Origin of the sequence: Paraburkholderia bryophila, from assembly GCF_013409255.1 — a bacterium.
Classification (GTDB): Bacteria; Pseudomonadota; Gammaproteobacteria; order Burkholderiales; family Burkholderiaceae; genus Paraburkholderia.
In genome coordinates this window covers 971,813-1,202,498 of sequence record NZ_JACCAS010000002.1, presented here as the reverse complement: position 1 = coordinate 1,202,498, position 230,686 = coordinate 971,813, and the positions used below count along the sequence as shown (strand labels likewise).

The following is a 230,686-nucleotide window of genomic DNA, read 5'->3' as shown; positions in this document are numbered from 1 at the left end:
TCGGTCACCGAAATCGCTTACGACAGCGATATGGCGTACATCGCGGAGCGCGTGCTCACCACGGACGAGTTGAAGCACTTTGTCGATACGCGCGTGCCGACATGGTCCGCCGCGCCGCCGCTACCGACCGATCCGAACGCGTACTACGCAGCGCGGCCGTCCGCCGGCGACTCGTTGCGCTATCTGTTGGCACGTCGTCTCATGAGAGATGGCCGTATCGACGAAGCGCTGCCGTATTTCCCCGCCGACGACGATCCGCGTTACAGCGCATACGACTGGAAAAACGGCCAAACGGTGCGCACGCAACTTCATCTGCGCGAGCTCGCGCACGACTATGGCGCCGCGCTCGACCAGGCGCAGCACGCGTGGACCCGCACGAATCGCGCGCGCGGCTGGTTCGCCGCGGCGACGCTCGCGAAACAGTTCGGGATGGAATTGATGGGCTACGAGCAGGGGCCGGATTATCACGACATCGACGGCGATTTCGAGGGCGGCTCGGGGCGCTCGGGTGTGATCGGCGCGCATGTGGCGCGGGGTTCGGACGCGAACGCGGCCAGCGACGCAGCCGCCGCGTCAGCGAAACAGCCGGATACGCCCGCGACGCGCGCGGAGGACGATCTGGCCGGACCGTTCGTCACCGCCGACGAAAAGCGCCGCTACGCGGCAAGCGAAAGCCAGCCGTTGACGCGTTTTCACTACCGCGAGATTGCCGCCGGGTACATCGCAAAAGCGGCCGACGCATTGCCCACGCGTTCGCAGGCGTTTGCCGCCGTGTTGTGTCGCGGGACGGACTGGATGCACAACTACGATCCCGCGCGCGCGCAGGGTTTTTATAAGCGCTATGTGAAGGAGGGGGCGTACGTGGACTTCGGCGGGTCGTTCGGCTCGCTGTGCCCGGAGCCCGATTTCAAGGCGGCGACGACGTTCACCTATACGCAGGCGTGGCGTGACATGCAGCGTGATGTCGGGCGCCATAAGAAGCGTGCTGCGTTGATTGGGGTGCTGGTGCTCGCCGGTGTGATGGGCGCTGGCTGGTGGTGGTATCGGCGGCGGGCGAGCGGCAGCGACCGGCCTACGCATTAACGCAATGCCAAAAGACTGACCCGCAATGAGGCGTCGAGCGTCACGCCCCGCTCGTCGCCGCCATCCACCCAAATCGCCGCGACAATCTCAGCGTCGCGGCGCGCAAAGTCTGCGCCGGGCCGCCCGTCAGATCGCTATCGAAGCTGCCGCTCGGTCCCATCAGCGCCAGTACGAGACAGATGCTGCCCGTGTGATCCAGCACCGGCGCGGCCAACGTATTGATGCCCGGCACAGGGCGGCTCAACGCAGTGTCGATACCGTCCGCGCGGATTTGCGCGAGGCGTTGCGCGTAGGCTTGAGTCAAAGGCGTTAGCGCAGAGGTCGCGCCGGCGTCTGCATCGACCGTCTTCGACACACCCGCTCCAACTCCGCGCGCTTTCGCCGCGAAAATATCCGCCGCGTCCGCCCCCGCCAACCGCAGATGATCCTGCGTCAGCAGACCGACGCGCACGTCGTCGGCGACATAAGCGGCGAACACGCGGCCAATCGCCGTATTCACCAGCGACATCACCGTGCCGACGCGCAAGCTCACATGCAGCGGCCGCGCCGATTCCTCCAGACGCACGACAGTCGGCCCAAGCGGTCCGAGCACCGCCATCGCGACGCTCATCGCCGTCGACGCCGCCAGCTCGACCACCTCGGGCTCCGCCTCGCGCGCCGGCGACAGGCGTTGCAAGCCGATCAACCCGAGTTCCAGCGCGAGCGGCCCGGCTTCGAAACAGCCCGACGCGTCGCGCTTGAGCAAGCCGATTTTCAGCAGACTCACCAGATGCGGAAACGCTTTGGCGGGCGGCATGCCGGCGGCCGCCGCAAGATCGCGCAAATTCAGCGGACGCGCCGCCGAGACCAGCGCCGCCAGCAACTCGCCGGTGCTGTCGAGCGACTGGATGCCGCGCTGCGGTTTTGCATCGGCGGAAGCGGCGAGAGAGGGGGCGAGAGAATCGGTCACGTGGCGGAAGAAGCTAACAGGGAAGGTGCAGCGGCGAGTTCGGCGCCAATGTCATGAGCCGCGGCGAGCAGCGCGCGGGCGATAGGACCGTCGGCGGCGACATCGATCGCGCCGGTCGAGCCGATCACTGTCAGCGCCAGCGACAAACCGCCGTCGCCATCGAGCACCGGCGCGCTCAAACTGCTGATGCCCGGACTCGGCGCATCCACGCTGCGTGCGAGACCGCGCGCGCGAATCTCGTTCAACGCGGCTTCGAACGCGGCGCTTTCGTCGGGCGGCGTCATCGCGCTCAACGCGCCAATTGCACCATTCGCCGCGCCCGACTGGTTCGCCCACATCGCGTCGAGCACTTCGCGCGGTAGGTAAGTGCAAAACACGCGTCCCGTCGAGGTAGCCGGCAGCGACATCACCGTGCCCACGTGCAAATTGACGTGCAGCGGAAACCCCGCGTGCTCATAGTGGACGATCGTTGGCCCTTGCGGCCCGGCAATACAGATCGCCACGCTGAAGCCGATCGCTTCGGCCAGCGCCGCGACGCGCGGCACGGCGGCGCGAAACGCCGGCTGGTTTTCCAGATGTAGCAGACCGAGCCGCAACGATAACGGCCCGGGTTCGTAGCGACCCGACAGGTCGTCGCGCTTGATCAGTCCCAGCCGACTCAAGCTCACCAGATAGGCGTGCGCCTGTCCCGGCGCGAGTTGCGCGGCCGTAGCGAGGTCCGACAACGCCAGCGGCGTGCGCGCCTGCGCGAGCGCCAGCAGCACGCGGCCGCCCACTTCCACGCTCTGAATGCCGCGCTGCGGCTTGCTGCCTGGCGCACTGTCGTCGCCGCCAGCGCCTTTGCCCATGGCCGGTTTCGCTGCTTTGCTCACCCTCGCGCCCGTCCGTAAAAAAGGGTCCATGTTAACCGATGGCCTTGCCGTAAGCCTAAGCGACGGCCGCATCGTCCTGTCTGGCTAAAAGTGCCCATCTCCCGAAATCAGAAAATCACCTTGCAGCCCTTGCCAGGGCTCTGTCAAGTTGACGGGCAGTAGACTGCCTGTATGGCTAACGAGTAGCTATCCTGATCAGATAACTTTCTCCACTGGTGACCATTTCATTACGCCGTTGGCGAGTATCGAAGCGCTGCGCTTCGAACGTGGCGTGATAACGCGGTTTTGATATTTTCTTCCCCCAATCCTACACAAGCACCTTATCGATGTGATTGCGCGAACGTTTTCGGTAACTTGACGTACATAAGCACACGCGTCCCCTCGCGTATCCTCGGAAACTAACAATGCGAAGTCAGCGAACAAGTCCTGTGCCCTGTCCGAGCGTGATCGAAATACTCAAATTACCAACGCAAGGAACGCGATGTCGACGAGGGCCAGGACCGATCTGTTGAGTGCCGGACGCGAAACGACTAACGCCGGACGGTACTCGTTTATCGATGTGCTCAGAGCATGTGCCGCCAGTGTCGTCCTTTTCCAGCACGGGGGCGAGGGTGCCGGCTGGTTTTCTCCCGATGTTGGATTTGGCCCCTGGATCAACTTCGGTCAAGTCGGCGTTCTGACCTTTTTCCTGGTGAGTGGGTTCGTGATTCCGCTTAGCCTCGAGCGGGCCGGGTCTATCAAGACGTTCTGGAAGCACCGGCTATTTCGAATTTATCCGCTATATGTGGCGGTACTTGCTTACGAAATATTCGCATATTTTTGTGGTTATGGAAGCAGTGCGACTTCTTCTGTTAAAAATTGGCCATTTTTTCTAACATCGCATTTGTTGCTGGTTCAGGAGTACATACGCCAGCCACATTTTGTCGGGCAATCCTGGACGTTGTCCCTGGAGTTTGCATGGTATGGATTGCTCTCGCTTGCATTGCTCACGAAACTAAATAAGAAAAGCATACTCATTACGGCCGTCGCGATCATAGGCCTGCTTTCACTTTCGACTCTTTCGTTAACAATGCATGTCCGGATTCCGATCGGGAGATTCGGAATCATGGCGTCATGCGTCGCGGGCCTGCTTTTCTATCGACTTCATAATAAAGAGCTTCAGCCGCGCGTATCTGGCGCATATTTGTATTGCTGTTGTTGTCGATCATAGCCGCTTTGGTTCCGGCGTTATATGTGGCATTGGGGATATACGATCATGCTGATGTTCCGTTCAGAGTGGTACTGATTTCGTGGTCTCTCGCATACACCATATTCACTACCTGCTACGTTCTGCGCGGGAAGCGACTAATGCAATTGCGCCCGCTGATGACGCTCGGGACTATCAGCTACTCTGTATATCTGATACCGCCGATCAATCAGGATTTGATAAAGATGGCGGGATTTAGTGGCGTGGAATACATTCTCCTTCTTGTCCCTCTGCCGATAGCATGCGCTCATCTCACATATCGCTATATTGAGCGACCGGCGATTGCTTACTCGAAGATCGGCAATACGGGACAGAAGCGGTCGCAGGGAAGCGAGGTCCCCGGGGCGCTACCGGCCAACAAGGATGGCGGGGTTACGACGTTGAAGGCTGAGCAGGAAAAAGTATAGGACGTTGGCGGTCCCGTATTGATATGGTAGGGCTATGGAGCAGCGCTCGGGACCACGCGCCTCGAAGTATGGGGCGCGTCCGCTCTGACGGCCATGGTGCACGTCCGATGAGTCGGACTTGATATCGTTATCTTTGACTGGGTTTTTACGGTTTCATGTTTTTCGGACAACAAATGCGAAGAGTTCTAATGCCAGTGTGCCCTGGCGCCGGGTTGGCGGCAGTGTGGCCAGTTGGGCGCGAGCAGGCTAGCAAACATTGCTGTCGTGTCGCTGGAATCCGCACTCAGGGACGCAACCATGCGGATTCCAGCGCTCGCCATGTCTGAACGCATTTCGCTGATAAATAGGCCGGACGCAATAAGCAGTCTTTGGGTCCTGACGTTCTTTTCCGCGATCGCCGGTGATGTGATGTTTGGCATGATTCGTTACTACACGTCCATACTCGGCGTACCTCAAATTGCCTATCTGCCGAAAGTGATGATGCTGATTTGCGTCATTATTATCATTGTGCGGCGGCCAAACGTTTACCACTTTCTGTCAGCGTTATATCTGGCGGTAGAGGCGTGCGTGTCACTGTCCAATGGTGCGAGCCTTGCAGCCGTGGGATTCTGGATGTGGTTGATCCTGCCATTGATCTTTACCGTGCTCGCTCCCAGGCAATCGCTCGAAATCCTCGAGGAGCCGCGCGCATGGATCGCGTTCTTATCGCTCACCGCGCTATGTATGGTCGGTGTATTTGTGAACTATTTCTATCCGCTGCCATGGATCGGGAAAAGTCTGGACATAGGTGGATTTGATGTGCAGGCAGCCGCTGCATCGTACGTCGGCACGGTGCAGCGGCTGCCAGGGTTTGGACGCGATAGCGCAGCAACGGGGCTCATGATCGGCACGCTGATTATCTGGGTATTGCCTAGACTCCGCTCGTATGCGGTTGCGTCAATCATGCTCGCCGCCGCGGCACTCGCGATCTGGGCAACCACCAACAAGACGACGCTCATCTCGCTCGTAGTTCTGCTCGCGATATGGCAACTCGGTAGTTCGGGCGCGATTAAAAAAGCATGCATGTGGGTGCTAGCGTTGACCACGGTACTTCCGTTCGCGGGGCTGGTCGCTACCGAGGCAATCAACCACATCGTCGTGGGAACCGGATTGCTTGCATCGATGCAGGACAGGTTCGTCAACACGTGGCCACTGCTGCTGAACGCTATGCTTCGCGAAAATCTCATCGGGTTGGGAATCGGCCCCGGTGGATTCGGCTCGTTGACTGGCCACTACCAGAGCGCCTTCGGTTTCAATGTTGGCTACTCGGACAACATGGTGCTCTATCTTGTTGCCAATTTCGGCATCATTGGTGGGATTCTGTTCATGCTGTTGATGGCGCAGTTTGTGTTCTCAAGCAGACGGGAAGACAAACGTGTCTGGCTGATGCTGTTGTTTCTGTTGCTCAGCGGTATTACGACCGATATATACGAATCGATCGGTTGCCTTCTTTTTCTCGGAGTCACGATCAAATCGATAGCGACCGGCGCGACGTTCGGCGTGGCGGGAGGCACCCGAACGAGGTTGGAAAATGTCCGATAAGATTATTAAAATTCAAAAAATTCTGCGTTATTCCCGGAAAAATCACCGTGCGTAGAAATTTTCATAAATATTCGTCAACCTGGCGATAATCAGTCGGCCAGATGACGCGAAACCTGATCGTCTTCAGGAAATAGCACACCGATTCTGAAACCGCGCAACGTGCGATCCATGATTACCCGGCCGCGATGTTTGTTCGCAACGACATTGACAAAGGTAAGCCCCAGTCCGAATCCGTCGACCCAATTCATCGCGTCGGCGGGTAGTCTGACGAAACGTTCGGCGGCGCGATCGATGTCCCTCATGGGAATGCCGGCGCCCGCGTCCTCCACCCCAAGCAGAACACCATTCTCGGTCCGTGAGAGGATGCATCGCGCTTCCGAGTCGCGCGGCCCGTACTTCAAAGCGTTATCGATCAGATTGAGCGCGAGGCGCGTCAGCAGCAGCGGGTCCGCAAAATACTTCAACGGAGCCTCGGGAGCATCGACAATGATCCGGCATCCCATCGCAACCGACTTTTCCCACATCTGATCCACCGCGATTACCAGCAAATCGCACAGATCCACGATCTCGAACTGGTGCGACTCGGCCTGCGCGCGCGCCAGATACGTAAATCCTTCGGCCAGCTTGAGCGCAGTGCGGGCATGGGCGGCGACACGTCCGAGAATCGGCGGGAGCTCGCCGTATTCCAGGCGATACATGTCGAGCAGCGTGAGAATCGCATTCTGAGGCACACGCATGTCATGCGACAGGAAATCGAGCGCGTCGTTGCGCTGACGCCGATGCACATAAGAATTTGAGTGATAGCGAATGCGCGCAATCAGTTCGATAGGATCGGGCAGCTTGACGAGATAGTCGTTGGCGCCGGCAAGGAACGCCGCGTTCTTGATAGTCGGCAGGGCCTTCGTCGACAGCACGACGACCGGCACGTTCGCGGTGTCGGCGTGGCTGCGATAGGCGCGTACAAGATCCAGCCCGTCGACGCCCGGCATGATGAGATCCTGGAGAATGACTGTCGGATTGATCCGGCAAGCCATCGCGACGGCCTCGTTCGCGTCAGTGCAAACATGCAGGCGAATATCCGGCTCACACTCCAGCACGCGGCCAACGACCTCGCCGACAATGGGTTGATCATCGACTAACAGGACCGTTGCGGTGGGCGGAATGGAGGAGTGGTGAGTAGTCATCGATCAAACGTCATCGGATGGTTTGCTCTGTTAGCTACGCTCGGCAGCGAGAATAGGATGGCTGGAGAAATCAACGCTCAAATGAACGGCACTCACCTGGCCCGCATGTCCGTCGAGATGCGGGTTAAACGGAAAGACATTGCAATTGATGACACGGAATTACAACAGGGACACGAATTCGGCGCGCCGGGAACGCGATCTGCACGGCGACTCATAGTCGATCCACGTTTACGACGCTATCGAAGTGACGGGATATTCTGGACTGACTGCAATACGGTAAATATCGAATACTTACCTTAAAAATTCGCAATACGCGTATGAATGTCGTCTTAATAATAGTGAATTGCATGCATAAAATTAAATTCGAATCGGCCCGTAAGTATTTCGTAAATGATTCGATGTCTCATCGTTTAACAACATTTTACAGATGGCACATCTTTTAAAGAAGACAGCGGGCAGACGCAATATGTTAAACATAGTCAATTTTCACGATCACGACTTGGCACTGGAATCGACGCATGAAGGTCAGAACACAGGGCACCCCGGACTGGCACGCATCAATGCCCCCTCACGGCTCTGTCAAGTTCAGCCTGAGCCTGCGTGACATTGAGGCGTTGTTGCTCGAACGAGGTGTCGTAGTCACGTACGAAACGATCCGTTGCTGGTGTGACAAGTTCGGCGCTGCATTCGCGCAGTGCGTCAGAGCGGCGGCACGCGTGAACAATCGTGCCGGGAACAGCCACCAGCCGACCCGCACAGAGCGTTGCCAAGGGCTGCAGGTGATTTTCTGATTTCGGGGGATGGGCACTTTTAGCCTGTCTCGATCTTAGGCTCTCGTAAATTTGCGTATAGCGATGCATTTCGCTATTGACAAATAAACTCGCGCGGCCATAAGATGCATTCACCCCGACACACCGGCGCAGTCACAGAGTCAAAACGGGGCGAGACAATCCTCCAATACCGTCAGCCCGCGCATTCCGTGCGCAGCCGGCCGTCTCGCCTCACGTCCAACTTTTGAGGGAGACAAGCATGGCAAAGGCATTCGCATCCCAGGCCGATCTGGAAGTCAAGAAAGTCACGTGGACGAAGTTGTCCGAGAACGCCTACGCGTACACCGCGGAAGGCGATCCGAACTCGGGCGTGATCATCGGCGACGACGGCGTGCTGATCGTCGACACCACCGCCACGCCGGCCATGGCGCAAGACCTCATCGCGAAGATCCGCAGCGTTACCGATAAACCGATCAAATACGTCGTGCTGTCGCATTACCACGCAGTGCGCGTGCTCGGCGCGTCGGCGTATTTCGAGGAAGGCGCGCAACAGGTGATCGCGAGCCGCGGCACCTACGAGATGATCGTCGAGCGCGGCGAAGCGGACATGAAATCGGAAATCGAACGCTTCCCGCGTCTGTTTGCCGGTGTCGAAACCGTGCCGGGCCTGACGTGGCCGACGCTGGTGTTCGAGAAGGAAATGACGCTGTTTCTCGGCAAGCTCGAAGTGCGTATTGCGCATCTCGGCGCCGGTCACACGAAGGGCGACACGGTCGTGTGGCTGCCGTCGCAGAAGGTGCTGTTCTCCGGCGACCTGGTCGAGTACGACGCGGCGTGTTATTGCGGCGACGCCCAGCTCGAACAGTGGCCCGCCACGCTCGAAGCGCTGCGCGCGTTGCAGGCCGACAAGCTGGTGCCGGGCCGTGGCCCCGCGCTGACCACGCCGGAAGACGTCAACAAGGGTCTCGACTACACGAAAGACTTCGTCACCACGCTGCTGCAGCAAGGTCGCGAAGCCGTCGAACAGAAACTCGATCTGAAGGCCGCGATGGCGCACACGCGTAAGGCAATGGACCCGAAGTTCGGCCACGTGTTCATCTACGAGCATTGCCTGCCGTTCGACGTGTCGCGCGCATTCGACGAAGCGAGCGGCATCACGCATCCGCGTATCTGGACCGCGCAACGCGACAAGGACATGTGGGACGCGCTGCAAGCCTGATCCCCACCGTGCTATAGCGACGCCGAGAAGAGCAGGACGGAGACATAAGATGAGCATCAACTACCAGACGCTGTCGTTCGACTACCAGCCGTGCCGTGAACAAAGCGCGCACGGCGGCGCGGAGCAGGCGGCTTATCCGGTGATCGTGGTCGGTGCGGGCCCTGTCGGCCTCGCCACCGCGATCGATATCGCGCAGCAGGGCGTACCGGTCGTGCTGGTCGACGACGACTGTTCGTTGTCCACCGGCTCGCGGGCAATCTGCTTTTCGAAGCGTTCGCTCGATATTTTCGATCGCCTGGGTTGCGGCCAGCGGATGGTGGAGAAGGGCATCAGCTGGAACGTCGGCAAGGTGTTTCTGAAAGACGAACTGGTCTACACCTTCAACCTGCAGCCGGAAGCGGGTCACAACCGGCCCGCGTTTATCAATCTGCAGCAGTATTACGTCGAAGGTTTTCTGCTCGAACGTGCGCAGGCAATGCCGAATCTCGAGATCCGCTGGAAGAGCAAAGTGGTCGGCGTGCAGCAGAACGGCGCACCGGGCACGCACGACGCCAGCGTGACGTTGACGGTCGATACCCCCGAAGGGCAGTACCCGTTGCGCGGCCGCTTTGTGGTCGCCGCCGACGGCTCGCGCAGCCCCATGCGCACGCTGATGGGACTCGACAGCAAGGGCGTCACGTTCAAGGATCGTTTCCTGATTGCCGATGTGAAGATGGAAGCGGACTTTCCAACCGAGCGCTGGTTCTGGTTCGATCCGCCGTTTCATCCGAATCAATCGGTGTTGCTGCATCGTCAGCCGGACAACGTGTGGCGGATCGATTTCCAGTTGGGCTGGGACGCCGATCCGGTACTCGAAAAAACCCCGGAGCGTGTGATTCCGCGCGTGCGCGCGTTGCTCGGCGCGGACGCGAAGTTCGAACTGGAATGGGTCAGCGTCTATACGTTTTCGTGTTTGCGCATGGAGCGCTTCCGGCACGGCAACGTGCTGTTCGCGGGCGACTCCGCGCACGGCGTGTCGCCGTTCGGCGCACGCGGCGCGAATAGCGGCGTGCAGGACGCGGAAAATCTCGCATGGAAGCTGGCGATGGTGCTCGAAGGCAACGCGTCCGACGCGCTGCTCGACACCTACGCGAGCGAACGCGAATTCGCCGCCGATGAAAACATCCGCAACTCCACCCGCTCCACCGATTTCATCACGCCGAAGAGCCCCGTGAGCCGTGTGTTCCGCGATGCGGTGCTGAAGCTCTCGCGGCAACATCCGTTTGCGCGGCAATTGGCGAATAGCGGGCGCCTGTCGGTGCCGGCGGTGTTGCGCGATTCGCCGCTCAATACCGCGGACGGCGATCGCTTCGAAGGGGCGATGGTGCCGGGCGCATCGTGCGTCGATGCGCCGGTTCTGGTGGCCGCGCAACCGGCCTGGCTGTTGCAGCAACTCGGTCAGCAGTTCACCGGCGTGTTGTTCTGCGGCGAGCAAGGTGTCGATCAGGCGACTCGCGCCGCGCTGGATGCGCTGAACGTTGGGCCGATTCCGTTGAGGCTTGTCGTGGTGACGAGCGGTGATCTGCAGGCGGCTGTTCTGGCATCCGCGTCGATTTCTGTTTCGCATTCGGCGAGTGTGAAAGTCGCTCACGACGCCGAAGGTCACGCGAACGCACGCTACGACGCCAAACCCGGCACGTTCTATCTGATCCGGCCGGACCAGCATGTGTGTGCGCGTTGGCGGCAGCTCGATGCGGACGCGGTCACGCAGGCGTTGAAACGCGCGTTGTGCGTCGAAGGGACGGCCTGAAACCTGGACCGAAGACTCAGGCACGCGGAGCACTGGCGACAACCGCAAGGTATCGGCAAAAAATAGCAGGAGACAGACATGACACTGAACACGCAACCGAATCTCACGCGTCCCGACGATTTCTACGAAGCGCTGATCGACATGCATCGCGATCTCGACGAGGCGCAGAGCCAGTCGGCCAATGCGCAACTGATCCTGCTGCTCGCCAACCATATCGGCGATCACGCGACGCTGCTCGACGCCATGCAGCATGCGCGCGACGGGGTCATCGACGTTTCAGCGCGAGACACGCAGACGCATTCGCTCGCGGCTTAAAAAAGCAGCGTTAAAAGCAGAGCAAGCACGCGCGTAGCCATTCGAGCCGCGCGTTTGGAGATAATCGATGAGCCAATCCCTCGCCCCCGCGCTCGAGCCGGGCGCCTCCGCTGTCGCACACGAGGACCTGTTATATCGCAAGGTCTCGCTGCGGATCATTCCGTTTCTGTTTCTCTGTTACGTGGTGTCGTTTCTCGACCGCATCAATATCGGCTTCGCGCAATTGCAGATGAAGCACGACCTCGGTTTCAGCGACGCCATGTATGGTCTCGGCGCGGCGGTTTTCTACGTCGGCTATGTGATCTGTGAAGTGCCGAGCAATATGCTTCTGGCGCGCTTCGGTGCGCGCCGCACGTTCACGCGGATCATGCTGCTGTGGGGCATAGCGTCGGTCGGCATGATGCTGGTGTCGAAGCCCACGCACTTCTATCTGCTGCGCTTCATGCTCGGCGTGTTCGAAGCGGGTTTCTTTCCCGGCATCGTGTTGTATCTGACGTACTGGTATCCGGCGCGGCGGCGCGCGGCCGTGCTGTCGATCTTTTTCGCGGGCGTCGCGGTGGCGGGCGTGCTCGGCGGTCTCGTATCCGGCTGGATCATGCGCGACATGGGCGGCGTGCTGGGCCTGTTCGGCTGGCAGTGGATGTTCGTGATCGAAGGCGCGCCCGCGATCGTGCTCGGTCTGCTCGCCGCGTTCTATCTGGTGGACGGTCCGCAACACGCCAGTTGGCTGAGCGCCGACGAAAAAGCGCAACTGATCGCGCAACGTGATGAAGGCCGCCGAGCTTCGTCGGACGCGCATTCGTCGCGTTCATTTCTGCATGCGTTGCGCAATCCGCGCGTCTATCTGTTCGCGTTCATCTACTTCTCGCTGACCTGCGCCTCGCTGACGCTGAACTTCTGGATGCCGTTGATGATCCGCGACTTCGGCGTGCATGACGTGGTGGCGATCAGCCTGTACACCGTGATTCCGAATGCAATCGGTGCGGTCGGATTGATTCTGATTGCGCGTCATTCGGATCGCCGCGGCGAACGCCGTCGACACTTTGCCTTCTGCACGATTGGCGGTGGCGTGGCGCTCTCGCTGCTGACGCTGCATCTGAGCAGCTTTCCCGCCATGCTCGCGATTCTTTCGCTGGCCGCGGTGCTGATTTTTGCGGCGCTGCCGATCTTCTGGACGGTGCCATCGGGTTATCTGTCCGGCACGGCCGCTGCGGCGGGGATCGCGTTGATCAGCAGCATCGGCATTACGAGCGGCATTGTGAGTCCGTGGGTGATCGGATTGATCAAGACGCACACCGGCAGTATGGATAACGCGCTGTATCTGCTGAGCGTGTTGCTGTTCGTCAGCGGCGTAGCGTTGTTGCTCGGCGTGCCGAAGGACATGAAGCGCATCTGAAGGACAAGATGGAGTCGGGCGTGATATCGGGTAGAGTCGCGAATGTTCTTTTCGTGTTCCTTTCCTACCGTGCGTAGATCGTCCGAGTCTTTACGATGCATTCCATCGCCCCTGTTCTTTTGCTGCACGCCGGTCCGTCCGATATCTCGTTGTGGCGGATCGATTTTCCTTTCGACGCGTCGCTGAGCGACGCGACCGTGTTCGCCTCCCTCAGCGACGACGAGCGAGCCCGCGCCCGCAGATTTCTCCACCATGAGGACACAGTGCGTTTCGCGAGCGTGCGCGCTGCGCTGCGTGAACTGCTCGCGCAGCGTCTTGGCATCGCCGCTCACACCGTGCGTTTTGCTCAGGACGCAAACGGTCGTCCACATCTGGCGGATTCGGCTGGGTTCGATTTCAACGTATCGCATGCGGGTGCGCATGGATTGATTGCGATGTCGCCGGTTCGGCGCGTCGGCGTCGATATCGAACAGCATCGCGATGGGTTCGATTGGCGTTCGATTGCGGCGTTGACGCTTGACCCCACCGAAGTGGCGTGGCTCGAAAGCCGCGCTGCTACGCAGCAGACCGCTGCGTTTTACGCAGCCTGGGTGGCGAAGGAAGCGCTCGTCAAGACAACGGGCGCAGGCATCTCGCGTGGTTTGCCGCACCTGACGGTGCTGCCGCGCGAAGGTAGCCGAGTGACGTTAAGCAATCGGATTCCGGACGATATGCGCGAAATCGCCGCGCAGTGGATCGAAGCGCCTGACGGCTATTCGGCGTGCGTGGCGTGGTCGACCACCCCCTTCGCGCGATAGACGTTGGCCGGCTACGTGTTGACTTCGCCGATCGCCAGAGACTTCGGCCAACCGAACGTATGCACTTGCGTAACCGGCTGCGCGAGCGCCACCGCCGCGCGAATCTTGCCGCCCATCGGCAGATCGAACACATGGCAGCGGCCATGCTCCGCGAGGTCGAATGCGCAACTCGCGGTGTCGCTCAACAGCAGATCCACGTCGATATCCACCGGCGCGTAACGCAGTGCATTACAGAGGCTGCCGTAACGTGCACGCCGGCGCGCGCCTTCCGGCGTCTCGTCGGCACTTGCGCCGGGCGACGGCACGATCACGCTTAAGCCCAGCGTGGCCGATGCAACGCCGACCACGATCCAGATACCGCCGTAAGCGATGTCGATCGTAATGCCGCGGCCGTCATGTGGATGGCGTGCGCGCAGTTTCTCGTTGCCGTCGTCTTGCAGATCGACGTCGCGTGGCGCGCAGTCGAACAGATTCGCGACGATCCAGCGCACCACCACGCGCGCGCTGACAAAGCGCTTGCGCAACGCGGCGTTCGGATGCAATCGCGCACGTTCGCGCTCGGTCTTCGACAGCCAGCCGTCGCCCTCCTGCACCGGCACCGGCAACCATTCGCAGCGAAATCGCCACAGATGCAACTCGCCCGTGCGCGGCACGGTGACGCCACGCGGATAGTGGCGCGTGAGTGAGTGAGCAGAGAAAACGGGCGGCGTGGCAGTGACGATAGCGTGCGCGATTCGGGCGATGTTCGCCGCGGGTTCGGCCGCACGCACGTCGCCGCTGTCGCGCACGCGCGAGGACGTCGGCGCAGCCAGGTCTAATTCCAGTGACATGGGCTGCGTCCTCAATGCATGTAGGTCACGCGACGCGCTTGCACGTCGAGTTCCATACCGGCGTCCAGCAGATCGATCGCAAACCAGCGGATCAGCTTCAACACGCCGCTGACCGCGGGCGAGGGCAGCCACTCGCTCAACATGCGCAACGCGGCGCCGCTATGCGTTTTTTGCAGCAACGCGATGGTCTGCAAAATGACGGCTTCGTCCTTGCCGAGATCGCTGGCGCAACGGCAGCGCATGTCGAGCGGACGATACGACACGTGCATGAGCGAACGCATCAGCAAATCGAAATGTTCTATGCCGTCCTGTCGCAAGCCGACACCGCTCAGAATGTCGCGCCATTGCACGCCGCCGCGTGCCGATTCGCAGGCCGGCCGCAGCCAGGTGCGAACGGCGCTGAGAACGGTGCGCTCGGGCGCGTCGGTGGTATCGGTCGGATGATCGTCGATCAGTTCGGGACGGCTGCTGTAGTGAGAGCGGAAGTTCATCGAGGCTCCTGAATGGACACGGTCCATGAGTCGCGCCGGCCGGATTGAGTAGCTGCCGCGTCGCAGGCCAGCGCTTGTCGCTTGCGACGCAAGGGCGATGACGCAACGTGTGCGTCAATGGCTTGCATTGGTTTCAGGCGGGTTGCGATGGCAACCATTCACGCACGTGCTCACTGCGCGACGGCCGCACCGGGGCCTGGCCGGGCGTTTTCGCGGTGCCCACGAACAGAAAGCCGAGCAGACGCTCGTTCGATGCGAAGCCCAGCGCGTCGCGCAGACGCGTTTCATAACTGTCCGGTCCCGTGGCCCAGAAACCGCCGTAGCCGAGCGCGTGAATCGCGTTGAGCAGGTTCATCGTCGCCGCGCCGGCGGCCAGCAGTTGCTCGATCTCCGGCACTTTCGGATGCGCCGACACGGCCGCGCCGAGTGCGATCACGAGCGGCGCCGCGAAGGCCTTTTGCCGCCGATGCGCGTGCGCGGAGCGCGGTTCCTCGGGTGAACGCGCGCTGGCCAGATCGACCAGCAGGTCGCCGAGCGCACCGCGTGCTTCGCCGCGAATCGTGACGAAGCGCCATGGCCGCAGATTGCCGTGATCGGGCGCGCGCAACGCGGCGTCGAAGATCAGATCGAGTTCGGCGTCGGCTGGGCCGGGTTCGGTGAGCGGCCATTGCGATTGACGCGACAGCAGCACCTCAAGTGCTGCCGATGCATGGGGCTTGGCGGTTGCGCCGGGTTTCGCGATCGCGGAAGGGGCAGATTCGAGGCGGCTGATATCTAGCGTGGTCATGGCGTGTATTCGACTGAAGGTATGGGTTGAATCATGGGCTAATTATCTAGTAAATGCAAATCATTCGCATTTAGTCTTGGGTGTCAGTCCTGATAGTTGTTGGCTTCGGGCTTGTCCGATAAGCCATTCGCGGCTGAACGTCGAGCCCAAGGGGATGGGGCAGCGGTTCGTAAAAAGCAACTAACTGTCAGCCCCTCCCGGCGTCCCCGGATATGATGGCGAGTTGCCGTAATCAGTGTTTACGGCTCCACCGGTCTGCAGCATCCTTGCCCACTTCCGCCCGCCCATGCCGACAAAATCACTCGACGCCGCCGTGCCCGCCACGGACTCCGAAGCGGCGCACCGTCTCCCGACCCTGATGCTTGCCGCCGCGCTCTCGCTAGGCAGCGCGATCGCGTTGGGACTCGCGCGCTTCGCTTACGCGCTGCTATTGCCGTCGATGAAGCTCGACCTCGGCTGGAGCTTCGCGCAGGCCGGCGCGATGAACACCGCCAACGCACTGGGCTATCTGCTCGGCGCGCTGGCATTCCCGCCGCTCGCGCGTCGCTGGTCGTCGGGTGTCTTGTTTGGTGTCGGCTGCGCGGCCACGACCCTGCTCGTGGCCGTCAGCGGCCTGCTCGCGGACACGCATTCGCTGCTTGCGTTGCGGGTGATCACCGGGGCGACCAGCGCGGCGATTTTCATCAGCGGCGGCGTGCTGGCGGCGCGCCTGGCGTCGGCGAGACCGCATGACGCCGGCCTCGTGCTCGGGCTGTATTACGGCGGCACGGGATGGGGCATCGTGGCGTCGTCGGTGCTGGTGCCGCTGACGATCGTCAACGTTGCGCACGGCTGGCAGTTCGCGTGGTTCGCGCTGGCCGTCGCGTGTGCGGCGTTCGCCGCCGTGGCGATTCAGGCGGCGCGCAAGATCGAGCGCGTGCATCCCGCCGCCCATCCGGCGACGCGCGCAACCGCGAACGCCGAGGCGCCGCGTTGGCCGCGTTTCAGCCTCGCATTGGCGGGCTATGGCCTGTTCGGCGTCGGTTACATCGGCTATATGACATTCATCGTGGCGCTGCTGCGTAACGCCGGCATGAGCGCGGTCGTCGTCACGGGGTTTTATCTGCTGCTCGGCGTGGCGACGGTGATGTCGGCGCGCGTATGGTCCAGCCTGCTCGACCGTATGCGCGGCGGTCAGGCGCTCGCGGTGCTCAACGCGTTGCTCGCCATCGCCACCTTGCTCCCCGCGCTGTTCACGCAACCGTGGGTGGCGTTCGTGTCCGGCGTGCTGTTCGGCGCGACGTTCCTGTCGGCCGTCGCGTCGACCACCGCGTTCGTGCGCCACAACCTGCCCGCGAGCCACTGGGCCAAAGGCATCAGCGCGTTCACGATCGTCTTCGCGTTCGGGCAGATTGTCGGGCCGATGGTGATCGGCTGGGTCTCGGACGGCGCCGGTCTCGCGCGCGGACTGGTGTATTCCGCACTGCTGCTCGCGGCCGGCGCGGTGCTGGCCGCGTGTCAGAAGCCGTTGCGCGCCACTATCAAATGAGAATCATTATCAGTATCATCGCAAAATTAGATTTACCACCGGGTTGCGTTCGCTGAGTCATCTGGGAGCTGCACCGAATCGACTTATGCGCGCGTCGGTCGGTGCGCTTCGCAGCGCGAATCCACTCACTCAATTCTGTCAGGAGCCACGTATGTCGAATGACATCCGGGAAGCACCCGCTGAGATCCAGCTCGCCGATACCGTGTTCCAGAGAGGCCGCACGCGTTTGCCGGTCATGAACGCACCCGCCGACGCCAGCGACATTCTCGATCGCGGCTGGCACGCTTCAATCCAAAAGCATCTCGCCCGCGACGGCGGTGTGTTGCTGCGCGGATTCGCCGACATGAGCATCGAACGCTTTCACGAATTCGCCAAGAGCTTCGGCTCGCCGCTGCTGTCGTACGAGTTCGGTTCGACGCCGCGCAGCGAAGTGACGAAGGGTGTCTATTCGTCGACCGACTATCCCGCGCATCAGTGGATTCCGCAGCACAACGAGCAGGCGTACACGACGAACTGGCCGATGAAGATCTGGTTCTACTGCGACATCGCGCCTGGCGATCGCGGCGAGACGCCGGTGGCCGATGCGCGTGCCGTGTATCAGGGTATCGATCCCGCACTGCGCGAACACTTCGCGAGTCGCAAGCTGATGTACGTGCGCAACTACGGCGGTGGACTCGATCTGTCGTGGCAGCAGGTCTTCAACACCGAAGACACGGCGGTCGCCGAAGCCTATTGCCGCGCGCATCAGATCGAATGGGAGTGGAAAGAGGACGGCGATCTGCGCACCCGGCAGATTTGCCAGGCGGTCGCGCGGCATCCGCGTACTGGCGAGGACGTGTGGTTCAACCAGGCGCATCTGTTCCACGTGTCGTCGCTGGAAGACGCGACGCGCGAAGCGCTGCTCGACCTCGTCGAAGAAGAAGATTTGCCGCGCAATGTGTACTACGGCGACGGCACGCCGATCGCCGACGCCGAGCTCGATAGCGTGCGCGCGGTGTACGACGCGCATCGACTCGATTTCGCGTGGCAACGCGGCGACGTGATGATGCTCGACAACATGCTGCTGACGCACGGCCGCGCGCCGTTTTCGGGGCCGCGGAGAATCGTCGTGGCGATGGCGGAAGCGCACGGCGCGTGAGCGCGGGGCACGGTCGCAGCGATCTGCTTAAAGTGCTGACGAAGCCGACGAAGCGCGGCGCAGCAACCCGCTACACCGCAATCGACGGAATGCTCTTCATGCAGCGCAGCGCGAACATCGAACGGCTATGCCGGATGCCGGCAATCTTGTAGAGCTTCTCGCGCAGAAAGCGCTCGTAACCCGCGGTGCCGTCCACCGCCACCTTGACCAGATAGTCGTAGTCGCCCGACACCAGATACGCCTCGAGCACTTCCGATAGCGTCGCGAGTTCGGCGCCGAAGCGGGCGAGGGCGTCGTCGTCGTGACGGTCGAGCGTGACTTCCAGCAACACCACATCTGCGAAACCGAGCTTTTGCTGATCGAGCAAAGCGACATAGCCGCGGATGTACCCCTCCGTTTCCAACTGACGCGTGCGATTCCAGCACGCGGTGGTCGACATGCCGACCAGCTCGGCCAGTTCCGCGTTGCTCAGACGCGCGTTTTTTTGCAACTCGCGCATGATCTTGCGATCCTGGTTGTCGAGTGGGCGATTTCGGGTTGTCATGGAGTTATCGGAAGACTGTTCTGTGAAATTATATTTTATCGGAATATTGTCCTGACATGGCGGCTCAGGCGCAGGGCTTTAAGAAGCCTATCCAGCCTGCCTCCGGGTATATTTTCAGGGTGCATTCATGCCCGGGACAACCGCCCGGGCCGCGGGCTTCGCGCCCACGGCCTCGTTCAGCCACAAGCTGTTATCCGGTGTCTCGCTGCCTTCCCAGCAAGAAGGCAGCACGCGGGCGAATTCCGGCGTCAACCGCGCCGGAAGGCGCGCTCGCCGGGCATGGACGCATGTTCCCAACCGAATGCCTGGTGGGGGTGGCATCGACGGCGCTGTTCTCGACACATCGTCTGCGGACGGTTTTACAACGGCCGAAACGACTGCGCGCCGTGAATCGTTTGATCTGAACTTTGCTGGTCGGAATGGGCGCGTTGATGGCGACGGTGCGCTGAGCGCGGCACGACATCTACGCGCGTGCCGGATGCGCCAAAGGCGACCCCGCAAATCGCGGGCGTCGCCCTTCACGAGTCAGCGCGCCAGGCGCTGAGAGACGTTGCTGAGGATCAGTGAAAAATCAGGTACAGGATGACCAGTACGATCAGCGGGACGCCAAGAAGCCAGCCGAGAAGATAAGGCATGATGTGATCTCCTTTTGTATCGAAGTTTGAATACGAAGGTGATTGAGCATCCCGCGTGCCTGACCTGATACAACCCTGCGTTTGACGGTGCCGGCCTTGCTGGCGTTGCTTCTCCCAGCCGCTAGGTCAAGGCAAGTTCTCCCGCAGAACAATACTGAATTGCACCGGCTTCACGTCGTGCATCGCCTCGCGTTTCTCTCGTACGTTGCGGAAAATCCGCAGACAATTCCCCACCATCGACTGCGGGGTTTGCGTAATCAACGCGTCCATCGTCCCATCGATCAACAACGCGCGCGTATCCGGCGTCAAGCCATGACCGACGAACAGAATCTTCTGTTCAGAACGCGCTTCGACAATCGCACGCGCGACGCCGTCCGACCCACCGCCGCTGTTATAAATGCCCGCGAGATCGGGATGCTGCTCCAGCAGCTTGCGCGTCTGCATATAGTTGCGCTCGCTATCGTCGTGTCCCTCACGCAGTCCGATCACGCGTACCTGAGGAAACGTCGATTCGATCAGATGCAGAAAGCCGATCTCGCGCTCTTCGTGCCCGCGATAGTTGAGACTGCCCGCGAGCATCGCGATCTTGCCGCTCGGTCTCGGCCCCATGAAACGCCCCAGCAACAGCGCCGCGGTGCGCCCGGCCGAGCGGTTGTCGATACCCACATAAGCCAGTCGTCGCGCGTTCGATAAATCCGAAATCAGCGTGATGGCAGGCACGCCCTGATCCGCGAGCGTATTCACTGCGTCGCGCACCTGCGGATGTTCGAGCGCCATGAACACCACGCCATCCGCGCGCTGTCCGTAATGCAACAGACGGTCGGCCAGTTCCTTCGGATTAAAACTCTCCACATAGTGCACTCGGCATTTCATATCGAGCGCGTTCCACTGATCGTGCGCGAAGTCGATGTAGTCGCCGAGCATGTGCAGGTAACGATTGGTGCCGGCGGGCAGCAGAAACGCTATTCGCATGGGCTTCGATGCCGTGACGGCGGGCGCATTGGGCGTGAGCAGATAGCCGAGTTGCGCGGCCGCTTGCAGCACACGTTGCGCAGTGACGGCGCGCACGTTCTCGCGACCGTTCAGCACGCGATCCACCGTGGCGGTGGAGACCCCGGCGGCACGCGCGATATCGGGAATGCGCGCGCGTGCGGCGAAGTTAGCGTCAACGCCAGGAAGTGGTTCGGACATGGCAGTCCTTCAGTGAGAGGTCAATCAAAAACCATCAAGTTCGCGGTTTGACAGCGCTTACCGCGCACGCCTAGTCTTGCAGCTATCACGCAACGACAGAACGCCGCCGACCCGAAATCAAAGCGTAGTCCGTCATGCCAATAACGGTTGCCGTGAACGATGATGGTTTTTGATGGATTCGACCGTCACATCAATTATAAGCAAGGAGACGCTCAAATGACCAACCTCGCGAGACGCACCGTACTGCGCGCCGCAGCCGCCGTACCGCTAGCCAGCGCACTGGGTTTTCCGGCGATCGTGCGCGCGGCGTCCGGCCCGGAATTCGTGTTCAAGTACGGCAACAATCTGCCGCTCACGCATCCTCTGAACGTGCGCTCGCAGGAGGCCGCCAATCAGATCCGCGAGGCGTCGAAGGGGCGCATGGAGATCCGGATATTCCCTAACAACCAGTTGGGCGGCGACACCGACATGCTCGCGCAGGTGCGCAGCGGCGGCATCGAAATGTTCACGCCGTCGGCGCTGGTGGTGTCGACGCTCGCGCCGTCCGTCGCGATCAATGCCGTCGGCTTTGCGTTCAGCGACTACAACCAGGTGTGGAGCGCGATGGACGGCAAACTCGGCGCGTACGTGCGCGCGGCGATGCAGAAGGCCGGCCTCGAGTCGTTCGAAAAGATGTGGGACAACGGCTTTCGTCAGACGACCACGAGCACCGGGCCGATCACGAGTGCGCAAAACATGCACGGTCTGAAGATTCGCGTGCCGGTGAGCCCGCTCAGTATCGACATGTTCAAGGGTCTCGGCGCGTCGCCCACCAGCCTGCAATTCAGCGAAGTCTATTCGTCGCTGCAAACGCATATCGTCGATGCGCAGGAAAACCCGCTGCCGATCGTGCAAGTCGCGAAACTCTACGAAGTGCAGAAGTACTGTTCGTTGACCAATCACATGTGGGACGGCTACTGGTTCGTGCTGAACCCGCGCGCTTGGCAGCGCTTGCCGAAAGACCTGCAAGGCATTGCGAGCGACGCGTTCAATCAGTCGGCGCTCCGCCAGCGCGAGGACGTGCGCAAGCTTAATGACGCGGCCGTCGCGGATCTGCAAAGCAAGGGCCTCGCGATCAATCGTCCGGCGCCCGATACGTTTCGTGCCGCATTGCGCCAGGCGGGTTTTTACGCCGAGTGGAAAGGCAAATTCGGCGATCAGGCGTGGGACCTGCTCGAACAGTCGGTCGGCAAGCTGGCCTGAACGCGCGTGCTGCAAACCGATGAGCACCCAGTGACAAGACGAAGCGCGGCGAGCACCCGCGAGGAGGCGCAAGGATGTCGAATCACGCGTTGAACCCAGTGGAAGCGCACGTACCGTTGCACGCGGCGAGCGCGCCGCGCCGCTGGTTGCGAAGCTTCGATCGCGGTTTGATCGCGCTCGTCGAAGTCTGTGCGGCCGCGCTGCTGGCGATGGAAATCGTCGTCATGCTCGCGGGCGTGGTGTGGCGCTACGTGCTGCATCAGCCGCTCGTCTGGTCGGACGAACTCGCGGGCATTCTGTTTCTGTGGCTCGCCATGCTCGGCGCCGTGCTGGCGTTGCGACGCGGCGAACATATGCGGATGACGGCGCTGGTCAGCCGCTTGTCGCCGTCGCGGCGCGCATTCGTCGATACGCTGGCGATCGCGGCGTCGGTTGCGTTGCTGGCGCTATTGATCGCACCGGCCTATGACTACGCGTCCGGCGAGGCCGCGATCGTGACGCCCGCTTTGCAGATCAGCAACGCGTGGCGCGCGCTCGCGTTGCCCATCGGCGCGGCGCTCATGCTGCTGGTCGGCCTGCTTCGTCTCGCGCAGCTGAGTCGAATGCGCGACGTACTCATCGTGCTCGCCATCGCGGCGGTGCTTGGCGCGGTGGCGGTGTTCGCCGGCCCGTGGTTCCAGACCCTGGGCAAGACCAACCTCGTGATTTTTTTCGTCGGCGTCGTGGCGATCGGGATTTTCTCGGGTGTGCCGATCGGGTTCTCCTTCGCGCTTGCCACCTTCGGCTATCTCGGTCTCTCGACCTTTACGCCGCTCGAAGTGATGGTCGGCCGCATGGACGAGGGCATGTCGCATCTCGTGTTGCTGGCGGTGCCGCTGTTTGTGTTTCTCGGCCTGCTGATCGAAATGACCGGCATGGCGCGCGCGATGATCGAATTCCTCGCGAGCCTCGTCGGTCATGTGCATGGCGGGTTGTCGTTCGTGCTGATCGGCGCGATGTATCTGGTGTCCGGCATCTCCGGTTCGAAAGTGGCGGACATGGCGGCGATCGCGCCGGTGCTGTTCCCCGAGATGAAAAAACGCGGCGCCTCCGAAGGCGATCTGGTCGCGCTGCTCGCCACGACCGGCGCACAAAGCGAAACGATTCCACCCAGCATCGTGTTGATCACGATCGGCTCGGTCACTGGTTTGTCGATCTCGGCGCTGTTCACGGCGGGCATGCTGCCGGGTGCGGTGCTCGCGCTGATTCTGTGCGCCGTGGTGTGGTGGCGTTACCGCAAGGAAGATCTGAGCGGCGCGCAGCGGTTCACGCGGGTGCAGATTGGGCGGCTGTTCCTTGTGTCGTTGCCGGCGCTGGCGTTGCCGTTCGTGATTCGCATGGCGGTGGTGGAAGGTATTGCGACCGCAACCGAGGTGTCGACCATCGGCATTGCCTATTCGATGCTGGTCGGCGTGCTGATCTATCGCCGGTTCGAATGGCGGCGGCTTGGCCGCATGCTGGTGGACGCCGCAACTTTGTCGGGGGCGATTCTGTTCATCATCGGATGCGCGACCGCGATGGCGTGGGCGCTCACGCAATCCGGCTTTTCGCAGGACCTCGCGCAATGGATGGGCGCCATGCCCGGCGGCGCGTACGGTTTTCTCGCGGTGTCGATCGTCGTGTTCGTGATGCTCGGCAGCGTGCTTGAAGGGATTCCCGCGATTGTGCTGTTCGGGCCGCTGCTGTTCCCGATCGCGCGGCTCGCCGGGGTCAACGAGGTGCACTACGCGATCGTCGTGATTCTGTCGATGGGCGTGGGCCTGTTTTCCCCGCCGTTCGGCGTCGGTTATTACTCGGCGTGCGCGATCAGCAAGGTCAATCCCGACACAGGCATTCGTCCGATTGTCGGCTATATGGGCGCACTAATCGTCGGCTTGATTCTGGTCGCGGCGATTCCCTGGATATCGATCGGGTTTCTCTAAGTTTTCTCTACACGTTCGACCTACGGGCGCTGCGTCGATCGCCGCGCCGGGGTGTCGCTCGTCTTTTCAATCCTGGCGCTTTGGGAGAGCTATATGAGTCGTTTCTTTGGCGAAATTCGTCAGGCGGGATACGTGGTCCGCGATATCGAAGCCGCAATGGACTACTGGAGCCGCGTGCTCGGCGTCGGCCCCTGGTTCTACAACGAACGCGTGCCGATCGAAAACTACACGTATCGCGGCCAAACTTACGAGGTGCATAACTCGGTCGCGTTGGCGAACTCGGGGCCGTTGCAGGTCGAATTGATCCAGACACGTAACGACGCACCGTCGATGTATCGCGACTTTCTCGCCGCGGGTCACACGGGCTTGCAGCACAACGCGTATTGGACCACCTCGTTCGACGCGGATCTCGCGCGCCTGCGGGAGCAGGGCTTCAAAGTCGCGATGAGCGGCGAAGTGGGGCGCAACGGCCGGTTCGTTTACTTCGACACGGAAAACCATCCGGGCACCGTGATCGAATTGTCGGAGATCGCCGGGCCGAAAGGGAAACTGTTCGACATGATCTACGCGGCGTCCCGTGACTGGGACGGCAGCGATCCGGTGCGCCGTTTTCCCGATCTGGGCACGCTATGAACGCCGCGCCGCAACGGCAGACCGGCGACGATGTACTCGAAGCCGACTATCTGATCGAGACGCCGCTCGATCCCTCGCGCGTCGCCGACGTGATGGCCGGCGAGCAGTCGAGCGGCACTTTCGTGCGCGTGGCCAACGAATCCGACGCGCTGCGCGCTCGCAGCCGCGCGACCGTGCTGCGCATCGAAGAACTCGACGCTGCTCAGCAACCGAGCTTGCCGAACGCGTGGCTCGCGCGCCAGCGCACCAACGGACCGTGGCGGCGCGCGCGCGTCACGCTGTCGTTCCCGCTGGCCAATATCGACGCGAATCTGCCGACGCTGGCTGCGACTGTCGCCGGCAATCTGTACGACCTCGGCGAAGTGACCGGCATGCGCCTGTTATCACTGCGTTTGCCGGCCGTCTATCGCGTGCGTTTTGAAATGCCGCGGCATGGCGTGAAGGGCACGCGCGCGCTGACAGAGGTGCGCGACAGACCGATGATCGGCACGATCATCAAACCGAACGTCGGCTTAAGCGCGGCGGAAACGGCGGCGCTGGTGCGCGAGCTTTGCGAAGCGGGCGTCGATTTCATCAAGGACGATGAGGTCTGCGCGAACCCGCTGCACGCGCCGCTCGCGGAGCGCGTGCGGGCGGTGATGGCCGAAGTGCGCGGCTATCGCGAGCGCAGCGGCCGCCCGGTCATGGTCGCGTTCAATATCACCGACGACCTCGACGCCATGCGCCGTCACGCCGATCTGGTCGAACAGGAAGGCGGCAGTTGTGTGATGGTGAGCATCAACTGGTGCGGCTTTTCGGCGATCCAGACGCTGCGCCGCGCCACGCCGTTGGTGCTCCACGCGCATCGCAACGGCTACGGCATGATGTCGCGCGATCCGGCGCTCGGCATGTCGTTTCAGGCGTATCAAACGCTGTGGCGTTTGACGGGCGTCGATCACATGCACGTACACGGGTTGGCCGGCAAATTCGCGCAGAGCGACGCCGAGGTGATCGAGTCGGCACGCGACTGCGCGACGCCGCTCGCGTCTGGCTACGACGACGTGGTGCTGCCGGCGTTTTCATCGGGCCAATGGGCGGGCACCGCGGAGGCGACGTTCGACGCGGTGCGTTCCACCGACCTGCTGTTCATGTCGGGCGGCGGCATTCTCGCGCATCCGGATGGCCCCGCCGCGGGCGTAACGAGCGTGCGCCAGGCGTGGGCCGCAGTGCAGGCCGGCACGCCGTTGCCGGTGTACGCGGAACACATGCCGGAACTGCGGCGTGCGTTGCAGTTTTTCGGCGGCCGCGCGTGAGCGGCACATCGAAACGGATAAGGGCATAGAGAACATGAGCTACTTGCCGCGCAACGATGGGCCGAACTACGCGTTTTACGGCGACGATTTCACCGGCGCGACCGACACGCTCGCGCATCTCGCCCGCGCCGGTTTGCGAACGATGCTGTTTTTCGAGCCGCCGGATGCCGCGCGTCTGTCGCGGCTGGGTTCGCTCGACGCGCTCGGTGTCGCGGGCGCGGCGCGGACCATGGCGCCCTCCGCGCAGCAACGTGAACTTGCCCGTGTCGGTGCGGCATTCGCGAGCCTCGGTGTGCGCGTGATGCACTACAAAGTGTGCTCGACCTTCGATAGCGCGCCGCAGACCGGCAGCATCGGCGTGGCGATTCGCACGCTCCGCGAGTACTGCGCGAATGAACTGGTCGCGGTGGTCGGCGGGCAGCCGGATTTGCGGCGCTACTGCGTGTTTGGCGAGTTATTCGCGGCGGCCGGCGCCGACGATGCGCGGCAGGCGGTCTACCGGATAGACCGTCATCCGACCATGAGCCGCCATCCGGTGACACCGATGCACGAAGCGGATTTGCGCGTGCATCTGCAGCGTCAAGGATTGGAGAATGTGCAATCGATCGACTGGCGGAGTTATGCGGCGGGCGCTGCTGCGTTGGAATCCGATGTGCGGCTTCGGCTCGATTCAAAACCGGACGCCGTGCTGTTCGATGTGCTCGACGAGTCGCATCTGCAAGCGATTGGCGATCTGATCTCGTGTTACGCCGCGACGTCGGCGCCGCTGCTGGCGGTTGGCGCGAGCAGTGTCGCGCAAGCGTATGCGTTGGCGCGCGGTGACGCGTGTCGGTCCGCAACGGCAAGCGAACCTGTCGGGCTGGCGCGCGCGCGTGGTCCCGTGTTCGTGTTGGCGGGCAGTTTGTCGCCGTTGACCGAGTTACAGATCGAGGCTGCGCGATCTTATTCGCGCGTCGAGTTGGACCCGTTACAAATGACCGGAGACGATGCCGCCGCGTATCTGGCGACACGTGTGGAAGCGATAGCAGGTTCGTTGCGTGATGGGCGTAATGTGCTCGCCTTCACGAAGCGGCGAGCGGCGCGCGGCGCGGATCATGAGACGAAGATGAATGCCGACGCGAGTGCCAATGCGAGTGCGCATGTAGCTGCATCCGCATCCGCATCCGCCGAAGGCGCGCTCCCCCAACTCGCCGATGCCTGCGCGATCCTCCTGCAACAAGTCCTCAGCGCCGTGCGCCTGCAGCGCATCGGCATCGCCGGCGGCGACACATCAAGCTTCGCCGTGCGTGCGCTCGGCGCATGGGGTTTATCGTATCTCGCGCCCTTGTCGGCCGGTGTCACGGTGTGCCGTCTGCATGCCGATCGCGCGGAACTCGACGGCATGGAGATCATGCTCAAAGGCGGTCAGATGGGCGGCGCGGACCTGTTCGAACAACTGCTCAACGGCGACGAAGCGCAAGGCGCGTAACCGTCAGCCGCTATCCGCTATCCGTTATCCGCAAAGCCAGGATAAAGCGTCATGCCGCCGTCGACGAACAACGTCGTGCCGACCACGTAATCGCTGTCGTCCGACGCGAGCCAGACAGCGGCCTTGCCGATATCCTCCACGTCGCCCACACGGCCGTACGGAATCAATTTCAGCAGCTTCTCGCGCGCGGCCTCGGTGTCCCACGCGTCTTTATTGATTGGCGTGCGGATCGCGCCGGGCGCAATGGAGTTGACGCGAATCCGTTCGGGCGCGACCTCTTGCGCGAGAGATTTCATGAACATCTGAATGCCCCCTTTCGACGCCGCGTAGTTCACATGTCCCGCCCACGGAATCACTTCGTGCACGGAGCTCATGCAGATAATCTTGCCCAGCGCTTTGGATACGTCGTGCGGTCCGCGTCGCCGGAATTCCTTCACGGCGGCTTGCGCGGTCAGGAATTGCCCGGTCAGATTGGTTGCCAGTACTGTTTGCCAATCTTGTAGCGTCATGTCGGCAAACGCGCTGTCTTTCTGCACGCCCGAATTCGCGATCACGATATCGACAGTCCCGAAGCGCGCGCGGCAGGTGTCGAACATAGTGTCGACTTGAGCGGGGTCGGCCACATCGGCTTGAACCGCTAGCGCTGCCCCACCTGCCCGCTCGATCTCGTCGGCGAGTTGCTGCGCCGCATCGGCATGCGAGTGGTAGTTCAGCACGACAGCGGCGCCGGCATCCGCCAGCGCTTTCGCGACACCGTAACCAATACCGGAGCTAGCGCCGGTGATCAGAGCGACCTGATTCGCGAGTAACTTTTCCATCGCATTCTCCGGCGTGACAAGCGTGACAAACTTGAATAAACGGCAACCGTCGACATAACGAAGCCGCCGGATAACCGAGCAGCGAACTGCATCGATATCCGGCGGCCGGCCCGGTTCAAGGTTCGGTTTGAACGAAAGTGAACGAAGGAACCCGGTGCTTCAATCTGCCGAGGCTATATCACACCCGCCACGAGCAACACGATGATGACGATCAGCACGACACCGATACCACCTGTCGGCGCGTAGCCCCACGAGCGGCTATGCGGCCAGGTCGGAAACGCACCAATGAGAAGAAGAATCAGCACAATCAGAAGAATAGTTCCCAACATATTAATAACCTCCGCTTGGGTTGACAGGATCTGCCGTCACGCTAGCCACGCAGCGCCCATCGTGAGAAGGGTTCGCGATCGGCAGATCGATGTCCCTATCCAGCAAACCGCATGCCCAGGCGGAGAGTGGTGTCGAGAACGTTTTAAACCCGCGTAATCCGCTTACCCGTGTGCAGGCCGTAGCGCGCCGACGCGAGCCACCGCCAGATCGGCGACGAACGCAACGCCGAGCGCTACCGCACCGCAGATGAAAATCAGCGCGTAATTGTTATGCGAGTGCGCGAAAAGATACGAGTACCCATAGCCGCCGAGCGCCTGAAAGAGGGCGAAGGCGGTCGTCGCGCGGCTCCATGCGGCACGCTGTTCGGTGTGGTCGTGCGGCACGAGTTCATGAATGCGGCCGAGTGCCAGCGTGACGATGCCAGGCGTGAAGATGCCGAGAATCACCGTCGCGATGACCAAGGCCACTGTGCTACCCGACAGCGCCAGCATCGCGACGGCTAATGCTTGCAGAAGCAGCGCGAGCCGATAGGCCTTGCCCGCGCCGATACGATCGGCCACGTTGCCGCAGAGCACTGGCCCGACGATCGCCGCCACGCCGTACAACACCCAGTAGTCGGCGCCGATCGCTGCGCCACGTCCCAGGCCGCGCGCCACGTAGTCCACCAGTAGCACCATCGCCGGGACGAGTCCGAGCGCGTTCGCCGCGTATTGCGCGTACAACACGCGCAGCGTCAAATCATGCGGGCGCGCGGCATGATGTGCGGCGGACGACGCCACCGGCGCGGGCGGATTGGTCGACGGCCAGCCGAACCAGCTCACCGCGGTCAACACCAGCGCGACGACGCCGAGGCCGATCCATGTGGTTTGCAAACCGAAGTGCAGCAACTGGGGAATCAGCGTGCCGGATGCCGCGATGCCGAGGCCCAGCCCGAGAAAGATCATGCCGCTAACAAAGCCACGACGTGGCGCGGGAATATGCGGAAGAATCGACGTGGCCACCAGCACCATGATCGCGCCGCCTGAGATGCCCGACAGCAGACGCCAGCCGAAAAACCAGCTAATCGAAAGCGGATACGCGCAGGCGAAGAATGCGGCGGTGACGATCACCATCAGCAAACGCAACGCGCTGCGATTCGACAGTGCGGACGCCAGCGGACGGCCGATCAACGCGCCCACCAGATAGCCGGCGAAATTCGCCGCGCCGAGCGTCACGGCTTGCGACGACGTGAACCAGTGCGCCTGGATCAAAGACGGAATCAGCGGCGTGTAGGCGAATCGCGCAAGCCCGATCGCGACGAGACTCCCGCACAACCCCGCGAGCGTCGCGAACAGCGCGCGGGTATCGAGTGAGGGCGTGTTTTCAGGCGTTAAAGCGGGAACTGCGGACATGACGGTTCCTTTACCGGTGCGCGCATAGCGCAGCGACCGGATGTCGGTGGGAAACAAAAATCTGCGAGAGAGGAGGCGCCGCGTGCGGCGCGTGGGGCTTAGCCGGAGCTGCCTTGCGCGGCTGGCACGGATAGCTCCGGTAGCGCGGGCAGGCCGAGCAGCATTAGCGCCGGCGCGATCGCCGCGACGAGCTGCGCGCGTTGCGGTTTGACGCGCGCGAGAATCCGGATGCCGATCAACGTGGCGAGCAGATGAGCCGCGGCGTCGTCCGCTGCGACGGTGGTCGCGATCTCGCCGCTTTGTTGAGCCTCGGCCACACAGCGCCGAAAAAACGCCTGAATCTCGTCGAGTTCGGCGGCGACGGTGGCGCGGAACGCTTGATCGTCAGACGTGGTTTCCAGCGCCGAATTGACCAGCATGCAACCCCGTTGGTCGGGATCGGCAATTGCCCGCTCGATGATTTCGTGGAAGAACATCGTGACGCGCTGCGCCGCCGTCATGCTGGTTTCCAGCCGGTTGATCCGCTCGCGTAGCGTGTGTTCCAGATAGTGTTCGAGCGCGCGCAGATACAGACCACGCTTGTCGCCGAATGCGTTGTACAGGCTGGGCTGTGTCAGTCCGGTCGACTTGACCAGGTCGCGCGTGGAGGTGGCCTCGTAGCCCTTGCTCCAGAACGCAGCCGTGGCCGCTTCGAGCACCTCGTATTCGTCGAAACTGCGGGGTCGTGCCATGGCAAAGATCCTTCCTGCGTAGCCAACAAAATTCTGTATCAATCGATATAGAAATGGATTATATATCGACTGATACAGAACGCAAGAAGAATGTCGACGCCTGCCGCAGTGGGCGTTCAGAGCGCGCTGCGCGGCACGGGAGGAGGGGCGTCGGGCGTTGGGTCGTCCGTCGCGAGGGCGCTTTCCGGATAGCTGATCCGCACCGGCGGCACGAACCAGGCGAGGCAAAGGCCGACCAGCGCGGCAGCGCCGGCAACCAGAATGCCGATGTGAATCGACTGCACGAGGGCGTCGCGGGCGGAATTCATCATCGCGTCGCCCGCGTGACCGGCGCTGACCAGCCGGTTGATCAACGCGGCCTGTTCCGCGCGATCCACCAGCAACTCCGGACTGGCGAACGATTTGAACCACTGCGTCGCCTGATACGAATCGAGCGAACGATGGACGCCGCGCGAGTAGAGATGGCCGAGCAGCGCGCCGGTCATCACCGTGCCGAGCATGCCGCCGAAGGTCCGCAGCGACTGCAGCAGCGCGGTCGCCGCGCCGACGTGATCGCGCGCGACGATCTGTTGCGAACAGACCGTCAGGCTGGTGGCGACCAGGCCGAGGCCGAGTCCGCTGATGCCCATGCACGACATCCACACCAGATGCGGCTCGTTGCCGTGCAGCGCGACCACGCTGAGGCAAGCCAGCGCGGACAGCGCAAAGCCCACATACATAATGCCGTTCGCGCGGCGGATTCGTGTGACGATCCGGTTGTTGACCACGCTGCCGATCGTCGTGCCCAGCAGCAGCGGCGTGATCAGCATGCCCGAGTCGTGCGCGGACATCGCGTAGCCGCCTTGAAACAGCAGCGGCACATAGAACACCAGCGAAAACAGCGCGAAGCCGCCGAGCACCGACATGGCGAACAGCGCGGACAGCTTGCGGTCCATCAGCATATCCACCGGCACGATCGGATAGCCGACGCGGCGTTCCCACAGCCACAGGATCAGCGCGCAACTTGCCGCCACCGCGCCGAGCACGATCGTCGTCGCGTCGAGGCCATGCTTGGGAAACATTTCGATCAGCAGTTGCAGCGCGCCGAACGTGAGCGCGAGCATGCACGCGCCGAGCCAGTCGAGCCGGACCGGGCCTTTGCGGCGCAGTTCATGCAAGGGCGGCAGAAAGCGCTGTACGAACAGCAGCGAGACCAACCCGACGGGGACGTTGACGAAGAACACCAGCCGCCAGCCGCCGTATTGCGTCAGCATGCCGCCGAGCGACGGCCCCACCATATTGGCCACGCCGAACGAGGACGTGACGAACACCAGCCAGCGCAGCCGTCGTTTCGGATCGGGGAACAGATCGGCGACGGTGGCGAACACCGTGCCGATCAGAATGCCGCCGCCGATCCCTTGCAGGCCGCGCGACATGACGAGCAGCAGCATGCTGCTGGCGAGCCCGCACAACACGGAAGCGCCGGTGAACAGGATGATCGCGGCGATCAGAAAGGGTTTGCGGCCGAACTGATCGCCGAGTCGCCCGAAGATCGGAATCGTAATGACGGAGGCCAGCATGTAAGACGTCGCGACCCACGCGTACAGGTCGAAGCCCTTCAACTCCGCGACGATGCGCGGCAGCGCGGTGCCCACGATGGTTTGATCCAGCGCGACCAGCATCGCGACGAACGAGATGCCGAGCATGGCCAGCAACGATTCGCGGAACGGCAGGAGTTGTCCGCTGGGGACGTTGGGGGGCGCTGCAATTGACGCTGCGATCATGAAATGGTGCCTATCTGAATGGGCGAGGCGTTCATAAGCATGATAGGTGAGTGGGAGGCGGCGGGCGTCGCCGCGTGCGGACATTCGTTCGCCAGGCCGGCACGGGCGCGTTGGCGTTGGCGTTTGTGTTTGCGTCGATTCGGTTTGCCACCGTTCACACTTCGAGAATGCGGAATCGCCGCAACGTATCGATCTCGAACTGCAGGCAACTCGCGCGATAGTCGCGGCACAGGCGTTCGGCTGTCGCGCCGTCGCCGGCGCGGATCGCGTCCACGATCGCCCGATGTTGCGCCACCGGCAGATCGGCCAACCCGGTCAGACGCAACGTGAGGTCGCGCACGCGTCGAATCTGATCCCAGCATTCATTGACGATCTGCGTGAGCCGAGGATTGCCGCCCAACTTCAGCAGATGCGCGTAAAAGGCTTCGTCGGCGGTGGACCAGGCGGCGAGGTCGTTTTTCTCGCGCGCCCGCTCCATGGCGTTGCAGGCCTGATCGAAGGGCGCGAGGTCTTTGGCGCGCAGCGTTGCTGCCGCGACAATGCCGGCAGCGGTCGCTTCGAGGCTGGTCTGCACCTGGTTGATTTCCTCGATATCCGCGAGCGACACCTGACGCACGCGAATGCCATGGCGCGGCACGATCTGCAGCAGGTTTTCCTTCTGCAAACGCACGAGTGCTTCCCGCACGGGCGTGCGGCTCACACCGAACAGACTGACGAGGTCGCGTTCCAGCAACTGCATGCCGGGACGAAACTCATTGCTGAGAATTTTGGTGCGTAGCTGTTGATACACCGAGTCGGTGGATTTTTCGCGCAGCGTGGTCATGTGTTTCTGTCTCGCCGACGGATTGAAGGCGATTCTGCCACGCAGACGCGAAAGAGGGGTTCAGTTTATGAGCCGCTTGCGAAACTCCGTCACGCTCTCAATGCGGCGCTTTGCGCGCCGCACCACCCCGACAGGCCGGATTGCCGTTATCGGTCCCACACTTCATCCGGCAGCGGCAAGCCGGCCAGATCCTGAGCCGTCAGCGGCCGGTCGACCGCCACGCCTTCGCTTTCCAGCATCAGCATGACCTGCCGCGTGTGTTGCGCGCTGTGCCATGCGGTGCGCTCCAGCACTTCATGCATGGGCCGCCGTCCATAGTAAGTCGGCACGTCGTAGCTCAAAGAGCGATCCGTTTCAGCCTGCCACCACGCGCGCAAGCGTGCCCTCACGCTGTCGCCCCATGCGGCAATCTCCTGCGGTCCCCATTCGGCGGGCGGCACTTCGTCGAATCCTTCGAATCGCAATTCGATCTGCTGCGCGGCCTCGATACCCATCTCGGCCACGCGGAAGACGTGAAACGTGAGCCCGGCCGGCGTCCGGTTGCGATTCCTGAACGGCTCTCGATACGCGGCGCCGCTGAATTGCCGCGTATAACGCGCGTTCGATTCGAGCACGAGTTCGAGGCGGCTGACCAGTTCCGCCGGCGGCAGCGGCGTCATGATTTTCGTCTTCAGATCCAGAAACTTGATGACGTCGTTGATCGACTGACAGAACGTGTATTTGCCGCCGAGCGCGACCACGGGCACGCTACGCGCGCCCAGCGCGGCCAGTTGCTCGGCGCCGTCCGGATCGTTATGCACGTCGATCGATTCGAATTCGATGCCCTGCTTCGTCAAAAACTCCTTGGTGCGTAAGCACGACGAACAGCCGGGTTGCCAGAACACCTTGATCTTTGCGTGGGTCGCGGTTTGCATCGCTGTCTCCTTTCGCGCGGTTTGCCTCGAACGAGGCCGCCGGTCAATGTCATTGTTGCCAGGCCGCGTTCCCGTGCAAAGCATTGCTTGACCATGCCGTCATCGCGAGCCACGATGGCGGGAAAACGTGCCAGTTGCGGTGACACGTACACGCTGTGCCGAGGGGCGCCGAATCCATCGGCGAACTCGGCTACTTGCTGCGGGACGTCATGCCGACACTCGATCCGCTTTCGCTCAGGCTGTTTGTCAGCGTTGCTGAAACCGGCACCATCGCGGCCGCGGCGCAGCGCGAACATATTGCGGCGGCGGCCGTCAGCAAACGCATCAGCGAGATCGAAGCGACGCTGGGCGTGGCGCTTCTACGGCGCACCAACAAAGGCGTGATGCCGACTGCTGCCGGTGAGCGGCTGGTCGCGCTGGCGCACCGCGCACTGCATGAACTCGACGACATTGCCGTGCAGATGCGCGATTACGCCAGCGGCGTCAGCGGGCTGATCCGGCTGGCGGCGAATGTGTCGTCGGTCGTGCAGTTCCTGCCGCGCGAGATCCAGTCGTTTGCCGCGCAGCATCCGCGGATTCAGATCCAGCTCGAAGAAAAGCCCAGTACTGGGGTGGTGAAAGCCGTCGCCGATAACGCGGCGGATATCGGCGTGTTCACGTCCGTGCCGCATGGCTATGATGTGCAAACGTTCCCTTATCGCCGCGATTCCCTGACGCTCGTCACGCCGGCCGACCATGCGCTGGCGCATCACGAGGCGATTGCCTTCGCGGACACGCTCGACTTCGAATACGTCGGCCTGCCGCCCGATACCGCGATCAGTCAGCAACTCACCCGCGCGGCGCACGCTCACGCGCGCCCGGTCAATCTTCGCATTCAGGTGACGAGCTACGACGCGCAATGTCTGATGATTGCGGCGGGACTCGGGCTCGGCGTCATGCCGCGTGCGATCGCGCAAGAGCAGGCGGCCAAGCTGGGTTTCTCGATCGTCACGCTCACCGATTCGTGGGCGGAGCGCGATCTGCTGTTAGCCGTGCGTTCGCTGGAGGCGCTGCCGGTCGCTTGCCGCATGCTGGTCGCGCATTTACGCGGTGGGTGATTGGCGTTTGCCATGCGCCATGCGCGCCGCCGGTTCGTCATGACGGAACGCATTGCATTAAGCGTTTCCCTTCATGCCGCCGCACGGCACGCGATGCTAGCATCGAAACGTTCGCGCGTTGCGCACGGCGCCAGTCATAGCCTGCACGCTGCGCATACCGCCGTGCGGGATAGACGGATAGCCGCGTGCGCTTCGGCGCCGCCTGGAGGAGCGTCGTGCCAAAACTCAAATCGGCCACACAACCCGAAGCGCGCAACGGCAACTCATCGCAACTCGCCTACGAAAGCCTCAGGCAAAAAATCATAGAAAGCGAGTTGACGCCCGGCTCTTACGTGCTCGAACAGGATCTCGCGCAAATGCTCGGCGTGAGCCGCACGCCGATCCGCGAAGCGGCGATCCGGCTGCAGGGCGAAGGGCTGGTCGAGATCGTGCCGCGTCATGGCATTCACATCGTGCCGACGTCCGTGTCCGATATCAGCCATATCTACCAGGTGCTGATCAGCCTCGAATCGACGGCAGCGGGGTTGGTGGCCGCGCGCGGCGGCGTCGACCTGAGTCCGCTCGACAACGCCTGCCAGCAGATGACCGACGCGCTCGCCACGCAAGACATGCAAGCTTGGGCCGCCGCCGACGAAGCCTTCCACGAGGCACTCGTGCAACTCGGCGGCAACGCGCGACTCGCGCAGGTCGTGATGAATTGCCGCGATCAGGTGCATCGCGTGCGGCGCTTCACGCAACAGTTGCGGCCGCATCCCCAGCCCAAAAAATCGATTGCCGAGCATTACGAAATCATCGAAGCGATCCGTCGCGGCGATGCAGCGCGGGCAAGCCGTTTATACCGTCTTCATCGCGAACGCGGCTGGCGCGAGCAGACTGCGGTGCTGCAGCAACACGGCATTCATCAGGCTTGAAAAACCCTTTAAAACAGACGAATTCGTGTCGGCGTAACGGGTAAACCCAACCGTTTTCCCGTGCCGATGTTCTGTACTTTTAACGATTTAATGCATACATTAACTTACACGGTGAGCGGCGGAAGTCGACTTGACGATGCCGTTTTCTGACCCGTCGCCGGCGCCACGGCGCGCGGCGGCATAACGAAAATGACGGGCACTCAACCGTCAATCGTGGATGGAGACGAACCACATGAACGCGATTCGCAATGTCGTGCGGGGTATCTGCCTGAGCGCGACGCTGACGCTTGCGAGCGTCGGCGCCAACGCCAGTTCGCTGACGGTGACGCATTGGGGCGACGGTATGTACGGGGTGCCGTTCGCGGTTGCGCTGGACAAAGGTTTCTTCAAGGAAGAGAAAGTCGACGTCACCGGTTTCATCACGTCGGAAGGCGGTGGAACCAGCATTCGCAACGCGATGGCGTCCGACATTCCGTACGGCGAAGTGGCGTTGCCCGCAGCGATCGCCGCAGTGAAACAGGGCGTCGATCTGACGATCGTGCACGGCGGCGTGCAGAGTCTCGGCGACCTCGTGTGGGTTGAACTGAAGAACGGCTCGATCACCAACATCAAGCAGATGAAGGGCAAGACGATCGGCTACAGCAGTCCCAAATCGACGACCGACATGATCTCCACGATCGCGCTCGACCGCGTCGGCCTGCTGGGCCAGGTGCAGCGCAAACCGGTGGGCAGTTCGAGCGGCATGCTCACGTCGCTTCAGCAGGGTGCGGTCGACGTCGGCTACATGACCGAGCCGTCGTATAGCGCGAAGAAAGAGGGCCTACGTATTGCGTTTCGTTCGAACGACGTTGTGCCGAACGAAACGCAGACCGTCGGGATTGTCCGCACCGATTATCTGAAGGCGCATCCCGAGGTGATTCGCGGCATTATCCTGGCGCGCCGCAAGGCGGTGATCTACATGGCCGCGCATCGCGCCGAGGCCGCGCAGATCCTCGCCAAGGAGTACAAGATGGACCCGGCGGTCGCCGCGTCGGCCATCAACAACGTGCTCGACGCCGATCCGAAGTACTGGAGCGAAGGCAGTCTCGACTACAAGAGCATGGACGAAGTACTCAAAGGCCTGGTGCTGGTCAAGGCCATTCCCGAAGGGCCATTCGATTGGTCGAAGATCGTCGACGAGTCGATGTTGCCGGCCGATTTGCGCAGCAAGAAGTGAGGTCGCGATGAGCGCATTATCCCGCCAGAAAGCCAATATCTCGGTGGTCGCGCCGAGTGCGCTGTCGCCCGACGGCAAGCGCATCGAGGCCACACTCACCGACGTCACGCGAATCTATCCCGGCACCGGCGGCAAGCCGCCGTTTCACGCGCTTGGCCCAGTGAGCCTCGAATTGCGTGCGGGCGAGTTCTTCTCCGTGGTGGGACCATCGGGTTGCGGCAAGTCCACGCTACTCGACGTGCTGGCCGGTCTGAATCCCGCCAGCGGCGGAACCGTGACATTCGAAGGCAAGCCGGTCGGCGCGGAAGTGCCGGACGGGGTCGCCGTGGTGTTCCAGGAAGACGCGAGTTTTCCGTGGCTCAACGTGTTCGACAATGCCGCGTTCGCTGCGCGTCAGGCCGGCGTCGCCGAGGCGGAAGTGCGCGAGCGGGTCGACCACGCGCTGTCCTTCATGGGACTCAAGCGGTTTGCGAGCGCTTACCCCGCGCAGTTGTCGGGCGGTATGCGCCAACGGGTTTGCATCGCGCGAGCGATGGTGGTGCGGCCACGCCTGCTGTTGCTCGATGAACCGTTCGGCGCGCTCGATCAGCAAACCCGTCTGCTGATGGGCGACGAAACCCTGAAGCTATGGCGCGACACCGGCGCGACCGTGCTGCTGATCACCCACTCGATCGACGAAGCCGTGTTGCTGTCCGACCGCATCGGCGTGATGTCGGCGTGTCCAGGCCGTTTCATTGCGACGATCGACACCGGCTGGCCGCGTCTGCGCGACAGCACGACGGCGCTCGACGCGCGCTTCGGCGAATTGACCGCGCAGGTGTGGGGCTTGCTGCGCGAAGAAGCGCTCAAAGCACTCGGGAGCCAGCAATGAATACGGCCGTGCGTTGGCGGCTCGGCCTGATTGTCGGGCTGATCGTGCTGCTGGAGATCGCGAGCCGCGCCGCGTGGATCAATCCGGTCTCGTTCATTCCGCCTTCACGGATGATCGTGAGCGCCGTGCAACTGCTGGTATCCGGCGAATACACGTCGGACATTCTGCAAACCCTCGGCAGCGCGTTGCTCGCGGTGGCGCTGGCGGTGGTGGTGGGTTTTGTCGGCGGCGTGCTGCTGTTCCGGTTGCCGCGCGTGCGGCGTGTGCTCGACCCGCTGCTGCTGTCGTATTACGCGGTGCCGGTGTTCGTGCTCTATCCGATCCTGATCGTGCTGCTCGGCCTGAATCGCTGGCCGCTGGTGGGCATCGGCTTTCTGTTCGCGGTGGTCGCGATGGCGGTGAATACGCTCAACGGTCTGGAGCGCGTGCCGCGTGTGCTGCTGCGTACGGCCCGCGTGTGCCGTCTGAATACGTTCGATGAAATTCGGCTGATCACGTTGCCGTCGAGTTTGCCGTTTGTGTTTACCGGCATCAAGTTGACGGTCGTGTACGCATTTATCGCCGTCGTGGCCGGGGAATTCGTCTTGTCGGGTTCGGGCTTCGGCTACCAGATCGCCTTTGCGTACAACAACTTCGACAACCCGACCATGTACGGCCTGATGGTGCTGATGCTGCTGTTCGTCGGCACCGTCAACGCGCTGCTACGTTCGGCCGAAGCACGCCTGTACCGGCGGATTCGCAGGGAGGTGGCATGAGCACGATCGTCGTTGCGCACACCATCAAACCGCGGCACGCGCGACGCTGGCTCGACGGCGTTGTGCTGCTGGTCGTGCTGGCCGTGTTGTGGCAGGTATCGAGCGAGATGCTGGGTCCGGACGTGCTCACCACGCCGTGGCGCACGCTGGTCCGCGCGGTTCACATTGTCAGCGACCCGGATTTCCCGGCGAGTCTGTACGTGACCGCGTTCGCGTTCGGCTCGGCATTTCTGATCTCGGCGGTCTGCGGGGTGTGCCTCGGCATGCTGCTCGGCGCGCGCAAGCTGGCCGGCGACGTGATGGAGCCGCTGATGATGGGCTTCTATTCGATTCCCAAAGTCACGCTGTATCCGGTCGTGCTGCTCGCGTTCGGCTTGGGCCTGTGGGCCAAGATTGTGTTCGGCGTGATGCACGGCATCGTACCGATCACGATCTTCACGATGAACGCCGTGCGTAACCTGCCGCCCATTTACACGCGCGCGGCACGAACGTACCGGCTGAGTCCGGTCGCTTTCGCGCGTCGCATCCTGCTGCCCGCCTGTGTGCCGGAAGTGGTCGCCGGCCTGCGGATCGGCTTTTCGCTGACGCTGCTCGGCACGCTGATCGGCGAGATGTTCGCGTCGCAAAGCGGTATCGGCCACATGCTGATGATTGCGATGAATCGCAGCGAAACCAGCACGATCATGGCGCTCGCGCTGATGCTGTTCGTCTTCGCGACGCTCGTCAATCTGCTGTTGCTGGCGTGGCAACGGCGTCTTACTCACAGCAATTGAGCAGGAGCGTTCGATGAGTACTCCCGGAAAGCTGAAAGCGATTCTCAAGAGCGGACGTTTTGTCGTCGCGCCCGGTGTATTCGACATGTTCTCGGCGCGGGTCGCCGATCGCCTGCCGTTCGAGGCGCTGTACATGACCGGCTACGGCGTGTCCGGCTCGTATCTGGGCGTGGCGGATGCGGGTCTCGTCAGCTATACGGACATGGTGGGACGCGCGCGGCAAATCGCCGAAGGCATCGGCAAGCCGCTGATCGCGGACGCGGATACGGGCTTCGGTGGCCTGCTCAACGTGCGGCACACCGTACGCGGCTACGAAGCCGCGGGCGTGCAGGCGATCCAGATGGAAGACCAGGTGATGCCAAAAAAATGCGGCCACACGCAGGGCCGCCAGGTCGTGCCGCTGGACGACATGCTGAAAAAAATCGAAGTCGCGCTCGAAGCACGCCGCAGCGACGACATGCTGATCATCGCCCGGACCGATTCCCGCACCACGCTCGGCCTTGACGAGGCGATCCGGCGCGGCAAGGCGTTCGCTCGCGCCGGCGCGGATATCGTATTCGTCGAATCGCCGGAAAGCGCCGAGGAATTCAAGCGGATCGGCGGCGAACTCGCCGATTGCGGTGCGTGGCTGTTCGCCAATATGGTGCCAACGGGCCGCTCGCCGGTGGTTGCGAGCAGCACGCTGAAGGAGTGGGGCTTCAGCATCGCGATCTATCCGTCGATCGGCATGGCGGCGGCGACTTCCGCATTGGACAGCGCGTACCGTCATCTGCTCGAACACGGCGACTCGCTCGATCTGCAGGTGCCGTCGTTCACGATGGACCAGTTGCACGAACTGGTCGGCTTCCCCGAAGTGTGGGCGTTCGAGAAACGCCACGCGCAAAGCGGCGAGGCGGCATCATGAACGCGCCGCGCACGCTGTTCGACAAGCTGTGGGACAGCCATACGATTTCCCAACTGCCGGGAGGCGTCGACCTGTTGCAGGTGGATCGCAATCTGATGCATGAACTGACCGGCGTCGAAGCGATCCGCGTGCTCGAAGCGCGCGATTTGCCGGTCAGCAATCCGGAGTCGACCTTCGCGACGCTCGACCATGTGATCTCCACGCAACCCGGCCGCCGCGCCGGCGACGCGGACTGGAGCACGACCATGGTCGACGCGATGCGCGAGCAGATGACGCAGCACGCGATTCCGTTGTTCGATATTGGCGCGCAGGGCCGGCAAGGCATCGTCCATGTTATCGGTCCGGAGCTGGGGTTGTCGTTGCCGGGTACGTTGATCGTTTGCGCGGATAGCCATACCTGTACGCATGGCGCGTTGGGGGCGCTGGCGTTCGGCATCGGCTCGACCGAGCTGGTGCATGTGCTGGCAACGCAAACCGTGCGTCAGAAGAAACCGCGCACCATGCGGGTCCGTTTCAACGGCAGCGTTGCCGAAGGCGTGACCGCCAAGGACATGATTCTGTACGTGATCGGCGCGCTCGGCGCGAGCGCGGGAACCGGTTATGCCGTCGAATTCGCCGGCGCGGCGGTCGAGGCGCTCTCCATGGAAGCGAGGTTGACGCTCTGCAATCTGACGATCGAACTCGGCGCCAAGTTCGGCCTCGTCGCGCCGGATGACGTGACGTTCGCGTATCTGCGTGACCGCCCATACGCGCCGCAGGGCGCGAGCTTCGACGCGGCGCTGGAAGACTGGCGCCGCCTGCCGAGCGACGCAGGCGCGCGCTTCGACCGTGAAGTCGAGATCGACGCATCGGCGATTGCGGTGCAGGTCACCTGGGGCACGAGTCCCGAGCATGTGATCGCGATCGACGCCGCCGTGCCCGACCCCGTCGACGAATCCGATCCGGCGCGCCGTGAAGCGCTGCAGCGCGCGCTCGATTATATGGGCGTGCATGCGGGGCAGCATCTGGAGGAGCTGAGCGTCGACCGCGTGTTTATCGGGTCATGCACCAACAGCCGTATCGAAGACTTGCAAGCCGCCGCGCGCGTCGTCGCGGGACACCATGTCGCCGACGGCGTCACCGCGTGGGTCGTACCGGGTTCGTTGAGCGTCGCGCGGGAAGCGGAAGCGCAGGGCCTGGCGCAGGTATTCCGTGCAGCGGGCTTCGATTGGCGCGAGCCCGGCTGCTCGATGTGCGTCGGCGCGAATGGCGACGTGGTGGGACGTGGCGAGCGTTGCGTGTCGACGTCGAATCGTAACTTTGTCGGCCGGCAAGGACCGGGTGCGCGCACGCACCTCGCGAGTCCCGCCGTCGCAGCAGCCAGCGCGCTGGCAGGCCATATCGCCGCGCCCGCGCGTGCCGGAGTCGCACGATGAAAGCGTTCACGGTAGTCAAAGGTCCGGCCGCGCCGCTGCTGCGCAATAACGTCGACACCGACCTGATCATTCGCATCGAACGAATCTCGCAACTCGTGCGCGGTCAACTCGGCCCGTGGTTATTCGAAACGCTGCGGTATCGCGACGGCGGTCCCGAGCAGGGCGAGCGCGAGGACTTCGTATTGAATCAGCCCGCTTTCCGGCACGCATCGATTCTGCTGGGCGGCGCGAATTTCGGTTGTGGCAGCTCGCGTGAAATGGCGGTGTGGGCTCTCGAAGAATTTGGCATTCGCTGCGTGATCGCGCCTTCGTTCGGCGATATCTTCTTCAACAATTGTCTGCAGAACGGGCTGCTGCCGGTGTGTCTCGATGCCTCGACGATCGAGTCGCTCGCTGCCGCCGCGGCGGACGGCGAGCCGCTCGAAGTCGATTTGCGCGCACTCGAAATTCGCGCGCGCGGATTGCCGTCGATCCCGTTCGAATTCGACGCCGCGCGTCGCGCGGTGCTGCTCGAAGGACTCGACGAGGTCGACCAGACGCTGCGTCTTGCCGGCGATATCGACGCTTTTCGCCGCGAGGATCGCGCGAGGCGTGCCTGGGCTTACCTGCCGCGATAGCGCGCCGACGTCGGGCAAGCGCGAGCCGTTGCGCGAGCTACACGTCACGAACTGATCCGACCTTGACTGGGAGAAGCACCGTGAGCCGTTCCGCACGTTTCAGAGAGTTGTTGAAGTCCCCGCCCTTTGTTTGCCTCGGCGCGCACGACGCGTTGACCGCGAAGCTCGCCGAACAGGCGGGCGCCAAAGCGATCTACGTGAGCGGGTTCGCGGCGTCCGGCATTCTGGCCGGCGAGCCGGATGTCGGCCTGCTGACGCAGACGGAGATGTTCGATCACATCCGCCGGATTTGCCGGGCGACGTCGCTGCCGGTCTTCGCCGATGCCGACACGGGCTACGGCGGCATTCTCGACGTGCAGCGCACGATTCGTCTGTGGGAAGAGGCGGGCGCTTCGGTCCTGCATCTGGAAGATCAGGCCGTGCCGAAGAAATGCGGCCACTTTGCGGGCAAGCAGGTGATTCCCAAAGAGGAGATGCAGGCGAAATTGCGCGCCATGCTGGCCGCGCGAACCGATCCGGATTTCTTCGTGGTGGCGCGCACCGATGCGATTGCCGTCACGGGAATCGACGACGCGATCGAGCGGCTGACGGCCTACGCCGAAGCCGGCGCGGACGGTCTCTATGCGGATGCGCCGGAAAGCATCGAGCACATGCAGGAACTGGTGCGAAGACTGAAACCGCTTGGCAAGCCGATCCTGTTCAACATGGCGCGCACTGGCAAGAGCCCTTATCTGACGCTCGATCAGGTGTACAAGCTCGGCTTCGACTACACGCTGTGTCCGATCGAATCGATGCTCGCGACGCACAAGGCCGTCAAGGAGATGATGGAGATCTTCTTGCGCGAAGGGTCGACCGATGCGGTCGCGGATCGTCTCACGTCGTTTACGGACTTCAACCGCTTTGTCGGCCTCGACGAAGCGGTCGCGATAGAAGCGTCGTATAACGTGGCGAATGCGGAGCTGGAACGTAAAGTCGACGCCGCGTGAAGCAAGACGATGCTGGAGCGGCGCACGGTTTCGCGCCGCTCCAATGAACGTTCCCCGCTTCGTTCCCGCTTATCTAAACTATCTGAACGACACGTCCCCGCACAGACGCGAAGAACTCGCCTGTTAACTATTAACTAGTGCGATGCCTGATGTTTGCCGAGCGCCGCGCCGAGTTCCTCGTCGGTCATGGCGGGGACAATGCTCATGGTCAGCAAGTCGCCCCATTCGAGCGCCAGTGCCGACAGTCCCCGCGCGTCGTCCGTCTCGACGATCGCGAAGCCATGCAGACCCGCAGTTGCATGCCAACGTCCGAGTAGGTTGACGCCTTCCGGCGGCTTGCCGCCCGTTTTCATGAAGCGTTCGATCACGGAACGCTCCGCAGTGGGCAGACCATTCCATTGCACGATAAATTTCATGGGGTGTCTCCAATCGTGAGTTCGCAATGGCGGTGCGTGGCACGCCGCGATCACAAATGCGCCGACAGGCTGTCCGAATAACGCGTGCTATTGGCGGACGGCGAGAATCGAACCACGTGGCGTCCTTATCAGCATAGGTGAGTGCGCGATGACTAATGTCGCTGCGTGCGGACAATCGTCAGGCCGAAAAAGCAGATGCCCCGTCGAGCTGAATGCATGACGGGGCATCGTATTTCCAAATTGCGGACCGCTCTTGCGTCCTATAGGTAGGCGCCTTGTGCGCGGCCTCCGAAGCGCATGACGTCAATGCCTCAACGGCCACTAGCCGCGCGGCGTTTTGCGTTGCATCGCGGCCTTGGCGATCGCCTGATGCGCGGCAGGAAAGCCGGGCGGGTAATCGACAACGCGGGCCGAAGCGGGCACCAATGGCACGGCCAGACTCGAACGCGCGCCGATTCGTGCGCCGCCGACAATGGCGGCCATCGCCTCGCGGTCGAGTTCGACGTTGTCGCTGAGGTCTTTGATGACGAGCTGGGTCATGGCGGCTCCGTAAAAAGAAGTCGAGCGGCTGGCCGGTGCGATGGTCCGGACGCCGCTCGTTGTGCTGCTGAATGTGCTGAGGTCTCCTCGCACAAGCAGTATAGGAAATCTGCTCAGGGCTCGCCCGATGTTTATGCACGAGCCGCCGCGGCGTTGCGCAATCCCCGGCGCGTCGCGACGGCGGTTCGTCACACGTTGGCGAAGTTGGCGCCCGACAGCGAAGGGCTGACGTCCAGGTGCAGCGGCACGAAGCCCGCGCCGATCACGCCGACGTTGTTGAGTGCGGCAACGTTCACGTACTGCATCTGGTTGAGGTTCTGGTTGATCGAGACGTTGACGTTGGCGATGCCGCCGAGGCCGGCGATCGACGGCAGGCCAGGCACGCTGCTGCCGGTGCCGCCGACTACCGCCGACATGGCGCGCCGGTCGAGCTCGCGGGTGCGGGACAGATCGCGAATCATGAGGGATGACATGGTGACTCTCCAAAGGTGCGCGGAATACGAATGGGGTCCTGAAGCGGCGAAGCGGGCCGTAGAGGGCACATGGCCCGATGCTTCGCCGCGCCGGGCGTTACACGTGGATGTTGTTGCTCGACGTGATGCTCGGGTTGATCGTCGACGTCAGGCCGGCGGCGAAAGCGACGTTGTTGGCGTTCGCGTTCTGGATGTTCATCGACGTGTTGATCAACTGGGTGGCGTCGACGGTCTTGCTGTTGTTCGGCGCGACGACCGGGCTGAAGTTGAAGTACGAGCTCGTCGGGTAGCCGTAGCCGCCGCGTACGGCGCTCATGGCCTTGCTGTCGAGTTGAGCGGTGATGGACAGGTCTTTGATGGTCAGCGTGTTCATGGTAAATCTCCTGGAAGAAAACATCACAGTGTTGCGGTTGGGTTCGAGCATCTTGTCTGCTCGAGTGTCACTAATGCATGGGCTGTGCCAGTTTTATTCAAGGTTCCTAATAAAGTTTTAGAAAGCCTGCTGTGTAAGGCTTTCGCGTTGAATGAACAGGGCAGGCAGATAGCAGCGTCATGTCGCAGCGATTCGAGACTGATGGCGCGCACCCGACAAACACGCGCAAGCTGTTGGCTATCTCACGACACCGCCGCGCGGCACACGCAGCGGGGCAATCCTGGTTTGCGAAAGCGCCGACCTGGCGCTAGTATCGAACCGGCATATGTAACGGGTTACGACAGGTTCTCTCCCAGCCGGAGCGGCGTCGGCCGCGTGATATCCGGCTCAACGGCAGCGGCAGCGCTTTGCAGACATGGCTAGCCTTGCGCGTGTGATTCACGACTTCCAGAGCGGCGAGTTGTCCCGTGACGAGTTCGTCGCTCAACTCGACAGCACGTTGACGACCGAAGGACTCGGCCCCACGCAGCTGCTGGAGATGCTCGGCAGTGCGCAACGCAAGGCGCCGCTTCCCAACGATCTGTATGTCGAAGTGCGCCGCCGCATCGAACAGTTGCGCGTGTCGAACGTCGCCGCAGGTGGCGAGGAAACCGGCATTCAGACCACGGTCGACATTCCGTCGTTGCACGGCATGGGCGGCGGTTACGCTGCGAGCGCGAGCAACGCTGCCCATGCGCCTGGCGCAGCCGGAGTCGGACACGATCAGGTCAAAGGCACCGGCGATACGCTGAACAACCGCTTCGTGCTCGAGGAATGTCTCGGCGTGGGCGGCATGGGCACGGTGTACAAGGCGCTCGATCTGCGCAAGCTGGAGGCGTCCGATCGCAAACCGTATCTCGCGATCAAGGTGCTCAACGTCCAGTTTCGCGGTAACCCGAACTCGCTCGTTGCGTTGCAGCGCGAGGCGCGCAAGGCGCAGGTGCTCGCGCACCGCAACATCATCGCGGTATACGACTTCGATCGCGACGGGCCGATCGTCTATCTGACGATGGAGTACCTGACCGGCAAAGCGCTCAGCCAGCTATTACGCACGCCGGGCTATCAGGGCATGCCGGTGCGCGCGGCGCTGCCGATCGTGCGTGGTATGTGTAGCGCGCTCGCTTATGCGCATGAGCGCGGTTTCGTCCATTGCGATTTCAAGCCGGCGAACGTGTTTCTCACGACGAATGCCGAAGTGAAAGTGATCGACTTCGGCATTGCCCGCGTGTTTCAGCGGCCGGAAGAGGAGAGCGACGCGACGGTCTTCGACCCCGGCAGCCTTGGCGCGTTGACACCCGCGTATGCAAGTCCGGAGATGATCGAGCATCGCGAGCCGGACCCGCGTGACGATATTTACGCGCTGGGCTGCATTACGTATGAACTGTTGACCGGTCATCATCCGTATGACCGATTGTCGGCCACGCAGGCGCGCAACGCGGATTTCAAGCTGCAGCGACCACCTAATCTGGACACGAAACAGTGGCGTGCGCTGCGCGCCGCGCTGTCGTTCGATCGCAATACGCGCATGCCGAGCGTGACGCGCTTCATCGCCGAATTCGACAATGAAGCGCGTGCGGAGAAGTCGGGTACGTTGGCGAAGGCGGGGCTCGCGGGGTTCGCGGTGGTGTGTGCCGCGGTCGTCGGCGTGTTCGCGCTGCGGTCGGCGCCGAGTCGGCAAGGGGAGACGGTGGCGTCGGACTCGGGGGCGTCCTCCGCTTCAGGCGGCGCGTCGCCTCGCGTCGCGCTTGCTGCGCCACCCATCACACCGCCCACGCCGCCCGCACCCAAACCCGCGCTGACCTTGGCTGCGATCGCGCCGGCGTTGGCGCAGGTGCCATGCTCCGCGCTCTCCGCATCGACTCAGGATCATTCGCTGTCTGTGCGCGGCTATGTCTCGCAGCGCTACGGAGCGGCGCATCTGAAGGACACGTTGTCGGCATTGCCGGGCGTCGATGCGGTCGCGCTCGACGTCGAACCGCTCGCCGACGACAAATGCGACACCGTCAAAGCACTCGCCCCCTACTGGACGCGCAACTGGCAAGCAGGCCATGTCGCGGCGCTGCATGTGCGGCCGCCCGGTGGACAGCTCACCGAAGGCAACCCGCTGGTCGTGGATGTGGTCACGCCGGCCTACGACTCGTACGTGAATCTGGACTATTACCAGCTCGACGGCAGCGTCGTGCACATGGTCCCGAGTCCGCGCGCGAAAGACAATCAGGCGCCGCCGCACTATTCGGCGACGATCGGCAGCGCGGGCGACTGGATCATTTCGAAGCCGTTCGGATCGGAGATGGTGGTGCTGCTGATCACACCCGTCGCGCTATTCGACAAACCGAGGCCCGAAAGCGAACCGCGCGCCGATTATCTGCGCGCGCTCCAGGCGCGGCTCGCGCAGATCGGCGGTAAATATGGCCAGGACCATATCGTCGCCGATTTCGCACCGATTACGACGAAGCCCGCGACGCCTTGAGCGGAAAGTCTGGCGAGTGGACGGACCTGGCGAGCAGAGGCGGCGAACCGCTCGATCGAATCACTTCGAATCACTTGAGATCTTTGACGACCCGCAGACCGTCTTGCGATTGCCGTACGCCCGAGCTGTACTTGAAGCGCGTCGCACTGAGCATGTAGTCGCCGCCCTCGCGCCAGGAGCCGCCGCGAATCACCCGCATATCGCAGCCGGGGCTGTCCCACACATGACCGTCGACGGGCGCGCCCTGGTAGCTGTTGTGCCAGCAGTCGGCCGTCCACTCCCAGACGCCGCCGTTCATGTCGTACAGGCCGAGCGGATTCGGCGCGAATGAACCGGCGGCCTCCGGTCCTTCCTTGTGCCAGGGATCGCCGCAGTCTTTGCAATTGGCGTTGCCCTTGCGCATCTGATCGCCCCACCAGTACTTCGTGGCGGTGCCGCCGCGGTCCGCGTATTCCCACTCGGCTTCGGTGGGGACACGGTAGGGCTTGCCGGTGATTTTGCTCAGCCACTTCACGTATTGCTGCGCGTCGTCCCAACTGAGATCGCGCGCGGGTGCAGCCTTGTTCGGATTGTTCTCCGGCGTGAGCTTTTGACACGCGTTGGCGGCGACGCACGCATTCCACTGGTCGACTGTCACCGGGAATTTGCCGATCGCGAACGGCGCGCCGATCGTCACATGGTGGACGGGTTTCTCGGAGGGGTCGTCGGTATTGCTGCCCATTGCGAACGCGCCGGCCGGTACGGGGATCATGATCGGACAGGTGGCACAGTCGCGGCTTTCACCGGCGCTGGGGGGATGTACCGCGGGCTTTTGCGCGACGGCCACGGCGGGTGGGGCGGCAGGTGGGGCGGGGGCTGCGGTCGGTGTGGGAGCGGGGCGCGGATGGTCCTGCGCGGGAGTGGCGGCCGGAGTGGCCGGTTTCACGGCTTGCGGTGCGGCTATCGGTGCGGTTGAGGGCGCCGCAGCCGACGTCGGCGCACTCGCCGCCGACGCGGCACGCAAGCGGTCGATACGCGCATGTGCAAGCGTAGCGAACCGACCGTTCGGATAGGCCTTCAAATAGGCCTCGTAATCGCCTGGGTAGTTACTGTCCTTGATCGAATTCCAGAAAGTGATCTCGTACTGCTCGCTGCTATCTTTCGGAAGAATGCCGCGGCTATGCAGGTCGACGACGCTGTTGTCGCCGACGGAATGCGTGGGAGGTTCAACGGCATCCGCGTAGTTGGACTCGTGAGGCAGCGACGACGCAATCCACGGGGTTTGCTCTCCACCAGTCGCGCTACCAACCCGAATCGCGACGCGTTGCAGCAGAGTCGCCAGCGAGTCCGTGGGCGCATCGTGAAGCGCATGTAGCCATTCGTTTGTATAGACGCCGTGCTGCGTGCCGTCCGCTGCAAACCCGCCGGGCGCCGTTGCGTACGCAACTACGGTGTTGGCCGGAAGCTTGAGTGCGGAAACGGTTGCGCTTGCCGAGAACGGATTGTTCAGACATGTATCGAGGATCACGAGATTGAACTGGCTGTGACGCGGCGAAGCCATTGCCTGCACAACCAAATTCAAGTCGAGGCCGTTACGCACTAATTCGGCCGGTGCGTCTAAGTCGAGGCCAGCGGGAACCAGCAGCGTTTGCCCGTCGATTTGCATACCGTGTCCGGCAAAATAGAAGAGCCCGACACCCCCCGCTTGCAGCCGCCGATGAAATTGCGCAATAGCCTGCCGCATTTGCGACGGCGACACATTCGTCCGCAGGATGACTTCAAAGCCGAGCGCGCGAAGGCTATCACGCATGGCTTCGGCATCTCGCGGCGCATTATCGCGGACCGCATCTACTTTCGCATCCGGCTGATGGCCATAGGCGCCATTGCCAATCACAAGCGCAACACGCGGCGAACCTGAATTATCGCGTCGTAGCGTGAATGGCGAAATCGCGCCGTTTAAACCTGGGGCGGCATTCGCCGTAGTGTCACTCACGCCGTCGCGTTGTGTTGCGGCGCGAGCAGTATCCGAATGCGCCTGAATTGCCCCGGCCATGCATACCAGCAGGAATATTCGCCACATCTTCACATCCTGTTTGATCCGGACAGAACATAGGCATTCGAGGACCGCGACGCACGCCGCAATCGCCGGAGTACATCGGACAAGGTATCGATGCCGCTATCGACCATCCATCTGCAACCTGTTAATAACGATAGCACGCGCTTTGCGCGTCACCAGGGTCTGCTTCTCCTCATTGCGCTATACGGTTAACGAGTGTGGCGTATCTTTTTGGCAAGTTACGTCCTAAGCTAATTCACAAAGTAACGCGGTACGGTCGTTTTAACTAGGCGGCCGGCCCATCGAGCGAGCGCCCGCGAAATTCGGCTGGAACACTCGGTCTGCCTTGCGCGGCCGAGATGGCCATGACCCTCTTCGGGAGAGTGCGCTATGCGAAGAACTCACACCCACGTCGATCCCGACAAGCAGCATGACGCGGCGGCGCATTTCGCCACGCGTCGTACCGCTTTGTGCGCGATTCTCGCTGCGGCGCTTGGTTGCGTCGCGTCACGCGCGGCCTTGGCGGCCGCGCAAACTCCTTCGCCGCCGGGCGCCGAGGAGTACATCATCTGGCCGCCTGACGGCGCGGTGATTCACGGCGGCAAGCTGTGGGTCCGCATGGGGCTGCGCAATATGGGCGTGTGTCCGAAAGGCGTCGTGTTTCCGAACACCGGGCATCACCATTTGCTGATCGATACCGACCTGCCGCCGCTCGACCAGGAAATTCCGTCGGATCGCAATCATCTGCACTTCGGCGCAGGCGAAACCGACGCGCGTATCGAGTTGCCGCCGGGCAAGCACACGTTGCAGCTCATTCTCGGCGACCACAACCACGTGCCGCATGTCCCGCCCGTGTACTCGAAAAAGATCACCATCACCGTGCAAAAAGACTAGCGCCGCCCGCTGCTTCCACGCGGGCCGTCAGGACGGAGAGACCTTCATGTTCAAGATCATCGCGGTCGCGGCGCTCATGGCGTCGGCGGCTTTGATTTCGTCGATTCCCGCCACCGCCGGTACGACGCCGTCGCCGGCCGGCGCTCATGCCTACATCGGCTATCCGAACGATGGCCAGGTGGTCGCGGCCAACAAGCCCTTCCGCGTCTGGTTCGGTTTGCGCTACATGGGCGTGGCGCCGAAAGGCGTCAAGTATCCGAATACCGGCCACCATCATCTGCTGATCGATACCGACCTGCCGCCGATGGATCAGGAAATTCCGTCGGACCGCAATCATCTGCATTTCGGCGCGGGTGAAACGGAAACCATGATTCAGTTGCCACCGGGCAAGCACACGCTGCAATTGCTGATGGGCGACGACATGCATGTGCCGCACAACCCGCCGGTGTACTCGAAGAAGATCACGGTGATCGCGCGATGACGTCGCGCGATGACGGTCTGCGCGACTCAGTGTCACGCCGCGACCAACAGCATCACACCGGTTGTTGGCGGCGAGCCACCACTCTCAGCACGCCGTTTCTCTGCCATGGTTTGCCGAGCAACCGGACGACTCCCCGCAGCCCTTTATCCACAGCGGTTCGGTGATTTATTTAGGAGCGTGAAGCGAAACTGGCACAGCCCATGCATTAGTGACACTCGAGCAGACAAGATGCTCGAACCCAACCGCAAGACTGTGCAGCTTCCCTTCCAGGAGATTTACCATGAACACGCTGACCATCAAAGACCTGTCCATCACCGCTCAACTCGACACCAAGGCCATGAGCGCCGTGCGCGGCGGCTACGGCTTCCCGTCTTCGTCGTACTTCAGCTTTGCGCCGGTGTACGCGCCGAACAACAGCAAGACCGTCGACGCTACTCAGTTGATCAACACGTCGATGAGCATCCAGAACGCCAACGGCAACAACGCGGCCTTCGTGGCCGGCGTCACGACCACGATCAACCCGCATGTGACCGCGAGCAACAACATCAACGTCTGAACGGCGTTGAAAACCGCGGAGGCCTCGACGGCTTCCGCGGTTCGCACACCGATCGCACGTTAATCGCTCCTCAAAAAGATTCCGCAATCAATCGTTCTTTTCACGCCCCCCAACGCGCCGACGCCACCGCCCGATTCCCTGCACAGCTTCAGGCTTCTTCAATGCATGAAGCCGTGCGCGAAGCGGCAGATCGACACGGTGCGTTTTGCTCATGCAGCGAAATGGGTGTCATCGGAGACCATCGTGTCAGCGTTGCTTGATTTCCCGGTCCGTCAGCGCTTCTGCAAAGCCTCGGCGCACACCCTGCGCGCCGTTTGCGCGGCGACGCTCTGCACGCTTTCGCTGGGCGCGTGTATCGACGTCAGCATGCCCGCTTACCAACGTCCCGATACACCGGCGAAAACCGCATGGTCGGACCAGAAAGGCGCACCGGTATCCGCCGCCGCGACGATCGAACCCGATTGGTGGAAGGGCTTCCGCGATCCGTATCTGGACACGTTGATCGCGAAAGCGATCGCCGGCAACTTCGATATCAAGGTGCTGGCCGCGCGGATCGACGTCGCCGGCACGCAGATCGGCGAAGCCAAAGCAGGCGGTTTACCGACCATGGATCTCGGCGCCGGCGCCGACTTCGAAAAGTCCACCGGCCAGACCTTCTCGAAGCAGTACAACCTCGCGACTCAGGTGAACTGGGACATCGATATCTGGGGCAAAGTCGAAAAAGGCGTTCAGGCGCAGAAGGCCGAATTCCATGCCAGTGAAGCAGATTGGCGCGCCGGCTACCTGGAGTTGGTATCGAACGTCTCCAGTACGTACTTTCAGATTCTCCAATTCGACGACCAGATCGAGCAGCAGCAGAAAACCCTCGCCACCAACAAGCTGATTCTCTCGATCTACGAAGGCCAGCGCCGCAACGGCATCGTGCCGCAAACCCAGGTGCTGCGGCAGCAGGCGGAAATCAATCGCCTGACGAACCAGTTGCTCGAACTGCACCGTTCGCGCGATATCGCCAATAACGCGCTGTGCACGCTGATCGGCGTGCCGGCGGGGGAATTTCAACTACCTAAGGGTCATTTGCAGCAACGCGTGCAATTGCCGGCCGTCCCCGACGGCCTGCCCGCGCAACTGCTCGCACGGCGTCCCGACGTGGTGGCCGCGGAGTTCAGAGTGCTCGAAGCGTACAACCTGGTCGGCCAGGCGAAGCTCGCGCAATTACCTACTATCAGCCTCACCGGACACGGCGGCACGGCCAGTTTCGCGCTGACCGACCTGCTGAAATCGTTCACCTACGGCTTCATGCCGAGCATCAATATTCCCCTGCTCGATCCCAGCGTGCGCGCGCATGTGAAAGTCACCAAAGCGGAATCGACGGTGGCGGAACAGCAATATCGCGTGGCCGTGATGGGCGCGTTCGAGGAAGTGGAGAACGCGCTGGTCAATCTGAACTCGCACAAGCAGCAGCGTGTTGAGTTACAGCAGCAGGTGGACCGCTTGCAGATCGTCGCGGATCAGATCCAGTCGCAATTGCGCCTCGGCGTGGTATCGCAACTGGAGGTTTTCGAAACCGAACGCACGCTGCTGGACGCACAACAGTCTTTACTCGCCAACCATCAACTGATTCTGTCCGACACCGTGCTCCTCTATAAAGCGCTCGGCGGCGGTTGGCCGAGCGTCGACGTGCAGGCCGAAGTAAAGGAACAGTGAGGGAACACTTAGCTAAACCGCAACGTGGCGCGCAGCGCGGGTATTTCGGCTGCGGATGACGCGCCGATTGCCTTCATCGCCCACCATCCGGAAATTGACACTTGCCATGCGTGACTTACAATCCTTAAGGAGCCGGCTTTCGCGCGGCTCGCTCGAACAACCTCATTTCGCTGCAGTTCTTCGTGCCGTTTTCGTTGCGTGTTTTTCGCAACGGGTAAACGCTTAGTGATCCAGATAAAATGGCCACCGGCGAAGCTCCGATTGCTGAGATGCGCGTGACAGCGGGTACCGCCTTCGACGTGGTGCTGTCTCCCGTTGCGTCCGCGCAGCGCCCTGCGCTCGACGCGATCCGGATCGTCGACAACCTGTTCGCGATCGGCCGCAGCGAGGTGCCGTTCACCGATTACCCCGCCGAGCGGATCGCGCGGCTGTCGCGTCGGCACGCACGCGTTTTCACGGAGCAGGGCGCGCTCTACGTCGCCGATCTCGATAGCAAGAACGGCACGACCGTGAATGGCGTCGCAGTGCGGCAAACGCCGGCCCGCGTGCGCGCCGGCGACGAGTTGTGCTTCGGCGGCGAGCTCTGTTACCGAGTGAGTATCGAACCGCGCGCGCGGATCGTGGCGGGAGCCGGCTCGTCGCCCGTGTCGGCCTTGCTGCTGGTGCCGCAGCGCGACGATCTCGGCTTGCAGCCCATCGAAGTGCAGGCCTTTCCGTTTCTCATCAGCAAAGCCGACGAGGTTTTCTCGCGCTATAAGGAACGCTACCCGCATCAGGTCAATTACATCTCGCGGCGTCATGCGCACATTTTCCTGAAGGGCGGCGAATTCTATGTCGAAGATCTCGGCAGCACGAACGGCACATTCGTCGGCGGAAAACGCCTGGACGAATCCGCGCTGCCGCTGGTGGATGGCAACCTGGTTGCATTTGGGGGAGATCACTTCGTCTACAGGGTGACGCTGCAGAAGCCCCCTGAAGTCGAGCCCACCGTGACCCAACTCGTATTCCACCCCACCGCCGACGAAGCCGCCGATACCGACAAGACCACCTTTGTCGGCGCGGCGAATTCGTTCCTCGATATCTTTTGTGTCGATCCGGCGCGGCAACGCGAGGACGAAGTCAATCAGGCGGCCCAACCGTGGTCGGGACCGAGCAAGCGCGACGCGACCGGCTCGGCGGCGCGAGCGGGGAACGGACTGAGTGACGCCCGCATCGCGGAGCATGTGAACGGCGCTAGTGCCACCCATGGCGCAAACGGTGCTGCCAATGCCGCCGACGTGCGCGGTTCGAACGGCACCAACAATAAGGGCGCTACGAAGGGCCGCTCGCATCGTTGGCACCTCATGGCCGGCGAACTCAGCAAGGCATTCGCCGGTGGCGATCGCACGAGCGTGCGGCGAATTGCCATGTGGGGCGGTGTCGGCCTCGTCGTGCTGACTGCGCTGGTGTCGACGCTCTACCTGCGCGGCTCGTCCGAGCGCGAATTGAAGGACCTGCTGGCGAGCGGCGATTACAACAGCGCGGTCACGGCGGCGAAAGGCTACCTCGCGGATCATCCCGCCGATACGAAAGTCAGCGCGCTGGCCAGCGAGGCGTTACTGAAGGCGCGCCTTCCCAACTGGCTGAATACGCTGCAAAAAGCGCAGTTCGATCAGGCCGACACGCTGCTCAAAGAGATGCGGTCATTGAGCACGAACAATGCGGACGCGATGTCGCTGATCGGCGAATTGCAATGGGTAGGCGATCTGGAGCGCTTCGTCGCCGTGCGCGGCGGCGTGGAAGCACCGATCCGCCTGTACGCGGACGAGACGACCATCACCAGTTTGCTGCAACGCTGGGACGACGACGCCAAAAGTCATCAGCGCGCGCTCGACCGCATCGCATCCTACGTGCCGGTGTTCGCGGAGCCGTATGCGCAGGCGCTCAGCCATCTGCGCAAACTGGAGAGCGACGATTCGGTGTACGTGGCCGCCATCGACCGTCTGAATGGAACGATCCGCACCGAGCTGGCGCGCGATAAACCCGACGCGTTGCCCGCCGTGCTCGACGATTACGCGCAGCGCTATCCGCGTCTCGCGGGTCTGGATCGGGTGCGCGACGATTTGCGGCAATACACGGCGCTATTGAATGCCGCGCTCAGCCGGCAATTGGCGCCATTGCTCGCCATGCTGAAAACCATGCGTTTCAGCACGCCGCCGTTTCAGGCGCAGTTTCAGCAATTGGCGGCAAGCCGGCTACCTTCGCAAGATGTCATTCAGCAGCACGCAGCGGTGACGGCAGCCTGGCAGCGCGGCGACGCGCAGCAGGCGCTGGCGGGTTTGGCAGCGATGCCGGCGGGACCGTGGTCCGACGTGCTAGCAGCGGAGCAGTCGCATAAGAAGGCCTTGCTCGATCAATTCAGCGATTTGCAGAAAACGCGCGGCAGCAAGGATTACGACGAGCGTTTGCTGTCGTTCTACGCGAGCCTCGATCCGGTAACGGATGTGTGGTTCGTGCAGTCGATTCAGAAAGACGTGGCCGCGCTGCACGATAAGGCGCTGGCGCGTGCGCAAGACCTGCTGCTGCGCGCGCAGAGTCTGTGGAAACAATATCGCGCGAGTGGGCCGATTGGCGGCACGCAACGGCTCGAAGCGGGAATTTCGCCCGGCTTTCGCAGCGAGGCGCGGCTGCTGTCCGACGCGCAGACCGCGGCGCGGCAGGGCATGCGCATCTTTACGCAGTTGAAGGCCGACCATCCCGCCGACTTCGACCGGCTCCTCGCCGACATCGACGCCGAAGCCGATCTGCAGCGCCGCTCACTGACAGAACTGCGCATGGTGCTGGATCCGGGACTGCTGAAGGCCAAGTTGGCGTTGATCGGAGACGAGCAGAGTGAAACGCGACAATCACCCTAGACCGTTGTCCGAGGCGCTGGAGGATCACAGCGTCGAGGGCATCGCGATCCTGACCGCCGAGCCGGTGCGGCTCGCGCGCGCGCTGATCTGGGCGATGGTCGCGCTGGTGGTGGCTGGCCTGCTGTGGTCGTTCGTCGGGCGCGCGGACGTGATTGTCAGTGCGCAAGGGACCTTGTCGCCGGAGTCGGACGTGCGCCGCATTTATGCGCCGATCGACGGCGAACTCGCCGATCTGTATATCGCCGAAGGGCAGCCGGTATCGAAGGGCGATGTATTGGCGCGCTTGAACGCGCGCGGCGCGATCGAAGCGGCCAGCAATGCGCTGCAAGCGCAACTCAAACTCGAAGACGCCGAGCGCGACTGGAAACAGTTTCCCGAGAAGAAAGCGCTGATGGAACGCAAAGCCGCCGCGCTGAAGGCGCAAATGGAAGTGGAAACGCGCCTGCACGAAAACCGTGTCTCCGAAGGCACCACCAAACTCGCCGAAGGGCAGAAAGCCGAACTCGACGAAGCGCGCAGCGTGCTCGATAACGCACGCCGCACGCGAGAAGCGGCGCGCCAGGAACTGGATCGCTATTCACAGTTGTTCGCGCAACCAGGTGGCGGCGGCATTGCCGAATTGCAGGTCGAACAGAAACGCACCGCCGCGCTGGAAGCGGACAACGCCTACCGGGTCGCGCAATCGAAACTCGCCGAACTGGATTTCCGCCTGAGCCACGAATACGCGCAGGCGAATGCGCAACTCGAAACGAGCGGACAGCAAACGACCGATCTGCAACTGCAATACGACTCGGCGGTCCGCGATATCACCGACGCGGAAGACAAGGCGCGCCTGCAATTGCAGAGCGCACGGCTGGTGGCCGAGGCGGCGGCGCGAATCCGCTTCGAGAACATCGACAAAGATAATTTTCTGCTGATCCTCGCGCCGGTTTCGGGCGTCATCACCGACGTCACGTCGACCCAGCGCGGCGACAAGATCCAGGCGAATGCGCCGCTCGGCGGCATCGCGCCGAAAGATGCGCGGCCCGTGCTGAAGATCGAAATCGCCGAACACGACCGTGCTTTTCTGCATGAAGGCCTGCCGGTCAAACTGAAATTCAATGCGTTTCCTTATCAGCGCTATGGACTGATCAGCGGCACGCTTGCCTATATTTCGCCGGCGACCAAACCGTCGCTGCAAGACAAACAACCGGTGTACGAGGGCCGCGTCACGCTCGACCAGAACTACTACCAGATTGCTGACACCCGCTATCCGTTGCGCTACGGCATGACGGCGAGTGCGGAAATCGTGGTGCGCGAGCGGCGCCTGATCGATCTGGGTTTCGATCCGTTCCGCCAGGTGGCGGGTTGAAAACGCGAATCACACGTCAATAAAAGGAGCGGACGAAATGACCGCGATAGTGCGTATCGATGATGAAGTCGTGGATGTGGCCGAGTTCATTCGTCTTCTGAAACTGACCGGCCAGTTCGAGAGCCTGATCGAGCAAATCGTGCGCGACAAGCTCACGGTGCATGCGGCGAGGAAACAGGGCTTGACCGTCAGCGCCGACGAAATCCAGCAGCGCGCCGATCAGTTCCGCCGCGTGCGGGGACTGCATCGCGCGACGGATATGAATCAATACCTCGATGCGCTCCATGTCAGCCTCGACGAATTCGAGGCCTTCATTACCGACGGGCTGTATCAGGAGAAGATGCTCGACGAGGTCGGCAACGACACGGCGATCAAAGATTATTTCGCGCTGAATTCGCCGAAGTTCGACGCGATCGAGGTGAGCCACATCGTGCTGGACAGCGAGGGCAAGGCGAAGGAAATGATCTCGTATCTGCACGACGATCCTGAGAGCTTTGCCGACATGGCGCGCGAGCATTCCATTGCGGATACCCGTGAGGCAGGTGGCGTGATCGGCAAGGTGTTGCGTGGATCGCTGAAGGCGGACATTGAAGCCAAGATCTTCAACGCGGCGGTGGGCGATCTGCTTGGACCGTTTCCGTCGGCGGATCGCTCGTGCTTCGAGATTTTCGCGGTGACGGCCAAATATCCGGCCGCGCTCGATGACGATGTGGCCGCCGAAGTCCGGCGCCTGTTGCGCGAAAGCTGGTTGATCGCGCGCTCCCAGGAGCACGTCATCGAAGCGCGCTAACGCCTCGTCTGGAACACAGACGCTTAACCAACACGCACCACCACGCACCAACACGCCGAACGGAGGTCCGCAAGCCCATGGACGCCCCTCAGACCGCGCCCTCAGCCGCCGAGTTTCTCGCCTCGGTGGAGATTCTGTCGCCGTTTTCGCGCGATGAGATCGAGCGTCTTGCCGATTACGCGCAGGCGCGGTTCTATTCGTTCGGGGAAACCGTCTGCTCCGCGGGTGAAACGGCCGACGGTCTGTACGTGGTGCGCTCCGGCACGGTGCGTCTTTTCACCGAGGAACACGGCAAGGAAACCAGCATCGGCGTGCGCAAATCGGGCGAGATCTTTGCCGACATCGCGATGCTGCGCGCCTATGTCCACGAAGCGTCGGTGCGGGCATCGGCGAAAACCGAGTTGCTGTTCATTCCGCGCGAGGCGATCGAACCGGTTATCACCGGCAACCCAGCCGCGTTGGCCTTCGTGGCCAGTTACGTGGCGATCAGTTCGGCGGGCGGCTTCGTTGCGCAGTTGTTCGATCTGCGCGGCAAACTGAACAAGGCGGAACTTGAGGAATACGTGCGTAGCGTCGGCGTGAAACGCGTGGCGGCAGGCAAGGAAATCTTCAAGCAGGAGGGCCGCGACGACCGGCGGCTCTACGTGGTGCGGCAAGGTGAAGTACGCATAGTCCGCCAGGAAGAGGGACACGACTACACGCTCGCCACGCTCGGCGAAGGGGAGATATTCGGCGAGAAAGCGTGTTTGATGCGCCAGGAACAGATGGCCTCGGCCGTAGCGGTGACCGATACACGCCTGCTGGTGATTCCCGAGCGCACGGTCCATTTCATCCTGGAACGCAACCCCAAGCTCCGCGAAGTGCTCGACGAGCGGATCCGCTACGGCGACCGCGAATTACAGCGGCAAAAGCGCCTCGAACAGCGGCGCAAGTTGCCGCTCATGCTCGATTTGCAGAGCAAGCCGGAATTCGGCGAGAAGGTGATCAAACGCTTCGCGCTGGTCGAGCAGGCCGAAGAGATGGATTGCGGCGCCGCGTGCCTCGCGATGGTGTGCCGCCACTACAGCATTCCGATGACGCTCGGAAAATTGCGCGAGCTGGCCAACGTCACGACCCAAGGCGCGACACTCGACAGTCTGGCGCGCGCCGGTGAATCGCTCGGTTTCACCGCGCGTGGCGTGCAGTGCACGTTCGACTCGCTGCGCGGCTTCGATCTGCCGTTCATCGTGCATTGGGAGGGCTATCACTACGTGGTGGTGTACGGGCTCTCCAAAGACTACGTGTGGGTGGCGGACCCGGCGGTCGGTTTCAGAAAGATGAGCGTCGAAGATTTCGAACGCGGCTGGAGCGGTACGTGTCTGCTATTTACGGGCGGCCCGCATCTATTGCAAATGTCGGCCGCCCGTTCGCCGTGGATACGCTTTGTCGGCTACCTCACGCCGTACAAGAAGATTCTCGGCCACCTGTTTCTCGCTACCTTCGTGATCCAGGTATTGGGCGTGATTCCCCCGCTGATTATCCAGAACATTCTCGACGGCGTGATCGTGCATCAGAACGTCAGCCTGCTGCATCTGCTGATTGGCGGGTTGATTATCGCCAACGTATTTTCGCAATTGATGTCGTCGATTCGCGCCTACCTCGCGAACTTCATGGTCCGCAACATGGACTTCGCGATGATGTCGCAGTTTTTCAAGCACACGCTGTCGCTGCCGTTTTCGTTCTTCGCCAAGCGCAAGACCGGCGATATCTTCGCGCGCTTCCAGGAGAACCAGACGATTCGCGCGTTCCTCACCGAATCCACGGTGACCACCGCGCTGAACCTGCTGATGGTGTTCATCTACTTCACGATCATGTTCGTCTACAACGTGAAGATGACGCTGGTGCTGATCGCGTTCGTGATTCCGATCATGGCGTTGACCGCGATCGCCACCCCAAAAATAAAAAGCTACGCGCGCGAAGTGTTCACCGCGTCGACCGAGTCGAAGTCGTTTCTGATGGAAGCGCTCGCGGGGGTGGAAACCATCAAGGGCATGGGGATCGAGCGGCCGGTGCGATTGCGCTGGGAGAAGAAGTACGCGAAGGCGCTTGAAGTGCAGTATCGCGCGCACGCATTCAACATTCTCGTCGGCCTTGGCAGTCAATTGCTGAATGCGGCGACGACGATCGCGATTCTTTGGGTCGGCGCGAACCTGGTGCTGGCGCGCGAGATGACGATCGGTCAGTTGATCGCCTTCAATGCATTCATGGGCAGCGTACTCGGTCCTTTGATGGGCCTGGTCGGCTTGTGGAGCATGTTGAACGATGCGGGCGTGGCGATGGAGCGTCTCGGCGACGTGCTCGACATCGAGCCCGAGCAGAAGCCGCAGGATTTGCCGTCGCGCGTGATGCTGCCGGAACTGCAGGGCGAAATCAGCCTGAGCGGTGTCTATTTCCGTTACGGCGACAACGATTCATCGTATGTGCTCGAAAACATCAGCTTTGACATCAAGTCCGGTGAGCTGGTGGCGATCGTGGGGCGCAGCGGTTCCGGCAAAACGACCCTGGCCAAATTGCTGGTCGGCTTCTACACGCCGAGCGAAGGCAAGATGACGATTGACGGCTACGATCTTGGCGTGGTCGACAAAGCCTATTACCGCGCGCAGATCGGTTACGTGATGCAGAGCAATCTGCTGTTCTCCGGCACGATTGCGGAGAACATCGCGAGCGGCGACGACGCGCCCGAGCGGCGTCGCATAGAAGAAGTCGCAAAGATGGCCGACGCGCACGCTTTTATCAGCAAGATGCCGCTCGGCTATGAACAGATTGTCGGCGAACGGGGCATTGGACTCTCCGGCGGCCAGATCCAGCGGTTGTGCATTGCGCGGGCGCTGTATCACGATCCGCGTCTGCTGGTTTTCGACGAGGCCACCTCTGCGCTGGACTCGCAGTCGGAAAGCAATATTCTCGGCAATATGCACGACATTCTGAAAGGCCGAACCGCGGTGATCATTGCGCATCGGCTCAGCACGATCATGCGCGCGGACAAGATTATCGTGCTGTATGAAGGGGCGATTGTCGAACAGGGTCGTCACGACGAACTGATCGCACGCGGTGGCATGTATTACCAGCTGGTCCAGAAACAACTGAGCGCGTGATGATGAAAATACTCGACCAGATTGAGGAGGCGAGCCCGGCGATTTCTTATGCCGGGCTGCTGGAACGGATCGAGATCTTGCGTTCCACGCTGCGCTGGTCGTCGCGACTGGAACGCGGCGATATCGACAAGCTCCTGCGGCAAGCCACGTCGTTGCGCGACGAGGTGATGCAACTCTCGCACAAGGAGCGTTTCGTGCAGGCGGCCGTGGCCGCCGAACCGCAGGAGCGTGTCGACCTATCTCGTGGTGCGCGCAGAAAAGCGCTGCTGGAGCGTAGTTTTATTTTCGAAGGTACGTTCGGCGACAATCCGCGCCTGCTCGAATCGCTCGAAATCGCCGAGAAAGCGGCGCCGACCGATCTGCCGGTTCTGATCGATGGCGAAAGCGGCACGGGCAAAGAGCTAATGGCGAAAGTCGTCCACGCGAACGGTTCGCGGTCGGACAAACCGTTTATTTCGGTGAACTGTGGCGCGATTCCGGACAACCTGCTGGAATCGGAATTGTTCGGGCATCGGAAGGGCGCGTTCACCGGGGCCTCGAATGACCGCAAAGGGAAATTCGAAAGCGCGCATACCGGTACGATCTTTCTCGACGAAATCGGCGAGTTGCCGCTGGCGGGTCAGGTGAAGCTGCTGCGTGTGCTCGAAGCGCACGAGATTCAACGGGTGGGCTCCGACGAAACGATCGCGGTGGATACCCGCATTGTCGCGGCGACCAATCGCAATCTGCGGCAACTCAGCGAAGAGGGCCGGTTTCGCGAGGATCTGTTTTATCGGCTGAGTGTGATTCACGTCACGCTGCCGCCGCTACGTGAACGCCGCGACGAAATACCGTTGCTGATCGCATGGTTCGGCGATGAAGCGGCCGGTTCGTTGAAACGCAGACCGATCAGATTGACCCCGCGTTTGAGGGACTTTCTGCTGAATTACGCGTACCCGGGGAATATCCGCGAGTTGCGCAACGTGATGTACCGCTTGTCGTGTCTCGCCGGCGACATGGCGGATATCGATCATCTGCCGGTCGACATGCGGCCGGCCGCGCCGGGGTCGGCAGCGTCGTTAGCGAACGCTGCGAGTGCAAACGGCCAGGAACCGATCAGCGTGGCGAATCTGATGTCATTAAGCGACGCCAAGCGTGCGGCCAGCGACGACGCCGAAAAAGCCTTTCTCGAACGAGGCCTGCGCGAAGTGAGCGGCACGGTCGCCGAACTGGCGCGGCGCATCGATATGAACCGCTCGCATTTGCAGATGCTGCTAAAAAAACACGGGCTGCATTCGAAGGACTTTCGCAATCGGAATACAGCAGCCGCGAATAAACACGACGATCACGATGAGGAAGACAGCGACGCATGAGCGCGTTACCGCTAAGGCGCCGGATTCAGCAGCGTTTTATCCGATGCATAAGGATCTTCCGCGCGCACCACCACAGCGGTGATGTTGTCACGGCCGCCGCGCGCTAGCGCCAGCGCGATCAGTTCCTCCGACGCTGTGTCACCTGAAGCCGTAGTTAGCACAGTGAGTATTTCATCATCGTCGACCTCATTGCTAAGGCCATCGCTGCACAACAGAAAGACGTCGCCGTCTGCCACCTCAATGGCATCGTCGTCGAGTTCGAGCGAGTCCGTTGCGCCGACCGCGCGCGTGATCATATGCTGCGCCGGATGATGGCGCGCCTCTTCTTCGGTAAGCACGCCGAGAGACTTGAGCTGTTCCACCTGACTATGATCGCGCGTGAGTTGCCGAAGACTGCCTTCGCGCGCCAGATATAAACGGCTGTCGCCGGCCCACACGTAAGCGCAGAAGCGGTCGCACGCAATCATCACGACGACCGTGCTGCCGATACGCTGCACCTGGCGGCGCGCAGCCTCGTCCCTGAGTTGACGGTTCGCGGCCTGCAGGCGCGCACACGCATCGGCGACACACGTCTTCATGCTGACGGGCGACGCGAGCCGGCTCAGCGTGTCGATCACCAGGCGGCTCGCCAGATCGCCGACCGCGTGCCCGCCCATGCCGTCGGCGACGGCCCAGCGTCCGAGTTCGGGCTGGTCGAGGCAGGCATCTTCGTTGATCTCGCGGACGCGTCCGGCGTCGGAACGCGCGGACGACGTCCAGCGAAAGGGGCTGGCACAGGTCACAACGGCTACACCGTATCGTTTCTGCTGCGTGCGTCGGGGGAAACGTTGATGTTCGAATTCGCGCCGGTATTGTGGACGTCGACCGACTGGAACTGGTTGATCATCTGGTTAGCATAGAAGTTGTTCGACACCTCGTACAGGTTGACGACCGGACCAATGCTCGGCGTTTCCCGCACATAAGGTTGAATCCAGCCGTACACCCACGGCGCACCGCCGCCGCCGCGGATCGCCGCCATCGCTTTACGGTCGAGCGCGAGGTTGAGCGTGAGGTCGTTCACTGTGATGGAAGCCATGTCGTTCTCCGGTTGGCCGCGTGCGTCATGCGCGTTGTTAACTAGGATTTGAACTTGATGGTGCAAGGGTTGTGCCAATGGACGGCGACGTTCGACGTTGTGTCCGCAACGTGTTGATAGCTGGGCGATTGCGCGCGGATGGCCAGGCTGCAAGGCGGCTTGAGGAGCGTTAGAGGTCGGCTGTCAGCCAACAAGCGCGACGGCTAACCGGTGTGGGACCCAACACATCGAAACGACGGGTCAAGCCTCGTCGGTGCCCGGGCTGTCACCCCGTAACGTGTCCGCAACAGAACGACACGCACCAACATTCCGCATCAAATTCTGTTGGCTCGAAACGCACACATCGCCTCGCCGAATCCCTATGGGTATAGCGTCAGGGCCTTTAAACAAAGGCTTCCCCGCGCATGGCCCGGATCATGCAAAAGCTCTCGCAACAGTGTTGGAAATTGATGCGAGGCCAGCCATGAACACCCACCTTCTCCCGACGAACCGCGCAGCCAGCGACGCAGCGTCCACCATCGACCTGCCGATCGGCGCGCACCTCGTCACGCAACGCCGTGGTTACGAACACCACGGCATCTATGTCGGCAACGGCCGCGTGGTGCACTACGCGGGCTTTGCGGGTTCGACGCATCGCGGCCCGGTGGAAGAAGTGGAACTCGAACGCTTCGCTGCCGGCCAGCCGTTGACGGTTCGCGCTACCCCGTCCGCCCGCTACGCCGGCGACGAAGCCGTGAGCCGCGCACGCTCCCGCCTTGGTGAAAACCGCTACCGCCTGCTGACCAACAATTGCGAACACTTCTGCGCATGGTGCCTGCTCGGCGAAAGCCGCAGCGAACAGGTGCATTGCTGCTTGCGTCATCCGCGTGCCGGCATGCAGACGCTGGTGTGCCTCGTGAAGGCTTTTGTCGAAAGTGGCAGCCGGGGTGTTCAAACCGGTGCTCGACTCGGCGCACAACTGGCGTGAGCGGATCGCACTGAATTCGAGCTTCAGGCGTTGAACGATTCAAGGAGAGCATCATGGTTGCCGCAGAAGAGACCTTGCACTGGGCCGTCGACAAATGGCTCGCCCCGACCCCGTCGATGCCTGCCCGCGTCGTGCAGTTTTGCCACCGCGCTTCGCATCAGCGCTACGTCTGCGTGGAAGCGTTGCGGCCAGGCGGTTTGCTGTCGATCTTCTTCTTTCGTCACGGCGACGGTTCGTGGAACGTGTTCCCGCCGCAAGTCGAGCGGCCTGCCATGAATGGCCATCGCCGTGCGGCGCTTGCCTAGTGGCGTGGTTGGGCCGCGGCTTCCTTGACGATCCACTGGCTGAACAGCAGCATGGCCGACGTCATCGGTTTGCCCTTCAGACAGGTTAGCCAATAGCTGCCCGCATGGACCTCGACATCGAACGGCCGCACCAGCCGTCCCGTGTTGATCTCATGACCGAACATCAGCGCGGGCGCGAGCGCGATGCCTGCGCCCTGCATGGCCGCTTCCACCATCAATCGCGATGAATCGAACACCGGCCCGCGCACCGGCCGCGGCGGAATGCCGGCCGCGTTGAACCAGTTCATCCAGTCGTCGGTGCGATAGGAGCGCAGCAAGGTTTCATCGACGAGATCGGCCGGCTTCGACAGACGCCCGGCGATCTCGGGCGCGCATAGCAGCGACAGCGGCGCATCGAGCAGGCGCGTGGCGAGCGAGCCGGGCCACGTGCCGTCGCCGAAGCGGATCGCGAAGTCGAGACCTTCGGTGGCGAGATCGACCAGGTTGTTGTTCGTCTGCAGCCGCAGTTCGACAAACGGATGCGCGTCGCGGAACGATTTGAGGCGCGGCATCAGCCAGCCGACCGCGAACGTGCCCACTACGCCGATCGTCAACACTTCGTGGAAGTGGCCGCCTTCGAACTGCTTGAGCACCGCTTCGATGCGATCGAACGCGTCGGTCAGGACCGGGCGCAGCGCGAGGCCTTCGTCGGTCATGGCGAGGCCGCGCGGCAGGCGCTTGAACAGGGCGGTGCCCAGACGCTCTTCCAGCGTTCTGACCTGCTGGCTGACGGCCGCCTGGGTCACGTTTAATTCCAGTGCCGCGCGCGTGAAACTCAAATGCCGGGCCGACGATTCGAAGGCCCGCAGCGCGTTCAGTGGCAGATAAGGTCGCATGACGAAGGCATAAGATTTTCTAGGGGATCGTCTAACTTATCATCGTTTGTCAGCGCGCGGCGGAAAACCGATAGTTGCGGCTTCACATAAGGAGCAGCAATGATCACGAGACGGAAATTCGCGGGCGCGATGCTGAGTGTGTCGATAGCTGGGGTTGCGGTTGGCAGCGTGGGCGCATTCGGCAAGGTGGCGCCGAAAACGGGCAAGGCTGCGCCCGGACTGGAACTGGCCAAGGCGGAAACGATCCGTCGGCGGCTCGCGCAGATCGAGGCGGAAAGCGGCGGGCGGCTTGGTGTATCGATCGTCGATACGACCTCGGGTTTGCACGCCGGCCTGCGTACCGACGAGCGTTTTCCGATGTGCAGCACGTTCAAGGTGCTGGCGGCGGGCGCCGTGTTGACGCGCGTGGATCGCGGTCAGGAGGATCTGGCGCGCCGCGTCGTTTTCTCGCAGCGCGATCTGGTGCCGAACTCGCCGGCCACGAGCCGGCATACGAGAGAGATAACCGGCGACGCGGGGATGAGCATCGCCGAATTGTGCAAGGCGGCCATCACGCTGAGCGACAACACGGCGGCCAATCTGTTGCTGGCCACCTTCGGCGGGCCGGCCGGATTGACCGCTTTTGCGCGCGATCTCGGCGATGGCATTACGCGTCTGGACCGGATCGAGCCGACGCTGAACGAAGCGATTCCCGGCGATCCGCGCGACACCACGACGCCGAATGCGATGCTCGGCAATTTGCGCGAGCTGGTGCTCGGCGAGCATTTGTCGTCGTCCTCCCGGGCGCAACTACTTGCATGGCTGGTGGCGAATGAAACCGGCGGCGCGCGGATTCGCGCGAAGCTGCCGCAGGATTGGGGCGTCGGCGATAAGACCGGCACCGGCGATCACGGCACGGCCAACGACATCGCGATTCTGTGGCCGCCAGGACGCGGGCCGGTGCTGTTGGCGGTTTATCTGACCGGAACGAATGGTGACGCGGCGCGCTGCAATGCGGCCATTGCGGAGGTTGGGGCGTTGGTGGTGCAGTCCATTTGAACGGACAGACAGACGGAAAGCGTGGGGGATTGAAGCGAGGGGCGCTGCGTGCGTTGCGTTGATGCGTTGATGGGTTGATGCGTTCGAGCGAAGCGCGTTACACGCCTCGCTCGAACCGCTACCTAGTGGGTCCGTGCGATACCCGAACCGACCGGCATTTGCGTCGTCGACGGAGCCGGTGTCGCAGCCGGCGGAAGCAGCTTGCCTTGCACCAGCAAGCCCACCGTCTTCACCGCCAGAATGCCGATGATCACGTTCGCGGCGATAAACAGAATCGGTGCAGCCCATTCGATCGGACCCGTTGCTCCGCGTTCGACCATCCGGACAGCCATCGTCGGCAGTGCGGCCACGCCGAAGCTGAAGGCCCAATAACCGGGGACGAAGGCTTGCTGGCGAATCCACGGCAACAGGCGCAACAACATCACGGCCTGGTACAGGCCATAACCGAGCAACATCATCGCGAACAGATCAGGCGTGCCGCTGGTCAGGCTCAGGTAGGTCACGCCACCGACAACCGGCGGTGCGAGTTGAATGCCGAGCACGGGGCGCAAAGCTGCCGGCAGCGGTTCGAGTACGGAGGCGCGGTGCAGCAGCATCGATTCAATGGCGAGCCACGAAAACAGGCCTGCACCGAAAAACAGCACGCCGAGCTGATGGAAACCGAACGACGCAGCCGCTGTACCCGCAACGAAGCTAGATGCGACGCTCGGCAGGTACATGGCCGGCGTCGTCAGTTCAGGCTTACGGCCACCTTGCCAGAGCCGTCCGTGCAGATACACACCGAGAACCAGTTGCACCACCATCGCCACGCCGAATACGCCGAGCGCCAGCGTGTGCGCATAAGGCTGCAACAGTTGCGCGGCCAGCAGGCTCGATACCGGCACCAGCGCCGCGAACGACGACTGCACCGGGTGTTGCATTTCGGCGCGCGCCTCTTCGGCATTCGTCAGCCACTTATGTCCGTACGCCGCCAGCACGACCACCCAGACGGCCAGCGCCACGACCGTCATCAACGGTCCGATTTCGGCGGGCAGGTGCCACACCTTGATCGCCACACGCCACAAATTGGCTAGCGCCAGCGCGCCCACCGCGATGCCGAAGAAACCCACTGGAATCGTCCCACGATTGCCGTTCATCACCGCACCTCCAACTGTCGTTGCGACGCGCTCCGATGTTCTGGCCTTGCGCGTTCGATGACGTACTGTAAAAGGAGGCGGCATTACGGTGAACGCGGGGAAAGCTCAACAAATCGCGCGATCGTCTCAACGTGAGTCGGTGGGTGTTGGGGCGCGCTGGCGGGCGTCCCGGGAGGCGGGGCAGCCCGGAAGCCTGGGCCGCCGCACCGCCCGTTCAGGGCAGATGACGCTCGGGCTCGCCCGTGTACGTGTAGCTCATCTGGCGCGGCATGGGGCCTTTGTTGCGCTCATGGCGTCCGCGCTGCTCCCACGCGTGCGACAGAATCCCAACCGCGCGCGACAGGCAGAAAACGCCACGCGCCAGTTCCGGCGCAAAACCGAGTTCGGCGTAGATCACCGCGGTAGCGCCGTCGATATTCATCGGCACGGGTTTGCTTTTACGGCGCTGGAGCAGTGCCTCGATGCCGCGCGCGATCGCCGCATAACGTCCGCCGATGTGCTCCTCGGCGACGCTGGCGTCGACCAGCGCGAGCAGTCGCACTGCGCGCGGATCGACCGGATGGAAACGGTGGCCGAAGCCGGGCAGATATTTGCCGTGTGCTGTCGTGAAAGCATCCACGCCTTGTTCAACCGCGTCTTCCAGCGTCGCGCCCGCCTCCATCAGCGCGCCGATCGAGTCGTACAGTTCGACCGCCTGCTGTCCGGCGCCGCCGTGCACGTCGTCCAGCGCATTGATCGCCGAGGCCATCGCGCCGTTCAAAGGCAGGCCGCAACTGGTCGCCATCCGCGAAATCGCGATTGATGGCGCATGCGGGCCATGATCGACGGACGCCACCAGCGCGGCCTCGAACAAACGCGCCTGCGCCGCGTCGGGCAATTCGCCACGCAGCATCAGCCAGATCATCTGCGGAAAGCTGACGTTGCCGATCAGCTCCTGAATTGGAAAGCCGCGCACCTTGATCGACCCCGGATGGATGTCGATGATCGAGGTGCTCCAATAGTCGGCGGCGAGCCTGGCCGCGTCGAATGTTTGCGTCATGGTCAGATCACTCCTTCGGCGCGCAGTTCGTCGATGTGCGCGTCGTCGTAGCCAAGCGCGCCGAGTTGTTCACGGGTGTGCGCCGAGAGAACCGGCGCGGGGGTGGCGGGCGCGGTATCCGCGTCATGCAGACGGAAACCCGCGCGCGTCACGCGTTGCCGGTCGGTGTCGGGCGTGCCGGCAAATTCGCGGATAAACGCGCGCGACTCCAGATGCGGATGCGCGAGGATTTCCGGCACCGACATCACGCGGCCAGCCGGCACGCCCGCTTCGAAGCACTTCGTTTCCCAGTTCGCGGCGCTATCGCTCGCGAGCGCCGCTTCGATCTCCGCTTTCAACGCCGCGCGATTCAGCTTGCGCGCGTTGCGTTCGGCAAAGCGCGGATCGTCGAGCAGATCGGCGCGGCCGATCAGTTCGCACAGGCTCGCGAACTGTTTGTTTTCGTTGGCCGCGATATTGAGCGGGCCGTCGCCGGTCTTGAAGGTACCCGACGGCGCGGCGGTGAAATTCTCGTTGCCCATCGGCGTCGGCGTGACACCGGCGTTCAGGTAGTTCGACACGACCCAGCCCATGGTGGCGAGCGTGGCTTCGAGCATCGACACGTCGAGCATGCGGCCGTGTCCGGTCGCCCGCGCGTCGAGCAGCGCCGCGCAGATACCGAACGCGGCGGTGAGGCCGCCCACCGTGTCCGACACCGGATAGCCGACGCGCAACGGCGCGCTGTCGGCGTCGCCGGTCACGCTCATCACACCGGAAATGCCTTGAATGATCTGATCGTAGGCCGGGCGCTTCGCGAACTCGCCGTCCATGCCGAAGCCGGAGATCGCGCAATACACGAGCTTCGGATTGACCTCGCGCAACGCGTCGAAATCGAGCCCGAGGCGCGTCATCACGCCGGGCCGGAAATTTTCGACGAGCACGTCGGCGGTCTTGACGAGCTCGCGCAGAATTTCCTTGCCGCGCGGGTCTTTCAGATTGAGCGTGATGGACTGCTTGCCCGCGTTCACCGCGACGAACGAGGCGCCCATGTTGCGCGCCGACGCTTCCTTATCGGCGCCCAGCCGCCGCGCGAGATCGCCACCTTCGGGATGCTCGACCTTGATCACCTCGGCGCCGAGCAGCGCGAGTTGATACGCGCAAAACGGCCCCGCCAATACATTCGATAAGTCCAGTACGCGGACTCCAGCCAGTGGCAGCGTCATGTCAAAAGCCTCTGTTTCAATGCGAGATTTCGTCGAGATTGAGGTTGTTGGTGCGTGGTCCGAAAATGCCGATCGCACCCATCACCATCACCATCGACACGCTGATCAGCGCGAACACACCGGTCACGTCGAAGTGACGCAACGCGAACGCGATCATGAAGCCCGAGAACATCGCGGACAGACGCGACATCGAGTAAACAAAGCCGACGGCGCGCGCTCGCAAACGCGTGGGGAAGAGCTCGGTTTGATACGCGTGATACCCGACCGACAGCAGCGTGCCGCACAACGTGATCATCACGCCGAGCGTCATCAGCATGGCGGGCGAGGTTTGCGTGGCGAACAGACTGCCGAAAATAACGATGCCGAGCGCCGACAGCACGATCAGCGTTTTACGTTCGATCCGGTCGGCGATCGCCATGCCGATCAACGGCCCGAACGGATTCGAAATCGCGATGACGAACGAGTACAGCAGGCTGTGCGTGATCGTCACGCCTTTGGACACCAGCAGCGTTGGCACCCACGAGGCGAAGCCGTAAAAACCGATTGCCTGGAACAGGTTGAACACGAGCATGGTGATCGCGCGGCGGCGATACGGCGGCTGCCAGATTTCGCGGAAGGCGGCTTTGGTGGTGGCCGGTTCGACGGTCGGCACCGGCGCCGGCAACGGCTTGCCGTATTGCGCGGCGACCTTGGCTTCCAGGGTCTGCAGCACCTGTTCGGCTTCGGCGGTGCGGCCCTGTTGCGCGAGCCAGCGCGGGCTTTCCGGCACGCGCCGGCGAATCGCCCACACCACCACCGCGCCCAACGCGCCGATGATCACCACCCAGCGCCAGCCGTCGAGTCCGAACGGCGTGCGCGGCACCAGCCACCACGCGAGGAACGCGACCGAGGGCACGGCGGTGTACTGCACGAGGTGGACGAACGCGAATGCACGGCCGCGCAGATGCTTCGGCACGAGTTCGCTGACGTAGGTATCGATAGTGACCAGTTCGACGCCCACGCCGATCCCGGCGATCAGCCGCCACAGATTGATGGCGGGCGCGGAGCTCTGGAACGCCATGATCAGCGTGGCCACGGAGTACCACAGCAGCGACACGGTGAAGACGGTCTTGCGGCCATAACGGTCGGCCATGCCCGCCAGAAAGAACGTGCCGATGAACAGCCCGGCGAACGACGCCGCCACGAACGCGCCGAGACCCGACACGCCGAAGAACGACGCGGTGGTCGTCGCGTACATACCGGTCTTGACGAGACCAGGGCCCACATACGCGGTGAAAAACAGATCGTAGAACTCGAACCAGCCGCCGATCGACAGCAGGAATACCAGCATCCACACCGCGCGCGTGGCGGGCAGACGGTCGATGCGCGCGTTGATGCCGGGCGTGAGCCCCGGCGTCCCGGCGGTTGAATCGGACGACGCGCGTCGCGCATCGATCGGCAGGCTTGCCATGGAATCCTCCTTCGGCTGTCTCTTGTCCAAATCGTTCTATTAGACAGAACGATGTTCTATAGAATAGATTGGCGGAGAGTAGTCCGACTCGAGGGCGCGAGGAATCGGGGGTTTTACCTAGAGAGCTAACGGGAAGGGAAGGCGAGCAGGCCGCCGGACTTCTGGACCTGGCTGGACGAGGCCGGACGGAGCTAGGCGGAGCCCGCCACAAAGCTGGCCGGAGCCGGAACGGCCGCTGGCCGTCCGGCGTCTGATTACGGAGCGAGGCGCTGCAGAGTCTTCAGCAGGGTGTCGAATGAAAGCGGCTTGCGCGCGTATTCGATATGAGGATTCGGCTGAACGGCGATGTCCGCCGCCGCGCTGCACAGCAGAATCGGAATGTTGCGCAGATTGGCGTCGGCGTTCAGCACCGCGCACAGTTGCTGCCCGGACATGATCGGCATCATGCAGTCCGACACGATGATGTCGGGCCGGGTCTTGCGTATCTGTTCGAGCGCGGCGGCTCCGTTCGACGCTGTCAGTACCGTATAGCCGTGCCGCTCCAGCAGCAGTCGCCAGACCGTGAGAATGTCGAACTCGTCGTCCACGACCAGAATGGTTTTCATGGGCGGCTAGGGATTTCGTCGCGCTTGCAGCGTGGCCGACAAGCCGGGCGCCGAGACTACGCTGGCGGGACTGACCGCGCTTTCCATCACGTCGAGACCGTCGGACGAAATCACGAGCTCGCGCAACGAGGTGTCGTGCGCGCTTTCGCGTTGCTTGACCACCGAAATCATCCGGCGCAAACCGGCGTCGGTTTCAGCGTAGCGCAACAGCACGAGGTTTTCGGTCAAGGCCGACACGCGCACGCTCTTCGCGTGGCCGGGGTCGGCGTAGAGCGGCAGTTCTTCCGTGAGCAGCGTGGTGACGCAGGCTTCGCGAAGCTGGTGCAGAAAGGCGTTGAGGAACAGGCCGAAGCGCTCGGTGCGCAACGCCGAGTCGCGGAAACCCTCCACGCCGTCGATCACGATGCGCGTGGCGCCGATCCGTTTGACCGTGGCGAGCGCGTTGGCCGCGAGTTCGTCGACGGCGAGTTCGATGGCCGGCTGCCATTGAATCATCAGGTGGCCGTCCGCGTGCGCGTCGGTCAGTGCGATCGACACGGCCTCGGCTTTGCCGATCAGCCGCTGCGGTCCTTCATAGAAGCCCAGGTACACGCAGCGTTCGCCGCGCGCCACGCCGGCCGCGAGGAATTGCAGACAGAGGAGCGTCTTGCCGACCCCGGACGGCCCGATCAGCGTGGTCGTGGAGCCTTGCGCGAAGCCGCCGCCGAGCAGGCCGTCGAGATGCGGCAAGCCGAAGCCGAGGCGCGTTTTCAGATCCACCGGACCGGGCGCCGCGGCGCATTGCGCTTCCATGCGCGGGAACATCAGCAAGCCGCTTTCGGCGATGCGGAAGAAGTGCTTGCCCATCAAATGGTTGCGCGCGCGCATCTTGTGCACTTCGATTTCGCGGGCGCGGCGCATGCCGTCGTTATAGCGGTTCAGCTCGATCAGGCCGTCGACCAGCGTGTGTTCCGGATGCGGCTCGTTGCCGGACAGCGGCGCGAGCAGCAAGGTGGTGCAGTCCATTGCCGCGACCAGCGCGTTCAGTTCGTGGATGAACTTCGACAGCGACAGCTCGGTTTCGCTGAATTCGCGCGCGCTGCGAAAACCGTCGATGATCATCAGGCTCGGCCGGTAGTCGTAGATGCTCGACGCGATCAGTTTCAGGAAGCCGTCGAGGCCGTCCTGCATCAGTTCGTGATAGCCGGACACGAACAGCATTTGCTGCGCGACGGCGTTCTCGTCGAAGAAACTCAGGCCTTTGAGGTGGCTCAGCAACTTGTCGTGCGATTCGGCGATCAAGGTCATGTACAGCACCTTCTCGCCCCGGCTTACACGATGAAAGCCAATCTGGCTCGACAGAATCGTCTTGCCTGCGCCGGCCATGCCTTCCAGCAGATAGACGCCGCCGCGGACAAGACCGCCGCCCAGGATCTCGTCAAGACCCGGCACGCCTGTTTCCACATTGGCGCGGGCCGCGTCAGACCGGGCCGCGCTCGATCGGCTGGGCTCCGGCGAGGAAGACGTCTGGGATTCGTGGATAGTCATTGTCGATGTGTCATTCAGAGTGCAGAGAAGCGACGGCTCGTGCGTGACGCGGCGATCGCTCAAACTCATGTAAATAGCAATCCGCGTTCCTGCTCTTGAGTGCAGGTGAAGCGTGTCGGTGTTGGACGGGGGGATTCTATCCGGCCCCGACGCGGTTGGCGAACTGCAAGCTGGCGGGGCGGGGCGTCGTGCGGGCGGGGGGCGCGGACGGGTTGTCGGCCGAGGTCGTCGGCCGGGCTTGTCAGCCGGTCGTTATCCGCGGGCTATCCGAGGATAGTCGGCGGATAACCCGCGCAACGGCGGGCGTTTTTTTCAAACCAGTGCAAGGAAGTATCGCGCACGAAGCGCAAGCGTACGCGGAAGCCCGGCCGCCATCCCGCGGCGCGGACTCCCGTGCGGGCTACCGATGTCGGCCGCCGTCTCAGCTACAGACGAAACTGCTCGCGGCGTTGACATCGCCGCCCTGGTAGCGGGCCACCTTCGGATACGCGCAGAGCGGCCGCGCGCGTCCCGCACCCCACGCGGCGGGCACGTCGGCGTTCGGCACGACGTTGCTCGCGTCGCGCGCGGTGGCGATCACGCTGTCCGGCGCCTTGCCCTGTTCGACCCACGCGATCAGCGGCGTGAGCATGTCGAACTGGTCAGTGCTCGGGCCGCCGCTGCAGTGGTTCATCCCGGCGATCGTGTAAAGACGCGCGAAGTTGGATGCGTCGCCACCGTTGGCCGTGGCGAGCCGTTGATACCAGTCGGTCGTGTCGTTCGACGAAAACACCGGATCGCTCGTGCCGTGATAGACCATCAGTTTCGCGCCGCGCAGCTTCAGCGCGCTGAGGTTGGTTTCGTCCGGCGGCGTCATGAACGACCAGGCCGACTCGCTATACACGCCGCTGGTGGCGAAGATCTTCGGCGCGTCGGTGTCCATGCTGAAGTTCAGCGCATACGCCGACAACTGGCTCAACACCGAGGCGCTTTGCGGCGGCGTGGTGAACGTGAACGCCGCCGCGGCCGGGTCGAGCGTGATCGAATTCGCCTGCTTCCATGCCGACCAGCCAGGGCCCAGGCCCGCATCGTAGGGAAAGCTTGCATATAGGGCCGTGCCGGCGCTGTTGCGCGCGCCGGAAAACACGTTGCCGATCGCGGTCTTTTGCGCGCCGGTCAGACAGGTGCCGTCGCGGACGTTGTTGCTGCAGGTGGGGACGTCGCTGGCGAGGCTGAAGTTCGCCTGGCATGCCTTGATATCCTGGATGAGGCCGTCGCTGACGCCGTCGAGCGCATCGCATTTGGCGAGTATCTTCGATGCGACCATCTGCCGTTCCGTGGCCGTGAAACCCGTCGTGATGTCGGGCAGGCCGCTCGCCGTCGTCGAGGTCGCTACGCTGGCCAATTGTTGCGCGCTCCACATTTCGCCGATCGCCGCTTTCGGCAGATGGACGCCCGGATCGCCGGCAATGATGCCGTCGTAATCGCCCGACGAACGCGCCGCCGCAACGAGTGCATGGCGGCCGCCGTTGGAGCAGCCGTCGAAGTAGCTGCGATCGGGCGCTTTGCCGTACGCGAGCTTGATCACCTGCTTGGCCATCGGCGTGAGCACGGCGACGGCGTTGTAGCCGTAGTCGATGCGCGCCTGCGGGTCGAGGCCGAACAGCGGGTTCTGCGCCGCGCTGTGCCCCGAATCCGAGCTGATCACCGCGAAGCCCATGTTGAGCGCGTCGGTGCTCGGCCCGCCGCCGCCGATCTCGCCGGTGGCCGTGACCACGTTGCCGTCCAGGCCGCCATTGGCCTGGTAGAAAAAGCGCCCGTTCCATGCGAGCGGCAAACGCATCTCGAAGCCGATCGCATACGTGTTGCCGTCCACGCTGCTCACGCGCTGATTCATGTAGCCCTGGATCAGACAGTGTTCGGCGATCGGTTTGCCGGCCACCGCGAGGGTGCCGGCCGCGACGTCGGTGACGGAGGTGAAGACGGTGTTCGCGAAGCTGAGCTTCGCGGCGAGCGCCGCGCAATTGCCCGCTAGCGTCGCCGACGTGGCGGCGCTGAGTTGCGGCAACGAACTGGCGCTGGTCGTGGCGGCGCTGCCGACGTCGTTGGCGCCGCACGCGGCGAGGCTCAGCGCCGCGGCAGCGGCGAGCGCGATAGAGGTGTATTTCATGCGAGCGCTCCTAGAACGAGTGACGAAGGCCGACCATCACGCCGGTCTGGCCGGTGCCCGGCGCGGGTGTCGTGCCGCCGCCACCGCCGCTGACCGAGTAGGCCGCTTTCGCGCTGTTGGCCAGATACGAGCCCTGCGCGTAGACAGCGGTGCGCTTCGACAGCAGATAGGTGGTGCGCAGCGTGCCCATCGTGGCGCGCGTGTCGTGATCGCGATTGGTGATGTGATAGACCTCGCCGTCGACGATGAAAGCGGGGGTGACGGTGTACGCCGCGCCGACGAAGAACAGATTCGAGCGCACGTCGGCGATCGTCACCGCCGAGGGTTCGACGCGCCGGTTGAGCCAGCCCGCCCCGAGCTTGAACTTGCCGAGGTTCGCGTAGGCGCTCACATGAGTGCGAACGTCCTTGTCGGCGGCGCTGGTGAGCGGAGTCGGCGCCAGGCCGTCGAAGAAGTTCGCCGCCGCGGTGCTGCCGCCGCGCTGTTCTTCATAGGACGCCGCGACGCCGAACAGCGGCGTGTCGTACTTCAGCATGACGGACCACTCGCGGCATTGCGTGGCGTTCCCGGCCACCGACCCCGTGCAGGTGCCCTGGCCCGGCGAATTGCCGGTGCCCGCGGAGTCGCGCCCGAACGAGTAGTTGGCGCCGAGCGTCACGCCCGCATAGCTGCCGAGATAGGTCACTGAGTTGTCGGCGCGGGCGTTCGGCACGTAGGCGTCGAGTGAACCGAGTCCGTAGATGTCCGGGCCGATCAGGTCCGCGCCCATCAGCGCGAGGTAGGTCATCGTGTACTGGCGGCCGAACGAGACCGTGCCATACGGGCTCTTGATGCCCACGAACGCCTGGCGCCCGAACAGTCGTCCCCCTTGACCCTGCTCGCCGTTGCGCACGTTGAAACCGCTCTCGAGCGTGAAGATCGCGCTGTAGCCGCCGCCGAGATCTTCGTTGCCGCGCAGTCCCCAGCGCGAAGGCAGCTCGCCGGTCACGGACGGCATGCGGAATAGGCCCTTGCCCGCGGCATTGGCGTGCGAGACGTACTCGAGACCGGTGTCGATGATGCCGTAGAGCGTCACGCTCGATTGGGCCGCTGCTGCGCCGCTGCCGACGCACAGGGCGCCGCAAAGTAGAAGGCGTGCGGATGCTTGCATGAAGGGTGTCTCCAAACCGTTGATTGAATTTATGGGTGTGTGGTTGTTGATTCTTCTGGTGCGACGTGCCGGTCAGTGGTCGGCACGCGGACGGCGCAGTAACAGCAAGGCGGCGGCGGCCGCGATCAGCGTGACCGGAATGCTCGCGCCAATGACGGTCGACGAACTGCGGCCCATGGCCAGCAATTGACCCGCGGCGAGCGGCCCGACCACCGAGCCGATGCGCCCCACGGCTACGGCCGCGCCTACGCCGGTACCGCGCATGGCCGTCGGATAGAAAGCAGCGGACAGCGCATACAGCACGGATTGACCGCCGATCACGAACATCCCGGCGAAGAACGCGGAAGCGGCGAGCGCGCCGAAGCCGGGCGCCATGGAAAGCGCGGCGAGCGAGGCGATGATCCCGGCATACATGCCGGCCACCACGACGCCCGGGCGCAGGCGGTCCATCAACATGCCGATGCACAGCGCGCCGATCCCGCCGCCGACGTTGAAGAAGATCTGCACGTAGCCGACCTGTGCGCGCGTCAAACCGCTTGCCGCCATCAACGAGGGCAGCCAGTTGAGCAGGAAGTAGAGGACGATCAGCGTGCAGAAGTAGCTGACCCAGATCTGCACCGTCGAGAGACCGCGCGTGCCGCCGAACAGGATTTCGCCGACCGGCGCGGGTTTCGCGCGACCGTCGTGCGAAGCCTGTGTGAACGCCTTCGAATCCGCGAGAAACACCAGCAGCAGCGGCACCAGGATCAACGGCCCCGCGCCGCCGACGTAAAAGATGTGACGCCATTCGGTATCGCCCGCGCTCAGCACGCCGATCACCGAAGCGATTACGCCGCCGAACGGAATGCCGCAATACATCACGCTAACGGCGGTGCTGCGCGAGCGCGGCTCGACCGCTTCCGACGACAACGCGATCAGGTTCGGCAGCGCACCGCCCAAACCGATACCGGTCAGCACGCGCACGATCACCAGCGTAGAGAAGTCGCTGACCAGCGCGGTCATGATCGAGAGCACGCCGAACAGGCAGGCGGAAATCACCAGCACGCGCTTGCGGCCGATGCGATCGGCCAGCCGTCCGCCGAACATCGCGCCGGGCAACAAGCCGAAGGTGCCGGCGCTGAATGCGAGTCCCATTTGCGCGACCGAGAGGCCGAATTCGTGCGCCATGCGCGGCGCCGCCACGCCGACCGATTGCAGGTCGAGTCCTTCCAGCAGCGCGATGGCGAAGCACAGGCCGAGCGTGACGAACGCGCCTGATTCGCGTGTCGCCGTCGCCGTCGTGGCCGTGGCTGCAGCGTCCTCGTTCGAGGTGAGTGTTCCGGTTCGCTTCACGTAGTGATCCTTATTAAAGTGTGTGGTTTGCCGGTTTCGCAGGAGGAGGGCAGGTTCCGTGCTGCCGTGCTGCCGTGCTGTCGTGTCGCGGGCCGGTCTGGCGCGAGTCCTGGCAGGCGTGCCGGCACCGCATCGGTTCGATGCCCGCGAGACTATCTATGTGACTGGATGCGATGAGGCGCGTCTCCACACGCTGCATCGTGGAGTGGATTTAATATCAGGTAGGCTGATAACACAAGCGCAAATCGTTCGGTGAAAACACCTAGCAATTTGACGGCGTGAAGAATTTAACCGCGCAGATTTCGCACGAAGGTTTCGAGGTGAGTTTGCAGCGCGCTGGCCGTGTCGAGTTCGATGCCTTCCATCATCTGCTTCTCGATGATCTTCACGGCCTGCTCGCATTCGCGCAGCACGGCGCGTCCTTCGTCGGTCAGTTGCAGCAGCACGATACGGCCGTGGGTCGGGTCCGGTTCGCGACTGATCCAGTTGCGGGCGGCCATGGCGTTCATCACTTCATTGGCCGATTGCGGTGTGATGAAGGAGCGCTCGGCGACCTGCGCATTGGACGCCTGCCCCTTGGCTTCCAGCACGGAAAGCGCGGTGAACTGGGCGAGCGTCAAACCGAGCGGCGCGAGCGCTTCGGTCATGCGACGCCGCAGGATGCGGTCGAGACTGCCGATCACATAGGTGAGGCGCAGGCTGGTGCGGCGGGTGCGCGGCGCGGCGGCCTCGACAGGGGAATTCTGATTTTTGCTCATGTGGGCAGGAGATCCGGTCTATCCCGCATCTTAGCGTGCCTCGTGATGGATTCCGCCGCTAGGGGTTTGCACCAAGCCGCTGAAATTCCACTTTACATATCAGGAAGCCTGATATTAAATGCGTTCATCAGGCCGCCGTCGCGGCCAATGTTCACGGAGAAAGCAGATGAGTTACGAAGGCCGTTGGAATACCGTCAAAGTCGATGTCGTCGAAGGCATTGCGTGGGTCACGTTCAATCGTCCCGAGAAGCGCAACGCGATGAGCCCGACGCTGAACAAGGAAATGATCGAGGTGCTCGAAGCCGTGGAGCTCGACGCCGAAGCGCAGGTACTGGTGCTGACCGGCGAAGGCGATGCGTGGACCGCCGGCATGGATCTGAAGGAGTATTTCCGCGAAGTCGACGCCGGCCCGGAAATCCTGCAGGAAAAGATTCGCCGCGATGCCTGCCGCTGGCAATGGCAACTGCTGCGCATGTATGCGAAGCCGACCATCGCGATGGTCAACGGCTGGTGTTTCGGCGGGGGCTTTTCGCCGCTGGTTGCGTGCGATCTCGCGATCGCCGCCGACGAAGCGGTGTTCGGTCTGTCCGAGATCAACTGGGGCATTCCGCCGGGCAACCTGGTGAGCAAGGCAATGGCCGATACGGTCGGACATCGTCAGGCGCTCTACTACATCATGACCGGCGAGACCTTCACGGGTCAGGAAGCCGCACAGATGGGCCTCGTGAATAAAAGCGTGCCGCGCGCCGAACTAATCGAAGCGACGCGCACGCTGGCCGGCAAGCTGCTGCAGAAGAATCCGGTGGTGTTGCGCGCCGCCAAAAACGGCTTCAAGCGTTGCCGCGAACTGACGTGGGATCAGAACGAAGACTACCTGTACGCCAAGCTCGATCAGGCGCAACTGCGCGATCCGGAAGGTGGCCGCGAGCAGGGTCTGAAGCAGTTCCTCGACGACAAGGCGATCAAGCCGGGTCTGCAGACTTACCAGCGCTGATCGACCGCGCGCCTAACGGCGGATTGGGTCGCGGGCGACTAGCTGCAAAAGAGACAGGCGAGGAGACGACACACATGCAGGAAGTAACTTTATTGATTGGCGGCGAGAGCCGTGGCGCAGCGGACGGCAAAACCTTCGAGCGGATCAATCCGGCGAACGGCCGTGCTGCGTCGCGCGCGTCGGCCGCCACGGTGGCCGACGCCGACGCGGCCGTCGAAGCCGCCGCGCGCGCGTTTCCGGCATGGTCGGCACTGGCGCCGACCGAGCGCCGCAAACGCCTGCTGGCAGCCGCCGATCTGATGGACGCCCGCACCGCGCAGTTCATCGAAACCGGCGTGGCCGAGACCGGCGCCATGCCGAACTGGTACGGCTTCAACGTGATGCTGGCCGCCAACATGCTGCGCGAAGCCGCGGCCATGACCACGCAGATCGACGGCGACGTGATTCCGTCGGACCTGCCCGGCAGCCTCGCGATGGCGGTGCGCCAGCCGTGCGGCGTGGTGCTCGGCATGGCGCCGTGGAACGCGCCCGTCATTCTCGGCACGCGGGCCATTGCCATGCCGCTCGCGTGCGGCAACACGGTCGTGCTCAAGGCGTCGGAAGGCTGTCCGGGCGTGCATCGGCTGATCGGCAGCGTGTTGCAGGACGCGGGTCTCGGCGACGGTGTGGTGAACGTCATCACGCATGACGCCGCCAACGCCCCGGCGATCGTCGAACGGCTGATTGCGCATCCGGCGGTACGGCGGGTCAACTTCACCGGCTCGACGCGCGTGGGACGCATCGTCGCGCAGCACGCGGCGCAGCATCTGAAGCCGGCCTTGCTCGAACTTGGCGGCAAGGCGCCCGTGCTGGTGCTCGATGACGCCGATCTGGACGCGGCGGTAGCCGCCATCGCGTTCGGCGCCTTCTTCAACCAGGGGCAGATTTGCATGTCGACCGAGCGCGTGATCGTCGACCGGAAGATTGCCGATGCGCTGGTCGAGAAGCTCGCGGCCAAAGCGCGCAGCCTGAAAGCGGGCGATCCCGCAGCGGCGGATTCCGTGCTCGGCGTGCTCGAAAGCGCGGCCGCGGCGCAACGTATCGCGGCACTGGTCGACGACGCGAAGCAGCACGGCGCGACACTGCCGGTGGGTTGCACGATCGACGGCGCGATCATGCAACCGGTGATCGTCGACGGCATCACGCCGGCCATGAAGCTGTATGCCGAGGAATCGTTCGGCCCGGTGGTCACGGTGCAGCGCGTGGACGGCGACGAAGAAGCGCTGCGGGTGGCCAACGACAGCGACTATGGTTTGTCGGCCGCGGTCTTTAGCCGCGATGTGGCGCGCGCCTGGAACGTCGCCAAACGTGTCGAGTCCGGCATCTGCCATATCAACGGGCCGACCGTGCATGACGAAGCGCAGATGCCGTTCGGCGGTGTGAAGAAAAGCGGTTATGGCCGCTTCGGCAGCAAGGCGTCGATTGCCGAATTCACGGACCTGCGCTGGATCACGATTCAAACCGGGCCGCGCCACTATCCGATCTGATCGCGCACGCTTCGCGCTCAAGCATTTGCATTTGGCGCGAACACTGGCCGACTGCAGACAGCAACAGGAGACAGGCTTTGCATAACGAGCCGACACAAACGAACACCCCCGCTGCGCCGACGCGCTACCGGTTGACGACGATCGGCGCACCATCGTTGCGCACGCAACGGCAGGGCGAGACCTGGTATCTACGCGCGGACGAAGCGCTCGGCGCGTATCCGCAGCGGATGACCGAGCGGCTCGTGAGCGGCGCCGACGCGCATCCGGAGCGTTGGCTGGCGGCGCGCCGCGGCAGCGACGGTCAATGGGTCGGCCTGAGCTATGCGAAGGCGTTGCACAGCGCTCGCGCGATCGGCCAGGCGCTGCTCGCACGCGATCTTTCGGCCGAACGGCCCATCGCGATTCTGTCGGGTAACGACCTCGGGCATTTGCAACTCGCGCTCGGTGCGATGTGGGCCGGGATTCCGTATGCGGCGATCTCGCCGGCTTATGCGCTCGCTTCCGGCGACTTCGGCAAGCTGCGTCATACGATCGAACTGCTGACGCCGGGCCTGGTGTTCGCGAGCCACTACGACACGTTTGCCCGTGCCATCGAAGCGGTCGTGCCGGCCGGCGTGGAAGTCGTGTCCGCCACGCCGCCGCGCGAGCCGGCCGCCACGCGTGGCGTGACCTCGTTGAGCGATTTGCTGGACACCAAGCCGACCACCGTCGACACCGTTCACGCGGCAGTGAGCCCGGATTCGATCGCCAAATTTCTCTTCACGTCGGGCTCGACCAAACTGCCGAAGGCGGTGCCGACCACGCACCGCATGCTGTGCAGCAATCAGCAGATGCTGCTCGAAACCTTCCCGGAATTTGCGAGCGAGCCGCCGGTGCTGGTCGATTGGCTGCCCTGGAATCACACGTTCGGCGGTAGCCATAACGTGGGCATCGCGCTCTACAACGGCGGCACGCTCTATATCGACGACGGCAAACCGGTCAACGGCAAATTCGAGGAAACACTGCGCAATCTGCGCGACATCGCGCCGACCATCTACTTCAATGTGCCGAAGGGGTGGGAGGAACTGGCGATCGCGCTGGAGCAGGACAGCCAGTTGCGCGAGACGTTTTTCTCGCGCGTGAAGGTGTATTTCTTCTCCGGCGCGGGGTTGTCGCAAGCGGCGTGGGACCGGCTCGAACGCGTGACCGACCAGTACTGCGGCGAGCGCATTCGCATCATGGCCGGGCTCGGTATGACGGAGACGTCGCCGTCGTGCCTGTTCACCACGGGGCCGATCATGCGCGCCGGCTATGTCGGCCTGCCGGCGCCCGGCTGCGAGGTCAAACTCGCGCCGGTCGGCGACAAGCTCGAGGCACGCTATCGCGGCCCGCACGTAATGACCGGTTATTGGCGCCCCAACGCGGCCGAGCTGGACAACGCGTTCGACGAAGAGGGGTACTTCCGCAGCGGCGACGCGTTGCGCTTTGTCGACCCGGCGCGGCCCGAGCTCGGGTTGCTGTTCGACGGCCGCATCGCGGAGGATTTCAAGCTGAGTTCGGGCACCTTCGTGAGCGTCGGACCGATGCGGGCCCGCGTGATTTCCGCCGGCGCACCCTATGTGCAGGACGTGGTGGTCGCCGGTATGAATCGCGACGACGTGGGCCTGCTGGTGTTTCCGCGCCTCGACGATTGCAGGCGGCTGGCGCATTTGCCGGCCGACGCGAGCCCGCGCGACGTAGTCGCCGCACCGGCCGTGCGCGCCTACTTTGCCGCGCTGCTCGACACGCTCAATCGCGGGGCGACCGGCGGCGCGACCACCATCGCGCGTTTGCAGCTCGTGGAGGTGGCGCCTTCACTCGATCTCGGCGAGATCACCGACAAAGGGTCGATCAATCAACGCGCGGTGCTGACGCAGCGGGCCGCGTTGGTCGACGCGATGTACGAGACGGCGCAGCGCGATCTGGCCGTGATCGTCGCGAGCACTTGTCGTGCGGCATGATGCAGGCGCCGCGTCTCGATAGGACACCCGGGATGAACCTCGACCAGCTCGTCGCGATCGACATGCATGTCCACGCGGAAGTCTCCTGCTGCCAGCCGCCGGACCTGTTCGGCAAGGAGTTCGACGAGGCCGCCGACAAGTACTTCGGCACCGTGCTGAAACTCGGCCGGCGGCCGACGATTCCCGAGACCATCGACCACTATCGCGAACGCAACGTCGGCTTCGTGATGTTCACCGTGGACTGCGAAGCGAACCTGGGCCGCCGACGCATTCCGAATGAGGAGATCGCCGAATTCGCGCAGAATAACCGCGACATCATGATCGCATTCGCGAGTATTGATCCGCACAAGGGCAAGATGGGCGTGCGCGAGGCGCGCAAGCTGGTGGAAGAATACGGCGTGCGCGGCTTCAAGTTTCATCCGACCATGCAGGCGTTTTTCGCCAACGACCGTCTCGCGTATCCGCTCTATGAGCTGATCGCCGAATACCGGCTCACGGCGGTGTTCCATAGCGGCCACTCCGGCATGGGCTCGGGTATGCGGGGCGGCGGCGGGTTGCGCTTGAAGTATTCGGAGCCGATCCATCTCGACGACGTCGCGGCGGATTTCCCCGATATGAAGATCGTGATCGCACACCCGTCGTGGCCCTGGCAGGAGCAGGCGTTGTCGATCGCGCTGCACAAGCCCAATGTTTACATCGATCTGTCCGGCTGGTCGCCGAAGTACTTCTCGCCCGAATTGATCCACCACGCCAACACGTTGCTGAAGCGGAAGATGCTGTTCGGCTCGGACTTCCCGCTGATCCGGCCGGATCGCTGGCTGGAAGATTTCAGCGGCGCCGGTTTCAGGGAAGAGGTCCGGCCGCTGATTCTCAAACAGAACGCGGTCGACCTGTTGGGGCTGGCCGCACACGCTTGAGCAGGACAGACAGGCCGGTCAATGCGGGCTGGGGCGGGACGCGCCGCCGCACGGTGAGGGCGCTTCGCCGTATACAATTCGGCAGCGCCGGATTCTTGCCGGTTTTTTACCGGCTTTTGCCCGCTTGTTGCCAATCCTGACCTGATCCCATCCATGTCGAATCCGACCCGGGCCTTTCTTCTCGGTCCGCTGCTGAAAGGCGTTTCACGCTCCTTCTATCTCACGCTGCGCGTGCTGCCTACCGGGATGCGCGATCCGATCGGCCTCGCGTACCTGCTGGCGCGCGCGGCCGACACGATCGCGGACACGTCGCTGATCTCGCCCGAACAGCGCCTCGCGCTGCTGCTGTCGCTGCGTGCCCAGGTGAACGGCACCACCGACGACGGCACGCTGTTCCATCGCATGGCCGCCGAGGTCGCGGGTCAGCAGACCCAGTCGGATGAAAAAGTCCTGCTCGAATCGCTCGGCCCCGCGCTCGGCGTGTTGTCGCAACTGAGCGAATCCGATCGTCAGGCCGTGCGCGGAATCGTCGCGACGCTCACCGAGGGCATGGAATTCGATCTGCGCACCTTCCCCGACGAACGCTCCGGCCAGCTCGCGGCGCTGCGCGACTACGACGACCTCGATCGCTACACGTATCTGGTGGCGGGCTGCGTCGGCGAATTCTGGACCACGATGACCTATGCGCATATGCCGGGCACGTTGAAAGAGGCGCCCGACACGATGGCGCGCCGCGGCGTGCGTTTCGGCAAGGCGCTGCAGTTGACCAACGTGCTGCGCGACTGCGGCAAGGATTTGCGGATCGGCCGCTGCTATCTGCCGCAGACGCTGCTGGATCGACACGGCCTGAGCCCGCAAGACCTGCTGTTGCCGACCAATTCCGCGCGCGCGAAGCCGCTGCTGGTCGAGCTGCTGCGCAAGTCGCTCGAGCATTTCCGCGAAGCGCTCGATTACACGCTGGCGATTCCCGCGTTTTCCGTGCGACTGCGGCTCGCGTGTCTATGGCCGATTCTGATCGGGCTGGAGACGCTGTTGCTGCTGGTGGATAACGACGCGTGGCTCGATCCGCAGAAGGTGTCCAAGGTACGGCGCAACCGGGTGTATCAGATCATCGCTTCGTCGCTGCTGCTGGTGCCGTCGAACGGCCTGGTGCGCAACGCGATCGAAACGCGGATCGCGCAGATCGAAGCGCGCCTGTAAAGCTCACCTGTAATGCGGGGCGAGCCCGCGCTTCACGTTCAATGTGCGCGAACGTACTGAATCAAAAGCCCATGAGCCTTAGTTTGGCGGACAACCTTTCGTCCGCTTCCGGCTCATATGGCGCCCTCCGGCAAACCCCATTGCGACACCTTCGACCTGATCCGCGCATTGGCGGCGGGCACCGTGTGCGTGAGTCATCTGCGCAATCTGATGTTTGCCGATTACCACGCGAATGCCGGAATCGGCCTGGCGGCCAAGGCTTTCTATTTCGTCAGCAACTACGGCCACACTGCGGTGATCGTGTTCTTTCTGCTGAGCGGCTACTTTGTCGGCGGTTCGGTGTTGCGGCAGAGCGCGGCGGGGACGTGGAGCTGGCCGCGCTATCTGACCGAGCGGCTGTCGCGACTGTGGGTCGTGCTGATTCCCGCGCTGCTGCTGACGCTGTTCTGGGATCGCATGGGGATCGCGCTGGCCGGCGGGCCGTTTTATCTCGGCACCGAGGGCACGTTCGATCAGCAGATCAACGTCGTGTCGCATCTCGGGCAGGCGACGTTCGCGTGCAACCTCGTATTTCTGCAAACCCTCGCGTGCGGCACCTACGGATCCAACGGACCGTTATGGAGCCTCGCCAACGAGTTCTGGTACTACCTGTGGTTTCCCGCCTGCTTTGTCCTGTTGCGGCAACGCCGGGGCATTCGCGCCTTCGCCGCCGCCGCGTTCGCCGTGGGCACGATGGTCGCGTTTCCGTCGCTGCTGAGCGGTTTCGGTTTGTGGCTGCTCGGCGTGTTGCTGGTGGTGCTGGAACAGCGCTTTCCGGCGCGTAGCGCGCGAACCGGGTGGCCGTGGTTCACGCTCGCCAGCGGCGCAGCGCTGCTCGCCGCGCTGGTGTGCTCGCGTCTGTTCCTGCTCGCCAACGACTGGATCGTCGGCGTACCGTGTTTCGCGTTCCTGCATTGCATACTTTGGGAAAACGTGCGATTGCGGCCCGCGCTGTTATCGCGCATCGCGATTCGTTTTTCCGGGTTCTCGTATTCGCTTTATCTGACGCACTTCTCGTTCATTCTGTTCGTCGCCGCAGTGGGTGTCGGGCGGCGCATTCCCTTCGACGGACACGGCGCGCTGGTGTTCGCGGGCATGCTGGTGCTCTGTTATGCGTACGCGTATGCGGTTTATCTGCTATTCGAACAGAACACGCGACGCGTGCAACGCGGTCTCCAGCAACTGCGTTTTCTAGGGATAAGACCTGATTCACCCGCGCCGCATAGTCCATCACGCGGCGGCATCGGTTGATTTAATCTGGGTCATTGAAACCCCATCAATCGGGAAACCCCTAGGACCGTATGCCCATGGTTCGCGTTAGGCTCTTCCAAAGAGGAGACGAACCATGCGACAAGCGTTCTATATTGCCGTGGTGTTGTTGCTGGGCTATCTGATGGCGGATAGGGCGTTGATGCGCGCGCAAGCCGGAGAGATCGGCACTATTACGTGTCATCAGGGCGCGGCGATGGTCAAATCCAACGCGTTGAAGAAAGGCTTCGGCGACGTCGGGGCCAGCAGCCAGGGCGAAAATTTCCTGTCGAGCTGTCTCGTCACCGGCCGTGGTCAGGTGGGCGATCTGATCGCGCGCGAATGACCGGCGTGTGACATAAAGGCGCGGAGAAAAAAGCGCCCGGACCGCATGGATCCAGGCGAAGTCATCGGGAGCCCGATGACGGAGGTACCGGATACAGAACTGGCCCGCGATCGGGGAAACTCGGTCGCGGGCCAGTTCGTTTGAATCGTTGCGCGTCTACAAGGCGCGCTGGGCGTTGCGGCTTAGTGACCGAAGTAAGTCGACTTCGGACCGTTATCTAGCGCCACCGGATGGCCGCCTTGCGACGAGCCGCTTACCACGCCACCGTAACCCGATTGCGCAGCCTGCGCCGTGCCGTTCTGTTCGGCGACGCGAGCCTGAGCGGCTTGAATGTCCGCTGGGTAATACGGGTCGGCGCGGCCCGGTTGATAACCGGCCTGTTCCAGTTGAATCAATTCCGAGCGCACCTGGGCGCGAGTCACGGGCTGGTTGGACTGGGCAAACGAAGCAACAGGAGCGGCCAGCGCGGCGGCGATAACAACAGCTTGAATGAGCGATTTCATGATGAACTACCTCCAGTTCGGGTCTTTGTAGCGCTACGAACGTTGTTGTTCGTAGTCAGTGATTGCATTGTAGTTTTGCGATCTGGGCAGAGTAATCACCAAAACAGGTAATGTTTGTTGTGAAATCTGAGACAAATTCCCGGCGCTCCCGAGAATGACGATGCATGCGTCGAGCGGTTATCTGTTCGCGTGCATCGTCCGGGTTGCTCGACGTCCTTCGTCAATTGCCGCCTTTGAATAGCTCTTGAAGACGGGCTGCTTCAGCGCCTTTCTGCGATTGCACGAGTTGCTGATAGACGTCGGCCCGCGTCAGCCCCTGCGCGCGCGCGGGGCCGCCTGACATCGAGGTGGTGGTGGGTTGTCCGCCGACCGAGTCGGCGACGGCGGGTTGAGCTTGTGCGGTGTTCTCCGCGCCGGCATCTTGAGCCTGCGCTTGGGCCTGCGCCTGCCACGCAAATGCACAAAGCAATCCGCTTGCGATGATCAGAGCCTTCTTCATGTCCATCTCCTTCAACTATAGGGACATCGCGCGTGCGACGCCGTATTGCGGAAGTCCCGTCAGGTCGGCTCGCAAAACTTGCTTTGCGGGCGTGGCCGGCGGAACAGAAGGTGGAGACGATCACCGGCTGCCTGGTCGAATTCTGCACAGCGCACCAGAGAGGTGCGGTATCGAAAGACTTCGTGTAGCAACGGGGAGGTGCACGCTGAGACGTTTATTGTTCGGCGACACTCAGGGAGCGAGGCTTGTCTTCACCATGACAAGGAGACGGGCGGCTTGTAGTGAATTTCAAGCATTAATCAGCCATCCTGAATGCGGATGCGGCGCTGTTCGAGTGCGGTCAACAGATGGTCCGCCGGCAGTGCGGATTGAACCAACACAAGCGCTGAATTCAATGTGTCGACGTGAATCCGCTACGGCATCCGAATCAATCGCCGAGCCGATTCACGACATGGAAAGCTCCGGATCGAAAACGGGAAGGCGTTCGTAAACCTGCTCCAGAACGCCTGATTTACGCCACGTCATATACCGGAGATAACAGGTCTGTTGCGGAGGGAACGTGGCGGGAAGCCTGTGCCACTTTTCCTTGTGCTGATATAGCCAGAGTATTGCGTTGAGAATTTCCCGATCGCTACGGCGGGGTCGCCCGCGCGCAGAGGGAAGTTCGGGAAACAGACTCTGGACGCGAGCCCAATCGGCGTCGGAGAGAGGGATGTGTAGCATCGGCTGCCTGAATGACTATGTGGAGGATTCGCGGTCGACGCATGCTGCGCTGAAGCCGATACTAGTTAATCTCTTTGGCTCGGTCAAACGGTCTTGTGCTGATATATCGCGATGAAAACGTTTCTGCTTTCACTTTTTTCCGTCAGGTTGCACGGCGTGCTGCTTCACTGGCTGCTGGCGATTTATCACTGTCGTCTCACGCAAACATCGTGGCGGCCTGGTTCGCGTAACGTCACGCGTGACGCTACGTAACAAGCGAGCCAAAACGCGCGTTTTCGAAACTGGAAAGGCGCATCGGGCGGTTTCATATCGCAGCCGCGAAGCTTCACCCGACGAGGATCTCCGGTTGCTCCTCGTGTTTCATACCGCTGTTGCGATAGCGCGTGGCATGACCCGTGCATACGTTAGTCAGGTTCAATCAATTCGTATCCGCCATGCACACGCTCGACTACATACAACCCTTCTCGCATGCAACGACGTCGATCGCGCGCGCTGCGTGTGCCGCACAGAATGACGCGGACGAGGCTCGTGATCCGTCGTCGGGTCTGAGTGAACTCGAAAGCCGGGTTCGCGATGGACTCCGCGCGGGCGAGTTTCATCTCGTGTATCAGGGGGCTTATCGTGCTCCGGGTGTCGCGAGCGGCACGCCGGCGCGTCTCGAAGCGCAGGTGCGCTGGACGCATCCCGATTACGGGTTGTTGCTTCCCGGCATCTTCATGATGCCGCTCGAACACCCGCAGCTCGCGCTGGAAATGGCGCGCTTCGTGGTGGACGGCGTATGCCGTGAATTGCGCGACTGTCTCGCCGCGCGTCTGCCGCTGCGGCCGGTCGCGATCACGGTGCCCGCGCAGGTGGCGATACTCGGTTCGTTCGCGGAAGATCTCGTGCGTGTCGCTGCGTTATATGACGTGCCCGCGCATCTGCTCGATATCGAAGTGGCCGATAGTGCGAATGCCGCAAAACTTCTGTCGTTGCGCACGCTGACCGCTGGTCTGCGCGACGCGGGTGCCGGCATTTCGCTGGGCAAGTGGGGCAACGGCGCTTCGTCGCTGGCGCTGCTCGGTGCGCTCGACGTCGACACCATCACCATTGCACGCGATTTGATGGCCACGGTGCCGCGAGATTCACGCGCGAATGTGGTGATGACGGCGCTGATGGATCTGCTGCATGCACTCGACGTGCAGGTGGTGGTGAACGGCGTCGATACCGACGCGCAGTTGCAGTGGTTGAAGCGTTGGCCGCAAGCGCTGTTGCAAGGCTCGCTGTTCTCGCGGCCGCAAGCGGGTTTGGCCAGTGTGCTGACGCGACGGTTGTGATGCGGCGTGCCGGCCGATAGTCGATAGTGGGAATCGCTTTCGACCGGCGTTCGCTTTGCGCTGAGCCGCGTACCTATATCTAATACCTAGTTGAACACACGCGAAAGTCTCGCGAACAACCCATTCTTCGCGATCCATTCGGCGTAAGCACGGTAGTCGGGATCGTTCATCAGGTGTCGCTCTTCGGTCTTCGCGCGCAGGAAATACAGCATGTTGACCGCTGCGAGCGCGAAGCAATGCGTGAGCGCAACCCGCCAGCCCAACGGTTCGATGAACGGTACCGCGACCATCCAGTACGACAGGTTCTTCGCAATGTAGGCGGGATGTTTGGTGAACCGGTAAGGCCCCGACGTGACGATGCCGCGATTGGTCAGGTTCGAGAACCGCAAGCCGAACGAGATCGTGGCGAGCGCGTAGCACGTCAGCAGCGCGATGACGACCGTGCCCCAGATCACGCGCAGTACCGGCACTGAAATGAGCCAGTTGTCCCAGAACATCGAGCCTTCGTAATGGAGGTACTGGTTCGAGATCAACGACCAGAACGGCTGATAGCAGATCAACGCGACGAGCCAGCCGAGGGCGGTCGGCTCCGCGCTGCGCACGTGACTGTCGAGTATGCGCAGCGTGCAGAGGTAGCCCACCGTGCCGAACATCAGATCCATTGCGAACGACAGGTCGTACATGAAGCGGAAACTCGCGAGCGAGAAGGGCGCGTTCAGCGCGATCGTCAGCGATGCGTTGAGGTGATCCGCGTTGGTGGACAGATAGACGATCATCAGCGGCAGGAAGAACGCTTTCACCATCCAGCCGGCCAGCATTTCGCGCACCGGACGCCAATTCGCCGGACGCTCGCCGCGAAATAGCAGGCGCGCCCACAGCAGATACGCGTCGTCGGTTTCGCGCTGATGGCGGTCCATCCACGCGAAGTAAAACGGCGCGACGACGACAACATACGGCGCGAGCGTGCGGATCAGCGACCAGAACGGGTTGTAGAACGCGCCGTGATACTCGGGCAGCAGCCAGTAGAGCATGCCGATGCCCGCGTAGACCGAGGTGAGCGCGGCGAGACGTGCCGTCACTCGCGCGAGACTTAGTGGCCGCGCCGCGCGGCTCGTCAGACCGGCGCTTGGGCGCAGGTAGACGCGTGCGACGAACAGTTCGTAGGTGGCGATGGTCGCGATGATGGCCAGACAGGCGACCGTGCTGCGAGCCGCGCCGTCGAGGGCGGTGCTGTCGCGCAGGAGCCAGAGCGTGAGCAGGCCGGCGGCGATGCCGAGCAGGCCGACGGAGAACGGCGTCGCGCTTCGCGGTCGGGTGTCGTGGACGTGCGCTACCGTATCGAAGGTTGAGTTCATGTCATCCTCGTAGTCATGACATCGGAGGTGGCCGGGTTGTTGGTTTTTTTGAGGGTTGGCCGCCTCGGTGAATTGCTGGTTTGAGAGCTTGTTAAGGGTGGTGCTTTGAAGTGCTTTCGAAGCGCTGCATTGAAGTGCTGTTTCGAAGCGCTGCGTCGAAGTACTGCCTCGAAGTACTACCTCGAAGTACTACCTCAAACACCGGCTCGAATCGCTGCCTCGAGTACTACATCGAAGCACGCCGCCGAAGCGCGGCGCCCGAAGTACTCCTTCGCGGCGCCGCGCTTCACGCGGTCCTTTATTTGCCTGCCGTGACGCCGCCGAGCAATCCGCCGACCAGGTTCGTCACCGGTGCAAGCGGGTTCTTGTTTGACGAACCGCTGCCGCCCGAGCCACTGGCCGAACCGCCTGTGAGGCCGCCGATCAGCCCCGTCACAGGATTGGCCGCGGTACCGCCTTGCGACGCGCTGACGCCGCCCGTCACGCTGACCGTCAACGAGCCGACCAGGCTGACGACCGGGGTGAGCGGACCGCCCGCGCCGGTACTGCCGCCGAGCGAGCCGACCTTGCCGAGCAGACCCGTGATCGGCGCCAGCAGACCTCCTGCGCCGCCCGCGCCACCTGAACCGCCGACACCGCCGACACCGCCGACACCGCCGACACCGCCGACACCGCCGAGCGATCCCAGGTTGCCGATCAGCCCCGTCAACGGCGGAATCGAGATCGACCCGCCGCCCGTTGCACCGAGTCCACCGAGTCCACCGAGCGGCCCGAGCAGGCCTGTGATCGGTGCGAGCGGATTGGTGGTCGCGCCGGTGAACAGGCCGCCCGTGCTCGTGACGGTTTTGCCCAACTGGCTCACCACGCCGCCGATGTCCTTGCCGACCTGATCGCCGGTGGCGCCCGACACCTTGATGCCGGCCGCGTCGAGTCCGTTGCCTAGCGTGCCGAGCAGGTTGTTGAGCGGTGAGCCGAGGCCGGTGGCGTTGCCGAGCGTCTGCGTCGTGTTCGAGACGGTCAGCGTGATTGGGTTGATCGCGGAACTGAGTTGCGTTTCGAGCTGCTGAACGGGCGCGCTGGAGAGCGCGGTGTTCAATCCCGAGCCGACGGATGTGACGCCTTTGCCCACATCGCCGACGACGCCGCCAAGCGCGGACGTCGCCGGAGCGAGCGGTGACAGCGGACCGCTGCCCAGACTCGACACCACGCCGCCGACTGCGGTCACCGCCGCACCTGTGTTGGAGACCACGCCGGAGGTGGAGGTGAGCGTTGGGCCGAGCGGATTGGCGGCGCTGCCTACGGTGCCGAGACCCGCGGCCGTGCCGTTGCCGAGTACCTTCACGCCGTTGCCGAGATCGGTGAGGGCATTGCCGAGATTAGTTGTCGTTCCGCTGTCGACGCCGGGGATCGACGTGCCGGTGACCTTGCTGCCGGTGTCGGCGACGGTCGTGCCCACGGCGGCGATCAGGTTGCCGCCTTGGGTGATGATGTTGCCGAGCGGGGTGGACGAAGTACCTGAGGTGCCGGACGTACCCGAAGTACCCGAAGTACCCGAAGTACCCGAAGTACCCGAGGTGCCCGAAGTACCCGAAGTACCCGAAGTACCCGAGGTGCCGGACGTACCCGAGGTGCCCGAGGTGCCCGAGGTGCCCGAAGTGCCCGAAGTGCCCGAAGTGCCCGAAGTGCCCGAAGTGCCGGACGTACCCGAGGTGCCGGACGTACCCGAAGTGCCCGAAGTGCCAGACGTACCCGAGGTGCCCGAGGTGCCCGAGGTGCCCGAGGTGCCCGAGGTGCCGGACGTACCCGAAGTACCCGAAGTACCCGAAGTACCCGAAGTGCCGGACGTACCCGAAGTGCCGGACGTACCCGAGGTGCCGGACGTACCCGAAGTGCCCGAAGTGCCGGACGTACCCGAGGTGCCGGACGTACCCGAAGTACCCGAAGTGCCGGACGTACCCGAGGTACCCGAGGTACCCGAGGTGCCCGAGGTGCCCGAAGTGCCCGAGGTGCCCGAAGTGCCCGAAGTACCCGAAGTACCCGAAGTACCCGAAGTACCCGAAGTACCCGAAGTACCCGAAGTACCCGAAGTACCCAAGGTGCCGGAAGTACCCGAGGTGCCGGAAGTACCCGAGGTGCCGGAAGTACCCGAGCTACCCCCCGACGTCCCCGAAGTCCCACTCCCCGACGTGCCCCCCAGCCCACCGCCGCCTAACCCGCTAGTACCACCGGGGCTAATCGTCGATCCACAACCATAGAGGGCGAGTAATGTTGACGTCGCGACAGCGATGGCTGTCCGACCGGCGAATTTGCGCATGATGTCCCCGTTGAGCTACTAATGGTGGAGTCATCGTTGCAAGTTGCACGCCAATTGTGGCTTATGGCTCGATCCGACAGATTCGACAAAAAATGATCGTCAGAGACACAGAAAATCAGAATTTACTTCGATAAAAACCCAATTTCCCCCCGTTCTCGAGCCCATGTTCCGGTGCGTGCTACGTAACGTTCCGAGCCGCCGTAACGGCGTGATGCCACTCAAACGACCAAAACGACCCAAACCACCCAGCCGTCAACGCAGCAGCTCCATCGTCCGCACCATCAACCACCCCTCAAGCACCCACTCAAAACGCAGCCGCATAAATCGCCAGCGCATCGGCCTCGCTAACCGGCCGCGGATTGTTCACCAGCAGCCGCGTCTGCAACATCGCGTCGCTCGCCATCCGTTCCAGCCCGCTGATCTCAATGCCGACGTCGCGCAGCCGCGCCGGAATCGCGGTCGCTGCGATCATCTGTTCGAGCCGCTGAATCAGCGCCTGAGTCTTGCTCTCGTCACTGCCCGTCACACCAGGCACGACGACGTCGGCAAGCTCCGCATACAGCGGCGCGGCCGCCGCGGCATTGAAGCGCAACACGTGCGGCAGCACGAGCGCATTCGAAAGACCATGCGGCACGTGATAAATACCGCCGATCGGATAAGCCAGCGCATGCACCGCGGCGACCGGCGAGTTGGCGAACGCCTGGCCCGCGAAGGTCGCGCCCAGCAGCATTGCCTCGCGCGCCTGACGGTTGTGGCCGTCCTCGCAGACGGGCAGCAGATTGCGCGACAACAGCTCCAGCGCTTTCACCGCGAGCAGATCGGAGACGGGATTCTTCAGATGCGCGGACGTGTACGCCTCGATGGCATGCACCATCGCATCGACACCGGTCGCCGCCGTCGCCGCGACGGGCAGCCCGAGCGTGAGTTCCGCGTCGAGGATCGCGAGATCCGCGATCAGTTGCGGCGCGACCACGCCCATTTTTTTCGCCTCGCCGACCGTCACGATCGACACGGCGGTGACTTCGGAACCGGTGCCCGCGGTCGTCGGCATTTGCACGAGCGGCAGGCGCGACGCGGTGACCTTGTTGACGCCGTACATCTCGCTGAGCTCCTGCTGCCGTTGCGGCGCCAGCACGGCGATCAGTTTCGCCACGTCCATCGACGATCCGCCGCCAAGTCCCAGCACGAGTTCGGCGCCGGCAATCCGCGCCCGCGACGTCGCTTCGAGCACGATGTGTTCGGGCGGATCGGCGATCACGTCGTGGATCACGGTGGCGTCCCAGCCGTGCGCGGCAAGATCGGCAAGCGCCGGATCCAGCAGACCGCTCGCGTGAAGAAACCCGTCGGTCACCACGCACACACGCGCAAGCGAAGGAAATTGCGCGCGCAACAAAGCGCCGAGTCGGCGCGCCGCACCATACTCGACGACCAGCGTCGGCACGGTCTGAAAACGGAAGGCGTTGGTCATGCCGTGTCTCCTGGCACCATGTGGCTCGACACTTCGCGCCGATCGAGCAGCGGAATGATGGTGCCGAAGCCAAGGCGCTGAAAGTGTTCGGTGTCGCGATGCTCGGCGAGGCCGTCGGCGTCGCTGTACTGCTCCAGGATCACGAAGTGATCCGGATTCAGCGGTGAGCGGAAAAATTCGTAGTAGAGATTCTTGGGCTCGGCGCGGGTGGCCGCGGCGAGCTCCGTTAGCGGCTCGATCAGCGCATCGCCGTTACCGGGTTTGGCGAAATAATTGGCGATCACCTGCAGATAAGCATGGGCCATCGATTACTCCAGCAAGTTGGGTACGTCTACGTTCTAACGTTCAGGATCCAGATTCCACATTGCACTGTCGCTGGTCGAGATCGCGACCGCGCCATGCTTCAACGCGTCGAACACGTCCCCCTTATTGCAGACGAAACCCGACGCGACGATGGGCGGCAACGCTTTGCGATCTTGCGTGGACAGATGCGAGAGCATGGGCGCAGGCATCAGTTGTACCAGATTCGGATCGCTTTGCTCGAGCGCCTTGACGCTGCGCGGCCAGGTGGAGCGGTCCGTCACGAACACCTTCTGCATCGTGACGAGACCGGCCCGATTGCCGCGCTGGATAGTGGCCACCCGGGTCGAGACGAGACTGGTGACGCCGATGTCCGCCAGATACTCGACCCCGCCTTTGTCCTGCGAAAGCCCGTCGCAACTGTCGATATTGACGATGACGTATTTGCCGGCCTTCGTCAGCGCCGCGACCACCGGGTGCAGTCGGCGCAAATCGACATTCGCGACGATGGTGATCTCGGCCGCGCTTTGCAGAAACATGTCGATCTGCTCGACGCCGTACAGCGTCGCGATGACCGGGTGGCGCGTCAGGCGCGCCCCAAGTGACTTGTCCATGGGATTACTGCTTCGCGTCGTGAGCTTGCTCGTCGGTGAGGCCAAGCTTGCCGGGATTGAGAATGTTCTTCGGGTCGAGCGTGCGCTTGACGGCCTGCAGAACCGGGAATGCGCTGCCGAGCGATTCGCTCATATACGGTGCGCGCAACAGACCGACGCCATGATGGTGGCTCAATGCTGCATTGTATTGGATGAGCACTGCGTTGGCGGCGTCCCAGGCGGCCCGATACCACGTCGCGCGATGCTCCACTTCGACTTCGCCGCGCAGCGAGAAGTAAAGGCAGGCGCCGTCCACGTACGCATGCGATTGGTGCGCGGAACCGGCGAGCGTGCCCGGCACCGCATTGATCGCCTTCACCACATCCGCGTAGATGCCCGGCAGATCCTTCCACGGTCCGGCCATTTCGAGCGTGTCGGCCACGAAACCGGGGCTGCGCTTGAAACCCTCCGCGCTCTTGCCTGTGAGGTAACGCGTGTCGAGCCACTTCTCGAAGATCGCCTTGTCGTCGAGACGCTCGCCCAGTTCCGCGCAAACACGTTCGCTGATCGTCAGCACCGCGTCGACCATTTCGCGCGCGCCTTCGTCGGCCACCAGCAGCACGTTCGACTCAGGCAGCCCGAACTGCACGCCGCTTTCGAGTTCGTCATACAGGCGCAAGGCCGCCGGATTCGCGCCCTGCTGCATGATCTGGCGGCACGCTTCGAGGCCGATCGCAAAGGTCCTGAAGCCGTAGGCGATCGCGCGGCCGTAGTCCGGCAGGCGATGCAGCTTCAGACGCACCCGCACGATCACGCCGAGCGTGCCTTCCGAGCCGATGAAAAGCTGCTGCAAATCCGGGCCGAGTGCCGCGCGCGAATAACCGCCCACGCTGATCAGGCTGCCGTCGGCGAGCACCACGTCCATGCCGAACACCATGTCCTCGATCTTGCCGTAACGCGTCGACAGTTGGCCCGCGCCGCGGCATGCGACCCAGCCGCCGACTGTGCTGATCGCGTACGACGACGGCCAATGACCCATTGTCATGCCGTAGTCGCGCTGGATGGTTTCTTCGAAGATGTCGCCGAACATGCCGGCCTCGACTTCGACGATCTGGCTGTCCTTGTCGAAACCCACCAGCCGGTTCAGCTCGCACACGTCCAGCACGATGCCGCCGCGTACCGGCAGCGCCGCACCGGTCACGTTGCTGCGGCCAGCGGAAACGGTGACGGGAATCGGCGCCGCGTTGGCGATGCGCATGACCGCCTGGATCTGCTCGACCGTGGAGACGCGCACGATCACCGCGTGCGGCGTGGCCGGTTTGCCGGCCGTTTCGGTCATCATCGAACCGGCCCACCAGTCGCGCGTCCAGGCGACTACGTCCGGCGCGAGCGTCAAGACTTCATCGGCGACCGCGCGCAGTGCGTCGATCTGTTGCGCACTCACTTGAACCGGATCGCGTTGCAGACCGGCTTCGTTTGTCGAGTCCTTGACGCTGGCCGCATAAGCCGGCGGGGTGTGCGCGCCGACAATGTAGTTGCCACGGTTATAGCCACGCTTGATTGCTTCCTTGCTGATCATTCGGTATCTCCCATAAGAACAGACTTTTCATGTTCGACGGCGGCGACGTAGTCGCTCACCTGCTGTGCGACGACCGCGGCGGACAAGCCGAGCTCCGTCTGTAAAATTTCACCGACGCGCGCGGCGGCGCGCGCGGATGCGTCGCGCGCCATCAGGCGGGCGCGGATGCGACGCGACAGGATGTCGTCCACATTGCACGCGAGTTCGTGACGGACCGCGTAAAGCACTTCGGCTTCGGTGTAGGGCAGTCCTTCGACGATCGGCTTCAGCAAGCCCGCATCGCTCTCGAGCATGTCGCTGACGAAGTGCGCCTCCGTGCCGTAACGCTCGCCCAGTTGCGCCGACAAACCACCCGACGCGACGATCGCTTGCGAGTCGTAGCCCGCCGCGCCGAGCAGATACGCGGATTGGGTTCGGCATTTCGCGCGCTTGCCGAGCACCTTTTGCGCGGCGTCGATGGTCTGCTCGGCCATGTGCCGCGAGGTCGTGAGCTTGCCGCCGACGATCGTGACGAGGCCGTCCGGCGCGACATTGATTTCATGGTTACGCTTCATTTCCAGCGTTTTTCCACCGGGCGGTCCGACCAGCGGCCGGCATCCGGCGATGCTGCCCACTGCGTCCTCGGCGCACAGATCGGTCTTCAGCGCGGAGCGCGCGCCTTCGATCAGGAAGTCGAGTTCCTGCCGGGTGCAGCAAACGTCGTCGAGATTGCCGCGGTAGTCTTCGTCGGTGGTGCCGAGATACGACACGTTGCCCCAGCGCGTGATGGTCGCGCGGCGATTGCGGCCCGGCACCGGAATCGTCACCGTGCAATCGTTGCGGATCTTCAGCCACGGAATCGCCACGTGTACGCCTTTGGCAGGACGAATCTGCAAGGCCGCCGGATCGTTCTTCTTGCGGCCATTCCAGTCACGCAGCCACACGCCCGTGGCCATCACCACCACACCGCCGCGGACGCGAATCTCGCGGCCGTCGGCCTGCACGATTACGCCATCCACGTTGCCGTTGCCATTGCGCGTGATATTGACGGCTTTCGCGTGATTCACCACCGCCGCGCCGTGAAACGCCGCCGTGCGGGCGAGATTCAGCGTGAGGCGGGCGTCGTCGACGCGCGCATCGAAATACATGAAACCGCCGGTGAGGTTCTCTTCGTTGAAGGTCGGGCAGTGCGACAGCACCTCGGCCTTGCTCAGCTTCTGATGCAGGATGCCCTCGCGCCAGCCACCCGCAATGTCATAAGTCCACAACAGGCTCTCGAAGGCTTTCGCGAGGCGTTTGTCGAATACGCCGTCCTTTTCCATGACGGGAAACAGGAACGGCAAGCGTTGCACCAGGTGCCGCGCGTTGCGGCGTAGACGCTGCCGTTCCAGCAGCGAATGACGCACGAGGCCCAGATTGCCCTGCTCGATATAACGCAAACCGCCATGCACCATCTTCGACGACTTCGACGACGTGCCCGACGCGAAATCGCTCTTTTCAAGCAGCGCGACACGATAGCCGCGCAGGCTCGCGTCGAACGCCGCGTAAGCGCCAGTCACGCCGCCGCCCACGATCACGATGTCGAATGCTTCGTTGCCGAGCCGCTCCAGCTGTTCGGCGCGCACCATGCGCAGCGGTTCGGTGCCGGTCATCTCAGCGCGCTCTTTCGAGGCCTTTCTGGATGGAATAAACAACATGTTTCAGTCCCCGCTACCGTTATCGAATGCACTTGCGTGGGCGAGTTCCGCCTCGACTCTTGCTTGCCATGACGCTCGCCGCTTCGCGCGTGTTTCGGAATTCGCCGACGGTTCGAACACCGCGTTGGTGACGGTGGTGGCGCGTGCGTGTTGCAGCGAGTCCCACAACAGGCCTGACGAACCCGCGAGAAACGCCGCGCCGCGCAGGCTCGCGCGGTCGCTTTCATGCATGCGCCGCACCGGCATGCCGCTCAGGTCGGCCTGGATTTGCAGCAGCGTGTCGCTGCCGGACAGGCCGCCGCCGACCACCAGTTCCGACGCTTCGACATCCGCGATCGACTGATTGGCGTCGATACACAACGTGACCGACTGCGCGATGCCTTCCAGAATCGCGTACGCGATTTCAGCTTGAGTCGTGGCGATGGAAATGCCACTGAGCGACGCGCGCGCCTTGGGCTGTAACTGCGGCACGCGCAACCCGGTCAACGCGGGCAGGAAGGCGACGCCGCGCGCGGAACCGACGGTTGCGGCGAGCGTGCTGATTTGCGCGGGGTTGTCGAACCAGTGCAATTTCTCGCAGATCCAGTTCAGCGCGGAACCGGTCGTTGCGACGAAGGTCTCGAGCGAGAAGTGGGATACCCCATGCTGGCGGCGCGCGGTCATCGTCAGGGTGCCGTCGTGTGAAGTTCCCGTGACGGGCGGCACTTGCGTGCCGACCAGCAGGTCGACGAAGCTGCCCGTGCCGTGCACGCACATCGACTGACCGCGGTCAAGGCAGCCGAGACCTACGGCGCCGGCAAGCTGATCGCCCGCGCAAGCGAGAATGGGCACATCGATGCCGAGCACATCGGCGCGAGTGCGGCCGAATTCGTCGGCATCCTGACGGAGTTCCGGCAGTAGCGCCTGGGGGAATTCGAGCGCGTCGATCCAGTCGAGGCAATAGCGGTGCCCGCCAAGCAGATAGGCGCTAGCCGAGGTCGCGTTGGTCGGGGTCGTCACGCACGCGCGGTCGGTGGAGAGATGCCACAACAGCCATGTGTCGATCGTGCCGAACGCGAGACGGCGCTCGCGATTCGCGAGAATGACCGACGGTGTGGTCCGCAAATGATGCGCGGCCCACAGATAAGGCGAGCGGACGCCGGCGGGGCGCCCCACGAGTTCGATCAGCGTGCGGTCCCACTGTTCGGCGAGCTGGTCCAGTTCGGCGGCGTGACGTGTGTCCTGCCAGACCATCGCGGGCACCAGCGCACGGCCCGTGCGGGTGTCCCACAACACGGCCGTCGCGCGTTGCGTCGCAATGGCCAGCGCAACGACGTTCAACTGTTCGCTTGCCGCGCGCGCGAGCGTCGCGCGGCATACGGCGATGGTTTTCTCAAGAATGACATTCGCGTTCTGCTCGACGACACCGGGCCGCGGACTGTCCACCTGCAACGGCTGGTACGCGAGACAGGAGACTTGCCCGTCGGCGGAGACGACGGCCGCGCGCGTGCCGGACGTCCCCTCGTCGATTGCGAGAATAACGTTTCGATTACGGGTCATCGCTGGGATTTCTCGATTGCCGGGTTGATGAAGACGGGTGCCTGCTCCGTGTCGCTTTTGAATTGCGGCGCGTCGGGTTCGTTATCGGGCGTGATGGCGGTGCGCGTCGGATCCCACTTGATCAGGAAGCAGATCACGCTCGCCACCAGCGGCACGATGGCGAGAATCAGGAAGGTCCGGTCGAGGCCGTAGTGCTCGCGAAACAGTGGAAACACCAGTAGACCTAGCGCCGCGCCGATCGAACCGAGCGCGCCGATCACGCCGTTGGCGCCCGCGCGGATCTCGCTACGAAACGATAGAGACGACAGACTTTTGCCGTTCGCGCCGGGCCCCGACGAGTGAAACAGGATGAACAGCGACGGCACGATGACCGCGAGCCATAGCGGCATCTTCGAACCGAACAGACCGAGCACGACCAGCATCGCGAAGACCGCCGCGAAGCCGAAAGCGGACGCACGCCGCAAGCCGAACCGCTTGCCGACCACCGGCGACATGAATCCGCCCAGGATGCCGAACACGTTGAACAGCAGAGCGCCGAGCGTCGCGTAGATGAAGTCCTTACCGAACAGCGCGGCGCTGATCAGCGGCAGATACCAGCCGATCGCAAAGTACTGAATGGATTGCCCGACCTGCACGGTCGCGGCAAGAAGGGTGCGCGGCAGATAGACGCCGCGGAAGATCAACGTGAGATTGGCGAACCCGCGCTGTGCCTGATTCAGCACCGGCACGCGTTCTTCGACCGGTGCGGCGGCGAAGGGGCGGCCATAGATACGGCTCATCGCGGTGGCGGCGTCGACCAGACGCTCCTTGCGCGCAAGCCAGATCGGACTCTCGACCAGAAACGCCCGCTGTAGCGCGAGGATAGCGAGACCGAAGACGGCGGTTGCGGCGACCGAGTAACGCCAGATCGAATCGCCCACATGCCACGAGTTGAACAGCAGCGCGAGCAGCAGGTTCGAGCAGACGGCCGAGTACCACATACCCTGCCACGCATTGAGGCGGCTCTTCAGTTTGACCGGCGTGAACTCCGCGAGCATGGCCATCGCGATTGCGAAGTCGATGCCGTAAGCCATGCCGACAAAGAAGCGCCCCGCCAGAATGACTTTGAAGCCCGGCGCGAACACCACCAGCACCGCGCCGATCACCGCGAGAAATTTGGCCAGCACCAGAGGACGGATGCGCCCCCATCGATCGGCCATCCAACCGCCGATCGGATTGAAGGCAATGGCGACCCATGACGCGAACGACGTCATGAGCGCGATTTGCGGTGCGTCCAGATGAAGATCCCGCGTCATGGGCCCGAGGCCCGCGCTTAGAGCGGAATTGGAGAATGCGTCGAGAAACAGGCCACCGAGCGCCAGCCACCAGATAACGCCGGCTCTACCGGGAATGCCTGAACATGAGTCGATGAACGAGATGACATCGTCGATGCCACGAATCTTTAGCGCGACTGTCTGCACAATCGGTCTCCTTTAGTTTTTCTGTAAGAGGCCGGTGCTGTTCGCGGTGCAAATCGTATACGCGCAAGAGACCATCTTACAGATAGTCTCTTATCTAGATCTGCAGGCAAACTTTATGATGCGTCTCAATAAGTGTCAAGCGTTGAATCGACGTGCGTTGGCCTGATGAGAGGCAGGGATTTCCACTATTGCACGACGCTGTCGATCAGCGGGTCACGACGCAAATAATACGGATGACGAAATGATTCCGATGTCGCTCGAAGCCGAATGTTGACCTCCGCCGAACCGGCGCCGGCGGATGCCGATCACCGGCCAAAGCGCGCAAACCCGTGAGGCTATTTTTCTCTGGTATTGAGAATCATTCGCATTTAAGGTAAATTGGCGCCCTGTCCTTTTCAGAAGCGGAGCGCGCATATGGCCGAGGTATTCGTCCGGCGGGAGTCTTCAACAGCGATACCCATGTCGGCGATCGACGCCGGCGTCGCTTGTCCGCCTGCGTCGCGGCCTATGCGCGATCGAGGTCGCGCGGTCGATTGGAAGAAGGCCGCGCTGCTCGACGTGCTGATCGACAACCGGCCGATGCTCGTCGATCTGGCGTGCAGCTTCGTGGGTTGCGCGAGCCTTGCGGAAGACGTGGTGCACGACGTCTTCATCAAGCTCGTCGATTTCCGCGATCAGGAGGCCGTTCGTCAACCGGTGGCCTACGTAACCCGCATGGTGCACAACGCTTCTGTCGATGCGTCGCGCCGCCAGAGTCAGGAAGACACGTATCACGCCGACCGGGATCACGGTCTGCACGTGCCTTCGCCTGAGCCTTCGCCCGAAGCGGCGCTGCTCATGCGCGACACGCTGCGGCACGTCTACAACGCGCTCGAAGAATTGCCGCCGCGCAGTCGGGCGGCATTCGAAATGGTGCGCTTGCGTGAGGAAACGCTGCAAAACACGGCCCGCGCGCTCGACGTCTCGCCAACGCGGGTTCACGTCATGGTGCGCGACGCCGAGCGGCATTGCGCCGACAGTCTCGACGCGTGCAATCGTGGCGTGGCCGGTCCTGGGTTCTGCAGCGGCCGCGCGCGTCGACGGTGAAGGGAGACGGGCGTATGTCGAGCGGTCGAGGGCGCCGCTCTGCTGCCGCGAGTCGCTGACGCACGGCTTAACACGAGTCCCGCGAGCCGCTCACGCACGGCCTAACACGAGTCACACCGAACCGCTTGCCGCGAGACTGAAGTCGCGTTGCCGCCCAACTTCCTCGACGCACTTCCCGAGATCACGAAACTGAGCACGGCGAGTATCGCCACGCCGACGCCGCCGTACAGCATCACCCAGCCGAAACCTTCCATCAGCGCGGCATGCACGATGCTGCCGCCCGGGTCGATGTGCGCTAACGCTGGAATGCCGCGCTTCACCGCGTCTGCATCGCCCGCTGCGATTTTCTCCGCGAGGCGGCCGAGCGACATCGTATCGAGCGCACCGGGCAGTCGCGCTTTCAGTTCGAACAGAATGCCGCTCACCAGGATCGCACCCATCAACGCAATGTTGATCGCAAGCGTGATCATGCGCGCGCTCATGTCGATGCCGGACGCCATGCCCGCGCGCTCGGGCGGAACCGCGGCGGTCGTCGTATTGGTGACCGGTGTGTTGGTGAGGCCGAGGCCCGCGCCGGCCAGCACGCAACCTGGCAACATGCTCCACACACCAGGATGCGCGACGCTGCTGCCGAGTTTCATCAGCATGAAGCCGACGCCGATGGTCAGCAGACCCGCCGGTATCGCGATGCCCGAGCCGTAGCGCAAAGCAAGGCGTTCGCCGAGCGGCGGGAACAGCAGCGTGGGCAGCGTGTAGGCGAGCAAGGCCAGGCCGGCGCTCACGCTGTCGTAGCCGAGACCGATCTGGAAATAAATCGGCAGGTAAATCATGAATGGCCAGAAGCTGAAGTTCATGCCCGCCGAGCCCATCAGCGCACCGGAAAACTGCGGGATCCGGAACACCGAAAAATCGAACATAGGCCGCGCGCTGAAGCGCTCCGCGCAGAGAAAAGCCACGAAGGCGAGCGTGGTCGCCACGAGAACGAAGATCGCGCGCGGACTGCTGAGCCCGAGCTCCGACACCTGCGTGATGAAGTACACGAGGCCGAACACGGCGAGCGACAGCGTGACGATGCCGGCGATGTCGAGCGTATGCGCATGCGGATCGCGCGATTCCTGCACGCCGCCGAACACCAGTATCAACGTGACGATGGCGAGCACCGCGTGCACCCAGAAGACCCATTGCCAACTCGACACCGCCACGATCATCCCGCCGATGATCGGTCCGAAGCCGAGCCCGATGCCGAAGATGATCCCCCACGCGCTGAACGCGCGGGCGCGCTCGGGGCCGTCGCTGAACTGATGCGACAGCACGGCCACCTGGCAGATCAGCATCGCGCCGCCGCTCGCGCCTTGCAGCAAACGCGCGACGATCAGCGTCGGCACGCTTTCCGCGAGACCGCAGATCAGCGAGGTGACACCAAACAGCGCGATGCCGATAACAAAAATCCGCCGCCGTCCAAAGCGATCCGCCAGCGTGCCGGTCGCCATCAGCACGGTCGTGACCGCGAGCGTGTAGGCATTCATGATCCACTGCATGCCTTTGAAGTCGCTGTGCAGCACGCGTTCGAGCGTAGGCAGGATCACCGGCACGCTGGAGATTTCCAGGCCGAACATCAGCGACGCGAGACAGACCGCGCCGAGCGCCAACGTGTTTTTGCGGATCGAAAAGAAGCCGAGGAGCCGTACGGCGGCGGGTTCGCTCAATTCGAGCGTTCGTTGGTCGGGCCGTGGCGGCGCGTTGGAATGCGTGGACATGAAATTTCACCTCGATCGTCGGCGGGCGTGGCCACCATGGAATGGGTAATATAGGGGGAATTCACGTCCCGATTGACACGTTTAAATCCCAGCACTGCATCGTGTACGGACCCAATAAGGCAAGGAAATGAGCGACATCCTCGATGGTGTGACGACGTTCGTGCGCGTCGTCGAAACGGGCAGTTTCGCGCTGGCGGCCGAACGCCTGGAGCTCACGCGTTCGGCGGTCGGCAAAGTGATCGTGCGGCTTGAAAAGCGGCTCGGCGTGCGGCTGATCAACCGGACCACGCGCAGTCAAAGCCTCACCGAAGACGGGCAGGCCTACTACGACCGCTGCGTGCGCGCGCTCGCCGAACTCGAAGCCGCCGAAGCCGATCTGGACTCAGGGCGGCGCGAGCCGAAGGGGCGTCTGCGGGTCAGCGTGCCGCAGTGCTTCGGCCATCACTGCGCGGCGCCGGTGCTGCTTGAGCTGGCGCGCCGTCATCCGCAATTGACGATCGACATTTCGATTAGCGATCGTTTCGTCGACGTGGTGGAAGAGGGCTTCGATCTGGTCGTGCGAGTCGGACCGCTCGCCGACAGCGTGAGTCTCGCGGCCCGCAAACTGGGCATGCAATACGCGAGTATCGGCGCTGCGCCGGCCTATCTGGCGCGGCACGGCACGCCGCGCAATGTGGATGAATTGCGCGGCCACTCGGTGATCGCGTACGTGCGCGGCGGCTTGCCGATGCCGTGGGACGTGGTCGACGTCGACGGTCAGGTGCGTCGCGCGCAGGTGCATCCGCAATTGGGTTTCGACGACATGCAGGGGATTGTCGACGCGGCGGTCGCGGGCTTTGGGCTCGCGTGGTTGCCGAGCTGGCTGCTGGCGCGTCACGCCGGCAAGGGCGAACTGGTGACGGTGATGGAGAATTGTTTTCGGCCCGCGCAGGAGATTCACGCAGTGTGGCCGAAGAGCCGGTATCTGGCGTTGAAGACGCGTTGCGCGATCGACGCGCTGGTCGCCGGGATTCCGGCGATGCTCGGGGCGCCTGCGGCGGGTTAGGCCAGCTCAGGCACCCCGATCTCGCGCGTTGCTTTAGAACAGCAACGTCGCGCTAGCGACAGCGGTGCGCGTCGGCGAAGGCGACACGAACGAACCCCAGGCGGTGGTCCAGTAGCGACGGTTGAGCAGGTTGTTGATGCCCGCGCGGAACGTCACGTCCTGGCCGGCGATTTTCGTCTCGTAGCGGCCGCTCAGATCGTAAGTGACATACGACGGCACGAACTGCGAGTTGGCGGCATCGACGGCCTGGTTGCCTACGTACTTGCCGCCGAACGCCAGCGTCAGCGGACGCAGATACGCCGGGTTGTACTCGACGCGGCCCGTCACGGTGAAGCGCGGCGCGCCATACACGCGTTTGCCGTCGATGTTCGGATCGTCCACGTCCACGGCCTTCGCATCGAGCCACATCACGCCGCCCATCACGCGCCATTCGTTCGTCAGCGCGAGCCAGCCGCTGGCGTCGACGCCGGTGTAGCGCTTGGTGCCGTTCTGCACGAAGTAGTTGCTGACGTTCGTGTAGTTGTAGCCCTGGTCCACGCGGAACAGCGCGACATTGGCGCCCCACTTGGCGTGATCCGTCTTGAAGCCGATTTCGTACTGCTTGCTGCGCATCGGGCCGTAGGTTGCGGGGTAGTTCAGGTTGGTGTTGCCGGCCGCGCCGCCCTGTTGCAGCGATTCGACGTAGCTCGTGTACAGCGTCGAATACGGGTCGGTCTTGAACATCAGCGCGAGGGTCGGCGTAACCGGGCTCGCGCTGTATTGCGACGTCACGGCGGCGGTCGTGTCGTAGACGTTCTGGCGGTACTGCGTGTAACGCACGCCGAGCAGCGCCGACAGCCGCGATGTGAATTGCACCGTATCGCTCGCGTACACCGCGGCCTGCGTGGTGCGCTGCTGACGATACAGGTCCGAGCCGATGCTGACTTCGCTGTTGGTCAGCAGCGTGGTGTTGTACAGATTGCCGGTGCCGAGCGCGTAGCCCGTGTTCCAGCCGGTGCTGTTGCTGTACTCGCTGGTCTGCGTCTGGAAGCCCGCGCCGACCACCACGTCATGCTTGACGCTGCCGGTGTTGAACTGGCCTTGTACCATCGCGTCGACGTTCTGATAGAAGTAGCGCGTCATCGCCGCATAGAGCGTGTTCGTGTAATTGCCCGCCGTGTCGGTGACGTACAGGAAGCTATCCGAATTGGTGCGGTTCTCCTTGGCGAAGCGGTACTTCAGGCTCGCGTGCCAGTTCTCCGACAGACGGTAGTCGAGACCCGTGCCGAACGACGCCATCTCGGTCTGGTAGTAGTTCTGCGGCTGGGTCAAACCGGCAATGTCGATCTTGCTCGCGTCCGGAATGCCGCCGGCGCCGATCCCGAGACCGAACAGCGTGCCGTTGGTTTTGCGCTTCTGGTAGAACGCGTCGGCGGTCCAGGTCAGGTCCGGCGTGATGCGGAAGTCCAGCGCCAGCGACGCCACCTGACGGCGCACATGGCCGTTCGGTTCGGCGGTGTTGCCGTCTTCGTTGACGAGGTTAAGGCGATAGCCGAACCGGTTGTCGTTGCCGAAGCGGCCGCCCAGGTCGACCGCCTCGGTGAACACGCCGGCCGATTTATAGCCGAGGGTGATGCTGCGGTACGGCGTGTCGGTCGGCCGCTTCAGCACGTAGTTGACGATGCCGCCCGGCGAGCCGAAGCCGTACATGAAGCCCGACAAACCCTTGAGCAGTTCGACCTGCTCGAACGGTTCGAGCGACAGGTCGGTGTCCCACGAGGGGAAAGTCTGGCCGTCCACCTTGATGCTGTTCAGCGTGTCGATCGGCATGCCGCGCACGTTGAACATGGAGTTTTCGGCGAGCGCGTTGTCGCTGCTGATCGACACGGCCGGGTCGTACTTGAACAGGTCGTTGGCGGTGGTCGCGAACAGATCCTGCGCTTCGTCGCTCGTCACGACGTGGGTCGAGAACGGCGTGTCGATCTGCTTGCGCGAACCCAGTGCGCCGGCGCTGACGGTATCGGCCTGCGCCACGGTGGTGTCTTTCGATGCCGAAATCTTCACGGCCGGCAAGGTGGCGGCGGCGTCGCTGGCCGGGGCGGCTTGCGCCCATCCGCTCGATGACAGGGTGGAAAGCGTTAAACCCACACTAACGAGGAGTCCGGCGCTAAGCAGCGACGGAGCGCGGCGCGGGCCGCGCGCAAACGCCGGACGGCCGGCGATAGAAAGAGTCTGCATATTGTTCGAGTTGGACAGGCTGCCACCGTCGCGCACCGAAACGGTGCGAACGGCATCGTGCGAGCGAGTGACGGTTAAACGGACGGTGAAAAAACGAGCGTACGAATGTTAATGCATCTGATTCGCATTAACAAATTATTTGAAAGGTGACGTGAGTCATCTATAAGACATCTGTCGTAAGACCTAGGGCATTGGCCTCAAAGCCTTATCGGGCGGGGCTCGACCCCATCGAGACCGGTTCGCGGACATGTTTGTTTAACAGCGAGTAGAGGAAAACACGCATATACTCACGGTCGGGCCGTAAAAAGTAGTGCCGTGCATCGCGCGGCGTTTTTGCAGCTTCGTCGCAACCTCGCCGGCTCAGCGCTACCAAACGCTCTGTCTATCACTTCACCTAGCAAAGCCTCGAACATGTCCACACCGCCGAAGATCATCTACACCCTGACCGACGAAGCCCCCGCACTGGCGACCTACTCGCTGCTGCCGATCGTCAAGGCGTTCACGCGCTCGTCCGACGTGATCGTTGAAACGCGCGATATCTCGCTTGCCGGCCGGATCATTGCTGCCTTTCCGGACTACCTGAGCGCGGAACAGAAGGGTTCCGACGATCTGGCTGAACTGGGTGGACTCACCACGCGTCCGGAAGCGAACATCGTCAAGTTGCCGAACATCAGCGCGTCGGTGCCGCAACTGAAGGCCGCGATCACCGAACTGCGCGATCAGGGCTTCAAACTGCCGGCTTACCCCGACGTCGCCACGACAGACGCTGAAAAAGACGTCAAGGCGCGCTACGACAAGATCAAGGGCAGCGCGGTCAACCCGGTGCTGCGCGAAGGCAATTCGGACCGCCGCGCGCCGCTGTCGGTCAAGAACTACGCTCGCAAGCATCCGCACAAGATGGGCGCGTGGACGTCGGACTCGAAGTCGCACGTCTCGCACATGAGCGGCGGCGATTTCTACGGCAGCGAAAAATCGGCGCTGATCGCAGCGGCCGGCGCCGTGAAGATCGAACTGACAGCAACCGACGGCACGAAGACGGTCCTGAAAGAAAAGACCAACGTGCAAGCGGGCGAGATCATCGACGCGTCGGTGTTGAGCAAGAACGCGCTGCGCAGCTTCATCGAAGCGGAAATCGCCGACGCGAAGGCCAAGGGCGTGCTGTTCTCGGTGCACCTGAAAGCCACCATGATGAAGGTGTCGGATCCGATCATCTTCGGTCAGGTGGTGTCGGTGTTCTACAAAGACGTGCTGACCAAGCACGCCGACGCGCTGGCGCAAGCCGGCTTCAACCCGAACAACGGTATTGGCGACCTGTACGCGCGCCTGAAAGACCTGCCGGCGGCAACGGTCGAAGCGATCGAAGCCGACATGAAGGCGCAATACGCCGCGCGCCCGCAACTGGCCATGGTCAATTCGGACAAGGGCATCACCAGCCTGCACGTACCGAGCGACGTGATCGTCGACGCGTCCATGCCGGCCATGATTCGCGAGTCCGGCAAGATGTGGGGCACCGACGGCAAGCTGCACGACGCCAAGGCCGTGATTCCGGACCGCTGCTACGCGGGCGTGTATCAGGTGGTGATCGAAGATTGCAAGAAGCACGGCGCGTTCGATCCGGTCACCATGGGTACGGTGCCGAACGTCGGCCTGATGGCGCAAGCCGCTGAAGAATACGGCTCACACGACAAGACGTTCCATATCCCCGCGAACGGCGTGGTCCGCGTGACCGACGCAGCCGGCACGGTGCTGATCGAACAAACGGTGGAAGCCGGCGACATCTGGCGCATGTGCCAGACCAAAGACGCACCGGTGCAGGACTGGGTCAAGCTCGCGGTGAACCGCGCCCGTGCCACCGGCACGCCGGCCATCTTCTGGCTGGACGCGGCGCGCGCGCACGACGCCCAGATCATCAAGAAGGTCGAGCAATACCTGAAGGACCACGACACCACCGGTCTGGACATTCGCGTCATGACGCCGGTCGAGGCAACGCAGTTCTCGCTGGACCGCATCCGCGCCGGCAAGGACACGATCTCGGTCACCGGCAACGTGCTGCGCGACTACCTGACCGACCTGTTCCCGATCATGGAACTGGGCACCAGCGCGAAGATGCTGTCGATCGTCCCGCTGATGGAGGGCGGCGGTCTGTTCGAAACGGGCGCGGGCGGTTCGGCGCCGAAGCACGTTCAGCAACTGGTCGAAGAAGGCTTCCTGCGTTGGGATTCGCTGGGTGAATTCCTGGCGTTGGCGGCGTCGCTCGAACACCTGAGCAATGCGTATCACAACCCGAAGGCGCAGATTCTGGCCAAAACGCTGGATCAGGCAACCGGCAAGTTCCTCGACAACGACAAGTCGCCGGCGCGCAAGGTCGGCGGTATCGACAACCGCGGCAGCCACTTCTACCTGGCCATGTACTGGGCGGAAGCGCTCGCGGCGCAAACCGAAGACGCGGCGTTGCAGGCGCAGTTCGCCGGCGTGGCGAAGGCCATGGCCGACAACGAAGCGAAGATCATCGAAGAACTGGCCGCTGCGCAAGGCAAGCGGGTGGAAATCGGTGGTTACTACCGTCCGAACGTCGAACTGACGAGCAAGGCCATGCGCCCGAGCGCCACGCTGAACAAGATCGTGGACGCGGTGGCATAAAGTAGTCGATGCACTAGCCAGGGCCGCAGCAACACCTGCGCAAACCGCACGGAAGTAAGCAGCAAGCACGACGATGGCGCTCTCGAGCGCCATCGTCGTTTTCACTTCTACGTGGGCAGCCGTCATCCCTGCCCTTATACGTGAACGATTTCCCAATCGCTGAGCTTCTCTGGAATTTCAAGCGAGGAGGTATCGTCGCCTTCGGACAGATGCGGGCAGATCAGACCGCGCGCGAGGTCGTCGGCGGCCTGTTGCGGGCTGGAAAATTCGCCGAGCGTTTCGTTGCCGTAAGTGGCCGCCCAACCATCCTGTCCCGGCAAAATGTAGAACGCTCCCTGGGTCGAGCCAAAGCGAAAGCCTTTCATTTTCAGTCTCCCAATTGCCATTTAAAAACCGCTGTGCCGGTGCGGTTTCGTGCGCGAGGGGGGACCTTCCAACTGCCTGATCGTCCCGTCCAACTTGCCACGACTGCATGAAGCGCCGGCTCTTGTAAAAGAGTCTACGTCAGCAGGTCGCGGCGCAAGCCGTTCTTAGATGGGGCAATCTAACAAAAAAATTCGTTTAAAAATAAAGGCTTGCGTCGTTCATTTTGCGATGTGCAATGCGGGGCGACATTGCGAAATGGCGAATTTGTGCCACGCACCACGATTTTTTACGAAGCAAGTGTTCATGCCACATCGTGAAATTTTCGGGCTTGAGCGCGACACGGGTTCGCGCCGATTCGCCGCGATGCTCAATTTCCAGGCATCGCGAGCGGCCTCAGGGCAGCACGCGGCGCAGAAAACCCAGCAGCACGCGATTGAATTGCCCCGGTCTTTGCAGCGGCGCGAAATGACTCACGCCTGGCAGCGCGATCAACGCCGCACCGGGAATCGTGCGGGCAAGATAGTCGGCGTGTTCCGGTTTGATGAACTCGTCGTGTTCGCTCTGCACGATCGCAACCGGCACGCGGATCCGCGCCAGATCGTCCGCGTTGGTGTTGGGCTGCGTGCGCATCATCTCGCTGACCGCGCCGACGAACGCGTCGAACTCGTCGGGCGTCGCCGATAGTTGCGCGTAGTCCTTGCGATGCCGGCTGAAGCAACGGTCGATCAGCGGTGTCGGCACGAACGGCAGGGTGCCGCTCGGATCCATGTTGCAGCCGAAGAAGAACACGCCCGCCACGCGTTCGGGCGCCTCGCTGGCCAGCACCAGCGCGACGCATGCGCCGTCGCTCCAGCCGGCCAGCGCGGCGCGTTCGAGTTGCAAGCGGTCCATCACGGCCAGCAAGTCGGACGCCATCAGCTCGTAGCGGTACGGTTGCGTGTCGCGTGTGCTGCGGCCGTGGCCGCGGCTGTCGACCACCACCACGCGATACCCCGCGCCGAGCAGCGCCGGAATCTGGTAACCCCAGTTGCCGCTATGGCCGAGGCCGCCGTGCAGCAGAATCACCGGCGCGCCGGCGCCATAGGATGCGTACCAGATTCGCGCGCCTGCGTGCTCGACATGGCCCTGATCGTTCGACGCCGGCAGCGGCGCGGCGCCATGCGCGTCGAACTGGGCGAGGTCGTCGTCGTGCGTGTCGAGGAAGGGGTCGGTCATGGTCGCCTCCGTAGCGTTCCGCCGGAATGGAATCGCAAGGTTGCCACCGGCCGGTCGCCAAAATCAATCGGGCTACGGAATTTCGCTGGAGCGCTGCCGTTGGGGCTGGGGGCAGCGCAAGCGTATGCAGAGAAGGGACTCGCCGGCCGGCGAACCTGAAACGTCGAACCGCTTCTCTCAGCTTCGATACGCCCCCGTCGCGACCGCGCTCGACGGAACGGTCGCCAGCAGATTGACGGCCACCCGATGCGCCTGCGCCCGCTCGTCCCCGCTGAGTTGCGCGCTGACGCGTTGTTCGACGGCGCGGACCGCATCCGCATACAGGGCGTGATGGGGTTCGGCCGCGAAGCTCGCCTGCGCACGCTGAAGCCACGCGTCGCCGAGCGCCTTGTCGCGCATCACGCCGTCGCCCGACAGATAGCGCATGCCGATCTCATACTGCCGCAGCGTGTCGCCCAGCAAGGCTTCGTTCAAGGTTGAGAGAGCAGCCCACGAAGCCAGGCCGGATTCGGTTGCGTCGTTCGAGAGGGGCGCGCGCGAACCGCCGGCCGCACCGGCCGCACCGGCCGCACCGGCAACACCGGCAACACCGGCAACACCGGCAACACCGGTCGCACCCGTCGCACCCGTCGCGACCGGATCGGCAGCAACAGCGAGCCACTGCATTGCGCGGCCATTGAGCGCGTGCACGTCCCCTGCAGCCTGAGCGCGCAGCGCGAGGGCGATGGTTCCCGCGTTGCTTCCGAGCGCAGCGGCTTTGCGATGCCAACTGAGCGCCCGTGCGTCATCGCGCGGCACCCCGTTGCCGGTTTCATACAGATTCGCGAGATCGCTGGCCGCCTCGCCGGAACCGACCGCCGCCGCCTTTTCGAGCCAGCCGCGCGCAACGGTGACGTCTTGCGCGACACCTCGGCCGTGCAGATAGGCCTCGCCGACCATGGCCATGGCGGCCGAACTGGTGTCCGCCGCCCGGTTGGCCCAGGCCAGCGCTTCACGATCGTTACGCTCGCCGCCGAGCCCGGTGAACAGATGCCACGCCAGCGAACTTTGCGCCGAGACGTTGCCCTGCTCCGCCGCCAGGCGGAACCAGTAGACCGCTGCACTGAAGTCGGCGGGGACGCCGCGGCCCAGATCGTACGAGTCGCCGAGCATCGACTGATAGACCGCGTCGCCGCGACTTGCGATACGCCACTGCCAGTAACTGCTGTCGCGCTCCGACGTCGTGTCTGCAATGCCGACGGCCAACCGACGCATTGCGAAGAGGTCGCCGGCCTGCGCGGCGGCGCGGCACCAGCGCTGCGCCAGTTCGGGATTGCGCGGCACGCCGGCGCCGTTCGCATAGGCGAGACACAGCACGCGTTGCGAGGCGAGATCGTTCGATTCGGCGCCGCGCGTGAACCATTTGATCGCGGCCGGCTGATCGGGCGGCATGCCCTGGCCCTTCGAATAGACCGTGCCCATCGCGGTATAAGCCGGCGCGAAGTTTTGCGCGACCGCCTTGACGAGCCACGCCTTGCCGTCGGCTTTGGCCGCGTTTTTATTGGCGTCCTTGCCGCCGTCCGCCTGACGCTCCAGCAGATACAAACCCAGTATGGTCTGCGCCTGAGCATTGCCGGCCCGCGCGGCCGTTTCCAGATAGCGCTGGCCGAGCACCGCATCGCGCGGCACGCCGATGCCGTACATATACTGCCAGCCGGTCTGACGTGCGCCGTCGACGTTGCCGAGATCGGCGGCCTTGCGATACCAGACCAGCGCCTGTGCCTTATCGACCGGCACACCATCGCCGACGAACAGCATCCGGCCCACCATCAGCGTGGCTTGCGGATCGCCGCGCTCGGCGCCGGTATGCGCGAGCCGGAACGCGAGCGCCGGATCTTTCGGCATGCCGAGCCCGGCATCGGCGAGCGACGCCAGATTGAACGCGGCGATGCCGAGTCCCTGGTCGGAGGCCCGCTGATACCACTGCTTCGCTTCGTCGAGATTGCGTGGTTCGCCTTCGCCACGCTGCAGCATGGTGCCGAGATCGTTCTGCGCCGCGGCGAGACCGGCTTGAGCCGCGCCGCGCATCCAGCCGATCGCGGCGTCGAGATCCTTGGGGCCGCCAATGCCCAACCGATACTCAACGGCCAGTTGGAAACGCGCCGTCGCATCGCCTTCCAGCGCGGCCTTGCGATGCCATGCCCGCGCCAGCATCAGATTGCGCGCCGTGCCGGTGCCGCCCGCGTACAGTTCGCCGAGCCGGCGCTGCGCGTAGACCGAACCGCGGCTCGCCGCGTACGACATCAATGCAAAACCCTTTTTCTCGTCACGCGGCACGCCTGCGCCGGCCACGTACAGATCGGCAAGCACCGCGTGCGCCCCGAGATGGCCGCGCTCCGCAGCAGTATTGATCCAGCCCGCCGCGTTCTGAACGTCCTGCTTCACACCGGTGCCGCGCAACAGCGCCATGCCGAGCAGGAACGCTCCGTCGGCATCGCCACGCGTCGCGCCCTGAATGAACCACGTGACGCCGCCTTCGACATCGCGCGGCACGCCCGCCCGGCCGTCGAACAGGATTTGCCCGGCGTTGGATGCGCTGTGCGACGAGCCGTGGTCCGCGGCTCGCACGAACTCGGCGTAGGCCGAGGCGAAGTCGACCGCGCCGCCTTCGCCGTTGTAGTCCATCAGGCCGAGTGTCTCGGCCGCGAGGCCGTCACCCTGGTCCGCGGAGAGCGTCAGCCAGCGCCGCGCGGCGGCGGTGTCTTTCGGCACTCGCGTGCCGTCGCGGTAGAGCGAACCGACCACCCGTTGCGCATTGCGCGAGCCATCCACGGCGGCCTGCTGAAGGATCGCGAGGCCGGCGTCGGACGGCGGCATCGCGTAGCCGAACAGCACCATCTGTCCATAGATAGCGCGCGCGTCGAGATTGCCGGCCGCCGCTTCCGTGCCGCACGACGCGAGCAGTTGCGCTGGCTTGGCAAGCGGCGAGGCCGCCCATTCCTGGCTGGCGCCGAAGCGCAGCGCGCAGGGCGTGGTCGGATCCCCGAACGGCACAAGCGGCAAAGCCGGGAACGGACGCGGCAGACGCGCGGCATCTTGCGCGCCGGCCGACATGGCGCCGACGCCGAGCGGCGCAACGGCCGCCGCGGTCAACGTGAGCGCCGTCAGCAGCGCCGGCAGGAAGGCAAGCCGCCGCGGTGGGTGAAGCAACGCTACCGACTTCACGCTGCGCCTCGTTGCGGCGTTGAATGCTGCGCACATGCGCTCCGGCAGAACGCGGCGAACACGGCGCGTGCGCGCCGGTTCAAAGAGGTCTTCATGGTCATTTTCGGGTGATGAAAAGGCGGGCATTCTGATTAGTCACCTGGCGCCCCATCAACCCTATCGGCACAAAGATGGATAACTTGAGCGTCGGGAGCGATCAGTCCGGCCCGATACGGCGCCCTAAAGAATAAACCCGGCGCGCGGCCGGGTTTATTTCAGTGCTGCGATGGATTCAATATCGCCAACGTTGCGGGCTAAACCTCACGCCGCTCAGCTCGACACGTACGCCACATACGGTCCCAGGCCACCACCCGTCGACGAGCGCCCCGCGATGCCGTAGAACACATGCCGGCCGTAAAAGAACGGCAAACCGAAGTCGAACTGACCGGCCATATAGATGCCGAGGTTGTTGAACGCGTTGTTCCCCGACGCACCCAACGTCGCCGCATTGGCGATGTTGAAGCCCAGCGTCGCGCTAGCCGGACTGGTCGAGCTTAGCGTCGCCGTGCGGCCCACCGTCGCGGTCGGCACGTAATAGCCGCTCGCCGGGTCGCGCGTGATCGTCGTATCCGGGAAGAACAGCACCGTCGAACCGGAATCGAAGAACGTGCTGGTCAGCGTCGCGCCGTTATAAGTCGACGTGAAGTTGCTGTTGATATCCGTCTTGATCAACGTTGCGCTCGTGCCGGCCAACGTGTTGTTGGCCTGCGTGTCGATACCGAACACGAGCGTGCCCTGAGCCGACGCGCTGCCGCTATCCAGCACCTGCGCCATCTCCAGAATCACGCCGTTGTTGTCCTGCGCGAAATACGAAACCGGATTGGCGACCTGGCCGCTGACCGGCACCGTGGTGGCCGTGCCCGCGTTGGTGTAGTAGTGCGTCAACAGCGGCGCGACGGCGCACGCCGAACCGCAGTCCGTCGGGCTCACGCCGATGCCGAGAATGCCGTTCGCGCCCACGTTGGCGGCGGTCGCCATCAGTCGGCCCACCTGGCATTCGGACGGCGCGGCCGTCGTCAGCGCCGGGTCGCCGATCACCTGGATCGGCAGCGTCGAGGCGACCTCGCCCGACAGCGCGAGGTCGACGGTATGCACCGTGCCCCACGTATAACCGCTGCCGAACAAGGCGCATTGGGCGAGCGGCAGGCCGCTTGCCGTTTCAGTGCCGAGCGTGTTGAAAGTCGCGTCCGGAATCACGGAACGCACGAGGCGCAGCCCGTACGAACCCGTGTCGACCAGCACGTTCGGAATCGTCACGCAGTTGGCGGTGGCGTTCGTCCCCGGCGTGCAGAGCTTGATGCTCACCAACGGCTGGTTGTGAATGCCCGTGCCGGTGACCGTCACCGCCATCGTGTTGGTGGGACCCACCGCGGTCGGCACGGCGGACGCGTCGGCCGCGAGCACGTTGGACGTCGAGCTGGTCGACGGCTGGTTCGAGCTGCCGTTCGTCGTTCCGTTCGAGGGCGTGTTCGAATTGCTTCCCGCGGTCGACGAATTGGCCGTCGTGCTGCCGCTGCTGCCACCACCCCCACCGCAGGCGGCCAGACTCAGGCCGAGTGCCGCGGCAATAATCCATGCGATTTTGCGCACTTGTATTCTCTCGATTGATTTCTGTTGATTTACTTGATGTCGTCAGCGCTCAGGCCTTGCGGCAGCGCTTGCGGCAAATAGGCACGACCCACGAAAGAGCCCATGTGCCCACCCGTCTCCACGACCAGCCCCGTCTGACGCACGACGGCGGCGCCGTAGCCGCCGCCTTGGGTGTTGTGCGCGTCGGTGAGTGCCTGGACGTAAGTCGGGAAGTAAGTGGCGAGCAGCGTCTTCAGCGGCGGCATGGTCGGACCTTGCCAGCTCAACGCGAACACGGTGTTCCCCGCCGTGACGTACTCGTTGACCACCGTGCCGGACGGCAGCGTCGTCTGGCTGACGGTGTAAGCCGGCGTCGCCGCATTGGCGCTGGCGTTCGCCGCGAAGCGCGCCACCGCGGCGCCGCCCGGACTGGCCGCGCCCGCGCTGGTGCTGCTGGCCGTCACCGGATACGTTGGCGCGCTACCCAACGCCGCGTAAGCAGGCGCGGCGGCAACGAACGACGCCGCCGCCACCACGGCGATTCCAAATTTACTGGTCATCATTTTTTGGTTTTGTGGAAGTTTTCGGGAAATACGCGCGAGCTTGGCCTCGCGCTCGCGCAGAAATAAGCTTAGCGCGCGGTCGCCGGTTTAAATCCAGCGAACTGAGAAGCGAATCCGCTTCTGTTTGAAATTGAAAGCTTGGCCGAGCGAGGAAACCAGGCTGGACTGATTGAGGAGTAGTGGGGGGGAATCGACGTCGCGCGTTCAGACGGCCAATTGCGCGGTAATCGCGCGCGCCGTCACGCGGTTGCGTCCGGCCGCTTTAGCGGAATACAACTGGGCATCCGCGGCGGCCAGCAATGCGGCTGCGCTGCCGCCTTCAGGCGGCTGGCACGATGCGCAGCCGACGCTGATCGTCACGTGCCCGCTCCGCGTATCCTTGTTCGCGAGTCCTGCCGACTCGACACGTTTGCGGATTTTTTCGGCGACCACGGTCAACACTTCGTCGCCGGTCGCTGAGTCCGGTCAGCGCGTCGGTGGCGGCGACGCGCTGCAAAGCGGCAATGAGGCTTCATGCGCCCGACGCAACCGTTCGCGACTGTTGCTCAGATGCATGCGCATGGCGGCGCGCGCGTCGTCCGCGTCCTGCCGTTCGATCGCGCGATAGATCATCTGATGCTCGGCCAGTACGTTGCGCAAATGCTCGATATGGTCGAGCTCCGCGATTTCGGCGCTGCCCAGGCGCGTGCGCGGACTCACCGAACGGCCCAACTGGCTGAGCACGTCGAAGAAATAACGGTTGCCGCTTGCCCGCGCGATCTGCAAATGAAACTCGATGTCGTGCGCGACGGTGTCGGTGCTGCCGCGTTCGAGTTCCGACTCGAAGCGCGTCAGCGCGGCGCGCATCTGCTTCAGATGCTGGTCCGTGCGCCGCGCGGCGGCGAGCGCGGCCGACGCGGCTTCGACGTCGATACGGAATTCGATGATCGCCATCACGTCCAGCATGCTGGAGAGATCGGCGGCGGGCAATTGCAACGGTTCTTCCGAAGCGGGCGCGAGCACGAAGGTGCCGATCCCGTGCCGGGTCTCGACCACCCTGGCCGCCTGCAGGCGCGAGATCGCCTCACGCACCACGGAGCGGCTCACGGAGAGCTGCTTCATCATGGCGACTTCGGTGGGAATGCGGTCGCCCGGCCGCAACGCGCCGCGGCGGATTTCGTCGGAAAGGGTGGCCACCACCTTCTCAGTTAGGCTGCTCATTTCTGTGGTTTGTCGGCTAATCGGCTGAAAATGCGCACGTTGCGTGCGCGAGAGGTCGTACGACGGGACGGCCCGGCCATCATAGCGCCGCTCGGCGGCACGGACGATCCCGCGATCGAGATCTTAATCTGCCGGTAGGCGGAGATACATCATATTATTGTCATCAGACGTCTTGGTTTTATATTGAGCGCAGTGCGGTCAACCATGGGAAATCTTTGCGAAATCCATGTGGAGTGGCGATTTCAGCGGGGAAGGGTAAACACCTAATTGGAATCGCCGGACCTCTCCATGTAGACTGTCGTCAGACAACGTATCACGCGTTTCTCGCACCTCTGCCTCGCTGCCCGAATGCGCCGCGTTGTGTTCGATCAGGCCACCCAAGTGGCCGATACTGGAGACAACCTTGACCTCAGCTCTTGCCCCGGCCGCGGATCCGCTCGAATCCGCGGTCTCCAAAGTCAAGCGGCACGTATTGCCGCTGTTCCTGATCATGTTCATCGCGAACTACATCGATCGCGTGAACATCGGCTTCGTCAATTCGCACATGCAGACGGACTTGGGCATCGGCGCGGCGGCTTATGGTCTGGGCAGCGGCTTGTTCTTCATCGGCTATGCGCTGTTCGAAGTGCCCTCGAACGTGCTGATGCAGAAGTACGGCGCGCGCGCGTGGCTCACCCGCATCATGGGCACGTGGGGGCTGGTCGCGGCAGCCATGGCGTTCGTCTGGAACGACACGTCGTTCTATGTGCTGCGCTTTCTGCTCGGTGTCGCCGAAGCGGGCTTTTTTCCGGGCGTGGTGTTTTACTTCACGCAGTGGCTGCCGCAGAAAGATCGCGGCAAAGCGGTGGCGGTTTTTCTCGCTGGCTCCGCGCTCGCCTCGGTGCTGTCCGGCCCGATCACCGGCAGCCTGCTGTCGATTCGCGGCTTCGGCCTGCACGGCTGGCAGTGGATGTTCCTCGTCGAAGGCGGCTTCTCGATCGTGCTGTGCGGCGTGAGCTGGATGCTGCTGAAGTCGCGCATTCGCGACGCGTCGTGGCTCACCGCCGAAGAACGCACGGTGCTCGAAACTTCGATCGCGACGGAGCAGGCTGAGCGCGAGGCGCGCGGCGGCGCGCATCTGCCCGCCATGAAGCTGCTGAAGGACCCGCAGATTCTGCTGTTCTGCTTCCTGTACTTCGCGATTCAATTGACCATCTACGCCGCGACCTTCTGGCTGCCGACCATCATCCGCAAGATGGGCGGCCTCTCCGATTTCCAGGTCGGCATGCTCAACGCGATTCCGTGGCTGATCGCCATGGTCGCCATGTACTGCTTCGCGGTGCTGTCGTCGAAATGGCGCTTCCAGCAAGCGTGGCTCGCGGTGGCGCTGGTGATCGCGGCGTGCGGGCTGTTCGCGTCGACGTCGGGCAATCCGGTGTTGTCGTTCGTGGCGATCTGTTTTTCGGCGATCGGCTTCAAGGCGGCGGCTTCGCTGTTCTGGCCGATTCCGCAAGGCTATCTGGATGCCCGCGTGGCGGCCGCGGTGATCGCGTTGATCAACTCGGTGGGCAACCTCGGCGGCTTCTTCGCGCCGGCCACGTTCGGTTATCTGCAGCAGCACACCGGTTCGATTACCGGCGGCCTGTATGGCCTCGGCGTGGCGTCGCTGATCGCGGCGGCGGCCGGCTTCCTGACCCGCGACCGGCGCGTGAATCGCGACGCGTTGCCGGAGCCGGTGCATCGCAACGCGCACTGATTACACGGATCGTTAGCGAGGTTCATCATGGGTCACACCACTTCTTCTTGCCGTTCGCCGGCCGTGTTGAACGCGAGCGCCACGGCGCGCCACGCTGCTCACTCGCCGGCTCACTAACTCACTCACTTACCCAGGCTCAACATCATGTCCACGCAAGCCACTCAATCGAACGCGACGCCGACCGTCACCGAACTGCGCGTCGTGCCCGTCGCCGGTCGCGACAGCATGCTGATGAATCTGAGCGGCGCGCATGGCCCGTTCTTCACGCGCAACATTGTGATTCTGCGTGACAGCGCGGGGCATATGGGCGTCGGCGAAGTGCCGGGCGGCGAGAGTATCCGCAAGACCATCGACGACGCGCGGCCGTTCGTGGTCGGCCAGTCGATCGGCAATTTGCAAGCGATCCTGAACAAGGCGCGCACGCAATTCGCCGATCGCGACGCGGGAGGACGCGGCCTGCAAACCTTCGATCTGCGCACCACCATTCACGCGGTCACCGCGCTCGAAGCCGCGTTGCTCGATCTGCTCGGCCAGCATCTCGGCGTGCCGGTCGCGGCGCTGCTCGGCGAAGGCCAGCAACGCGACGAGGTGGAAATGCTCGGCTATCTGTTCTATATCGGCGACCGCAATCAAACCGATCTGCCGTATGCGAGCGGCGCAGACGGACACGACGACTGGGAGCGCGTGCGCACCGAACAGGCGATGACCCCCGAGGCCGTAGTGCGGCTCGCCGAGGCCGCGCAGGCACGTTACGGTTTCAACGACTTCAAGCTGAAGGGCGGCGTGCTGTCCGGCGACGCCGAAATCGAAGCGGTCACGGCGCTCGCCGAACGCTTTCCGAACGCCCGCGTGACGCTCGATCCGAACGGCGCGTGGTCGCTGGCGGAAGCGGTGCGCCTGTGCCGCGATCAGCACGACGTGCTGGCTTACGCCGAAGATCCGTGCGGCGCGGAAAACGGCTACTCGGGCCGCGAGGTGATGGCCGAGTTCCGTCGCGCGACCGGCTTGCCGACGGCCACCAACATGATCGCCACCGACTGGCGTCAAATGGGCCACGCGATCCAGTTGCAGTCCGTGGATATTCCGCTGGCCGATCCGCACTTCTGGACCATGCAGGGTTCGGTGCGCGTCGCGCAGATGTGCAACGAATGGGGACTCACGTGGGGCTCGCATTCGAACAACCACTTCGATATTTCGCTGGCTATGTTCACGCAGGTGGCGGCCGCGGCGCCCGGCAAGATCACCGCGATCGACACGCACTGGATCTGGCAGGACGGTCAGCGTCTGACGCGCGATCCGCTGCAGATCGTCGGCGGCAAGGTCAAGGTGCCGCAGACGCCGGGCCTGGGCGTCGAGCTGGATATGGAGGAACTCGAGAAAGCGCACGCGCTGTATCAGCAGCATGGTCTCGGCGCGCGCGACGACGGCATCGCGATGCAGTATCTGATTCCGAACTGGAAGTTCGACAACAAGCGCCCGTGCCTCGTGCGCTGATCGGGAAAGCCGGGCCGCTGTCGGCGCGGCCTCGATCGGTGGACTACTCGATGTGGACGCAACGAAAAACGCCGCCGGTTCGAAAACCGGCGGCGTTTTTCGTGGTGCTCGCGTTGCTTAGTCTGCCGCGATTACTGGCAAGCCTTGCCGTGATCCGCGTGATAGCCCTTCGCCTTGGCATCGGCTTCGGACATGTAGGAGCCTTGCTTCGTCTTACCGTAGTACTTGTCGCCGGAGCAGTGGTACACCTTGGTGCTCGTATTGACCCACACCTGGCCGGGGCCGCCGCCCGCTGCCGGCGCGCTGGCCGACATCGCGGCCATCGGCTTCGGTGCTGCCGCGGGTGACGAGGCGGCGGGCGCTGCTGCCGCTGCCGGGGCACTCATCTTGGAAGCCGCTTTCTTGTTGACGCCGCCGTGACCATGGCAGGCGCCCTTCATCGTGGCGCCCGAGTACGAGGTTCCGTCTTTACAGACGGCGCTCACAGCGCCCGATGACATGGCGGACGCCGCCATCGGCGCGCTGGCTTGCGCGAACGCGGCGGAGGATGCGAAGGCGGCGCTCAGCGCGAGAATCAGGAACGGCTTATTCATTTCGTAGCTCCCCAGGATAAGCACGAAGGTTACGTGCGTTCTCCAGAAACGTTAGCCATACCGATTACGTTGACCGCCGTTCGATCGTATGAGGGTATTTGACAATTGAGCCGCCAGACCCGGCCCGGCCCTGTGCTCGCACAGGCCCGCCAGTCGGGCAACGCGAGCCCGCGACGCCGTTCGCGACCGGCTCAAAGCAGGGATTTCCCCTGGGCGAGAATCTTGTCGCAGACCTGTTTGGTGACCTGTTCCTTCAGGCCGCCGCCGCTCAGATCGACCTGCTGGCCGCTGCCGCTGCTGAGGATACCTTTGGCGCCCTGGGTATAACCGCTGTCCGAGGTGGACGAGCCGCCGGGCAGTTTGCTCATTAGCGAGTCTTTCACCGACGACGCGCCGTCGCCGCTGAGATAGTTGTTCTTGATACAGAACTGCAGCACACCCGCGACGTTGCCGGTGCTGCCGGAGGTCACGGATTGTCCCGATAGCGCGCCGCCCAGGCCGCCGAGGCTGCCGAGTCCGCCGCCGGACGATCCGCCCGAATTGCCCTGCTGAAGTAGATTGCCGAGTTGCGCGTTGGCCGCCGAAAGTGGCAGCAACGCGGCGAACAGAATCCCTGCGGTTGCGGCCCGATACGTGCGTGCTTTCATCGTGGGCTCCTTCTGAGGATTTGAAAGAGCTTCTACTATAGGTGCGTTTCGGGGGCCCGACTGTTAAACCTTGGCGACACCCGACACGGGTCGAGAGCGCCAGCAGCATTCGTGCCGCGCCTCGCGCCGCGTTGCAGATCAGCTCTTGCGGAACACCACATGCGAAATGCGTTGCACCAGCAACGCGGCCGCCAGCGCCGCGACGGCCGTGAGCCAGACGCCGATATGAATCGACTGCACGAGCGCATCGCGCGCGGTGTCGATCAGCGCGAGCGTATTGAGCCCTGACGGCTTCATATCCGCGATCAGTTTCAGCCGCGAAGCGTCGTCGATCAGAATGCGCAGATCGACGAAACGCGACTGCCATTGCGACGCGGCCGGCTCGCCGAGCACGCTGAGCGTGCGCGTGACGACATCGCGATAATGATGCTGCACGACAGTCGCGACGATACTCGTGCCGAGCATGCCGCCCACCATGCGGGTGGATTGCAGCAATGCGGTCGTAATGCCGAAACGCTCGCGTCCGGCAATCTCCTGGCCGAACACATTCAGATTATTGAGGATGAAGCCGAGGCCGATACCGACCGCCGCCATCGGCAATTCGATCCATAGGGTCGGCGTATCCGGATTGGCGAAGGCCAGCCCGATCGACGCGAACAGCAGCAGCGCAAAACCGATCGACAGAATCTGCGTGGGCTTCTTCATGTGAATCACGATCCGCGTGTTCACCACACTGCCGAGGGCGATACACGCGGCGATCGGCGTGGCGAGCAGCCCGGCCTGTTGCGGCGACAAACCGAAACCGCCTTGCAGCAGCAGCGGTGCGAAGAAGATCAGCGAGAACATCACGAAGCCCGACAGCATGCCGAGCGTGAACAGCGTGACGAGTTGCGCGTCCTTGAACAGGTCGAGCGGAATGATCGGATGCGTGGCGCGTTTTTCGCACACCAGCAAGGCAATCGCGCCGGCGATCACGCAGACGGCCAGCACCAGATTGCCGGCGGTGAGGCCGTGTTTCGGCACGGCTTCGATCAAGGCCTGCAGACCGCCGAGCGTGGCGGCGACCAGCGCCGCGCCGAGCCAGTCGATCTTCACTTCGCCTTCGTGCGGGCGTTTAAAGCTCGGCAGATGCGCCCAGATGAAATAGAGCGCCGCCGCGCCGACCGGCAGGTTGATCAGGAAGGTGGAGCGCCAGCCCCAGTGTTCGCTCATCCAGCCGCCCAGCGACGGCCCCGCCGCAGTGCCGATGCCGTACGCGGCCGCCATCACGACTTGCCAGCGGACCCGCGCCCGCGGATCGGGGAACAGATCGGGAATCGACGCGAATGCCGTGCCGACCATCATCCCGCCGCCGACCCCTTGCAGACCGCGCGCGATCACGAGGAACAGCATGTCGTTGGCGACGCCGCACAGCACGGATGCCACCGTGAACGTGATGACCGCCGCGATCACGAAGCGCTTGCGGCCGAAGTAGTCGCCGAGCCGCCCGAACACCGGCACCGTCACCACCGACGCCAGCAGATACGCGCTCGCGATCCACGCGTAGTACTCGAAGCCGTGCAGCTCGGCGACGATGGACGGCAACGCGGTGCTGACGACGGTCTGGTCGAGCGCGACCAGCATGTTGACGAGGCCGATGCCGAGCATCGCGAACAGGGCGTTTCGGAAGGGCAGGGCAGCGGCGGTCGGATTCACGGATCGGGGAGAAAGGAGCTTGTCAGGTCGACGTCGCGCGGCGGGACGCACGTCACGACAGAGGTTTGACGACCTGAGTCCTCTAGATGTCTGACCTCTGGAGCGGCGATTATACGGGTTATCCCTTACATGAAACTATTCGCCCGGACAGCAGGGGCAAAAAATGCCGCACCTGACGGTACGGCATGGCGATCATGCGACACAAAGCGCTAGTCCAGTTCAACTCCGGCGATCGCCCTCGAGCAATCCATAAAGCGCGCTGTCCGACACTTCATCGCCCACGATCCAGCGTTCGCGCAACAGACCTTCGCGGACAAAGCCGAGCCGTTCGAGCAAACGCGCCGAGGCGGTATTGCGAGGATCGATATCCGCTTCGAGCCGCCGCAAACTCAGCGCGCCGAACGCATGCTCGATCACCGCCGATGCGGCCTCGCTCATGAAGCCGCTTCCCCAATGCCGGCGCTTCAGACTGAAGCCGATCTCCGCGCGGCGGCATTGTTCTTCGACGTGGAAAAGATCGCAACTGCCGAGTACTTCTCCAGTCGATTGCAGTTCAACCATGCGAACGAAATCCTTGCCTTCGGCGGACGCTTTCACCAGCCGCTCCATGCGTTCCGTTGCCTCTTCGAAGCGGGTCATGGTGGGAAACGAGAAATAGCGCATGGCTTGCTCGTCCGACCAGATGGCGAACAGGGCTTCGGCGTCGTCGAGACGAGGTGCTCGCAGAATGAGACGCGGTGTGGTTAGCGTAATCCGCTCGGTAAATGGCATAGGGAGTCAAGAGAAGTGGCCTTTGCGGCGAGCCCAGATAGTAGCCGAGGCGAGCCGCGTTTTTTAGTGCTCGCCGTCGATTCATTTCACTCGCGTTATCGCAAAGCGCCGCTTCTCCGATTGATGCTTAACCCTTCGCCCAAGCCGCTGCCGTTTCGAACGCAAAATCCCGATACGACCTCGGCTGACGCCCCAGCAATGTCGCCAGCCGTTCGACCTCCGCCGTCGACGCGGCCGCGCCGTCCTGCTGATAGCGGCTCATCATCAGTCGCATGTCGTAAGCGAGCCAGGCCGGCGCCACTGCCTTCAGACGTTGTTCGAGCACGACGAGATCGTCGCCGCCATAACGCACGCTACGTCCCAACGCATCGGCCCAGATGGACGTCACGGTCTCCGCGTCGATCACATCCGGGCCGACGAGTTCATACGTCTCGCGCGGCAGACGGTTCGCCGACCGCTCCCGGCGGAGCAATTCCAGCGCGGCCGCTTCGCCGATATCGCGCACGTCGACCATCGAAATACCTTTCGCGCCGATCGGCATGCCGTACACGCCGTGCGTGAGCAACGGCTCTTTCTGACGCACGTCGTTCTGGATGAAGTACGCGGGGCGCAGCACCGTCGCCGGGATATCGAGGTGCTCGATCATGCGCTCGACCGTGTGCTTGCCGGTGAAGTGCGGCACGTCGACATATTCCGCGCCCTTGAACACCGACAGATACACCACGCCCTTCACGCCGGCTTCGCGCGCCACGCTGAGCGCCTGCAGCGCTTGCGTCAATTCGTCCGGCGCATTCGGCGCCAGCAGGAACAGCGTGCTGACGCCTTGCATCGCGCGCCGCAAGCCGTCCACGTCGGACAGGTCGCCTTGAACCGCGCTGACGCCTGCGGGGAATTGCGCTTTTTCCGGTGAACGGGTCAGCGCGCGGACTTCGACGCCGCCGCCGTTCAGATGCGCGAGAACCTGCTTGCCGATAACGCCCGTGCTGCCTGTAACGAGGATTGCCATGATGTGCTCCTTGGGTTGGATGGGCTGCGATCAGCCCGTGAGATGAACAATAGTCGTTCCATCTGGTCGCCGAAAGTGCAAAAATCCAGACACCTCGTCTCATATTTGGAACGATCATGGACTTGACCTCACTGGGCGATTTCAACGCGGTGGCGTTGCACGGCGGTTTCGGGCCGGCCAGCCGGGCGCTCGACCGCCCCAAGGCCACGCTGTCGCGGCGCGTGGCGGAACTGGAGGAACAGCTCGGCGTGCGCCTGATCGAGCGCGGCTCGCGCACGTTGCGCCTCACCGAGGAAGGGCTCGTGCTGCACGAGCGCACGCGCGGGCTGATGACGGAGATTCAGGAGGCGGGCGAAAACGTCGCGTCGCGCGCGCCGGTGCCGCGCGGGCGTTTGCGCATCAGCGCGCCGATGGTGTTCGCGCATGTGGTGCTGGGCCAGATCGCAACGCGTTTCGCGCTGGCTTATCCGCAGGTCGAGCTCGAGGTGGTGGCGGAAGACCGCGTGGTCGATCCGGTGGAGGATGGTTACGACCTCGTGATTCGCATCAATCCGCCGAGTGACGAACAACTGGTGGGACGCCGCATTCTTGGCGATCAACGGTGGATGGTCGCGGCGCCGACGGTGTCGATTCCGTCGGCATCCGCGAGCGATGCGCAGGCCGATGCGCAGGCCGATGCGCAGGCCGACCCCGACCCCTTGCCGGTGCCCGCCGTCATGTCGGCCGCGGCGGCGCGCGTCGCGCTCTGGCGCGTGCGGGTGAAGGGCGGCGAGGTGCGGACGTTTGCGCCCACGCCGGTGCTGCGGCTGTCTTCGCTATTAATGGTGCGCGACGCGGTGCTGAACGGTGTGGGCGCGGCGCTTCTGCCGCGCCTGCTGGTGGAACCCGACGTGCTGTCAGGACGGCTCGTCTGCTGGGGAACCGAGGACGGGCCGCCGGTCGAGATCTGGGCGCTCTATCATTCGCGGCGTCTGCTGAGCGCCAAGGTGCGGGCGTTCATGAACCTGCTGCAGGACTTGCCGGGCCGGGAGCGAAAACCTGGGTGACGCGGCGCAGCTTTAGAAACATCGGTCTTGCGATGTATCAGGCATAAACATACGAGTCTTAGGGGCCTGCGTTGCAATGAATTTTGGCAAGATACGCTCGCGAGTTTCGAGCCGCAGCTTCGAGCCACTTTACCCAAATGTGATTCGCCCTAAAACGTAAAACAAACGCCGATTCCAATCTCTCCATGCAACGACGCGGATTCATCAAGTCTTTCGGTTTACTCGCCTCCGGGCTGCTCTCGACCAACGCCACGCACGCTGCGGATACGGGTCCGCTCGCCCCGGTATCGGGCGACGTCGCCAACACCGGCAGCGCGACCAGCGCCACCAGCGCCACCCAGGCCACGCGCCTCGCGCTCAGCCGCATCGACGCGCTCGACCGCCGTGGTCCACGCCTGCGCAGCATCATCGAACTGAATCCCGACGCGTTGCGGATCGCCGCCGCGCTGGATAGCGAACGCCGCGCGGGCAAGCTGCGTGGCCCGCTGCACGGCATGCCGATCGTCATCAAGGACAATATCGCGACCGGCGACCGCATGGCGACCACCGCGGGTTCGCTCGCGCTCGACGGCATTCGCGCGACGCGCGACGCCGAGCTCGTGCGCCGCTTGCGCGAGGCGGGCGCGGTGATTGTCGGTAAAACGAATTTGAGCGAATGGGCGAACATTCGCTCCACCCGTTCAACCAGCGGCTGGAGCGGACGCGGCGGCCTGACGCGCAATCCCTACGGTCTGGATCGCACGACCAGCGGTTCGAGTTCCGGGTCGGCCGCAGCCGTCGCGGCGGGCATGACCACCATGGCGATCGGCACGGAGACCGACGGCTCGATCGTGTCGCCCGCGTCGATGTGCGGTGTGGTTGGACTGAAGCCGACCGTGGGTCGCGTGAGCCGTGACGGCATCATCCCGATCTCGCACAGTCAGGACACGCCTGGTCCGATCACGGCGACGGTGCGCGATGCGGCGCTGCTGCTGTCGGCCCTGGCAGGCGGCCCCGACCCGCGCGATCCACGAACGCTGCCGGCTCCAGCACCGGATGATTACCTGCGGGCCTTGCGCAAAGACGCGCTGAAAGGCGCGCGCCTCGGCGTGGCGCGGGAATTTTTCACGGGACACGACGAAGTCGACCAGCAGATCGACCTGGCCATCGCGCAGTTGAAACGGCTCGGCGCGGAAATCGTCGACCCGATCGATCTGCCGAAGGTCGGCTACGGCAAGGAAGAACTGGCCGTTCTGCTGCATGAATTCAAACACGATCTGCCGCTGTGGCTCGACACGTTCGCGCCGCACGCGCCGATTCATACGCTGGCCGATCTGATCGCTTTCGACAACGCGCATCGCCGAGACGAGATGCCTTACTTCGGCCAGGAACTGTTCGACCAGGCGCAGGCGCTCGGAGACCTGGACAGCGACGCGTATCGAACCGCGCTGGCAGCTTGCCGTAAGCAATCGCGCGACGAAGGACTCGATCGTGTGCTGCGTCAGCACGGGCTGGATGCTATCGTCGCGCCGACCGGCGGCACGGCGTGGCTGACCGACTTCATCAATGGCGACAGCGACGGCGGCGGCGGGTTTTCGACGCCGGCCGCCGTGGCCGGTTATCCACACCTCACGGTGCCGGCCGGCCAGGTGCGTGGACTGCCGGTCGGGTTGTCGTTCGTTGGACCCGCGTGGAGCGAGGCGCGTTTGCTGGCGCTCGGCTATGCGTACGAACAGGCCACCCAGTGGCGCAGGCCGCCGAGCTATCCGGCGCATACGGCCACGCCGTTGCCGATCTAGTCTCGAGCGGCCGCTCGAACGGCCGCTTGAGCGGCGCTCGCGCCAGCGCGATGCCGGGCATACCCTCGATGACTTCCGGGTGTTCGGCCCGCATCGCATCAGTTAAGATGAATCACATGGCCGACAGACACTAGAGAAGCTGAATCGCCATTGGGTCACGATGGTTTTCATCGGGCGTCCTCAGGTTTAGGGGGTCACGTTTTGCGCCACTTGCCAACGTCGATACGTCTCGTACTGTTTGCCTTGTGCTTCATCGGCGCACACGCACTGTGCCTGCTGATGTTCCCGTCGCGCTCCACCCTGGCTAGCTATCCTTTTCTGATCGTCGCGCCTTCGCTCGCGTTGGCGGCCTGCTGCTGGCGCGCTCGCGCCGAGGTCCGCGCGTTGCGCATGCCGTGGGTCCTGCTCGGCGTCGGCCTGTTTCTGTGGATTCTCGGCGTGGCGCTCAGCGCCTGGGAAGATATCTTCCAGCAGATTCCGGAGAGCATCGCGTGGTTCTCCGACTTCAGCTACTTTCTCTACGCCGTGCCGATCCTCCTCGCGATCGCGTCGGTGTCGAACGGCCAGCGGATTCTTTTTTTCGTGTGGATGGACGGCATTCAGGCGGTCGTGACCGCTTACCTTGCGTACATCACGATCTTCTCCGTCGTGCCGTTTTCAGGTCATGCGCTCGCGCCAATCTCGGCGTCAGTGCTGGTGCTGACCTACGACGTCGAGAACGGCCTGCTGGCCGTTGCGGCAACGTTGCGCCTGCTGGTTCAACCGCGTAACGCGGGCCGCCGGTTCTACGAAATCTTGTGCGGCTATTTGTGGGTCTATGCGCTTGTCGCCGCGGTGTATAACCACTGGGCCGCGGTTTCCGACGGCCACGCGTTGATGGACGTGATCGTCGACATTCCCTTCCTGCTGTTGAGCGCGGCGTGCTTCACGCGCCCGGCAAACACCGTCGATGCCGACACGGCCGACTGGAAGAGGCCGCTCGCGGTGATTATCGAAAACGTCAGTCCGATCGTGTACACGTTGGCGCTGCTCGCGTTGAGCATCGTCCTGATGCGTGAACACTTTTATGTCGGCACGGTAGGCATTTTTACCGCCCTGGTGGTGTACACGATCCGCACCACGACCTTGCAAAGCCGGCTGGTTCGGACCCAGCAGGCGTTGAGCGACGCGCGCGACCGCCTCGAAAAAATCGCGCTGACGGACGCGTTGACCAATGTGGCCAACCGTCGTTGCTTCGATCAAACGCTGGCGCTCGAATGGAGCCGTGCCGCGCGTACGCAGCATCCGCTCGGCGTGTTGCTGATCGATATCGACCACTTCAAGAAGCTGAACGACCGCTACGGTCATCCGGCCGGCGACAAATGCCTTGTTGCGGTGGCGGCCGCGTTGCAGGTGGCGCTCCCGCGCGGCGGCGATCTGCTGGCGCGCTATGGCGGCGAGGAGTTCGCCGCGATCCTGCCGGCCACCGACGAAGACGGCGCGCGTCGCGTGGCGGCCAAAATGCTGAGCGCGGTTCAGGCGCTGCGCATCCGCAACGAGACGCCGCTGGGCGATCACGTCACCGTCAGCATCGGCGTGGCGGTGGCCGTGTCGGAATCGGCGGGCGTGGGCTCCACGCATCAGATCGTCGAAGCCGCGGACCAGGCGCTCTACCGCGCGAAAGGCGCCGGGCGAAATCGCATCGAGGCCTTCGTGCCGCGCGATTATCAGGGGAGTGGTTCGATCTAGTACGCATGGCCGCGACGTCGATGCCGTTCGACAAAGGGTTTGTCTCTAGACATATCGGCGTCACAGTTGCCGATAAACGGATTGAATGGCCGCCTTCAGCGCAGCCATCAAAATAACGATAACTCGAACAAGACTTCGTTCAATCCGTCGACACCGATCTGAGGCGTGGGCATGCATCGATTCAGTTTCACGCAGAAACTCTGGCTGCCGCTCGTCGTCAGCCTGATCGCACTCCTTGCCGTGTCCGTGTCGGCGGCGTGGCTATCGCGTCAGACGCGCATCGAGGAACGCAAACACGATCTGGTGAACGTGGCGCACGTGGGCCTCAGTATCGTCAACGAATATGCGGCGCTGGCGCAAAGCGGCGCGCTCAGCGAGGCCGACGCGCGTAAGCAGGCGCTCGAACGCCTGCGCGGCATTCGTTATGGCGAAGACGGCTACTTTCTCGTGATCGATTCGACGCCGCGCATGATCATGCACGCGATGAAGCCCGCGCTGAACGGCAAAGAGCTCGCCGCTTCCGCCGATGCCGACGGCCGCCATCACTACGTGACGTTCGCCGCGGTCGCGCAGGCGCCGCAAGGCGGCTTCGTGGATTACGTGTTCCCGCATCCGCAAGACCCGCCCTCCGCCGCGGTCGGCAAGATCGGCTACGTGGTGCGTTACGCGCCGTGGGACTGGATCATCGCGACCGGTGCTTACGTGGACGATATCGACGCCGCGTTCAGGGAGTCGTTGTATTTCGTCGGCGGCGTATTCGCGGCCGTCGCGCTGCTGCTGTCCGCGCTGGTGAGTCTCACCAATCGCAGCATTCAGCGCGCCATTGGCGGCGATCCGGTCTATGTGGCTGAAGTGGCCGGCGCGATCAGCAACGGCAATCTCGCGGTGCCGATCCAAACCCGTCACGGCGACGAATCGAGTCTGCTGCTCACCATGCAACGCATGCGCGACGCGCTCGCGCAGACGATCGAACAGATCAAGGGCGCGGCCGACAAAGTGGCGATCGGCGCGCGCGAGATCGCGGGCGGCAACGCGGACCTGTCGGCACGGACGGAGAGTCAGGCGGCGGCGCTGCAGGAAACCGCCGCGAGCATGGAGCAGATGACCGCGATGGTCAGGCAGACGGCGGAGAACGCGCAGACCGCCAGCCGCCTCACGGCGAGCGCGGAGCAGATCGTCAATCGTGGCGGCGAGATGGCGGCCGAGGCGGTGTCGACCATGCAGGAAATGTCGGCGGAGTCGCAGCGTATGGTCGACATCATCGCCGTGATCGAAGGCATTGCGTTTCAGACCAATATCCTCGCGCTCAACGCGGCAGTCGAGGCCGCTCGGGCCGGCGACGAAGGGCGCGGTTTCGCGGTGGTGGCCGGCGAAGTGCGGACCCTGGCGCAGCGCAGTGCGTCGGCCGCGAAAGAGATCCGCACGCTGATCAGCCGCGCGGCGGAAAAGGTCGAGAACGGTGCTGAGCTGGTCGGTAAAACCGGTGCGACGATTCACGACGCGCGCGAGGCGATTGCGAAAGTGTCGGGCGTCATGCGCGATATCGCCGCCGCGGCCGCCGAACAGAGCGCGGGCATCGATCAGGTCGGCGACGCGGTCACGCAGATGGATAGCGTGACGCAGCAAAACGCGGCGCTGGTCGAACAGGCGGCGGCCGTCGCGCAGACGCTCACCGAGCAGGCGAAACTGCTGCAAGTGTCGATCTCCACGTTTCATTTGCGGGACGGTTCGACCAGTGCGTCCGCACCGCCGTCGAATGCACGAACCGCGCGCCGCGATGCACGCGGCCTTGCTACCGCGCTATGAATCGGCACTAAAGCGCTGGACATGTCTGTCTCTTTCAACGGGTGAGCCGAATATAATCGGTCAGCCTTTGGAGGATCTCATGTGCATCGCATTTCGAAATCTTCAGTCAAAGCAGCGCCACGCCCGCCAGTTCCGGTGACGCGGCGCATCGCGTGGCTTCGTCACGTAGTTGTGCGCGCAAGCGTCGGCGCGGTTGGCCTGGTGCTGGGCCTGCATCACGCCATGGCGGCGGACGACGGCACCGTCACGCTATACGGCGTGCTCGACACCAGCGTTGAAATCACCAACCCCGGCTCCGGATGGACCTCACGTCTCGACTCGGGCGCTTATCGCGGCTCGCGAATCGGCTTGCGCGGCGCCGAGCCGATCGGCGCCGAGACCTATGTGGTGTTCGCGCTGGAAAACGGTTTCAGCAGCGCCGACGGCACGTTGCAAACTCCGGGTGTGATATTCAACCGCCAGGCATGGATCGGCTCGCGAGGGCGCTGGGGCGAAGTGCGCTTCGGCCGCCAGTATTCGCCGATCTATATTCCGTTCAAAGGCGATCTCGACGCGTTCGGCGCGGGCACGATCGCGTCGGGGCTCAACAATCTCTCGAAGATCACGCCCTACACGAACAACGCGATCACCTATCTGTCGCCGCAGGTCGGCGGTTTTGACGCGACCGTCATGATGGCCCTGCGCGATGCGTCGGAGAGCGATGGTAACGGCGTCGACGGTTACTACCTGACGGTCCGCTATCAGATCGACAACTTCAAGCTGCTATTCGCGCGTCAGCAGACCCACGGCGCCGCTGCGCTGCGCGCCAATCTCGGCGGCGCGAGTTACGCGATGGATAAAGTCCGCGTATGGCTGTCGTTTTTCAACGGCGATGGCGGCTCGCCGCTGTATCACGGCGCGGGCGGCTCGCTGTCGGCGCAATACAGCTTTTCCGCTGACGCGCGCGCGTCGCTGGGCTATGCGCATGTACGGGATTTCACGGGCGAAGGTGCGAGCGCCGATCAGTTCAGCGCATCGTTCGAATACAACTTTTCGCGCACGCTGCTGTTCTATTTCACGGCGGCGTATCTCGCGAATCACGACGATGCCAGCTTCACGCTGCGTGGGGTCAACGTGACCGGCTTGCCGGTTGCGTATCCCGGTGCGCCGGTCAAGGGTGTGCAGTTTGGTTTGGTGCAGCGGTTCTGATCGGCGCGACATCGCCACTGTTCTAGGGCTTGTCTCGCCGTACTGCGCACTCAATGCGCCGCGTGCGCATGCTGTCGCAATTCACCGGGGATGAACACATGCTCCAGGCCGCCGCCATCGAGCCACTCGCGCGTTTTTCCGGCGGCCCGATCGATCAGACGATCGCATTGCGTGTAATCGTAGGGGGAGATTTCGAGCGGGCAGAGCGGCGGTACGACGAAGATGTCGGCGCGCGTCGAGTAAAACTCCAGATCGCGAACGAGCTGGCGCGCAATGACCAGCGTCAGCGCGTGCATGGCTTGACCGATCGGACTGGAAGGCGGCGCGTGCAGCGCGCACGCAAAGCCGGCCGGCAGCACGACGATGCGTGTGGCGCCGAGACCGACCGCGACTGAAATGGGCGTGTTGTTGGCGACGCCGCCATCCACCAGATCCGCACCGTCGATACGCACCGGCGGAAACACGCCGGGAATCGCCGCGCTGGCAAGAACGGCGTCCACCACCGGGCCGGACGAGAGGACGACTTCGTTGCCCGACAGCACCTCGGTCGCGACGATATGCAGCGGCAACGCCGCCTGCTCGATGCGCGCGTAGCGCAGGTTTTTTTCCAGCAGCGCGCGCAGTGCTTTGGCTTCCACCAGATGCGGACGGCGCCGCAACAGAAGGTCGAGCAGCCCGAGCATGGAAAACGGCATGATGTCCTGGCGGCGGATGCGGCACCAGAGCGCTTCCAGCTCCGCGACGCCCTCGCCATTCGGCGTGCCGGCGAAATAGGCGGCATTGATCGCGCCCGCGGAAGCGCCGACGACGCAACCGGGACGCTCGCCGCGATTGAGCAATTCCCGCAGCATGCCGACTTCGATCGCGCCGAGACTACCGCCGCCCGCGAACACGAACGCGGTCAGCGGCGCGCGCGCCGCGCCGGTGGACAGATCGGACTGCGTGGCTTGAATCGATGACATGGCGGTCTCCGCGGCACGCCGGGCGCCTCACCAACGCAACAGGCGCGGCCCCAGCAATGCACCGATGATAGTCGGCACCAGCATGCCGAGCACGTACCACACGCCCCAGAACGGAATCCCCATCTCGGGACAATGCAGACAATAGGCGAGCGTGGCGGTCGAGCCGGCCAGCAGCCCACCCGCCGCGCCGGCCAGCGCGAGGCGGGTCGGCGCGAGTCCCTTGAGCGCCCAGAAAACGGCGATGAAGCCCGGCACCGACAGCATCGTGATATTGAACGGGCAGACGCGCCACGTTTTGCCGAGCACCAGCGCGAGCCGTAAGTCGCTCGGCGCGGACATCAGCACATAAAGCCCCGCCAGCCACACCACGGCCAGCGGTACGGCAACCAGCAGGCGGCCGCTCGCGCTCAGGGCCGCGCCGGGTCGGGCGAGCCGGGTGGACAGTTGCAGCGCGCCGAGCATCAGGCACAGCGGCAACGCGATCTTCGCCCAGAAGATCGGCGTGGCCGCCACTTCCGCCAGATCGCGGCGCACGCCGAGCAGCACCGCGACGATCAGCGTCGCGCCGACCGCGCCGACCAGCACGGCGAGGCTGAAGCGCTTGGCGAGCTGGTGCCGGTCGACCGGCGCGGCGCCCGTTGCAAGCAGGGAAATGAAGTCGTCCGTTTTCATCGCGTTCCTCGAATCTTTGCAGCCAGCGCCTTGAGCCCACGGTGTACGCCGATTTTCACCGCCGACTCCGACAAGCCTGTCATTTGCGCGGTCTCCGACACGGAGAGCCCTTCCAGCTTGACATGCACGATCGGCAGCCGCTGGCGGTCCGGCAACTGTTCGAGCAGCTTGCCGAGATCGCGCTTGGCCTGCGCCGGCTCCAGATCGGGCGCGGCCAGCAACTCGAAGGCGTCGTCGAGCGGATCGTTCAGCGCGTCGTAACGCGAGCGCGCCCGAAAGTAATCCGTCAGCTTGTAGCGTGCGATCGCGTGAACCCATGCGGTCAGCGGTTCCTCGGGCCGGTAGGTGTGCCGCCCGTTGTGGACTGCCAGCAGCACTTCCTGCACGAGATCTTCGATATCGCCCGGCTGGCTGTGCAAACGCCTCCTCAGAAAACCGCGCAAGTGCGTGCTCAACTCCGACAGGAACCGCCGATACGCCGCTTCGTCGCCATCCATGCCTTTGAGAAGCAGCGCCTGCAGGTGCTTCTCCTTGATTTGCAACGTCGCGTCATCGTTAGTTCGATCCATCGGTCGCTCTGGTTACACAAAGAGTGAAATTTATTTTGCGCAGATTTTACGCTGCCGCGCGCGCCGACCAAAACTGCCGCGAAACGCAGTCGGTGCGGCATACGCAAAATTTTTTTCGCGTTGCTGTAACCGGTTGTCGAAAGTCGTCGAATTACCTTCCAGCAAACGCAAGCAAATCCGGCCCACGGCCTGAACCGACTGCGCTGCTACCTAACCTGAAACGAAATCTCTTGAGGAATCCATCATGAACAACCTTAAACTCGCCGCCGCCGCTCTCGCCCTCGCTTCGCTCGCTAGCGGTGCTTTCGCCCAAACCCAACCGGCCGCCGGCGGTGCCATGGAGAAATGCTACGGCGTGGCGATGGCCGGCCACAACGATTGCAAGGCCGGCGCCGGCACGACGTGCGCGGGCACCTCGAAGATGGACTTTCAGGGCAATTCGTGGAAGAACGTGCCGGTCGGCACCTGCACGACGATCAAGACGCCGCACGGCACGGGTTCGCTCTCGCCGATGGAATCGTAATTCGCCGCGCCGCCCGCCGATCATGAAGACGCTAACCCACATGGGCGCCGGTTTGGGCCTCAAGCCCGACCACTACGCGCAGGCCCACGACTGCAATGCGGAAGGTCTGTGGTTCGAGGTTCATCCCGAGAACTACATGGTCGACGGCGGCCCTCGCCTCGCATGGCTGGACGCGATTCGCAGCCGTCATCCGCTGTCGTTGCATGGTGTGTCGTTGTCGCTGGCGGCGGATAGTGCGCCCGACGCGGTTCATCTACAAAGACTGAGGGCGTTGGCGGATCGCGTCGAGCCCACGCTGGTCTCGGAGCATCTCGCCTGGTCTACGTGGCGCGGCGCGTATCACCCGGATCTGCTGCCGTTTCCACGCACCCGCGAAGCGCTCGTGCGGATCGCGGACAACATCGCCCGGACTCAGGATGCGCTTGCGCGGCGCATCGCGATTGAAAACCCCACGCATTATCTTCAGCTCGACGGTCATGAAATGGACGAGCTGACGTTTCTCGGCGAACTGTGCCGCACCACAGGGTGCGGTTTGCTGCTCGACGTGAACAACGTTTATATCAGCGCGCACAACCTGGGCTTCGACGCGGCGTCGTATCTCGACGCGGTGCCGGCGGATGCGGTGATGGAAATTCATCTCGCCGGACATAGCCGCGACGCTCACGGCGCCACCACGTTACTGATCGACTCTCACGATGCGCCGATCGCCGACGACGTCTGGTCCCTGTACGGCCACCTGATCGAACGAATCGGCGCGAGACCCACGCTGATAGAACGCGACGATCACATTCCGCCATTCGACGCTCTGTTGACGGAACGCGCTATCGCTCAACGGTTATTGGCGAGTACGGAGGCGATGGTATGAACCGCTCGCTCAGCCACTTCCAGGATGCATTCGCGGGCGCGCTCTACGACGCCGACGCGGCGTCGCCCTTGCTCGATTCGCTGCTCGCGCAACCGGGCTTCGCGGTGTATCGCAACAACGTCGTGAAAGCTTGCATCGACGCATTGCAAGCGAACTTTCCGAGCGTGGAGCGACTGGTCGGCAGCGACTGGTTTCGCGCGGCCGCCGCGATTTATGTGCGCCGGCAAGCGCCTTCGGACGCGCGGCTGCTGTACTACGGCCACGATTTCCCCGCGTTTCTGGACAGCTTCGAGCCCGCTCGCGAGCTGCCTTATCTGGCGAACGTCGCGCGGCTCGATCGCCTGTGGACCGAAACGCATGCGGCCGCGGATGAACCCGGCATCGACGTTGTCTCACTGGCCTGCCTTGCGCCGGAAGCGCTTGGACGACTGACGCTGCCGTTGCGCGCCGCCGTGCGCTGGCAATGGTTCGCCAACCAGCCGGCTTACACGATCTGGCATTGCAATCGTGAAGCGGTCGAACTGCCGCCAGAACTCGACTGGTCGGGCGAAGGCGCATTGCTGACACGGCCGGAAGGCGCGGTGCAGTGGCGACCGCTCGGCACGGGCGGCTGCGCATTTCTCGACGCGTGCGCCGCATCGCAGACACTCGACGCCGCCGCGCAAAACGCGCTCGACGCGCAACCCTCACTCGATTTCACGCAACTTCTCGGCGACCTGATCGCGGCGGGCGCATTCGCTGCGATCGACGTTGCACCTCACGGAACACTTTGACCGACACGGAGATTCACATGGAAGCGATCCAGAACACGGCGCCCAGCGCGCACAACACGTTGCGCGGACGTTGGAACGCACTTGCCGCGAAGCTGCAAGTTTTGATCAACGATTCGCTGTTGTCGCTGGTCGCGCGCTTCGCGATTGCCGCGATCTTCTTCATGTCGGGACGCACGAAGGTGAGCGGCATTCTCACGTTGACGCCGAGCACGTACGAACTGTTTCGCACCGAATACAAGCTGCCGCTCGTCCCGCCGGAAATCGCCGCGCACATTGCCGCCTATTCGGAGCATCTTTTCCCGTTGCTGCTGGTGCTGGGTCTGTTCTCGCGCTTCTCCGCGTTCGCGTTGCTCGGCATGACGACCGTGATCGAGGTATTCGTCTATCCGGACGCATGGCCGACGCATCTGTCGTGGGCCGGCTTGCTGCTGGTGATCATCGGGCGTGGTGCGGGCGTGTTCTCGCTGGACCATAAGTTCGGCATCCGTTAAGGTCGGGCCGCGCGTGCGCGGCTCTGCTGTTCCCGGTGAGTAAGCGCCAACCTTGGTGTTTTGCCTTAATTGACATCCATTCGTTATTCGTGACAAAGACGCGGAATGGCGGTAACGAAAAATCCATTCCCTTTTTTTCCATTGCGGCAGCGCGGTTTACCGGCCTATCGGCCGTGGCAATGCCCGCCCTTTGCGCGAATAGCGGTTTATTTTCACCAAATTGTTAATTTCAGCGACGCTATGCCGGTGATTTGGTTTGCCTGTCGCGCAATCATCTCTTAAATGCGCGGGAAGCTCGATGGCTATTGGCATTGGCAAAGAAAGTGCGGCGGGAATAAAAAAGGCCGACACAGCGTGTCGGCCTAAAGACTCTGGCGTCCGAGGATTGCATGCCAGAACCTGAGAGACGTTTGTCGGTCAATCTTACGATTGACGCAGCGCAATACAGTATTTGTTGCTTTATCTCGAATGCTGGCGGGGGTTTCCGAAGATTCGTAGCAAGCAGGCTGTCTGACTGGACCGCCTTTGGTAGGCGAGATAGTAAACCAAAACTTAGTCATTCAAGCATAAAGCCGCTCATAAATTTTGTCGGTCAGCGCACCCGCAATTGGGTGTCGGGAAATTCTGATAAAAACGTAAGGATTTCCTGAGCCCATTCACTCCGTACTCAGGTGATGTCGGATCGCGTAGCGAATCAGTTCCGAATTATTGTTGAGGCCGAGCTTTTGCATCAGGCGCATTTTGTGAGTGCTGATGGTTTTGGCGCTGAGTGCGAACGTTTCGGCAATGTCGTTAATGCTCTTTCCTGCGGCCAGCGCTTGCAGCACCTGGAATTCGCGGTCGGACAGAATGGCGTGCGGCGGTGTTTCGCCTGTGTGCGTGCCGAAGATCATCGAGTCCACCAGTTTCGGATCGATAAAGCGGCCACCTTCGGCGAGCTTGCGAATCGCGGTCAACAGCACCTCCGGGTCGCTGTCTTTCGTGAGGTAGCCGGTGGCGCCCGCGCGCAATGCGCGCGATACGACCTGCGCCTCGTTGTGAATGCTCAGCACGAGCACCGGCAGGCTGGCGTACTCGGCCCGCACGCGCCGGATCAGATCGATGCCGCTGATGCCCGGCATCGTCATGTCGAGCAGCAGCAGATCGGGACAGCCGGCGCGCAGTTTGTCGAGCACTTCCGCGCCTTCGGCCGCTTCGTCCGCGACGATCATGTCGGCGGTGGTCGCGATGATCTGCTTCAAACCGCCTCGCACGATCGCGTGGTCGTCTGCAATGAGAATTCTGATCATGGGGGGTTCCGATTCGTGAGCGGGATGTGAATCGAGACGGTCGTGCCCGCGCCCGGCGCGCTCTCGATCTGTAACGTGGCGCCGATCAGCCGCGCACGCTCGCTCATGCCCAGCAGTCCGTACGAGTAGCGGCGGCGCGCGGCGGCCGGGTCGAAACCGCAGCCGTCGTCGCTGATATGAAGGGCTAATGCGTCGTCGCCGCTGGTGAGCGTCACGTCCACGCGCGTGGCCAGCGCGTGCCGCGCGATATTGGTCAGCGACGCTTGCACGATACGGAACACGGCCGTGGCATGCGCGTCCGGCAGCACCGGTTCGCCGCCGTGAATCGCCAGCTTGCACGGCAGTTGATTGCGCCGCACGAAGTCGTCGACCAGCCATTCGAGTGCCGACACGACGCCAAAGTTTAGCGCGGCCGGTCGGAGATGACTGGCGACATTTCGTACCATCCAGATGGTCTTTTCGACGAGCTCGCGCATGTCGTCGGTCTTGCGCGCCGCTTCCGAATCGCTGACCAGGCGCATGCGCAACAACGACACGTCCATTTTCAGCGCGGTCAGCAACTGGCCGAGTTCGTCGTGAATTTCCATCGCGATGCGTTTGCGTTCTTCTTCGCGCACCGCTTCCATATACGCCGACAATTCCCGCAACCGTTCGCGCGATTCGAGCAGTTCCTGTTCGACACGCTTGCGTTCGGTGATGTCCTGTATCGTGCCGACCAGCGTGAGCGGCTGCCCGAGTCCGCCGCTCGAACATTCCACGTGTAGTTGCACGATCCGCGGCTCGCCGCCGTTCCCGCTCAGACGGCAATCGAGAAACTGCGGCCGCCGGCCGGCGATCACCGCATGCACCGCGTGCCGCACCGCGGCGCGATCGTCCGGATGCAGGGCGGCGCGCAGCGTGCGCAGGTTCGGGCGCACGCCGTTCGGTTCGAGACCGAGAATCCGGTACATCTCATACGACCAGTGCGTCACGCCGTCGCTGACGTTCCATTCCCAGTCGCCGAGTTTGGCGAGCCGTTGCGCGTTCGCGAGGCTCGCTTCGCTCGCGCGCAGCATTTCTTCCGCCTGCTTGCGCGCGGTGACGTCGTTGAAGCCGACGTAGATCGCGGGCGCGTCGTCGAAGGTGGCAATACGGGCGGTGGCGACGGCCCAGAAGCTCGCGCCCGCCGAATCCTTGAACTGGATTTCGGCGTTGGTAAAGCCGCCTTCGGCGCGCATCAAGGCGATCGTGCGGTCGCGTTCGGTCGGGTCGACGTAAAAGTCGGCGATGCAGGTGACGCCGCGCCATTCCTTGTCGAGGGCGAACAGCCAGCGAAACGGCGCGTTCATGTACAGCACGCGGCCGTCGTGCATGGACGTGATGCACAGCGGCACCGGGCTGGTCTCGACGATCGTGCGAAAGCGCGTTTCGCTCGATACCAGCTTGGTCTCGGTCCGTTTGCGTTCGTCGATTTCGATCAGCAGGTTCGCATTCGCGCGGGCAAGCTGGCTGGTCCGGTCCGCCACCCGGATTTCGAGTTCGTCGCGCACCCGCGATAAGGCGGCCTGTTCCTCGCGGTGCGCGGCGACCTCGTTCGAGAGCCGCACGTTCTGCGTTCGCAGTTGCTTATGCAGCGCGCGCAGCGCGAGGTGGGTGCGAATTCGCGCCAGCATTTCGGCAATCTGGAACGGCTTGGTCACATAGTCGATGCCACCGGCCGAGAAGCCTTCGACGAGATCGTCGGGTTCGCCCAGCGAGGTCATGAAGATCACCGGAATCTCGCGGGTTGCTTCTTCGCGCTTGAGCCGGCGGCAGGTTTCGAATCCGTCGATGCCCGGCATCTTCACGTCGAGCAGAATCAGATCGGGCTGCGAAAAATGCGCGCGTTCGAGCGCTTCCTCGCCGTCGAGCGCAATGAGTACGTGAAAGCCTTCGTCTTCGAGACTGTCGACCACCACGCCGATGTTGATCGGTGCGTCGTCCACGACCAGGATGGTGGCCGGCTGCGTCAGGTTGGCGTTCATGACGTGCGCCTCCGGTCGAGATGCGTTTCGACGAGCAGCAGAATCGCTTTCGACTGATAGTCTTTGACCAGCCCGCGCAGTTGCACCGCGAACGGCAGGTTGCGGGCGTCGAGCGCTGTGATCCGGTCGGCCCACGCGGCGATCGCGCGCATGTCGCCGAGACGGGCCAACCGATGGAGATTCTCCATCTCGGCCGTCGACAACGCGGGCGACGGTTCAGGCGGCGGCTCGACCGGCGCGGAGCCCGTGGGCGGCGCGCAGCGCCATTCCAGCGTGAGCAGATCGGCAAGATGCGCTTGCAGCCGGTCGAATTCGACCGGCTTCGGCAGAAACGCATTCGCGCCCGCATGGAGACTGCGTTTTTCGCCGCTCCACGACGGATTCGCCGACATCGCGATGATCGGAATGTCATGGCAGCCGGGCAGACGCCGCAAGCGGCGCGTCGTTTCGAGGCCGTCCATGTCGGGCATCAGAATGTCCGTCATGACGAGCGACGGCGTCTCCTCGCGCGCCATCGCAATGCCTTCGCGGCCGCCGGCGGCTTCGCGCACGTCGAACCCCAACTGCCGCAGAAACTCGCTCACCATCGCACGGTTGATGGGCTCGTCGTCGATCACCACCACCGAGCGGCGCGCGCCCGCGTAGCCGATCACACGCCGCGACGGTGTGCCGGGCTCGGCACTGCGCGGCGCGGCGGAGTCGACCGTGGCGGCCGCCAGATCGAACCAGAACGCGCTGCCATGACCGGGCTCGCTTTCGGCGCGGATTTCGCCGCCCATCGCCCGCACTAGTTGCTGGCTGATCGCGAGGCCAAGGCCGACGCCGCCGGCGCGCCGGGCGGCGCTGCCGGCCTGCTCGAACGGCTCGAAGATGCTGCTCAGCTTGGCCGTCGAAATGCCGATGCCGGTATCGAGCACGCAGAAGCGCACCGCGCCGGAGGCCGCCCGCTCCACGTTCAGGCTGATCTGTCCCGTGTCCGTGAAGCGGAGCGCATTCGCGAGCAGGTTCAGCAGAACCTGCCGCAAGCGCTGCTCGTCGGCGCGAACCGCGCAGGCCGGACCGGGCGCGATCTCGCAGGTGAACTGCAGGCGCTTCTGCTCCGCCTTTACGCCGATGATTTCGCGGATCGTGTCGAGCACTCTCGGCAGCGGCACGTCGGTCATTTCAATGCGCAGCTTGCCGGCCTCGATACGCGCGAAGTCGAGCGTGTCGTCGATCAGCGCCAGCAAATGTTCGCCGCTGCGGTGAATGGCTTCGACCGCGCCGCGTTGGCGTTCGCTCTGGCTGCCGTCGCGCAGCAAAATCTGCGTGTAGCCGAGAATGCCGTTCAACGGCGTGCGCAGTTCGTGGCTCATGTTCGCGAGGAAGGCGCTCTTGGCCCGATTGGCCGCTTCGGCCAGATGCCGCGCCTCGCGCTGCGCGGCGGCGTCGCGCTCCACCAGATACGCCTCATGCAGCCGCGGCCCCATGCTGTTGAACGCGGCAACCACGCGGTCGAGTTCGTCGGGCCAGCGCGGCTGCGGGCGCGGCAATGCGAACGGTTGGTGCGCCGAGCGGAAATCGTACTGACTGACCTGCCGCGCGATCGTGGCGAGATGCCGGGTGACGAGGCGCGAGATGATATAGATGGTGAATAGCGCGACGACAAACGTGTAGGCCGCCTGACTGACCAGAATGACCAGCGCGGTTTGCGTGAGCGCGTGATACAGATTGTCGAGCGTCGCCTGCACGTACAGGCTGCCGATTTTCTGCTGCACGCCGTGAATCCGGTAGAAGATCGGAAACTCGCGGGCTATCACGGCGCCGCTCGCCGGCGTGCCGGCCGTCACCACCAGCGGGGCGGCGCTCGAACCGGTCTCGCGCACTTCGGCGGCGCGCATGTCGGCGAGCCGCAAAATCCCGTTCAACTGCAACTGAAGCTCGGTGCGGTTTAGTTGCCACAGCGCTTCGCCGAGACTGTCGCGATAGCTTCGATCGATATCGGCCAGACGGGTCTCGATCGCTTCGACGCCGCGGCCATAGTCGCGGTAAAGCTGGAGCGCGGTCAGCAACAGGGTGACCGCGCAACTGAACAGCAGCACGATGGCGAGCAGCCGCAGCACCACGCTATGCCGGAGTCGGCCGGTCGAGGTCAGGAGAGAACGCAAGCTATTGACCACCATAATTCCCCGCAGGTGCTGTGATTCTTGTGTTTGTATTTTGCACTTGCAGGCAAATCGCGGTCTATAAGGGGCCGTCGAGGAAATCGGCTTTCGTGAAGGCCGCCACCGCGGCGGACGGATTGCCCAACCGGACCCGCGTCCACATGATGCCCGCGCCGTTCGAGGCCAGAGCGCCCGGCGGGGCGGGCTCGCCGATGATCTCGCGCACGTTGCCGATCACCTCGCGGATCATCTGCGACGCGCCGGGGCTGAGCAGACTGGCCTGGAACTGCGACAGATCCGACAGCACGTCGGCGATCTTTTTGACCGACACCGGATCGTGACCGGTTAATGGCCAGCAGTGCAAAAGATACGCGAGCGGTACACGTTTCTTCTCCTCACACCAAAGTTCGAACAAGGCCGCGCACAGCGCGTCGATGCGATTGACCGTCTTCTTGCGCTGCAAAAAATAATCGGGCATGACGGTCATCCGGAAACGGAAGGGGACGCTCCACTGTAAACGCGTTGCCGTCTGCTGAACGTCAGGCGGCGCGGACTCTGGGCGGCCGCATTGCTGATTCTGAGGTCAGGAAATCCTGAGCCACTGTCAGCCGATCTTTCAGTTACGCTTATTGCCGATAAATGGATCGAGCCAGAGCGCTTTGCGATCCAACGGCACCCACGCCGGCAGAAACGGATTCTTCAGGTCGATCAGCACGCGCCGTTCGAGATGCAGATCGGCGACGCTGCGCGAGAAATACGCGCGAAACAGCGCGTCGAAACTGCCGTCCTTCAACATGGCTTCGAGGCCGTCGTTGATTCGCTTCGCGAGGATCGGGTCGTCTTTGCTGACGTAGAAAAACTGCGCGTACGGATAGCGGATCAGCAGATGGGACTCGACCCGCATCTGTGGAAAACTCGTTTGAAACGCTTTCAACTCGCTAGTGATTTCCAGCACGCCGCGCGGAAACATATCGAAGCGATGATCGGCCAGCATCGGAAACAGCAGGTCGTAGCGGCTCGCCGTGACGAGCGGCACGCCGGCCAGCCGGTACACCGGCACATCGCCCCAATCCTGGCCCTGGCCGATCGTCAGCGTGCGCAGGCCCGCGAGGTCGTGGATCGCGTTGAACTTCGCCTGCTGGCCTTCGTTGATGAGCGCCACGCGATAGCCGAGCAGACCGCGGTCGATCGGAATGGGAATCGGAATGGTCGCGGCGTCGAGTTCATGGTGGCCGGGTTCGCTGGCCAGCACGTTGATCAGGCGTCCTGCGATCACCTCGTCGATCTCGCGCCGCGCCGACATGGCCGCCGAATAGCTGTCGATCACGTAGGGGCCGTAGGCCGGCACGGTGTGGTCCAGCGCGGTGATCAGAAAAGCCCAGCGGCCTTCGCGCACGGTGTCGCCGGGTACGCGAAGAATCCGGACGTGCATGACATTCAAGGGCTCAGCGGTGGGAGATGAGGCGGCGAGGGGCGCGCCGCAGAACGCCGGACGGAGGAGGACGGCGGCAATGACGGACAGTGCAATCACCAGCTTGACGCAGGCACCCATTCCGGAGCGGTGGATGGCGTCGACGAACTTGGGTACGACCATGACTGACCCGAACCGGAAGCGATAGGTAGCCGGCAGTATGAGATCGAGTGGCGGGTTTCGCAAAATTCGATCGTTGCCCCGGTGCAAAGACCCTAGGCCGGCCGTGGGTGGGGCCTTGATCGTACGTATCGCGCACGCATCTCGCACGACTCGCGGGATGGCAGGCCGCCGGCAGAACGAGGGGCACTGGCGCTATGCTAGCGGCTTCGTCTACCCCGAGGAGAAACCGATGAAACAGCCACACGGATCGATGGTCACTTTTAACCGGCCTGACGGCAAGCCGTTGCAAGGCTATCTCGCGAAACCGGCGAAACTGGAAGGCGCGCCCGCCGTCGTCGTGATTCAGGAGTGGTGGGGGTTGAACGACCAGATTCGCGGCGTCGCCGACCGGCTCGCCCTGTCCGGTTATCTCGCGCTGGTGCCCGATCTGTACCGCGGCAAGTCGACCGTCGAGCAGGAAGAGGCCCACCATCTGATGAGCGCGCTCGATTTCGGCGACGCCGCCACGCAAGACGTGCGCGGCGCGGTTCAATATCTGAAGCAGCAGGCGGATAAGGTGGCGGTGACCGGTTATTGCATGGGCGGCGCACTGACCCTGCTCGCGCTATCCAATATCCCCGAAGTGGCGGCCGGCGTGGTGTGGTACGGCTTTCCGCCGCTGGAATATATCGACGCGTCGAAAATCAAGGTGCCGGTGATCGGCCACTGGGCGACGCAAGACGAGTTTTTCCCGGCGGAAACGGTCGACGCGCTGGAAAAGAAGCTGACCGAAGCGAACGTCGACGTCGAATTCCATCGCTATCTCGCGCATCACGCGTTTGCCAACGAAACGGCGGTCGGCTACGGCCGTATTCCGCGGACCCAGTTCGATCCGGTCTGGTCGCAGCAGGCGTGGGACCGCACGCTGACGTTCCTCGGCCGCACGATGTGGAAGTGACCGGCAGGCTGGCCGGTCAGCGGGCGGCGCGTCGGGTTTAGCGCTTTGAACGTCGCGCGTCGAACGTCGAACTCAGAGTTTCGAGCCGCCGTCCACGTGCAGCGTTTCACCGGTGATCCAGCGCGCGGCGTCGGAGGCCAGGAAGGCCACGGCGCCGGCAATATCGTCCGGTTGCGCGACCCGTTTCAAGGCCTGCATGTTCAGCGTGACCTCGCGTCCCGAATCGGTTTTCGTGAAATTGGACATGTCGGTTTCAACGACCCCCGGCGCAACCGCATTCACACGAATGCCGCGTTCGCCGAGCGCGGCCGCAAAATGCCTGACGAGCGTATCCACGGCGCCCTTGGTCGCGGCATAAGCGGGCAGCGTGCCGACCGCGGCGCGCGCGGCGAGCGACGACAGCAGCACCACGCTGCTGCCCTTACACATCACCGGCAAGAGCTGTTGCACGAGAAAGAACGGCGCGCGCACGTTCACGGCGAACAGATTGTCGAAATCCGCGACGGTCGTGTCTTCAATGCTCGCCGCTTTCGAAATGCCGGCGTTCGCCACCAGAATATCCAGCCGATGGCCGATCACCGCGCGCACCTGTTTGGCCAGTTCGTGCGGACCGTCGGCATTGCGTAAGTTCGCGGCGACTTTCTGCGCATTGCCTCCGGCCGCGCGAATTTCGGCGACCACGGCGTCCGCTTCCTTCTCTCCGCTGCTGTAGTGAACCAGCACCTGCGCGCCGGCGTGGGCGAGCGCGAGCGCGCTGGCGCGGCCGATGCCGCGTGAAGCGCCCGTAACGAGCGCGGTCTTTCCTGTGAGGTTGTTCATGGCGAGACTCCGGTTAGATAAATCGAATCGATGACTTGTTGATTGGGTGGATTGATCGCGCTTAGTCAGCTGCGCCGGTTTCCGCCAGGAACTGCGCCACGTGTGCGACGAAGCGCTGCGGGTACTGGTACAGCGAGCCGTGGTTCGCATCCGGATAGAGGATCAGTTGAGCGTTCGGCAGGTTCTGCTGAAGAATCCACGAATTGATCGAATAGATGATCACGTCGTTGTCGCCGTTGACCACCAGCGTGGGCTGCTTCAGCTCGTTCAGGTAGTCGAACGGCGTCGGACGCGGCGCGCCCCATTTGGCGAGCGCGGCGAGTTGCGCCGGTGCGACCTTCTCGTTGGCTTCCGGGTCGCGTCCTTCGCTGCGCAGACGGAAACGCTGCAGGAACCGGCGACCCGCCGCCTGGCTCGCGTCCGAAGGCGAGAAATGCACGCGCAGCCACAGATGGTCCGGCTCGGCGTAGCTCGCGCCGAAAATGTCCTGCGCTTCCGGCGTGAGCGATTCCATCCCTTCACCGCTGCGCGGGCCCGTGCCGACCAGAATCAGACGGCGCACCAGCGTCGGCTCGGCGATCGCCAGGGTTTGCGCGATCAGACCGCCCATCGAAAAACCGAGCACGTCGACCTGCGTCAGGCCGAGCGCCTTGATGAACGCGGCGGCGTTGGCGGCCATCGCCTCGATCGATTCCGGCACCTCGCCCGAGCTGCTGGAGATACCGGCGTTGTTGAACAGGATCACCTCCCGGCCTTGCGCGAGGCCGTCGGTCACGGCCGGGTCCCAGTGGTCCATCGTGCCGGTGAAGTGGATGTTGAACACGAGCGGCACGCCGCCGGTCTTGCCGAAGCGGCGATACGCGAAGCGGACGCCGTTTGCTTCGACGAACTGGGTCGGGGCGCTCTGGTGGGTCTGTGCGATCATTTCAGGTTCCTCTGCGATATAGATGGAAGGCATGGTGTGCAGGTGCGCTGTGTCGGTTGCGTTGCTGCCTGATGGGTAATGTAGTGGGGGCTTGCGCAAAGGAAAAAGACTTTGTAGGCTGACGGGCATGCCTGTGAGGCATGTCTTGCCAAGAGGGCTTATGGAGCTTCGACACCTGCGGTATTTCGTGGCCGTCGCCGAGACGGGCAGCCTGACGGTCGCGGCGGAACGGCGCCTGCATACGTCGCAGCCGTCGCTGAGCCGGCAGATTCGCGACCTCGAGGACGAGGTCGGCGCGGCATTGTTCAGCCGCAGCGCGCGCGGGGTCGAACTGACCGCGGCGGGCAAGGCCTTTCTCGACCATGCGCGGCTCGCGCTGACCCAGGTCGACGCGGCCATCGAGGCCGCGCGCCGTGCGTCGCGGCCGGCCAAACAGGTTTTTGCGCTGGGGTTTCTGACCGGCCAGGAAATGACCTGGCTGCCGCGCGCCATGCAGGTGCTGCGCGACGAACTGCCGAACGTCGACGTCACCGTATCGAGTCACTACTCGCCGGACCTTGCCGACGCACTCGCGCGCGGCAAGCTCGACCTTGCGTTTCTGCGCGCCGAGCCGGGCTTCGATCTCGATTACAAGGTGGTGTCCCGCGAAAAGCTCATCGTGCTGATGCCGAGCGATCATCGGTTGACCGGGCGCGCGACGATTCGCGCGGAGGATCTCGTCGGCGAGACGTTCATCATGGCGTCGAACAAGGCGAAGGTGCTGCACGACGTGATCGAACGGTATCTGCAGGAGAGCGGCGTGACGCTCACGCCCGAGCATGGCGTCGACAATCTGGCGATGGCCATGTCGCTGGTGGCGTCCACGCGCGGGCTCGCGTTGATGCCCGAGTATGCGAACAACCTGCTGCCGTGGTCGGTCGTGATCCGGCCGCTCGAAGGCGATGCGCCGGGTGTGGATCTGGTGATCGGTTATAGCCGCGCGAATACGTCGCCGGTGCTGAAGCTGTTTTTGTCGCGGGCGGAAGAACTGGTGACGTCGGTCATGACGGCGTCGCGTTGAGGCTTGCGTGACCCTTGCGTGAGCGGGTTGCCGCGTCGCCGCTCTGCGGTGAGATCGCGCTAGCGGCCGGCGGATCGGTTCACCTATACTCGTTTCACCTTGCAAGGCCGCCTGGTCGTTGTCAAACCAAGAAAACGGAGCCTCACATGCGTGTAGCGATGCGAAACGCCACCCTCGGGCTGCTGATCGGTTTCACGTCGGGCGTCAGTGTCGGTGCGCAGGCCGGCTCCGGTTGTGACACGGGGTGCAAGGCTCGCGGCCAACTGCTCGATCATCACGTGTCGCTGCGGCTCAGTGCCGCGGCGTTTGCAAAAATGCTGGCGTCGAATGCCTCCGGCCAGCAGCTCGCGCAGATTGCCGGCAAGCCCGCTTGCGGTGTCGAGATCGTGACGTTCCGCTACAGCACGATCGGCGGCGCGGGCGAGCCGACTCAGGCGAGCGGCGCGCTGATGCTCCCCACCGGACACACGGCCGCGTGCAGTGGGCCACGTCCGCTGATGATCTACGCGCACGGCACCACCCCATACCGTCAGTACAACCTCGCCGACATCACGCAAACGGACCCCGCCAATACAGACGGCGCCGGAGAAGGCCTCGCGGTGGCCGCGATGTACGCGGCTCAGGGCTACATCGTGGTGGCGAGCAATTACGCGGGCTATGCCGGCTCCGATCTGCCGTATCACCCGTATCTGAACGCCGACCAGCAATCCGCCGATGTGATCGACTCGCTGCGGGCCGCGCGCCTCGTGTTGAACGACACGAAGCGGGGACACAGAACGCGCGAGAACGGCAAGCTGTTCGTGACCGGTTATTCGCAGGGCGGCTTCGTGGCGCTGGCGACGCACCGCGCGTTGCAGGCGGCCGGCGTGAAGGTGACCGCGTCGGCGCCGGGATCGGGTCCGTACGCGTTGGCCGCGACCGCGGACGCGCTGATCGAAGGCGAAGTCAACGTGGGTTCGACGCTTTTCACGACCTTGATCGTGACGGGTTATCAGCGCGCCTATGGAAACATCTATCGCAAGCCCGGCGACTTTTATGAGGCAGCCTACGCGCCGGGTATTGAGACCTTGCTGCCGAGTCTGCAACCGCTCGACGCCCTCTTCGCCGCGAAGAAATTGCCGCCGACGCAGCTCTTCAGCAGCGTGCCGCCCGCACCGCAATTCGCTGCGATGACGCCGCCCGCTGCGCCGCCGCTCGTGCCGGTCGCGTTGAAGCCGGTATCCGCGGCGGGATTCGGCGACGCCAATCTCGTGCGCAACGCCTATCGTCTGGGTCTCCTCGAAGACGCCGCCGCTCATCCCGATGGCGCGTTCCCGCAGCCCACCGCAGCATGGACCCCGGCCGCGAATCCGATGCAGCCGCTGCGCCAGGCGTTCAAGCGCAACGATCTACGCAACTGGGTGCCACGAGCACCGGTGCAACTGTGCGGCGGCGAGGCGGATCCGACGGTGTTCTTCTTCAACGCGCGCACCGAGCAGGCGTACTGGTTGAACGCAAAGGTGCCGGCGGGACTGACTTCGGTGCTCGACGTGGACTCGCCGGTCACTGGACCGAATGATCCGTATGCGCCGATCAAGCAGGGTTTCGCGAGTGCCAAGGCGTCGCTCGCGAAGCAGGCGGTGACGAACGGTGCGACCGATGGCGGCGCTTCCGCCGTGTTGCAGGCGTATCACGGCGAACTGGTCGCGTCGTTCTGTATGGTGGCTGCGCGAGCGTTCTTCGCGAACTTTTGACGAGCCGCGCGCGGCAACGCACCGCGCGCCTTGACTCGATTCTCGATTCTCAATTGCCGAACAGCGACGCTTGCGTGCCGACGCTCGGCGCGTGACGTGCGGGCTTGGCGCGTGCCTCGACCTTATGGGCAGGAGCGGGCGCGGGTGCCGAAGCCGACGTTGCGATCGCGCCATCCGCTGCCGCTTCCAACGAAGTCTGCCCTGCCTCCAGCGACAACAGCAGCATCTTGTTCGCCAATCCGCCCGCGAACCCGGTCAGCTCGCCGGACGCGCCGATCACCCGATGGCACGGCGCCACGATGGAAATCGGGTTCTTGCCGTTCGCCGCGCCGACTGCGCGCACGGCGTTGACATTGCCGATTTGCAGCGCGATTTCCTTGTAGCTGCGCGTCTGGCCGAACGGGATCGTCAACAGCGCGTGCCAGACTTTCTTCTGAAACTCGGTGCCCTGAAAGTCGAGCGCGAGGTCGAACGCCTGGCGCTTGCCGGCGAAATACTCGTTCAATTGCCGTTCGCTTTCGATCAGGATCGGGCGATCGTTCGCCTCGATCGACGTGCCGAGACGAACCCGGTTCGGCTTGTCGTTTTCCCACAGAATCGCGGCCAGCCGTTCGCCGTTTGCGACGAGCTTCAACTGTCCGACGGGTGAATCCATCAACTTGTATGCGTATGTCACGATGCTTCTCCTGGCGGGTTGGAGGCCGGCATGCCGGTAAGGCGAGGCCGCGATGTCGCGTAGTGCGCGCCAATGTTCAACAGTGTGAACTTCATGCCCGCTGCCCGCGCTCCAGATCTTGCTGTCCAATTCGTGTGAAAGCATGACAGATGTGCGCGCCGTGTGGGGCGTTTTGGTGACAATGGATTGAATCGCCGCGAACGCAGACCCGCTCGCCGCGACTCAGTAGAATTGAGGCCCCCGGTACAACGCGTACCGGCAACGGATAGCCAGACCACGACTTTGACCACGACACTTGAACGACTGCGGGCCGGCCAGCTCGCCGGCGCACGCCAGCTCAAACTGGCGTGCGGACTCAGCGAATTTCCGCGCGAGATTTTCGATCTGGCCGACACGCTGGAAGTCCTCGACCTGTCCGGCAATGCGCTCAGTGCGCTGCCTGACGATTTGCCGCGCCTGAGCAAGCTGCGCATTCTCTTCGCGTCCGACAATCTGTTCACCGAGTTGCCGCCCGTGCTGGGGCAATGCGAGCAACTGAGCATGATCGGCTTCAAGGCCAACCGTATTCGCGAAGTGTCCGGCAACGCGCTGCCGCCGCTGCTGCGCTGGCTCGTTCTCACCGACAATCGGGTCGAAGCGCTGCCGGCAGAAATTGGCCGCTGCACGCAATTGCAGAAGCTGATGCTGGCAGGCAATCAACTGCGTGCGTTGCCCGACACGTTGGCCGCCTGCACGCGGCTCGAACTGGTGCGTCTCGCGGCGAACCAGCTCGACACACTGCCGGACTGGCTGACACGCCTCCCCCGGCTCGCCTGGCTGGCTTACGCCGGCAATCCGTTCGATGAAGCGCTAGAGACCTCGGCGCTGGTCGACACGCCGATCGCGGCGACTCCATGGAACGCGTTGAAACTCGAGGAGACGTTGGGCGAGGGCGCTTCCGGCGTGATCTATCGCGCGGAACTGTCGGAGCCGCACGGAGGCGTCGTGCGACCCGTCGCCGTCAAGCTGTTCAAGGGCGCGGTGACCAGCGACGGTTTGCCGGACTGCGAGATGGCCGCCTGCATCCAGGCCGGCGTTCATCCGAACCTGATCCCGGTGGCGGGCAAAGTGGCGGACCATCCGGCGGGCACGCACGGACTCGTGATGGAATTGATCGATCCGCGCTTCGGCAACCTGGGCGGTCCGCCGAGTCTCGAATCGTGTACGCGCGATATCTACGGCGCCGGTACGCGCTTCGATCCGGCGTCCGCGTGGGCGATCGCGCAAGGCATCGCATCGGCGGCGAGTCATTTGCATCGGCGCGGCATCATGCATGGCGATCTGTACGCGCACAATATTCTGTACGACGGTCAAGGGCACGCGCTGCTGGGCGATTTCGGCGCGGCATCGATCTATCGCACGGAAGAGCCGGACACCGGTGCTGCGCTACAGCGCCTCGAAGTCCGCGCTTACGGATGCCTGCTCGAAGAGTTGCTCGAACGTTGCGACTGGCTCGACACACAGGCCGACGTGGCGGCGAAGCTCGCGGACTTGAAGGACAATTGCCTGAGCGAAGAGATCGGCAGCCGTCCGCTGTTCGACGACATCGTCGCGGCCTTGCTCGCGTTGAAGCCGGCTTGATGCTCGCCTCCATGCGAGCGTGCGAGCGCGGCAGTCCACAGGCGTCAGGGTGCGGAGTCGCGTTTCGTCAGGCCAGCGGAGGAGGAAAACGTTCATGACGCAGAAGACGCCCCGAAGCAGGTCTTCCTGGGCCGTGCCCCAGCAGAACTCGCCTTCGAGCATGCGCCGCCGCGTGCTGTTCGCCGGCACGCTGGCCGCGGCCGGTCTGCTGACCTCGCCCGCTGTTCAGGCGCTGCAAGGCGGCAAGCTGAAGGTCGGCCTCGTGCTGAAGTCGCTTGCCGATCCGTTCACGGCGGCCATGCAGAACGCCGCGCAGAACTACCAGCAGCATTACGCGTCGCAATTCGGTTTGACGGTGCGCGGTACGGCGTCGGAGGGCGACACGGCCGTTCAGATCCGTATGGTCGAGGACATGATCCGCGCGAAGATGGACGCGATCGTGATCGCGCCGACCGACTCGAAGGCGCTGACGCCGGTGATCGCGCGCGGGATCAAGGCCGGCATCATCGTGATTACGATCGACAATCCGCTCGACGACGCGTCTCAGGACGCAGCCGGTATCTCCGTGCCGTTCGTCGGGCCGAACAATCGCAAGGGTGCGCTTCAGGTGGCGAAGGTGCTGGCCGGGCGGCTCAAGGCGGGCGACGAAGTGGGGATCATCGAAGGAATTTCGGCGGATCGCAATGCCCAGCAGCGCACGGAGGGTGGCAGGGAGGCGATGAGCGCGGCGGGCATCAAGGTGGTCGCGGTGCGATCGGGCAACTGGGATTACGGCAAAGGCCGCGACGCCGCCGCGGCGATGCTCGGCGAGCATCCGCAACTGCGCGGACTGCTGTGCGGCAACGACAACATGGCGATGGGCGCGGTCGATGCGGTGCGCGACGCCGGTAGAACCGGCGGCGTGTCGATCACCGGTTATAACGATATCGAAGCGATCAAGCCGTTAATTGCCGACGGCCGCGTGCTCGCCACCATCGATCAGTTCGCGGACCGCCAGGCCGTGTTCGGGCTCGACGTGGCATTGAAAGCCGTGACGGAGCAGAGAAGGGAAGGCGACCTGTCGAGGGTGATCGAGACGCCGTTGCAACTGGTCACGGCCCCGACGCGTTGAAGGCCGTGCAACGCGTCGTCTCGCGTTGCGTCGCGTCGCAGGGTTTGCGCACGTTGCATCGCACGGCCGGCATTTAACGGCTATTTATCCGCTGCCTGTTAATTCGCGCTGACCTTGTGCGGCTTGGTCGCCTTTTCGAGCTTGTTGTACTCGAACTCGGGCACGGACTTCAGCGCGTCCTTGGTCGCGCCGGGCAGGAACAGATTGCCGTCGCGAATCTCGAAGTGGTCGATCGCAATCGCCACGTAGTGCTTGCCCATGCCGAGGAATCCGCCCACCGAGACGACCGCGTAGGTCGCCTTGCGATCCGGCGAAATGATCACGTCGTAGATGCTGCCGATCTTGTCGTTGAGATCGTTGTAGACCGGTTCGTCGACCAGCGCGCGGCGCACGCTCCAGCCCTTGAGCAACGCGTTGGTCTGCTCGACCGTGCCGCCGAGCGGTTGCAGGCCGGCCACCTGGGCGACGGCGCCCTGCGACGCGCAGATCGCGACGAGCGCGGCAGCGCAGATCAGTGTGTTCGCTTTCATTTTCGGCTCCTGGTTTGTGTGTGGGGATGGGCGCCGGACGAGTCCGGCAGTCAGCCTCTTACCAGGGAGATGCGGTAGCACGGCATGTGCCTGGCTTCGGCGGCGCGCTGCGAGCGGGTGCCAGGCAGGTGCCAAGTGCGTGCCAGGTGCGTTGCGCGACGAGCAACGAGCAGCGCGAGTCATGGCAGCCAACGTTTAACTACAACGCAGGCGCGACCGCACGCAACGGCGCAAGACCAGGCGGCACACGTCGCGCGCGCCAGGCATCGCCGGCGGCCACGATCGCGCCTTGCAGCGCCGCGCCGTGGCCGAAAGCGGCAATCACCACATCGGGCGGATAGGGCACGGTGCGTTTCAGCAATGCACGGAGGTCGTCTGCAATGCCCGGAATCCGCGCCATGCCGCCGCCGATCACGATCCGCGACGGGTCCAGCATCAAGCTCAGATTGACGATATGCACGCGAAGGCGATAGAGCGTGTCGTCGAGCAGTGCGTTCACTTGCGGCACGGACTCACGCATTGCAAACGCTTCGCGCGTGGTCACGCTGCGTCCCAGCAGCGCGCTCGCACGCTCGCCAATCGCACGGCCCGACACGAAGTCTTCCAGCGGCGCGCCGCCATCGGCGAATAGGGTTTCGCCCGGCACGCCGCGCAACTGATAACCGATCTCGCCCGCCGCGCCATGCGCGCCGCGCAGCACCTTGCCGCCGATCACCGCAGCCGCCGCGAGACCCGTTCCGAGGTTCACATAGAGACCACACTCGACGCCCGCCAGCGCGCCGCAACGGGCTTCCGCGAGCGCGGCGGCTTTGACGTCGGTTTCGATGCTGACGCATTGAATCGCGAAACCCCTGCGTAGTTCGTCGTGCAACGCGAGCCGGTCCCAGCCTGGGTTGTTCGGCGCGAGGCGAACGCCGTCCGGTTCCACGATGCCCGGCGTAACGGCCGCGGCCGCGAGCAATTCACCGCCGGCGTCGGCCGCGGTCGTCGCGATCAACGCTCGCGCCGCGTCGAACATGCGGCGCATGACGGTCTGCGCGCCTTGTTGCGCCAGGGTCGGAATTTCCGCTTCGTGAAGGCGCTGTCCGCTTTCCGTAGTGGTCGACATGGCGATCTTGGTGCCGCCGAAATCGATCGCCAGCAGAAATCCATGCGGCCCGGCGCTAGTGCGCCGGGTTTCATCCAGGTCATTAACGTGCATGCGTTTGCGTATTAGCGGAGGCGGTTGCGGTGCTGCTCATCTGACGTTCGAGAAATACTTCGCGGATCGGCTTGGGACCGAACGGCCATTGACGCGCCACGCGCGCCCAGATCAGGAATGCGATCAGGCCGAGAACCAGCCAGCCGGTCGACATCAACTGCGATTGACGGTCGGTCGCGTAGAACACGTAGAGCCAGCCGACCAGCGCGACCAGGCTCGGCACGGGATAAAGCCACTGCCGGTACGGCCGTTCGAGCGTCGGTTGACGGCGACGCAGCACGGTCAGCGCCGCGATCTGCGCGACCGACTGCAACAGCACCGCGACAGCAACCAGCATGTTGATCACGGAGGTCAGATCGAAAAACGTGCCGGCCGCCGTGACCACGCCCATCACGATCAGCGCGACATGCGGGAAGTTGTGCTTCGGGTGCAGCTTGCCGAAGGCGGCGAGGAACACGCCGTCGCGTGCGGCGTAGAAGGGCACGCGCGAGCCGCCGAGCAAGCCGGCGAATACGGATGCGAACGCGGCGAACAGGATCAGCACCGTGACGATCGCGGCCGCCGTATGCCCCCAGTTGCGCTCCACGACCAGCGACGCCACCGAGGTCGACTTCGCGACCTCCTGCCACGGCACCGTGCCGATCACGCCGATCTGCATCGTGAGGTACAGCACCATCATCGCGATGATCGACACGATGATCGAGCGCGGCATCACGCGGCCCGGGTTTTTCAGTTCGTCGCCCATGTACGCGGTGGTGTTGTAGCCGGCGTAGTCGTAAATGGCGATGATCAACCCGGCGCCGAGGCCGGTGAAGAACTTGCCGAGATCGCCTGCGCCGGGCGGCAGCGTGGTTGCGAGGCTGAGATGAAAATCCGAGTACGCGGCCGCGATGGTGAGCCCGACCGCCAGCATCATGATGACCCACAGCACCGTGCTCAACGCGCGAATCGATTCGATCCGCCGGTACAGCGCGAGCACTACCAGCGCGGTCACGCCGACGCCGATGGCGTGCGTCTGCCATGCCGACAGCGTCGGCAGAAAGAACCCGAGGTACTGCACGAAACCGATAATGCCCGTGCTCATGATGAGCGGAATGGACAGCATCGCGGTCCACACGAACAGGAACGGCATCAGCTTGCCGGTGCGGTACTGGAACGCTTCACGCACATAGAGATAGGTGCCGCCGGCGCCCGGCATCGCCGCGCCGAGTTCCGCCCAGACGAGGCCGTCGGCCATCGACAGCACCGCACCGAGAATCCAGCCGATGATGGCCAGCGGCCCGTTCAGCACGGCGACGATAGCGGGAATGGTCAGGAACGGCCCGACGCCGCAAATCTGGATCATGTTCACGGCGATCGCCGGGAACAGGCCGACCGAACGGCGGAAGTGCGGCGCCTCGGCCGCGGGCTCGGCGGCCGCGTCAGCCATGGCTTGCGGGGACGGTTCCCGCCAGGTGGAATCGCTCATCGATATCTCCATGCGGCGCTCGCCGCGTCGTTGATCGGATGCTTCGGCATTCATCTCATTTTTGTGTTGCCGAATGATAGGAAACTTTCTTTACTAATTCAAGCGAGCCAAAAATGTTCCCCCGGCTCGGCATTGGCGGCGGCTTGCCCCGCCGTACAGTCGTTGATAGGATCGGCCATCCCGAAACCAGACAGCCCATGCACGCGCACAGAAAGCACAGCCAGCCGACCGTCACCCGTGGCCCCGCGTTTGTACGCCAGGGCAACGAATGGGCGATTTACCAGCATCTGTTGTCGATGGCGCCCGCCTCCAGCCCGCAGCTCGCGGAGAGTACGGGGCTGTCGAAAGTGACGGTCACGGCCGCGCTGAGCAATCTCGAACGGCTGGGTCTCGTCGAGCAGACGGGTGTGCGCGGCGGCAGCGCGGGGCGTTCGCCGCGTCTTTACGCGCCGCACGCCAGAGCGGGCTTCGTGGTCGCGATCGACGTCGGCGCGGAATGGATTCGCGGCGCGGTGGCTGACCTGACCGGCACGGTGGTAGCGCGGCTCGACAAGCGCACGCCCGCGAAAGTGGAGCGGTTCGTCGCGCGCATTGTCGAGATCGTCGACGCGATGCTCGACGAGCAGCAGGTTTCGCGCGACGCCGTGCTCGCGACCGTGTTCGGTTCGCCGGGCGTGCTGGACGCCGATAACGACCGGCTGCGTCTCGCGCCGAACCTGCCGGATCTGGAGCGGCCGGGGCTGATTCCGTCGCTCAGGGACGCACTCGACGCGGACCTGTTCGTCGAGAACGACATCAATCTGGCGACGCTCGGCGAGCAGCAGCACGGACTCGGGCGCGGCGTCGACAATTTCGTGTTCATGTCGGTCGGCACGGGCGTGGGTCTCGGGATCATTGCCGACGGTCGTTTGCATCGCGGCGCGCACGGCTTTGCCGGCGAGATCGCGGTGCTGCCCGCGGCGCCCGTGGTCGGCTCGAAATCGGATGGCGTGTACCGGCCGATGTTCGAAGCGTCGTCGGCGGCGAAAGGGATCGTCGCGCAGGCGCAGCGGCGCGGCCTGACGGTGGCGAATGCCGAAGAGGTGTTCGTCGCGGCGAATGCCGGCGATCAGCGCGCGCTCGACTGCGTGGCGGAAGAAGCGCGTCAGCTTTCGTGGGGGCTGGCTTCGATCATTCCGATTCTCGATCCGAAGCTGGTGGTGCTGGGCGGCGGTGTCGGCCGAAGTGGCGCATTGCTGTTGCCGGCGATCCGCGATCATCTCGCGCAGTGGCTGCCGATTCCGGTGCCCGAGTTCGCCGTGTCGGCGACCGGCACCGACGCGGTGCTGCTCGGCGCGATCGTGCTGGGTGTCGAGCGGGCGCGTGTGAAGGCCTTTGAGCGGCTGGGATACGCGACCACGGCTTAGTGAAGGCGACGACGCAGTAGTGACGCGTTTCGTTGACTTTGTGCGCGAGGGGATGAAAAACGCTTCGTAAGGAATGCGGGAATGCGCTTGTTCGCGCCGCCGCTATCGACGACCCCGCGCCGTCACTGCGTCCCGGATCGCGCCGGCGGTTGCGACGCCGAATCGACGCGGGCCGATTGCTTCACCAGTTCCTGTGTCATGGCCGCGGCAACGGGGTTCGACCCGCGCGGAGTTTGCCCGTCGTGCGCGGCGGGCGGTTCCGACGGCGGCGTTGATTGCATCGGCAACGACGGCATCGGCAACGACGGATCGGGTTTCGCCGATTCCTTGACGAGTGCGTCGGTCATCGCCGCCGCGACCGGGTTCGAGCCTTGCCGATTGAGATCGCCGTGCGTGCCGTCGACCGTCTGCGGTGCAGCCGTTTTCGTCTCGCCCGATGCGTCAATCGTGACCGGTTTAACTGCATGAGCGTTCGGCTTGCGCGGCGGCGGCAGCGGCGCTACCGCCGCGATCTCGCCGCTGCTTTGAGCGGACGACGGCACGGTAGGCAGCACGCTGCCTGCCACGACGTGCGTGTCGCTGGCACGGGGCCCGACCGCCGCCGCGCTGACGGAACTGGTCGCCACCGTGCCGCCTGTCGCGCCGCTGGCCGCGGTCGTTCGTTCACCTTTAGGAACCAGCAGATAACCGACTACGCCGAGGTCGATTAGCACCAGCCCAATGATCAATGCTTTGCCTGTATTCGTCATATCCAACCACCGGATTTTTCACGTGATGTGATCGACTTAATGATAATCGACTGCTCGTGACCGGACCGCGTAACGCCAATAATCGCGCCGCGGGCGTTCCCGTCACCCTGCGCGGGCGTCTGAGATAAGCTTCGTCTGGTTTGCAACATGAGACGTGAACAACGTCGCCTCTGAAGGAATCCGCATGGACAGTCACATCGCACCGGTCGACATGAAGAAGGCTTACCGGCTCCTCAACCACGGTCCCACGGTGCTGGTGTCCGGCCGTTACGACGGCGTGGACGACGTGATGGCCGCAGCGTGGTCGTGCGCGCTCGATTTCTCGCCGCCCAAGCTGACGGTCGTGCTGGACAAAGCGACCCGCACGCGCGCGCTGATCGAGCAGACCGGCACGTTCGTCATTCAGGTGCCGACCGTGGCGCAGCTTCAACTCACGCACGACGTCGGCACCGTGAGCCTCGCGAGCGATCCCGACAAGCTGCAGCGGTCGGCGGTGAAATTGTTTGATATCGACGGCTACGATCTGCCGTTCGTCGCAGGCTGTTCCGCGTGGCTCGCCTGCAAGGTGATCCCGGAGCCGCACATCCAGCAAACCTACGACCTGTTCATCGGCGAAGTGGTCGGCGCATGGGCCGATACGCGTGTTTTCGAAAACGGTCACTGGAATTTCGAGCGTGCGGATCCCGCGTTGCGCAGCCTGCATTACATCGCCGGCGGTCAGTTCTACGCGATCGGCGAGGCGATGTCGGCGGTCGTCGATCCGGCGGTCAACGCGTAGTCAATGCGGTTGCGGCTGCCCGTTATATTGCAAGCGCCCGCAACATTCGATCAGGCAAGCATCGCCTACATCAGATCGGGTCGCGGCGCCGGCGTGCGTTTGATCTGCCGCGCGAGCGTGTCGCGATAGATGCCCGGCACGGTCGCCAATTGAGCCGGCGAACCTTGCTGAACGACGCGGCCGCGATTGAGCACCACGATCCGATCGAAGCTCTGCAGCGTCGACAGCCGGTGAGCGATCGCGATCACCGTGCGGTTTTTCATCAGCCGTTCGAGCGCTGATTGAATCGCGATTTCAGAAGCCGTGTCGAGCGCCGAGGTCGCTTCGTCGAGCAGCAGAATCGGCGAGTCCTTCAGGATCGCCCGAGCAATCGCAATACGCTGGCGCTGTCCACCGGACAGCTTGGCGCCGCGATCGCCGGAAATCGTCTCCAGTCCTTCCGGCAGCGCCGCGATGAATTCCAGGCAGTGGGCGTCCTGACACGCGCGGCGCACGTCGGCCTCGCTCGCATCGGGACAACCGTAGCGGATGTTCTCCAGCAACGAGCGATGCAGCAAGGTCACGTCCTGCGGAACGATCGACAGCGCGGCCTGCAAACTTTGCACGGTGACGTGTGCAATGTCCTGCCCTGAAATTCTCACCGTGCCCGAGCCCGGCTCGTAGAAGTGCTGCAACAGCGCAAGCACGGTGGATTTTCCCGCGCCGGAGGGACCGACCAGGCCGACGCGCTCGCCCGCTTCGATGTGCAGATTCAGCGAATTGAGCACGGCCCGCCGGCCCGGATAAGCGAACGTCACGTTTTCGAAATCCACCATGGCGCGGCGGACTTCGAGCGGCGCGGCCTTGGTGGGCTCGGGCATGGAATGCGGGATCAGCAGCGTTTCCGACGCTTCGCCAAGGCGGGCGACGTGCTGGGTCAGATCGACGAACGCGACCGCGATGTCGCGCGAGCCGTGCAGGATCGAGAAGCCCAGCGAGCCGATCAGCACGACGTCGCCGGTGGTGGCCTGGTCGATGCTCCACAGCCACACCGTCCACCCGAGCACGCAGGCGGAGAGGATCGAGGTCGCGACGGCGTGCAACAGCCGCAGCTTCTCCAGATACAGCAGGCTGCGCTTGCGCGCATCGTTCTCGGCAGCTAGCTGGCCGTCGAAGCGCCTACGTTCCGGGAACACCGCGCAGAACGCGCGAACCAGCCCCATATTGCCGATCACATCGACGAGTTCGCCATCGACCGACGCCGCCTGCTTCGCGAATGCCTCGTGCCGGGCGGTGCCCTTGCGCGCCAGCAGAAACAGGCAGAACGCGAGCACCGCCGAAATGCCGACCAGCGTGAGGCTCATCGGAACGCTGACGGCCGCGACCATTGCGATGGCGCCAATGACCGTCAGGCTCGGCGGCAACGCGGTCCACGCGACCGTGTTTTCGAGCACGTAAACCGCGTTGGCCGTGGCCGAGATGCGGCTCGACAGAACGCCGGGTTGTTTGTCGGAGAAGAATGACGGCGCGTGGCCGGCCAGATAATCGAACATTTCCCGGCGGATATCGCCGGTCACCGCGACAAACGTGCGCGCGGAAATCCAGCCGGCGACGCGCCAGAAAAGGTTGTCGGCGAGGATCAGCACCACCAGCACGGCGAACGCGCGCACCACGTTTTGAGGATGAGCGCGACCGCTCGCCAACGCGTCGATCAGATTACGGATGCCGTATTGCGATGCCAATGCGCAGCCTACCGCCGCGACTACGCTGAGTAGAACAACGCTGTGCGCGAATTTGTGTCGCGCCACGTAACGCCAGATCAGACGAATGGGGCGACCCGCATAGCGGGATAAAACGCGCGAACGTCGCCGTCTGCGCACGCGGCCGGCGCGGCTGGTGTCGCCATCATCGACTAAGTCCATGTCGCGTTCTCCGGGTTCGTGGGAGTCGGGCGTCACGAAAACCTGCGTGGCAGGCGTTAGTCGAGAGGTCCGGCTTGCATGCATCGCAAGCGGCGTGCCTCGATGGCGAGTGGTTCGCGTTGTCAGTGATTGGAAAGTATCGGCACGCTCGGATGCCGTGTTTCAGGGCACGCTTTTGCGGTCGAATGCCTGATTGCTCGATTCGATGAGTCCGCTTGAACGCTCCGCCCATTGCTTCAACTCGGTCACGATCGGCAGCACGCTTTGGGCGAGCGGACTCAAGCCGTATTCCACGCGCTGCTGCCGTTGATCGTACGCATAGCGTCGCACGAGCCCGTCCCGTTCCATCTGCCGGAGTGTCTGGGTCAGCATCTTGTCGGAAACGCCGTGAATTCGACGGCGGATGTCGCCGAAGCGTAACGGCTCCTCGCGCAACGCGACGATTGCCAGCATCGTCCACTTCTGACCGATCCGGGAAAGGATCGAGCGGGAAGGGCACATCGATAAAAGCGCGTCGGGTGAGGCTTCAGGATGTCGCAACATGGTCTGATTCGCGCAGGCCGCTCAGGTTCGCCGGAACGGCGCGTCCTGAATCACGTCGCCCTGATAGAACGCCGGGAAGCGATCGAGCTGATGCCGCGCCTCGCTGGGATCGATGCCCTCTTTCAGAACCGCGCTGGAAAACCCGGTGCGTTCCATCTGGATCAACTGGTCGACGAGCACGTCGCCGGTGGCGCGCAAATCGCCCTTGAAGCCGAGCCGGCGGCGCAGCAGATACGCCTGGCTATAAGCACGTCCGTCGGTGAAATTGGGGAAATGCAATTCGACGCGTGCCGCTGCGGCGATTTCGCTCTTCCGGTCGTGAGGGTCTTCGTCGTTCGCTAACGTAACGACGTGCCGTGCCAGCTCCGACGTGTGTTCCGGCACCGTCAGCAACCTGATCCGCGTGGTGTCGTTCATGCTGCGTTCTCCGCGTGCGAGCGGACGCGATCCGCCGCCGCTCTGAACGGTTCGATCCCCGCGCGGCGCACCGTGTCGATGAACGACTCGTGCTTGTCGTCGCGCGTCGCTCGCAGGTCGAGGTACGCGGAGAGCAGCGCGTCGATCACGTCGGGCACTTCAAGCGCAGAGAACGATGGGCCGATCACCTTGCCCGGTTGGGCCCGACCGCTGGCGTGCATGCCGTCCGAGCCGCCTAACGTGACCTGATACCACTCCTTGCCGTCTTTATCGACGCCGAGAATGCCGATATGTCCGCTATGGTGGTGGCCGCATGAATTGATGCAACCGCTAATGTGCAGATCGGTTTCGCCGATGTCGTTGAGTTCGTCGAGATCCTGATAGCGCTCGGTAATGGCTTGCGCGACTGGAATGGAGCGGGCATTGGCGAGCGCGCAGAAATCGCCGCCGGGGCAGGCGATCATGTCCGTGAGCAGATTCACGTTGGCGCTGGCGAGTCCCACGTCGTGGGCGGCTTGCCAGAGCGGCAACAGGTCGTTGACGTGGACCCACGGCAGCACGACGTTCTGCGTATGAGTAACGCGCGCTTCGCCTGCGGAGAAACGGTCCACCAGATCGGCGAGCCGGTCGAGTTGATCCGCCGATGCATCGCCGGGCGCCTGCAGCAGACGTTTGAACGACAGCGTCACGATGCGCAAGGAAGGGTGCTTATGCGCCGCGACATTGCGTTCGAGCCAGCGCCCGAACTGCGGCGTCGCGATGGCCGCGGCCTGCCGCGTCGCGGTTGCTTCGAGGTCGACGGCGGTCTCCGCGCCAGGTCCATGCGGCGGCACGAAACACGCGCTGACGCGATCCAGTTCGGCCTGCGGAATGGTGTGCGGACCGCCGTCGTGCTCGACGATCTGGCGGAATTCTTCGTCGACATCGTCGATATAGCGCTGACCTTCCGCCTTCACCAGGATCTTGATGCGCGCCTTGTATTTGTTGTCGCGACGTCCGTACTGGTTGTAGACGCGCACCACCGCCTCGATGTAATTCATGATCTGCCGCCATGGCAGAAACGCCCGCAGCACCGTGCCGATCATCGGCGTGCGGCCCATGCCGCCGCCCACGGTGACGCGAAATCCCAATTCGCCAGTTTCGTTGCGCAGCAGACGAAGCCCGACGTCATGCCAATCGGTCGCGGCGCGGTCGTCGCTCGCGCCGGTGATCGCGATCTTGAACTTGCGCGGCAGAAACGCGAACTCGGGATGAAGCGTGGTCCATTGCCGCATGATTTCGGCGAACGGGCGCGGATCGGCGATCTCGTCAGGCGCGACGCCCGCGCGTTCGTCGCAGGAAATGTTGCGGATGCAATTGCCGCTGGTCTGGATGCCGTGCATGTCGACGCTCGCCAGCAGGTCCATCACGTCGGCGGCTTTGGCGAGTGGAATCCAGTTGAACTGGACGTTGGTGCGGGTCGTGAAATGCGCGTAGTGCGTCGGCAGGCGAGCGGTGCCGAGCTTGCGCTGTGCTTCGCTGGCGACGCGATAGACCTCGGCCTCGGGCGCGTCGTAGTCGCGTGCGATCCGGGCGAGCATACGCAGTTGCGCACTCGACAGTTCTCCATACGGCACGGCGACGCGCAGCATCGGCGCATGTCGCTGCACATACCAGCCGTTCTGCAGGCGCAGCGGACGAAAATCGTCTTCGCTCAGCTTGCCGGCCTGCCAGCGTTCGAGTTGATTGCGAAACTGCGCGGCGCGGCTGCGCACGAATGATTGGTCAAACGGGGTGTATTGGTACATGGTCCGGGGCGTCGACTGCCGCACAGGGCGCAGGCTTGCTGAGCGTCGTTTTCGTTGGATGGCGCAATGATCGAACGAACGATAGAGGCAACGGTGCTCGCTGAACAGGAGCAGATGCCGCGTAAAACACGCTAGCAGATTGCGGATGTCGCCACGTCTGAAGGATTGTCGGGGCGCGGGAGAGTGGACTGCTGCGCTGGAATTGTCGTCAACTGCTGCTGTTTTTCACGGCCCGGCCGGCTCAGACTTACCCGTGAGATAAAACAATCCTGCGAACTATCCTGCGTTGAGAAGGTGATGCCATGAATCTGTTGAAGATGACGCGAATCGTGCTGTGGAGTTTTTTCGGCATTCGCCGTAGTGCCTCGCATCAGGCCGACATTGCGGACGTCAAGCTGCCGCTGTTGCCGGTGGTCGCCGTTGCGCTCGCTGCCGGTTTCGGGGCGACGTTGTTCGGTTTGGTGAAGCTGGCGATCAACGTCGCGCATTGAGGGCGTGGTTTATGAACTCGCCTGCCCAATCAGCGAGCCCAGCGTTTTGACCGCGCTTTCCATACCGTCACTCCACGGATGTCCGAAATTCAGCCGCACGTGGTGCCTGAATTCGTGTCGCGCGGAGAATATGGGCCCGGGCGCAATGCCGATACCGCTTTCTATCGCGAGACGGTGCAGTTGCATCGCATCGACCTGCGGTGGCAACTGAAGCCACAAGAAATAGCCGCCGGACGGCAAGGTCCAATGCGTGCCGTCGGGCAGGTAGCGGCGCAGCGCGGCATCCATCGCGGCCAACTGAGTGCGGAACGCACCGCGCAGTTTGCGCAGATGCTTGTCGTATCCGCCATGCTGAAGGTAATCCGCAATCGCCGCCTGAGCGGGAATGCTGGCCGATAGCGTGGTCATCAACTTCAGCCGCTGCACCTTCTGCGCGAATCGCCCGGCGGCTACCCAACCAATGCGGTAGCCCGGCGCGAGCGTCTTCGAAAAGGAACTGCAGTGCATCACCAGGCCCTTCGTGTCGAAGGCCTTCGCCGGCAGAGGGTGGGTCGCCGCGTGATGCAGCTCGCCGTACACGTCATCTTCGATCAGCGGCACGTCGTGCTCGGCCAGCAGGTCGACCAGCGCTTGCTTCCGATCTTGCGGCATGCCTGCGCCGGTCGGATTCTGAAAGCTGGTCATGAACCAGCATGCCTTGATCGGATGCCGCTCGAAAGCCTCCTGCAACGCCTGTAAATCGACGCCGGATTCCGGGTCGACGGGAATCTCCACCGCGCGCAGATCGAGCCGTTCGATGGCTTGCAGGGCCGCGTAGAACCCCGGCGATTCGATAGCGACAACATCGCCGGGACGCGTGACAGCCATCAGGCACAGATTGAGCGCTTCCAGCGCGCCGTTGGTGACGACCAGTTCGTCCATGGGTTGGGCAATGCCCATGCCCAGATAGCGCAGCGAAATCTGACGGCGCAGCGCTTCATTGCCGGGCGGCAGATCGACCACCGTACTCCAAGGACTGATCAGGCGGCTCGAATGTCCAAGCGACTTGGCAAGCCGCTGCAGCGGAAATAGTTGCGGAGACGGGAAGGCCGAACCGAGCGGCACCACGTCGATATGCCTCGCGGCTTCGAGCACGGAAAAAACGAGGTCGCTGATTTCGACCTTGGCCGACTCCACCGCGAGCGGCGCTCGGGGCGCCGCTTCCTGCTTGAGCGCCGCGCCTGGCGCGACGTAGTAGCCCGAACGCTCACGGGCGCGAATCAGCCCCCACTCTTCCAACTGGTAATACGCACGAAACACGGTCGACTGGCTGACGCCGTGCTGCGTGGTGAGTTGCCGCACGGATGGCATGCGCGAGCCGACCGGCCGGCTGCCCGAGCGGATTTCGTCGGCCATGGTGTTGGCCAGTAATTCAAAGCGTTTCATGGGGCGGTCGGTGTGGGCCGTGCATGCACATGGCCGATGCTGCGCTGGCGTTCGCCGCTCACTGCGGCGTTTCCGCTTTGGATTTTTTGCCGCTGCCGGTGCTGGTTGCGGGCGCATCTTTCTGCGCGCCGGCAAATTGAACGATCTGAAACTGGTCGATGACCGCATCGACGAGTTCTTCCGCGCTCCGAATGCCGTCGGCCGATGCGGCCAGCGCCTTCAGTCGGCCGTCGATCAATAGCAACGCGAGACCGTGTACATACGCCCAGGCGGCCGTCATCGCGATAGCTTGCGCGGCGTCCGGGCGGCCGAACGCGGCGGTCTCGCCCGGCGTTTCCTTCGGCGGGTTATCGAGCACGCCGGTGAGTGCGCGTGCGGAAAGCTGCCGTGCTTCGATCAGCGACGCTCGCGTGTGATCGAGCATTTCGTTTCGCGACATCAGATGAAGCAGATCGGGATTGTCCACCGCGAAGCTCACGTAGCCGCGCGCGACGGCTTTGTTCCGCGGCCGCCCCGGCGCTTCGCCCTCCGCCTTGGCCGCCATGCTCGCGGCCAGGCGCCGATGACCACTCGCGGCCAATTCGCTCAACACGCCCGCGGTGTCGCCGAAATGATGCTGTGGCGCCGTGTGCGACACGCCTGCCTCGCGAGCGATCGCACGCAATGTGAGACCGCGTATGCCGTCCCGCCGTAACACGGCCTCGGCAGCGGCCAGCAGCGCTTGCGGGAGCGACCCGTGATGATAGGGCTTGTCCTGCGTTGCCGCGGCAATCGGTTTCTTTGTTTTCGACGATGCGGCGGCTTTGCGGCCTGTTGACGACCCATCTTTCATAGCGGCGGATTGAACTCTCTGGTTTTCTGATCTTGAAAAGACATGTTGACCAAAAGGGCCGTGAAAGTCAAAATCTTTCCACTGGAAAAATATGAGGTGGCCGTATGAGCGAGCACATGAACGCAGAGGCATTTCAAGCCAACTTGCCGCCAATCGACTTCGAAGCGGACTGTGGGCCCTTGCGCGTGCGTGGCGCGTTGCCGTCCGGGCTCGCGGGTGTGCTGGTGCGCAACGGTCCCAATCCGCTTTATCCCGATCCGGCGCAGCACTGGTTCGCGGGGCACGGCATGGTGCACCGCTTCGAGTTCGCGGAGGCGGGCGTGACCTACCGGAACCGCTGGGTCCGCACGCAACGCTGGCTCGCCGAGCGCGAGCGCGGCGTCGCGCGGGGCAACGCGTTCGGTGACTCCGCTAACGACTCGCTGCCGTACGACGACGGCAGCGCCAACACTAACGTATTGATGCATGGCAAGCGTCTGCTTGCGCTGGAGGAAGCGCACTTGCCGGTCGAACTGCATGCGCGCACGCTGGATACGCTCGGTCAGATCGATTTCGGCGGCGCGTTGCATGGCGCGTTTACCGCGCATCCCAAGCTCGATCCTGTAACGGGTGAACTGCTGTTCTTCGGCTATGGCGGTCCAAATGGATTGGGCGCGGGCATCACCGCGGGCAGCCTCGACGCGCGTGGCAACGTCACGCATCTGCGGCGCTTCGACGCGCCCTACGCGAGCATGGTGCATGACTTCGCGATGACCGCGCGGCATCTGCTGTTTCCCGTGACGCCGTTGACGGCGAGCTTGCCAAGGTTGCGGGCGGGCGGTCCGGCCTACGCATGGGAGCCGCAGTTCGGCGCGTTCGTGGGTGTCATGCGGCGCGACGGCAGCGGCGAGGTCGAGTGGTGGAAAGGGCCGGCGTGCTTCGTCTTTCACGTGATGAACGCGTGGGAGCAGGACGATTGCCTCTACATGGACGTGATGCAATTCGACGCTCCGCCGAATTTCCCCTGGCCCGACGGCCGCCCGGTCGAAGACGCCGGCCATGCGCGCCTGTGTCGCTGGACACTGGATTTGCGCAGCCACGCACGCGTGTTCGCCAGCAAGCTCATTGCCGATATCAGCGGCGAATTTCCGCGTATCGACGAACGCTTTGCCGGCGCGCCGTATCGTCACGGATGGCTGGCCGCGCATTCGGACGACGAGAGCGGCCTCTTCACGCGAATCGCTCATATCGATCACGCCAACCCGCAATCGCGCGACGTGTTCGAACTGCCGGAGGGCGACGCGACATCGGAGCCGGTCTTCGTGCCGCGCATGCCCGATGCCACAACCGATGCCCGGGAAGGCGATGGATGGATCCTGGCAATCGTGTTCCGTGGAGCGCAAGCGCGCAGCGATCTGCTGGTGTTCGATGCGTTGAACGTCGCGGCGGGACCGCTGGCGACGGTGGAGATTCCGCACCGCGTGCCGAACGGGTTTCATGGAAACTGGCTGGCACGCGATTCGGCAAACGATTCGGCAAGCGATTAAGTGCCGCCAAACATCACGCCCGTTTTGCCGCGTGTTGAGTGGGATACCACGCGGTGAACTTGAACGCACCAACGAGGGCAGCAACCGTCGCGACGATTCCCACCGAATGCGGCAACGCCGTCGCATAAGCCATGGCGATATCGGCCAGCACGAGCGCGCCGAACGCCGCCGCCCATGCCGCGCTGATCACATAGTTGACGTGGATGAATTCAGGGCTGTTCCACAGTTCGCGCGCCACGGTTTCGCGTGCGTATTGCAACGTAAATGGCCGGCGCAACGCGATCGAGGCGAGAACGATCAACATGAGTCCTCCGTCGACGCGCAAGCGCACGGCGGCGATGGACCATTGCACGTCGCTGGTCAGCGCGTAGAGCGTCAGGGCGCCAAACAGCAGGAACGTGCCGACTTCGAGCAGTTTGATACGACGCACCGGGCTCACGAAATCGCGGATCAGCAGCGCGGCGGCAACGATCGCACCGGCGGCCAGTCCCGCCTGCGCACCGGCGAGGCGTTCGATTACCGCAAAGGCGAGGAACGGGGCAAACGTCAGAAGAAAAGTCATGGTGATCTCCAGAATGACGCGCGGATCGCGCGGTGGCGCGGGAGGTGGCGTCGAGCGAGGGGGTAAGGCGGTGACTTCGCTACAAGCTGGAAATCACCAAATCTTTACAGTGTAAAGATTGTCGTCGTAAAAAATCCGCCCGTCAAGCGCGGATCGTCAAAGTCGACGGAGCGCCGTTCGTGCGCGCTCCGTCGGCCTGCTGTTAATCTGCGGTCACCCCGCTGTCACCCTGTCCCGCCAATCGACTCCAATGCCCCCGGCGCCACGCGCCAGTCAGGACGATGCAAGGTCATCGGCCACGCACCGGGCGCATCGACGGCATTGAAATACAACACCGCCTTGAGCATCGGCATGGTCGTCATGGCATGTTGCAGATCGATCAGTTCGCTGCGTTGGCGCTCGGGGCCGCCGTCCACGCCCATTTCCGCCACGATCACCGGCAAGCCGTACTGCGTTACGCGCAGATACTTTTCTTCGAGCATCCGGGCCAGCGGCTGATTGGCGCCCGGCATACCGCAGGACGAACAATCGAACAGCGACAGGCCCACATAGTCCGTAAATTCCTTGCCGGGGAAATAGGCGTTGAGCGTCGTGTCGCCGCGTGGCGACCAGACGAAGCGCATCAGTCGTGTGTTGTCGCGGCAACGGGCGACAAAATGCCGGTATGCCTCGACGTAACCCTGCGGATCGTCCACCGCCCACGGATAGCGTCCGGTCGACGTCTCCATCTCCTGGCCCCAGCGCACGAACACCGGCGCGTTCAGCGAGCGCAGCGTGCCGCACACCGAATCGATCTCGGCGTCGTAACCGCCTACGCGGATGTCGCGCAGCAGCGTGTGACTGTTGCGGGAGCGGGCCGGCCACGGTTCGATCGACACCAGCAATTGACGGTCGAGACGGTTCGCATACTCGTAGGCGTTCTGGATCAGCGTCGGCGCGCCCGGGTCGTCCCACGAGACGAAGATATGTTCGATGTCGATCGCATTGTTCTTCGCCGGGAACGCGTGTTCCGGGTCGTAGACGCCGAGCAATTGCGGCTGCGCTACCACCACTTCCGGCACCGCCTGCGGTCGCGCCGAGACGTCATGCCCGAGTAGTGCGTTCGCGCCTTCCGGCAAGCGTTCTGTCATGCCCATGCCGAGCACCATCACAGCGGCCGCGAAGGCCACGCGGCGCACGGCGGGGCCGTCGCCGGCGGTCAGGCGGAGCAGGGACAGGCGTTGCCCTTGTTCATGAGCATGTGCCACGACGATCAGCACGGCGACCGTCAGATAGACCAGTGCATTGACGCTCGATATTACGTAGAAGCCGCGCGCATTGCCGGCGTCGTCGATCATGACGAGCGGCAGGCTGCAGACCAGCGAGATCGCCAGATAAGGCAGCACCACGCGCAACGGCGGCCGCTCGTCGACGGGCACGCCTTTGGGCGTCACGCGAAAGGCGAATTCCCGTCCACGCAGACAGTCGGCGAGCGCCGAGCCGATGCCGAGCAGCGACCACGGCCAGCGCGCGAACAGGAACGCCATGCCTTCCCACGAGGTCACTTTCGCGTCGAACGGCCGGAAACTGCCGGTGCGGCGCACCCACGCCATCACCAGCAGAATGCTGATCGTGACGGCGCTCGCGTAGCCGAAGTAGGACAGATACGCGACGTCGCTCCACACGCGGCGCGTGACCAGCGCGATCACGGGCATCGCGACGGTCGCGGCCATGGTCAGCGAAAACAGCGGATACCAGAACTGCGCGAACAGGAACTGCGCCTTCAACCGCAACGGCAGCACCTTGAAATAGCGGCGCGTATAGCGCAGCAGAATCACCGCCAGACTCTTCGACCACTGATATTCCTGGGTGGCCATGTCGGCGAACGTGCGCGGACCTTCGCCGTGCGCAATCGCGCCCAGCGCATGCACGCCGCGCCAACCATGCGCGTTCATCATCAGTGTGGTCGAGTGATCTTCGGCGAGTTCGGGCCCGAGACCGCCGATGGCACGCAACGCAACGGTGCGCACCGCGTAGTGCGAGCCGATGCACAAGGGCGCGAGGCCGCCGTTGTGCCCGGCCTGTAACGAACCATGCAGCGCACCTTCGGCATGCAGCCGGCCGCGCGCGGACCAACTGCCGGCGGCGTTGCTGTCGCAGATGCTCGGCGCGGACACGTAGCCCACGCGCGGATCGGCGAAGGGCCGCAGAATCGCTTCGAGGTAGCCGGGTTCGGGCACGTGATCGGCGTCGAGTTGCGCGACCAGGTCGTAGCGCTCGTAGCCGTAGTGATCGTAGAAGTAGGCGAGGTTGCCTTCCTTGCATCGCGTGCGTCTGGGCCATGACGCGTTGTGATAACCGTCGACGCCCTTGCGTGTCGACAGCAGCACGCCGTGGCGCATGCACCAGTCGATGGTGGCCACATCGGGATCTTCGTCGGCGAGCCAGGTGTCGTGCGGATAGGGCTGGCCGAGCATCGCGAGTAGCGTCGTCTCGACGACCGCGAACGGCTCGGACGGCGCCTTGGTCACGACCATCGCCACGCGCAAACCGGCCGGCACCGGCCACGCCGGATTCGACACGCGGGCTCGCGCGAAGATCAGCATGAAGTAGCCGGGAATGACCGTGGTCCAGAACAGCACCGCGCAATTGACCCCGTAGCGGACCGGGTCGATGTTGTGTTCCGGCTGCAACCACCAGACCCAGAACGCGATCAGCGCGAAGGCCCAGCAGACGCACAACGCCGCGAACTGGACGCGCTGCCGGCGCGTCAGCAGCGGCACCAGAAACGGTTCGCCCGCGTGGAACCGGGCCGCCGGCCCGGCTCCACTGTGCGCGTCGGCGCCGGTGTGCGGCTCGGCGCCGCGCCAGCCTAATTGCGCCGGCGACCCCGGCGCGACGGGTGTGTCGCTCATGTCGCCTCGCCGGCCGTCATCGACACGGCGGCGGCGCTAGCGATAGCGACGGTTGCCTCCTTGTCGTCCGGCACAGCGGCGTTCATCGCCATGGCCGGCGTGGTGGCCAGCATCAGCAGATCGCTTTGCGACGGAGTCCAGCCGATCTGCCGATGCACCATCTGCACCGACAGTTGACGCTGCGCGACGCTGGCCGATTTGCGCCCGACCCGCACGTAATGCCGGAAGCCGTTGCGCCGTACCCAGGACTCCTCGTAGAGATTGCGCAGGTCGATCATGACCGGGTCCGACATGTGCGCGGCCAGCTCGCCGAGATCGCATTCGACGAAGTGCCGCCAGTCCGTCAGGATCACCACCGCGTCGGCGCTGCGGATCGCGCCGATCGGCGTGCTGGCGATGCCGATCATCGGCAGTAGACGCGCGGCCTCGGCGGGTTGCGACGGATCGTACGCGCGGATTTTCGCGCCGCGCTCAGCCAGCGCGCGGATCACGTCGATGCTCGGGCTTTCGCGCACGTCGTCGGTTTCGCCTTTGAAGGTCAGGCCGAACACCGCGAGCCGCTTGCCCGCCACCGAGCCGCCGCAGGCCTGTTCGATCTTGGCGACGACCGCGTCCTTGCGCTGCGTGTTGGCTTCGATCGCCGCGTCGACGATGCGCATCGGCACGACATATTCCGACGCCGTCGCCTTCAGCGCGCGCGTGTCTTTCGGAAAACACGAGCCACCCCAACCCGGCCCCGCTTTCAGAAAGGCCGCGCCGATCCGCCGATCGAGACCGATGCCGGCGGCGACCCGTTCGACGTCGGCGCCGACCACCTCGCACAGGTCGGCGATCTCGTTGATGTAGCTGATCTTCACCGCGAGGAACGCGTTCGCGGCGTACTTGATGACCTCGGCGGTTTCGATTTCGGTGGCCAGCACCTCATAGCCCAGTTGTGCGAGCGGCGCATAGATGCGGCGCATGACGGCGGCCGCGGCCTCGTTCTCGGTGCCGAACACGATACGGTCGGGATGCAGGAAGTCTTCAATGGCCGAGCCCTCGCGCAGGAACTCGGGATTCGAGGCGACCGCAATCGTCTGGCCGAGCCGCAGATGACGTTCGGCGACCTGCTTGACTTGCCGGTTGGTGCCCACCGGCACGGTCGATTTGGTGACGATCACGGTGAAGCGGTCGACGCTTGCCGCGATTTCCTGTGCGACGCCCATCACGAAGCGCAGATCGGCGCGGTCGGTGCCCGGATGCGACGGCGTGCCGACCGCGATGAAGACCGCTTCGCGTTCGCTCACGCTGGCGGGCAGATCGAGACTGAAATGCAGACGGCCCTGTTCGACGTTGCGGCTCACGAGTGCGTCGAGGCCGGGCTCGTAGATCGGAATCACGCCGTTGTTCAGGCCGTCGATCTTGCGCGCGTCGGTGTCGATACAGATCACGTCGTGACCGAGCTCGGCCAGGCAGGCACCGGTGACGAGACCGACATAACCGGTCCCCACAATGGCAATGCGTACGGTCATTTCATACCTCCGTTCGTTGGTCCAACGATTGCGCGAGACGAGCCGGCCCGGCGCCCGCCGGGTCGAGGCTGTCGTGCGCGGTTTGCTGCGCGGGTTCGGTCTGTCCTGTCTTTTCCGCCTGCTCCGTGTGCGTCATGAACCACTGCGCGGCGGTCGCGACCATCGGCGCAATTTCGACGAAGCGCGGCCGCCAGCCCAATACTTTTTCGGCCAACGCGGCGTTCGCATACAGCTCGGGTGGATCGCCGGCACGGCGCGCCGCGTGAATCACCGGCACCGTGCGTCCGGTGACGGCGGCCACCGCGTCGATCAGTTCGAGTACCGAGGTGCCGCGGCCGGTGGCGAGATTGAACGCGCCGCTCGGGCCGCCGCGGCCGAGATGATCGACGGCGCGCAAATGCGCATCGGCGAGATCGGTGACGTGCACGTAGTCGCGCACGGCCGAACCGTCCGGCGTCGGGTAATCGGTGCCCATTACGCGGAAGGGCGGCGCGCTGCCGAGTGCGGCGCCGATCGCCAGCGGAATCGCATGAGTCTCGGGCGCGTGCCGCTCGCCGAGTTCGCCGTCCGGATCCGCGCCCGCCGCGTTGAAGTAGCGCAGCGCGATCCAGCGCATGCCGTACGCGCGCTCGTAGTCCGCGGCCAACCGTTCCGTTGCGAGCTTCGTGAAGCCATACGGATTGACCGGCTGTTGCGGACTCGCTTCGGAAATCGGCAGCGTGGCCGGAATGCCGTAGGTCGCGCAACTCGACGACAGTACGATCCGGCTCACGCCATGCCGGCGCATGGCGTCGAGCAGCGACAACGTGCCGGCCACATTGACGCGGTAATAACGCGCCGGATCGACGACCGAGTCACCTACATAAGCTAGCGCCGCGAAATGCAGCACGAGCTCCGGCCGATAGGTGATGAACGCGGCGTCGAGCGACACGGGGTCGAGAATGTCGCCGGTATGCAGCGGTCCCCAACGCACGGCGTCCGCGTGACCGGTGGACAGGTTGTCGAAGACGATTGGCGTGTGGCCGGCTTGCGCCAGCGCTTTGCAGGTATGGCTGCCGATAAAACCGGCGCCGCCCGTGACGAGGACTTTCATGCGGCCATCTCCTCGGCGAACGGCGCCAGCCAGAGTTCGTTGGTGAAGTACGCGATCGTGCAGGCGAGCCCTTCCTTCAACGGAATGGCCGGCTGCCAGTCGTACAACGCGGCGGCCATGCCGATGTCCGGACGGCGTTGCTTCGGATCGTCGACCGGCAGCGGCCGCGTGACGATCGACGACGGCGAGCCGGTCATGTCGATCACGCATTCGGCCAACTCACGCATGGTGAACTCGCCAGGATTGCCGAGGTTGACCGGACCGCTCGCCGCTTGCGGTGCGCGCATCAGGCGGAAGAAGCCTTCGATCAGATCGTCGACGTAGCAGAACGAGCGGGTCTGGGTACCGCCGCCGTACAGTTCGAGCGGGGCGCCGTGCAGCGCCTGCACGATGAAGTTCGACACGACGCGGCCGTCGGCCGGATCCATGCGCGGGCCATACGTGTTGAAGATTCGCGCGACGCGCACGTCGACGCCGTGGCTGCGCTGGTAGTCGTAGCAGAGCGTTTCGGCGGCGCGCTTGCCTTCGTCGTAGCAGGCTCGCGGGCCGGTGGAATTCACCTGGCCGCGATAGCTCTCGACCTGCGGATGCACTTCGGGATCGCCGTACACCTCGCTGGTCGACGCCTGGAACACGCGGGCACCGGCGTTGAGCGCGAGGTCGAGGCAGTTCTTCATGCCGAGCACGTTGGTCAGCAGCGTATGCACGGGATCGCGTTGATAGCAGGGCGGCGAGGCCGGGCAGGCGAGATTCCAGATTTCGTCGACATCGATTTGCGGCAAGGGCATCGACACGTCGGCCTCGATGAACGAGAACTGCGGCAACGCGCGCAGATTCGCAATGTTCGCGCGCCGTCCGCTCATCAGGTTGTCCACGCAGACGACATGCGCACCCTCGGCAATCAGCCGGTCGCACACGTGGCTGCCGAGAAAACCCGCGCCTCCCGTGACCATGGCAATGGGACGTTTCTTTGCTGCATCCAGCGATCTGACGTTCATGACAACTCCTCGAGTCGGTGAATACTCCGATTAAATGATCGGAGTAGATGCGGGAATCAGGTCATATCAATGGCGAGTAAGTCGTGGCGTGATGAATAGGGCGATTTTTTGGATAAATAGTGTGATGATTTAAATCGATTAATTTTCGTTTCACTAAAATCCGGGCATAGCTTCGCCCGCCCACTGCCAGATGGAAGGCAGCTGGTGTGAAGTAATTCCGAATTCAGGCCGGGGCGCGGCGGATTCTCATCGAGTCAATAAGTATTTTCCGTGGCAGGTCTACTTTGTAGAAAGCATTGCAGGCCTGGGTTGTAGACCTTGGTGCGTTGCGTCAAACGTACCGGAAATACTTGGAAAGAAAAATAACAAGTTGCGGGTGCAACAATATTTAAACCGTTATGTTTTCGTGTTTTTGGTGTGGTTTAAAGGCCTCGTTGTATTATTAATATAGTTTAATCCGGACGACGCTTTATAGGATGCTTTCGGCAATGGATAGCCGCGGATTACGGCAGCCGGATAGAAAAGAGAGTCACGTTGCATCACCTTGACAGTGAGCAAAAATTCTCGTTATTTAACCAAATAGTAATCAGGTGCTCCGCTGGCGCGAGCGCACATCGTGTTTTGCGAAAGGCAAAGCAAGGCTGTGAGGTGTCAGCCTGCGTCGGCCCGTGTCGGAATCGGCAGGAGGTCGGTACGTGTCGAGCGCGCACGCGTACCGGTGAAAGTCCTGGGCCGTGCAATGGATCCGAAGACGAATGCGCAACGCGTGAGCGGCTTGGGTTAGTCGCCGGTCGCCAGTTGCCAGGCGCCGTTTGCCAGCCGTTGTCGCTTCGCGAGGGTACCTCGCCGGGAGAATTTACAGCACGCTATACGCGATGAATTTCTAAGCAATGCTCGATGAGTGCGCGCGTGATCCTAATCGAATTTCGTGACGCCCTCCAGCAAACCCATCTTGTCCGTAGTGCTACGGTTTCGCGTAGAAAAATAAATATTGGCAATGCTATTTCGTAGCAAGTCATTGATTGATCGGCGGAAACGGCACGTTGGAAACATGCATCGCGCATTTCGTCGGATTTGATGGTTGACACCTTTCCTTTCGCCTTCTAACCTTCGAGTCCAAATGGGAATGATTGTCATTCGCGACAACGGACATTCGCTAATCGAAGCCATTCATGGGAGGGCATCCCAGATGGACTTCACTCCTTCATTCGTATTGCAGATCAAATTACCGTAGCGGAGCGCATTCATGAGTTGGGGCGACGAGAACACGAATTTCCACGTAGTAGTGAATCACGAAGAGCAGTACTCGATCTGGCCGGACTACAGGGAGGTGCCTGCGGGCTGGCGTCTGGCCGGCAAGCAGGGCAAGAAGGAAGAGTGTCTCGCGTGGATCGATCAGGTGTGGACCGACATGCGTCCGCTGAGCCTGCGCAAGGCCATGGACGCGGACACCGTCAGCGGGGCCGCTCAGGCCTGACGCGCGATGGACGCACCGATTACGTTGGTCTGCCTGCCTTATGCCGGCGGCAGTCGCGCGATGTATAGCGGCTGGTCGAAGCAGATGCCGTCATGGATCGACCTGTGTCCGCTCGATCCGCCGGGGCACGGCCAGCGCCGTTCCACGCCCGCGGCCGGTTCCTGGTCCGAGCTTGTCGACGCGCTCGTCCAGGCGTTGCCGGATACCGCTGCATCCGGAGACATCGCGATTTTCGGTCATAGCATGGGCGCGCTGGCCGGCTACGAACTCGCGCATGCGCTACGCGAAACGACTGGGCGCTCGCCCGTCTGGCTCGGCGTCTCGGCTTGCACGGCGCCGTCGCGGCGCGAATTCAACACGCAGTGGCGCACCTGTTCGGACGAGGCGATGATCGACGAGTTGCGCCGACTCGGCGGCACGCCGGCCGAACTGCTCGACGATCGCGACTTCATCGAACTCGCGCTGCCCACATTGCGCACGGACTTCGATCTCTGCGGCACGTACCGGGCCGATCCGCGCCGTGCGCCGCTCGATTGCCGCGTCACCGCGTTCGGCGGCGTCGACGATGCGGTTTCGCAGGCGCCCGGCGCGCTTGACGCCTGGGCCGACGTCACCCGGGCGAAGTTCGAACGCCGCCTGTTTCAGGGCGGTCATTTCTATCTCAACGAGGTCGCCGGCTCGGTGATCGAGGCCGTGGTGAGCGCGCTCTCGACGGCGCGGATGCAATCGCGCGCGCCACTCGAGGGTAGGCCGTGGACGCTTTGGTGAATCATGAAATGCCGCTCGCCGGTGGCGTTCTTTCAAACCCGGTTCCCGCAACAGACAGGATTTTTCGATCATGACGCAAGCCTTGCCACCGCTATTCGACTTCACGCCGTTTGTCGGCCGCAGCGAGCAGTACGTCTCGCTGATCAGGCAGTTCGCGCAAGCGCATGCGTTCCGCAGCGCGAGCGTCGACGAACTGGTGCTGGACGGCGATTTCCATCGCCGCCCGCTGCGTCCCGAGGACTTCGAGTTCCTCAAGTTCATGAAGCCGGTGCGCGCGGATAACGTGAGCCGTCTGCCGTCGCTCGCAGCCAATCGCACGCTACTGTCGATTTACGAGCTCGACGTGCTGCGCGCGCCTCACAGCACCGAGGCCGCCGACTGGCAGCGTTTCGCCGATTTCTATCGCGACGACGTGCGTACCCTTGGCGCCGAAATCGCGCCGTTTCTCGAAAATTACGCCTTCTCATACCTGGGCAGCGAGGCCGATCCGTCGCGCGATCTGGCGGCGGCCGGCGCACAACTGCGCACCCTCGTCGACGCTGAACTCGCGTTCTGGGACGCGACCTTCGCGCGGCTGATGCGCAACGACTACCTGGAAGAGGGGCTGCGCTTCATCATGGTCCAGCGCTGGGCGCTCGCACCGACCAAACGCCGCGCGCTCGCGCTGGCGCAGGCACGCGGCTTCTTCGACACGCTGCCGCACGACGCGCATCCGGTCCTGAGCGGCGGCTTCCCGGAAGAAGGCCTGCTCGAACGCGTGTCCGGCGCGTGCGGCGTGACGCGCCAACAGCACGCTTACTGGCAGTTCTATCTGCCGACCAGCACCGCCAAATGCAACCTGCTGAGCGCGCTGGGCCGCCGTCCGGGCAGCGCCTTCGGGTTCGTCGGCGCGGCGTTCGCTGCGCAGGCGGAATGGCTCGCCTTCGGTCTCGCGCTCGAACGCGCGTGCGTGCATCTGCAGCCGGCCGGCAAGCGCCCGGCCGATGCCGGCGCGCTGAAAGCCGAACTCGTGTCGCGCGCGGAACGCGCGTTCGCGCACATTGCCGAGCAGCAAGGCCCGCTCGCTTATGCGCAGGCCTTGCAAGGTCTCGACGCCGGCGAGAAGCTCGCCGACCGCGGCCGTTGGGACCTCGGCGAACAACTGCGCTGGCTCTCCGCGATCGAGCGCTATTGCGGCTTCGCGCGCCAAATCAGCACGCGCATCGACGCCGAATGCCCGGACATCGATCGCGAGACTTTCGTCGAACCGCACGAAATGTGCTCGACGACTCACGTGCATAACGATCACCGTCTCGTCACGATCGAAGAAGGCGAGATGCTGTTCTGGGGCAACGTCGGCATGCAACTGAAGATGAATCGCGGCGACATGGTTCTGATTCCCGACGGACGTCTGCACGGTTCGACCGTGGTATCGGGCGAATGCACGTATCACCAGCCGATCATTCCCGACGACTGGGTCCAGGCACTGACCGCCGAACTCGATCCGGCGCCCGCGCGCTGACGCGCGACGCGGCTCGAAGCATCTCAATCAGGCGCTCCCCAGAAGGGCGCCGATTCTCCCCACTCGACACTCTCCGCCGTGCGCATGCGCGACGGCATCGGCACGTTCTGACGCGGTTGTCCTGCCCGGTCCTTCCGCGGCGGCGAGTGCGCGTCGGCGCAATCGGAACACGAGGAAGGAAATGCAAGCAGATAAATCAGTGGCAGGTGAGCAGGCCGGCAACGGCATCGAAACGGACTTCGTCGCCGGCGACTGGAAAAGCCGCGTGATCGAAGGCAGAAAAACCGGCGCGAGCGTGACGCTGCCGGCGTGGCTCGATGCTTCATACGAGACGCTGCGCACACACGTGATGGACCCGGCTTATCCGTGCTTCTTCGGCACGATCGCCGAACGGCGCGGCGAGATGTTCTATTCGTTCGTCAACGGCAAAGACATTGCCGATCTGCCGGCCACCATGCAGACCTTCGCCGAGTTGGCTTCGCGTCCCGAGTACCGCAAGAACAACATCGCGGTGTTTTTCGAACCCGATGCCGAACCGCTTTCGCACGACACCTATCACGAACTGTTCTGGAACGCGCTGCAGACGCTGCATAACGTCGACCCGGATCCGGATGCCGACAACCAGCCGCCGCCGTCGCACGAAGACTGGGAGTTTTCGTTCGCGGGCGTGCAGATGTTCGTGGTCTGCGCGTGCCCGTCCTTCAATACGCGCCACAGCCGCAATCTCGGCCCCGGCATGGTGCTGCTGTTCCAGCCGCGCAGCGTGTTCGTCGATACGATCACCAACAAGGTGATCGGCCGCGAGGCGCGCATTCAGGTGCGCAAGCGCCTCGAAACCTGGGACGACGTGACCGCGCATCCGGACCTGGGCTTTTACGGCGATCCGGGCAATCTCGAATGGAAGCAGTACTTTCTCACCGATGAAAACCTTCCGGCCAGCGACCAGTGCCCGTTCCTTAAGCGCAACAAGCGCGAGATCGCCGCAGGCCTGCAGACGCTGAACGCGGCACCGGTCACCGCGCCGACGCAGGTGGCAGCGGACGCGGACGCGCAGGACCTCGTCGGCCGGATGCTGCAGCACGTGGCGATGCAGCCGGACCGCATCGCCGTGCGTTTTCTCGCCGACGGCGAGCGCGACGAACAGGTGCTCACCTACGACCAGTTGCACCGCCGCGCGCTGGCGTGCGCCGAGCGTCTGTCACACGAAGCGCAACGCGGCGAACGCGCGATTCTGCTGCTGCCGAGCGGGCTCGACTATGTGGCGGGCTTCCTCGGCTGTCTGTACGCGGGCGTGATCGCGGTGCCGGCGTATCCGCCGGAGTCGTCCAATCCGCAGCATCTGCAACGGGTCAAGGCGATGCTCGACGACTGCATGCCGCGCGTGATTCTCACCGATCGCGCGCACGCAGCGCTGCTGGCGAATCTCACCGCGAACGCAGACGCAGACGCAGAAGTGGAATCGCCCGGCAAGCCGCGCACGACCCTGCTGCTCGACGCGTTGCCGCAAGCCGCCGCGAGCGCTTTCGCGCTGCAACGTCCGGCTGCCGACGACATCGCGTTCCTGCAGTTCACCTCGGGTTCGACGGCTGCGCCGAAGGGCGTGATGGTGAGCCACGGCAACGTGCGCGCCAACGAGATCGCGATTCGCGACGCGATGGCGTTCAGCGCGGACGACGTGATGGTGAGCTGGTTGCCGCTCTATCACGACATGGGGCTGATCGGCGGCTTGCTGGCGCCGCTGTTCGTCGGCTTTCCGGTGGTGCTGATGTCGCCCGCGCATTTTCTCGAACGCCCGGCGCGTTGGCTGCAGGCCATGTCGAACTATCGCGCGACCGTGAGCGGCGGTCCGAACTTCGCGTTTCAACTGTGTGCCGAGCGGGTGCGTGCCGAGCAACTGACCGAGGTGGACCTGTCGACGTGGCGCGTCGCGTTCTGCGGGGCGGAGCCGATTCGTGCCGCCGCGCTCGAAGGCTTCGCCCGCGTGTGCGCCGAGGCGAACTTCTCGCAGCACGCGCTTTACCCGTGCTACGGCCTGGCGGAAGCGACGTTGCTGGTGAGCGGTGTCGACGCGGGCCAGGGTTACGCGCTGTTCGAAGCCGAGCGCCATGCGCTCGCGGCCGGCCGCGCGCAGCGCGTCGATGCCGCCGATACGGCGGCCAAGGCGCAGGCCACGCGCCTCGTCGAAGGCGGACGCGTGCAGGCGCATCACACGGTACGGATCGTCGATCCGCACAGCGGCGCCGACGTCGCGCTCGGCGCGATCGGCGAAATCTGGTTCAGCGGGCCGAGCATCGCGCACGGCTACTGGAACAATCCGCAGGCGAGCGCCGAGACTTTCGTGAGCGACGCCGCCGGTCGCTGGCTGCGTACCGGCGACCTCGGCTTCAAGGCGGACGGACGTCTGTACGTGAACGGGCGCGTCAAGGACCTGATTATCGTGCGCGGCCAGAATTTCTATCCGCAAGATATCGAAGCGACGCTGAACGCACGCGTCGACGCTTTGCGGCCCGGGCGCGTGGCGGCTTTCGCGGTGACGCAAGGCCGCGACGGCGAAGCCGGCGAGGGCATCGGCATCGCCGCGGAAATCTCGCGGGCCACCGCACGCAATCTCGACGAAGCCGCGCTGTTTGCGCAGATCGAAGCCGCGATTCTCGACGCGCACCGCGAGCCGGTCGCCGCGATTGCGATCCTGAAGCCGGGCACGCTGCCGCGCACGTCGAGCGGCAAGCTGCGCCGTGCCGACTGCGCACGCGGCTGGCGCGAACAAACGCTGGACACTTTCACCCGTTATTCACGCGACGAAACCGGCGCGCCGGCGCGCAACGGCACACGCCGCGAAGCCGCCACGCCGACTGAAGCCGCGCTGCTGGCGATCTGGCAAACGGTATTCGACGCCGCCGGCCTGTCCTGCGACGCCGACTTTTTTGCGCTCGGCGGCCAGTCGATCACCGCGACCGCGCTGGTCGCACGCATTCGCGCCGCGTTCGGCCGCGACGTGCCGCTCGACTTTGTGTTCGGCCATCGCTCGATCGCGGCGCAAGCGGCGTGGCTCGATGCCGGGCAGCCGGATGCGGGCCATGAAGAACGCACTGTGCCGTTCAACGGCGCGAACCTGCAAGCCGATGCCACGACCCTCTCGCCCGGTCAGCGCGCGCTGTGGTACCTGTGGCGCGAGGCGCCGGAGAGTTCGGCCTACAACGTGTCGGGCGCGTTTCGTCTGGACGGCACGCTCGACGTCGCGAAACTGGGTGACGCGGTGCGTGCGCTCGCGCGACGTCACGCGCAACTGAACCTGCGCGTGCGCCACGACGGCGTGAACCTGCAAGCCGCTTTCGACGCGGACGCGGCGCAACTCGACGTGATCGATGCGCGCACCTGCAATCAGGACGCCGCCGAGCTGGTCGCGGCGCTGGTCGACGCGCCGTTCGATCTCGAACGCGGTCCGCTGTTCCGCGCGCATCTCGTGCATGGCGATGAGGGCTCGCCGATGCTGGTGCTGTCGCTTCATCACATCATCGCGGACGCGCAGTCGTGCGCGGTGTTGCTGCGCGATCTGATGAGCCTGTACGCGTCGGCCGATTCGCTGGCCGCACTGCCGGCCACCTACGCGAACTACAGCGTCGCGCAGAACGCCTTCACCGGCTCGGACGCGGAACACGCGCAACTCGACTTCTGGCGGGCCACGCTCGGCGACGCGAATCCCGCCGCGCGCCTGCCGGCCGACCGGCCGCAGCGCGCCCAGTCGCAGCGCGGCCACGAGCAGGGTGGCCGTTTGCGCATCGAGTTGCCCGCGCCACTGGGCGACGCGCTGCGCCACGTCGCGAACGACGAGAGCACGACGCTCTTCACTGTCCTGCTCAGCGCGTTCGCGGTCGCCCTCGAACGCCACGCGAACCAGTCCGGCATCAAGATCGGCGTGCCGGTCTCGAACCGCCGTGAACTTGCGTTGGAGAACGTGGTTGGCTACTTCGTCAACACGACGGTGGTGTGCGCGCAAGTCGAGCGTCGGCACACTTTCGGCGCGCTGGTCGATACGGTGCATCAGCGCCTGCTCGCCGCACGCCGTCATGCGGACGTGCCGTTCTCTCGCGTGAGCGACGCGTTGCGCCGCCGCGGTCCGTTGTTCGAGGTCATGTTCAACCTCGAAGAAGCCGTGCTGCGCGCTACCGACGCACCCGCCGGCCTGAGTCTGAGCGACCTTGGCGTGCGTCCGCGCGACGTGCCGTTCGAACTGTCGCTCGACGTCACCGCGCGCCGCGACGGCGTGTCGCTGTCGTTCAGCTATCTCTCGAGCCGTTTCGACGCGGCCACGATCGACGCGTTCGCGCGCCGTTACGTGGGCCTGCTCGAACAGATTGCCGCGAATCCGTCGATGAAGATCGGCCAGTGGCAGGTGGATGACCTGGCGGCCCTGGCCGCGCCGGCCCACGCGAACGAAGGCGCGAATGAAGGCGCGAACTTCGTGGCGCTGGCCGCGCGGGTCGACCGTCACGTCCGGGAAACGCCGCACGCGATCGCGCTGCGCTGCGATGGCGAATCGCTCAGCTATGCCGAGCTGTCGACGCGCGCCGCGCATCTCGCGAACGCGTTGCATGCCGCCGGCGTGCAAGCCGATGAGTCGGTGGCGATCCTGCTCGGCCGCACGCCGACGCTGGTCGCGGCCATGCTCGGCACCCTGCGCAGCGGTGCCTGCTATGTGCCGCTCGACGCCGCCTATCCCGACGAACGGATCGCGCACATGCTCGAAGACGCGCGCGCCTGCGTCGTCATCACCGACGCAGCGCATGCCCGCGAACACGCCGCCGCGCTGGCCGGCCGCCGCCTGATCCTGACCGACCACGCCGCCGTCACGGCGCCGCTCGCGCACGCTGCAGCGCCGGCCCGCGTGCATCCCGATCAGCTTGCCTACGTCGTCTTCACCTCCGGATCGACCGGACGGCCGAAAGGCGTCGCGATCTCGCAGCGCGCCCTGGCCACGCACATCGACGATTTCATCGCGATGCACGAACCTGGTCGCGACGACGTGCTGCTGCAATTCTCGACTCTGAGCTTCGACGCGTCGATCGAACAACTGTGGCCGGCGCTCGCCGTCGGCGCGGCGGTGACGATGCGCGGCGACACCTCGTGGGACCCGGACAGGCTTGAAGCGCATCTGCGCGCCGAGCGCGTCACGCTGGCGGATCTGCCCACCTCTTACTGGCGCGAATGGGTCGGCGTCCTCGCCGGCCGGGACCGCACCGGCGAACTGCCCGCGCTGCGCACGATCACGATCGGCGGCGAAGCGGTGTCGGCGGATCTGCTCGGCCGCTGGCAGAACGGGCCGTTCGGTCATGTGCGTTTCGTCAATACGTATGGGCCGACCGAAACCACCGTGGTGGCGCTCGCGCATCGCACGCGGGTTGAGGACGCGGCAGCCGGCGTGGTGCCGATCGGCCATGCGCTCGCGCAGCGCCGGGTCGTGCTGCTGGACCGTTACGGCGACGCGGTACCGGTGGGCGGCGTCGGCGAACTGTGCATCGGCGGGCCGACGCTGGCGCGCGGCTATGTCGGCCAGCCTGGCCTCAGCGCGGCCGTGTTCGTGCCGGATAGTTCGGGCGAACCGGGCGCGCGCCTGTATCGAACCGGCGATCTGTGCCGGCAGCGTGCCGACGGGACCTTCGACTATCTCGGTCGACTCGATCAGCAATTGAAGATTCGCGGTGTGCGCGTCGAACCGGGTGAAGTGGAGGCCGCGCTGCGTCAGGTTGCGGGCATCGGCGACGCGCTGGTGATCGCGCATAGCGGCGCGGCGCAAGCCGAGCCGCAACTGGTGGCCTACGTGGTCGCCAGCGGCGCGCAACCGGTCGACGCCGCCAGCCTGCGCCGCACGCTGGCGGAGGTGCTGCCGCCCGTGATGATTCCGACCGCCTTCGTCGCGCTCGACGCGTTCCCGCTGACGGCGAACGGCAAGCTGGATCGCCGGGCGCTGCCGGCTCCGCCGCGAGGCACGTCCGGCGACACGTCGGCCAACGTCGATCTGAGCCCGCTCGAAACGCAATTGCTCGCGCTTTATCGCGAGGTTCTGCAACAGCCATCGTGCTCGGCCGACGACGATTTCTTCGCGCTCGGCGGCGACTCGATCCTGTCGCTGCGACTTGTGGCGAGTGCCAAACAGGCCGGCCTCACGCTGGCGTCGCGGCAGATTTTCGCGGCGCCGCACGTGCGAGGCCTCGCGCAATTGCTGGCGTGCGAACCCGTCGACGCGAATGCCGCGCTCACGCCAATCGCGCGCCTGGCGGCGAATCCGCTGCCGCGTCACGATGTCGAAGCGGCGCCGACCGGTGCCGCCGGTCTGGCGCAACGCAGCCCATCGGCGGCCCTGAGCGAAGCGCAGATCGCGGAACACTTCGCGCATCCCGATGCAATCGAAAGCCTGCATCCGCTCTCGCCGATGCAGCGCGGCATGCTCTCGCACGCCCTGCATGCGCAGGCCGATCCGTACTACGTGCAGCACACTTTCACGCTCGACGGCATCCGCGATCCGCAACGCTTCGAGCAGGCGTGGCAAGCGGTGGTGGCGCGGCATCCGATTCTGCGCACCGACTTCCACTGGGACGGTTTGCCGGCGCCGGTCCAGGCCGTCCGCAAACAGGGCGCGCTCGCGCTCGATCAGCGCGACTGGCGCGGCTTGGACGCGCAAGCGCTGCGCGAGCGGCTGATTGCCGAGTGGCGCGCCGCGCATGCGCAAGGTTTCGACTTTGCCAACGCAGCGGCGTTGAAGCTCGCGATGATCCGCGTGGACGCCGAGCGCTATGTGCTGGCCTGGTGTTTCCATCACATTCAACTGGACGGCTGGAGTCTCGCGGCGCTGTTCAACGAAGTGGCGTTGACCTATTCGCAGCTCGTTGCACCGGCCGCCTCTTCAGGTGGCGCCATTGCCGACGCGACGCCGGCGCCTGAGGCGCAAGCCGCCGCAGCGCCAGGCTTCGGTCATTACGCGGACTGGCTCGCGGCGCAGTCGTTCGAGGTGTCGGCGCAATGGTGGCGCGACGCGCTGGCCGGTTTCGACGAGCGTACGCCCGTGCCGTTCGCGAGCGGCGCGCGTTCGCGTATCGAGGCGCCGAACGGCGCGAGCGCCGAAGCGAGCCGCTACGCCGAACAGCATGTCGACCTCGACGTCGGCTTGAGCGAGGCGCTGCGCAACTTCACGCGCACGCACGGCATCACGCTCAATACGCTGATGCAGGGCGCGTGGGCCTGGTTGCTGGCGCGTCACAGCGGCAAGCGCGATGTCGTGTTCGGCATGACGACCGCCGGCCGCAGCGCGCCGCTGGAAGGCATCGAGCGTTCGGTCGGGCTGTTCATCAACACGGTGCCGCTGCGGGTGGCGGTGCGGGCGGAGCAGGGCGTCGCCGCGTGGCTGCGTGAACTGCAGCGTCATGGCGGCAGCGTGCGCGAGCACGAACTGATGCCGCTCGACGCGATTCAGGCCGGTAGCGAACTGGGCGCCGATCAGGCGTTGTTCGACACGATCGTGGTGTTCGACAACTTTCCGATCGATCCGCACATGACGCAGCACCCGCACGGCATTCACACGGCGTCGCACGCCGAGTTGCCGCTCACGGACGACGTGCAGGGCGCCGATACGTTCGGCCGTAATCACTTCGCGTTGAGTCTGGTGGTGTCGCCCGCGCCGCAGCCGCGCGTGGTGCTCGCCTACGACCGTCTGGCGATCGGCGACGCCGAGGTGACCGCGTTGCAGCAGCAATTGCTGGCGGCGCTCGCGCAGTTGACGAGTTCGGCCGAGGCGCCGCTCGGCGCGCTCGGCTGGCAGCAGCAGGCGCCCGACTCGCCGCTCCTGCCGACGCCGCGTGCCGCCACGACATCCGCCGACCCGGCGAGCCTGTTGCAGATCGTTGCCGCGCGCGCCGCGCACGAACGCACGGGCGCCGCCGACGCGCTGGTGTTCAACGGCGAACGCATAAGCTGGTCGGCGTTGTGGGCGTGGTCGGGGCAGATCGCGCGACGGCTCGCCGCCGCGCAAGATGCGCAAGATGCGTCAGCCGGCCGGCCGCGGCCGGAACCGCATATTGCGCTGCTGTTGCCGCGCGGTCCCGCGCTGGTCGCCGGCATTCTCGCCGCCTGGCGCGTCGGTGCGGCCTACGTGCCGCTGGACCCGGGTCATCCGGCGCAGCGGCTCGCGTGGCAGATCGAGGATTGCGGCGCCACGCTGTGTCTCTGCGAAGCGCGTCCGTCGTGGCTGCCCGAGGCGATCGCTGCGGTGCCGCCGGCCCGTTATTTCGCCGACGGCGCGGGCTTCGTCGATCGTGCCGACGCCGCGCATGCGGTGCATCCCGCGCAAACCGCGTACGTGATCTATACGTCGGGTTCGACCGGGCAACCGAAGGGCGTGGTGGTCAGCCACGGCGCGTTGCGCAATTACACGCGCTCGCTGGTCGCACGCGTGCCGGCCGAGGTCAGAAGCGCGGCCTACGTGTCGACACCGGCCGCCGATCTCGGCCACACGGTGCTGTTCGGCGCGCTGTACGCGGGCTGGACGCTGCATCCGCTCGACGAAGACTGTGCGTTCGATCCGGACCGGTTCGCCGCTTATATCGGCCAGTACGAAATCGATCTGCTGAAGATCGTGCCGAGTCATCTCGCGTCGCTGCTGCAGGCGCAGCAGGCTGCGCGTGTGCTGCCGCGCCAATGTCTGATCGTGGGCGGCGAAGCGACGCCGGCCGCGCTGGCGGCCCGCATCAGGACGCTCGCGCCGCGCTGTCTGCTGTTGAACCACTACGGGCCGACCGAGACGACGGTCGGCGCGCTGACCGGCGTCGCGCCGGACGATCTCGCGCAAGCGGCCTCGCTCACGCTCGACGAACCGATCGACGCGACGCGCGTCGCGATCGTCGATCAGAACGGGCATGCGGTGCCGCGTGGCGTGGCGGGCGAGTTGTGCATCGGCGGAGCGGGGCTGGCGCGCGGCTATCTGCGTCAGCCGGGCCGGAGCGCCGAGCGCTTCGTGCCGGACCCGCACGGGCCGACGGGCGAGCGCCTGTACCGGACCGGCGACCGGGCGCGCCGTCTCGCGTCGGGACGTATCGAATGGCTGGGCCGCATCGACGAACAGGTGAAGATTCGCGGCTTCCGCATCGAACCGGGTGAGATCGCGGCGGTGCTGCGCGGCCTGGCCGGCGTACGCGATGCCGCGGTGCTGGCGCGTCGTGTCGACGGTGACGGTGACGACGCCCGAAGCCGTCTGACCGCTTACGTCTGCGGCGAATCGCTCGACGGCGCGGCGTTGCGGCAAACCCTCGCCGCGTTGCTGCCCGATGCGCTGGTGCCCGCGCACATTGTCGTGCTTGCGCAGTTGCCGCTGACGAAGAACGGCAAGCTGGACCGCGCCGCGCTCGACGCGCTGGCCGAGCCATCGCAGGCGCGGCGCAGCGTCGAGCCGCCGGCCAATCCGGTCGAAAGCCAGTTGCTGGCGATCTGGTGCGACGTGCTGGGCCGCGACGACATCGGCGTGCTCGACAATTTCTTCGAGGCGGGTGGCGATTCGATCCTGAGCCTGAAGCTGATCGCGAAAGCGCGCCGCGCGGGGCTGTCGTTGTCGCCGAAACTCGTGCTGGGCCGCCCGACCGTGCGCGCGCTGGCGGCGCAAATCGCGGCGCAGGCGGATGGACAACCGAACCCACGAGCGGCGGCCGGAACCGCGTCGCCGGGCGCCGCCGCAGTCGGCAATCAAACTTTGAAGTCGTGGCTGGAAGAACTCGAATGAATGCGTTGAACCCATCTTTGGCAGTAGATGAAACCGTGTCGCCGGGCGCGGCTTCCCCGGCGGCGCCGGTCCCCGCGCACGATGCCGACGAGCTTGTCGAGATCTCGCGCCGCTATGCGAGTTTGCCGCGCGAGCGCCGCCGCGCGTTCCGCGAAAAGCTGCGCTCGCATGGGTTCGACGTTGGCCAGTTGCCGGTGGTGGCGCTGCCCGCGGACGACGCTGACGCCGACCCCGCCGCAGCCGCGCTGGCGCCACTCTCGCCCGCGCAGGAACGCCTGTGGTTTCTGTGGCGTCTGAATCCGGCCAGCGTTGCATACAACATGTCCGGCCTTTTGCGGTTGCGCGGGGCGGTCGACGAAGCGGCGTTGCGCGCCACTTTCACTGCGCTGGTGACGCGTCACGCGTCGCTGCGCACGCGTTTCGTGGAGCAGGATGGCGAGCCGCGTCAACGGGTGGACGACGAACCGGCGTTCGGCTGGGCGGCGCACGTGCTCGCCGCCCCCAGCGAAGCGCAAGTGCAGGCCACGCTGGACCGGCTCGCGTGGCAGCCGTTCGATCTCGAACAGGGGCCGCTGCTGAGGGTCGATCTGGTTCGACCCGCGGCCGACGATTTGCGCCTGCTCGTGTCGATGCATCACGTCGTGTCCGACGGCTGGTCGATCGGCGTGTTGTTCGCCGAATTCCTGGCGCTTTACGAAGCGGCGACGACCTCCACCGAGCGCGAGCCGCTCGCACTCGAAGCACGCGCCGGGCTGGAGCCGCTGCGCATTCAATACGCGGACTACGCGCGCTGGCAGCGCGAATGGTTCGACGCCGACGCGCTCGCGCCGCAACTCGACTATTGGCGCGCACAGCTCGCGCCGGCCGATATCGATCCGCTGGCGTTGCCGTTCGACCGCCGCCGCAAAGGCGCCCGCGACGGCGCCGCCGGCACCGTGTCGGCCCGCGTGCCGGCGGCGACGGCGCAGGCGCTCAAACAGGTTGCGCAAGCGCGCGGCACGACACTGTTCGCGGCCTTGCTGGCCGCGTTCGACGTGCTGCTGCATCGCTATACCGGCGCGCACGATGTGCGCGTGGGCGTGCCCGTGGCCGGCCGGCACGGCGCGGACACGGCCGGGCTGATCGGCTTCTTCGTCAATATGATCGTGATGCGCGCGGCTGTACGCGCGGGCGACGACTACGCCTCGTTGCTCGACCAGGTGTCGGCGCGTCTCGCCGAAGGGCAAGCCAATCAGGACCTGCCGTTCGCACGGCTGGTCGAGGCCTTGCAGCCCGCGCGCGAAACCGGCCGTACGCCGCTGTTCGACGTGGTGTTCAATCTGCGCCAGCATCCGTCGCATCGCGCGTCGTTGCCGGGGTTGGAAGTGGAAAGCGCGGCGCTGAACCTCGATGCCGCGCAGTTCGATCTGAGCCTGAACGCGGCGGAGACGCCGCAAGGGATCGAGCTGTCGTTCGATTTCGCGAGCGACGTGTTCGACGCAGCGACGGTCGAGCGGTTGCTGACGCATTACGTCTCGATCGTCGAGGAAGCGGTGCGTGCGCCGGCGACGCGGATCGGTGCATTTGTACTGGCCGACAGCGCTGTGTCTGGTGCGGGCGCCGAAGCGCGTCCGGAGTTCGCGTTCGAGCCGGTGAGCGTGTCGATCGAAACGCAGGCGCGCCTGCGTCCCGATGCGCTCGCGGTGAGCTGCGATGGCGAAACGCTCACGTATGGGCAACTCGATGCGTGGTCGAACCGCATCGCGCATCGTCTGGTTTCGCTGGGCGTGAAGCGCGATGAGCGTGTGGGCGTGAGCCTCGAGCGTTCGTGCGCGCTGGTCGCTTCGCTGCTGGGTGTGCTGAAGGCGGGCGGCGCCTATGTGCCGCTCGATCCTTCGTATCCGGCCGCGCGACTGACAGCGATGATGGCCGATGCGAATGTGACGCGGGTGGTGCTGGACGAGGCCAATCCGGCCTTCGAAGGCTGCGAACTCGTTCAGGTCGACGATGTCGGCAACGAGTCCAGCGAAGCGTGCGGTGTTGCCATCGATCCGGAACAGCTGGCCTATGTGATTTTTACCTCGGGTTCGACGGGCCGTCCGAAGGGCGTGGGCATCACGCAGGCGAACGTCTCGCGTCTGCTGTCGGCGACCCGCGCGCAGTTCGCGTTCGACGAGCGCGACGTGTGGACGCTGTTTCATTCCTACGCGTTCGACTTTTCGGTGTGGGAAATCTTCGGCGCGCTGGTGCATGGCGCGCGCCTGGTGGTCGTGCCGTACTGGAGCGCGCGCGACACGCGTGCGTTCCACGCGCTGCTGCGTGAACAACAGGTGACGGTGCTGAACCAGACGCCTTCGGCCTTCGTGCCGCTGATGCAGCACGATCTGGAATGCCGTCGTGCGGGCGCTGCGTCGCTCGACAGTCTGCGTGTCGTCGTGTTCGGCGGCGAGAAGCTGGAGCCGTCGCTGCTCGGCGAATGGATCGAGGCGGGCGGCACACAGGCGCCGACGATGGTGAACATGTACGGCATCACCGAGACGACGGTCCACGTGACATATCGCCGCCTCGCGCGAGACGAAATGGGAGCGGGTGCGCGCAGCGTGATCGGTGAGGCGCTCGCGGACCTGACGCTGCACGTGCTGGACGAGGGCATGAATCCGGTGCCGCGCGGCGCGACCGGTGAGCTGTATGTGGGTGGCGCGGGACTCGCGCGCGGCTATCTGGGCCGGGCGGGGTTGAGCGCGGAGCGTTTCGTGCCGGACCCGTGGTCGTCGAACGGTGCGCGGCTGTACCGTTCGGGCGACCTGGCACGGCGTGAGGCGGATGGCGAGATCGTTTATATCGGCCGTAACGACGCGCAGGTGAAGATTCGCGGTTTCCGTATCGAACTGGGCGAGATCGATGCGGCGCTCGCCGCCTTGCCGTCCGTGCGGGAAGCGCGCGTGCTGGCGCACGAGGGACGCACGCTGGTGGCCTATGTGGTGCCGCGCGCGAATGCAGCCTGCGACGTCGCGCAACTCGAAGCGTCGCTGGCACGTGTGCTGCCGGCCCACATGGTGCCGGGCGTGTATGTTCTGCTCGACGCATTGCCGCTGACGCATAACGGCAAGCTGGACCGCGCGGCATTGCCCGCGCCGCAAGCGCCGGATGCCGGCGAACCCGTCGAACCCGCGACGCCTTCCGAGCTCACGCTCGCGCAGATCTGGCGCGATGTACTGGGCCTCGAACGCGTCGGCGCTCACGATGACTTCTTCCGTCTCGGCGGCGATTCGCTGCTGGCCGTGCGCGTTCTCGCGCGCGTGCGCCGTGCGGTCGGTCACGACGTGCCGTTGCAGGCGATCTTCGATCATCCCGAACTGCAACGCTTCGCGCGTTACCTCGACGAGCTGGTGCAAGCCGCGCCCGCGTCGGCACATGACGCTGCCATTCCGCGCCTCGCGCGAACCGGCGAAGCGGTGGCGCTTTCGCATGCGCAGGAGCGTATGTGGATGCTCTGGCGTCTCGAACCCGATAGCGCGGCGTACAACATTGCCGGTGCGCTGCAACTGAACGGCGAATTGTCGCTGCCGGCCTTGCGCAGCGCGATGCACGCGCTGGTTCGACGGCACGACACCTTGCGTCTGCGTTTCACGGAGACCGGCGGCGTCGCGCGTCAGCAGATTGTCGACGCGGACGACGGCCATGCGCTCGATTGGCGCGAATACGATTTGCAGGGCCGTGCCGCCGGACTTGACGGCCAGCTTCGCGGCTTCGCCCAGCAGCCGTTCGATCTGCTGGGCGGCCCGGCGCTGCGCGCCGGTTTGTTCACGCTGGACGCGACGACTCACGTGCTGGCGTTGTCGATGCATCACATCGTCGCCGACGGCTGGTCGATCAAGGTGTTGATCGACGACTTCAGCGCGCTCTATACGGCGGCGCTGGACGCGCCACAAGCGGTGGCGTTGCGCGAGTTGCCGATCCGCTATGCGGATTTTGCGCTGTGGCAGCGTCGTCGGATCGACGAAGCCGTGCTCGATACGCAACTCGATTTCTGGCGCGCGACACTCGGCGCGTCGCAGCCGGCACTGGACTTGCCGGTGGACCGCGAGCGGCGCGAGGCACGTTCGGGCGCAGGCGGCCGGGTGTCGCGCACGGTGCCGCGCGAACTCGGCGAGCGGTTGCGCGCGAGTCAGGCCGGCAAGGGCGTGACGCTGTTCATGAGCCTGCTCGCGGCGTTCGACGTCTTGCTGCACCGCTACACCGGCGCGGCTGATATCCGCGTCGGCATTCCGGCTGCGGGGCGCGAGCGGATCGAGACGGAAGGCGTGGTCGGTTGCTTCGTCAATACCCTGGTGATCCGCAGCGACTTGCGCGCGCGGCAGAGTTTCGCGCAACTCGCCGCGCAAGTGCGCGATCGCGTGCTGGCCGCCCACGCGCATCAGGACGTGCCGTTCGGCCGGATCGTCGACGCGTTGCAGCCGGAGCGCAATCTGCTGCAAACGCCGTTGTTCCAGGTGATGTTCGACCTGCGTGTCGACGACGGCATTCAGGCGTTGCACCTGCCGGGGTTGACGGCACAGCGTCGCGACATGGGTTCGGACAGCACGCAATTCGATCTGATGCTGCATGCCGATGAGCGCGACGGTGCACTCGAGTTGTCGTTCAGTTTCGCGAGCGACGTGTTCGACGCAGCGACGGTCGAGCGCTTGCTGACGCATTACGTCTCGATCGTCGAGGAAGCGGCGCGTGCGCCGGCGACGCGGATCGGTGCATTTGTACTGGCCGATAGCGCTGTGTCTGGTGCGGGCGCCGAAGCGCATCCGGAGTTCGCGTTCGAGCCGGTGAGCGTGTCGATCGAAACGCAGGCGCGCCTGCGTCCCAATGCGCTCGCGGTGAGCTGCGATGGCGAAACGCTCACGTATGCGCAACTCGATGCGTGGTCGAACCGCATCGCGCATCGTCTGGTTTCGCTGGGCGTGAAGCGCGATGAGCGTGTGGGCGTGAGCCTCGAGCGTTCGTGCGCGCTGGTCGCTTCGCTGCTGGGTGTGCTGAAGGCGGGCGGCGCCTATGTGCCGCTCGATCCTTCATATCCGGCCGCGCGCCTGACAGCGATGATCGCCGATGCGAATGTGACGCGGGTGGTGCTGGACAATGCCAATCCGGCCTTCGAAGGCTGCGAACTCGTTCAGGTCGACGATGTCGGCAACGAGTCCAGCGAAGCGTGCGGTGTTGCCATCGATCCGGAACAGCTGGCCTATGTGATTTTTACCTCGGGTTCGACGGGCCGTCCGAAGGGCGTGGGCATCACGCAGGCGAACGTCTCGCGTCTGCTGTCGGCGACCCGGGCGCAATTCGCGTTCGACGAGCGCGACGTGTGGACGCTGTTTCATTCCTACGCGTTCGACTTCTCGGTGTGGGAAATCTTCGGCGCGCTGGTGCATGGCGCGCGCCTGGTGGTCGTGCCGTACTGGAGCGCGCGCGACACGCGTGCGTTTCACGCGCTGCTGCGTGAACAACAGGTGACGGTGCTGAACCAGACGCCTTCGGCCTTCGTGCCGCTGATGCAGCACGATCTGGAATGCCGCCGTGCGGGCGCTGCGTCGCTCGACAGTCTGCGTGTCGTCGTGTTCGGCGGCGAGAAGCTGGAGCCGTCGCTGCTCGGCGAATGGATCGAGGCGGGCGGCACACAGGCGCCGACGATGGTGAACATGTACGGCATCACCGAGACGACGGTCCACGTGACGTATCGCCGCCTCGCGCGAGACGAAATGGGAGCGGGTGCGCGCAGCGTGATCGGCGCGGCGCTCGCGGACCTGACGCTGCACGTGCTGGACGAGGGCATGAATCCGGTGCCGCGTGGCGCGACCGGCGAGCTGTATGTGGGTGGCGCGGGACTCGCGCGCGGCTATCTGGGCCGGGCCGGGTTGAGCGCGGAGCGTTTCGTGCCGGACCCGTGGTCGTCGAACGGTGCGCGGCTGTACCGTTCGGGCGACCTGGCGCGGCGTGAAGCCGATGGCGAGATCGTTTATATCGGCCGTAACGACGCGCAGGTGAAGATTCGCGGTTTCCGTATCGAACTGGGCGAGATCGATGCGGCGCTCGCCGCGTTGCCGTCCGTGCGGGAAGCGCGCGTGCTGGCGCACGAGGGACGCACGCTGGTGGCCTATGTGGTGCCGCGCGCGCATGCAGCCTGCGACGTCGCGCAACTCGAAGCGTCGCTGGCGCGTGTGCTGCCGGCCCACATGGTGCCGGGCGCGTATGTTCTGCTCGACGCATTGCCGCTGACGCATAACGGCAAGCTGGACCGCGCGGCATTGCCCGCGCCGCAAGCGCCGGATGCCGGCGAACACGTCGAACCCGCGACGCCTTCCGAACTCACGCTCGCGCAGATCTGGCGCGACGTACTGGGCCTCGAACGCGTTGGCGCCCATGATGACTTCTTCCGTCTCGGCGGCGATTCGATCCTCAGTTTGCAAGTCGTCGCGCGCGCCCAGGAAGTGGGGCTGGACATCACGCCGCGTCAGTTGTTCGAGCATCCGAACATTGCGGCGCTGGCGGCCGTTGCCGACACGCAGCGCGATCGGCCGCGCGCGCGGGCCAGCGTCGAACGTCACGACACGATGCCGTTGACGCCGATCCAGTCGTGGTTCTTCGAGCTGCATCCGCGCGGCGAATCGCACTGGAATCAATCGGTGCTGCTGCGCTCGGACGCAGCGCTCGACACACGAGCGCTGCAAAGCGCATGGCAGCGTTTGCAGAAGCGTCACGACGCGTTGCGTCTGCGTTTCGTGCGCGCGGAAGCCGCTGATGTCGAGGCGGCGAATTCATCGGCTAACACGACTACCCCGAATAGCCCGGGCGACGGACACGGCGGCTGGCAACAACGCGTGCTGCCGTTCGACGGCGGTGCGCAGATCGACAGCGTCGATCTGCGCACGCTGCCGGACGCCGCCGCGCGACTTGAAAATCTCTGCGAGGAGGCACAACGCAGCCTCGACATTGAACGTGGTCCGGTGTGCCGTCTGCTGCATATCGCTATGGACGACGGCGAGCGTGTCCTGATCGTCGTGCATCACCTTGCTGTCGACGGCGTGTCGTGGCGGATTCTGCTGCGCGAGTTGGAGCGCGACTACAGCGCGGCTATCGCTTACCCGCACGACACGAAAAACGAGGCCTTCGCGCCGACGCCGTGGAGCGCATGGGTCGCCGCGCAACGCGCGCATGCCGCCTCGACTGAAGTCGTGGCGGACGTGTCCACCTGGCGTGCCGCGCTCGCCCATGCCGACGCGTGGTTGCCGTTCGCCGGGGAGGCCGGCTCCGCCGCGACGTTCGGCGCGAGCCGCACGCGCGAAGTGCGCTTCGACGCGGATCTGACACGCAGGTTGTCGAGCCACGCGGCCCGCGCCTATCGGCTGCGAGTCGACGAACTGCTGCTGGCTGCCTTCGCGCAGACTTTGAGCGGCTGGCGCGAGCGGCCGGGCGCGTTGATCGACGTTGAAAGTCATGGTCGCACGCATCCGGTCGGCGAGCTCGACCTGAGCGGCACGATGGGCTGGTTCACGACGCGCTATCCGTTGTGGATCGACACGCCGGACGACGCCGCCGAGGCGCTGCTGCGCGTCAAGGATCAGGTGCGCGACGTGCGTTTCGACGGCATTCACTGGATGTGGCTCACGCAGACCGATGCCGCCCGTCCGCTCGCCGATCTGCCGCGCGCTCAGGTGAGTTTCAACTACCTGGGGCGCTTCGACACCTCGCTCGAACAGAACGGCCAGTTCCGCTTTGCCGAGGAAGCCGGCGGCACGCCGCTCGCGGCCGGTTCGCCGCTGCCGTATGCGATCGACGTCAACGGCCTGATCGCGAACGAAGGTTTGTCGCTGACGTGGCGCTACAGTCCCGCGACGATCGACGACGCGACCATCGCGCGTCTCGTCGACGATTTCGAAACGCGCGTGCAACGCCTTGTCGACCATTGCGAAGCGGCGCAGGCCGTCTCGACGCGTCAGGATTTCGAACTGGCACGCCTCACGCGCGCGCAGTTCGATGAAGTCGCCGCGCATCTGCCGGGCGACGTCGCGGATCTGTATCCGGCCACGCCGTTGCAACAGGGCATTCTGTACCACAGCCTGATCGACGAATCGCAACAGAGCTACACGAATCAGTTGCATCTGACGCTGAACGGTGAGCTCGACGTCGCCGCGCTCGACGGCGCGTGGCAACGGGCGGTCGCGCGGCACGACATTCTGCGCACGCAGTTTTTCTGGCAGTACGACGGCGCGCCGCTGCAAGTGGTGAAGCGGGATGTGAGCCTGCCGTTCGAGCGTGTGTCCCTGAACGCGCCGGATAGCGACACCTACGCGCTGCGGCTCGCGCAGTGGCGTGACGCGGATCTGCGCAAGGGCTTCAGTTTCGACGCCGCGCCGCTGATGCGGGTGGCCTTGTTCGAACGTCCGGACGGCGCGCACGATCTCGTCTGGACCCACCATCATCTGTTGATGGACGGGTGGAGCAGCGCGCAGTTGCTCTCGGAAGTGGCGCAGAGCTACCGCGCGCTGACCGCCGGCGAGGCCGATAAGGCGACGGCGCCCGCGCCGCGCTTTCACGAATACATCCGCTGGTTGCAGGCGCAGCCGGACGGCGAAGGCTGGTGGCGCGAACAACTCGCGCGCCGCGACGAACCCGCGCAGTTGCAGGCCGGCGTGGGACGACCGGCCGTGCCCGGGACGGGCATCGCGCAGCGGCGCGTCGTGCTCGACGAAGCGCTTTGCACCCGGCTCTCGCAGGCCGGCCGTACGCTCGGCGTGACCTTGAACACGATCGTGCAAGGCGCGTGGGCGTTGTTGTTGACGCGTTACGGCAACCGGCAGCAGGCCGCCTTCGGCGTGACGGTGTCGGGCCGCCCGGCCACGCTGCGCGGTTCGCAGCAGATGCTTGGGCTGTTCATTCACAGTTTGCCGCTGTATATCGACGCGCAGCCGGATGCGCGCGTGGCCGGCTGGCTGCGCGGCATTCAGGAGCAGAACGTCGCGCTGCGTCAGCACGAACACACGCCGCTCGCGCAGATTCAGCAATGGGCGGGTCAGGGCGGCGAGTCGCTGTTCGACTCGCTGCTGGTGTTCGAAAACTATCCGATCGACGAAGGCGCGCGCGATCAACGCGGCGCGTTGGAGATTGTCGCCAACGAATCGGTGGACCCGACGCATTACCCGCTGACGTTGTCGATTCTGCCGCGTGAGGGTGTCGAGATAGAGTGGTCGTGGAATGCGGCTTTGTTCGAAGCCTCGACGATCGAGCGGTTGAGCGGTCACTACGTGGGGTTGCTGGGGCAGATCTGTGAGGCGGGCGAGCGGCGGCTGTGCGAGCTGTCGATGAACGAAGGCGCGGGGAGGTCGAGCGTGGCGCAGCGGGTCGCGTATCCGTATGCGTCGACGGTGTCGCGGTTCGGGACGCGGGCGCAGTCCTGTGGCGGGCAGCTTGCGCTGATCTGCGAGGATGAGCGCGTGAGCTACGCGCAACTCGATGCCTGGGCGGACCGGCTCGGGGTCTCGCTGATGCAGGCGGGGATTGCGCACGAGGATCGTGTGGGCGTGTGTCTGGAGCGCTCGGCGGGGCTCGCCGCGGCGCTGCTGGGTATCTGGAAGGCGGGTGCTGCCCAGGTGCCGCTGGATCCGGCCTATCCGGAGGGCCGTCTGCGCGAGATGATCGAGGACGCGGGCGTGCGCTGCGTGATCGTCGATGCGGCGAGTGCGCAGCGGCTGGCGTCGGTGCTCGAAGGATGCGCGCAGGTGCGGATCGTGGACGAAGGCGCTGCGCCCGATGAGCGTGCCGTGAGCGCGTTGCGCGAGCGTAGCGCGTCGATCCATCCGGACCAGCTGGCGTACGTGATCTACACGTCGGGCTCGACCGGGCGGCCCAAGGGCGTGGCGGTCAGCCAGCGTTCGCTGTCGCTGCATCTGGACGACTTCATCGGGACCTACGGGATTTCGGCGCAGGACACGCTGCTGCAGTCGTCGACGATCAACTTCGACGTGGCGCTGCACGAACTGCTCCCCGCCCTGCTGATGGGCGGACGCGTGTGCATGCGCGGCGCGTCGGCGTGGGACCTGCAGGCGCTCAGCGGCGCCCTCGCGGCCCATCAGGTGACGTTCTCGCGGATTCCGACCGCGCTGTGGCAGCAGTGGCTGGGCGATGCGCCTTCGCGTGAATCGCTGCCCGCGCTGCGGCAGATCACGGTGGGCGGCGAAGGGCTGCCGGGCGATGCGCTGGCGCGCTGGTTCCGGGGCGGCCTGGCGTCGGTGCGGCTGGACAATCTGTACGGCCCGACCGAGACGAGCGTGGCGGCGCTGTATCGACGCACGCAGCCCGAAGATATCCACCATGTGAGCGCGCCGATCGGTGTGGCGTATCCGGGGCGCAGTGTCTGCGTGCTGGACGCGTACGGTAATGAAGTGCCGGTGGGCGGGCTCGGTGAGTTGTGCATCGGGGGCGATTCGCTCGCGCGTGGCTATCTGGGTCGCGCGGGACTGAGCGCGGAGCGCTTCGTGCCGTCGCCGTACGGTCACGGCGAGCGGCTGTATCGCAGCGGCGACCTGTGCCGTCTGCGCGCGGATGGCTGCATCGAGTATCTGGGGCGGCTGGACCAGCAGGTGAAGCTGCGCGGTTACCGGATCGAACTGGGCGAGATCGAAGTGCAGTTGCGCGGCTGTGCCGGAGTGGAGCAGGCGGTGGTGGCGCTACGTGGGGAAGGTGAGCGTCGTCGGCTGGTGGCGTACTGGGTGGGCGAGGCGCAGGCGGGGGAGCTGCAGGCGGCGTTGCAGGCGCGTCTGCCGGGGTACATGGTGCCGGGCGGGTGGATGAAGCTCGCGCATCTGCCGGTGATGGCCAACGGCAAACTGGACCGGGCCGCGTTGCCGGCGCCGCGCGAGGATCAGGAAGTGCAGAGCGTGGCCCCGCGCAGTGAGCGCGAAGCGCAGTTGCGCGACATCTGGGCGGCGGTGCTGGGCCGTGAGGCGCAGCCGCCTGGCGTGACGCAGAACTTCTTCGAGGCGGGGGGCGATTCGATCGTGAGCCTGCAACTGATCGCGAAGGCGCGGCAGGTGGGACTGAGGCTGACGCCGAAGCAGGTGTTCGATCATCCGACGATCGAGGCGCAGGCGCGCGTGGCGGTGGCGCTGTCGGAGTCGGGCGAGGGCGAGGGCGATGGGGCAGGGCAGGATGAGTTGCACGACGCGGTGCCGCTGACGCCGATCCAGCAGTGGTTCTTCGAACGGTTTGCGCAGGCGCCGTCGCACTGGAATCAGGCGGTGCTGCTCCGCGTGCGGGGTGGTCTGGATGAGGCGGTGCTGGAGCGTGCGTTGCAGGCGCTGGTGGCGCGGCACGATGCACTGCGGTTGCGGTTTGCGCGCGAAGCTGGGACGGGTGGCTGGACGCAGCGTGTGGTGCCGGTGGTGCCGGTGACGGTGCCGGCATCGGGCGCCGCGGAGGTCATGGCTGGCGTGGCAACGACGCGTCTGGTCGAACGGCTCAGCGTAGGCGACGCCGACGGCTGGGAGCGGGCGCTGTACGACGCCTGCACGCAGGTGCAACAGCAACTGGACCTGGAGAACGGTCCGCTACTGAAGGCGGCGTCTCTGGACGTAGGCCGTCACGGCCAGCGAGTGCTGCTGGCGATCCACCATCTGGCGGTCGACGGCGTGTCGTGGCGGATCCTGCTCGACCAGTTGCAGCAGGCGTATGAGCAGGCGGAGCGCGGCGAGGCGATCGGGATCGGCGCCCGCAGCACACCGTTCAGCGTGTGGAGCGTGCGTCAGCAGGAGTACGGCATGCGTGCCGAGCGGCTGGCGGAACTGGGCTGGTGGCAGCAGCGGCTGACGGGGGTGACGCCGTGGCCGGCGCTGCGGACGGAGCAGACGGAGCAGACGGAGCAGACGGAGCAGACGGAGCAGACGGAGCAAACGGAGCAAACGGTGGTGGGCGAAGCGGTGCAAATTGGCGCCACGCAAACGCACACCACGCAAACCCACACGCTGCGTCTGGACGCACCGACCACGTCGGCCCTGCTCTACGACAGCAGCCGCAACACGGGCCTGACGCCGGAAGTGCTGCTGCTGGCGGCCCTCACGCAAACCCTGTCGCAACGCAGCGGGCAATCGCGCGTGCTGATCGAACTGGAAGGCCACGGCCGGGAAGACGTGCTCGACGACATCGACCTGACACGCACGGTCGGCTGGTTCACGACGCGCTATCCGGTGGTCTTCGAAGCCACGGCAGACGACACGACGCAAACACTGCACACGGTGCGCGCGTCGCTCGCCGCGGTGCCGCAACGCGGGCTGCACTGGGGCCTGCTGGAAGCCCGCGGGGCGATCGACCCGGCCGTGCGTGAAGCCCTCGCGGGCCTGCCGCGAGCGCGGGTCGGCTTCAACTACCTCGGGCAGTTCGACGCGAGCCTGCCGGATTCATCGCGCTTTGCGTTCGCCGACGAAGCGGGTGGCGAATCGGTGCAGGCGAATCTGCAGGACGCGCAGGTCAAGGTGCTGCAACTCGATGCGCTGGTGTCCGGTGGCGAACTCCAGATCAACTGGCGCTATCGCACTGCGCATCTCACGCAACCGGAAATCGAAGCATGCGCGGCAGGCTTCCGGCACAACCTGCTCGCGATGATCGGGAGCTCGCAACGTCCTGCCACGCGTCTCTATGCCTCGGACTTTCCGCTCGCACGCATGTCGCAAGCCGCGCTCGACGCGCTGGATCTCGATCCTGCGTCCATCGTCGATATCTATCCGGCGACGCAGGCGCAGCAAGGTCTGCTCCTGCACACGCAGCTCGGCGCCAATTCCGGCATCTACGTGAACCAGTTGCGCCTGACGCTACGCGGTCCGATCGACGTGGCCGCCTTACGTGCCGCCTGGCAGATCGCCGCCGCGCGCCACGACATTCTGCGCACGGCCTTCGTGGTCTCGCCGGAAGTGGACATGCTGCAGGTCGTGCATCGCGAAGTCGACGTGCCGTTCGCCGACTACGACTGGTCGTCTCTCGATCCTGTCATGTACGACGCCAAACTGCTCGCGTGGCGCGAGGCGGACGTGGCGCGCGGCTTCGACATGAAGGAGCCGCCGCTGATGCGTCTTGCGCTGATCCGTCGTCCGGACGGCGCGCACGATCTGATCCGCACGCATCATCACGCGCTCGTCGACGGCTGGAGCGGCGCGCGGCTGCTCGGCGAGATCGTCGACGAATATCGCGCACAACGGCACGGTGTTGCGTCGGCGCGGCGCGAATCGGCGCGCTATCGCGACTACCTCGAATGGCTCGCGGCGGAAGACCGCGACAGCGCCTCGCAAGCCTGGTGGCAGGAGCGGATCGCGTTGCTGGACGAACCGGCCTTGCTGACCGGCAGCCTCGGCACGCCGGAGTTCGGCCCCGAGGAACAACCGGCGCCGGAGCTTATCGGTACGCGTGAAGTGGCGCTCGACGCCGGCCTCAGCGAGCGGCTGCGCAACGTGGCGCAGCGGCATCGCGTGACGTTGAATACGTTGATGCAGGGCGCGTGGGCGATTCTGCTGTCGCGTTACGGCAATCGCGAACAGGTGGCGTTCGGCGTGACGGTGGCCGGACGTCCCGGCGATCTCGCCGGCGCGCACGACATGCTTGGTCTGTTCATCAACACGCTGCCGGTGTGGACCAACGTCGCCGATGGACAGCATTTGTCCGCGTGGCTCGCCGCCCTGCAGCAGATCAACAGCGCGATGCGCGAGCACGAACAGACGCCGCTCGCACAGATCCAGCGCTGGTCGGCCCGTTCGGGCGATGCACTGTTCGACAGCCTGCTGGTGTTCGAAAACTATCCGGCCGACGCCGCGCTCGCGTCGAGCGACGATCTGTTCGACGTCGGCGCGCTCGATTCGATCGAACGCACTCACTATCCGTTGACGCTGACCATCGTGCCGCGCGGCGCGATCACGCTGCATTGGGCATGGCGTGCGGCGCGTTTCGCACCGGCGCATATCGCGGCGATCGCCGCTCATTTCGTCGACTTGCTGGAGGGGTTCACGCAGGCACACGATCCGCTGCTCGCCTCGATCGCGCTCGGGTCGAGCTCCGCGCCGGCTACGTCGACGCTGGACGGCACACCCAACGGCACACCGTTCACGCCGGTCCACCAGCTTATCGCGCGGCACGCGAGCGGCGCGACGGCGGCCCGCACGGCGGTGGTCAGCGGCGACGCCACGTTGAGCTTCGCGCAACTGGAGGCGTGGTCGAACCGGATCGCGCAACGCTTGCGGCGGCTCGGTGTGAAAGACGATACCTGTGTGGCGGTTTGCGTCGACCGTTCGGTCGGACTGGCGGCCGCGTTGCTTGGCACGCTGAAGAGCGGAGCGGCTTACGTGCCGCTCGACGCGTCGTATCCCGCCGCGCGACTCGGCGCGATGCTCGACGACGCACAGGTCGGCGTCGTGCTCGCCGACGAAGCCTGTGCGCAACTGCACGAGGCGTTGTTCGCCGGCCGCAAGCTGGTGCGGATCGACCAGCTCGACGACCCGCTCGACGAGCAACCCGATACGCAACTCGACAAGGAACTTGGCAAGCAACCCGACGAGCGCGACGACGAACAGAACGCCGCGCTGCCCGACACTGCGACGTTCGATGAAAACCGTCTCGCCTACGTGATCCACACGTCGGGCTCGACGGGACGTCCAAAGGGCGTCGCGGTCACGCACGGCGGCCTCGCTCGCTTGCTGGCGTCGATCGGCGAGCGCCCGGGCGTGCGCGCGGACGACACGCTGGTGAGCGTGACGACCGTTTCGTTCGACATTTTCGCGCTCGAACTGTACGCGCCGCTGATCGCCGGCGCGACCGTGGTGATCGCGCCGCGCGCCGTGGTGACCGACGGCCGCCGTCTTGCCGCGCTGCTCGACGACAGCCACGCGACCCTGATGCAGGCCACGCCGATGGGCTGGCGGGTGCTGCTCGAAGGCGGCTGGCAGGGGGCGCCGCAAGGCCGGCGATTTGTCGCGCTGTGCGGCGGCGAAGCGCTCGCGCCGGACCTCGCCGCGCAGTTACTCGCGCGCGGCGTCGCGCTCTGGAACCTGTACGGCCCGACCGAGACGACGATCTGGTCGAGCGTCGCGCACATCGCTTCCGCCGACGCGCCGATCACGCTCGGCGAAGCGGTCGGCCATACGGTGCTACGCGTGCTCGACCGGGCCGGTCGTGACGTGCCGCTCGGCGGCGTCGGCGAGTTGTGCATCGGCGGGGCCAATCTGGCGCGCGGCTACGTGGGGCAAGGCGGTTTGAGCGCCGAGCGGTTCGTGCCCGATGCGCTCGGCGAACCGGGCGCGCGTCTGTATCGCACCGGCGATTTCGCGCGCGCCCGGCTCGACGGCGGCATCGACTATCTCGGCCGGCTCGATCAGCAAATCAAGTTCCGCGGCTACCGTCTCGAGATCGAAGAGATCGAGACGCAACTCGCGCGCGGCACCGGTGTTCGGCACGCGGCGGTCGCGCTCGCGGGCGAGGGTGAAGCGCGCCGTCTGGTCGCGTTCGTCGTCGCTCATCCCGGGCACGATGCCGGGTTCGATGCGGCGCGGCTGCGTCAGGAACTCGCGCAGGTGTTGCCCGCGCATATGACGCCGTCCGCGATCGAGCGGATCGACGCCATGCCGCCGACGGCGAACGGCAAGCTCGATCGCAAGGCCTTGCACGCGATGGCGAACGCGGTGGGCGGGCACGGCGCTTCGGCGTCGCGCACGCCACCGGCCACCGCAACGGAAACGACGCTGTGCGTCTTGTGGGCGCATGCGCTCAACGTGGCCGAGGTCGGCATCGACGACGATTTCTTCGAACTCGGCGGTCATTCGCTGCTGGCGGTCCGGCTGGCTAGCGCGATGGCGGCGTCGTTCGGCCGTCCGGTCGACGTGGCGCAACTGTTCCGGCTCGCGACGGTCCGCAAGATCGCGCTCGCCCTCGACCAGGAGATTGAACGCGAACGCGATGAAGAAGAAAACCCGGCCAGTCAGTTCAAGGATCTGCTGTCCACGCTCGATGACTGAGCGCATTGGCAAACAAAGGAATAGGTAATGAGTGTGAGTTCCGCACGTCAGGATGAAATGCTGGGGTTGGCTAAACAGTACGCGGCATTGCCCGCGGACAAGCGCGCGGTGTTCCGCCAGCGCGCGGCCGACAAGGGGTTGCCGGTCGACCGGCTGCCGATCGTCGCGTTGTCGCCGCGGCCGGGGCGCGCGCCGCTTTCGCATGCGCAGGAGCGTCTGTGGTTCATGTGGCGGCTCGATCCGTCGAGTTCGGCGTACAACGTGTCGCGCGCGGTGCGGATGGCCGGCGCGCTGAACCCGGATGCCGTGCGCGGCGTTTTCGAGCGGCTCGCGGTGCGGCATGAAAGTCTGCGTTCGCGCTTCGGCGAGGATCAGGGCGTGCCGTTTCAGATGGGTTTGCCCGCGCCGTTTGCCGATTCGCGCGAGGCCGTTTTCGACTGGCGTTTCGAGGATGTTTCGGCGAGCGAACCGAGCGCTCCGGAGAACGACGACACGCTGCTTCAGCGGCGCCTCGGCGAGCAGGCGCGCGAGCCGTTCGATCTGGAGAGTGGCCCGGTGATGCGCGTCGTGTTGACGCGTGTGGCCCCCAACCTGCATGTGCTGCAATTCACCGCGCACCATATCGTCACCGATGCCTGGTCGATGGATCTGCTCGGCCGCGAATTCGGGCAGTTGTACGCGGCCGGCGCTCACGGCGCGGAGACCGCGCTCGAACCGTTGCCGCTGCATTACGCGGACTTCGCGCTATGGCAGCGCGAGTGGGCCGGCGACCGTCGGGCCGATACCGAACTGGATTTCTGGCGCGACCGGCTGGGCGGCGAACGGAGTCTGCTGGCGTTGCCGCTGGATCGGGCTCGCACGGTCGATCGCAGCATGGAAGGCGCGCGTTGCGTGGTCGCGGTGCCGCGCGTCACGGCCGATGCGTTGCGGCGCATTGCGCGCACCCACGACGTGTCGCCGTTTGCTGCGTTGCTGGCGGTGTACTGCGTGCTGCTCGCGCGTTACAGCGGGCAGCAGGACTTTTGTGTCGGCGTGCCGGTGAGCGGCCGCGAGCGCGCGGAGACGCATGGGCTGGTCGGATTTTTCGTCAACACGCTGGTGATTCGCGCGGAGTTGTCGATGTCGATGACGGTCGGCGAACTGCTCGCGCATGTCGGCGAGCGTATCGCCGAAGCTCACGCGCATCAGGCCGTGCCGTTCGCGCGCGTAGTCGAAGCCTTGCAGCCGCAACGCGAACGCTCGCATTCGCCACTGTTTCAGACCCTGTTCAATTACGAGGTCGCGAGCCGCAGCGAGGAGACGGAGCTGGCGGGCTTGTCGATTCGCTCGGAAGCGGCGTCGACAAAAACGGCGCGTTTCGATCTGGTGCTTAACGTGCTGGATGACAGCGACGGTTTGCGCTTGACCTTTAATTACGCGGTCGATCTGTTCGACGCCTCGACGATCGAGCGGTTGAGCGGTCACTACGTGGGGTTGCTAGGGCAGATCTGTGAGGCGGGCGAGCGGCGGCTGTGCGAGCTGTCGATGAACGAGGGCGCGGGGGCATCAAGCGTGGCGCAGCGGATAACGTATCCGTATGCGTCGACGGTGTCGCGGTTCGAGACGCGGGCGCAGTCCTGTGGCGGGCAGCTTGCGCTGATCTGCGAGGACGAGCGCGTGAGCTACGCGCAACTCGATGGATGGGCGGACCGGCTCGGGGTCTCGCTGATGCAGGCGGGGATTGCGCACGAGGATCGTGTGGGCGTGTGTCTGGAGCGCTCGGCGGGGCTCGCCGCGGCGCTGCTGGGGATCTGGAAGGCGGGTGCTGCCCAGGTGCCGCTGGATCCGGCCTATCCGGAGGGCCGTCTGCGCGAGATGATCGAGGACGCGGGCGTGCGCTGCGTGATCGTCGATGCGGCGAGTGCGCAGCGGCTGGCGTCGGTGCTCGAAGGATGCGCGCAGGTGCGGATCGTGGACGAAGGCGCTGCGCCCGATGAGCGTGCCGTGAGCGCGTTGCGCGAGCGTAGCGCGTCGATCCATCCGGACCAGCTGGCGTACGTGATCTACACGTCGGGCTCGACCGGGCGGCCCAAGGGCGTGGCGGTCAGCCAGCGTTCGCTGTCGCTGCATCTGGACGACTTCATCGGGACCTACGGGATTTCGGCGCAGGACACGCTGCTGCAGTCGTCGACGATCAACTTCGACGTGGCGCTGCACGAACTGCTCCCCGCCCTGCTGATGGGCGGGCGCGTGTGCATGCGCGGCGCGTCGGCGTGGGACCTGCAGGCGCTCAGCGGCGCCCTCGCGGCCCATCAGGTGACGTTCTCGCGGATTCCGACCGCGCTGTGGCAGCAGTGGCTGGGCGATGCGCCCTCGCGTGAATCGCTGCCCGCGCTGCGGCAGATCACGGTGGGCGGCGAAGGGCTGCCGGGCGATGCGCTGGCGCGCTGGTTCCGGGGCGGCCTGGCGTCGGTGCGGCTGGACAATCTGTACGGCCCGACCGAGACGAGCGTGGCGGCGCTGTATCGACGCACGCAGCCCGAAGATATCCACCATGTGAGCGCGCCGATCGGTGTGGCGTATCCGGGGCGCAGTGTCTGCGTGCTGGACGCGTACGGTAATGAAGTGCCGGTGGGCGGGCTCGGTGAGTTGTGCATCGGGGGCGATTCGCTCGCGCGTGGCTATCTGGGTCGCGCGGGACTGAGCGCGGAGCGCTTCGTGCCGTCGCCGTACGGTCACGGCGAGCGGCTGTATCGCAGCGGCGACCTGTGCCGTCTGCGCGCGGATGGCTGCATCGAGTATCTGGGGCGGCTGGACCAGCAGGTGAAGCTGCGCGGTTACCGGATCGAACTGGGCGAGATCGAAGTGCAGTTGCGCGGCTGTGCCGGAGTGGAGCAGGCGGTGGTGGCGCTACGTGGGGAAGGTGAGCGTCGTCGGCTGGTGGCGTACTGGGTGGGCGAGGCGCAGGCGGGGGAGCTGCAGGCGGCGTTGCAGGCGCGTCTGCCGGGGTACATGGTGCCGGGCGGGTGGATGAAGCTCGCGCATCTGCCGGTGATGGCCAACGGCAAACTGGACCGGGCCGCGTTGCCGGCGCCGCGCGAGGATCAGGAAGTGCAGAGCGTGGCCCCGCGCAGTGAGCGCGAAGCGCAGTTGCGCGACATCTGGGCGGCGGTGCTGGGCCGTGAGGCGCAGCCGCCTGGCGTGACGCAGAACTTCTTCGAGGCGGGGGGCGATTCGATCGTGAGCCTGCAACTGATCGCGAAGGCGCGGCAGGTGGGACTGAGGCTGACGCCGAAGCAGGTGTTCGATCATCCGACGATCGAGGCGCAGGCGCGCGTGGCGGTGGCGCTGTCGGAGTCGGGCGAGGGCGAGGGGGCGGGGCAGGATGAGTTGCACGAAGCGGTGCCGCTGACGCCAATCCAGCAGTGGTTCTTTGAACGGTTTGCGCAGGCGCCGTCGCACTGGAATCAGGCGGTGCTGCTCCGCGTGCGGGGTGGTCTGGATGAGGCGGTGCTGGAGCGTGCGTTGCAGGTGCTGGTGGCGCGGCACGATGCGCTGCGGTTGCGGTTTGCGCGCGAAGCTGGGACGGAAGCTACAACCGGTACGGGTGGCTGGAGGCAACGGGTGGTCCCCGTGGCGCCGGTCACGGTCGATGCGATGGCGGCCACGCGTCTGGTCGAACGGATCAGCGTAGGCGACGCCGACGGCTGGGAGCGGGCGCTGTACGACGCCTGCACGCAGGTGCAACAGCAACTGGACCTGGAGAACGGTCCGCTACTGAAGGCGGCGTCTCTGGACGTAGGCCGTCACGGCCAGCGAGTGCTGCTGGCGATCCACCATCTGGCGGTCGACGGCGTGTCGTGGCGGATCCTGCTCGACCAGTTGCAGCAGGCGTATGAGCAGGCGGAGCGCGGCGAGGCGATCGGGATCGGCGCCCGCAGCACACCGTTCAGCGTGTGGAGCGTGCGTCAGCAGGAGTACGGCATGCGTGCCGAGCGGCTGGCGGAACTGGGCTGGTGGCAGCAGCGGCTGACGGGGGTGACGCCGTGGCCGGCGCTGCGGACGGAGCAGACGGAGCAGACGGAGCAGACGGAGCAGACGGAGCAGACGGAGCAAACGGAGCAAACGGTGGTGGGCGAAGCGGTGCAAATTGGCGCCACGCAAACGCACACCACGCAAACCCACACGCTGCGTCTGGACGCACCGACCACGTCGGCCCTGCTCTACGACAGCAGCCGCAACACGGGCCTGACGCCGGAAGTGCTGCTGCTGGCGGCCCTCACGCAAACCCTGTCGCAACGCAGCGGGCAATCGCGCGTGCTGATCGAACTGGAAGGCCACGGCCGGGAAGATGTGCTCGACGACATCGACCTGACGCGCACGGTCGGCTGGTTCACGACGCGTTATCCGGTGGTCTTCGAAGCCACGGCAGACGACCCGACGCAAACACTGCACACGGTGCGCGCGTCGCTCGCCGCGGTGCCGCAACGCGGGCTGCACTGGGGCCTGCTGGAAGCCCGCGGGGCGATCGACCCGGCCGTGCGTGAAGCCCTCGCGGGCCTGCCGCGAGCGCGGGTCGGCTTCAACTACCTCGGGCAGTTCGACGCGAGCCTGCCGGATTCATCGCGCTTTGCGTTCGCCGACGAAGCGGGTGGCGATTCGGCGCAAGCGAATCTGCAGGACGCGCAGGTCAAGGTGCTGCAACTCGATGCGCTGGTGGCCGGCGGCGAACTCCAGATCAACTGGCGCTATCGCACTGCGCATCTCACGCAACCGGAAATCGAAGCGTGCGCGGCAGGCTTCCAGCACAACCTGCTCGCGATGATCGAGAGCACCGGCGCCTCCGCGCAGCGCGCAGCCCCCGCCGAGCCGCACCTTTTCTCGTCGCGCTACGCTGTCGACGTCGACGACGAATCGGGCATCTGGGTTCAACGCTTCAATGCCGAGTCGGCGGTCAACGTCACGCAGCCGCTCCGTGCGGATGGACGACTTCCCGCCGGCCTCCTGGCACTGAACAGCCTGCGCGCGCCGGGGCGGCTTTTCTGTATCCATCCCGGATACGGACTGGTCGCCGAATACAGTTACCTCGCGGAAGCGCTCAACGGCGTGGCCACCGTCTACGCGATCCAGTCGCCGATGTTCTCCGACAGCACATGGTTGGTGGGCAGCTTCGAGGCGCTCGCGCGCGATTACGTCGAGCGAATCCGCGCGGTCCAGCCGCACGGGCCTTACCGGCTGCTCGGCTGGTCCTTCGGCGGGCGGGTTGCCGTGGCAATGGCAGCCTGTCTGGAAGCGCAGGGCGAGACGGTCGACCTGGTCGGTCTTGGCGATACCGCCTCGCATTTCAGCTTGCCGCCTTCGTCCGAGGGGCGCGCCGACCACTCCGAGGCGGACAGCGAATCCGCCGACATGCCGGCGTTTTCGCGCGCGTTGCGGCTGGCCATGCGGGTCGACGCGTATCACGTGGCATTGCTCCGCGAACACGCGTTGCCGCGCATCGTCGCCCCCATCACGCTATGGCGGGCCGCGCAAAGCGAGGTGGGACCCGAGCGCCGTCTCGACTGGGCTCATCACACCGCCGGTCAATACCGGGAGACGCTGGTGAGCGCGGCGCACTCGACCATCCTGAGGCAAGCCTTGCTTCACGACGAACTGCGCGCCTGGTTCGCGGCGCGCCGCTGAGCGGCAAGCGGTGAACGCCGGCCGCGCGCTCACCGCCCGCACGCCGCAACGTACGCTCAGTTTCGCCTGAGCAGCCGTTGCGGCGTCTCGCCGATCTCCCGGCGAAACATCGCAATGAAACTGCTGCTGCTCTGATAGCCGAGTTCCTCGGCGACCTTCGACACCGGGTTGCCGACAGCCAGCCGCGACATCGCTTCCACGAGGCGCAACTGCTGGCGCCATTGTCCGAACGTCAAGCCCGTTTCCTGGCGGAACAGCCGCGCGAGCGTGCGCGCGCTCGCGCCGACGTTCGCGCTCCATTCGTCGAGCGTGTCGTCGTTGGCGGGCGCGGCGAGCAACTGGCTGCAGATCGCCCGCAAGCGGCGATCGCTCGGCAGCGGCAAGCCGCCTTGCGTGGTCGCTTCCGCGTCGCGCAGCACCGTCAGCAACAGCGGCGCGATGTGCGCGCCGAGGCTGTCCGGGCCGTATTCGGGCGGCTCTTGCGCCAGCGCCATGATCAGCTCGTGCATCAGCGGCTTGACCCGCACCACGCGGCAGGTCGGCCACAGCCACGGCGCCGCGTCGGGCTCCAGATACGCGCTGTAGGAATTGACCTCGCCGATGGCGTGGATTTCGTGATCGACGCCGGGCGGCAGCCAGATGGCGCGCATTGGCGGCAGCATCCAGCTACCTTTCGGCGTGAGCACGCGGGCCGCGCCTTCCACCGCATAAAACAACTGCGCCTGCTCATGCGAGTGCCAGATTTCGCGGTGGCCGTTCGCGTATGCCGAACCGCGCGCCATGACCGGGCGCGGTTGCCTTCGATACTCGAAGCCGAATTGTTCTCTCCAGATCGGATCCATATTTTCCCTGATAGCTGTCAGCCAAAACTTGTCCGTTTCGCGATGTTTGATGGCAAGACAGCGTGTTCCAACCGAACTTATCATTCCATGTCCGTTTTCATTCCGCAAGTAATTACGAAACGGAATAGGAACGATTATCATTACGATTAAAATTACACGTCAGTAAATCACTCTTGGAAAGGGTTTGGAGATGCGCGATCGGGGAACGAATCGGATGACGCGGCTGCAGTGGGCGATGGCAACGGTGTGGCTAACCGCCGCCGCTGCCGCTCATGCGCAGGCCACGCCGGAGACCACCACACCAGCCGGCAATACGACCGGCAGCAACACGGGTAACCACACACTGCCGGCCGTCGTCGTGACGGCGCCGAGCAGCAGCGACACGGAAACGTTCGGCTACGTCGCCAGGCACAGCACCGCCGGTTCGAAGACGAACACGCCGCTGATCGAGACGCCGCAGTCGGTTTCGGTCGTCACGCGTCAGCAGATGGACGACCAGGCCGCGCAAACGGTGGATGCCGCGTTGCGCTATGTGCCGGGCGTCACCACTCAGGACAACGACATTCGCTTCGACCAGATCACGGCGCGCGGTTTCGATCTCGGCAACGACACCTACCTCGACGGCATGCGTCTCATGCGCACGACCTGGTATGCGTCGCCGCGTGTCGATCCGTACTTCCTCGACCGTATCGATGTGGTCCGCGGTCCGATTTCGGTGCTGTACGGGCAGGGTAGCCCGGGCGGCGCCGTGCTGATGTCGAGCAAGCTGCCGACCGATTATCCGTTCCACGAAGTGCAGATGCAGATCGGCAACAACAACCGCTATCAGGGCATGTTCGACTTGAGCGGCCCGGTCGACAAGAACGGCACGATTCTGTACCGCGTGACGGGTCTGGTGCGCGACTCCGACACGCAAACCGATCATGTCAAGGAACAGCGGATCGCGATCGCGCCGTCGGTGACGTTCCGCCCGAACAAGGACACGACCTTCACGCTGCTCGGCAGCTATCAGGACGATCCGCAAGGCGGTCTGTTCAACCCGGTGCCGGCCTCCGGCACGGTGCTGCCGAACCCGAACGGCACGATTTCGTCGCACGACTACCTGGGCAACCCCGATACCGACCGCCTCAAGCGTCAGCAGTTCACGATCGGCTACCTGTTCGAGCATGCGTTCAACGACACCTTCACGGTTCGTCAGAACGTGCGCTATCTGCGTCAGGACATCAAGTACTACCAGAACTCGATCTTCGGTTCACTGGCGGCCGACGGGCGCACGGCGGGTCTGTTCACCAACAACAACGACGAGCATCTGACCAACATCACGATCGACACGCAAGGCCAGGCCAAATTCAACACGGGCGTGGTCAACCACACCGTGCTGTTCGGCTTCGACGTCGAGCGCGTTATGGACAGCATCAGTCGCGGCTTTGGGCTCGGCACGATCGATATCTTCGCGCCGAACTACAGCAACGTGCCGTACGTGACGGACAGCACCAAGCAGAACATCGCGCAGACGCAGTTGGGCTTGTATGCGCAGGACCAGTTGCGCTACAAGCGCTGGACCATGACGCTCGGCGTTCGCCAGGACTGGGTGCGCGGGACCAATACGCTCGACGGCGCCGGCACGAACAGCCAGCAGCACGCCTTCACGTATCGCGCGGGCCTGAACTACGAGTTCGAATCCGGTATCGCGCCGTACGTGAGTTTTGCGAAATCGTTCCAGCCGTATGCCGGCGCGAACTTCAACGGCTCGCCGTTCGAACCGACTCGCGGCAAGGAATACGAAATCGGCGTGAAGTACCAGCCGAAGGGTTACAACGCGCTCTTCTCGGTGGCCGCATTCGATCTGCGTCAACAGAACGTCGAGACGGCGGACAACGACCATCCGGGCTTCACGAATCAGACGGGCGAGATCCGTTCGCGCGGTTTCGAAGCGGAAGCACGCCTTGCGCTGACCGACAACCTCAACATGATCGCGTCGTATGCGTTCCTGAACCAGACGGTCACGGCGGCCGGGACCGGCGACTCGTCGCTGCCGGTGGGCAGCCGACCGCCGGGCGGCGATCCGACCAACATGGCGTCGCTCTGGCTGGACTACACGTTGCACGCGGGTAATCTGCGCGGTCTCGGCTTCGGCGGCGGTGCGCGCTATATCAGCTCGACGTACGGCGATCCGGGCAATACGTTCAAGGTGCCGAGCCACTTCCTCGTGGATGCGGCGGTCCACTACGACATTCGCAACTGGCGCTTTGCAGTCAACGCAAACAATCTGTTCAACCGTCAGTACATTGCGTACTGCAACAGCGGCATGCAGTGTTACTTCGGTTCGGACAGATCCGTGATAGGAACGGCCCGATATCAATGGTAAGTGTTAAACGGCAGGATGCCGGGGCGTCGTGGCCCGGCACGGTATTGTCTCAATTGGCCCACCGACGGCAGGCAGGTGCCGCTCATGCATGGTTCCGGACCGCGGTCCGGCGCATGGCGTGTCTGCTTGCCGTGCCTGCCGTGCTGGCAGGTTGCGTCGCACAGAAACAGGTGTTCCCGCAGGATGCGCAAACCGGTGACGAGGTCGTCATCCGCCGCACGGCGGACGGCGTGCCGCATATTCAGGCCCGCAGCTGGAACGGGCTTGGCTACGGTTATGGTTATGCGCAGGCGCAGGACAATCTCTGCACGCTCGCCGACGCGTTCGTCACCTACCGTGGCGAACGTTCAGCCTTTTTCGGCCCCGATGCGAAACCGGTCGCACCCGGCACGCTCGGCGCGCCGCGCAATCTCGACTCCGATTTCTTTTTTCGTCTGCTCGATGGGCCGGAGCAGACGGACGCCTACCGCGCGCATCAGCCGGACAACTTGCGGCAACTCGTGACGGGCTTCGCGCAAGGCTACAACCGCTATGTCGCGACCTTGCGCGCGAACCCGGACACGCACGCGCACGCCGCGTGCCGTAACGAACCGTGGCTGCGCGACATCTCCGAAGCCGATATCTACAGGCGTCTGGCCGCGGCGAACTTCGTCGGCGGCTATACGGGTTTTCTCGACGCGCTCGCCGATTCTCATCCGCCCGCCGCAACCGCTTCCGCGACACCGGTCGGGCCACTCGGCCAGGCGGCGCCGCAACGTGTCGCCAGCCTCGGCAGCGGGCTCGATCACGTCTATCTTCAAGCGGGCGGCGTACCCGATGCGGGCAGCAATGCGATTGCCTTTGGCGGCCAGGTGACCGGCACCGGGCAGAGCGTGTTGTTCGGCAATCCGCACTGGTTCTGGCAAGGACCGGACCGCTTCTACCAGGCGCAACTGACGCTGCCGGGTCAGCTCGACGTGAGCGGCGTGTCGTTTCTCGGCGTGCCGGTCGTGATGATCGGCTACAACCGCAACGTGGCGTGGACGCACACCGTGTCGAGCGCGCGCCGCTTCGGGTTGTTCCAGTTGTCGCTGGTGCCGGACAAGCCGACCGTCTATCGGATCGACGGCCGCGAAGAAGCCATGACGCAACAGCAGATCGCCGTCGACGCCCGTCAGCCCGACGGCACGCTGCAAACCGTCACGCGCTCGTTCTACCGCTCGCGCTTCGGCCCCGTGGTGGATCTGCGCGCCATGTCGCCGGCTCTGGCGTGGAACGGCAAGCAGGCATTCGCGGTGCGCGATTCGAACGCGGACAACTACGCGATCTTCGAGAATTTCCTTCGCTGGGGCCAGGCGTCCTCGCTCGACGATTTCATCGCGACGCAAAAGCGTTTTGCCGCGATGCCCTGGGTGAACACGGTCGCGATCGGCCGCGACGATCCGCGCACATGGTTCGCGGACATCGGCTCGATGCCGAACGTCGATGATGCGTTCGCCGCGAGTTGCACCGCGCAGCCGCTCGGCGCCGCGGTCGCCGCCAGGCTGCCCGGCGTGCCGTTTCTCGACGGCTCGCGCGCGGCCTGCCAGTGGCCAACCAGTCGGGACTCGGTGCATGCGGGCAAGCTGCCGGTGGCTGAGATGGCCTCGCTGCTGCGCACCGACTATGTGGCCAACATGAACAACAGCTACGGCCTCGCGAATCCGCGCGAACCCTTGTCCGGCTATCCCAGCGTGACCGGCGACGCGCACGCGCCCTTGTCGTTGCGCGCTCAACTCGGCCACGAGATTGCCGCTTCGTGGATGGCGCTGCCGGCCGGGCGCCGCACGCTCGACGCATTGGGCGCCAGCGTGCTCGACACGCACACGCTAACCGCCCGGCGGTTTCTGCCGCAGGTCCTGCAAAGCGTCTGTGCGAGCGCGGATCCGGTGACGCGCGTCGATCACGATCGATTCGATTCGCCCGTGCTGCCCGAGGCGCAACAGGTTCATCTCGGCGCAGCCTGCAAGGCGCTGCGCGAGTGGCCGACGGACGCCGAAATCGGCACACACGGCGCCGTATTGTGGGAAGCCTTCTGGTCGCGTGTCGAAACGATTCCGCTCGCTGAGCGCTATGTCGTGCCGTTCTCGCTGTCGGCGCCGCTGTCCACGCCGGCCGGTTTGCACGCCGACGATCCGCGCGTCGCTCAGGCGCTCGGCGCGGCCGTGCTGGCGCTGCAGCGCGCGGGGCTCGCCGTCGACGCACCGACCGACGCGTACCTCTTCACGATCCGCAACGGCCAACGCGTCGGCCTGTTCGGCGGGTGCAGCGACATCGGCTATTTCGTTTCGACGTGTCCGATTCCTCGCGTCGGTGCGCAAGCCGGTAAGAGCGCTCATGCGTCGATGGACGGCAACGCGATCGGCAACAGCTATATGCAGATCGTCAGCTTCGGTCCGAACTCGCAAGTGATCGCGAAGACCTTGCTGGCGCCGTCCGAATCCGACGACCCCGCCTCGCCGTCGGGCGCCGAGGGCACGCTCGACTACGCGAGCAAGGCATGGCGCACCATGCCGTTCGACGCGGCCGATGTCGAGCGCGCAGAAAAGCCGTCGCAGCGCGTCACCTTGAGTGTGCCTGCACGATAACAATGACAATACTTTCCGGGAAAGCTTCACTCGATCACTATGCACACACTCTGGTTTCTGGTTAAAGGTTCGCGCCAGCGCTTGCTGCTAGCCATCGGTATGAGCCTCGTCAGCGGCTTCGGCAATGCCTCGATGGTCGCGCTCATCAACCAGGCCCTCGTGGCCTCGCGCGAGCGGCTGGTCGAACTCGGTTTGCGTTTCCTCGTGATCGGGGTCGTCGTGCTGATCACGCGGACCGCCTCGCAAACGCTCTTCATGAGTCTCGGCCAGAATGCCAAGGCGAGTCTGCGCATGAAGACCATCAACCGTATTTCGTCGGCGCCGTTCGCGCATGTCGAACGGCAGGGATCGGCGCGCTCGCTCAGCGTGCTGACGCAGGATCTCGATTCGATCGTCATGCTGTTCGTCGGCTTGCCCGGCCTCGTGATGAACGGCGCGGTGATCGCCGGCTGTCTGGTCTACCTCGGCATGCTGTCCTGGCAGGTGCTGGCGTTCGCCGCCGTGACGGTGCTGATCGGCTCGGCGGGTTTTCATCTGGCCAACACGCGTGGCGTGTTCCATCTGCGTAAATCGCGGCAGCGCGAAGACACGCTGGTGCGTCAGTTTCGCGCCCTGTTCGACGGCGCCAAGGAACTGAAGCTGCATCGGGCGCGCACGCGCGAATTCATCGACGGCACGCTGGCGACGGAAGTCGAAGCGGTGCGCGTGCAGCGCACGCGCGGCTACGTGCTGTATGCGGCCGCGGCGAGTTGGGGCAGCTTCATCTTCTTCGCCTTTATCGGCTGCGTGCTGTTCGTGCTGACGCGCTACGTGCCGGTGGCGCCGCACGTCATGTCCGGCTACGCGATGATCTTCCTGTACATGATCATGCCGATCGAAGGTGTGCTGTCGGCGATTCCCAATCTCAGCACGGCCGCGGTCGCGCTCGAACGGGTCGAGCAACTGAATGCCGAACTGCCTGTCGAGAATACCGTCGCGGCGGCGCAGGCCACTTCATTCGATAGCATCGTGCTGGAAGGCGTCACGCATCGCTATTTCCGCGAGAAAGAGAACGACGTGTTCACGCTCGGGCCGGTCGATCTGAGTTTCCGTCCCGGCGAACTCGTCTACCTGATCGGCGGCAACGGCAGCGGCAAGACCACACTCGCAAAGATGATCGTCGGCCTCTACACGCCGGAAAGCGGACGCATTCTGCTCAACGGCCAGGAAGTCGGCGAGGCGCAGCGCGACGCCTACCGGCAGCACTTTTCGGTGGTGTTCAGCGATTTCTTCCTGTTCGATACGCTGCTCGGCATCCGGCTCGACAACGTCGATGCCGCCGCGCACGCACTGCTCGAAGACCTGCAGCTCTCGCACAAGGTCAAGATCGAGAACGGCGCGTTCTCCACGCTCGAACTGTCGCAAGGTCAGCGCAAGCGTCTCGCGCTGCTGGTCTCGTATCTCGAAGACCGGCCGTTCTATCTGTTCGACGAATGGGCCGCCGATCAGGACCCGCTCTTCAAGGACGTGTTCTACCGACGCCTGTTGCCCGAGCTGAAAGCGAAGGGCAAGACGGTGCTGGTCATCACGCACGACGATCGCTATTTCCACCTCGCGGACCGCTACATCAAGCTCGATTTCGGCCAGGTGGTCGAACAGGGCGAGGGCGTGCATCTGGCCGATCTCGTGGTCGCTCCGGCCGCGCGTCCGTTTGCCGTTCACGGCGCGACCGCCGCCTCTTTTCCCGCCGCGCACGGCGCGCAGATCTAGTCGGAATCTTATGGTCACTACGATTGCATTAGCGGCTCAGTCCGCGTCGCCGCTGTTCGAACTGGACAAGGTCCGCTTCGATATCGGCGGCACACGGCTGCTGGACGACATCGATCTGTCGATTTCACACGAACGCGTGACGGGTCTCATCGGTCACAACGGCTCGGGCAAGACCACGCTGATGCGCCTTCTCGCGCGTCATCATGCGCAAGGCGCGGGCGAGATCCACTTCGACGGCAAACCGCTCGGGTCGTGGAAGCCGCGCGATTTCGCGCGCCGCGTCGCGCATCTGCCGCAATACACGCCGTCGACCGACGGCCTGCTGGTGCACGAACTCGTCGCGCTCGGCCGCTACCCGTGGCACGGCAGCCTGGGCGTATTCGGCAACGACGATCGCGAGCACGTGGCCGAAGCGATGCGAATGACGGATGTCACGCATTACGCCGACCGATTGGTGGACAGCCTGTCGGGCGGCGAACGTCAACGCGTGTGGCTCGCCATGCTGATCGCGCAGGACAGCCGCTGTCTGCTGCTCGACGAGCCCACTTCCGCGCTGGATATTGCGCATCAGGTCGAGGTGCTCGATCTCGTGCGCACGCTTTGCAAGCAACGCAGTATCGCCGCCGTGGTGGTGTTGCACGACATCAATATGGCCGCGCGTTTCTGCGACCATATCGTGGCGTTGCGTCACGGACGGATTCTGATGCAAGGCACGCCCGCCGACATCATGACCGGGCCGAATCTGGAAGCGATCTACGGCGTCCCGATGCACGTTTTGCAGGATCCGGTCAACGGCCGGCCCGTGGGGTTTCCGCAATGAAGGGCGGCGGGTCGTCCGCACGGGTCGCGCTGCCGCGCCGCGTTTGCCTGAAGGCGATCGCGGCGGCCGCGCTCGGCATCGCGGCCAGCGCGCACGGCGCCACGCCGGCGCCCGGTATGAGGCCGCCACGCCGGATCATCGTGCTGAACTGGGACCTGACGGAAATGCTGCTGTCGCTCGGCGTGACCCCGGTCGGCGTGCCCGCGCCCGGGTGGTACGTGAGCAGCGTGGTGGTGCCGCCGCTACCGGCAGGCGTCGTCGACATCGGCCTGCTGTTCCAGCCGAACTACGATCTGCTGTACGAACTGCGCCCCGACCTGATAGTGATCACGCCGGCGCACGCCAGCGTGCAGGCGTCGTTCGAACGGATTGCACCGACCCTCATGCTCGGCGCCTACACGACCGCGCCGCGTCCGTACCGCGCGATGCGCGACGAAGCGATGACGCTGGCGCGCCGTCTCGGCGTGGTGGCCCGAGCCGAGGCGTTGCTGAACGAAACGGCCGACGTGCTGACGCAGTCGCGCGCCGCGCTCGACGCCGCGGCGCCCGCCGGCGGCTACCGGTCAGTCTACGTCGCGCAGATCGTCGACGACCGTCATCTGCGCGTGTTCGGCGCCGGCAGCATGTTCGACGGAATCTTGCGCACGCTCGGTTTGCGCAACGCGGCGGTGGCCGCGTCGGCGCGCGTAGGCAGCGGTTTCGTGGCGGGGCAGAACGCGCATGCGATCGTCGAACTCGACCGGCTGGCGACGGTGCCCGACGCGTGCGTCCTCTGGGTCGGTTCAAGCGTGAGCGACGATATGACCGCGCTCCAACTTAACCCCGTGTGGCGTCAGTTACCGTTCTCGCAGCCAGGAAGAACCGCCGCGTTACCGGTCATCTCGGCGACCGGCGCGCTGATTTCCGTTCAGCGTTTTGCTCGCGCTGTCGTCAGCGCCATGCCAGGCCTCCATGTCATCTAAACACATGCCGTCTTCCAGCCGGAAATCCGCTCCCGCCGACACCGCGCAAGCGACCGTCGGCGAGGCCGCTGCCGCCGCCGCGCCGCGTAATCTGCTCGTGCCGGTCACGTCGCTCGTCGCACTCGCTGCTTTGGCGCTGACGCTCTGGGTGATGCAGGCGCAACTCGGCGGCGCCAGTCTCTGGACTGCGTTGATCGCGCCACAGCCCGGCAATCTTCATCAGATGATCCTGCATGAGTCCGCATTGCCGCGTCTCGCGATCACGCTGATCTGCGGTGCCGCGCTCGCGCTGGCCGGTGCGATTTCGCAGCAGGTGCTGCGAAATCCGCTGGCCGAACCCATGACGCTAGGCATTTTTCCCGGCGCCTATCTGGCGCTCGGGGTCGCGGCCATCTGGGCGCCGGCATGGCTTGCCCACCAGCGCGAACTGATCGCGCTGGTGGGCGGCGGCCTTGCGATGCTGCTGGTCTTTGCGCTGGCGTGGCGACAACGGCTCGCCTCGCTCTCGGTGATTCTGTCGGGCATGATCGTGAGTCTCTACTGCGGCTCGTTGAGCCTCGCGCTCGCGATCTCGCATTTTCAACTGCTGACCGGCCTGATGATCTGGGGCGGCGGCGCCCTGGATCAACAGGGCTGGCACGCCAGCATCGCGCTGCTCGGGCGGCTCGTCGTGGCCTGCGGCGCGATCTACCTGATGCGTCGTCCGCTCGCGCTGTTCGAGGCCGGCGAAAGCACGGCGCAAGGCCTCGGCGTCTCGCTGATGCGTACCCGCTTTGCCGCGCTGGGTCTCGCGGTGGCCTTGACTGCCTGCGTGGTGGCGGCGGTCGGCGTCATCGGTTTCATCGGTCTGGCCGCGCCGACACTGGCCAGACTCGCCGGCGCGCGGCGCTTACAGCAACGTTTGATATGGGCGCCGCTGCTCGGCGCCGCGCTGCTCTGGCTCACCGATGAAATCGTGCAGGCGATCGCCGTCAGCGGCGTGTTCGGCTCGCAGCTCATTCCGACCGGCACGGTGACTTCGCTGATCGGCGCGCCGATGCTGCTGTGGCTGCTGCGCCAACTCAAATCGCGCCCCGACCTCAGGGCCGACGCGCGCGACAATACGGCGTTTTTCCGCCACGATCGACCGGTGCGGCTGATCGTCGGACTGGCGGCGCTGACAGCACTCGCCGTGGCCGGCTCGATGCTGGTGCGGCGCGGGCTCGACGGCTGGGGGCTCGTCAGCGCGAGCCAGTTCGCCGCGCTTGCGTTCTGGCATGTGCCGCATACCGCCGCCGCAGTGGCTGCGGGCATCATGCTCGGTATCGCCGGCGTGCTCGTGCAGCGTATGACGGGCAATCCGATTGCGAGTCCCGACCTGATCGGCGTGAGCTCAGGAGGCGCGCTCGGGATCGTCGCCGCGGTGTTCTTGATGGCCGCGCCGGGACCGATCGGGCTGTTTGTCTCCTGTCTCGCCGGCTCGATCGGCACGCTGCTGTTTCTGGTCTGGTTCGGACATCGCGGTCGATATGCGCCTGAACGCCTGTTGCTGATCGGCGTCGCGATCGGTGCGCTGTTTCAGGCGGTCAGCGGCACCGTGACCGCGAGCGGCGATCCACGCGCCGCCCTGTTACTGAACTTCGTCGTCGGCTCGACTTATTACGTGCAGCCGATCGTCGCCGCGATCGCGGTGGTGATCGCGCTGATCGGCTTGGGGGTGGCGCCGTTGCTGGCCAACTGGTTGGAACTGTTGTCGCTGGGCGAGGACACCAGCCGTTCGCTGGGCGTGCATATCGATGTAGCGCGACTGGCGACACTGCTGCTCGCTGCGCTGTTGACGGCGACCTCGACGCTGCTCGTCGGGCCGTTGTCGTTCGTCGGTTTGATGGCGCCGCATATCGCACGCTCGCTCGGCGTGTGCCGCGCGCGGCATCAACTTCTCGCTGCCGCGGCGATCGGTGCGCTGCTGATGGTGCTGGCGCAATGGTCCGGCAACTTGCTGATGTTCCCTAACGAAATGCCGGCGGGACTGATGGCCGCGTTGATCGGCGGACCTTATCTGCTGTGGTCGCTGTTGAAACGGCGCCGCGCGGCGGCAACGGTGGACGGCTAGCGCCAGAAAGCGGGCATCGTCTCCCGGCGTTACCTAAGCTCCGGCCACCGCGTTCTCAGACACGACTGCCCTCGCCGAAATCTCGTCCTGGCGTCAGCAACGTGACATTGCCTCGGCGTCACGCCTTCACACACCGGAACCCGGCATAGACAAACTGATAATGCGGTTGAAACCAGTTGCGGAACGCCGGCCGCAACATGCATTGCGCGGTGCGTGCCGATCCGCCTTTGATCACGTAATGCTGGCCGTCGAAGAAATTGGCCGAGTAGCCCAGGTAGAACGGAAACGCTTCGAATCCCGGCAACGCGTCGAACAACGTCGACGTCCACTCCCAGCCGTTGCCGAACTGACCTTCCACGCCGAATGCGCTGACGTTGTCCGGATAGGCGTCGACGGGGCGCGGGTCCCAACTGCGAAAATCGAAATTGCCGGACGCGGCGTGCGGCGCGCCGTGCGCCGCGCGTTGCCACTGCGCTTCGGTGGGCAGCGTTTTGCCGGCCCAACGCGCGTAGGCGCTGGCTTCGGCGTGGCTGACATAGGCGGGCCAGTCGAGCGGCAGCGGCACCTCGTCGAACATGGTGCGCAGCGTCCACGCGGCTTGGTCGCTGTGTGCGTCGCTTAGTGCCGTTGCGTCATGCGCATCCTGCGCGTCACGTTCGTGGCGTGGGTCGCGCTCGTCGCGTTGCGACCAGCAGGCGGGGTGCTCGATCCGTTCGTCTTCCTTCCACGCCCAATCCTTGTCGGACCACCATTTCCGTTCGCGATAACCGCCTGCTTCGATGAAGGTGAGAAACGCGCCGTTCGTCACCATGTGACGATCGATCTCGAAGGCGGGGACCTCCACGTGCATCTCGCCGAATTCATTGTCCCAACCGAATTGCCCGGCGTCGCGCGACATGCCGAGCACGGCTGTGCCGGCCGGCACGCGGACCATCGACGCCAACGCCTCCGTGCGCCCAGGCTGCGTCGCGACGGGCTCATTGAGCCCGCTGACTTTCTGTTCGAGCGGCAATTGATGAAGCATGTACGCGAGCGTTTCCGCGTGCATCAGCCGATGCTCGATCGCAACGTTCAATAGCTGTTCTGCGGCGGCCGCTTGCGTGCTCTCTCCACGACCGGGAGGTGCCTTATCCGCAAGCGCACCGACTTCACGGTCGATCTGCTCACGGGCGCGCCGCGCGTAATCGCGCACCGCGTCGAGCGACGGCCAGTCGCCGGGTTGATCGGTGGGAAAACCGCCGTCGACGGGATCGATGCCGAACGCGAAAAGCTGGTCGAGCTGCGGGTCGAACGCCGGGAGATCGCACAGGCGTTGATCGAACAGATTACGATCGAAAGCTTCCAGGTGGCCGATATAGAACACGATGCGGTGACGCTCGCGGATCGGCCGTTCATAGAGAAACTCGGGTTTGACGATCGCAAACAGATCGTCGGTAATTCGACGCGCGTCGATCAGGCGCTGGACGAGCGGGTGATGCGGGGCGGGGTCGCGGTTCATTTCGCCGGGTCTCCTTGCGGGGGGACAGACTCAAGACTGTACCCGAGTCGCAGGAGCCGTGCCAGGATGACTACGCGTTGTCGGAAACCGGCGCGATCCTGGCTAAACCTGGGCGAAGCCCGGGCGGCGAACCGCTGCCTTGCGCGGCAGTAGGGGCCGCGCGACAGACCGCTCGATCAGAGGTGCCGCAGACCGTCCAGATCGACGATGCGGATGTGCTTGCCTTGTATGTCGATCAGCCCGCGTTTTTGAAATCTTGACAGCGTGCGGCTCACGGTTTCGAGCGTCATGCCGAGATAGCTGCCCATGTCTTCGCGCGTCATGCGCAAGTTGAATTCCGCCGACGAATAACCGCGTTGCGCATTGCGCTCCGACACGTCGAGCAGGAAGGCCGCGACCCGTTCATCCGCCGACAGCGAGCCGAGCACCATCATCTGCGCAGCCTCGCGGACAATCTGCTCGCCCAGCAGTTTATGCAGACGGTCCTGCATCGAGCCGATTTCGCGGCACAGCGATTTGAGCGCAGTGTACGGGACGATGCAGACGGTGCTGTCTTCGAGAGCGAGGGCGCTGCACGCATGCACGTCTTCGCTGATGCCGTCGAGTCCGAGCGCTTCACCGGCGAGACGCAGACCGGTGACCTGCTCGCGGCCGTCGCGGTGCGCCATGACGGTTTTCATCGAGCCGGAACGCACGGCGTAGATGCTGTCGAAGCGATCGCCGCTGCGATACAGCGCCTCGCCTCGCTGCACGGAGCGCGCCGAACAGATCAGCGTTTCGAGCTTGGTCAACTCGTCGGGCGACAAGCCTTGCGGCATGCAGAGCTGACGCATCGCGCAACTCGAACAGCGGGCGGCGCTGCGCGTGCTCGGGCGAAAGGTCGCCGCACGGCGGCCGCCGCGCACCGGCGTTGACCTTGCGATGGAATCGTCGGCGTGAGCGACGGGCGCAGCAGTGGTAGGAGTCAGCATGTTCTGCAGCCAGTGGTCAGGGTAATGACTGATTGTCCCACCGGCCACGTCGCACATTTAGCGGCAAAATGACGCGTACGAACAGTTAGGCATCTTGAGCGATATCAGATCCGCGTGAATGGCTTGCGGACTGCTATGCGACGGTTCGGCTAACCGCAATTTGTCACGCGGCTTAGCTATCCTTGCCCGCAGCGGATGGAATCAGCAGCACCGGCAAGCTCGCCTGACGCACGCAGCGCTCGGCCACGCTGCCGAGAATCAGACGTTGGACACCGCGCCGGCCATGCGTGCCCATGACGAGCAGATCGGCGTTGAATGCGGCGGCGGCCTTCAGCACGGTGCCTGAAACGTCGTCGAGCGATGACGCCTCGCCCACCACGAGCTCGCCTTTCACGCCCTGCTCGACCATGGCCTTGGCGAATTCCGCGCCGAGCTCCTTGCCTTCTTCGACGAGGCGGTTACGCAGGATGGACGGGTCGTAGCCGGGCGCCTCGAAATACAGCGGCGTGTTTTCGACGACATAGAAAGGCTGCAGCACGGCGCCGTTGGTCTTGGCAAGCGCGAGCGCCGCTTCGAATGCACGGCGTGAGGTGTTGCTGCCGTCGACCGCTACAAGGATGCGTGTGTACATATCGACTCCGCGTCTGAAAGAGGGTTGGGCAATTCTTTGCCGATGCGAGCTTAAATGATCGCTGAAAAAGATGCGCGCAGGCAGGATGTAAATCAAAGCCTTGTCAAATTTTGCGATGACAACGCAAAGCGCGCCCGGTCTTTCAGCCTTAGTGCCGACAGCCCGCGCGGAGATACGAGAGGCATATTCCAATCAAGATCGCACCGGGTTTGCCTTACAATTAAGACCTATTCAGACAAGCTGCTTCAGCCCCGCTGATGAACGAGCGCAAAACCACAGGTCTCCCCGACAAGATCTACGGCGATATTCTGAATCGCATTGTCGAGGGCGAGTACAAGGAAGGTGAGCGCTTGCCCACTGAGCACGCGCTGGCGGAACGCTTTGCGACGTCACGGCCGACGGTGCGGGAAGCCCTGGCCCGTTTGCGGGCGGACGGCATCATCATGACGCGGCATGGTTCGGGCACGACCGTCGCGCGTCGACCCGATCCGGATGTGCGACGTTTCGCGCCGCTCGAAACGCTGTCTGACATCCGCCGTTGCTACGAATTTCGCATGGTGACGGAAGCGGGCGCGGCCGAGCACGCCGCGCTAAAAGCCGACGCCGACGATATCGCCGCGATCCAGCATGCATTGGATCAACTGGAACGCATCGGCGAAAGCCAGGAGATCGGCGCGAATGACGACTTCATGTTCCACCTGGCGGTGGCGCGCGCGTCCAAGAATCCGTTTTTCATCACGGTCATGTCGTTTATTGAAGAACAGATCCTGTTCAGCATGAATCTGTCGCGCAATCTTTCGCTGGTGAAGACGGTCGAGCGGCAGCGACTGGTGCAGGACGAGCATCTCGCCGTGCTCGACGCGATTCGCCGGCAGGACCCGATGGCGGCCGGCGCGGCGATGCGAGCGCATCTGGGTAATGCGCTCGAACGGATGTTCGGTTCCTGAGCGGTCAGGTGGCGGCCGTCCCGCCGCCGCAGCGTTGTTGCCGCCGCGGCAGCGGTAACAGCGGGTCAAGTGGATAAAGCGGTTAAAACCGGTTAAGCCGCGTAAGTCGGTTAAGCCGCCGCCGCCATCGGCCCAAACAGCGCGAAGCGGGTCTTCTCACTAATGGCCACGTCCAGCGCCACGGCCCGTTCCACGCCGATCTGCACGGGCGGTCCGATCCGGCTGATCTCCATGCCGGTCTTGCGCAGCATCCGTTCGATCGCCGTGGTGGTCACCGTGACATAGCTCGTGAAACCCATCTGGATCGCGTACCGGATGACTTCCCGGATAGCGTGCATGGTCAGGTCGGCGAAACCGAACGACTGGTCCTCGCCGCTGGTTTCGATCGCGAATCGACTTAATTCCCAGATGGTCCGCCCGGCGGGCGCCGCTTCGCCGTGAAGTAATTGCGGGAACGTGTCCCTCAGCATATTCGGACCGTCGGTCGGCATCAGGCGCCAGCAGCCGCGCACACGGCCGTTTTCGTCCTGAATCAGCATGTAGAGCGGCCCCAGGGCGTCGTAGCCGTCGACCTCCATGCCCGCGATGGTCGGTGTTTCCCACCCTAGCCGCCCCTGAAATACCCGGGCCCGCAGGCGGTACATCTCGTTGATGTCCTCGTTGTCGAATTCCTGACGCATTCCAATCCGGATTACTGGTTGCATGACGTTCTCCTGAACGTGTTGGGGTAGCCAATACGCAGGAAAACTTATGCATTATGAATTGCGCTGCCACCTACCTACCTAGGTAGGTGTGCATGCTTATCGGGTAACGCAGAATTCGAGACAGGCATCCGTACTTAACCGACAGGACAAGAAAATGGAACTTCTCGAAAATCATTGGCAACCGCAAACTGGCCTGCAAACCCGTGCAGCCGAACCTTCCTCGGCGGTTGATCGCGTGCTGATCATCGCTTATCGCAAGAAGAAGAAAGAGAGCCAGCGCCGTTTCTGGGCTCGTTTCGGCGTGACGCAGTCGCGTGGCAGCCGGTTTGAATCGGGCGCGGAAATCCCGGCGCCGGTGTCGATTCTGCTGGGTCTGTATTTCACCAAGACCGTTTCCGACGCGGACTTGGGCCGTGCCGAACGGGTGCTGTTCAGCCGCGACGCCGCCGCGTTCCTCAACCCGGGTCAATAAGCCCGAGCTGTGCTGCAATCACGGCCGCCGCGCGCCGCGAATTCACCCCGAATTTCGTCCTGATGTTCTTCATGTGGAAGTTCACTACGGCTTCCGAGCAGTTCAGGATATGGGAGATCTCCCAGGTGGATTTGCCGCGCGCGGTCCATTTCAGGCATTCGCGTTCACGCGGCGTCAGCTTGGGCAGTAAAGTCTGAGCGTGCGTATTCAAATGCTTCTGACTGGTATCGA

At 64.1% G+C, this 230,686-nt stretch carries 176 protein-coding genes and 2 pseudogenes (2 of these 178 cut by a window edge); 86 read left to right on the top strand and 92 right to left on the bottom strand.

Annotated features, from left to right (window positions below; genetic code table 11):
* Positions 1–1,083: the final stretch of a hypothetical protein gene (locus tag GGD40_RS26560; RefSeq protein WP_179745653.1), read on the top strand. 1,629 nt of this gene lie to the left of the window's left edge; the window shows 1,083 of its 2,712 coding nt (coding positions 1,630–2,712); its start codon lies off the left edge, out of view; it ends in the stop codon at positions 1,081–1,083.
* Positions 1,084–1,123: 40 nt separating this feature from the next.
* Here the strand turns inward: GGD40_RS26560 and GGD40_RS26555 are convergent, their stop codons facing one another.
* Together GGD40_RS26555 and GGD40_RS26550 are read right to left on the bottom strand one after the other, a co-directional pair.
* Positions 1,124–2,032 carry an IclR family transcriptional regulator gene (locus GGD40_RS26555; RefSeq protein WP_179745652.1) on the bottom strand — a complete coding sequence of 303 codons (909 nt, stop codon included), beginning with the start codon at positions 2,030–2,032 and terminating at the stop codon, positions 1,124–1,126.
* A complete protein-coding gene (locus GGD40_RS26550) occupies positions 2,029–2,880 on the bottom strand; it encodes an IclR family transcriptional regulator (RefSeq protein WP_257030583.1) in 852 nt (283 codons plus the stop codon). The genes GGD40_RS26555 and GGD40_RS26550 overlap by 4 nt, the downstream gene beginning before the upstream one ends.
* A 505-nt stretch (positions 2,881–3,385) precedes the next feature.
* Between GGD40_RS26550 and GGD40_RS26545 the strand changes: the two genes are divergently transcribed.
* The 3 genes from GGD40_RS26545 (at position 3,386) to GGD40_RS26535 (ending at position 6,138) form a co-directional block, all read left to right on the top strand.
* Positions 3,386–4,114: an acyltransferase family protein gene (locus GGD40_RS26545; protein ID WP_179745650.1), complete on the top strand. Its 729-nt coding sequence runs from the start codon at positions 3,386–3,388 to the stop codon at positions 4,112–4,114.
* A gap of 137 nt (positions 4,115–4,251) precedes the next feature.
* Positions 4,252–4,557, top strand: coding sequence for an acyltransferase family protein (locus tag GGD40_RS26540; protein ID WP_179745649.1), 306 nt, complete (start codon positions 4,252–4,254; stop codon positions 4,555–4,557).
* Between the two features lie 297 nt (positions 4,558–4,854).
* Positions 4,855–6,138, top strand: a complete 1,284-nt coding sequence (locus GGD40_RS26535) for a hypothetical protein (protein WP_179745648.1) — start codon at positions 4,855–4,857, stop codon at positions 6,136–6,138.
* 89 nt (positions 6,139–6,227) lie between these two features.
* Here the strand turns inward: GGD40_RS26535 and GGD40_RS26530 are convergent, their stop codons facing one another.
* A complete protein-coding gene (locus GGD40_RS26530; RefSeq protein WP_179745647.1) occupies positions 6,228–7,322 on the bottom strand; it encodes a hybrid sensor histidine kinase/response regulator in 1,095 nt (364 codons plus the stop codon).
* 581 nt (positions 7,323–7,903) lie between these two features.
* Between GGD40_RS26530 and GGD40_RS26525 the strand changes: the two are divergent.
* The 6 genes and pseudogenes from GGD40_RS26525 to GGD40_RS26500 all read left to right on the top strand — a co-directional run.
* A pseudogene (locus GGD40_RS26525) lies at positions 7,904–8,017 on the top strand (IS6 family transposase); the annotation flags it as partial.
* A 334-nt stretch (positions 8,018–8,351) separates the two neighbouring features.
* Positions 8,352–9,311 (top strand): MBL fold metallo-hydrolase, encoded by a 960-nt coding sequence (locus GGD40_RS26520; protein ID WP_035559951.1) that lies wholly within the window; start codon positions 8,352–8,354, stop codon positions 9,309–9,311.
* 49 nt (positions 9,312–9,360) lie between these two features.
* Positions 9,361–11,100 (top strand): FAD-dependent oxidoreductase, encoded by a 1,740-nt coding sequence (locus GGD40_RS26515; RefSeq protein WP_179745646.1) that lies wholly within the window; start codon positions 9,361–9,363, stop codon positions 11,098–11,100.
* 78 nt (positions 11,101–11,178) lie between these two features.
* Positions 11,179–11,415, top strand: a complete 237-nt coding sequence (locus GGD40_RS26510; protein ID WP_179711625.1) for a DUF2783 domain-containing protein — start codon at positions 11,179–11,181, stop codon at positions 11,413–11,415.
* 67 nt (positions 11,416–11,482) lie between these two features.
* Positions 11,483–12,811, top strand: a complete 1,329-nt coding sequence (locus tag GGD40_RS26505) for an MFS transporter (RefSeq protein ID WP_179745645.1) — start codon at positions 11,483–11,485, stop codon at positions 12,809–12,811.
* A 95-nt stretch (positions 12,812–12,906) separates the two neighbouring features.
* Positions 12,907–13,608, top strand: coding sequence for a 4'-phosphopantetheinyl transferase family protein (locus GGD40_RS26500; RefSeq protein WP_179745644.1), 702 nt, complete (start codon positions 12,907–12,909; stop codon positions 13,606–13,608).
* A gap of 11 nt (positions 13,609–13,619) precedes the next feature.
* Here the strand turns inward: GGD40_RS26500 and GGD40_RS26495 are convergent, their stop codons facing one another.
* The 3 genes from GGD40_RS26495 to GGD40_RS26485 all read right to left on the bottom strand — a co-directional run bounded on the left by GGD40_RS26495 (position 13,620) and on the right by GGD40_RS26485 (position 15,716).
* Entirely contained in the window at positions 13,620–14,438 is an 819-nt protein-coding gene (locus tag GGD40_RS26495; RefSeq protein ID WP_179745643.1) for a hypothetical protein, read from the bottom strand.
* Between the two features lie 11 nt (positions 14,439–14,449).
* Entirely contained in the window at positions 14,450–14,929 is a 480-nt protein-coding gene (locus tag GGD40_RS26490; RefSeq protein ID WP_035559925.1) for a hypothetical protein, read from the bottom strand.
* A gap of 133 nt (positions 14,930–15,062) precedes the next feature.
* Positions 15,063–15,716, bottom strand: a complete 654-nt coding sequence (locus GGD40_RS26485; RefSeq protein WP_179745642.1) for a nitroreductase family protein — start codon at positions 15,714–15,716, stop codon at positions 15,063–15,065.
* 286 nt (positions 15,717–16,002) lie between these two features.
* On the opposite strand from GGD40_RS26485, the gene GGD40_RS26480 reads away from it, so the two are divergent.
* Complete coding sequence (locus tag GGD40_RS26480) at positions 16,003–17,244, top strand: YbfB/YjiJ family MFS transporter (protein WP_179745641.1); 1,242 nt, start codon at positions 16,003–16,005, stop codon at positions 17,242–17,244.
* A gap of 151 nt (positions 17,245–17,395) precedes the next feature.
* Positions 17,396–18,382 carry a TauD/TfdA family dioxygenase gene (locus GGD40_RS26475; RefSeq protein WP_179745640.1) on the top strand — a complete coding sequence of 329 codons (987 nt, stop codon included), beginning with the start codon at positions 17,396–17,398 and terminating at the stop codon, positions 18,380–18,382.
* Positions 18,383–18,452: 70 nt separating this feature from the next.
* Here GGD40_RS26475 and GGD40_RS26470 read toward each other — a convergent pair whose 3' ends face one another.
* Together GGD40_RS26470 and GGD40_RS26465 are read right to left on the bottom strand one after the other, a co-directional pair.
* Positions 18,453–18,926, bottom strand: a complete 474-nt coding sequence (locus tag GGD40_RS26470) for an Lrp/AsnC family transcriptional regulator (protein ID WP_035559916.1) — start codon at positions 18,924–18,926, stop codon at positions 18,453–18,455.
* 761 nt (positions 18,927–19,687) lie between these two features.
* A complete protein-coding gene (locus GGD40_RS26465; protein ID WP_179745639.1) occupies positions 19,688–20,752 on the bottom strand; it encodes a LacI family DNA-binding transcriptional regulator in 1,065 nt (354 codons plus the stop codon).
* Positions 20,753–20,968: 216 nt separating this feature from the next.
* Between GGD40_RS26465 and GGD40_RS26460 the strand changes: the two genes are divergently transcribed.
* From GGD40_RS26460 to GGD40_RS26440, 5 genes are all read left to right on the top strand, one after another.
* Positions 20,969–21,994 carry a TRAP transporter substrate-binding protein gene (locus GGD40_RS26460; RefSeq protein ID WP_176060593.1) on the top strand — a complete coding sequence of 342 codons (1,026 nt, stop codon included), beginning with the start codon at positions 20,969–20,971 and terminating at the stop codon, positions 21,992–21,994.
* Positions 21,995–22,068: 74 nt separating this feature from the next.
* Positions 22,069–23,955, top strand: a complete 1,887-nt coding sequence (locus tag GGD40_RS26455; RefSeq protein ID WP_179745638.1) for a TRAP transporter large permease — start codon at positions 22,069–22,071, stop codon at positions 23,953–23,955.
* A gap of 93 nt (positions 23,956–24,048) precedes the next feature.
* Complete coding sequence (locus GGD40_RS26450) at positions 24,049–24,588, top strand: VOC family protein (protein ID WP_179711644.1); 540 nt, start codon at positions 24,049–24,051, stop codon at positions 24,586–24,588.
* A complete protein-coding gene (locus GGD40_RS26445; protein ID WP_179745637.1) occupies positions 24,585–25,880 on the top strand; it encodes a ribulose-bisphosphate carboxylase large subunit family protein in 1,296 nt (431 codons plus the stop codon). Before GGD40_RS26450 ends, GGD40_RS26445 begins: the two co-directional genes overlap by 4 nt.
* 34 nt (positions 25,881–25,914) lie before the next feature.
* Positions 25,915–27,348, top strand: coding sequence for a four-carbon acid sugar kinase family protein (locus GGD40_RS26440; protein ID WP_179747057.1), 1,434 nt, complete (start codon positions 25,915–25,917; stop codon positions 27,346–27,348).
* A gap of 17 nt (positions 27,349–27,365) precedes the next feature.
* On the opposite strand, the gene GGD40_RS26435 is transcribed toward GGD40_RS26440, so the two are convergent.
* The 7 genes from GGD40_RS26435 to GGD40_RS26405 all read right to left on the bottom strand — a co-directional run bounded on the left by GGD40_RS26435 (position 27,366) and on the right by GGD40_RS26405 (position 34,118).
* Positions 27,366–28,166: an SDR family oxidoreductase gene (locus tag GGD40_RS26435; RefSeq protein ID WP_179745636.1), complete on the bottom strand. Its 801-nt coding sequence runs from the start codon at positions 28,164–28,166 to the stop codon at positions 27,366–27,368.
* A 173-nt stretch (positions 28,167–28,339) separates the two neighbouring features.
* On the bottom strand, positions 28,340–28,495 hold the full coding sequence (locus GGD40_RS26430; protein ID WP_035559900.1) for a DUF3309 family protein: 156 nt from the start codon (positions 28,493–28,495) through the stop codon (positions 28,340–28,342).
* Positions 28,496–28,657: 162 nt separating this feature from the next.
* A complete protein-coding gene (locus GGD40_RS26425) occupies positions 28,658–29,887 on the bottom strand; it encodes a YbfB/YjiJ family MFS transporter (RefSeq protein WP_179745635.1) in 1,230 nt (409 codons plus the stop codon).
* 98 nt (positions 29,888–29,985) lie between these two features.
* Positions 29,986–30,618 (bottom strand): TetR/AcrR family transcriptional regulator, encoded by a 633-nt coding sequence (locus tag GGD40_RS26420; RefSeq protein WP_179745634.1) that lies wholly within the window; start codon positions 30,616–30,618, stop codon positions 29,986–29,988.
* Between the two features lie 116 nt (positions 30,619–30,734).
* Positions 30,735–32,381, bottom strand: a complete 1,647-nt coding sequence (locus GGD40_RS26415; protein WP_179745633.1) for an MFS transporter — start codon at positions 32,379–32,381, stop codon at positions 30,735–30,737.
* A 154-nt stretch (positions 32,382–32,535) separates the two neighbouring features.
* Positions 32,536–33,204 carry a GntR family transcriptional regulator gene (locus tag GGD40_RS26410; protein WP_179745632.1) on the bottom strand — a complete coding sequence of 223 codons (669 nt, stop codon included), beginning with the start codon at positions 33,202–33,204 and terminating at the stop codon, positions 32,536–32,538.
* 146 nt (positions 33,205–33,350) lie between these two features.
* Complete coding sequence (locus tag GGD40_RS26405; protein WP_179711659.1) at positions 33,351–34,118, bottom strand: glutaredoxin domain-containing protein; 768 nt, start codon at positions 34,116–34,118, stop codon at positions 33,351–33,353.
* Positions 34,119–34,327: 209 nt separating this feature from the next.
* Here GGD40_RS26405 and GGD40_RS26400 point away from each other — a divergent pair, with 209 nt between their 5' ends.
* The 10 genes from GGD40_RS26400 (at position 34,328) to GGD40_RS26355 (ending at position 43,663) form a co-directional block, all read left to right on the top strand.
* Positions 34,328–35,215 (top strand): LysR family transcriptional regulator, encoded by an 888-nt coding sequence (locus GGD40_RS26400; RefSeq protein WP_179745631.1) that lies wholly within the window; start codon positions 34,328–34,330, stop codon positions 35,213–35,215.
* Positions 35,216–35,430: 215 nt separating this feature from the next.
* Positions 35,431–36,126: a GntR family transcriptional regulator gene (locus GGD40_RS26395; RefSeq protein WP_373565365.1), complete on the top strand. Its 696-nt coding sequence runs from the start codon at positions 35,431–35,433 to the stop codon at positions 36,124–36,126.
* Positions 36,127–36,358: 232 nt separating this feature from the next.
* Positions 36,359–37,342 carry an ABC transporter substrate-binding protein gene (locus GGD40_RS26390; RefSeq protein WP_179745630.1) on the top strand — a complete coding sequence of 328 codons (984 nt, stop codon included), beginning with the start codon at positions 36,359–36,361 and terminating at the stop codon, positions 37,340–37,342.
* 7 nt (positions 37,343–37,349) lie between these two features.
* Positions 37,350–38,213 (top strand): ABC transporter ATP-binding protein, encoded by an 864-nt coding sequence (locus GGD40_RS26385; protein WP_035559865.1) that lies wholly within the window; start codon positions 37,350–37,352, stop codon positions 38,211–38,213.
* The gene (locus GGD40_RS26380; RefSeq protein ID WP_179745629.1) at positions 38,210–38,968 is read left to right on the top strand and encodes an ABC transporter permease; all 759 of its coding nucleotides are present in this window, start codon (positions 38,210–38,212) and stop codon (positions 38,966–38,968) included. Before GGD40_RS26385 ends, GGD40_RS26380 begins: the two co-directional genes overlap by 4 nt.
* Positions 38,965–39,741, top strand: coding sequence for an ABC transporter permease (locus GGD40_RS26375; RefSeq protein WP_035559859.1), 777 nt, complete (start codon positions 38,965–38,967; stop codon positions 39,739–39,741). Before GGD40_RS26380 ends, GGD40_RS26375 begins: the two co-directional genes overlap by 4 nt.
* A gap of 13 nt (positions 39,742–39,754) precedes the next feature.
* On the top strand, positions 39,755–40,645 hold the full coding sequence (locus GGD40_RS26370; RefSeq protein ID WP_179745628.1) for an isocitrate lyase/PEP mutase family protein: 891 nt from the start codon (positions 39,755–39,757) through the stop codon (positions 40,643–40,645).
* Positions 40,642–42,060 carry a 3-isopropylmalate dehydratase large subunit gene (leuC, locus tag GGD40_RS26365; protein WP_179745627.1) on the top strand — a complete coding sequence of 473 codons (1,419 nt, stop codon included), beginning with the start codon at positions 40,642–40,644 and terminating at the stop codon, positions 42,058–42,060. The genes GGD40_RS26370 and leuC overlap by 4 nt, the downstream gene beginning before the upstream one ends.
* The gene (gene leuD, locus GGD40_RS26360; protein ID WP_179745626.1) at positions 42,057–42,677 is read left to right on the top strand and encodes a 3-isopropylmalate dehydratase small subunit; all 621 of its coding nucleotides are present in this window, start codon (positions 42,057–42,059) and stop codon (positions 42,675–42,677) included. The genes leuC and leuD overlap by 4 nt, the downstream gene beginning before the upstream one ends.
* Positions 42,678–42,757: 80 nt before the next feature.
* Positions 42,758–43,663, top strand: a complete 906-nt coding sequence (locus GGD40_RS26355) for an isocitrate lyase/PEP mutase family protein (RefSeq protein WP_179745625.1) — start codon at positions 42,758–42,760, stop codon at positions 43,661–43,663.
* Between the two features lie 134 nt (positions 43,664–43,797).
* Here GGD40_RS26355 and GGD40_RS26350 read toward each other — a convergent pair whose 3' ends face one another.
* From GGD40_RS26350 to GGD40_RS26335, 4 genes are all read right to left on the bottom strand, one after another.
* Complete coding sequence (locus GGD40_RS26350) at positions 43,798–44,079, bottom strand: DUF3303 domain-containing protein (protein ID WP_035559837.1); 282 nt, start codon at positions 44,077–44,079, stop codon at positions 43,798–43,800.
* Positions 44,080–44,400: 321 nt separating this feature from the next.
* A complete protein-coding gene (locus GGD40_RS26345) occupies positions 44,401–44,619 on the bottom strand; it encodes a hypothetical protein (protein WP_179711679.1) in 219 nt (72 codons plus the stop codon).
* A gap of 188 nt (positions 44,620–44,807) precedes the next feature.
* Positions 44,808–45,092: a hypothetical protein gene (locus GGD40_RS26340; RefSeq protein ID WP_179745624.1), complete on the bottom strand. Its 285-nt coding sequence runs from the start codon at positions 45,090–45,092 to the stop codon at positions 44,808–44,810.
* Positions 45,093–45,189: 97 nt separating this feature from the next.
* Positions 45,190–45,465: a hypothetical protein gene (locus GGD40_RS26335; RefSeq protein WP_035559830.1), complete on the bottom strand. Its 276-nt coding sequence runs from the start codon at positions 45,463–45,465 to the stop codon at positions 45,190–45,192.
* 415 nt (positions 45,466–45,880) lie between these two features.
* Here GGD40_RS26335 and GGD40_RS26330 point away from each other — a divergent pair, with 415 nt between their 5' ends.
* Positions 45,881–47,974, top strand: a complete 2,094-nt coding sequence (locus GGD40_RS26330; RefSeq protein ID WP_179745623.1) for a serine/threonine protein kinase — start codon at positions 45,881–45,883, stop codon at positions 47,972–47,974.
* Between the two features lie 70 nt (positions 47,975–48,044).
* Here GGD40_RS26330 and GGD40_RS37415 read toward each other — a convergent pair whose 3' ends face one another.
* Both GGD40_RS37415 and GGD40_RS37410 read right to left on the bottom strand, forming a co-directional pair.
* Positions 48,045–49,226, bottom strand: coding sequence for a formylglycine-generating enzyme family protein (locus tag GGD40_RS37415; RefSeq protein ID WP_373565423.1), 1,182 nt, complete (start codon positions 49,224–49,226; stop codon positions 48,045–48,047).
* Between the two features lie 42 nt (positions 49,227–49,268).
* Positions 49,269–50,006, bottom strand: a pseudogene (locus GGD40_RS37410) (caspase family protein); the annotation flags it as partial.
* A gap of 393 nt (positions 50,007–50,399) precedes the next feature.
* On the opposite strand from GGD40_RS37410, the gene GGD40_RS26320 reads away from it, so the two are divergent.
* From GGD40_RS26320 to GGD40_RS26280, 9 genes are all read left to right on the top strand, one after another.
* A complete protein-coding gene (locus GGD40_RS26320; RefSeq protein ID WP_179711692.1) occupies positions 50,400–50,903 on the top strand; it encodes a DUF4399 domain-containing protein in 504 nt (167 codons plus the stop codon).
* A gap of 46 nt (positions 50,904–50,949) precedes the next feature.
* Complete coding sequence (locus tag GGD40_RS26315; RefSeq protein ID WP_179711694.1) at positions 50,950–51,384, top strand: DUF4399 domain-containing protein; 435 nt, start codon at positions 50,950–50,952, stop codon at positions 51,382–51,384.
* Positions 51,385–51,664: 280 nt separating this feature from the next.
* Entirely contained in the window at positions 51,665–51,940 is a 276-nt protein-coding gene (locus tag GGD40_RS26310; RefSeq protein WP_179745621.1) for a hypothetical protein, read from the top strand.
* Positions 51,941–52,105: 165 nt separating this feature from the next.
* Positions 52,106–53,644 (top strand): efflux transporter outer membrane subunit, encoded by a 1,539-nt coding sequence (locus GGD40_RS26305; protein WP_257030582.1) that lies wholly within the window; start codon positions 52,106–52,108, stop codon positions 53,642–53,644.
* 239 nt (positions 53,645–53,883) lie between these two features.
* Complete coding sequence (locus GGD40_RS26300) at positions 53,884–56,538, top strand: FHA domain-containing protein (RefSeq protein ID WP_179745620.1); 2,655 nt, start codon at positions 53,884–53,886, stop codon at positions 56,536–56,538.
* Positions 56,516–57,889, top strand: coding sequence for an HlyD family efflux transporter periplasmic adaptor subunit (locus GGD40_RS26295; protein ID WP_179711698.1), 1,374 nt, complete (start codon positions 56,516–56,518; stop codon positions 57,887–57,889). Before GGD40_RS26300 ends, GGD40_RS26295 begins: the two co-directional genes overlap by 23 nt.
* Before the next feature lie 37 nt (positions 57,890–57,926).
* Complete coding sequence (locus GGD40_RS26290; RefSeq protein ID WP_179711700.1) at positions 57,927–58,679, top strand: peptidylprolyl isomerase; 753 nt, start codon at positions 57,927–57,929, stop codon at positions 58,677–58,679.
* 77 nt (positions 58,680–58,756) lie between these two features.
* Positions 58,757–61,813: a peptidase domain-containing ABC transporter gene (locus tag GGD40_RS26285; RefSeq protein WP_179745619.1), complete on the top strand. Its 3,057-nt coding sequence runs from the start codon at positions 58,757–58,759 to the stop codon at positions 61,811–61,813.
* A complete protein-coding gene (locus tag GGD40_RS26280; RefSeq protein ID WP_179711704.1) occupies positions 61,813–63,165 on the top strand; it encodes a sigma-54 interaction domain-containing protein in 1,353 nt (450 codons plus the stop codon). The genes GGD40_RS26285 and GGD40_RS26280 overlap by 1 nt, the downstream gene beginning before the upstream one ends.
* Positions 63,166–63,176: 11 nt before the next feature.
* On the opposite strand, the gene GGD40_RS26275 is transcribed toward GGD40_RS26280, so the two are convergent.
* Positions 63,177–63,947, bottom strand: a complete 771-nt coding sequence (locus GGD40_RS26275; RefSeq protein ID WP_179711706.1) for a PP2C family protein-serine/threonine phosphatase — start codon at positions 63,945–63,947, stop codon at positions 63,177–63,179.
* A gap of 5 nt (positions 63,948–63,952) precedes the next feature.
* The gene (locus GGD40_RS26270; protein WP_035559792.1) at positions 63,953–64,240 is read right to left on the bottom strand and encodes a hypothetical protein; all 288 of its coding nucleotides are present in this window, start codon (positions 64,238–64,240) and stop codon (positions 63,953–63,955) included.
* Between the two features lie 463 nt (positions 64,241–64,703).
* On the opposite strand from GGD40_RS26270, the gene GGD40_RS26265 reads away from it, so the two are divergent.
* Positions 64,704–65,207 (top strand): lecithin retinol acyltransferase family protein, encoded by a 504-nt coding sequence (locus GGD40_RS26265; protein WP_179745618.1) that lies wholly within the window; start codon positions 64,704–64,706, stop codon positions 65,205–65,207.
* Between the two features lie 53 nt (positions 65,208–65,260).
* Positions 65,261–65,512: a hypothetical protein gene (locus tag GGD40_RS26260; protein ID WP_179745617.1), complete on the top strand. Its 252-nt coding sequence runs from the start codon at positions 65,261–65,263 to the stop codon at positions 65,510–65,512.
* On the opposite strand, the gene GGD40_RS26255 is transcribed toward GGD40_RS26260, so the two are convergent.
* The gene (locus tag GGD40_RS26255) at positions 65,509–66,387 is read right to left on the bottom strand and encodes a LysR substrate-binding domain-containing protein (RefSeq protein ID WP_179745616.1); all 879 of its coding nucleotides are present in this window, start codon (positions 66,385–66,387) and stop codon (positions 65,509–65,511) included. The genes GGD40_RS26260 and GGD40_RS26255 overlap by 4 nt on opposite strands.
* A 99-nt stretch (positions 66,388–66,486) precedes the next feature.
* Here GGD40_RS26255 and bla point away from each other — a divergent pair, with 99 nt between their 5' ends.
* Entirely contained in the window at positions 66,487–67,425 is a 939-nt protein-coding gene (gene bla, locus GGD40_RS26250) for a class A beta-lactamase (protein ID WP_179745615.1), read from the top strand.
* Positions 67,426–67,547: 122 nt separating this feature from the next.
* Here the strand turns inward: bla and tehA are convergent, their stop codons facing one another.
* From tehA to GGD40_RS26200, 10 genes are all read right to left on the bottom strand, one after another.
* Entirely contained in the window at positions 67,548–68,561 is a 1,014-nt protein-coding gene (gene tehA, locus GGD40_RS26245) for a dicarboxylate transporter/tellurite-resistance protein TehA (RefSeq protein ID WP_179745614.1), read from the bottom strand.
* Between the two features lie 214 nt (positions 68,562–68,775).
* On the bottom strand, positions 68,776–69,600 hold the full coding sequence (locus GGD40_RS26240; protein ID WP_179745613.1) for a citryl-CoA lyase: 825 nt from the start codon (positions 69,598–69,600) through the stop codon (positions 68,776–68,778).
* 2 nt (positions 69,601–69,602) lie between these two features.
* Positions 69,603–70,802: a CaiB/BaiF CoA transferase family protein gene (locus GGD40_RS26235; RefSeq protein ID WP_179745612.1), complete on the bottom strand. Its 1,200-nt coding sequence runs from the start codon at positions 70,800–70,802 to the stop codon at positions 69,603–69,605.
* 16 nt (positions 70,803–70,818) lie between these two features.
* Positions 70,819–72,252 (bottom strand): MFS transporter, encoded by a 1,434-nt coding sequence (locus tag GGD40_RS26230; RefSeq protein ID WP_179711715.1) that lies wholly within the window; start codon positions 72,250–72,252, stop codon positions 70,819–70,821.
* Positions 72,253–72,506: 254 nt separating this feature from the next.
* Positions 72,507–72,857, bottom strand: a complete 351-nt coding sequence (locus GGD40_RS26225; RefSeq protein WP_179711716.1) for a response regulator — start codon at positions 72,855–72,857, stop codon at positions 72,507–72,509.
* 6 nt (positions 72,858–72,863) lie between these two features.
* The gene (locus GGD40_RS26220; RefSeq protein ID WP_218901307.1) at positions 72,864–74,384 is read right to left on the bottom strand and encodes an ATPase domain-containing protein; all 1,521 of its coding nucleotides are present in this window, start codon (positions 74,382–74,384) and stop codon (positions 72,864–72,866) included.
* 421 nt (positions 74,385–74,805) lie between these two features.
* A complete protein-coding gene (locus GGD40_RS26215) occupies positions 74,806–76,533 on the bottom strand; it encodes a tannase/feruloyl esterase family alpha/beta hydrolase (protein WP_179745610.1) in 1,728 nt (575 codons plus the stop codon).
* Between the two features lie 10 nt (positions 76,534–76,543).
* Positions 76,544–77,683, bottom strand: coding sequence for a porin (locus GGD40_RS26210; protein WP_179745609.1), 1,140 nt, complete (start codon positions 77,681–77,683; stop codon positions 76,544–76,546).
* A gap of 72 nt (positions 77,684–77,755) precedes the next feature.
* Positions 77,756–79,015: a 3-(3-hydroxy-phenyl)propionate transporter MhpT gene (gene mhpT / locus GGD40_RS26205; RefSeq protein WP_179745608.1), complete on the bottom strand. Its 1,260-nt coding sequence runs from the start codon at positions 79,013–79,015 to the stop codon at positions 77,756–77,758.
* Between the two features lie 287 nt (positions 79,016–79,302).
* Positions 79,303–79,773: a MarR family winged helix-turn-helix transcriptional regulator gene (locus GGD40_RS26200; protein ID WP_179745607.1), complete on the bottom strand. Its 471-nt coding sequence runs from the start codon at positions 79,771–79,773 to the stop codon at positions 79,303–79,305.
* A gap of 166 nt (positions 79,774–79,939) precedes the next feature.
* Here GGD40_RS26200 and GGD40_RS26195 point away from each other — a divergent pair, with 166 nt between their 5' ends.
* The 7 genes from GGD40_RS26195 (at position 79,940) to GGD40_RS26165 (ending at position 88,022) form a co-directional block, all read left to right on the top strand.
* A complete protein-coding gene (locus tag GGD40_RS26195) occupies positions 79,940–80,767 on the top strand; it encodes a p-hydroxycinnamoyl CoA hydratase/lyase (protein ID WP_179745606.1) in 828 nt (275 codons plus the stop codon).
* Positions 80,768–80,841: 74 nt separating this feature from the next.
* Entirely contained in the window at positions 80,842–82,293 is a 1,452-nt protein-coding gene (locus tag GGD40_RS26190; protein WP_179745605.1) for an aldehyde dehydrogenase, read from the top strand.
* Positions 82,294–82,370: 77 nt separating this feature from the next.
* Positions 82,371–84,272, top strand: a complete 1,902-nt coding sequence (locus GGD40_RS26185; RefSeq protein ID WP_179745604.1) for a feruloyl-CoA synthase — start codon at positions 82,371–82,373, stop codon at positions 84,270–84,272.
* 32 nt (positions 84,273–84,304) lie between these two features.
* Positions 84,305–85,189 carry an amidohydrolase family protein gene (locus tag GGD40_RS26180; protein ID WP_179745603.1) on the top strand — a complete coding sequence of 295 codons (885 nt, stop codon included), beginning with the start codon at positions 84,305–84,307 and terminating at the stop codon, positions 85,187–85,189.
* A gap of 153 nt (positions 85,190–85,342) precedes the next feature.
* On the top strand, positions 85,343–86,389 hold the full coding sequence (locus GGD40_RS26175; RefSeq protein ID WP_179745602.1) for a phytoene/squalene synthase family protein: 1,047 nt from the start codon (positions 85,343–85,345) through the stop codon (positions 86,387–86,389).
* Between the two features lie 117 nt (positions 86,390–86,506).
* Positions 86,507–87,679, top strand: coding sequence for an acyltransferase family protein (locus GGD40_RS26170; RefSeq protein WP_179745601.1), 1,173 nt, complete (start codon positions 86,507–86,509; stop codon positions 87,677–87,679).
* A gap of 94 nt (positions 87,680–87,773) precedes the next feature.
* Positions 87,774–88,022: a hypothetical protein gene (locus tag GGD40_RS26165; protein WP_111931208.1), complete on the top strand. Its 249-nt coding sequence runs from the start codon at positions 87,774–87,776 to the stop codon at positions 88,020–88,022.
* Positions 88,023–88,204: 182 nt separating this feature from the next.
* Here the strand turns inward: GGD40_RS26165 and GGD40_RS26160 are convergent, their stop codons facing one another.
* From GGD40_RS26160 to GGD40_RS26150, 3 genes are all read right to left on the bottom strand, one after another.
* Complete coding sequence (locus tag GGD40_RS26160) at positions 88,205–88,525, bottom strand: DUF4148 domain-containing protein (protein ID WP_176060628.1); 321 nt, start codon at positions 88,523–88,525, stop codon at positions 88,205–88,207.
* Between the two features lie 220 nt (positions 88,526–88,745).
* A complete protein-coding gene (locus GGD40_RS26155) occupies positions 88,746–89,024 on the bottom strand; it encodes a hypothetical protein (protein WP_179711732.1) in 279 nt (92 codons plus the stop codon).
* Positions 89,025–89,468: 444 nt separating this feature from the next.
* The gene (locus tag GGD40_RS26150) at positions 89,469–89,747 is read right to left on the bottom strand and encodes a transposase (protein WP_179711734.1); all 279 of its coding nucleotides are present in this window, start codon (positions 89,745–89,747) and stop codon (positions 89,469–89,471) included.
* Positions 89,748–90,181: 434 nt separating this feature from the next.
* Here GGD40_RS26150 and GGD40_RS26145 point away from each other — a divergent pair, with 434 nt between their 5' ends.
* Entirely contained in the window at positions 90,182–91,063 is an 882-nt protein-coding gene (locus tag GGD40_RS26145) for an EAL domain-containing protein (protein ID WP_179745600.1), read from the top strand.
* A gap of 86 nt (positions 91,064–91,149) precedes the next feature.
* On the opposite strand, the gene GGD40_RS26140 is transcribed toward GGD40_RS26145, so the two are convergent.
* Positions 91,150–92,418, bottom strand: a complete 1,269-nt coding sequence (locus GGD40_RS26140) for an isoprenylcysteine carboxylmethyltransferase family protein (protein ID WP_179745599.1) — start codon at positions 92,416–92,418, stop codon at positions 91,150–91,152.
* Between the two features lie 298 nt (positions 92,419–92,716).
* On the bottom strand, positions 92,717–93,874 hold the full coding sequence (locus GGD40_RS37255; protein ID WP_373565364.1) for a collagen-like triple helix repeat-containing protein: 1,158 nt from the start codon (positions 93,872–93,874) through the stop codon (positions 92,717–92,719).
* Between GGD40_RS37255 and GGD40_RS37250 the strand changes: the two genes are divergently transcribed.
* Entirely contained in the window at positions 93,837–94,673 is an 837-nt protein-coding gene (locus GGD40_RS37250; RefSeq protein WP_445013585.1) for a hypothetical protein, read from the top strand. The two genes, GGD40_RS37255 and GGD40_RS37250, sit on opposite strands and share 38 nt — an antisense overlap.
* 363 nt (positions 94,674–95,036) lie before the next feature.
* On the opposite strand, the gene GGD40_RS26130 is transcribed toward GGD40_RS37250, so the two are convergent.
* The 7 genes from GGD40_RS26130 to GGD40_RS26100 are packed head-to-tail and all read right to left on the bottom strand — an operon-like array spanning position 95,037 to position 103,347.
* Positions 95,037–96,200: an iron-containing alcohol dehydrogenase gene (locus GGD40_RS26130; RefSeq protein ID WP_179745597.1), complete on the bottom strand. Its 1,164-nt coding sequence runs from the start codon at positions 96,198–96,200 to the stop codon at positions 95,037–95,039.
* Positions 96,197–96,505: a putative quinol monooxygenase gene (locus GGD40_RS26125; protein WP_179745596.1), complete on the bottom strand. Its 309-nt coding sequence runs from the start codon at positions 96,503–96,505 to the stop codon at positions 96,197–96,199. Before GGD40_RS26125 ends, GGD40_RS26130 begins: the two co-directional genes overlap by 4 nt.
* Positions 96,506–96,538: 33 nt before the next feature.
* Positions 96,539–97,114, bottom strand: a complete 576-nt coding sequence (locus GGD40_RS26120; RefSeq protein WP_179711745.1) for a glycerol-3-phosphate responsive antiterminator — start codon at positions 97,112–97,114, stop codon at positions 96,539–96,541.
* Positions 97,115–97,118: 4 nt separating this feature from the next.
* Positions 97,119–98,672: an FAD-binding oxidoreductase gene (locus GGD40_RS26115; RefSeq protein ID WP_179711748.1), complete on the bottom strand. Its 1,554-nt coding sequence runs from the start codon at positions 98,670–98,672 to the stop codon at positions 97,119–97,121.
* Positions 98,669–100,348, bottom strand: a complete 1,680-nt coding sequence (locus tag GGD40_RS26110; protein WP_179745595.1) for a glycerol-3-phosphate dehydrogenase/oxidase — start codon at positions 100,346–100,348, stop codon at positions 98,669–98,671. Before GGD40_RS26110 ends, GGD40_RS26115 begins: the two co-directional genes overlap by 4 nt.
* Positions 100,349–100,351: 3 nt before the next feature.
* Positions 100,352–101,887 carry an FGGY family carbohydrate kinase gene (locus tag GGD40_RS26105; RefSeq protein WP_179745594.1) on the bottom strand — a complete coding sequence of 512 codons (1,536 nt, stop codon included), beginning with the start codon at positions 101,885–101,887 and terminating at the stop codon, positions 100,352–100,354.
* Positions 101,884–103,347, bottom strand: coding sequence for an MFS transporter (locus tag GGD40_RS26100; RefSeq protein WP_179745593.1), 1,464 nt, complete (start codon positions 103,345–103,347; stop codon positions 101,884–101,886). The genes GGD40_RS26105 and GGD40_RS26100 overlap by 4 nt, the downstream gene beginning before the upstream one ends.
* Before the next feature lie 414 nt (positions 103,348–103,761).
* On the opposite strand from GGD40_RS26100, the gene GGD40_RS26095 reads away from it, so the two are divergent.
* Positions 103,762–104,433: an RNA polymerase factor sigma-70 gene (locus GGD40_RS26095; RefSeq protein ID WP_179745592.1), complete on the top strand. Its 672-nt coding sequence runs from the start codon at positions 103,762–103,764 to the stop codon at positions 104,431–104,433.
* A 101-nt stretch (positions 104,434–104,534) separates the two neighbouring features.
* Here GGD40_RS26095 and GGD40_RS26090 read toward each other — a convergent pair whose 3' ends face one another.
* Positions 104,535–106,190: an MFS transporter gene (locus tag GGD40_RS26090; RefSeq protein WP_179745591.1), complete on the bottom strand. Its 1,656-nt coding sequence runs from the start codon at positions 106,188–106,190 to the stop codon at positions 104,535–104,537.
* 127 nt (positions 106,191–106,317) lie between these two features.
* On the opposite strand from GGD40_RS26090, the gene GGD40_RS26085 reads away from it, so the two are divergent.
* A complete protein-coding gene (locus GGD40_RS26085) occupies positions 106,318–107,235 on the top strand; it encodes a LysR family transcriptional regulator (RefSeq protein ID WP_179745590.1) in 918 nt (305 codons plus the stop codon).
* Positions 107,236–107,268: 33 nt separating this feature from the next.
* Here the strand turns inward: GGD40_RS26085 and GGD40_RS26080 are convergent, their stop codons facing one another.
* Positions 107,269–109,452 carry a TonB-dependent siderophore receptor gene (locus tag GGD40_RS26080; protein WP_179745589.1) on the bottom strand — a complete coding sequence of 728 codons (2,184 nt, stop codon included), beginning with the start codon at positions 109,450–109,452 and terminating at the stop codon, positions 107,269–107,271.
* Positions 109,453–109,863: 411 nt separating this feature from the next.
* Between GGD40_RS26080 and GGD40_RS26075 the strand changes: the two genes are divergently transcribed.
* Positions 109,864–112,092, top strand: coding sequence for an NADP-dependent isocitrate dehydrogenase (locus tag GGD40_RS26075; RefSeq protein ID WP_179745588.1), 2,229 nt, complete (start codon positions 109,864–109,866; stop codon positions 112,090–112,092).
* A 134-nt stretch (positions 112,093–112,226) separates the two neighbouring features.
* On the opposite strand, the gene GGD40_RS26070 is transcribed toward GGD40_RS26075, so the two are convergent.
* The 7 genes from GGD40_RS26070 to GGD40_RS26040 all read right to left on the bottom strand — a co-directional run bounded on the left by GGD40_RS26070 (position 112,227) and on the right by GGD40_RS26040 (position 120,248).
* Entirely contained in the window at positions 112,227–112,457 is a 231-nt protein-coding gene (locus GGD40_RS26070) for a hypothetical protein (RefSeq protein ID WP_179711771.1), read from the bottom strand.
* A gap of 394 nt (positions 112,458–112,851) precedes the next feature.
* On the bottom strand, positions 112,852–113,673 hold the full coding sequence (locus tag GGD40_RS26065; RefSeq protein ID WP_179711773.1) for an alpha/beta fold hydrolase: 822 nt from the start codon (positions 113,671–113,673) through the stop codon (positions 112,852–112,854).
* Positions 113,674–113,850: 177 nt separating this feature from the next.
* The gene (locus tag GGD40_RS26060; RefSeq protein WP_179745587.1) at positions 113,851–116,877 is read right to left on the bottom strand and encodes a tetratricopeptide repeat protein; all 3,027 of its coding nucleotides are present in this window, start codon (positions 116,875–116,877) and stop codon (positions 113,851–113,853) included.
* A 309-nt stretch (positions 116,878–117,186) separates the two neighbouring features.
* Entirely contained in the window at positions 117,187–118,506 is a 1,320-nt protein-coding gene (locus GGD40_RS26055) for a DUF3443 domain-containing protein (protein ID WP_179745586.1), read from the bottom strand.
* A 29-nt stretch (positions 118,507–118,535) separates the two neighbouring features.
* Complete coding sequence (locus tag GGD40_RS26050; protein ID WP_373565422.1) at positions 118,536–119,045, bottom strand: DUF2844 domain-containing protein; 510 nt, start codon at positions 119,043–119,045, stop codon at positions 118,536–118,538.
* Positions 119,046–119,252: 207 nt separating this feature from the next.
* A complete protein-coding gene (locus tag GGD40_RS26045; RefSeq protein ID WP_373565362.1) occupies positions 119,253–119,480 on the bottom strand; it encodes a diguanylate cyclase in 228 nt (75 codons plus the stop codon).
* 33 nt (positions 119,481–119,513) lie between these two features.
* Positions 119,514–120,248 (bottom strand): FadR/GntR family transcriptional regulator, encoded by a 735-nt coding sequence (locus GGD40_RS26040; RefSeq protein WP_179711791.1) that lies wholly within the window; start codon positions 120,246–120,248, stop codon positions 119,514–119,516.
* 403 nt (positions 120,249–120,651) lie between these two features.
* Between GGD40_RS26040 and GGD40_RS26035 the strand changes: the two genes are divergently transcribed.
* Positions 120,652–121,983 (top strand): MFS transporter, encoded by a 1,332-nt coding sequence (locus GGD40_RS26035; protein ID WP_179711793.1) that lies wholly within the window; start codon positions 120,652–120,654, stop codon positions 121,981–121,983.
* A gap of 144 nt (positions 121,984–122,127) precedes the next feature.
* Entirely contained in the window at positions 122,128–123,477 is a 1,350-nt protein-coding gene (gene gudD / locus GGD40_RS26030) for a glucarate dehydratase (RefSeq protein ID WP_179745584.1), read from the top strand.
* Positions 123,478–123,608: 131 nt separating this feature from the next.
* Here the strand turns inward: gudD and GGD40_RS26025 are convergent, their stop codons facing one another.
* From GGD40_RS26025 to GGD40_RS26005, 5 genes are all read right to left on the bottom strand, one after another.
* A complete protein-coding gene (locus GGD40_RS26025; RefSeq protein WP_179745583.1) occupies positions 123,609–124,070 on the bottom strand; it encodes a hypothetical protein in 462 nt (153 codons plus the stop codon).
* Positions 124,071–124,261: 191 nt separating this feature from the next.
* Positions 124,262–124,717, bottom strand: a complete 456-nt coding sequence (locus GGD40_RS26020; protein ID WP_111931168.1) for a DUF2501 domain-containing protein — start codon at positions 124,715–124,717, stop codon at positions 124,262–124,264.
* A 138-nt stretch (positions 124,718–124,855) separates the two neighbouring features.
* Positions 124,856–126,364 carry an MFS transporter gene (locus GGD40_RS26015; protein WP_179747054.1) on the bottom strand — a complete coding sequence of 503 codons (1,509 nt, stop codon included), beginning with the start codon at positions 126,362–126,364 and terminating at the stop codon, positions 124,856–124,858.
* Between the two features lie 267 nt (positions 126,365–126,631).
* Complete coding sequence (locus GGD40_RS26010; protein ID WP_179745582.1) at positions 126,632–127,183, bottom strand: GNAT family N-acetyltransferase; 552 nt, start codon at positions 127,181–127,183, stop codon at positions 126,632–126,634.
* 127 nt (positions 127,184–127,310) lie between these two features.
* Positions 127,311–128,189 carry an NmrA family NAD(P)-binding protein gene (locus GGD40_RS26005; RefSeq protein WP_179711799.1) on the bottom strand — a complete coding sequence of 293 codons (879 nt, stop codon included), beginning with the start codon at positions 128,187–128,189 and terminating at the stop codon, positions 127,311–127,313.
* A 116-nt stretch (positions 128,190–128,305) separates the two neighbouring features.
* Between GGD40_RS26005 and GGD40_RS26000 the strand changes: the two genes are divergently transcribed.
* From GGD40_RS26000 to GGD40_RS25980, 5 genes are all read left to right on the top strand, one after another.
* Positions 128,306–129,235: a LysR family transcriptional regulator gene (locus tag GGD40_RS26000; RefSeq protein WP_179745581.1), complete on the top strand. Its 930-nt coding sequence runs from the start codon at positions 128,306–128,308 to the stop codon at positions 129,233–129,235.
* Positions 129,236–129,420: 185 nt separating this feature from the next.
* On the top strand, positions 129,421–131,013 hold the full coding sequence (locus GGD40_RS25995; protein WP_179745580.1) for an amidase: 1,593 nt from the start codon (positions 129,421–129,423) through the stop codon (positions 131,011–131,013).
* 210 nt (positions 131,014–131,223) lie between these two features.
* On the top strand, positions 131,224–132,741 hold the full coding sequence (locus GGD40_RS25990) for a GGDEF domain-containing protein (RefSeq protein WP_179745579.1): 1,518 nt from the start codon (positions 131,224–131,226) through the stop codon (positions 132,739–132,741).
* A gap of 171 nt (positions 132,742–132,912) precedes the next feature.
* Entirely contained in the window at positions 132,913–134,547 is a 1,635-nt protein-coding gene (locus GGD40_RS25985; protein ID WP_179745578.1) for a methyl-accepting chemotaxis protein, read from the top strand.
* A gap of 222 nt (positions 134,548–134,769) precedes the next feature.
* A complete protein-coding gene (locus tag GGD40_RS25980) occupies positions 134,770–135,735 on the top strand; it encodes a porin (RefSeq protein ID WP_179747053.1) in 966 nt (321 codons plus the stop codon).
* A 50-nt stretch (positions 135,736–135,785) separates the two neighbouring features.
* Here GGD40_RS25980 and GGD40_RS25975 read toward each other — a convergent pair whose 3' ends face one another.
* The 3 genes from GGD40_RS25975 to GGD40_RS25965 are packed head-to-tail and all read right to left on the bottom strand — an operon-like array spanning position 135,786 to position 137,938.
* Positions 135,786–136,697: a patatin-like phospholipase family protein gene (locus GGD40_RS25975; protein ID WP_179745577.1), complete on the bottom strand. Its 912-nt coding sequence runs from the start codon at positions 136,695–136,697 to the stop codon at positions 135,786–135,788.
* Positions 136,698–136,724: 27 nt separating this feature from the next.
* Positions 136,725–137,369: a DUF1109 domain-containing protein gene (locus GGD40_RS25970; RefSeq protein ID WP_179745576.1), complete on the bottom strand. Its 645-nt coding sequence runs from the start codon at positions 137,367–137,369 to the stop codon at positions 136,725–136,727.
* On the bottom strand, positions 137,366–137,938 hold the full coding sequence (locus GGD40_RS25965) for a sigma-70 family RNA polymerase sigma factor (protein WP_035559663.1): 573 nt from the start codon (positions 137,936–137,938) through the stop codon (positions 137,366–137,368). Before GGD40_RS25965 ends, GGD40_RS25970 begins: the two co-directional genes overlap by 4 nt.
* A 244-nt stretch (positions 137,939–138,182) precedes the next feature.
* On the opposite strand from GGD40_RS25965, the gene GGD40_RS25960 reads away from it, so the two are divergent.
* From GGD40_RS25960 to GGD40_RS25945, 4 genes are read left to right on the top strand one after another with little or no spacing between them, the layout of a single operon-like run.
* Positions 138,183–138,461, top strand: coding sequence for a BufA1 family periplasmic bufferin-type metallophore (locus GGD40_RS25960; protein ID WP_035559660.1), 279 nt, complete (start codon positions 138,183–138,185; stop codon positions 138,459–138,461).
* A 22-nt stretch (positions 138,462–138,483) separates the two neighbouring features.
* Positions 138,484–139,326, top strand: a complete 843-nt coding sequence (gene bufB / locus GGD40_RS25955) for an MNIO family bufferin maturase (protein WP_218901305.1) — start codon at positions 138,484–138,486, stop codon at positions 139,324–139,326.
* Positions 139,323–140,099, top strand: coding sequence for an HvfC/BufC N-terminal domain-containing protein (locus GGD40_RS25950; RefSeq protein WP_179745575.1), 777 nt, complete (start codon positions 139,323–139,325; stop codon positions 140,097–140,099). The genes bufB and GGD40_RS25950 overlap by 4 nt, the downstream gene beginning before the upstream one ends.
* Before the next feature lie 17 nt (positions 140,100–140,116).
* Positions 140,117–140,590: a DoxX family protein gene (locus GGD40_RS25945; protein WP_179745574.1), complete on the top strand. Its 474-nt coding sequence runs from the start codon at positions 140,117–140,119 to the stop codon at positions 140,588–140,590.
* 656 nt (positions 140,591–141,246) lie between these two features.
* On the opposite strand, the gene GGD40_RS25940 is transcribed toward GGD40_RS25945, so the two are convergent.
* The 5 genes from GGD40_RS25940 to GGD40_RS25920 all read right to left on the bottom strand — a co-directional run bounded on the left by GGD40_RS25940 (position 141,247) and on the right by GGD40_RS25920 (position 147,458).
* A complete protein-coding gene (locus GGD40_RS25940) occupies positions 141,247–141,879 on the bottom strand; it encodes a response regulator (protein WP_179711818.1) in 633 nt (210 codons plus the stop codon).
* Positions 141,876–143,882, bottom strand: a complete 2,007-nt coding sequence (locus GGD40_RS25935) for a hybrid sensor histidine kinase/response regulator (RefSeq protein WP_179745573.1) — start codon at positions 143,880–143,882, stop codon at positions 141,876–141,878. The genes GGD40_RS25940 and GGD40_RS25935 overlap by 4 nt, the downstream gene beginning before the upstream one ends.
* Entirely contained in the window at positions 143,879–146,029 is a 2,151-nt protein-coding gene (locus GGD40_RS25930; RefSeq protein WP_257030580.1) for an ATP-binding protein, read from the bottom strand. The genes GGD40_RS25935 and GGD40_RS25930 overlap by 4 nt, the downstream gene beginning before the upstream one ends.
* Positions 146,030–146,105: 76 nt before the next feature.
* The gene (locus GGD40_RS25925; protein ID WP_179745571.1) at positions 146,106–146,513 is read right to left on the bottom strand and encodes a hypothetical protein; all 408 of its coding nucleotides are present in this window, start codon (positions 146,511–146,513) and stop codon (positions 146,106–146,108) included.
* A gap of 129 nt (positions 146,514–146,642) precedes the next feature.
* Positions 146,643–147,458, bottom strand: coding sequence for an amino acid ABC transporter substrate-binding protein (locus GGD40_RS25920; RefSeq protein WP_179711826.1), 816 nt, complete (start codon positions 147,456–147,458; stop codon positions 146,643–146,645).
* Positions 147,459–147,849: 391 nt separating this feature from the next.
* On the opposite strand from GGD40_RS25920, the gene GGD40_RS25915 reads away from it, so the two are divergent.
* On the top strand, positions 147,850–148,557 hold the full coding sequence (locus GGD40_RS25915) for a dienelactone hydrolase family protein (RefSeq protein WP_179711828.1): 708 nt from the start codon (positions 147,850–147,852) through the stop codon (positions 148,555–148,557).
* A 72-nt stretch (positions 148,558–148,629) separates the two neighbouring features.
* Here the strand turns inward: GGD40_RS25915 and GGD40_RS25910 are convergent, their stop codons facing one another.
* Complete coding sequence (locus GGD40_RS25910; protein ID WP_179745570.1) at positions 148,630–149,376, bottom strand: SDR family NAD(P)-dependent oxidoreductase; 747 nt, start codon at positions 149,374–149,376, stop codon at positions 148,630–148,632.
* Between the two features lie 61 nt (positions 149,377–149,437).
* Complete coding sequence (locus GGD40_RS25905; RefSeq protein WP_179745569.1) at positions 149,438–150,301, bottom strand: alpha/beta fold hydrolase; 864 nt, start codon at positions 150,299–150,301, stop codon at positions 149,438–149,440.
* Between the two features lie 160 nt (positions 150,302–150,461).
* On the opposite strand from GGD40_RS25905, the gene GGD40_RS25900 reads away from it, so the two are divergent.
* Positions 150,462–151,361, top strand: coding sequence for a LysR family transcriptional regulator (locus tag GGD40_RS25900; RefSeq protein ID WP_179745568.1), 900 nt, complete (start codon positions 150,462–150,464; stop codon positions 151,359–151,361).
* A 146-nt stretch (positions 151,362–151,507) separates the two neighbouring features.
* Entirely contained in the window at positions 151,508–153,094 is a 1,587-nt protein-coding gene (locus GGD40_RS25895) for an alpha/beta hydrolase family protein (protein WP_179745567.1), read from the top strand.
* Positions 153,095–153,143: 49 nt separating this feature from the next.
* Here the strand turns inward: GGD40_RS25895 and GGD40_RS25890 are convergent, their stop codons facing one another.
* Positions 153,144–153,770, bottom strand: a complete 627-nt coding sequence (locus tag GGD40_RS25890; RefSeq protein ID WP_373565360.1) for a methylated-DNA--[protein]-cysteine S-methyltransferase — start codon at positions 153,768–153,770, stop codon at positions 153,144–153,146.
* Between the two features lie 282 nt (positions 153,771–154,052).
* Here GGD40_RS25890 and GGD40_RS25885 point away from each other — a divergent pair, with 282 nt between their 5' ends.
* Positions 154,053–155,390, top strand: a complete 1,338-nt coding sequence (locus GGD40_RS25885; RefSeq protein WP_179745566.1) for a protein kinase — start codon at positions 154,053–154,055, stop codon at positions 155,388–155,390.
* 160 nt (positions 155,391–155,550) lie between these two features.
* On the top strand, positions 155,551–156,501 hold the full coding sequence (locus GGD40_RS25880; RefSeq protein WP_257030715.1) for a substrate-binding domain-containing protein: 951 nt from the start codon (positions 155,551–155,553) through the stop codon (positions 156,499–156,501).
* Between the two features lie 98 nt (positions 156,502–156,599).
* On the opposite strand, the gene GGD40_RS25875 is transcribed toward GGD40_RS25880, so the two are convergent.
* The 3 genes from GGD40_RS25875 to GGD40_RS25865 form a co-directional block, all read right to left on the bottom strand.
* Entirely contained in the window at positions 156,600–157,031 is a 432-nt protein-coding gene (locus GGD40_RS25875) for a PRC-barrel domain-containing protein (protein ID WP_179711840.1), read from the bottom strand.
* A gap of 199 nt (positions 157,032–157,230) precedes the next feature.
* On the bottom strand, positions 157,231–158,232 hold the full coding sequence (locus GGD40_RS25870) for an ROK family protein (RefSeq protein ID WP_179745564.1): 1,002 nt from the start codon (positions 158,230–158,232) through the stop codon (positions 157,231–157,233).
* Positions 158,222–159,700: an APC family permease gene (locus tag GGD40_RS25865; protein ID WP_179745563.1), complete on the bottom strand. Its 1,479-nt coding sequence runs from the start codon at positions 159,698–159,700 to the stop codon at positions 158,222–158,224. The genes GGD40_RS25870 and GGD40_RS25865 overlap by 11 nt, the downstream gene beginning before the upstream one ends.
* 197 nt (positions 159,701–159,897) lie before the next feature.
* On the opposite strand from GGD40_RS25865, the gene GGD40_RS25860 reads away from it, so the two are divergent.
* Complete coding sequence (locus GGD40_RS25860) at positions 159,898–161,106, top strand: ROK family transcriptional regulator (protein ID WP_179711848.1); 1,209 nt, start codon at positions 159,898–159,900, stop codon at positions 161,104–161,106.
* Positions 161,107–161,228: 122 nt separating this feature from the next.
* Here the strand turns inward: GGD40_RS25860 and GGD40_RS25855 are convergent, their stop codons facing one another.
* On the bottom strand, positions 161,229–161,855 hold the full coding sequence (locus GGD40_RS25855; RefSeq protein ID WP_179711850.1) for a hypothetical protein: 627 nt from the start codon (positions 161,853–161,855) through the stop codon (positions 161,229–161,231).
* Between the two features lie 184 nt (positions 161,856–162,039).
* On the opposite strand from GGD40_RS25855, the gene GGD40_RS25850 reads away from it, so the two are divergent.
* A complete protein-coding gene (locus tag GGD40_RS25850; protein WP_179745562.1) occupies positions 162,040–162,633 on the top strand; it encodes a flavin reductase family protein in 594 nt (197 codons plus the stop codon).
* A 65-nt stretch (positions 162,634–162,698) separates the two neighbouring features.
* Here GGD40_RS25850 and GGD40_RS25845 read toward each other — a convergent pair whose 3' ends face one another.
* From GGD40_RS25845 to GGD40_RS25830, 4 genes are all read right to left on the bottom strand, one after another.
* A complete protein-coding gene (locus tag GGD40_RS25845; protein WP_179745561.1) occupies positions 162,699–164,534 on the bottom strand; it encodes an ABC transporter ATP-binding protein in 1,836 nt (611 codons plus the stop codon).
* A 162-nt stretch (positions 164,535–164,696) separates the two neighbouring features.
* Complete coding sequence (locus tag GGD40_RS25840; protein ID WP_257030714.1) at positions 164,697–165,035, bottom strand: winged helix-turn-helix transcriptional regulator; 339 nt, start codon at positions 165,033–165,035, stop codon at positions 164,697–164,699.
* A gap of 63 nt (positions 165,036–165,098) precedes the next feature.
* Positions 165,099–165,494: a DUF934 domain-containing protein gene (locus tag GGD40_RS25835; protein WP_179745559.1), complete on the bottom strand. Its 396-nt coding sequence runs from the start codon at positions 165,492–165,494 to the stop codon at positions 165,099–165,101.
* Positions 165,491–167,281, bottom strand: a complete 1,791-nt coding sequence (locus GGD40_RS25830) for a nitrite/sulfite reductase (RefSeq protein ID WP_179745558.1) — start codon at positions 167,279–167,281, stop codon at positions 165,491–165,493. Before GGD40_RS25830 ends, GGD40_RS25835 begins: the two co-directional genes overlap by 4 nt.
* Positions 167,282–167,583: 302 nt before the next feature.
* On the opposite strand from GGD40_RS25830, the gene GGD40_RS25825 reads away from it, so the two are divergent.
* Entirely contained in the window at positions 167,584–167,772 is a 189-nt protein-coding gene (locus tag GGD40_RS25825; RefSeq protein ID WP_035559580.1) for a DUF2970 domain-containing protein, read from the top strand.
* A gap of 9 nt (positions 167,773–167,781) precedes the next feature.
* Here the strand turns inward: GGD40_RS25825 and GGD40_RS25820 are convergent, their stop codons facing one another.
* The gene (locus tag GGD40_RS25820) at positions 167,782–169,197 is read right to left on the bottom strand and encodes an aminotransferase-like domain-containing protein (protein WP_179745557.1); all 1,416 of its coding nucleotides are present in this window, start codon (positions 169,195–169,197) and stop codon (positions 167,782–167,784) included.
* A gap of 58 nt (positions 169,198–169,255) precedes the next feature.
* Positions 169,256–170,029, bottom strand: a complete 774-nt coding sequence (locus tag GGD40_RS25815; RefSeq protein ID WP_179745556.1) for a TetR/AcrR family transcriptional regulator — start codon at positions 170,027–170,029, stop codon at positions 169,256–169,258.
* Between the two features lie 116 nt (positions 170,030–170,145).
* On the opposite strand from GGD40_RS25815, the gene GGD40_RS25810 reads away from it, so the two are divergent.
* A complete protein-coding gene (locus GGD40_RS25810; protein WP_257030579.1) occupies positions 170,146–171,555 on the top strand; it encodes a carotenoid oxygenase family protein in 1,410 nt (469 codons plus the stop codon).
* Positions 171,556–171,568: 13 nt separating this feature from the next.
* On the opposite strand, the gene GGD40_RS25805 is transcribed toward GGD40_RS25810, so the two are convergent.
* The 5 genes from GGD40_RS25805 to GGD40_RS25785 all read right to left on the bottom strand — a co-directional run bounded on the left by GGD40_RS25805 (position 171,569) and on the right by GGD40_RS25785 (position 178,613).
* The gene (locus GGD40_RS25805; protein WP_179745554.1) at positions 171,569–172,117 is read right to left on the bottom strand and encodes a hypothetical protein; all 549 of its coding nucleotides are present in this window, start codon (positions 172,115–172,117) and stop codon (positions 171,569–171,571) included.
* A gap of 224 nt (positions 172,118–172,341) precedes the next feature.
* Entirely contained in the window at positions 172,342–175,011 is a 2,670-nt protein-coding gene (locus GGD40_RS25800; protein ID WP_179745553.1) for a glycosyltransferase family 2 protein, read from the bottom strand.
* Complete coding sequence (locus tag GGD40_RS25795) at positions 175,008–176,522, bottom strand: UDP-glucose dehydrogenase family protein (protein ID WP_179745552.1); 1,515 nt, start codon at positions 176,520–176,522, stop codon at positions 175,008–175,010. The genes GGD40_RS25800 and GGD40_RS25795 overlap by 4 nt, the downstream gene beginning before the upstream one ends.
* A gap of 1 nt (position 176,523) precedes the next feature.
* Complete coding sequence (gene galE, locus GGD40_RS25790; RefSeq protein WP_179745551.1) at positions 176,524–177,615, bottom strand: UDP-glucose 4-epimerase GalE; 1,092 nt, start codon at positions 177,613–177,615, stop codon at positions 176,524–176,526.
* Positions 177,612–178,613: a UDP-glucuronic acid decarboxylase family protein gene (locus tag GGD40_RS25785; protein ID WP_179745550.1), complete on the bottom strand. Its 1,002-nt coding sequence runs from the start codon at positions 178,611–178,613 to the stop codon at positions 177,612–177,614. Before GGD40_RS25785 ends, galE begins: the two co-directional genes overlap by 4 nt.
* A gap of 1,246 nt (positions 178,614–179,859) precedes the next feature.
* On the opposite strand from GGD40_RS25785, the gene GGD40_RS25780 reads away from it, so the two are divergent.
* From GGD40_RS25780 to GGD40_RS25755, 6 genes are all read left to right on the top strand, one after another.
* Complete coding sequence (locus tag GGD40_RS25780) at positions 179,860–180,090, top strand: MbtH family protein (RefSeq protein ID WP_179745549.1); 231 nt, start codon at positions 179,860–179,862, stop codon at positions 180,088–180,090.
* Positions 180,091–180,096: 6 nt separating this feature from the next.
* Positions 180,097–180,858, top strand: coding sequence for a thioesterase II family protein (locus tag GGD40_RS25775; RefSeq protein ID WP_179745548.1), 762 nt, complete (start codon positions 180,097–180,099; stop codon positions 180,856–180,858).
* A gap of 70 nt (positions 180,859–180,928) precedes the next feature.
* A complete protein-coding gene (locus GGD40_RS25770) occupies positions 180,929–182,359 on the top strand; it encodes a peptide synthetase (RefSeq protein ID WP_179745547.1) in 1,431 nt (476 codons plus the stop codon).
* A gap of 181 nt (positions 182,360–182,540) precedes the next feature.
* Positions 182,541–192,122: a non-ribosomal peptide synthetase gene (locus GGD40_RS25765; protein ID WP_179745546.1), complete on the top strand. Its 9,582-nt coding sequence runs from the start codon at positions 182,541–182,543 to the stop codon at positions 192,120–192,122.
* Complete coding sequence (locus tag GGD40_RS25760) at positions 192,119–208,132, top strand: non-ribosomal peptide synthetase (protein ID WP_179745545.1); 16,014 nt, start codon at positions 192,119–192,121, stop codon at positions 208,130–208,132. Before GGD40_RS25765 ends, GGD40_RS25760 begins: the two co-directional genes overlap by 4 nt.
* Before the next feature lie 27 nt (positions 208,133–208,159).
* Positions 208,160–213,793, top strand: a complete 5,634-nt coding sequence (locus GGD40_RS25755; RefSeq protein ID WP_179745544.1) for a non-ribosomal peptide synthetase — start codon at positions 208,160–208,162, stop codon at positions 213,791–213,793.
* Between the two features lie 56 nt (positions 213,794–213,849).
* On the opposite strand, the gene GGD40_RS25750 is transcribed toward GGD40_RS25755, so the two are convergent.
* On the bottom strand, positions 213,850–214,575 hold the full coding sequence (locus GGD40_RS25750; protein ID WP_257030578.1) for an AraC family transcriptional regulator: 726 nt from the start codon (positions 214,573–214,575) through the stop codon (positions 213,850–213,852).
* A 274-nt stretch (positions 214,576–214,849) separates the two neighbouring features.
* On the opposite strand from GGD40_RS25750, the gene GGD40_RS25745 reads away from it, so the two are divergent.
* From GGD40_RS25745 to fhuB, 6 genes are all read left to right on the top strand, one after another.
* A complete protein-coding gene (locus GGD40_RS25745) occupies positions 214,850–217,003 on the top strand; it encodes a TonB-dependent siderophore receptor (RefSeq protein ID WP_179745543.1) in 2,154 nt (717 codons plus the stop codon).
* Positions 217,004–217,116: 113 nt separating this feature from the next.
* Positions 217,117–219,609 (top strand): penicillin acylase family protein, encoded by a 2,493-nt coding sequence (locus tag GGD40_RS25740; RefSeq protein WP_257030577.1) that lies wholly within the window; start codon positions 217,117–217,119, stop codon positions 219,607–219,609.
* A 39-nt stretch (positions 219,610–219,648) separates the two neighbouring features.
* Entirely contained in the window at positions 219,649–221,358 is a 1,710-nt protein-coding gene (locus tag GGD40_RS25735; RefSeq protein WP_179745541.1) for a cyclic peptide export ABC transporter, read from the top strand.
* 10 nt (positions 221,359–221,368) lie between these two features.
* Complete coding sequence (locus GGD40_RS25730) at positions 221,369–222,178, top strand: ABC transporter ATP-binding protein (RefSeq protein ID WP_179745540.1); 810 nt, start codon at positions 221,369–221,371, stop codon at positions 222,176–222,178.
* Entirely contained in the window at positions 222,175–223,140 is a 966-nt protein-coding gene (locus GGD40_RS25725; RefSeq protein ID WP_179745539.1) for an ABC transporter substrate-binding protein, read from the top strand. The genes GGD40_RS25730 and GGD40_RS25725 overlap by 4 nt, the downstream gene beginning before the upstream one ends.
* Positions 223,130–225,232 (top strand): Fe(3+)-hydroxamate ABC transporter permease FhuB, encoded by a 2,103-nt coding sequence (gene fhuB / locus GGD40_RS25720; RefSeq protein ID WP_218901302.1) that lies wholly within the window; start codon positions 223,130–223,132, stop codon positions 225,230–225,232. The genes GGD40_RS25725 and fhuB overlap by 11 nt, the downstream gene beginning before the upstream one ends.
* 118 nt (positions 225,233–225,350) lie before the next feature.
* Here the strand turns inward: fhuB and GGD40_RS25715 are convergent, their stop codons facing one another.
* The 3 genes from GGD40_RS25715 to GGD40_RS25705 form a co-directional block, all read right to left on the bottom strand.
* Positions 225,351–226,730 (bottom strand): SUMF1/EgtB/PvdO family nonheme iron enzyme, encoded by a 1,380-nt coding sequence (locus GGD40_RS25715; RefSeq protein WP_179745538.1) that lies wholly within the window; start codon positions 226,728–226,730, stop codon positions 225,351–225,353.
* A 176-nt stretch (positions 226,731–226,906) separates the two neighbouring features.
* Positions 226,907–227,701: a fumarate/nitrate reduction transcriptional regulator Fnr gene (fnr, locus tag GGD40_RS25710; RefSeq protein WP_179745537.1), complete on the bottom strand. Its 795-nt coding sequence runs from the start codon at positions 227,699–227,701 to the stop codon at positions 226,907–226,909.
* Positions 227,702–227,873: 172 nt separating this feature from the next.
* Positions 227,874–228,332, bottom strand: a complete 459-nt coding sequence (locus GGD40_RS25705; protein WP_179745536.1) for a universal stress protein — start codon at positions 228,330–228,332, stop codon at positions 227,874–227,876.
* A 257-nt stretch (positions 228,333–228,589) separates the two neighbouring features.
* Here GGD40_RS25705 and GGD40_RS25700 point away from each other — a divergent pair, with 257 nt between their 5' ends.
* Positions 228,590–229,279, top strand: coding sequence for a FadR/GntR family transcriptional regulator (locus GGD40_RS25700; protein ID WP_179745535.1), 690 nt, complete (start codon positions 228,590–228,592; stop codon positions 229,277–229,279).
* A gap of 110 nt (positions 229,280–229,389) precedes the next feature.
* On the opposite strand, the gene GGD40_RS25695 is transcribed toward GGD40_RS25700, so the two are convergent.
* Positions 229,390–229,983, bottom strand: coding sequence for an acyl-homoserine-lactone synthase (locus GGD40_RS25695; protein WP_179711917.1), 594 nt, complete (start codon positions 229,981–229,983; stop codon positions 229,390–229,392).
* Between the two features lie 154 nt (positions 229,984–230,137).
* On the opposite strand from GGD40_RS25695, the gene GGD40_RS25690 reads away from it, so the two are divergent.
* Positions 230,138–230,455 carry an XRE family transcriptional regulator gene (locus GGD40_RS25690; RefSeq protein ID WP_179711919.1) on the top strand — a complete coding sequence of 106 codons (318 nt, stop codon included), beginning with the start codon at positions 230,138–230,140 and terminating at the stop codon, positions 230,453–230,455.
* On the opposite strand, the gene GGD40_RS25685 is transcribed toward GGD40_RS25690, so the two are convergent.
* Positions 230,439–230,686, bottom strand: the 3' portion of a protein-coding gene (locus GGD40_RS25685; RefSeq protein WP_179711921.1) for a helix-turn-helix transcriptional regulator. The gene runs 457 nt beyond the window's last position; only the last 248 of its 705 coding nucleotides appear in the window; its start codon lies beyond the right edge, outside the window; its stop codon occupies positions 230,439–230,441. The genes GGD40_RS25690 and GGD40_RS25685 overlap by 17 nt on opposite strands.

Bases quoted from the DNA above. Each gene is read 5' to 3' on its own strand.
- GGD40_RS26550 (WP_257030583.1), bottom strand. From the start codon at position 2,880: ATGGGCAAAGGCGCTGGCGGCGACGACAGTGCGCCAGGCAGCAAGCCG.
- GGD40_RS26545 (WP_179745650.1), top strand. From the start codon at position 3,386: ATGTCGACGAGGGCCAGGACCGATCTGTTGAGTGCCGGACGCGAAACG.
- GGD40_RS26540 (WP_179745649.1), top strand. From the start codon at position 4,252: ATGCAATTGCGCCCGCTGATGACGCTCGGGACTATCAGCTACTCTGTA.
- GGD40_RS26535 (WP_179745648.1), top strand. From the start codon at position 4,855: ATGCGGATTCCAGCGCTCGCCATGTCTGAACGCATTTCGCTGATAAAT.
- GGD40_RS26530 (WP_179745647.1), bottom strand. From the start codon at position 7,322: ATGACTACTCACCACTCCTCCATTCCGCCCACCGCAACGGTCCTGTTA.
- GGD40_RS26520 (WP_035559951.1), top strand. From the start codon at position 8,352: ATGGCAAAGGCATTCGCATCCCAGGCCGATCTGGAAGTCAAGAAAGTC.
- GGD40_RS26515 (WP_179745646.1), top strand. From the start codon at position 9,361: ATGAGCATCAACTACCAGACGCTGTCGTTCGACTACCAGCCGTGCCGT.
- GGD40_RS26510 (WP_179711625.1), top strand. From the start codon at position 11,179: ATGACACTGAACACGCAACCGAATCTCACGCGTCCCGACGATTTCTAC.
- GGD40_RS26505 (WP_179745645.1), top strand. From the start codon at position 11,483: ATGAGCCAATCCCTCGCCCCCGCGCTCGAGCCGGGCGCCTCCGCTGTC.
- GGD40_RS26500 (WP_179745644.1), top strand. From the start codon at position 12,907: ATGCATTCCATCGCCCCTGTTCTTTTGCTGCACGCCGGTCCGTCCGAT.
- GGD40_RS26495 (WP_179745643.1), bottom strand. From the start codon at position 14,438: ATGTCACTGGAATTAGACCTGGCTGCGCCGACGTCCTCGCGCGTGCGC.
- GGD40_RS26490 (WP_035559925.1), bottom strand. From the start codon at position 14,929: ATGAACTTCCGCTCTCACTACAGCAGCCGTCCCGAACTGATCGACGAT.
- GGD40_RS26485 (WP_179745642.1), bottom strand. From the start codon at position 15,716: ATGACCACGCTAGATATCAGCCGCCTCGAATCTGCCCCTTCCGCGATC.
- GGD40_RS26480 (WP_179745641.1), top strand. From the start codon at position 16,003: ATGCCGACAAAATCACTCGACGCCGCCGTGCCCGCCACGGACTCCGAA.
- GGD40_RS26475 (WP_179745640.1), top strand. From the start codon at position 17,396: ATGTCGAATGACATCCGGGAAGCACCCGCTGAGATCCAGCTCGCCGAT.
- GGD40_RS26470 (WP_035559916.1), bottom strand. From the start codon at position 18,926: ATGACAACCCGAAATCGCCCACTCGACAACCAGGATCGCAAGATCATG.
- GGD40_RS26465 (WP_179745639.1), bottom strand. From the start codon at position 20,752: ATGTCCGAACCACTTCCTGGCGTTGACGCTAACTTCGCCGCACGCGCG.
- GGD40_RS26460 (WP_176060593.1), top strand. From the start codon at position 20,969: ATGACCAACCTCGCGAGACGCACCGTACTGCGCGCCGCAGCCGCCGTA.
- GGD40_RS26455 (WP_179745638.1), top strand. From the start codon at position 22,069: ATGTCGAATCACGCGTTGAACCCAGTGGAAGCGCACGTACCGTTGCAC.
- GGD40_RS26450 (WP_179711644.1), top strand. From the start codon at position 24,049: ATGAGTCGTTTCTTTGGCGAAATTCGTCAGGCGGGATACGTGGTCCGC.
- GGD40_RS26445 (WP_179745637.1), top strand. From the start codon at position 24,585: ATGAACGCCGCGCCGCAACGGCAGACCGGCGACGATGTACTCGAAGCC.
- GGD40_RS26440 (WP_179747057.1), top strand. From the start codon at position 25,915: ATGAGCTACTTGCCGCGCAACGATGGGCCGAACTACGCGTTTTACGGC.
- GGD40_RS26435 (WP_179745636.1), bottom strand. From the start codon at position 28,166: ATGGAAAAGTTACTCGCGAATCAGGTCGCTCTGATCACCGGCGCTAGC.
- GGD40_RS26430 (WP_035559900.1), bottom strand. From the start codon at position 28,495: ATGTTGGGAACTATTCTTCTGATTGTGCTGATTCTTCTTCTCATTGGT.
- GGD40_RS26425 (WP_179745635.1), bottom strand. From the start codon at position 29,887: ATGTCCGCAGTTCCCGCTTTAACGCCTGAAAACACGCCCTCACTCGAT.
- GGD40_RS26420 (WP_179745634.1), bottom strand. From the start codon at position 30,618: ATGGCACGACCCCGCAGTTTCGACGAATACGAGGTGCTCGAAGCGGCC.
- GGD40_RS26415 (WP_179745633.1), bottom strand. From the start codon at position 32,381: ATGATCGCAGCGTCAATTGCAGCGCCCCCCAACGTCCCCAGCGGACAA.
- GGD40_RS26410 (WP_179745632.1), bottom strand. From the start codon at position 33,204: ATGACCACGCTGCGCGAAAAATCCACCGACTCGGTGTATCAACAGCTA.
- GGD40_RS26405 (WP_179711659.1), bottom strand. From the start codon at position 34,118: ATGCAAACCGCGACCCACGCAAAGATCAAGGTGTTCTGGCAACCCGGC.
- GGD40_RS26400 (WP_179745631.1), top strand. From the start codon at position 34,328: ATGCCGACACTCGATCCGCTTTCGCTCAGGCTGTTTGTCAGCGTTGCT.
- GGD40_RS26390 (WP_179745630.1), top strand. From the start codon at position 36,359: ATGAACGCGATTCGCAATGTCGTGCGGGGTATCTGCCTGAGCGCGACG.
- GGD40_RS26385 (WP_035559865.1), top strand. From the start codon at position 37,350: ATGAGCGCATTATCCCGCCAGAAAGCCAATATCTCGGTGGTCGCGCCG.
- GGD40_RS26380 (WP_179745629.1), top strand. From the start codon at position 38,210: ATGAATACGGCCGTGCGTTGGCGGCTCGGCCTGATTGTCGGGCTGATC.
- GGD40_RS26375 (WP_035559859.1), top strand. From the start codon at position 38,965: ATGAGCACGATCGTCGTTGCGCACACCATCAAACCGCGGCACGCGCGA.
- GGD40_RS26370 (WP_179745628.1), top strand. From the start codon at position 39,755: ATGAGTACTCCCGGAAAGCTGAAAGCGATTCTCAAGAGCGGACGTTTT.
- leuC (WP_179745627.1), top strand. From the start codon at position 40,642: ATGAACGCGCCGCGCACGCTGTTCGACAAGCTGTGGGACAGCCATACG.
- leuD (WP_179745626.1), top strand. From the start codon at position 42,057: ATGAAAGCGTTCACGGTAGTCAAAGGTCCGGCCGCGCCGCTGCTGCGC.
- GGD40_RS26350 (WP_035559837.1), bottom strand. From the start codon at position 44,079: ATGAAATTTATCGTGCAATGGAATGGTCTGCCCACTGCGGAGCGTTCC.
- GGD40_RS26345 (WP_179711679.1), bottom strand. From the start codon at position 44,619: ATGACCCAGCTCGTCATCAAAGACCTCAGCGACAACGTCGAACTCGAC.
- GGD40_RS26340 (WP_179745624.1), bottom strand. From the start codon at position 45,092: ATGTCATCCCTCATGATTCGCGATCTGTCCCGCACCCGCGAGCTCGAC.
- GGD40_RS26335 (WP_035559830.1), bottom strand. From the start codon at position 45,465: ATGAACACGCTGACCATCAAAGACCTGTCCATCACCGCTCAACTCGAC.
- GGD40_RS26330 (WP_179745623.1), top strand. From the start codon at position 45,881: ATGGCTAGCCTTGCGCGTGTGATTCACGACTTCCAGAGCGGCGAGTTG.
- GGD40_RS26320 (WP_179711692.1), top strand. From the start codon at position 50,400: ATGCGAAGAACTCACACCCACGTCGATCCCGACAAGCAGCATGACGCG.
- GGD40_RS26315 (WP_179711694.1), top strand. From the start codon at position 50,950: ATGTTCAAGATCATCGCGGTCGCGGCGCTCATGGCGTCGGCGGCTTTG.
- GGD40_RS26310 (WP_179745621.1), top strand. From the start codon at position 51,665: ATGAACACGCTGACCATCAAAGACCTGTCCATCACCGCTCAACTCGAC.
- GGD40_RS26305 (WP_257030582.1), top strand. From the start codon at position 52,106: ATGAAGCCGTGCGCGAAGCGGCAGATCGACACGGTGCGTTTTGCTCAT.
- GGD40_RS26300 (WP_179745620.1), top strand. From the start codon at position 53,884: ATGGCCACCGGCGAAGCTCCGATTGCTGAGATGCGCGTGACAGCGGGT.
- GGD40_RS26290 (WP_179711700.1), top strand. From the start codon at position 57,927: ATGACCGCGATAGTGCGTATCGATGATGAAGTCGTGGATGTGGCCGAG.
- GGD40_RS26285 (WP_179745619.1), top strand. From the start codon at position 58,757: ATGGACGCCCCTCAGACCGCGCCCTCAGCCGCCGAGTTTCTCGCCTCG.
- GGD40_RS26280 (WP_179711704.1), top strand. From the start codon at position 61,813: ATGATGAAAATACTCGACCAGATTGAGGAGGCGAGCCCGGCGATTTCT.
- GGD40_RS26270 (WP_035559792.1), bottom strand. From the start codon at position 64,240: ATGGCTTCCATCACAGTGAACGACCTCACGCTCAACCTCGCGCTCGAC.
- GGD40_RS26265 (WP_179745618.1), top strand. From the start codon at position 64,704: ATGAACACCCACCTTCTCCCGACGAACCGCGCAGCCAGCGACGCAGCG.
- GGD40_RS26260 (WP_179745617.1), top strand. From the start codon at position 65,261: ATGGTTGCCGCAGAAGAGACCTTGCACTGGGCCGTCGACAAATGGCTC.
- GGD40_RS26255 (WP_179745616.1), bottom strand. From the start codon at position 66,387: ATGCGACCTTATCTGCCACTGAACGCGCTGCGGGCCTTCGAATCGTCG.
- bla (WP_179745615.1), top strand. From the start codon at position 66,487: ATGATCACGAGACGGAAATTCGCGGGCGCGATGCTGAGTGTGTCGATA.
- tehA (WP_179745614.1), bottom strand. From the start codon at position 68,561: ATGAACGGCAATCGTGGGACGATTCCAGTGGGTTTCTTCGGCATCGCG.
- GGD40_RS26240 (WP_179745613.1), bottom strand. From the start codon at position 69,600: ATGACGCAAACATTCGACGCGGCCAGGCTCGCCGCCGACTATTGGAGC.
- GGD40_RS26235 (WP_179745612.1), bottom strand. From the start codon at position 70,802: ATGACGCTGCCACTGGCTGGAGTCCGCGTACTGGACTTATCGAATGTA.
- GGD40_RS26230 (WP_179711715.1), bottom strand. From the start codon at position 72,252: ATGGCAAGCCTGCCGATCGATGCGCGACGCGCGTCGTCCGATTCAACC.
- GGD40_RS26225 (WP_179711716.1), bottom strand. From the start codon at position 72,857: ATGAAAACCATTCTGGTCGTGGACGACGAGTTCGACATTCTCACGGTC.
- GGD40_RS26220 (WP_218901307.1), bottom strand. From the start codon at position 74,384: ATGACTATCCACGAATCCCAGACGTCTTCCTCGCCGGAGCCCAGCCGA.
- GGD40_RS26215 (WP_179745610.1), bottom strand. From the start codon at position 76,533: ATGAAATACACCTCTATCGCGCTCGCCGCTGCCGCGGCGCTGAGCCTC.
- GGD40_RS26210 (WP_179745609.1), bottom strand. From the start codon at position 77,683: ATGCAAGCATCCGCACGCCTTCTACTTTGCGGCGCCCTGTGCGTCGGC.
- GGD40_RS26200 (WP_179745607.1), bottom strand. From the start codon at position 79,773: ATGAGCAAAAATCAGAATTCCCCTGTCGAGGCCGCCGCGCCGCGCACC.
- GGD40_RS26195 (WP_179745606.1), top strand. From the start codon at position 79,940: ATGAGTTACGAAGGCCGTTGGAATACCGTCAAAGTCGATGTCGTCGAA.
- GGD40_RS26190 (WP_179745605.1), top strand. From the start codon at position 80,842: ATGCAGGAAGTAACTTTATTGATTGGCGGCGAGAGCCGTGGCGCAGCG.
- GGD40_RS26180 (WP_179745603.1), top strand. From the start codon at position 84,305: ATGAACCTCGACCAGCTCGTCGCGATCGACATGCATGTCCACGCGGAA.
- GGD40_RS26175 (WP_179745602.1), top strand. From the start codon at position 85,343: ATGTCGAATCCGACCCGGGCCTTTCTTCTCGGTCCGCTGCTGAAAGGC.
- GGD40_RS26170 (WP_179745601.1), top strand. From the start codon at position 86,507: ATGGCGCCCTCCGGCAAACCCCATTGCGACACCTTCGACCTGATCCGC.
- GGD40_RS26165 (WP_111931208.1), top strand. From the start codon at position 87,774: ATGCGACAAGCGTTCTATATTGCCGTGGTGTTGTTGCTGGGCTATCTG.
- GGD40_RS26160 (WP_176060628.1), bottom strand. From the start codon at position 88,525: ATGAAATCGCTCATTCAAGCTGTTGTTATCGCCGCCGCGCTGGCCGCT.
- GGD40_RS26155 (WP_179711732.1), bottom strand. From the start codon at position 89,024: ATGAAGAAGGCTCTGATCATCGCAAGCGGATTGCTTTGTGCATTTGCG.
- GGD40_RS26150 (WP_179711734.1), bottom strand. From the start codon at position 89,747: ATGCTACACATCCCTCTCTCCGACGCCGATTGGGCTCGCGTCCAGAGT.
- GGD40_RS26145 (WP_179745600.1), top strand. From the start codon at position 90,182: ATGCACACGCTCGACTACATACAACCCTTCTCGCATGCAACGACGTCG.
- GGD40_RS26140 (WP_179745599.1), bottom strand. From the start codon at position 92,418: ATGAACTCAACCTTCGATACGGTAGCGCACGTCCACGACACCCGACCG.
- GGD40_RS26130 (WP_179745597.1), bottom strand. From the start codon at position 96,200: ATGACCAACGCCTTCCGTTTTCAGACCGTGCCGACGCTGGTCGTCGAG.
- GGD40_RS26125 (WP_179745596.1), bottom strand. From the start codon at position 96,505: ATGGCCCATGCTTATCTGCAGGTGATCGCCAATTATTTCGCCAAACCC.
- GGD40_RS26120 (WP_179711745.1), bottom strand. From the start codon at position 97,114: ATGGACAAGTCACTTGGGGCGCGCCTGACGCGCCACCCGGTCATCGCG.
- GGD40_RS26115 (WP_179711748.1), bottom strand. From the start codon at position 98,672: ATGATCAGCAAGGAAGCAATCAAGCGTGGCTATAACCGTGGCAACTAC.
- GGD40_RS26110 (WP_179745595.1), bottom strand. From the start codon at position 100,348: ATGTTGTTTATTCCATCCAGAAAGGCCTCGAAAGAGCGCGCTGAGATG.
- GGD40_RS26105 (WP_179745594.1), bottom strand. From the start codon at position 101,887: ATGACCCGTAATCGAAACGTTATTCTCGCAATCGACGAGGGGACGTCC.
- GGD40_RS26095 (WP_179745592.1), top strand. From the start codon at position 103,762: ATGGCCGAGGTATTCGTCCGGCGGGAGTCTTCAACAGCGATACCCATG.
- GGD40_RS26090 (WP_179745591.1), bottom strand. From the start codon at position 106,190: ATGTCCACGCATTCCAACGCGCCGCCACGGCCCGACCAACGAACGCTC.
- GGD40_RS26085 (WP_179745590.1), top strand. From the start codon at position 106,318: ATGAGCGACATCCTCGATGGTGTGACGACGTTCGTGCGCGTCGTCGAA.
- GGD40_RS26080 (WP_179745589.1), bottom strand. From the start codon at position 109,452: ATGCAGACTCTTTCTATCGCCGGCCGTCCGGCGTTTGCGCGCGGCCCG.
- GGD40_RS26075 (WP_179745588.1), top strand. From the start codon at position 109,864: ATGTCCACACCGCCGAAGATCATCTACACCCTGACCGACGAAGCCCCC.
- GGD40_RS26070 (WP_179711771.1), bottom strand. From the start codon at position 112,457: ATGAAAGGCTTTCGCTTTGGCTCGACCCAGGGAGCGTTCTACATTTTG.
- GGD40_RS26065 (WP_179711773.1), bottom strand. From the start codon at position 113,673: ATGACCGACCCCTTCCTCGACACGCACGACGACGACCTCGCCCAGTTC.
- GGD40_RS26050 (WP_373565422.1), bottom strand. From the start codon at position 119,045: ATGACCAGTAAATTTGGAATCGCCGTGGTGGCGGCGGCGTCGTTCGTT.
- GGD40_RS26040 (WP_179711791.1), bottom strand. From the start codon at position 120,248: ATGAGCAGCCTAACTGAGAAGGTGGTGGCCACCCTTTCCGACGAAATC.
- gudD (WP_179745584.1), top strand. From the start codon at position 122,128: ATGTCCACGCAAGCCACTCAATCGAACGCGACGCCGACCGTCACCGAA.
- GGD40_RS26025 (WP_179745583.1), bottom strand. From the start codon at position 124,070: ATGAATAAGCCGTTCCTGATTCTCGCGCTGAGCGCCGCCTTCGCATCC.
- GGD40_RS26020 (WP_111931168.1), bottom strand. From the start codon at position 124,717: ATGAAAGCACGCACGTATCGGGCCGCAACCGCAGGGATTCTGTTCGCC.
- GGD40_RS26015 (WP_179747054.1), bottom strand. From the start codon at position 126,364: ATGCTCGGCATCGGCCTCGTCAACATGCTGGTCGCGCTCGACCAGACC.
- GGD40_RS26010 (WP_179745582.1), bottom strand. From the start codon at position 127,183: ATGCCATTTACCGAGCGGATTACGCTAACCACACCGCGTCTCATTCTG.
- GGD40_RS26005 (WP_179711799.1), bottom strand. From the start codon at position 128,189: ATGGCAATCCTCGTTACAGGCAGCACGGGCGTTATCGGCAAGCAGGTT.
- GGD40_RS26000 (WP_179745581.1), top strand. From the start codon at position 128,306: ATGGACTTGACCTCACTGGGCGATTTCAACGCGGTGGCGTTGCACGGC.
- GGD40_RS25995 (WP_179745580.1), top strand. From the start codon at position 129,421: ATGCAACGACGCGGATTCATCAAGTCTTTCGGTTTACTCGCCTCCGGG.
- GGD40_RS25985 (WP_179745578.1), top strand. From the start codon at position 132,913: ATGCATCGATTCAGTTTCACGCAGAAACTCTGGCTGCCGCTCGTCGTC.
- GGD40_RS25980 (WP_179747053.1), top strand. From the start codon at position 134,770: ATGGCGGCGGACGACGGCACCGTCACGCTATACGGCGTGCTCGACACC.
- GGD40_RS25975 (WP_179745577.1), bottom strand. From the start codon at position 136,697: ATGTCATCGATTCAAGCCACGCAGTCCGATCTGTCCACCGGCGCGGCG.
- GGD40_RS25970 (WP_179745576.1), bottom strand. From the start codon at position 137,369: ATGAAAACGGACGACTTCATTTCCCTGCTTGCAACGGGCGCCGCGCCG.
- GGD40_RS25965 (WP_035559663.1), bottom strand. From the start codon at position 137,938: ATGGATCGAACTAACGATGACGCGACGTTGCAAATCAAGGAGAAGCAC.
- GGD40_RS25960 (WP_035559660.1), top strand. From the start codon at position 138,183: ATGAACAACCTTAAACTCGCCGCCGCCGCTCTCGCCCTCGCTTCGCTC.
- bufB (WP_218901305.1), top strand. From the start codon at position 138,484: ATGAAGACGCTAACCCACATGGGCGCCGGTTTGGGCCTCAAGCCCGAC.
- GGD40_RS25950 (WP_179745575.1), top strand. From the start codon at position 139,323: ATGAACCGCTCGCTCAGCCACTTCCAGGATGCATTCGCGGGCGCGCTC.
- GGD40_RS25945 (WP_179745574.1), top strand. From the start codon at position 140,117: ATGGAAGCGATCCAGAACACGGCGCCCAGCGCGCACAACACGTTGCGC.
- GGD40_RS25940 (WP_179711818.1), bottom strand. From the start codon at position 141,879: ATGATCAGAATTCTCATTGCAGACGACCACGCGATCGTGCGAGGCGGT.
- GGD40_RS25935 (WP_179745573.1), bottom strand. From the start codon at position 143,882: ATGAACGCCAACCTGACGCAGCCGGCCACCATCCTGGTCGTGGACGAC.
- GGD40_RS25925 (WP_179745571.1), bottom strand. From the start codon at position 146,513: ATGACCGTCATGCCCGATTATTTTTTGCAGCGCAAGAAGACGGTCAAT.
- GGD40_RS25920 (WP_179711826.1), bottom strand. From the start codon at position 147,458: ATGCACGTCCGGATTCTTCGCGTACCCGGCGACACCGTGCGCGAAGGC.
- GGD40_RS25915 (WP_179711828.1), top strand. From the start codon at position 147,850: ATGAAACAGCCACACGGATCGATGGTCACTTTTAACCGGCCTGACGGC.
- GGD40_RS25910 (WP_179745570.1), bottom strand. From the start codon at position 149,376: ATGAACAACCTCACAGGAAAGACCGCGCTCGTTACGGGCGCTTCACGC.
- GGD40_RS25905 (WP_179745569.1), bottom strand. From the start codon at position 150,301: ATGATCGCACAGACCCACCAGAGCGCCCCGACCCAGTTCGTCGAAGCA.
- GGD40_RS25900 (WP_179745568.1), top strand. From the start codon at position 150,462: ATGGAGCTTCGACACCTGCGGTATTTCGTGGCCGTCGCCGAGACGGGC.
- GGD40_RS25895 (WP_179745567.1), top strand. From the start codon at position 151,508: ATGCGTGTAGCGATGCGAAACGCCACCCTCGGGCTGCTGATCGGTTTC.
- GGD40_RS25880 (WP_257030715.1), top strand. From the start codon at position 155,551: ATGCGCCGCCGCGTGCTGTTCGCCGGCACGCTGGCCGCGGCCGGTCTG.
- GGD40_RS25875 (WP_179711840.1), bottom strand. From the start codon at position 157,031: ATGAAAGCGAACACACTGATCTGCGCTGCCGCGCTCGTCGCGATCTGC.
- GGD40_RS25870 (WP_179745564.1), bottom strand. From the start codon at position 158,232: ATGCACGTTAATGACCTGGATGAAACCCGGCGCACTAGCGCCGGGCCG.
- GGD40_RS25865 (WP_179745563.1), bottom strand. From the start codon at position 159,700: ATGAGCGATTCCACCTGGCGGGAACCGTCCCCGCAAGCCATGGCTGAC.
- GGD40_RS25860 (WP_179711848.1), top strand. From the start codon at position 159,898: ATGCACGCGCACAGAAAGCACAGCCAGCCGACCGTCACCCGTGGCCCC.
- GGD40_RS25855 (WP_179711850.1), bottom strand. From the start codon at position 161,855: ATGACGAATACAGGCAAAGCATTGATCATTGGGCTGGTGCTAATCGAC.
- GGD40_RS25850 (WP_179745562.1), top strand. From the start codon at position 162,040: ATGGACAGTCACATCGCACCGGTCGACATGAAGAAGGCTTACCGGCTC.
- GGD40_RS25845 (WP_179745561.1), bottom strand. From the start codon at position 164,534: ATGGACTTAGTCGATGATGGCGACACCAGCCGCGCCGGCCGCGTGCGC.
- GGD40_RS25840 (WP_257030714.1), bottom strand. From the start codon at position 165,035: ATGTGCCCTTCCCGCTCGATCCTTTCCCGGATCGGTCAGAAGTGGACG.
- GGD40_RS25835 (WP_179745559.1), bottom strand. From the start codon at position 165,494: ATGAACGACACCACGCGGATCAGGTTGCTGACGGTGCCGGAACACACG.
- GGD40_RS25830 (WP_179745558.1), bottom strand. From the start codon at position 167,281: ATGTACCAATACACCCCGTTTGACCAATCATTCGTGCGCAGCCGCGCC.
- GGD40_RS25825 (WP_035559580.1), top strand. From the start codon at position 167,584: ATGAATCTGTTGAAGATGACGCGAATCGTGCTGTGGAGTTTTTTCGGC.
- GGD40_RS25820 (WP_179745557.1), bottom strand. From the start codon at position 169,197: ATGAAACGCTTTGAATTACTGGCCAACACCATGGCCGACGAAATCCGC.
- GGD40_RS25815 (WP_179745556.1), bottom strand. From the start codon at position 170,029: ATGAAAGATGGGTCGTCAACAGGCCGCAAAGCCGCCGCATCGTCGAAA.
- GGD40_RS25810 (WP_257030579.1), top strand. From the start codon at position 170,146: ATGAACGCAGAGGCATTTCAAGCCAACTTGCCGCCAATCGACTTCGAA.
- GGD40_RS25805 (WP_179745554.1), bottom strand. From the start codon at position 172,117: ATGACTTTTCTTCTGACGTTTGCCCCGTTCCTCGCCTTTGCGGTAATC.
- GGD40_RS25800 (WP_179745553.1), bottom strand. From the start codon at position 175,011: ATGAGCGACACACCCGTCGCGCCGGGGTCGCCGGCGCAATTAGGCTGG.
- GGD40_RS25795 (WP_179745552.1), bottom strand. From the start codon at position 176,522: ATGACCGTACGCATTGCCATTGTGGGGACCGGTTATGTCGGTCTCGTC.
- galE (WP_179745551.1), bottom strand. From the start codon at position 177,615: ATGAAAGTCCTCGTCACGGGCGGCGCCGGTTTTATCGGCAGCCATACC.
- GGD40_RS25785 (WP_179745550.1), bottom strand. From the start codon at position 178,613: ATGAACGTCAGATCGCTGGATGCAGCAAAGAAACGTCCCATTGCCATG.
- GGD40_RS25780 (WP_179745549.1), top strand. From the start codon at position 179,860: ATGAGTTGGGGCGACGAGAACACGAATTTCCACGTAGTAGTGAATCAC.
- GGD40_RS25775 (WP_179745548.1), top strand. From the start codon at position 180,097: ATGGACGCACCGATTACGTTGGTCTGCCTGCCTTATGCCGGCGGCAGT.
- GGD40_RS25770 (WP_179745547.1), top strand. From the start codon at position 180,929: ATGACGCAAGCCTTGCCACCGCTATTCGACTTCACGCCGTTTGTCGGC.
- GGD40_RS25765 (WP_179745546.1), top strand. From the start codon at position 182,541: ATGCAAGCAGATAAATCAGTGGCAGGTGAGCAGGCCGGCAACGGCATC.
- GGD40_RS25760 (WP_179745545.1), top strand. From the start codon at position 192,119: ATGAATGCGTTGAACCCATCTTTGGCAGTAGATGAAACCGTGTCGCCG.
- GGD40_RS25755 (WP_179745544.1), top strand. From the start codon at position 208,160: ATGAGTGTGAGTTCCGCACGTCAGGATGAAATGCTGGGGTTGGCTAAA.
- GGD40_RS25750 (WP_257030578.1), bottom strand. From the start codon at position 214,575: ATGGCGCGCGGTTCGGCATACGCGAACGGCCACCGCGAAATCTGGCAC.
- GGD40_RS25745 (WP_179745543.1), top strand. From the start codon at position 214,850: ATGACGCGGCTGCAGTGGGCGATGGCAACGGTGTGGCTAACCGCCGCC.
- GGD40_RS25740 (WP_257030577.1), top strand. From the start codon at position 217,117: ATGGCGTGTCTGCTTGCCGTGCCTGCCGTGCTGGCAGGTTGCGTCGCA.
- GGD40_RS25735 (WP_179745541.1), top strand. From the start codon at position 219,649: ATGCACACACTCTGGTTTCTGGTTAAAGGTTCGCGCCAGCGCTTGCTG.
- GGD40_RS25730 (WP_179745540.1), top strand. From the start codon at position 221,369: ATGGTCACTACGATTGCATTAGCGGCTCAGTCCGCGTCGCCGCTGTTC.
- GGD40_RS25725 (WP_179745539.1), top strand. From the start codon at position 222,175: ATGAAGGGCGGCGGGTCGTCCGCACGGGTCGCGCTGCCGCGCCGCGTT.
- fhuB (WP_218901302.1), top strand. From the start codon at position 223,130: ATGTCATCTAAACACATGCCGTCTTCCAGCCGGAAATCCGCTCCCGCC.
- GGD40_RS25715 (WP_179745538.1), bottom strand. From the start codon at position 226,730: ATGAACCGCGACCCCGCCCCGCATCACCCGCTCGTCCAGCGCCTGATC.
- fnr (WP_179745537.1), bottom strand. From the start codon at position 227,701: ATGCTGACTCCTACCACTGCTGCGCCCGTCGCTCACGCCGACGATTCC.
- GGD40_RS25705 (WP_179745536.1), bottom strand. From the start codon at position 228,332: ATGTACACACGCATCCTTGTAGCGGTCGACGGCAGCAACACCTCACGC.
- GGD40_RS25700 (WP_179745535.1), top strand. From the start codon at position 228,590: ATGAACGAGCGCAAAACCACAGGTCTCCCCGACAAGATCTACGGCGAT.
- GGD40_RS25695 (WP_179711917.1), bottom strand. From the start codon at position 229,983: ATGCAACCAGTAATCCGGATTGGAATGCGTCAGGAATTCGACAACGAG.
- GGD40_RS25690 (WP_179711919.1), top strand. From the start codon at position 230,138: ATGGAACTTCTCGAAAATCATTGGCAACCGCAAACTGGCCTGCAAACC.